Origin of the sequence: Nonomuraea dietziae (assembly GCF_014195505.1) — a bacterium.
In the GTDB taxonomy this organism is placed as follows: domain Bacteria; phylum Actinomycetota; class Actinomycetes; order Streptosporangiales; family Streptosporangiaceae; genus Nonomuraea; species Nonomuraea roseola.
On the sequence record NZ_JACIBV010000001.1, the window covers coordinates 4,768,725 to 4,988,263 of the forward strand.

A 219,539-nucleotide genomic window follows, 5' to 3' on the forward strand; every position below is an offset into this window, starting at 1 on the left:
GGCTGTCCAGGTTCGAGGACCCGGCCTTCCTCGACGAGCTGCGGATGGCCACGCAGGCCACGGGCGGCGCGATGGGCCCGATCACCTCGGGCCTGTTCGACCTCTGCCGCAACGTCATCACCCTGGCCGGGCTCCTCGGCGCGCTGGCCGTACTGAGCCCTCTGATGGCCGGGCTGGTGGCCGTCGCGGCGCTGCCCACCCTCGCCGCCAGGATGTCCCTGGAGAAGCGGCGGACCAGGATGATCGCCGGGCAGTCGACGGCGGCCAGGCGGCAGATCTTCTACTCCTCGCTGATCACCGACGTGGAGGCCGCCAAGGAGGTACGGCTCTTCGGGCTCGGCGACTTCCTCAGGCGCAGGGTCATCGGCGAGCTCGGCACGATGCAGGCGGCCGAGCGGCGGCTGGACCGGCGGGAGGCGCTCACTCAGTCGGCGCTGGCCGGCCTGTCCGCCGTGGTCAGCGGCGCGGGGTTGGTCTGGGCGGTGTACGCCGCCCTGGCAGGGCGGCTGACCCTGGGCGACGTCACGGCCTTCGCCGCCGCCGTGGCGGGCACCCAGGCCGCCCTGATCGCGACCGTGGAGAACGCGGCCAACGCGAGCCACGCGCTGCTCCTGTTCGACCACCACGAGCGGGTGATGTCGCTCTCCGACGACCTCTCACCACCGCGCAGGCCGGCCCTGCTGCCGGCTCTCCGGCGCGGCATCGAACTGCGGGACGTGTGGTTCCGGTACGACGAGAGCCACCCCTGGGTGCTGAGCGGCGTCGACCTGACGATCCCCCACGGCGCGTCGGTCGCGCTCGTGGGGCTCAACGGAGCCGGCAAGAGCACGCTGATCAAACTGCTGTGCCGCTTCTACGATCCGTCCCGCGGGGCGATCCTCTGGGACGGCGTGGACATCCGCGACGTCCCGCCGGCCGAGCTGCGCGCCAGGATGGGCGTGCTCTTCCAGGACTACATGAGCTACGACCTCACCGCGGCGGAGAACATCGGCGTCGGCGAACTCGAGGCGATGTCCGACCGGGCCAGGATCCAGGCCGCCGCCGAGATGTCCGGAGCCGACCAGATCGTGCGGGCGCTGCCCCAGGGGTACGACACGATGCTGAGCCGGATCTTCTTCGGACCGGAGGACGACGCCGGAGTGGTGCTCTCCGGCGGTCAGTGGCAGCGGCTGGCCCTGGCCCGCGCGCTGGTGCGCGAGCGACGCGACCTGCTCATCCTCGACGAACCCAGCTCGGGGCTCGACGCGGAGGCCGAGTACGAGGTGCACCGGCGGCTGCGCGAGCACCGGTCGGGACGCACCAGCCTGCTCGTCTCGCACCGGCTCGGCGCGGTCAGGGACGCCGACCTCATCGTGGTGCTCGGCGAGGGGAGGATCGTCGAGCAGGGCACCCACGACGACCTCATCGCCGCGCGCGGCGGCTACGCCCATCTGTTCGAAACCCAGGCCAGCGGCTACCGCGTCGAGGCCTAGCAGTCCCCGCGTCCCTCCGGGGAGCGGGTCGTCATGCCCTGCCGTTGGCCGCGCACCAGTCGGCCCACGTGGTGGCGCCCTTGCCCAGCTGCTTGTTGTAGAAGGAGGTCCAGGAGTTCTCGCTCGGGCCCGGCTCGGTGGGAGCGGCCTTGTAGAGCGGGTGGGCGGCGTCGACCTCCGCGCGCAGCCACGGCTCGATGTCGAGGTAGGACGGCAGCGACCAGCTGCGGGCGTGGTAGGTGAGCTGCCCGCGGACGCCGGTCTCCGGCAGGCACATGAACGGCGCCCACGGGCTCGTCCTGGACCAGCTGATCTTGGTCTTCATCGCGCCCCTGGGGACGGTGCCCGCGACCGTGCGGGCCGCGACCTCGCGGTCGTCGACGTAGAAGTCGAACATCTCCTGGGCCGCGTAGACGCCGTTCACCAGGCCGAACGACTCGCCCAGCGTGAGCCCGAAGTTGGTGCGAACCGGGATGTCGCTGGTCCACACGGTCTCGTCGTGCATCTGCCGCAGGGGCGGGCCCGCGTAGGAGGGGGTGACGTTGAACGGGCCGAAGTTCACCGTGTCGTTGTTGATGGGCACGACGGGATAGGTCCGGAGGTCGATCGGGTTCGTCCACTCCCGCACGATCTTCGTGGGGTCGGCGGGGTCGGTGTAGAAGACGATCTCGCGGGAGAGCTGGTAGAGCTGCGTGGTGCCGGGTACCCGGTACAGCCGCCGGATGTTGTAGCCCTCGATGTTGAACAGCTTCTGGCCATGGCGCAGCTGCGGGTCGTGAGCGTTGCCCTCGATGTTGGCGTAGACGGCTCCCGAGATCCTGAAGACCATGTCCCGCCCGTCAGGACGCCCGTTGGTCTGCAACGACAGCAGCCCGCTCTTGTCCGTCACCGTGCGGTAGACCGGTCCAGGGGCTGTCGGATCATCCAGCTCCTCGCCCGCCGCCGCACCGGGAACGGCGACGCAGACCAACAGGGCGGTGAGGGCTGCGGACAAGGTGAAAGCACGACGCTTGAACAAGGGTGCTCCTGCGATAGATACAGAGGGGCGACAGGGACAAATGTGATCATTTCAGCTCACGGGACCCACCCTCAACCAAACCTGGCGTCAACGACACAGTCATCCGAGCCCTTTGCTTTCGTGATCACTCTGCGCTTCCCGGTGACAAGGAACCTTGCGACAATTCCGCGACAGAACGCGCGGAGACGGGAGGCCGGGGTGTCGAACAGGGTGCTGACCCACGTGTTTCACGTGGACGTCGCCCCGGAGAAGGTGTTCGAGCACCTCACCGCTCCGGAGAGTTACATCGGCCTGTCTCCTCTCGTGGTCGCCGTCAGAGAGGTGGACCGCTCGGAGCCCGGTGTGATCCGGTACACGGCCGTCGAGCGCTTCCGATTCCTCCGGATCTTCACGCACGACAACCCGATCACCGTGGCCCTCCACACCGACGGTCTGTCCGTCCACGGCGAGGTGCGAAGCCCCGGACGCATCCGCATGGCCTACCGCTTCGACCTCGAGCATGACGGCACCGGCACACGGGTGAGCGACAGGCTCGACCTGACGGCACCGTGGCTCCTGGCCGGGTTCGCCGCAGGCCAGGCGCGCAAGGTCCAGCTCGCCCGCGCCCGTATCCTGGCCGAACGGCTGTCTCACCTGGCCGGTGCCTGAAGAACGTCCGCGCGAAGATCTCGATGGCCGCCGGTGCGGTGCCGGACGGTGAACAGCCGGTCGTCCTCCGTCGTCCCGGTTCGCTCTGTGCCGGGATCACGTCGGTGAGCGAGGTCACTGGCGTAGATGGTCGATCGCCGGGTCCGCGAGCTGTGGATGGACAGAAGGAAACGAGCCGTCGCCGAACAGGACCCGCGCCGCCAGGGCCCGACCGGCACGGCCGCGCAGCATGGTCACCGCCGCCTCTGCCAAGGCGGGTGATCGGATGCCGGCGAACACGCGGCGCAGCACCAGCCGGCCTCGGAACCGGCTCCGCAACGCGTTCCCGTCGTACCGGCTCAACATGCGCGGGTCGCCGGTCCGCAGGTAGCCGGCGGCGACCGCCGCGGCCCATTCCGACATGCGGAAGCAGGGGTCCAGCCCACCGGCCGTCAGCGGCGACACCGCGCCCGCCGCGTCTCCGACGAGCAGCCCTGCGGGGCAGGCCAACCGTCGCAGCACACCGCCGACCGGGATAGGACCGCCTCGACGTTCGACCGGACCTGCCGGCGCCGCGCGGCCTGGCGCGTCCGCGGCGAAAGCGTCCAGCAGGTGACGGATGCCGGCGCGCATCGCGTCCGGGTAGCCCGCGACGCCGACATGCGCATGCCGGCCGTCGTCGATGACCCACCCGAGGTACCCAGGAGCGACCCGGGGGTCCAGCACGCAGTGGAACGCCGGGGTGGTCGTGCCCGACGCGATGGGATGGACGAGCTCGGCACCGACGAGGAAGCGCCGGTTGACATCGAGACCGAGATCGCGGGCCACCCTGGAGCGGGCGCCGTCCGCGCCGACGATGAACCGGGCCTTCACCGGTTCCGCACCCGCGAACCGTACACAGCCCATCGACGCGTCGACGTACCGTACGCCCAGGAGGACCTGCGCCCCGGCCGACTCCGCCGCGTGGCGTGCGTGCTCGTACACGGCCGCCATGTCGGCCACGCGGTACTCGTCCCTGTCGCTGGTGAGCCGGATCGGCGCCCGCCGCGACGGCGGATACAGCAGCACGTCCCGCACACCAGGCCCGAGCAGATGGTCGGGCAGGTCGAAGTCGTCCAAGGTGCGACGCACGAAGATCCCGGTGGTGCGGATGCCCGCCGACAGCGACCTGCGGCGGTCGACCACCATCACTTTCAGGTGCCGTCGCGCGAGCAGGTGGGCTGTGCGCAGACCGGCCAGTCCCGCCCCCACGACCAGTACATCCACTGTCTGCATATCCTGCGACGATAGGAGCGAGGACGCACCCTTGCGACCGTTTGCACGCGACCCGCACAGGACCTCCCCACCGTCGCCACAACGGGACGGTGGACTGCTCCGCTGCCGAGAGGTCGCCTCTGTGATCCCCGATCAGAAATCGTCATCAGGCGCATCTCCTTACTGGGGAGCCCTTCCGCGTCCCTGAGATCTCGATCGAGGAGTGAGCATGGCCGAGTCACGAGAGCACACCTTCGCCGGTGTCCGAGGGGTCAACACCGTCCGTGAATGGCCCCACGACCGGCCGCGCTACGTGGTCATCCTGATCCACGGCTACGGCGAGCACATCGGCCGCCACGAGCACGTGGCCGACCGCCTCGTCCGGCACGGCGCCGCCGTCTACGGCATGGACCACGTCGGCCACGGCAAGTCGGAGGGCGATCGGGCGCTGATCGAGGACTTCGAGGACGTGGTCACCGACGTGCGCACGGTCGAGGAACGCGCCCGGAGGGACCATCCCGGCGTGCCCCTGGTGGTGATCGGCCACTCGATGGGCGGCATGATCGCCGCCCGCTACGCCCAGCTTCACGGGACCGGCCTGGCCGCGCTCGTGCTGTCCGCGCCCGTGATCGGCGAGTGGGAGGTCGTGTCCACGTTGCTCGCCCTCGACGAGATCCCCGGCATCCCCCTCGACCCGGCCATGCTGTCCCGCGATCCGTCCGTGGGAGCGGCGGCCGCCGCCGAGCCGCTGGTGTGGCACGGGCCGTTCAAGCGACCCACGCTGGAGGCGTTCACCGCGGCGCTGACCACGCTCGCCGAGGGCGGCACGTTCGGGGCGCTGCCGACGTTGTGGGTGCACGGCGAAGACGACCCGCTCGTGCCGCTCGGGCCCAGCAGGGGCGGGATCGACACCGTGCGGGGGACCGACCTGTCCGAGCGGATCTACCCGGGCGGCAGGCACGAGGGGTTCAACGAGACCAACAAGGACGAGGTCCTGGACGACGTCACATCGTTCATCGACCGCGCCCTGACCGCCCGGGCTCGAGGCGTCAGCGAGTGGTGATCTCGAGATAGGGGACGGTCTTGGAGGAGAGGCCGCCGACAGCCACGCCTACTCCAGCACTCTCGGCCAACCCGACGCTGGCCGGTCCGCCCAGCTTCGGCTTGAGGTAGCCGGTGAGATTCAGCTTCACCCAACTGCCGGACTCATCCACCGGCGGGAACTCGCCGAGTTTGTTGCTCAGAGGCGGGCGGGTGTCGAAGGTGACCCCGGAGGTCCAGTCGTTCCCCATGGCGTACGCGACAGCCCTTCCCTGGACGTCACCGCTGTCGTCGACGTGCATGTGGGCGTGCAGCACGATTTTGGCGATCCGGGCAGGCTCGACCTTGACGGCGCCGAGGTCGAAGCGGAAGTACGTCTCGCGGTAGTAGCCCGGGTTACCGGTCTTGACCTTGCATTTCATGCAGGCGGCGTACGCGTCGCCGGAGTAGCCGCCTGCCCGGACCATGTTGGTCATGGTGGCGGGCACGCGCAGCCTCCGGGGACCCGCCTTCGGCGAGGCGGAAGGGGTGGGCGTCGCCGAGGCCGCGATGCTGAGAGGGAGGGCGGCGACCCTCGACGCGCCGTTCATGGTCACCTTGACGGTGATGCGGACCCGGCCGGCGGCGAGCACGGTGACCTGGCCGTCGGGGCTGACGGTGGCCACGCGGGGATCGGCGCTGTGAAAGTCGAAGGTGGCTTTCGACAGACTGGCCGCGCGCCCGTTGGACAGACGGCCGGTCACCTTCAGTTGGAGAGTCTGACCAGGAGTCTGGGCTTTCGCGTCCGTTGTCACGAACACCTTGGTGAGGGTGGGCTTCTTGGACCTCGCCGAGGGTTCAGCCGAACTCGGCGAAGGGGTGACAGGCTCGCGCCCGGTGGCCACAGGCTGCGGGGAAGAAGTGGTGGCGAGCACCGCCTTCGCGGCCGGTCCGCCGGTCAGGTTGACCGCGGCCACGGTGGCGACCACCGCGGTGAGCGCCGCGGCCGTCGCGAGAATCCATCGGCGGGACCTGCGGCGTGCGCTCGTGGGCGCCGTTACGGCAGGCCCAGCGCGAAGGGGAGGGGCCGCTACCGGTGCGGGGGGTGTGACGGCGGCGGGAAGTGGCGCCGGAATGGCGGTCGCCGGCTCGGTCACCGGGAGCCCGAGCGCCCGCTGCACCTTCTGCAGCTCCTCGACGAAGGCCCAGGCGGTCTGCGGCCGCGCGTCAGGCTCCTTGGACATCGCCCGCTCGACGAGGGCGCGCAGCGGAGCGGGGACGCCGGGCTCCGGGCAGCGGAGGCAGCGGCTGCCTGAGCACCCTGAGCAGCAGCGGGGCGACCCCGACATCGGCGGCGTCATAGTAGGCGGGACGTCCGGCCAGCAACTGGTAGAGAGTCGACCCGAGCGCGTAGACGTCGGAGACGACGTTCTGGGGTAAGCCGTTGAGCACCTCAGGAGCGGCGTGGTGCGGAGTGAAGATGAGCGTGTTGGACGACAGCTGCCCGACGTCCAGCATGCGTGCCACACCGAAGTCGGCCAGCGCCGGCTCGCCGTACTTGGACACGAGGATGTTCTGCGGCTTGATGTCGCCGTGGAAGACACCGGCATCGTGCACGGCCGCCAGGGCGGCGGCGACCTTCACGCCGATCCGCAGCACCTCGTTCGCTGGGAGCGCTCCCGCCGCGCGCAGCTGAGTGTGGAGACTCCCACCTTCGTGAAAGTCCATGACGATGTACGGCCGGCCGTTGGGGGTCGTGCCGGTGTCCAGCGCGGCCACGATGTTGGGGTGGTCGCTCAGCCGACCCATGACCTCCAGTTCCCGCCGGAAGTTGCGCAGCGCCCGCTCGTCCAGGTCCGCCACCGAAAGAATCTTCACGGCGACCACGCGACCGACCCGCTCGTGCAGGGCGCGGTAAACCACGGCGAAACCACCCTGGCCCACAGGTTCGATGAGCCGGTAACCGGGAATGTGGTCCCGAAGATCCCCCAGTGTCACCCGACAGATACTGGCATATCGGGAAATCTTTGTCAGGGATCCAGGGGCTCTAGGCAAGCCCGGCGATCGGCCGCAGACCATGACAGCGAGAATGGGCGCCGTATTCGCGCGGACGGAAGATCGTGGAAGTCAATCAAGAGCGAGCGTTACATCCGCGACCGCCTCCGCCTCCCGCGCGCCGCAAGCGGACGACCGGCTCATGCACCGCGACCAAGAATGACCGCCGCCTGACCGTCCGCGAGCCATTCCACATCCAATGACGCGCCGCTTTCCATCTCGACGATCGCCATCGCGCTCGCTTGGGAGAGCGGGGGCCATCGCGCTCGCTTGGGAGAGCGGGGGCCATCGCGCTCGCTTGGGAGTGCGGGGCGTAGAGCTCCGAGTCCTGCTGCGGTGTGCGGGGCGGCTCGGCACACCGCGGCAGGGTCCATTGCCGGCACCTGGCCCCTGCCGCGAGACGGCCAGCCCTCGTCACGCAGCAGCCGGACCGCCTGATGCACGTTCCATCAGCCCGTCAGGAAAGACGGCGCTTCGCCAACCCACTCCTCGCTCCGCCTCACTCCTGTGGCGAGCTCGATGGCCGTCAGAGCGGCAGCCTGCCAGCTTTCCCCCTTCTTCCAATCGAAATCGGGAAAGGACCGCCTGCACCTGCGGCCACCGCTGCCAATCTGGCAGCCCCGGAAGAGCGCCCGCAGTTCCGCGACCGACAGCGTGCGACGAGCTGGCGGCCCACCCGTGCATCGGCGATGCTGTGACGCGTGGAGTACGTGTCCAGAGTGCCGCGACCGCCGCTGGATGGGTTGATCGACGACCTCTACTACCTGGAGGGCGCGCCGCCGTACCCCCGGCTGACGCTGCCGCCGATGCCGTCGGCGGTGCTCATCCTCAACCTCGGGGCTCCGCTCCGCATCCGCGCCGGCACCGACATCGAGGCGGCCGAGTACACCGACGGCTGCGTGGTCACCACGCCCACCCGCGCCTTCGAGTTCGGCTACCCACCGGGGACCCGGTCGGTCGGCGTGCACTTCAAGCCGTGGGGGCTGGCGCCGTTCCTGCCGATGCCCGCGGCCGAGCTGTGCGACCAGCCGGTGACGGTGGAGCAGATCTGGGGCCGCCCCACCACCGCTGAGCTGCAAGACCGGCTGGCCACGGCGGCAGGACCGCACGAGATGCTGACGCTGCTCGAGGAGGAGCTGATGCGACGGCTCCGCGAGACCGCCGGCTTGGGGCTGGTCCGCCACACGAGCAGCGTCATCGCGGCGGCCACCGGAGCGGTGGCGATCGGCGACCTGAGCGCGGCGGCCGGCGTCAGCAGCACCCATCTGGCACAGCGGTTCAAGGAGCTCATCGGCGTCACGCCGAAGCGGCTCGCCCGCACCTACCGCTTCGCCGCCACCGTGCTCGCGATCGACCCCGCCGGACCGGTCGACTGGGCCGACCTCGCCGGTCGCGCCAGCTACTTCGACCAGGCCCACTTCGGCCACGAGTTCCGGACGTTCACAGGGCTTACACCGACCCGGTACCTCGACCGCCGGCGGCGGTTCCTGCGCGAACATCCCAGCCATGCGCTCGACGTCGGGCCGCTGCCAGCCGATTGATTTCTTACAAGAGCCGGCAACGCCCGAGACGCCAGTATGGGCACATCCCGAGCAGAGGAGAGAGCCCATGGGCAAGGTGGTCATGTACAGCACGGTGTCGGTGGACGGCTTCATCGCGGACGAGAACGATCAGGTCGGACCGCTGTTCGACTGGTTGTCCAGCGGTGACATCCCGTTGGACGAGACGGGGGAGGTGAAGGTGTCGCAGGCGTCCTACGACTACACCCGGCCGTACTGGGACCAGATCGGGGTGACAGTCGTCGGCCGCCACCTCTTCGACATGACGGACGGCTGGGGCGGCAAGCCACCGGGCGGGATCGACCACGTGGTCGTCGTGTCGCACCGGCCGATGCCCGAAAGCTGGGACCCCGAGACGCCGTTCCACTTCGTCGACGGCGTCGAGGCCGCCATGGCGAAGGCGCAGAAGCTCGCGGGCGACCGAACGGTCGAGATCGCCGCCGGCGACGTCGGCGGCCAGGTGCTGGCCGCAGGGCTCGTCGACGAGGTCGCCATGGACGTCACGCCCGTGGTGTTCGGGTCCGGCAAGCGCTACTTCGGGTCGGTCGCCGCACAACACCTGTTGGAGGATCCGCACGTGGTGATCCAGGGCAACCGAGTGCTCCACCTGCGCTACCGGGTCCGCCGATGACCGACCTGAGCCGGGTACGAGAAGAAGCTCGCACTGCCGGCGGGCTGACGATCGCGACCAACCTTGCGCGTTCGGCACCGATCGCGGTCCCGATCACGCCGATCCACTGAGGGCCACAAGTTCCGGAAGCCAGCCATTCATGCCCTGGCACGATGATCGTTGATGCCCCGCCGGGAGACGTTGCTGTCACTGGAGACCATAGTCCAATGGACCGGTCCGCCGGTCCGGGCTCCGGGCGGCCCGGAAACCATCGGCACGAAGGCATTTCGGACTGCCGCCTCAAGCAGAGCGGGCAAGGCCAGGAGCCTCCCGCCGACCTTCATCGAACTGTGAGACCAGACGAAGCCGGGAGCGCGTCGGTTGAGCATGACCGGAGCCGTGTGTTGCAAATCTCGAGGTTGCCCGACAAACGCCAAGGCCCGCCCCCATGAATCCGCCGAACCCCTGGTAGCGGGCCTTTCGCATGAGAGGACACGAGCCTCTGACCTTCTAGATCCGCAGGAAAGGGCAGGCGCCTCGTCAGCGGCCTCCACCCCTGCTGAAGCAGTGGGTACGGATTGATGCCACGTGATCGCGCGAGGCGGCATTACTGTACGGCGCTGCGAGTTTGGAGCCTGGGGCCTTAAGAGCACACCGACGCAGATCCCCCGCCCGGGGCGGCATCTGCGCCCAGAGCACTTCATCACAAGTGAGAACTGGACCGTCCCACCACCGGTCACGCCGCCACAGGCCCGCAAAGCTCCACGGCGACAGGGAGAACGGCTGCCCGCACCTGCACACCTTCGTGCGAGCGCCAATCTCGAGATAGTTCCTCAGAGATCAGGTGTCCACCAAACCGGGGCAAGACTACCGACCGGGTGCACCCTCTTCGACACTGCCCATGGGGGCTATCACGAAAGGCAGCTTGATCAAAGACTGTGTTTGCGTTGATCTGGATGATACCTCTGTGTCTGGAACATCCGTTCGAGTGGCCATGGCGACATGGCCACTCTGCTGTGTGCAGAGGAGTGTTACGTGACACTGCTGGTGCGAAACGGGGAGACAGCACCGCACTTACCCGGTCCCAGGCATCGGAGCAGACGCCTGGCGAGGGCCGCCGCCGCTGCCGTGGCTGCGACGATGGCCCTGAGCTTGGCCTCAGCTCCGTCCTGGGCGGAGCAGCACACCGAGCCGGCACCTGCGCCGAGTTCGGCGCCTTCGAAGCCGCAGGGCGGCAGTCCCGTGGTGGACGAGAAGGTGGTGGCGGCCAAGGCGAAAGCCGTCAAGACCGGCAAACGGGTCGCCTTACCCTCGCACTACACCGAGACCATGAAGGTGTGGGCCAACACCGACGGCAAGACGCTGCACGCTGAGCTGAGCACCGAACCGGTGCAGCTCAAAGTGTCCAGCAAGGACGGCAAGAAGTCCTGGCAGCCGGTCGACACCTCGATCGTGACCAAGTCCGACGGCGCGCTGGCGGCCAAGCTGGTCAAGACTCCGCTGACCTTCGGCGGCGAGGGTGACAAGACCCTGGTTACCGCCAAGGACAAGGACGGAACCGTCGCCATCGGCTGGAACAACAAGCTGCCCAAGCCGACCGTGGACGGAAACAAGATCACTTATCGGGATGTGGTGGCAGAGGGCGCCGACCTGGTGCTCACCGCCCTCCCGAACGGGTTCGCTCAGGACGTCGTGCTGCGTACGCGTCCGAAGAGCCCGATAAAGATTTCCCTGTCCGTCACCCTGCCCGAGGGCAAGACGTACGGCACCCGTGACGGCAAGCCCCAGCTCATGTCGGCGCAGGGCGCGGCGGAGAGCAGGCCACTGGCGGCGCAGGCGGTTGACGCCAAGGCCATCGAGTCGCCAGAACAGGGCAAGATCGGCAAGGTGGACACCTCGGTGACCACCGACGCCTCCGGCAACACCTCGCTGGTGCTGACCCCCGACGCTGCCTTCCTGGCCGATCCGTCGGTGGCCTACCCGGTGATCGTGCCGATGAGCGGGGAGTGGATCGGCGCGGGAGACTCCTCCGACACCTTCGTCTCCAGCGTGCAGTACCCCAACTCGGCGACCCTCTCCACCTGGCTTCGGGCGGGAAAGTCGGCCGATGGGGAGTTGTGGCGCACCTACCTGCGTTACGTGATCAATGGCACCCACCTGGACTTCGCCACCATCCACGACGCCGACCTGCGGTTGTGGAACTACCACGCCAACGGGTGCGGCACCAGTGTAGGCGTGGGCATCGTCGCGCGCCGGCTCACCTCGGCCTATCACTACTCCACCTTGACCTGGGCCAACCAGCCCTCCAGCACCGGCACCAACGCGGTGGTCAACACCGGCGGCTACAGCGCCACGCTGGCAGGCTGCTCGGGTAGCGGCGAGCTGTACTACTCGATCCAGGACATCGTGCAGCAGTGGGCCGACGGGACGTCGGACTATGGGCTGATGATCCGCGCCGCCACCGAGGGCGCCGCCGGAGCCAACTGGCGCCAATACCGCTCCGACCAGTACACCGGCGCGGACGGACGCGGCCCGGTGCTGTTCATCGACTACACGCCCGCGGACCGCGTCAGGGTGGTGTTCAACTCCAGCGGGGATCTGACGTCCTTCCCCACCTACGGCGAGGCTCTGGCGATGGAGGAGGTCCTGCTCGCCACCCCCGACACCAGCGTCCTCAGCACCGAACAGATCAGGGCGATCGAGACCCAGCGTTACGCGGAGACCGACAGCACCATCCCCGAGCTGCAGCCGCTGGAGGGGGAGAGTGACGAGTCTCCCACCAATCCTGACGTCGGTGACTCGGCTCCGCCGTCCGTCATCGAAACGACGCCGGCTGATGGCGCGAGCGACGTACCGACCGACACCGGCGTCACCGTCACCTTCAGTGAGGACGTACGCGGCGCCGACCTCGTCCTGAAGGACGCCGACGGCGGCGTCGTGGCCACCACGACGGGCGAAACCGGTGAGTACGGCAACGCCACCGTCACCTTCACACCCGGTCAGCCGCTGAAGTCCGGCACCGTTTACACCGCGACCGTCAGCGGCGCGACGGACCTGTGGGACAACGTCATGTCTCCGCATTCCTGGTTCTTCACCACGACGGGACCTGACACGACCGCGCCGACGGTGAGCGGGACCGACCCGGCCAAGGACGCCACCGACGTACCGGTCGCCACACCAGTGCGGGCCACCTTCAGCGAGCCGGTGTCCGAAGCGGAGATCATCCTCAAGGACGCGCAGGGCACCGCCATCACCGGCACCGCGGCGATGGACAGCACCAACAAGATCCTGACCTTCACCCCACAACAACCCCTGGCCCACAGCGCCACCTACACCGCCGAAGCGAGCAAAGCCAAAGACACCGCGGGCAACATCATGGCCACCCCGCATGTCTGGTCCTTCACCACGGCGGCGCCTGACACGACCGCGCCGACGGTGAGCGGGACCGACCCGGCCAAGGACGCCACCGACGTACCGGTCGCCACACCAGTGCGGGCCACCTTCAGCGAGCCGGTGTCCGAAGCGGAGATCATCCTCAAGGACGCGCAGGGCACCGCCATCACCGGCACCGCGGCGATGGACAGCACCAACAAGATCCTGACCTTCACCCCACAACAACCCCTGGCCCACAGCGCCACCTACACCGCCGAAGCGAGCAAAGCCAAAGACACCGCGGGCAACATCATGGCCACCCCGCATGTCTGGTCCTTCACGACGGTACAGGCGCCATCGGCTCCGAAGACGATCGCGTTGCCGGTGCAGACCGACACCTGGCTCGATGACCAAGGGACGGTCGGCCCTAATGGCCCCACTGTGTGGGCGGGTGCGTACGGCAGTAGCGCTCCGAGGGCCATCGAGCGGACCTACCTGAAGTTCGACACCTCGGCGCTGGCGGGTAAGGCGATCACCGAGGCCAAGCTGGAGCTGTGGAATTCGGCTTCCTTCGGTTGTGGCGCCGCCGACTCGGGTCTCAAAGCGCAGCAGGTCACCGGGGCGTGGAGTGCCGAAACCCTGAGTTGGCGCAATCAGCCGCAGACCACCACCAACGGCGAGGCGCTCGCCAAGGACCCCGGCGGATGCATCGGCGATTCGCCGCCGAGCGATGTCGCGTGGACCTGGCCGGTAACCGACATCGTGCGGCGCTGGGCATCGGGCCAGGACAACCACGGCCTGCTGGTGCGCGGGGTTGACGAATCCAGCAGCGCCCCCCAGTACGACCGCGGCTTCCACGCGTCGGAAACCGAGGAGGCCGAGGCCCATCCGCCGACGTTGAAGGTGACCTACACCGACAACGCCGGTCCCAGCCCGACTCCCACGACACCTCCCCCCGGTTCGGACACGACACCGCCGACGATCCTCGCGGTGGAACCGGCCGACGGAGCCGAAAACGTGCCGGCCGACGCCACGGTGAAGGTCACCTTCAGCGAGCCGGTGACCAACGTGAACTTCGTCCTGACCGACATCGACGACGAGGAGGTTCCCGGCAGCGTCACGATGAGCGCCCGTAACACGGTGTTGACGTTCACGCCGGACGAACCGCTGGACTTCTACTACCGGGCTGAGATCACCGCGGCCTCGGACACCGCGGGCAACGCCATCGAGGAGCCCTACGGGTGGACTTTCCTGGCCGGCTCGGCGGAACCACGGCAACTACGCGCTACGGCCAAGGCCCCGTTGTCCATCGACAGGTTGTGGACCCGCTCCTCGAAGGCTGAGGAGGCCGTCGTACCGACCACGGCTCCGGAGCTCATGGTCAAGGTGTCCGGCCGGTTGACGCGACACTCCACCGTGGAAGTCGAGGTCGAGCACGACCCCGGCGCCCGGTCGCAGGGCAAGGGCAGAATCTGGTCCGGAAGCGCAGAGATCGCCGCTGGATCTGTGGGAATCGCTCGGGTGCCCGGCGGGAAGCTGAAGGACGGGTGGCAGGTGCGATGGCGTGCCCGCGCCACATCGGCCGCCGCGGTGTCCTCGTGGACGGAATGGCAGTCGGTCAAGATCGATCTCGGTGACTCCGGCCAGGCAAGCACTCCGAAGAAGGCGGAGGCCACCGCCGTACAGAACGCCGATTTCGACTATGAGCACATGAGCCTTGAAATGTGCTCGGAGGGCCGCCGGAACGCGCCGCAGCCGAATGCCAGCTTCGGCTGGCAGAAGTCCTCCCGCTACAACGCCTGCTGGAGCAAGCTCATCGGCGTCGGCGACTACATCAAGAAGGGAGAGTACGTCCGGCCGCAGGTGGAGGACGGCTATCTCGTGGAGGCCACGACCGTCTACCACACCTACCTGGGGACCGCCGACGGCGCGGGGGTGATCGGCGGAACGGGCCTGACTCCGCAGACGATCTCGATGTGGACCCGGCTGGGCAACATCGTGGCGTACCTCGACGGCAAGGAGATCCCGGCCGACAAACTCGACGAGTACCGGATCGGCCTGGTGATCAGCTCGAAGGGCGAAAGCGGCTCCACGTGTAACCTCACTCCCGCCGTCCTCAGCCAGATGAAAGCCAAGGGCTGGCAGGAGTACGCGGACGGCATCTACACGTTCCGGGACAGCATCGCCAAGTTCAAGGCCAGCGGTGACACCTTCTTCCGCTTCTACTCCGACCCCGACAGCGACCGTGTCAGCACCTGCACGCTTCGTCCCCGGCTGTACAACACCCTGGACGAGTGGGACTCGGACGGCGAGGTCGACGAAACCTGGGACAAGCAGGCGATCCCGCTGTGGAACACCGGCTGCTTCGACGACAAGGGCTTGGACGTGGGCAAGGTCATCGGAACCACACGCGTCTGCGGTGGCCCCAGCCACGCGTACGCCCCGACCACCCGTTGTGACGAACTCACCCTCGGACAAGAGGACGAGGACCCCCCGAGCACGGTGAGAGCGGCGGCGAACAACACCTATGGCGTGCACACCGGCGCCTGCATCTTCACCGTCACCCCCGTCTTCACGATGTCGAAGAGCGCGGCGACAGCGGCCGGGAAACCCATGGACGCGGTCATCGACCATATCGCCGACGCCCTGAAGACACCGGACAACAAGAACACCTGGCCCTACAAACTGGTGAACAACGTGCGCCAGGTCAAGACCATCCCGGGCAACGCCGACGTCCCGGGATCGAATCCACTGACCCGCCTCCTGGGCAAGAAGAACGCGGATGAGAATCGGAAGAAGTTCAACTGGGAAAGGCAGGTGAACGGCCATCTGACGAAGGGCGAATGCGACCTGTACTACTGGGAGCTGAACCCGAGCCTGAAGTGGGTACAGCACTACACCCAGGCCGGTCTGCAGTGCGATGAGTTCCCCTTCGCCAGCACGTACCAAGGAAAAGTGGGGAACGACTACTCCGTCAGACCCATCAATGGCCTGCAGAACAGGAACCATGGATGGACCTGGCTCAGAACCTTCTATTCGAGAAATAGACTCGCCGACAAGGACCCCTTCTTGGTGAGAACCAGAAGCTGAACCGGACCTCGGCCCTCTGTCACTCGGCAGAGGGCCGAGGCGGTTCGCCGCCCGTTCTGATACGGAATAATCGTCCCCGTCCATGACATGCCGATCCGAGGGAGCGTCATGACCGAGCCTCTACCGGCGGGATGGTCCGGAATCGATGGGCATGGATGGGCTGACCTCGCGGCGATCCGCGCCAGGCTGGAAGCGGGCGCCGACCCCGACTCGGGCGTCTACGCCTTCGGCGGTTACGAGGGAAGGCCCCTGCACTTCGCGGCCGAATGGGGGACTCCTGAGACGGTGGCCGAGCTGGCCCGTCGCGTCGACGACGTCGATGCCGAGTTCGACGACCGGACCGCCCTGTGGACGGCGGTGTTCGCCCATCGCCTGGACAACGCCCGCACCCTGGTCGCCGCCGGTGCGGACCCCTGGCGGCCCATGATGGCCGGATGGTCTCCTGGACGGCTCGCCCTCGCCGGTCCGACCCCGGACCTGTTCCCGGTTCCCGCCGGGCACCCCGGCCTGACCCCCGACGAGGCCGCGACGGCCGCGGAGGCGCACCGGCTGATCGCCGCGCTGGCCGACATCGACGACTACATGGGTGTGGCCTGCGTGGCGGATCTCACCACGACTGAGGCTGCGCGGCGTCTGGAAGCCCGACCGGTGGACGACACCACTATGGAGCCGGTCCTGGAAGATCCTTGGGCCGATCCCGACGCCCATCTGGGAATCGTCGGAATCACCGACGTCCCCGGTGGATGCGTCGTCACCCAACCCTGGGGGTACGTCCCCTCCACTCCCGAAGTGACCTTGCCGTTGTCCGAGGGAACGGTTTGCTACAGCCTGTTCGCCAACCCCAAGAGCGGCGACCAAGGACTTGTCAGCCGCGATGGAGCGATCGAGGACTCCGACACACTTCCCGGCGGCGGCGACGCGGGCGGACACCTGACGGCCGACGAGATTCTGGCCGAATACCTCTACCAGGGCGAGGCCGTGGCATATGTGTGCGCCAAGGCAGGGCTGCGACTGCCCGACGCCCGGGCCATCATCGGCCCGCCGGATCTGTGGGTGCGCCTGCCGGAGCGAGACCGCTGAAGCCGGATGGTCAGGCCCCGGGCCCACGGGCGAACCGGGCTGGTGGCGACCCAGGTGATCACGGGCCGAACGCCCACGACACCATCACCGGGAACTCCTCCTGCCAGAACGCACCGCCGTGCGACCCGACCCGCTCCGTCATGACAACGTCCGCGCCCGCATCGCGCGCGCGACCGCCCACCGGGCCGCGTTCTCCAGAAAGAACGGCTCCAGCGTCCCAGCGACGAGGTACACGCACGGAACCGTACGAGGCATCACGTGAGGTGGCCGGAACCCCGCGCCCGGTGAGGCGCAGAAGACCGCATCGTAGATGTCAGGATGCCCAAGCGCCATCGCGAGCGCCAGTTCTCCACCCGCCGAGACGCCGAACACCGCGGTGCGTTCGGCGGGGAGCATGACAATAGAGGGGTTCCCAAACAGGCACCAGCCTGGAGCGCCTTCACCATTCTTCGAGCTCGGCCGCATCCGGGTACAGCTGGCTGACCCTCCACGCAGCGTCCGGCCTCGTCGTCCACACATCCCACGAACTGCTGTCGAAGGCGCGAAGGCGAACATCCGACACCGACGAACTAACCCCGCGTCCTATCGCTTCTCCGTCTATAAGCTGAACACGAGCGTCGAATCGGCGGAGGACCTCAGCGGAACTCAGCCACGCATCCGCAGAAACCTCGACCGAGGGATTCGACCAGTCAATGATCATCCGCCACTCATATCCCGCAACAAGAGGGCCCAGAGTGGCGAGCAGCTCCCCGAGCCCCGGGTAATGGCCGTCACGCCATGCTGCGAACGAGAGCATCCGCGTCTCTGTCATCAGACCCCGTAGCTGTAGTTCGCTGCTGTACAAGATCGAAAAGGCCTCTTCCCGATCAAGGAAGAGGCCTTTTACATGCGAGCCGACGAGGGGAATCGAACCCCTGACCTTCTGTTTACAAGGTCCAAAAACGGCCTCCAGGATCATTCAGAGCCGTTCGCCCTGCTGTTCGCCGGAACTCCGGCCGTTCAGATCCGTCCGGCCCAGTTCGTGATCGTCCGTTCGGGTGGCTCCCAAGGTGGCTCCGGGGAAGCACTCATCGGCGTCCCAGGACGGGGAATCGCTCCTCCACCGCAACGAGCGCTTCCACAAGCGGCGGGAGGTCTGTTTGGTCCAAGCCCTCGACCACGAAGTGAAGGGTGTTCCGCATCCCCGGATCATCGGCCACGATCCCGGAGACCGACAGCGAGCCTGTGGGATGACATTCGACGGTGAGCTCTATCCAATGTTCGGTGGAGGAAAGCGTGGCGCTCCCCCCGACCTGTGCGTAGAGGCGCTCCAAAGCCACTCGGAAGTCGCGGAGTTCATCGACTCGAAGCCCTGCGTCGATCGTGGCGGTGAACCCGCCGATGTGTACATAGATGGGCGAGGTCAGCCAGTTGCCGTCCCAGAAGTCGGTACAGCCCGGATGCATGCGGTCGAGGACCTGGATCCGTACATGATCGGACTGCTCGTCCCGACCGATGATGATCTCCGCGTGATCCATGCGGCCACTTTCTCCGAAGATGCGATCATGAAGCTATGACGTCGATCAGAAAGGGCCATGCCGCGTAGGCGCCCTTCGGCGGTCCGCACGCGGGAATCGGTGTGCGAACCCCCCAGAGCTTCGATCCATGATGTTCCCGGGCTCGGGCGCCAGGCCATGGCGGCAGTGGTCGCCCTGGAACACACTCGCATGCGGCCCGGGTGAGGTGGCTGCGGCGTTACTGGCCTGGACGCAGGCGGTCATCCCCTGCACCCTCGACCGGATCGCGCCGACCTGCATGTGTCCTGAGTGCTGTGGAGACGAGCCCCGCCGGCGACTCCAACAGGCGCTCATCGCAGTGCCGCGCTGGGCCAGATCCCACCTGTACGCCGTGATCCTCCCCATCCCGCGGCCAGTAGTTCGCCGAGGAATGTCTCCAGGGGCATGCGCTGGCAGTGAATTGACATCCTGCCGTTCGCCACGGACAGGTCGCTCCACTCGTGGCTGTAGTAGGAGCCGCCGAAGTGCCGCCAGTCGGCGGTGGGGTGGCAGGTGGAAATCAGGAGCCATCCACCGGGTCGCAGAACGCGGTGTAGCTCGGTGAGCATTTGTGCGCGGTTCCTGATGTGCTGGATGACGAGGGCGCACAGGACCCGGTCTTCGGCTCTTGGTGTGCTGCCAGGAACACCTGCAAGCGCTGCTAACTCAGAGCAACAGAATCACGGCTCAGTCCAGCAGGTCCGGACGTCGGTTGTTGAGGACGCGGCGAGCTGTCACGAACCGCTCGTGAAATTCCTTGGCGACTCGCGCCGGTAGCGCTGACGAAGGACGCGGTCGAGATCTCCGGACCTGTTGACGAAGTCGTTCAGCGATCTGCGGTCGATGTCGCGAGCTCCGCGATGCTGAGCCGCTGGGTCATCGGACCCTCCGCGGTTCCAGGCTACGCCGACAAGACGGGACAAGGCGGTCGGATGTGACAACTTTGGACGAAGAATCTTCATCTAACGCGCCGTGGACGCATTGAGCGCGGGGGATCCGCAGCACATCGGGGATTACTGGCTGGCTGGACGCCTTGGTTCGGGCGGACAGGGAGTCGTGTACGAGGCCTACGACCCCGAAGGACACAGGGTCGCCATCAAGGTGCTGCACGCGTCGGACGACGGCGGCAGCCGTGACCGCTTCGTCAAGGAGGCGACTGCGGCCGGCCGGGTGGCCTCGTTCTGCACGGCCCGGGTGCTCGCCACCGACCTGGAGGGAAGCAAGCCGTACATCGTCTCGGAGTACGTGGCAGGGCCGAGCTTGCGCAAGGCCGTGAACGAGGGCCGCAGGTTCGCCGAGGACGACCTCCACCGGCTGGCGACGGCGATCGCCACCGCGTTGACCGCGATCCACGATGCGGGCGTCATCCACCGCGACCTGAAGCCGGACAACGTGCTGCTCGGCCCGGACGGTCCGCGCGTGATCGACTTCGGCATCGCCCGTACCCTGGACATGTCGCTGACGAGGACGGGCGAGATCTCGGGCACGCCCAGCTACATGGCGCCCGAGGTGTTCATCGGGCAGCGCGCGGGAGCGCCCGCCGACGTGTTCGCGTGGGGTGCCGTCGTTGTGTTCGCCGCCACGGGGCAGGATCCGTTCAAGGCGGACAACCTGGGCGGCGTGATGCACCAGGTGCTGTCCTCCGCACCGGACCTGAGGGCGTTGCCGCCGCGGCTGGCCCGGCTGGTGGCGGCGGCGATGGCGAAGGATCCCGCCGCCAGGCCCGCGGCACGCGACCTGCTGCTCGCGCTGGTCAGCGGCAACGCCGCCGACACCAGGGGCCTGCTGGCCGCGGGCAGCCGCTCGGCGCAGGGCGTGCACGGGTCCGACCAGGGTGATCCGGCGCTCGGCACGATCGCGGAGGACGCCTACGCGGCACTCGCGCCAGAGGAGCGCGACCTGGCCGCCGAGGTGTTCCTGCGGATGGTGACCGTGGACGAGGACGGGTACGAGAGCGGACGGTGGGCCTCGCGCGAGGAGCTGTACGGCGGGCGCCCAGAGCGCGAGGCGGCGGCGGTCGAGCGGATCCTGCGGGCGTTCTCGTACGTGGTGACCACGAAGGACACCTCGGTCGCCCTGTCCAGGCCCGCGCTGCTGAGGGCCTGGCCGCGGCTGCGCATGTGGGTGGACGCCGACCGCGATGGCCTGGCCGTACTGGGCCAGATCTCCGCGGCGGCAGGGCGCTGGTCCGACAACGGCAGGCGGGACGGCGACCTGCTCCAGGGCAGCCGCCTCGAGCAGGCGCTCAACTGGGCGGCGACCGGTCGCCGTCACGTGACGCTCACCCCCGCCGAGAGGGACTTCCTGCGGGCAGGCACCGAGCTGACCAGGAAACGGACCCGCCGCAGGACGTTGACCACGATCGCGCTGGCCGGGCTGCTGGTCGTGGCCATGGTCGCCGGAGGGCTGGCCGTCTATCAGCGGCAGCAGGCCACCGAACAGCGCGACATCCTCACCGCCAAACAGGTGGCGACGGAGGCCGACCGGATGCGCACGACCGACCCGGTCAAGGCGATGCTGCTGAGCGTGGCCGCCTGGCGGGTCTCACCGCAGTTGGAGGCCCGATCCAGTCTCATCGCCTCCCTGCAGCAGCAGGAGACGGCGGTCTTCCGCGATCCCCTGGTCAAGGGCCTTGCCCACCGCGCCCTCAGTCATGACGGCCGCACACTCGTCAGCGTCAGCGAGGCCGGCGTGAACGTCTACGACGTCCGCACCCGCAAGCGCACCGGTGGCTGGGCCGGGCTGAGGCTGAAGGACGGAACTCCTCAGGAGCCGGCGCTCAACAAGAGCGGCCGCCTGCTCGCCCTGACGATCGGTTCAGAGCTCGGAGTCTGGGACCTCACCTCGGGCAAGCAACTGGTGCGGCGGTCCCTGTCGGAACGCGGCGGGTTCAGCGCGATCTGGGGTGAGCACGAGTCGATCCTCACCGTGATGTACCAAGGTGACATCGTCTACCTGTTGGACGTGGCGACCGGCAAGCAGTTCGGCAAGGCTCTCTACACGGACGGCGGCACGGTGCCGTGGCAGCCTCCGCTCGTCGATCCGACAGGCAACACCTGCTGCTGACGGGTGGGCGCTTCGACGAGCTGGCGCTGCCGGACTGGACCCCGGAGCGGCGCCTAGCGCCCTGCCGCACTCACGTGGACGTGGCGGCTTTCACCCCGGACGGCAAGACCATCGCCTGCGCGGCCGCCACGATCGCGCTCGTCGACGCGGCGACCGGTCGTGAGCACAAACTGGGCGATGACGACTGGGCCTGCGACATCTGCACGAAACCCGGGGCCCAGCTGCGCTTCAGCCAGGACGGCGACTACCTGGCCGCCTTCGCTGCACGCGAGCTGCGCGTGTGGAAGGTCGCCGACCGGAAGCAGATCCTCAGCTACCGGGCCGAGGACGAGCTGACCGACCTTCGGTTCGACCCCGACGGCAGGACCCTGCGCTACCTCTACGACAACATGGTCATCAGCCTCGACCTGTCCCCGAGAGCCGGCGCCACCCATGTCAGGAAGGGAGTGGCGAAACTCAGCCCCGGAGGACGGTGGGTGGCGATGGAGGATCCCGATCAAAACCGCCTCGGCCTTTGGGACCTGCGCGGCCGCAAGGAGGTGGCGACGTTCCCGCTCCGCGAATTCGGGGCATGGGGATTCGACCGAACCGGCACACGTATGCTCATCGCCGACATCACGAGCGTGCGGCTGATCGACCTCGCGACACGCAAGAAGCTCTGGCAGATCTCCACGCCCCACACGAACACGAACAACCCCGAACGTGTCGACTTCAGCCGGGACGGCAAGACGATCGCGCTCACGCTCCAGCCATCCTCCCAGGAGGGCAGCTTCCGGCTACTCGAGGTGGATACCGCCGATGGGCGCGTCCTGCGCACGTTCAGCTCGCAGATCGGCGGCGGGCCGTACACGCCGGACGGGCGCCTCGCCTCGACTTTCGGAAGGTTCATCGACCTCACCACCGGCAAGCCGGTCGACGCGGCCTTCGATGTCGTACGCGGCGCCTCGGCAGTGGCCGTCAGCGACCAGGGGCGGCTGGCGTTCAGCGCCGGTCCGGCCGGCCGCATCGCGATGTGGACGGTCCAGGGGCCGGCCCAGATCACGCCGGTCCTGCGCGGGACGACGGGTGAGATCGCAGAACTGGCCTTCTCCCCGAAGGGCGACCTGCTCGCCAGCGTGACCATGGAGGGCATCCTCCAAATCTGGGACGTCAACGCCATGCGGCGGCTCGGCGGCGCGTTCAACCTGCACGGCTCCCAGATCACCTCGCTCGCCTTCAGCCCGGACGACTCCACCCTCTACGCCGCCGACTGGGGTTCCGTCTACAAGATCCCGATCGGTGCCGAGCGGATCGTCCAGGACGTGTGCCGCCGTGCCGGGCACACGCTCTCCCCGGCCGACTGGGCTGCCTTCCTCAAGGACGTGCCCTACCGCGACATCTGCCCGACCAGGCAGCCATAGTGAGCTGGTCTTGAATGCACGGGTCACCATGAGGCGCATCCTGTTCGATTTCCTGCGTGTGGCGATGCGCATCCTCTGCCAATCTCAAATCTCAGTGAGATCCCAAGAGACCCGCAAGGTCCCACGACAAGTCACCAGAGCCTCGAAGGCTGACATCGCTGAAGGAGCAGGGCCTCGCATGACCATGAGGCGTCCTGCTTCATGTCTGCTCAGTGACGCGGTGGCCGAACAGCAGCGACGCAATTCAGCCCGTCAGGAAGGACGGCGCTTCGCCAACCCACTCCTCGCTCAGCCTCACTCCGGTGGCGAGCTCGATGGCCGTCAGAGCGGCAGCCCGCCAGCTTTCCCCCTCTCCCAATCGAAACAGGGAAGGACCGCCTGCACCTGCGGCCACCGCTCCCAACCAGGCAGCCACATCGGCCAGAGGTGAAGGTGGAGCTCCCCACTGGAAGCACCACCTTCGCCTCTGGCCCCTGGTCTGCTGGGCTTGTCCTGGGGCGATGGTGACGGGACGATCAGGCTTCCACCTCAACCACTGACCGCCTGGTGTTCGTCGAGATCATCCTTGATCCCGAGGCCCCCGCCGGAGGCATAACAGGGTCCGGGTAGTAATCGATGAAATCCAACGCCGCTGGTAGGAGTCTCTCGAACTCCCATAAGTCCCATGCAGATCGGGTCGCTACCGCCCCTGCTGCGCCAGTAGGGCTCGCTCCTCCGTTGGAGAGAAACCATTCCGCAGGGGTGGTTCACCGCGCTCGCGATCCCAGGCCAATACGTCGGCCGCCGTCACCTCCAGCGGGGTCGCGGGCATGCCCGCCGCACGGGCCCCGCGCCGAGCTGCGCTGCTGCGTTGGCCAGTTCGTCCGCACCAGCGGGAACAGCGGTGGCACCGCGTCGGGTGACACCGGCACGATCTCGACTTCAGTGCCCGCCACCCGCGCACAGGTCTCGATGAGTGCCACGAGCGTGGTCGGCTCAGCAGGACCCACCGCGTTGAACGCGCCGGGGCGCTCGTCAATGAGCAACCGCACCACCAGGCGAGCCAAGTCGCGCGAGTCGATGATCTGCACCGGCTGCTTGGGGTCTGCGGGCAGCGCCACCGGCCCGCCGTGCGAGGCACGTCGCACCCAGTACGTGAACATGTCCGATGGGTCGTGTGGCCCGGCCACCTTTCCCGGCCGCACGATCGTCGCTCGCGAGCCGTACCGGGCCATCACATCGTCTTCACATGCCACCTTGAGCGGACCGTAGGTGTCGTCGTCGAGCTCCTCGGTGTCGCGCACCTGCGGCCGACGCGGAGCGTCCTCGTCCGAACCCGGCCCCACGCCAGTGCGCTGATACACCGCGTGGCTTGAGATGAACAGGTATCGGCCAACCCGGTCCCGGAGCGCGTCCATCGACTGCGCGACGTGGCGCGGCACGTAGCCGCTGACGTCCACGACCGCGTCCCATGTGCCATCGTGCAGTGCTGCGTAGTCGCCGATGTCGCGGTCGCCGATGAGTCGGGTCAGCTGGGGGAACAAGTCGGTCCCGGTCTTGCCTCGGCCGAACAGGGTCACCTCGGCATCGGCGCGCAGGCATCCTCTACGATGGCGCGACCCACAAAAGATGTACCGCCAAGAACAAGAATCCGCATGGCCAGCGACAGTACCAAGAGGAATCACGAAGGGCTCTGAGGAACTGGTCAAGGTGGAGCACCCACAGGCCTAGCCAAAGACCCGTTCGGAGTGGCGCGGCCGGCGGAATGCCGTAGGCACCCGAAGGGCGAGCGCAGGCGAGTTCGGCCGGCGGCGCCACGGCGGAAAGTCATCCCCGTTGCTGTGCTGTTGAGATCAGTGAACCTGATGAGTTCGTGCCTCTGCGCAGCCCGAGTGGCGGGCGCGCGCGATAACGGCCCCCAGACCCGCACGCGTAGCGTGCGGGTCACAAGCTCGGGCCGCGTGGCGGCGTGGCCGATCACCGTATGGGCGTTCTCGTCCTCCTGGCCCTCCTCTTCGGCCTGCGTCGTGGGGAAGCGCTCGGGCTGATGTGGAGCTCCTTCGACGCGGACGCCCGCACACTTCGCGTGACCCACGCGGTCAAGCGGATCAAGAACCGCTCCCCCAACGCCACGACACGGACGAGAATCGTGATCAGTGAGCTCAAGACCAAACGCTCCCGCCGTACCCTCTGCCTCACACCAGAGCTGATCGAGGTGATCAGGCGTCACAGGTCCGCTCATCATCAGGAGCGGCTCCAGGCCGGCGAGTCCTGGACTGAGCATGGGCTGATGTTCCCAACTTCTTTCGGCAACCCGTCCGACCCGGACACCTTCTCGCACCTGTTCTCCAGGTTGGCCAGGAAGGCGGGCCTCGGTCACTGGCATCCGCACGAGCTGCGCCACTCCGGCGCCTCGCTCATGCTCGCCCAAGGCACTCCGCTGCACGTCGTCTCCGAAGTGCTCCGCCACGCCAGCATCGCGATCACGAAGGATGTCTACGGGCATCTGCTGGAGGGCGAGAGGCGCGCGGCAACGGAGGCCATTTCGACCGCCCTCCTGGGGAAACAGTCTCCGGTGGCTCCCAACGACAAGGAAGACACCGGATGAAGCACCGAAACGACAAGGCCCCTGATGGCGTAATGCCTGTTCAGGGGCCTTGTCGTTTGCAGAGCCGACGTGGGGAATCGAACCCCAAACCTTCTGTTTACAAGACAGATGCTCTGCCGATTGAGCTACGTCGGCACGGCCCAACAGTCTAGACGCTACCGCCGCCGATGACGAGCGACCTCGTACAACGTCACCCCAGCCGCCACCCCTGCGTTGAGCGACTCCGCCGCCGCATGCATCGGGATGCGGGCCACCACGTCGCACTGTTCGCTCACCAACCGCGACAACCCCTTCCCCTCGGACCCGACCACCACGACGAGAGGCTCCTGAAGGAGCTCCACCTCGTCGATGTCGACACGGCCCGCGCCGTCCAGGCCCACCACGAACAGGCCCGCCTCGCGGTACTCGCGCAGCGCGGCCGTCAGGTTGGACGCGCGGGCGACGCGGAGGTTGGCGAGGGCGCCCGCCGAGGTCTTCCATGCGCCGCCGGTGACGCCGGCCGCCCTACGTGAGGGGATGAGCATTCCGTGCGCGCCGAAGGCCGTGGCCGAGCGGGCGATGGCGCCCAGGTTGCGCGGGTCGGTGACGCCGTCGAGCGCGACGATCAGCGGGACCTCGGCGGCGTCGTGGGCGATCTCGAGGAGCTCGGAGGGGTGCGCGTAGGAGTAGGCCGGGATCTGCAGGGCGACGCCCTGGTGGACGGCGCCCTCGGTGAGCCGGTCGAGCTTGTCGCGGCTGACCTCGAGCAGCGCGACACCGTTGTCCGCGGCGACCTTGATGGCCTCGCGGACGCGGTCGTCGTTGTCGATGCGCTGGGCGACGTAGAGCGCGTTGGCCGGGACGCCCGCCACAAGCGCCTCGAGGACCGGGTTGCGCCCGCCGATGTACTCGGGCGCGTCCTCGGAGCGCTTCTGCCGTACCGGAGCCTTGGAGGAGGCCCCACCCCGATCCTCGCGGGCGATGCGCTCACCGCGCGCCTTGTCCTTGTACCAGTGCCTCATGTGCGCAGGCGGAGTCGCGCCCTTGCCTTCCAGGGACCGGCGTACGTTGCCACCTGTGCCCTTGGCCGGTCCCTTCTTCTTGGAGGGCCTGCCCGACGCTCTTCCACCTGCTGCCATGCAACCAAGGGTACTAGCGGGACAACTCCCATCGCGCCCCGTGCGGAGTGTCCTCGACCGTGACGCCCGCCGCGGTGAGCCCGTCCCTGATCGCGTCGGCGGCCGCGAAGTCCTTGCGCGCCCTGGCCAGGGCGCGCTGGTCGAGGGCCACCTTGACGAGCGCGTCGACCACCGGACGAAGGCCGGAGTCGCCCGTGCGCCACTGCGGCGAACGCGGGTCGAGGCCCAGGACGTCGAGCATGGTCTGGGTTTCGGCCAGCAGCCTGGCCACGGCCTCCTTGTCGCCGCGCGCCAGCGCCACGTTGCCCTCGCGCACCACCTCGTGGATGACCGCGAGGGCCTGGGGCGTGCCCAGGTCGTCGTCGAGGGCGTCGACGAAGGCCTGGGGCAGGGGCGCGTCGGCGTCGACGTCGTGGATGACCTCGGCCGCCCGTGTGACGAATCCCTCGATGCGCTGGTAGGCGGCGGCCGCCTCGAGCAGCGCCTCCTCGGAGTAGTCGATCGAGGAGCGGTAGTGCGGCGCCGCCAGGTAGTAGCGCAGCTCCACCGGCCTGACCCGCTCCAGCAGGTCGGGGATCAGCAGCGAGTTGCCGAGCGACTTGCTCATCTTCTCGGCGCCGATCTTGAGCATGCCGTTGTGCATCCAGTAGCGGGCGAACCCGTCGCCGGCGGCCTGCGACTGCGCGATCTCGTTCTCGTGGTGCGGGAAGATCAGGTCGATCCCGCCGCCGTGGATGTCGAAGGTGGAGCCGAGGTACTTGGTGGCCATGGCCGAGCACTCCAGGTGCCAGCCGGGACGGCCAGGCCCCCACGGCGTGGGCCAGATCGGCTCGCCGGGCTTCTCGCCCTTCCACAGCGCGAAGTCGCGCGGGTCGCGCTTGCACGACTCGTCGTCGGTGTCGCCGGCGGCGCGCATGTTCTCGAGCTTCTGGTTGGACAGCTTGCCGTACTCGGAGGCGTAGGACTGGACGTTGAAGTAGACGTCGCCGCCCGAGGCGTAGGCGTGGCCGCGCTCGATGAGGCGCTGCATGAGCGTGACCATCTCGGGCACGTGCCCGGTCGCTCGCGGCTCGACGGTCGGCGGCAGGCAGCCCAGCGTGTCGTAGGCCCAGGCGAAGGCGCGCTGATTGCGCTCGGCGACGACGAACCACGGCACGCCCTCGGCCGCGGCCACCCGAATGATCTTGTCGTCGATGTCGGTCACGTTCCGGCAGAACGTCACGTCGTAGCCGGAACGCGTCATCCAGCGCCTGAGCACGTCGAAGTTCACACCGGAGCGGATGTGCCCGATGTGCGGAGGCGCCTGCACGGTGGCCCCACACAGGTAAATCGACGCCCGGCCGGCTTCGACCGGAACGAATTCACGGATGGCGCGCGTACTGGTGTCGTATAGGTGCAGGCTCACGAACGCAAGGCTAACGCCTCACCCCGCCTCACAGGCCGAAGAATCAGCCCCTGAGAGTCACCTTCTCGGCACGGATGCGTACGATCAGGCGCTCGTTGCCGGGCGTGTCCTCCCACGGCTTGCCCGTGTACTTGTGCGAGAGCTCCTGGATCAGCTCGCCGGTGGGGTCGTCCTCCATGACCACGCGGCCCCGCACCTCGGCGTACCGGAACGGGTTGGCGGGATCGATGACGAGGATGCTGGCCCTGGGCTCGCGCGCGAAATTACGCGGCTTGCGCCGTCCCTTCACCGTGGAGAACAGGATGTCGTCCCCATCGGTCCGCACCCAGACCACGCTCGACTGCGGTCCGCCGTCGGGGTTGATGCTCGTCACTGTGGCGTAGTTGGCGGCGTCGAACAGCTTACGTACGTCCTCGTTCATGAACACCATTGTTCTGTAGGCTCGAACCCGCCATGGATGTGACTCCCCCCTCCGCTCTGCGCCGCATCGGCATCGCGCTCGCCGGGCTCGCCGTCGCGGGCCTGACCGCCGCCGCCTGTGTCCTCTCCTTCGACGACCTGCGCGCCCTCGCCGTTCTCGGTACGGCCCGCGCCGACCTCGCCTATCTTTACCCCGCGGGCTTCGACGCCCTGCTGGTGGTCGCGCTGATCAGCGTGCTGCTGCTGCGCTCGGGGCGACTGCTCGTGCGCGCCCAGGCGGCCGTCGTGCTGGTCCTGCTCATCGTGGCCGCCGCCACCGTCAACGTGCTCGCCGCGGTCGGCGGTCTCGGCCGCCTGCCCGCCCAGCCGGTGGCGGTGGGCGTCGCGGTCACGCCGTGGGTGCTGCTGGCGGTGGCGCTGTGGCTGTGGCTGGTGCTGATCAAACACGTGCAGACGCGCCGCGCGACCCCCGACGAGCCAGGCGGTACGGCGGAGCCCGACATCCTGCCCTTCCGCGGACATCGTGAGGCGCCTCCCCTGACCGGCTCGGCCGAGCAGGAGCCCGAGCCGACCCCGGTGATCGGGCCCACCGCTGCTCCGGAGACGCCGCCGGTGTCGCAGCTCCCCTCGATCCCCGAGCCCTCCATCCCGGTGTCGGAGCGTGTCGCCCGATGGGAGGCCGAGTCGCACAGGAGGGTCGAGGCGGAACGGCGCGCCGTACCCGAGCCACGCCTGGACCCCGACCCCCTGGATCTGGAGCCACGCCCGGACCCCGACCCCTCGGGCCAGGCGCCCGCAGGCGCTCCCGGCACGGCGGAGACCCACCCGGCCGGCCACCCAACGGACGGCCACCCGACGGAGGCCCGCCCAACGGACGGTCACCCGGCGGAGGCCCGCTCAGCGGACGCCGCCGCGGAGGAGCCCGTCCGAGCGGATGACGCCGTAGAGGCGGCTCGCGCCGCCGAGGAGGCTCGCGCGGAGGACGCTCGCAGCGCCAAGGCTCAGGCGGAGGCTCGCGCTGAGGAGATCCGCGCGGAAGCTCTCCGGGCAGAGGCTCTCCGGGCAGAGGCTCTCCGGGCAGAAGCTGAGGAGGCTCGCCTGCGGGAGGTCGCCCTGGAGGAGGCTCGACTGCAGGAGGAGGCTCGCAGGGAGGAGATGCGGCTGGAGGAGAGCGCGCCGGTGACCTGGGAGGCCCCGGAGGACGCCACCGCGCCGCACCACCCTCTCTCGCAGGACGACACGGCCCCACATCACCTCCCCTCGTCGGATGACACGGCGCCGCACCACATCCCCTCGGCGGCCGCGCATTCAGAAACCCAGGAGCCATCGGCAGCCCCCCGAGCCGCCGAAGTCGAGCCCGCCCACGAAGCCGCGCCCGCTCCTGAGCCCGTGCCTGAGCCCGAGCCCGCGCCCGAGCGGCGGCGGCCCGTTCGCTGGGGGGATCTGCGCAGGACCCCGCCCGCCGACGTGCTCGTCCACCCCCGCCCCGACGCCAACCGCGACGCCGACACCCAGCCCGTCCGCGTCATCACCGACCACACCCCGAACCCTCAGAAGACGTTCGCCGTGGCCGACGGCCCCGACCCTGGCCACGGCCCCGAGGCGGCCGACGAGACCGAGCCCACGCACGGCCCCGCCCAAGCCGGCCCGCATCCCACCGGAGATGCCACAGCGCCGCAGGACCCCGGCGAGCCTCCGGCACCGGACCGTGCCGCGGACCCCTCCGCTCCGTCCACCGGGGACTCCACGGGCGAGCACGACGCGCCGTACGCCGACGCCCCCTCAGGACGCCGACGCAGCACCCCACGCCCACCCGAGGAGTAACCCTCGAGCCCGCCCCGGCGACGGAGTGGCCCTCGAGCCGCGAGTGGTTCAGGCCAGGAGGCTCTATCAAGCCCAGGCGACCGAAGCGGCTCAGGAGAGCAAGTCGGGCGGCCCCAAGCGGGAGAGTCAGCCGCGCCAGGTGAGCGCCAGGTGAGCGCCAGGCGAGCGGCCGAGAGGGAGCCGCAGCGGGCGGCAGAAGAGGGGGCCGCAGCGAGGGCCGCAGTGGGCGGCAGGAAGAGGGCCGCAGTGGGCGGCCGGGAGGGGCGTGGTGGGCGGCGGAGAGGGGCCGCGGTGGGCGGCTGCCGTACGAGACGCTCCCCTGCCCCCCGAACACCGCCGGCAAGCCACGATCGCCGGTGCGCTGAGCGCACCGGCGATCTGATGGCCTAGAGGTCGGTCTCCCTGAGGGATGCTGCTGAAGAGGGAACGGGAGACAGACCCGTCCTACGGGACGGCGGCAGCCTCCGTCTCAGCGCGCGAACGCCTCACTCCCCGAGGTTCGGCGAGGCTGAGAGGAGCCTCCTGCCGCCTAAACGCTCGTGCCGCGACGGAGACCCGCCACGATGCCGACGCCGACAACGGCCAGGACGACCTGCATCACCAGTTCGATCCAGTCGATGCCAGGCGTCGTCTGTACGCCCAGGACCTGGGCGAGAGCGGTGCCGATCAGTGCCGCCACGATGCCGACCACGATGGTCAGGATCCAGCCGATGGCCTGCCTGCCGGGAAGCAGAAGACGACCGATCGCGCCGATGACGGCACCGATGACGATGGCGCCGAGGATGGATGCGATTGTCATGAGAACCTCCCCGTGAGAGTGAGCTTTTCACTTCTCACGGGAGTCGATTACCCCTCTACACCGTGATTATCGCGTCCATGCCGAAGACGCAGGTCAGCGTGTACCCCTGCTCATCTGGGCCCGCGCGAGGATGAACACTCCTATGACCGCGAAGAGGATCTGCAGGCCGTGCTGGATCCAGTTGATGCCCCGCGTCTCGCTCACGCCGAGCAGGTAGGCCACGAAGGTGCCGAGCAGCGCGCCTACGACGCCCACCACCCAGGTCATGGCGATCGACATGTCCTGCTTGCCGGGCACGATGAGCCTCGCGATCGCGCCGATGATGATGCCGAAGACGATCGCGGAAATGATCGCACCGATCATGTCAGTCTCCCCCCGTGACGATGACATGTCAGAACTGGACATACCCGGCATCGTCGCAGCTTACGCATGCCAAAGGCGACGGTCCGTACCGCGCCAGTGACGGACCGTCGCCCTCGGTGGCATGGCGGGCTAGACATCACCCGCCGGGATTACCCCTCGTTAGAAAGACGCGCCAGAGCCCGTATCGGTTGTCCTGGCGACGACGAGCGCGGTGGCGAACGCCGCGATGCCCTCGCCCCGCCCGGTCAGGCCGAGGCCGTCGGTGGTGGTGGCGCTGACGCTCACGGACGCGCCCACGGCAGCGCTCAGCGCCTTCTCCGCCTCGGTACGGCGGGGCGCCAGCTTGGGTCTGTTGCCGACCACCTGGATGGCCACGTTGCCGATCTCGAAGCCGGCGGCGCGCACCACGCGGGCGCTCTCCTCCAGCAGCGCGACGCCGGTGGCGCCTGCCCAGCGTGGATCGGACGTGCCGAACAGGCCGCCCAGGTCGCCGAGGCCCGCTGCGGACAGCAGCGCGTCACAGGCGGCATGAGCGGCGGCGTCGCCGTCGGAGTGGCCCTCGAGCCCTGTCTCGCCCGGCCAGTGGAGGCCGGCCAGATGGAGCTCACGGCCAGACGCGAACGGGTGGACGTCGACTCCGACGCCCACCCGTGGCAGATTCGTGTTCAGGAGTTGAGAACCTCGTCGAGCAGGGCCTCAGCCTTGTCCTCGTTGGTCTTCTCCGCGAGAGCCAGCTCGCTCACCAGTATCTGACGGGCCTTGGCGAGCATGCGCTTCTCGCCCGCCGACAGGCCGCGCTCGCGGTCACGACGCCAGAGGTCCCGAACGACTTCGGCGACCTTGTTGACATCACCCGACGCGAGCTTTTCAAGATTTGCCTTGTAACGCCGCGACCAGTTGGTCGGCTCCTCGGTGTGGGGCATGCGCAGAACGTCGAAAACGCGCTCAAGGCCTTCCTGGCCAACGACATCGCGCACGCCGACAAGTTCCGCGTTCTCCGCAGGCACCTGGACGGTAAGGTCGCCCTTGTCGACCTTGAGAACCAGGTAGGTCTTTTCCACACCCTTGATGGTCCGGGTCGTGATTTCTTCGATCCGTGCAGCCCCGTGGTGGGGGTAGACGACAGTGTCGCCGACCTGGAAAGTCATGTGACAAGTACCCCTTCCGCTGTACTCCAGGGTACCACGCGTTCACAGCCTCCCGGAACAGTGAAATCACCATAACTGCAGGTCAAAGGCGCATATTACCACTTGACAACCGTTCAACTCTGTGAATCACAGAGTCTGACATACCGAATGACCTGCGGGGGCGCGGATATGACCATGAAGGCGGATGGATAAGGTAGGCGCTGCCCCAACTCGCACGCGCGCCATAAGGAGAACCCGCCCGTGACCAGCCGTCGCTGGATTATCGCCGCCGCTGCGTTCCTTGCCGCACCGGTACTGGCCGGCTGCGCCGCCGGATTCGACGCCAACACCAACCAGCCCTATGCCCCGAACGAGGCCGCCGCACTCATCCAGGACGGCTCCTACGGCACGCGCGGCATCAAGATCCCCCAGGCGTTCGTGCTCGGCCCCGACTCGGGCGCCAAGCTCGCTCAGGGCGGCTCGGCCCCGGTCTACCTCCACGTCGTCAACACCAACGGCGCGGCCGACCAGCTCGTGGGCGTCGTGGCCGAGGGGCTCGGCAACGTGAAGCTCGCCGCCCCGATCGCGCTGCCGAGCAACCAGGGCGTGAACACCGGCAAGCCCACGCCCCAGATCATGATCGAGGGCCTCACCAAGCCTCTGAGCGGCGGCGAGAGCGTCAAGCTCGACCTGCAGTTCGCCAACGCGGGCGTGGTTCCCGTCACGGTGCCCGTGATCACTCGCAGCCGCGAGTACATGGCCTACCCCATGGCCCCTGGCGCCACCCCCGCTCCCCCCAAGCCGACGCCGTCCGCGACGGCCGCCGCCGAGTCGGGTCACTGACGCCGCTTTCCGTCCGGAGGGGCGCTTTCCGTGTCCTCCCCGTACGGCGTGCCCGATCGGCGCCTCCGTCCCCGCAGGGTGCCCGTCCGGCGCGGGCGGGCCCCGGGCGGGACTCCGGGTCCCCGCGTCACGGCGAGACGTCACAGGGCCCCTCAGGCCCCCGGAACAGCGAAACCCCGCCTGCCGTACAGCAGGCGGGGTTTTCGGTGTGGCGTCAGTCCTCGACGGGGTCGAACTTGTAGCCCAGGCCACGCACGGTCAGGATGCAGCGGGGGTTGGAAGGATCGGCCTCGACCTTGGCGCGCAGCCGCTTGACGTGCACGTCGAGCGTCTTGGTGTCGCCCACGTAGTCGGCGCCCCAGACCCTGTCGATGAGCTGGCCACGGGTCAGCACCCTGCCCGCGTTGCGCAGCAGCACCTCGAGGAGCTCGAACTCCTTCAGCGGCAGCTGCACCTGCTCGCCGCGCACGGCCACGATGTGCCTGTCCACGTCCATCCTGACGGGCCCGGCCGCCAGCACCGCCGACTCCAGTTCCTCCACCGTGTCCCCCTGCCGCCGCAGCACCGCGCGGATGCGGGCGACGAGCTCCCTGGAGGAGAACGGCTTGGTGACGTAGTCGTCGGCGCCCAGCTCGAGGCCGACCACCTTGTCGATCTCGCTGTCCTTGGCGGTCAGCATGATGACGGGCACCTTGGAGCGCTGCCGCAGCGAGCGGCAGACCTCGGTGCCGGGCAGCCCCGGAAGCATCAGGTCGAGAAGCACCAGGTCGGCGCCGTTGCGGTCGAAGGTTTCGAGCGCCTCGGGGCCGGTCGTCGCGACCGAGACCTCGAACCCCTCCTTGCGCAACATGTAGGACAGGGCGTCGGAGAACGACTCCTCGTCCTCCACGACGAGAACGCGGGTCACAATCCCTCCTTAGTCGGGTTCGCGACCCGAAGCGTGAGCTGGTTGGTGTTGGCTTCGCGCCGCTCAGCCATTGGCGGCCTCCAGGGAGCGTTGGACGGGTACGGCGGAGCCGCCGAACGCCGGCAGGCGCAGCGTGAAGGTGGAGCCCGAACCCTCCTTGCTCCACACGCTCACCTCGCCCGCGTGCGCCACGGCGACGTGCTTGACGATGGCGAGGCCGAGGCCGGTGCCACCGGTCGCGCGGGACCTGGCCGCGTCGACCCTGAAGAACCTCTCGAAGATGCGCTCCAGCGACTCCTCGGGGATGCCGATGCCCTGGTCGCTCACGCTGATCTCGACCGAGTCGCCCGCGGGCCTGGCGCTGACCACGACCCTGGTGTGCTCCGGGCTGTAGGCGATGGCGTTGTCGATGAGGTTGCGCAGCGCGGTGACGAGCAGTTCGTCGTCGCCCCAGATGCGCAGCCCCTCGGTGCCGCCCGCGACCAGCGTGATGTCCTTGGCGAGGGCCTTGGTGTTGCAGTGGTCGATCGCGTCGTGGACCGCCTCGTCGATCGGGACCTGCCCAGGCGTCGGGATGGGCTCGGCGCCCTGGATCCTCGACAGCGTGATGAGGTCCTGCACCAGGTAGGTGAGCCTCGCCGCCTCGTGCTGCATCCTGCCCGCGAAGCGGGTGACCGCCTCGGGGTCGTCGGCCGCGTCCTGGATCGTCTCGGCGAGCAGGCTGAGCGCGCCCACCGGGGTCTTGAGCTCGTGGCTGACGTTGGCGACGAAGTCGCGGCGGACGGCCTCGACCCTGCGTCGCTCGGTCTGGTCCTCCGCGAGCACGAGCACCTGGCCGTGGGAGCCGAGGGGCGCCACGCGCACCGCGAAGTTCGTGACCTCCTGGCCGAACTTGTGTCCGGCGACGTCGATCTCGCTCTCACGGATCTCGCCGTCGCGCCGTACCTGCCTGGCCAGCGCGAGGAGCTCGGCGGCCATCATCCGGTCACCCTTCACTAAACCGAAGGCCCTCGCGGCCGAGCTGGCGCGCAGGACGCGGTCGTGAGCGTCCAGCACCACCGCGGAGGAGGGCAGTACGGCCAGAACGGAGGCCACGCCCTGCGGAAGAGCGCCGGTCTCCGCGTCATCTGCTGCGTCGGCCTTGCCCGGAATCTCGATCTGGTTCCGGTAGAACAGGACAGCGACAGCCCCGACGACGAATCCGGCCAAGGCCGCAAAGCTCATGGCCATCTCACCCATGCGCATCCTTCCTGAGTCCTACGACTCGATGGTAGGCGGCCTTTTCGGGCTTACAGACCCCTCACCAGGGCATGAACGGGGCCTTTCCCGGAAAGTTCATCTCTCGGTCGGGGTTCGTTCATCGCGTGACACGTACGGTGACGGCATGCGTGACGCCTACCACGAAGAACTCGATTCGCTGACTGACAAGCTGGTGGAAATGACCAGGCTTGTCCGCTCGGCCATCTCGAGGGCCACCACCGCCCTCCTCGACGCCGACCTGCCGCTGGCCGAGAGCGTCATCTCGCACGACGAGGAGATCGACCGGATCTTCGCGGACATCGAGGCCTCCATCTACGAACTGATGGCAAGGCAGCAGCCCGTCGCCATCGACCTGCGCATGGTCATCACCGCGCTGCGCATGGGCACCGACCTGGAGCGCATGGGCGACCTGGCCGAGCACGTGGCCAAGGTGGCCCGGCTGCGCCACCCCGACTCGGCGATCCCGCCGGAGATCCGCTCCACGATCGTGCAGATGGGCCAGATCGCCGAGAGCCTCATCACGAAGGCGGGCTCCTGCGTGGCCAGCCGCGACGTGGAGGCGGCGATGGAGCTCGAGCATGACGACGACGCGATGGACAGGCTGCACAGGCGGCTGTTCAAGGAGATCCTGCACAAGGACTGGAAGCACGGCGTGGAGCCGGCGATCGACATCACGCTGATCGGCCGCTACTACGAGCGCTACGCCGACCACGCCGTCCGAGTCGCCCGCGACGTCGTCTACCTGGTCACCGGATCCCGTCCGTCCTGAGGCCGTCCGGCGGCCACCGCCGGCTCACCGTGCGCTGTCGAGGAAGGTCAGCACGGCGAGGACCCTGCGGTGGCCGCCGTCGGAGGGCGGCAGGCCGAGCTTGGAGAAGATGTTGCCGACGTGCTTGTGCACGGCGTTGTCGGTGACGAACAGCCGCTTGCCGATCTCGGTGTTGCCGAGGCCCTGCGCCATCAGCGCGAGCACCTCGCGCTCACGGTTGGTGAGCGCGTCGACGGCGTTCCCGCCTGCCATGAGCTGGGCGATGACCTCGGGGTCCATGACGGTCCCTCCGTCGGCGACCCTGCGCAGGTCGTCGACGAACTCGCCGACCCTGCTCACCCTGTCCTTGAGCAGGTAGCCGACGCCGCCGGAGCCGTCGGAGAGCAGTTCGCGCGCGTAGACCTTCTCGACGTACTGCGACAGGACCAGCACGGGCAGGCCCCTGTGCGCCTGCCTGATCGCCAGCGCCGCCCTGATGCCCTCGTCGCGGAAGGTGGGCGGCAGACGGACGTCGGCGATCACGGCGTCGGGCCTGTGGCGCTCCACGGCCTCCATGAGCCCTTCCGCGTCGGTGACGATGGCGGCCACGTCGATGCCCTTGGTGCCGAGCAGGAGTTCGAGCCCTGCCGAGAGCAGGACGTTGTCCTCGGCGATCACGACGCGCATGGCAGCCCCACGGTGATCGCGGTGGGCCCGCCGAGCGGGCTGGAGACGAGCACGGTGCCGTCGAGCGCGGCGGCCCTGCGCCGGATGCCGACCAGGCCGGTGCCGCGGCTCTCGTCGGCCCCGCCGATGCCGTCGTCGGTGACCTCGACGATCAGCCTGCCGTCGTGCCTGCTCATCCGCACCGTCGCCCGGGTCGCTCCGCTGTGCTTGGCGGCGTTGGTGAGCGTCTCGGCCACGATGAAGTAGGCGGCCGCCTCGACGGCGGCCGGCAGCCTGCCCAGCTCGCCCAGGTCGAGCTCGGCGGGGACGGCCGAGCCTGCGGCGAGCGAGGCCAGAGCGCCTTCGAGCCCCCTGTCGGCCAGGATCGGCGGATACATCGTGCGGATCACGTCGCGCAGCTCGGTCATGGCCACCTCCGTCCCCTCGTGCGCCTCCCGCAGCAGCCTGGCGAGCGTGCCCGAGTCGTCGTCGGGAAGCGCCTCCCTCGCCACGCCCAGCCGCATCGCGATGGCGACGAGCCTGGCCTGGGTGCCGTCGTGCAGGTCGCGTTCGATACGGCGCAGCTCGGCGCCGTGGGCGTCGAGCACGCCCGCGCGGCTCTCGGTCAGCTCACCGACGCGTTCGGCGAGCTGGTCCTCGGCCGAGGGCTCCAGCGCGGCCAGGGACACGCGCGCCTCCCACCGCGCCAGGCTCGGCATCGCCCACCAGGCGAGCGCTCCGCCGAGGGCCACCTGCACGGCACCCAGACCGAGCGCGGTGCCCCATTCCGTCACGGGGACCCCCAGCAGGACCGTCATCGGTTCGTCCACGGGGAAGAGCCACCACGACGTGGCCGCGACGAGGCCGCCAACCGGGAAGCTGACGCAGCAGAGCGCCCCCAAGCCCGCGGCCAGGCCGATCACGATGTGCTGGAGGACCCAGCGCAGGTCGCGCCTGTTCTCCCTGTCGTCGAGCAGCTGACGCCACTGCGCGCGAACGCCCTTGGCCAGGGTCGCGTTCCGGGGGGTGATGGTGACGCCCAGCAGTGCGGCCGCCCTGCGGCGCTGCCACTCGGCCCACAGCCGCAGGCTCGCCACCATCCGGGGGAACACCACCAGCCCGACGCCGCCCAGCCCGGTGGAGAGCGCGCCGACCGCGAGGAGCGGCACGACGAGCATCGCCGCGAGCGCCGTCGGCAGGCCGATCAGGAGATATCGGCCACCGCGCCACACTTGGTCCCAACGTTCACGCATGCCATCCAGTCTGCTGTAACGCGCGAACTGCTCGCACTACAGCAGACTCCACCTTCCGGCCGTACGGCCCGTCAGCGGCCCTGGTTGGCGACGGCCTCGATGGCCGCCTTCGCCGCCGCGGGGTCGAGGTACTCGCCGCCGCGCACGAGCGGGTGGAAGTCGGCGTCGAGCTCGTAGCGCAGCGGGATGCCCGTGGGGATGTTCAGCCCGGCGATGTCCTCGTCGGAGATTCCGTCGAGGTGCTTGACCAGGGCGCGCAGCGAGTTGCCGTGCGCGACGACCAGCACCGTGCGGCCCGCGACGAGGTCAGGCACGATCGAGTCGTACCAGTAGGGCAGCATGCGGTCGACGACGTCCTTGAGGCACTCGGTCCTCGGCATCAGCTCCGACGGCAGCGTCGCGTAGCGGACGTCGCCCGCCTGGGAGTACTCGTCGTCGTCGTCGAGGGGCGGCGGCGGCACGTCGTAGGAGCGGCGCCAGAGCATGAACTGCTCCTCGCCGAACTCCTCGCGCGTCTGGGCCTTGTTCTTGCCCTGCAGCGCGCCGTAGTGGCGCTCGTTCAGCCGCCACGAGCGGACGACCGGCAGCCAGGCCAGGTCGGCCGCGTCGAGCGCCAGGTTGGCGGTGCGGATCGCGCGGGTCAGCAGGCTGGTGTGGACCACGTCAGGCCTGATGCCGGCCTCGACCAGCAGTTCGCCACCCCTGCGGGCCTCCTCCTCACCCTTGGGTGACAGGGGGGCGTCCACCCATCCGGTGAACAGGCCCTTGACATTCCATTCGCTCTCGCCGTGCCGTACGAGCACCAAAGTCGCCATGCGGACAAGCCTAGCGAGCAGGCTTGCGTGCCACACCACACAGGAAATACGGGGGCGAATCCCTGAACGGGACGTGGTCGGGGTCCTCGGGGCGCCACTCGGGCAGGTTGACCATCCCCGGCTCCACCAGCTCGAGGCCGTCGAACAGGGCGATGATCTCCGCGGAGCCGCGTGCGGTGAACGGCGCGGAAGCCTCCTGGTAGACGCGCTCGACGCCGGGCGCGATCTCGGGCCTGATGTCCTTGCAGGCGTGGGAGAGCGCCATGAAGCTGCCGGGCGCCATCGCGGAGGAGAGCGTCGCCATGATGGGCGTGGGGTCGTCCTGGACGAAGTGGACGATCGCCACCATCAGGACGGCGACCGGCCTGGAGAGGTCGAGGTGCTCGCCGGCGTCGGCGAGCAGGCGCTCGGGCTCGCGCAGGTCGCCGTCGATGATCCGGACGTGGGGGCTGTCCTGGAGCAGGGCGCGGGCGTGCGCGAGAACCTGCGGGTCGTTGTCGACATAGACGACCTTCGCCCCCTCGCCCGCCAGCTGGTGCACATTCTCCTGCGTCGGCAGGCCGGTGCCGATGTCGAGAAACTGGGTGATGCCCTGCTCCCTGAGAAAACGGACCGCCCGCCCGAGAAAGGCGCGATTCTCCCTCACCATGAAGGGGACGTGCGGAACGATCTCCAGCACTTTCTCCGCCGCCGCGCGATCGGCGGGGAAGTTGTCCTTGCCGCCGAGGTAATAGTCATACATTCGCGCGACATTAGGGATACTGGGATCAAAGCTCACGAATCGCGATCGTACGCCAACGAAGGCATGCCGATCATCTGATTCGGCAACCGATTCGTCGGGTTACGAGGGCGACCGGTCCGGGTCGGCGAAGCGGGCGAAGGCCCGAAGATTGGCCAGCGACTCCCCTCGCTTGGCCCGCCACTCCCACTCGCGCCTGATCGAGGAGGCGAAGCCGAGCTCCAGCGCCCTGTCGAACCACTCGTCCGCGTAGGTGAGCACGCAGCCGAGCAGCCTGTCGAGCTCCTCCTCGCTGATCGCCGCGAGCGGGACCCTGCCGACGAGGTAGACGTCGCCGACGGGGTCGACGGCGAAGTGCACGCCGTACATGCCGCCGTTCTTGCCCAGCAGCCACTTGTAGAACTCGGCGTGGTTCTCGTCGGGCTGACGGCAGAAGAACGCCTCCACGTGCAGCGCCTGGTCGCCGACGATGAGCCAGGTCATCGTGGCCAGCTTGCGCTGGCCCGGCAGCTTCACCAGGAACGCGCCAGGACGCGGCTCCTCGAAGGAGACCTCGGCGGACTTGAGCGCGGCTTCCAGCACATCCCTCATACGGCAAGCCTAGACATGTCGCGCAGATGTGACACGGCGCCGCCGTAGACGTCCATCAGCCTGGCGGCCGTGGCCGACCAGCCGAACGCGTTGGCGTGCGCCCGCGCGCCCTCGGACAGCTCGTCGCGCCACCGCGGCTCGGTGACGAACCTGCGCAGGACCCGCGCCCACGTGTCGGGGTCGTGCCCGTCCACGAGCACCCCCGAGACGCCGTCGTTCACGGCGGTGCGCAGCCCGCCCACCGAGGCCGCGGCCACGGGGGTGCCGCACGCCTGCGACTCGAGCGCGACCAGGCCGAAGGACTCGCTGTAGGACGGCACGACCGTCACGTCGGCCGCGCGGTACCAGTCGGCGAGCTCGTGCTGCGGAGCGGGAGGCACCAGCCGTACGACGTCGGAGATGCCGAGCTCGGCGGCCATCTCGGTGAGGATCGAGGGGCGGGCGAGGCCGTTGCCCGAGGGACCGCCGACGGCGGCGACCACGAGACGGCCGCGCAGCGAGGGATCCTCGACCAGCATCCTGGCGGCGGCGCGCAGCAGCACGTCCGGGGCCTTGAGCGGCTGGATCCTGCCCACGAACAGCAGCACGTGGGCCTCCTGCGGCAGGCCGAGCCTGTGCCGGGCGGCGCCCTGCGAGGCCGGCTGGAAGACGGTGAGGTTGACGCCGGGGTTGACCACGGCCACCTGGTCGGCGGGCGCGCCGTACAGGTCGACGAGCTCGCCGGCCTCGGCCTCGGTGTTGGCCACGAGGCGGTCGGCGATCTCCACGACCTGCTCCTCGCCGAGCACCCGCGCCTGGGGCTCCGGCTTGTCGTCCTCGGCCAGCAGCAGGTTCTTGACCTTGGCCATGGTGTGCATGGTGTGCACGAGCGGCACGCCCCAGCGCTCCTTGGCCAGCCAGCCCACCTGGCCGGAGAGCCAGTAGTGGGAGTGGATGAGGTCGTAGTGGCCGGCCTCGTACATCGCCTCGGTGCGCAGCACGCCGGAGAGGAACGCGCACAGCTGCCCCGGCAGCTCGCGGCGGTCGAGCTCCTCATAGGGACCGGCGGTGATGTGCCTGACCAGCACGCCTGGGGCCAGCTCCGCCACGGGGGGCAGGTCGCGGGCCGTCTGCCTGGTGAAGATCTCCACTTCGACGCCGAGTTGGGCCAGTCGTTTGGCGGTTTCCACGATGTACACGTTCATACCGCCGGCGTCGCCGGTCCCCGGCTGGTCCAGCGGAGACGTGTGCATGCTCACCGTCGCGACCCTGTTGACGCGTCGCCTCACCAGACATCACCTCCAAAAGGGCTATAACTAGCCAGAACTTTCCGACATTCCCACGGAAAGATCAGCGTTTCGTGCCCTGGCAGGATGGGGGTCATGAAGAAGACGGCAGTGGTGTCAGGCGCGAGCAGCGGAATCGGAGAGGCCACCGCGCGGCGGCTGGCCGCCGAGGGCTACGAGGTCGTGGCGGGGGCCAGGCGCAGGGACAGGCTCGACAAGCTGGCCGCCGAGGTGGACGGCATCACGCCCGTGACGCTCGACGTCACCTCCCAGGAGTCGGTGGACGAGCTGGCCGCCTCCCTGTCCCGCTGCGACGTGCTGGTCAACAACGCCGGAGGCGCCATCGGGCTGGAGTCCGTGGCGGAGGGCCGCGTCGAGGACTGGCAGCGGATGTACGACACCAACGTGCTCGGCTCGCTGCGCGTGACGCAGGCGCTGCTGCCCAAGCTGGTCGCCTCGGGCGACGGCGTGCTGCTGATGCTGACCTCGGTCGCCGGCCTCGTCTCCTACGAGGGAGGCGGCGGCTACTGCGCGGCCAAGCACGCGCAGACCTCGATGGTCGAGACGCTCAGGCTGGAGCTGGTCGGCCAGCCGGTGCGGATCATCGAGATCGCGCCCGGAATGGTGCACACCGAGGAGTTCGCGCTCACCCGCTTCCGCGGCGACGCCGACGCGGCCTCACGCATCTACGAGGGCGTGCCGGGACCGCTGACGGCCGACGACGTGGCCGACGCGATCACCTGGAGCGTCACCAGGCCCGCGCACTTCAACGTCGACCGCATGGTCATCAGGCCGCGCGCCCAGGCCGCGCAGCACAAGGTGCACCGCGTCAGTGGCTAAACCCGTCGGCAGCGTCACGAGGGGCACGACCGGCGTCAACAGGCTGCGCAGGGCCGACCGGTGGCTGACCGCCGTCCACGGCAGGCTGCTGCGGGCGGCCGAGCGGCCCCTCGTGGTCGACCTGGGGTACGGCGCGTCCCACACCACCACGCTGGAGCTGTTCACCCGGGTGCGTGCGGTGGCGCCCGACGCGGAGGTCGTCGGGATCGAGATCGACCCCGCGCGGGTGGCGCTGGCCAGGCCGTACGAGAGGGAGGGGCTGTCCTTCGTCCTCGGCGGCTTCGAGCTGCCCGTCTCGCGCCCGCCGACCGTCGTCAGGGCCTTCAACGTGCTCAGGCAGTACGGCGAGGCCGAGGCGTGGGGCTACTGGGACCTCCTGCGCGGCAGGCTCGCGCCCGGCGGTGTCCTGGTGGAGGGGACCTGCTCGGAGACCGGGCACAGGGCGGTGTGGGTCTGCCTCGACGCGTCGGGGCCGAGGACGCTGACGTTCTCGGCGAGGTTCAACGCCTTCGAGCGGCCGTCGGACCTGGCCGACCGGCTGCCGAAGACGCTCATCCACCGCAACGTGCCTGGCGAGCCGATCCACGCCTTCCTCCGCGACTTCGACAGGGCGTGGGCCTTCGCCGCCCCCTATGGAGCGCACGGCCTGAGGCAGCGCTGGCTGGCGGCCGTCGAGACCCTCGTGGAGGGCTGGCCGGTGTACCGCGCGGCGCCGCTGGGCGGAACGCGGCGCTGGCGGCTGGGCGAGCTGACCCTGCCGTGGGCGGCCGTGGCGCCGATCTCGTAATCTGCCCCCTATGTTGCGTTTTGTCCTGAACCCTGAGCTGACCGAGGACCTCTTCGACGACGTGCTGGACTGCTGGGTCGATGTGACCAACGCGGGAGGCGCGGTCGGATGGGTGCCGCCTGTGACAGCGGACGACATCAGGCAGGTCGCCACCGCGACCTTCGCCCGCTGCGGGCAGAAGGGCCCCGACAGCCTGCTGGTCGGCCTGGACGGCGAAGGACGGGTGGCCGCCTGGGCCGTCCTGGTCGCCAACGCCAACCCCTTGATGGCGCACTGGCGCACCGTGATGCGCGTGATGGTGCACCCCAAGCACCAGGGCAAGGGCTACGGCGCGGACCTCATGCGAGCCGTGGCCGACGCGGGCCTGCGGCTCGGGCTCGAGGCGCTCAAGCTGACCTGCAGGGGCGGGCTCGGCCTTGAGTCCTTCTACGCCGGGTGCGGCTACCAGGAGATCGGCCGCCAGCCACTGGCGATCAGGGTCGCGCCCGGCGACGACCGCGACGAGATCGCCATGGTGACATTTCTGGAGCAAAGGGCGTGATGTCGCTCTCATCTGCCTCCCAGATCCCAGCTCGACAGCCTGTAGTACTACGCTGATGAGTGTGAAGGGTCTTGGCGAGCTCGAACGCAGCATCATGGACATCCTCTGGGCGCAGAACACCCCGTTGACGGCCCGTGAGGTCGGCAGGCTCATCGAGGAAAGAGACCTGGCGCCCACCACCGTCATGACCGTTCTCGACCGTCTCACCCGCAAGGGCTTCCTCGACAGGACCCGTGACGGCAGGGCCTGGCGCTACCAGCCGGCCGAGAGCCGCGACAACTATGTCGCTGAGCTTATGCTTGAAGCCTTGGACATGACGGGCGACCGCTCGGCCGCCCTGACCCGCTTCGCCCAGGCCGTGTCAGGGCCGGAGGCGGAGATCCTGCTCAGAGCTCTGTCGGAGCTGGAGGAAGAGTGATCACGGCGGCGGCGTTGTCAGCGCTCGCCGCGGCGTGCGCTCTTGGCGCCTGGCGCTTCACCACCGCGCGCTGGACCTCACGCGCGCCGCGCCTCGCCATCGCGCTGTGGCAGTCGCTCGGCGTCACGTGGGGTCTGGCCAGCATCGGAGCCCTGCTCGCCTACGCCGTCACGCCGTACGACAGGGGCGTGATCCACGGGCTGGCCGCCTTCGCGAGGGGAAGGAAGCCCGACGCGACCTGGGACCTCTGGCACGCGCTCGCGATGATCGCGGGCCTGACCCTGCTGGCCGTGCTCGTGGCGGTCCTGGTGACCGCCGGCGTGCAGACCCTGCGCGCCCGCCGCCGCCACCGCCTGGTGCTCTCGCTGATCGCCCGCGAGGAGCCCGGCATCCCCGGCGTGCGGGTGCTCGACCACCCGGGCGCCGCCGCCTACTGCGTGCCTGGCCTGCGCTCGCACGTCGTGGTCAGCTCGGGCACGCTCGCGCTCCTGTCGCACGACGAGCTGACCGCGGTGCTCGCCCACGAGTCGGCCCACGTCCGCGAGCGCCACGACCTGGTGCTGCTGCCCTTCGGGGCGCTGCGCAGGGCGCTGCCGTGGTCGAAGGTCGTCAGGGACGCCCAGGCGCAGGTCGAGCTGCTGGTCGAGATGGCCGCCGACGACCGCGCCCGCCGCTACTGCTCCCCACGCCGCCTGGCCACCGCCCTGCTCCGCTTCGGTACGGCGGGAGCCGTCCCGACCCCGAGCGGCATGCTCGGCGTCGCCCAGTCTCAGGTCATGGCGAGGGTCGACAGGCTGATCAAGCCGCGCCCCGAGCTGTCGCGCTCGACGCGCTACGGGCTGGTCGCGCTGAGTGTGACGTTGACCACGTCTGCCCCGTTCCTGTGGGCGCTGCCCTTCTGACCTCACAGTTCGCCGCTTGCAGGTGCTAGCTGTCCGTTTGCAATTGCAAGCACGGCGAGGCAGACTACAGGTATGGCACTACCCAAGGTCGGCTCGATCGGCGAGTACATCCGCGAGCAGCGGCAGCAGGCGAAGATCTCGCTGCGGCAGCTCGCGGCCGCGGCAGGGGTCTCCAACCCCTACCTCAGCCAGATCGAGCGCGGCCTTCGCAAGCCGAGCGCCGAGATCCTGAACCAGATCGCCAAGGGTCTGCACATCTCGTCTCAGGCGCTCTATGTCCAAGCAGGCCCTGATCGAGGATCGCGAGCCGCCGAGCGACGTGATCACCGCGATCAGGAGCGACAGCCTCATCACCGAGCGGCAACGCCAGGTGCTGATCGATATCTACGAGTCGTTCCGCAAGGAGAACAGCGCCGAGGACGAGCAGACCTCCCAGAATGCTCATCCCCGGCACGGCTCCGACACGGACGACGAGCCGCCGCTGCCAGAGGAATTTCTCGCCGCTCTTGAGCCCTTCGCGGCGACCTCGAACAACGGCATCGTCACCCAGGAAACCAAGGAAGGTTAACCCATGACGCTGGCCACCGAGGTCAAGAAGCTCACCGAGTCCAAGCCGTTCTACGCCGTCGCGGGCGCGGGCGACTTCGCCGTGGAGAAGCTCCGCGAGTTGCCCGAGCAGCTGCAGAAGCTGCAGTCGCGGCGCACCGACATCACCAAGGACCTGCCGGTCAAGGCGCGCGAGGTCCGCACCAAGGCCGAGGAGCTCGCCCGCGAGTTCCCCGAGAAGGCCCGCGTGTACGCCGACCAGCTCGGCAGCAAGGCCACCGAGTTCTACGAGGAGTTCGCCACCCGCGGCCGCAAGGTCGTCAGCAAGGTGAGCGGCGAGGCCGCGCTGGAGCTGGAGGAGGTCTCCGAGGCGGCCGAGCCGGCCGTGGCCACCCCGGTGAAGAAGACCACCCGCGCTCCCAGGGCCACCACGAAGGCCTGACCAGGAAGCATCGAGGACCCTCGCCCGCAGTGCGGGCGGGGGTCCTCCGCACATCGGCGGCCGTTCAACCCGGCGAAGCGGCCCACGCCGAGCGGCTTGAGCGCGGACAAGCCGCCCTGGCCCGGACAGGCCGCCCTGGCCCGGAGAAGCGACCCTGGCCCGGAGAGCGACCCAAGCCCGGACAAGCCGCCCAGGCCCCGGAAGCGGCTCCGGCTCGGGAAGCGGCCAAAGGCGGAGATCCAGCTCCTCGGGCGCCGTGACGGCGGGGACCGAAGTCCTGCTGGGCGGCGCGCCCTCACTGGAGGGAAGCGGAGACTCGGGGAGGTCTCGAGCTTTGCTTGCCGTAGAGGATTATGGAGCAGTTAGGGTGGGGGGCGACATTGCGGTACTGGGCGGAGCGAACATGATCTCCTTTGGACTTGACCTCATTTTCGCGATCCTCGCGATCATCGCGTTCGGCATGACCGTGTGGGCCCTCGTCCACGCGATCCGCACCCCTGCCAACGCGTTCGTCGCCGCGGGCAAGCTGCAGAAGAAGTGGTGGCTCCTGATCCTCGGCCTCGGCACGCTGTTCTCGTTCGCCACGGCGTGGGGCTATTTCGGCGCGAGCGGTCTGGCGCGGCTCAACATTTTCGCGATCGCCTCGGTCATCGCGGCGGGCGTCTACCTGGCCGATGTCAAGCCGGCTGTCACCGGAATGGGCAAGGGTGGCAATAACGGTCCTTACGGGCCCTGGTGACATAGGAAACCATCTGTTAACGCTTCCGGAACAATGCTACGTTCGCGGGAGCGCTCCCACCCTGCGCGCATCATCCGGTGTGTGGAGGACAGATGCCAGATCAGCCCACCCTCGCACAGGTCGCCGCCGAAGCCGGAGTCTCCCCGGCGACCGCCTCCCGCGTCCTGACCGGGTCAGTCAGGGTCACGACCTCGACGCGTCGTCAAGTGCACGACGCGATGTCCCGCCTTGGTTACGTACGGCGGCGCGCGCCGCACGGCGTCTCCTCGCGCAGGACCGACCGCTTCCTCGCCGCCGTCGTGTGCGAGCCCGCGCCACGCCTGTTCGGTGAGCCCTTCTACGCCAGGCTGCTGTCGGCCTTCGAGGAGGCGCTGGCCGAGCACGGTGTCCCCCTCATGGTCATGACGGCCGCGCACGCCGTGCCCCCTCTGGTGGCCAAGGGGATCGACGGCGTGCTCCTGGTCGGGGCGCGCGACGGGCATCCGCTCGCGGTCACGCTGGCCGCCTCGGGCATCCCCGTGCGCTGCGTCGGGCGCCCGCCCGACGGGCTGGCCCTGCCGTACGTGGATCTCGACAACCGCGACGGCGGACGCCAGGCCGCCGAGCACCTGCTGCTGTCGGGCAGGAAGGCGATGGCGGTGATCGCGGGACCGCCCGCGATGCCCGGCGCCCGCGCCCGGGTCGAAGGCTTCCTCACCACGCTGACCAGCGCGGGCATGACCAACGTGCCCGTCGCCTACGGGGACTTCAGTCACCTGTCGGGCGCGCAGGCGATGCGGTGGCTGTTACGCCGCTTACCCCACCTGGACGCGGTGTTCGCCGCCTCGGACGTCATGGCGGTGGCCGCGCTCCAGGTCCTCCACCGAGCGGGACGCCGGGTACCCCACGACGTCGCGCTCGTCGGTTTCGACGACGCGCCGGTCGCCAGGCACGTCAATCCTCCGCTGACGACGGTGAGGCAGCCGGTGGAGGAGCTCGCCGTCGTCGCCGCCCGCCTCCTGCTGAACGGCCAGCGGCACAACCCCGTCCTCCCCACCGAGCTGGTGGTCCGTGAATCCGCGTGAGGGCGAGCTGCTCGCCAGGCGGTACGAGCTGCAGGAACGCATCGCCACCGGCGGGATGAGCGTGGTGTGGCGAGCCTTCGACAGGTCGTTGCACCGCACCGTGGCCATCAAGCTGCTGGCCGGGCCGTTCTCCTGCGACAGGGAGATCATCAGGCGCGAGGCGAGGGCGGCGGCGCGGCTGGTCCACCCCGACGTGATCGAGGTCTACGACTACGGCGAGACCGTCACCCCCGGCGGACGGCTGGCCGCCTACGTCGTGATGCGCCTGCTCGACGGGCCCTCCCTCGCCGACAGGATCGCCTCGGGCCCGCTGCCGTGGCCCGAGGCGGTGACGGTGGCAGGCCGGCTGGCAGGGGTGCTGTCCGCCGCGCACGCCCAGGGCATCGTGCACTGCGACGTGACCCCTGCCAACGTGCTGCTGACCTCCGACGGCGCCAAGCTCCTCGACTTCGGGATCGCGGCTCCGGCCGGGTCGTCGTACGAGGAGCTGTCGGGGACCCCGCCCTACGTGGCGCCCGAGCGGCTGGCGGGCGCGCCCGCCGACCCCGCCGTGGACGTGTACGCGCTTGGGGTGGTGCTCTTCGAGATGCTCACGGGGCGGCTGCCGTACCCGGAGACGACGTGGGAGGACGTGGCGGCGGCCCGCCACCACGGTCCCGCGCCGGTGCCCCAGGGCGCTCCCGAGGTGGTGGCCGGGCTGTGCCGTGCCTGTCTCTCGCCCGACCCCGCCAGGCGTCCGACCTCGCGTGAGGCCGCCGCCGTCCTCCGCTCCGCCTGTGCGCGGGAGGGCACGCACCCCGCCCCCTCGTCCGTCGCAGGGGCGCCGAAGAGGGCGCGGAGGGTTCACGGGTGGTCCGCGCGGGCGACGGTGACGGCGGGGGCGCTGCTGCTGTCCGGCGCCGCGCTCACGGTCGCCACCGGGTACGGGCTGCCCGACGCCATGCCGTGGATGGCCCTTCCGCTCCCGATCTCCACCGCCGAACCCGCGCTCCCCGCGTCGCCGAAGGGGAGCCCTCCGGCCACGCCCGCGAACGCTTCCTCGGCGACCCCCTCGCCCCGCCCGGGAAGCGGCCTCGAGAGCAGCCCCGTGTCCGATCCGATCGGCACGGAGAAGAACCCGCCGGTCGAGCCCCCTACGTCCGGCCCTGGCCGCGATGGCAGGACGCGTGAATCCGCCGATCCCGTGGGACGAGAGGCCGCGGCGGCCCCTCGTCCCACGGTCGAGGAGGCCGTGGCCGAGTTCAACGACGCGCTGGACAGGGGGCTGGCAGGCGCGTCGATCCGGTACGACGTGGCGCTCGACCTCCGCCAGGTTCTGACCAATCTGGCCCGTTCCGGCTCAGGCGACCTGGAGCAGGTGCGCGTCAAGCTGCACGACCGCCGGCGCGAAGGGGTGCTGGCCACCGACCTGCTCAGGGTTCTCGACCGCCACCTCGGCGCCGTCGAGAACGCCCTCCGCGCCCGCTAGCTAGCCCGGTCGCGCCGCGCGGCGGACGGGCATCCAGGTGGGTGTGGGGCCTGTCGTCAGGAAGTCGGAGATCAGCCTGACGCACAGCTCCGGCTTCTCGTGGAGGAGCAGATGGGAGGTGCCAGGGACGACGGCCAGCTGCGCGTCGCGCAGGCCCCTGTACAACGCCAGCGTGTGCTCCAGGGTCACGATGTCGTCGTCGGCGGCCATGACCAGCGTGGGGCAGGTGACGGCGTCCAGATCGGCGCTCGCCAGCCCCTGCTCCTCGCTCACCGACCTGGCGACCTGCCGTCGAGTGAGGCGGTTCCAGCTCTCTCGCCTCAGGCACGGCCGGCCTCCTTCATGGGGGGCGACAGTACCCCGAGGGGCGAACGAAGGCGTGAGCGGCGGCCGGGCGGCCCCGTCACCGCTGAAAGTTTCATCCGCGCGGGTCGGGGGCGGCGGGGTGTAGCCGCAGCATGGGTGCCGGATGGGAGCAGGCACCGGCGTGAGCGCCCCGACCGCTCGTTGACATCACTGGAGCGCATCGCAGAATGTGTCTTGGGAGCGCTCCCACGATCCCCCCGCATCTCCCGCAGAGGAGCACCTCCAGCATGTCCAAACCCCGCGCCCGCAGGCGCCTGACCATCGCGGCACTGGTCGTCATGGCCGCCGGCACGGCCACGATCACACCAGCGCACGCCGCCGTCGCCTGCGGCGTCGACTACACGATGAACGACTGGGGCGGGGGTTTCACCGCCAACGTGAAGATCACCAACCTCGGCGACCCGCTCACCGCGTGGAAGCTCGGCTTCGGCTTCCCCGGCACCCAGAAGATCTCGCAGGGCTGGAGCGCCACCTGGAACCAGTCAGGCGCGAACGTCACCGCCGACAGCCTGTCGTGGAACGGCAACCTGGGCACCGGCCAGTCGACCACGATCGGCTTCAACGCCACCTACACCGGCCCCAACGCCAAGCCGTCCGCCTTCACCGTCAACGGCACCGCCTGCACGGGCGCCAACCAGGCCCCCACCGTCAAGGTGACCTCGCCGAGCGCCGGGGCGACGTTCACCGCGCCTGCCACGGTCGCCATCGCGGCGGAGGCGGGCGACGCCGACGGCAGCGTGGCCAAGGTGGAGTTCTTCCAGGGCAGCACGAAGCTCGGCGAGGACACCACCGCGCCCTACGCCTACAGCTGGGCGGACGTGGCCGTGGGTGAGTACTCACTGACGGCGAGAGCGACCGACGACAAGGGGGCGATCACCACCTCAGCCCCCGTCGGCATCAGCGTCAAGGCCGACAGCGCGCCCGCCGTCGTGGCCACTCCCAGCGGCGTCACGGTCCCCGAGGGCGGCGAGGCCTCCTACGAGGTGAAGCTGTCCAAGCAGCCGGCGGCCGGCGTGACCGTGGCGACGTCCAGGACGTCGGGCGACGCCGACCTGACCGTGAAGTCGGGCGCCTCCCTGACCTTCACCACCTCGAACTGGAGCACCGCGCAGAAGGTGACGATCGCCGCCGCCGAGGACGCCGACCAGACCTCGAGCAGCGCCGAGTTCACCTCCACCGCGACCGGCCACGGCGCGGCCAAGGTCACCGCCTCGGAGGCGGACAACGACCTGGGCGGGGACAACGAGTACACCAAGCGCTTCATCGAGCTCTACAACGACCTGAAGGACCCGGCCAACGGATACTTCTCGCCGGAGGGCGTGCCGTACCACTCGGTGGAGACGCTGCTGGTCGAGGCGCCCGACCACGGGCACGAGACGACCAGCGAGGCCTACAGCTACTACCTGTGGCTCGAGGCCGCCTACGGCAAGGCGACGGGCAACTGGGCGCCGTTCAACGACGCCTGGGCCTCGATGGAGAAGTACATCATCCCCGCGACGGCCGACCAGCCGACCAACTCCTTCTACAACGCCGCCAAGCCCGCCACCTACGCCGGCGAATGGGACGACATCGCGCAGTACCCGTCGAAGCTGGACACCGGCGTCAGCGTCGGCCAGGACCCCATCGCCGCCGAGCTCAAGGCCGCCTACGGCACCAGCGACATCTACGGCATGCACTGGCTGCTCGACGTCGACAACACCTACGGCTTCGGCCGCTGCGGCGACGGCACGACCAAGCCCGCCTACATCAACACCTACCAGCGTGGCCCCGAGGAGTCGGTCTTCGAGACGATCCCCCAGCCGAGCTGCGACACCTTCAAGCACGGCGGCAAGAACGGCTTCCTCGACCTGTTCACGGGCGACGCAAGCTACGCCAAGCAGTGGAAGTACACCAACGCCCCCGACGCCGACGCCCGCGCCGTCCAGGTGGCCTACTGGGCGCACACCTGGGCCAAGGAGCAGGGCAAGGAGTCGCAGATCACCGCCACGGTGACCAAGGCCGCCAAGATGGGCGACTACCTGCGCTACGCGATGTACGACAAGTACTTCAAGAAGCAGGGCTGCACCAGCACGAGCTGCCCCGCCGGCACCGGCAAGGACAGCTCGGCCTACCTCATGAGCTGGTACTACGCGTGGGGCGGCGCGCTCGACACCAGCGCGGGCTGGGCCTGGCGCATCGGCTCGAGCCACAACCACTCCGGCTACCAGAACCCGATGGCGGCGTGGGCGCTGTCGAGCGTCGACGTGCTGAAGCCGAAGGGCGCGACAGCCGTACAGGACTGGGGCACCAGCCTCAAGCGGCAGATCGAGTTCTACCGCTGGCTGCAGTCGGCCGAGGGCGGCATCGCGGGCGGCGCCACCAACAGCTGGCAGGGCCACTACGCCACCCCGCCAGCCGGCACGCCGACCTTCTACGGCATGGCCTACGACTGGCAGCCCGTCTACCACGACCCGCCCTCCAACCAGTGGTTCGGCTTCCAGGCCTGGTCGATGGAGCGCGTCGCGGAGTACTACAACGTGACGGGCAACGCCGAGGCCAAGGCCGTACTCGACAAGTGGGTGAAGTGGGCGACCGACCACACGACGGTCAACACCGACGGCACCTACCAGATCCCCTCCACGCTGGTGTGGACCGGGCAGCCCGACACCTGGAACGCCGCGAGCCCGGGGGCCAACGCCGGGCTGCACGTCACGGTCAAGGACTACACCACCGACGTCGGCGTCGCGGGCTCCTACGCCAAGGTGCTGATGTACTACGCGGCCAGGTCGGGCGACACCAAGGCGCGTGACATCGCCAAGGGCCTGCTCGACGGCATGTGGAAGAACAACCGCGACGCGAAGGGCGTCTCGGTGGCGGAGACGAAGGCCGACTACAAGCGCCTGGCCGACAAGGTCTACGTGCCCGCCGGATGGACCGGCACCATGCCCAACGGCGACGTCATCAACAGCGACTCCACGTTCCTGTCGATCAGGTCCTTCTACAAGAACGACCCCGACTGGCCCGAGCTCGACGCCTACCTGAAGGGCACGGGACCCGTTCCCTCGTTCAACTACCACCGCTTCTGGGCGCAGGTCGACGTGGCCGTCGCGCTCGCCGAGTACGGCCGCCTGTTCGGCTAGAGCACCGGAGGGGGCGGCTCGCCAGAGCCGCCCCCTGACGGAAGGAATCCCTCATGCGCAAAGCGCTCATGGCGTTGCTGTTACCCGCGTCCCTGCTCGTCGCCCAGCCCGCGCAGGCCGCCACCTTCGAGTACGGCGAGGCGCTGCAGAAGTCGCTGTTCTTCTACGAGGCCCAGCAGTCGGGCAGGCTGCCGAGCTGGAACCGCGTCTCGTGGCGCGGCGACTCGGGCCTCGACGACGGCAAGGACGTCGGACTGGACCTGACGGGCGGCTGGTACGACGCGGGCGACCACGTGAAGTTCGGCCTGCCGATGGCGTTCACCGCCACCATGCTGGCGTGGGGCGCGGTGGAGTACCGCGACGCCTACGCCGCCTCGGGCCAGCTCACCCACCTGCAGAACAACCTCAAGTGGGTCAACGACTACTTCATCAAGGCCCACCCCTCGCCCAACGTGCTCTACGGGCAGATCGGCGCCGGAGGCCCCGACCACGCATGGTGGGGCCCCGCCGAGGTCATGCCGATGGCCAGACCCTCCTACAAGATCGACGCCTCCTGCGGGGGTTCGGACCTGGCCGCGGAGACGGCCGCCGCGATGGCCGCCTCCTCGATCGTCTTCCGCCCGACGAACCCCACGTACGCCGACACGCTGGTCACCCACGCGAAGCAGCTCTACACCTTCGCCGACACCGTGCGGAAGAAGTACAGCGAGTGCATCACCGACGCCCAGAGCTTCTACAACTCCTGGAGCGGCTACAACGACGAACTGGTGTGGGGCGCGATCTGGCTCCACAGGGCCACCCAGGACCAGGCGTACCTGGCCAAGGCGGAGTCGTACTACGACAACCTCGGCTCCGAGCCGCAGTCCACGACCAAGTCGTACAAGTGGACGATCGCGTGGGACGACAAGTCCTACGGCGCGTACGTGCTGCTGCACAAGCTGACGGGCAAGCAGCGCTACCTCGACGACGCCAACCGCTGGCTCGACTACTGGACGGTCGGCGTCAACGGCCAGAAGATCAGGTACTCCCCCGGTGGCCAGGCCGTCCTCGACCGGTGGGGTTCGCTGCGCTACGCGGCCAACACCGCCTTCGCCGCGCTCGTCCACAGCGACTCGATCTCCGACGCCACCCGCAGGACGCGCTACCACGACTTCGCCAAACGCCAGATCGACTACGCGCTCGGCGACAACCCGCGCGGCAGCTCGTACGTGATCGGGTTCGGCGCCAACCCGCCGAAGAACCCGCACCACCGCACCGCCCACGGCTCGTGGACCGACCAGATCAGCTCCCCCGTCGACAGCCGCCACGTCCTGTACGGCGCGCTGGTCGGCGGCCCGCCCGACCCCGACGACAAGTACACCGACAGCCGCCAGGACTACGTGATGAACGAGGTGGCCACCGACTACAACGCCGGGTTCACCAGCGCGGTCGCGAGGCTCTACCAGGAGTACGGCGGCGCGCCCGACGCGGACTTCCCCGTGCGGGAGACCCCGGACGCCCCCGAGATCTTCGTGGAGGCGGGGGTCAACGCCTCGGGCACGGCCTTCACCGAGATCAAGGCCATCGTGCGCAACCAGTCGGGCTGGCCGGCCCGCGCGCTGAACGACGGCTCCTTCCGCTACTACTTCACCCTCGACGGCGACACCACCGCCTCGCAGATCAGCGTCTCGGCGGCCTACAACCAGTGCAAGGCGCCGACCGTGCAGCCGTTCGGCGGCAGGACCTACTACGTGAACGTCGACTGCTCGGGCACCTCCATCGCCCCCGCAGGACAGTCGCAACACCGGCGCGAGGTGCAGTTCCGCATCGCGAGCACCGGCACGTGGGACCCCTCGAACGACTGGTCGTACAAGGGCGTCGCCACCACGCCGGGGGCCACCCCCGTGCTCGTGCGGAACATCACCCTCCACAGCGGGGCCACCAGGATCTGGGGCAACCCGCCCGGTGACGAGCCTGCCGACCAGAGCCCGCCCACCAGGCCCGGCAAGCCCTCCGTCTCCGACATCACGGGCACCACGGCCACGCTGACCTGGGCCCCCTCCACCGACGACGTGGGCGTGACCGGCTACGACGTCTACGACGGCACCACCAGGCTGGCCACCTCGACCGCCGCCACCACCACGCTCACCGGCCTCACCCCCGAGAAGGCGTACACCGTCCACGTGGTGGCCCGCGACGCCTCGGGCAAGAGCTCGCCCGCCTCCGAGGCCACGGCCTTCACCACCTCCGACGGGCCTCCGCCCGGCGACTGCACGGCCACCTACAAGCTGGTCAACTCCTGGCAGGGCGGCTTCCAGGCCGAGGTCAGCGTCACCGCGACAGGCGGCTGGACGGTCGGCTGGACCTTCCCCGGCGACCAGAAGATCGGCCAGCTCTGGAACGGCACGCACACCCAGAGCGGCGCGGCGGTGTCGGTGAAGAACCTCGCGTGGAACGCCGACGGCGGCACGTTCGGCTTCACCGCCACCGGCTCAGGCGTCACCCCCTCCCCGCTCACCTGCGTCAAGCCCTGAACCCGACGCCCGGGGAGCAGGCGCTCCCCGGGCCTTCGAGGAAGCCCATGAGACTCCGCCACGCCCTGGCCGTCATGGCCGCCGCCCTGCTCGTCCCCCTCGCCGTCCAGCCCGCCCACGCCGCCACCGGCCTGCACGTCTCCGGCACGAAGATCCTGGAGGCCGGCGGCCAGGAGTTCGTGATGCGTGGCACCAGCCACGCCCACACCTGGTACCCGACCAGGACCTCCTCCTTCCAGGGCATCAAGTCGCTCGGCGCCAACGCGGTACGCGTGGTGCTCAGCGGCGGACGCTGGACCAAGAACGACACCGCCGACGTGACCAACGTGATCAGCCTGTGCAAGGCCAGCAAGCTCATCTGCGTGCTGGAGAACCACGACACCACCGGGTACGGCGAGCAGTCCGGCGCCTACACCCTCGACCAGGCCGTGGACTACTGGATCAGCGTGAAGGCCGCGCTCCAGGGCCAGGAGGACTACGTCGTACTCAACATCGGCAACGAGCCCGTCGGCAACAACGCCGTCACCCCCGCGTGGACCGAGGCCACCTCCAACGCGATCAAGCGACTCAGGACGGCGGGGTTCGAGCACCTGCTCATGGCCGACGCGCCCGCGTGGGGCCAGGACTGGAAGAACGAGATGCGAGACAACGCGGCCACGGTCATGGCCGCCGATCCGAAGCGCAACACCGTCTTCTCCGTCCACATGTACGGCGTCTACGACACCGCCGCCGAGATCGTCTCCTACCTCGACGCCTTCGAAGCCGCCGGCCTCCCTCTCGTCATCGGCGAGTTCGGCTTCAACCACTCCGACGGCGACCCCGACGAGGACACGATCATGGCGGAGGCCCAGGCCCGCGGGGTCGGCTACCTCGGCTGGTCGTGGAGCGGCAACGGCGGCGGCGTGGAGTACCTGGACCAGGTCACCGATTTCGACCCGGCGAGGCTGACGAGCTGGGGCCGGCGCCTGTTCAACGGCGCCAACGGCATCGCCGCCACCGCGAAGCAGGCGGCGATCTACGGCGCCGTCGTCCCGGACACCGAGAAGCCGACCAGGCCGGGCGCGCCCGCCGCTTCAGCCATCACCGCCACCACCGCCACCCTCACCTGGGCCGCCTCCACCGACAACGTCGGCGTCACCGGCTACGACATCCACCACGGCACCACCAAGCTCGCCGGCTCGACCGGAGCCTCCGCCACCCTCACCGGCCTGACCCCCAACACCCCCTACACCGTCCACATCATCGCCCGCGACGCGGCAGGCAACCTCTCCGACCCCTCCACCACGACCACCTTCACCACCTCCACGTCCTCGACCACCTGCACCTCCACCTACAAGCTGGTCAACTCCTGGCAGGGCGGCTTCCAAGGCGAAGTCACCGTCTCCTGCCCCCCAGGCACCACCGGCTGGAAGACCACCCTCACCTACCCCAGCGGCGTAACCGTCACCCAGACCTGGAACGCCTCCCTCACCGGCACCTACACCTTCACCAACCTGTCCTGGAACACCTCAGGCGGCACCTTCGGCTTCCTCGGCACCTGGACAGGATCCGGCACACCACCCACCCCGGTGGTCACCACGAGCGGTAGCTGATCCACGTCCTGGACGTCCCTCCCTCTCCGAGGGGGAGGGACGCGCCTCAGGCGGGCGCGGACGTCGTCTGCAGGGCGCCGGCCAGCCAGCGGGCCAGCTTGTGGTGGCCGCCGAGCGTGGGGTGGACGCCGTCGGGCAGCAGCACCTCCGAGCGCCTGCCCTCGATCCAGCGCCTGGCCAGCGGGTCGAGGAAGGCCACCCGCTCGCGCGCCGCGACCTCGGCGAGGGCGTCGCGCAGCAGGTAGGCGCTGGGCGGGGCCCTGTCGATCCAGATCGGGCCGACCATGACGATCCTGGTGCCCGGCCAGTGGGCCTTGACCGACCAGACGAGCCTGGCGGCGGCCTGCCGTACCGTGGCGGCGGGCCACCTGCTGTCGTTGTGGCCGCCCGAGATGACGAGCAGGTCGGGGGCGGGGCGCCAGGCCAGCTCCGCCATGAACGACTGCTCGAAGGTGCGGCCCACCCTGCCCTCGTTGACGAAGCCCGTGCCGCCCGCGCCCGCGATCACCGGCTGCCAGCCGAGCTGCCTCGCGCTCTCGCTGGCGTAGGTCTGCCATGTGCGCACCGGCCCGGAGCCGACGGTGAAGCTGTCGCCGACGAACATCATCACCGGCGCCGCCTTCCGTGCGGGCTGCTGTGCCGCCTGCTGGACGGCCGGCACCAAGAGGGGCGGCTGCGACGCGGCGCCACTGCACCCCGCGATAGCGGGACATATCCCGAAGATCGTGGCGGCCGATGCGAGCAGACGACGCCGCAGCAAGCCGCGCATGACCACCTCGAGAGCTCTAGGCTGCCGACATGAGCTTCGATACCCACGGGCGCACGCAGCGGCTCGAACTGTCCGACCAGAACCTGCGCGCCTTCGAGGCGGTCGTCCTGGAGTCGACGCCAGAGGGAATCGTCTTGAGCAAGTCGGCATTCTACCCAGGAGGCGGCGGCCAGCCGGCGGATCACGGAGTTCTCCTCTGGCAGGGGGTGGAGACCAGGATCGTCGGCGTGCGCAAAGGCGACGATCTCCACCTGATTCCGGCAGAGGGCGACCCGATCCCGCCCGCGGGCACGGTCGTCGAGGCCGCCGTGGCCGACGAGCGGCGATCGGCCCTCATGCGCACCCACTCGGGGCTCCACGTGCTGTGCGGCGTCGTCTTCCGCGACTACGGCTCGCTGGTCACCGGCGGCAACATGGAGCCGTTCTCGGCCAGGATGGACTTCAACCTGCCCGAGGTGCCGCCCGGCTTCAAGGAGGCGGTCGAGGACGCCTGCAACGCCGAGGTCACCGCCGACCGGCGCATCGACGTTCGGGTGCTGCCGCGCTCGGAGGCCTTCGCGATCCCCGACATCATCCGCACCGCCACCAACCTGGTGCCCGACGACGTCGAGGACGTCCGCGTCGTCGACATCGTCGGCCTCGACACCCAGGCCGACGGCGGCACCCACGTCGCCTCCACGAAGCAGATCGGCCGGATCAAGGTGGCGAAGATCGAGAGCAAGGGCAGGGGCTTCCGCCGCCTGCGGATCACGATCTCCGACTGAGCCAGTCGGCCAGCTCGCCGAAGCCGTTGCGCCTGGCGGCCCCCTCGGCGTCGACAGGCTCCCAGCCGGGCAGCCACGACGGGTCGGCCCCGCGCTCCAGGAGATAGGCGGCGAGCTCGCGCTGACCGCCGTGGGCGGCGTACCAGAAAGCCAGGTCGAGGTCGAAGGGCTCGGTCATGCGATCCAGCAGCCCGAGCGCCGCCGCCTGGTGCGCCTGCACCGAGGCGCCCCTTTCGACCAGCCTGCGTGCGGTGTTCCACTGCGCGAAGGCGACCGCGTCCGCCAGTGGCGTGCCGCCACCGATGACCGCCCCTTCGGCCTCGATGTCGGCTCCCGCGTCGAGCAGCGCGTCGAGCGCCTCGACGTCGTCGTTGCTGGCCGCCCAGTGCAGCGGGGTCTCGGTGTGCGCGCCGACGAACCGGGCGTCGACCTCGGCGCCGTGCGCGACGAGCGTGGCGATCGTCCCGCCCACGTGCGGCAGGTGGCCCGGCCAGTCGGTCGCGACGTGGAGCAGTGACCTGCCCTCGATCCTGGCCCCGATCAGGTCGGGGTACTCGGTCAGCAGGCGGTCGAGCTCGGCCAGGTCGCCCGCGCGGACGGCGGCGACCACGGCGAGCGTCCTCGGCTCCTCAACGTCCATGCCCGCCATCCTCGATCATCGCGGCCAGACCGTCGAGCTGCAGCTTGAGCCCCAGCTCGAACAGCGCGTCGAGGTCGAGGTCGTAGCCGTCGCCGACGCCCTTCACCATGGCCGCGAAGGCGGGATAGGCGCCCGTGTCCATCAGCGTGCGCAGGCCGGGCTCCTGGGCGTCCATCCACTCGTCCTCCGTCAGGCCGGTGACGGCCTGCGCCTGGGTCTCGCGCTCGGCGTTGACCGCCAGGCCTTGGACGAAGCTGTAGAACAGCACGTGCAGGTCGAGCCTGGTGACGGGGTCGAAGCCGAGGCTCTCGATCGCGGCCAGCGCCTGCTCGGCGTGGACGGCCAGGTGCGGAAGGACGACAGGACGGCTGAGCGGCGTGACCTGGGCGAGCCACGGATGGCGCCTGTGCAGGGTCCACAGCGTCCTTCCCACCAGCTCGAGCCGAGCCCGCCAGCCGTCGGGAGGCGGCGTCGGGTAGCCGAGCTCGGCGTAGGCGGCGTCGGCCATCAGCAGGACGAGGTCGTCCTTGCCGCCGACGTACTTGTAGGCCGACATCGGGGCGACGCCCAGCTTGGCGGCGATCCCCCTCATGGTCAGCGCGCCAAGCCCCTCGGCGTCGGCGATCTCGATCGCGACGCGCACCACCCGCTCACGTGACAGCGCCGTCTCGGGCAGGGGTTCGGGCAGGGGTCCGGAGGAGGGCGAGGCCACGACCGTGCCCACGCGCGGCCTGGCCACGACGACGCCCTGCTGCTGCAGGGTGTTCATGGCCTTCGTGGCGGTCGCCAGAGCCACACCCCACTGCCTGGCGACCTGTCTGACGGGCGGAAGCCGGTCACCCGGCTTGAGCTTGCCCGAGGCGATACGGCGTTTGACGTCGTCGACGATGTCGAGATAGGGCGACTGCACTAGTACACAATACATCGTACATTCAGAGCATGACGAACATCCTGATCTCCGGGTCGAGCATCGCGGGCGCCACTCTGGCCTACTGGCTGCGCCACCACGGCTTCTCCACCACCGTCGTCGAGCGCACTCCAGGCCTGCGCCCCGGCGGCCAGGCCATCGACGTGCGCGGCGCCGCGCTCACCGTGGCCGAGCGCATGGGCGTCCTTGACGAGATGCGCGGCCTGCGCACCACCTGGCGCGGCATGTCGATGCTCGACGGCGACGGCAACGAGGTCATGCGCGACACCGAGGGCACCTACAGCGGCGGCAGGTTCGACAGCGGCGACGTGGAACTGCTCAAGGAGGACCTCACGCGGATCGTCCACGACCGCGCGCGGGACGGGGTGGAGTACCTCTTCGACGACACCGTCACCTCCATCGGCCAGGACGGTGAGGTCACCTTCGAGAACAGCCCCCCGCGCCGCTTCGACCTGGTGATCGGCGCGGACGGCCTGCACTCCACCGTGCGCCGCCTGGCCTTCGGCGACGAATCCGACTTCATCCACCACCTGGGGATGCACCTGTGCATCTTCACCATGGACAACATCCTCGACCTGGAGAACTGGCAGATCTGGCTCAGGGACGGCGACGCCGGGCTCGGCCTGTTCCCCGTGCGCGACAACACCCAGCTCAAGGTCAACCTGGGCTTCCACAAGGAGCGGCTCGACTACGACTACCGCGACCTCGACCAGCAGAGGCGGCTGGTCGCCGAGCACTGCGGCGGCCTGCGGTGGGAGGCGCCCAGGCTGCTCGAGGCCATGTGGAAGGCGCCCGACTTCTACTTCGACTCGATGGCGCAGATCAGGATGCCCTCGTGGTCGAAGGGACGGGTAGCGCTGGTCGGCGACGCCGGTTACTGCGCCTCACCGCTGTCGGGCCAGGGCACCAGCCTGGCCATGGTCGGCGCCTACGTCCTGGCCGAGGAGCTGGGCAGGTCGCTGGAGGGGGCCTTCGACAGGTACGAGTCGCGGATGCGGCCCTTCGTCGAGGCCAACCAGGCCCTCGCACTGGAGAACCCCGGAGGGCCGGCCTCCGACGAGTCGGTCGCCAAGGCCAAGAACGCCATCACCCTCTGACCGGCTCCCTTCAGAGGGAGCGGAACTGGCGGGTGGAGGAGATCGCGCCCGAGGTGGTGGTGGTGAAGGTGCGCATCGACCCGGCGAACTTCGACAGGTCCCACTCGGCGGGCCCGTGGTACCAGTAGAGGTTGTCGGCCTGCTGGCCGTTGCCCGTGACCGAGGCCACCACCCTCGACCAGTGCTCCACCCCGTCGAAGATCACCGCGTAGGGCAGGTAGCGGGAGAACAGCTCGACCCTGTGCTGCTCGGGCACGTTCCCGAGATCGCCCGTCATGAGGTAGTGGCGGAAGCCGAGCGTGTGGGCCAGGGCCGCCGAGCCCTTGGCGGTCTTGGCGGGCATCGACTGCCCGCCGATCGCCAGCGCGGCGCCCGCGATGATCACAGCGAGGCCGAGCAGGCCGTAGGTGGTGAACCAGGCCAGCGCCGCAGTCGCCGCGACCCCGAGCAGGCAGAGTGCGACCCCTGCCGTGGTCCACCTGGTGCGTACGGCGTCGGGCCTGCGGGCGAACCAGCCCTGCCGTACGACGTCGGTGTAGAGGGCGTCGCGCACCTTGCCGAGGTGGGCGTGGAAGGCGCCGGACAGCTGCGAGAGCAGCACGCTGTCGCGCCCTTCGAAGATCGCGTCGTACAGCGCCCTCTCGTACGGCAGCAGCGAGGCGATCGGCGCATTGGGTAGCCTGACGAGCACCCAGTCGGGCGCGTCGTAGGTCTGGCGGGGCTGCTCGTCGATGCGCAGGTAGCCGCGGACCGCGAGGTCGACGATGGTGGCGGTCACGTCGATCACGTCGGCCTGCTCGTCGATCAGCGTGCCGATCTGGCCTGGGCGCACGCCGTCGGGCGGGGTGAAGTGGCCGTCCTGGACGGCGGCGACGGCGCCCTGCTCGTGACCGACCGCGCGCGCGTCGCGTCCGCGGGTCCACCACAGCAGGCCGACGCCGCCGAGCAGCAGGGCCAGCAGCCCGGCCAGCGCGCCGCCCGTGACGGTGTCGAGAGTGAACGCGCTGGTCATCGACCAGCGCCGCTGCAGGATCGGCTCCCCGCCGCTGGTGCCCTTGGGATAGCCGAGCACCACCGTCAGCGCCTGGCCCGCGTTGAGGCCCTGCTGCTCGAACTCGGCGCGCACGCCCGTGTGGTCCATCGAGGCCGAGGTGCAGCCGATCGCGGAGGTGAGGTCGCCCGCGAAGCAGGACAGGTTCTGGATGGCGGCGGGCCCCGAGACCTTGACCGTCGCCTTCGCCACCGGAGCGCTCCAACCGCCCACGGCGAACCAGCGCAGCTCCTCCGTGCCGCCGACCTGCGTGACCGCGCCGGTGACGTCGTAGGAGACGGTGCCGTCGCCCTGCATGGTGAGCACGTCTCCTGCGAGGGTGCCGCCCTTGACGTTGGAGATGCGGTAGATCCTGTCGAAGTCGTCGTCGAAGCGGGTGCGGGTGAGGAACGTGCGCTCGACCTTGCCGCCCGCGCCGCTGATCTTCTCGGTCACGTGCAGCACGCCGCCCTTGCCGAGCTCCAGCGTCACCTCGTCGGTGAGAGGCGCCGTCTGCGCGGCAAAAGGCATCGCTCCCATGAGGAGAGCGATGAAGGCGACCCTGATACCCGTCATGGCGGCAGATCGTAGCGGTTGGCACCGACCCTCTGAGTGGGTACAGCTCTGACCAGGGGGAATGCAAATGTTGCGGGCTTTGTCAGCGATCTACGACGCGGTCGCCGTCGTCCAGTGGGCCTATGCGCCGGCGCCCGGACGGGGTTTCATCGGCGGTATGCCCCCGCCGGAGGTGTCCTGATGGCGCTGCCCTCCTACGAGCCGATGCTCGCCAAAGCGGGGCCGCTGCCCGCCAAGGGCGAGTGGGCCTACGAGATGAAGTGGGACGGGGTCAGGGCGCTGGCCTACGTCGAGGACAGGGGCGTCAGGCTCGTCTCCCGCAACGGCAAGGACGTCACCGTCGCCTACACCGAGCTGCGCATGCTGGGCGGCGCGGTGGGCGGGCACGATCTCGTGCTCGACGGCGAGATCGTCGCCTTCGACGCGGCGGGCAGGCCGTCCTTCGGCGCGCTGCAGCAGCGGATGCACCAGCGCAACCCCGTCAGGATCGCCGAGCTCGTCAGGTCGGTGCCCGTGACGTTCATGCTCTTCGATCTGCTGCACATCAACTCCGCCAGCGCGGTCGGCCTGCCGTACACCGACAGGAGACGGTTGCTGGAGGAGACGGTCACGCCGGGCGCGCGCTGGCAGGTGCCCGTCTGGTTCCACGGCTCGGGAGAGGAGGCGGTGGCGGCGAGCAAGCAACTGGGCCTCGAAGGGGTGGTGGCCAAGCGGCTCGACTCGCCCTACCGGCAGGGCCAGCGCTCGGCCGACTGGACGAAGGTGAAGAACTTCAGGATGCAGGAGGTCATCATCTGCGGCTGGAAGCCGGGCGAGGGACGGCGGTCGGGGATGATCGGCTCACTGCTGCTCGGCGTGCACGACGCCGGCGGACGACTGGTCTTCGCAGGGCACGTCGGGACCGGGTTCACCGAGCGCATGCTGGCCGACCTCGGCTCACGCCTGCGGCCGCTGGAAAGGCCCGACCCGCCCGTGCTGGGCGTGCCGCGCGAACACGCCCGCGACGCCCACTGGGTGGAGCCCGTGCTGGTCGGGGAGGTCCGTTACGCCGAGTGGACGCCCGAAAGAAGTCTCAGGCACCCGTCGTGGCGCGGGCTGAGGGAGGACAAGGGGCCAGGCGAGGTGCGCGTCGATCAGGCCTCGTGAAGGATCGGCCAGACCTCGACCTGGTCGGCCGGCAGCTCGGCGGCGAGTTGCAGCGCCCGCTCCTCGCTGTCGACGTCGAGGAGGTACCAGCTGGCGAGGTACTCCTTCGACTCCAGGTAGGGGCCGTCGGTGACGACGGGCGCGCCGGTCACGGTCCTGACCATCTTGGCCTGGGCGGCGTCGGCCACGCCGAACGCGCCGAGCAGCTCGCCGCTCTCCTTGTGCTTGGCGGTGAAGGCGTCGAAGGCGGCGGCCGTGGCCTGCCACTCCTCGGCGGGGATCGACTCCCAGAGCTCCTTGTTGCCATAGATGATCATCACGTACTTCATGTCAGCCACGATACTGAGGGCGCTGTCCTATGACACACTCCGCGCGGCCGGGGCCGTGGCGGGTGACGACGTCGCCTTCGCCCACGCCCTGCTGTGGTGCGGCACTCAGGAAGAGCTCGCCGACAACCCGGACAACCGCCTCCGGCTGACGCTCGGCCTGCGCAAGGAGAACGGCCGGTGGGTCGTCGCCCACGAGCACCACTCGTTCCCGATCACCGGCTAGGAGGCTCCGGCCGGTCGATCACAGGCGGATCAGGCCGCGTTCGACCGCCACGGTGACGGCGGCGGTGCGGGTGTCGACGCCGAGCTTGCCGTACACGTGGACGAGGTGGGTCTTGACGGTCGCCTCGGTGATGAACAGCGCTCTGGCGATCTCCTTGTTGCCCGCGCCCTTCGCCAGGAGCTCCAGGATCTCGATCTCCCTGGTGGTCAGCGCGGGCCCAGGGTCGCGCATGCGGCGCATCATCCGCGTGGCCACCTTGGGCGACAGGACGGTCTCTCCCCTGGCGGCGGCCTTGATCGCCTGGAAGAGCTCGTCGGGAGGGCAGGCCTTGAGCACGTAGCCCGTGGCGCCCGCGTCGATGGCCCTGACGATGTCGGCGTCCGTCTCGTAGGTGGTCAGGACGAGCACCTGCGGCGCATGGGGAAGCGCGCGGACCAGCCGCGTGGTCTCCACGCCGTCAGGGCCGTCGCCGAGCTGCAGGTCCATGAGCACGACGTCGGGCTCGCTCAGGGCGATGCCGCGCACGGCGTCGTGCGAGGTGGCCGCCTCGCCCACGATCTCCATGTCGGGCTCGCCGCCGACGAGGGCGGCGATGCCCGCCCTGACGACGGGGTGGTCGTCCACCAGGAAGAGTTTCAAAGCGGGATCCTCGCTGCCACGGCCGTGCCCTCACCGGGCACGCTCTCGACCACCAGCGTGCCACCCACCTCGGCCAGCCTGTCACGCATGCCGCGCAGGCCGTACCCCCGGCCTGGCCCTGGCGCGGCCTGGTCGAAGCCGACGCCGTCGTCGAAGACGTCCAGCGTCACCTCGCCCTCCAGATACGACAGGGTGACGACCACCCTGCTCGCCTGGGCGTGCTCGCGGGCGTTGGCGAGCGCTCCCTGCGCCACCCTCAGCAGGACGGCCTGCGTCCTGGCGTCGAGGGGGTACTCGGCCCCCTCCTGGCGGAAGTCGTCACAGATCGACTTGAGCACGTCGGGCAGCGACCTCTCGGCCAGGTCGGCGGGCCCGAGGTCCCTGACGAACCGCCGGGCCTCCTCCAGGTTCTCCCCCGTCGAGGTCATCGCCTGCCGCAGGTAGGAGCGGGCGAGGGAGGGGTCGCTCTCCCATGCCCTGTCGGCGGCCTGCAGCAGGATGCGCTGGCTGGTCAGGCCCTGGGCCAGGGTGTCGTGGATCTCGCGGCTGAGCCGCTCCCTCTCCTCCAGGACGCCCGAGCGGCGCAGCTCCCAGAAGATCACCACGGTCATGGCCGCGACCGCGATCGGCGCGAGGACCTGGCTCGGGTCGAACCTGTCGGCCAGGTTGATCTGGGCGACGATCACCGAGACCGTCAGGACGGTCGCCGCCACGATCGTCAGCGGGGGCGAGAGCAGGCGCAGGCAGACGAAGAAGAGCGGGATCGCGCACCACGAGAACGACGGCGCCATCTCCACCAGCACCAGCCAGAGCAGGAGCACCGCGACGAGCCACGCCAGGCGCCCGCGGTGGCCGAGCGGTCGCCAGAAGGCCACGCCCACGGCGTAGAGGAGCCCCAGCACCGCGGCGAGGCCGACGTTGACGGCGCTCTCGGCGTTGAGACCGTGCCTCACCAGCAACCGGGAGGCGGAGGCGACGAGCAGCAGGAAGAAGCCCACGTGCATGGCGCGGTTCAGCCGGACGCGTTCCACCTGCTCCTCCTCCCTCCACATCAACCAATCGGTTGACGTACGGCTCAGCCGATTTCTTCCCCCGCTTCGACCGGACGTGCGATGGCCCCCGCCACGGGCGACGGCAGGCTGGAGGACATGAACCTCAAGAGCTTCCGCATCCGCACCGCCGCCGCCGGCCTGGCCGCCCTCGCCGTGGTTGGTGGCGTCACCGTCTCACAGTCCGCCGCCATGGCCGACCCCGGCGCCCCCGCCGTCGTCCAGACGAACGTGCTGTCGGCCGACGCCGCCCTGAAGATCGCAGAAGCGGTGCAGAAGGAGGCTGCCAAGCAGAAGCAGCGCGTGACCGTCGCGATCGTGGACCGCTCGGGCGCGACCAGGCTGATCCTGAAGGGTGACGGCGCGGGCCCGCAGACCGAGGAGTCGGCCAGGCGCAAGGCGTTCACCGCCGTGTCGTTCGGCCAGGCCACCAGCGCGCTGTCGAAGAACCAGGCGCTGGCCGCGATCCCCGGCACCCTCCTGCTGGGCGGCGGCGTTCCCGTCGCCTCCGGTGGCAGCCCGATCGCCGGCATCGGGGTCGGCGGCGCGCCCTCCGGCGACATCGACGAGGCCCTCGCCCAGGCCGGTCTCAAGGCCGTCCAGGGGCAGCTCGGCTGATCCCCGATGCCTGTCGACCGCAGCTCTCCGACGCGCAGGGCCGTGCTCCTCGCCGCGGCCCCTCTCGCGCTGGCCGCGTGCGCGGGGCCCGCCGGTCCCGAGCCCGGGTCACAGACTGCGCGACCAGGCATGAAAGGATCGAATGTGCTCACAGGACAACTGCTCACAGCCGCCGCCGCGGGCGACACCACCGCCGTCAGGGAGGCCGTCACCGAGGGCGCCGATCTGGAGGCTCGCGACAGCCAGCAACGCACCGCCCTGCTGCTGGCCAGCGCGGCCGACCACGTCGAGGTCGCCGAGCTCCTGGTCGCGGCGGGCGCCGACCCCAACGCTCTCGACGCCCAGCACGACACCCCCTGGCTGGTGACCGGTGTGACGGGCAGTGTGGCCATGATGCGCGCGCTCCTGCCCGCCAGGCCCGACCTGACGATCACCAATCGCTACGGCGGCGTCTCGTTGATCCCCGCCTGTGAGCGCGGGCACGTCGACTACGTGCGCGAGGTGCTGAAGACCGGCATCGACGTCAACCACGTCAACAACCTGGGCTGGACGGGGCTGCTGGAGGCGGTCATCCTCGGCGACGGCAGCGGGCCGTACCTGGAGATCGTCAGGCTGCTGCTGGCCGCGGGCGCCGATCCCGACCTGGCCGACTCCAACGGCGTGACCGCGCTGCAGCACGCCGAGCAGAAGGGCCAGCGGGACATCGCCGAGATCCTACGACGCGCCTAGCCGTACCTCGCCGACCGGACGGCCGCCGCCCAGCAGCGGGGCGGTCGCCATGTCGTCGAGTTCGGGAGCGTCGAGGCCGAGCGCCCGCAGGGCGGCCACGGTCACGGGAACGCGGGCGCGGGAGGAGCCGTCCTCGATCTTGACGGTGCCTGCCCTGCCGTCGGAGTAGGCGAAGGCGTCGAACGCCTCGGCCCCCGCCTTCACCATCAGCCCAGGGATGGCCCGCATCAGCCTGGCCTCGAGGCGGGTGGTGCCCGACGTCCACTCCGGGTGGGTGGTCATGGCCTCGTAGACGCGCCGTTCGGGCGAGCCCTGCTCTCCCAGAGGGAACGCGCGGAAGGCGCGCGTCACCCCCACCATCGAGACGAAGAACAGCGGCGCCCCGCAGCCGTCGACCCCGGTGGCGGCCACGCGCTCGCCGGTCAGCTCCTCGACGGTCTCCCTGATCGCCCGCTGCAGCGGATGGGCGGGGTCGAGGTAGGTCTCCAGGGGCCAGCCGTTGACCACGCAGGTGGCGAGCATGGCCGAGTGCTTGCCCGAGCAGTTCATGAAGATCCGCGCCTTGGTGGTCACGGTCCTGTCGTCGGGATAGTCCTCGGGGCACAGCAGGGCGCTCTCGTCGAGACCGGCGCCCGCGAGGATCTTCCTGGCGCCGTCGACGTGGAACGGCTCGCCCGAGTGGGAGGCGCACGCCAGCGCGAGCAGCTCCCCGTCCAGGTCGAGCCCGCTGCGCAGCATGCCGAGCGCCTGCAGCGGCTTCATCGAGGAGCGCGGCGAGGCCAGCGCGTCGACGGCGCCGTGCGCCTGCACGGGCTTGCCCTCGGCCGACACGGCCAGCATCCTCGCCCGGTGCGTGGACTCCACGAACCCGGAACGGACAACCTCCACAACGAGCGACATTTCCCCTCCCTTTCGCCACGAGTGTATTACCGCCTTCCGGGGGCGTTCCGTCGGGAAGGCGAGGGTGCGCCACAATGGTGTTCCATGCGAGCAGTCGTTCAGCGGGTGAGCCACGCCTCCGTCGTCGTCGACGGCACGACCGTCGGCGCGATCGACGAGCCCGGCCTGATGGTGCTGGTCGGCGTCACCCATACCGACACCCCCGCCGAGGCCCGCAGGCTGGCCGCCAAGCTCTGGGGCCTGCGCGTGCTCGACGGCGAGAAGTCCTGCTCCGACATCGGCGCCCCCCTCCTGGTGATCAGCCAGTTCACCCTCTACGGCGACACCCGCAAGGGCCGCCGCCCCACCTGGCAGGCCGCCGCTCCGGGCCCGGTCGCCGAGCCGCTGGTGCAGGCGGTGATCGACGAGCTGCGGGCACTCGGCGCGCACGTCGAGACCGGCAGCTTCGGAGCCGAGATGAAGGTCTCGCTGCTGAACGACGGCCCGATCACGCTCGTGATCGATCTCTGACAGGTGGGGCCAGCCTCACCTTTTTCAGTGATGAGCCGCCCATGTCGCCCGTACTCCACCATCTCTACCGTGGACGCATGACCATCTGGCGACGGATCCGCGCCCACTGGGGGGCTGCGACCTGGCTGCGCACGCTCCACGTGGCGACGGGCCTGCTGACCGGGCTGCTCTCGGCGGGGGTGATCGCGACTCTGGTGGTCGGTTCGGTGCTGCTGGTCTGGACCGTGGTCGTCCCCGTGATCGCGATGGCCCTGCTGTTCTGGACCCTGCCGCTCTTCACCGCCCTGCAGCGCTCCCGCTTCGCCGCCCACCTTGACGTCCACATCGCCCCTCTGCCGCGAAGGGACTTCTCCCTCCACCCGCTCAAGTGGCTGGTCCCGCAGGCCAGAGCCCTGAGCACATGGCGGCAGCTCGCCTACCACCTGCTGTGCCCGCTGCTCAACGGTCTCGGCTCGCTCGCCCTCCTCACCGCGTGGGGCGGAACCCTCGCCATGGTGTTCCTCGCGGCACGCGCCTTCGACTTCTCGCCGTCCCCCGCGTTCGGAGCGGCGTTCGCGCTGATCGGCGTCGGCCTCTTCCTGGCGGGCCCCCTGGTGGCTCGGGCTTTCACGTGGGTGGACGTCATCGCGGGCGAGGCGCTGCTCGGGCCGGCGCTCAGCGACGAGCTCGCCCAGCGGGTGGAGACCCTGCAGGAGAGCCGCGCCGAGGTCATCGACGCCGCGGACGCCGAGCGCCGCCGCATCGAGCGCGACCTGCACGACGGCACCCAGCAGCGCCTCGTCTGGCTGGCCATGAACCTCGGCATGGCTCGCGCCACCCTCAAGGACCTGCCCGAACCGGCGATGCAGGTGATCACCCAGGCGCACGAGGAGTCCAAGCAGGCGCTCAAGGAGCTGCGCGACCTCGTGCGCGGGCTGCACCCCGCCGTCCTCACCGACGAGGGCCTGGACGCGGCCCTGTCCGGCCTCGCCGCCCGCGCCCCCTTCCCCGTACGGCTCAGCGTCGACGTCGCGCAGCGCGCCTCGCCCACGATCGAGGCGGTGGCCTTCTTCGTGGTCTCCGAGACGCTGACCAACATCGCCAAGCACGCCGAGGCCACCAAGGCGTCGATCACGGTCGTGCGCAAGGGTGACAGGCTACGGCTGGCCGTACGCGATGACGGAAGAGGAGGGGCCGCGCCCGAACGCGGCTCGGGGCTGCGCGGCCTCGCGCAGCGCGTCGGCTCCGTGGACGGCGAGCTGCGCATCGACAGCCCGCAGGGTGGACCGACGACGATCGAAGTGGAGCTTCCATGCGAGTAGTGCTGGCCGAGGACTCCGTCCTGTTGAGAGAGGGCCTGACGTGGGTGCTCGGCTCGGCGGGCATGGAGGTCGTGGCCGCCGTCGGCGACGCCGAGGAGCTGCTGCGCGCCGTCGGCGAGCACCGGCCCGACCTGGTCGTCACCGACGTGCGCATGCCGCCCTCGCACAGGGACGAGGGACTGCGCGCCGCGCTGGTGCTGCGCAGGCAGCGCCCGGGGCTGCCGATCGTGGTGCTCTCCCAGTACGTCGAGGAGCGCTACGCCAGCCAGCTGCTGTCCACCGAGACCACGGGGATGGGCTACCTGCTGAAGGACAGGGTGGCCGACGTCACCGAGTTCGTGGAGGCGCTGCGCAGGGTGGCCGCCGGAGGCACCGCGCTGGACCCCGAGGTGGTCGCCCAGCTGCTGCTGCGCGGCCGCAGCGACCCGCTGGACCAGCTCACCCGCAGGGAGCACGAGGTGCTCGCCCTCATCGCCGAGGGCCGCTCGAACGGGGCCATCGCCGATGCCCTGGTCGTGTCGGAGGGGGCGGTCGGCAAGCACATCAACAACATCTTCGCCAAGCTCGGCCTGTCCGGCGCCGACGACAAGGACCATCGCAGGGTGCTGGCCGTCCTGCGCTTCCTCAAGGTGTGAGATGAGAGGAGCACGCGTGCGCAGGACGTGGCTCATCGTGGGTGGAGTGTTCACCCTGGCCACCGTGGGCGGCCTGGGAGCCGGCTTCGGTCTGAACGTCGACCTGCCGGAAGACTCCGCCGACACCTCGCTCATCTACTCCACCACGGCGGAGACCACGGTCAGCGCCTACCGGATCACCACCCCCGAACTGTTCGTCGCGGTGAGGGGCGAGGTGGACGTCAAGGTGATCGTCACCCCCGCCTCGAAGGGAGCGCGGCGGCTCACCGTCGAGCGGCGGCTCACCTGGGCCGGCGACGACGGCCGCAACCACTCCGAGTCGTGGAACGGCAGGTGGCTACGGGCGGAGATGAGGTGCGGAGTGTCGGCGTGCGGCGCGCTCTACACCTTGACCGTCCCCGAGGACACCCCGGTATGGCTGATCACGCCGCCCAGAACCCTCACCTGTCCACCTCAGGTATGCCGGCACGGCTGACCGTGCGGGCGGGGAAGCCCGCACCGGATCTAGCGGATGCGGCGGCGCAGGGCGGGGTCGATGGCGACGTTGCGGCCCGCGTCCGGCGGCACGATGACCTCCTGCGAGGCCGCCACCCCACCCGCCAGCAGCGGCTCGTCGACCGGCACCGTGCGCTTGACGAGCGCCAGTGCGATCGGGCCCAGCTCGTGGTGGCGGGCCGCGGAGCCGACGAAGCCCACCTCCTGCCCGTCGAGCAGCACAGGCGCCCCGTGCGGGGGCAGCGTGTCGACGCTGCCGTCGAGGTGGAGGAAGACCAGCCGCCTGGGCGGGTGGCCCAGGTTGTGCACGCGGGCCACGGTCTCCTGGCCCCTGTAGCACCCCTTGGTGAGATGGACGGCCGCGCCGATCCAGCCCACCTCGTGCGGGATCGTCTTGTGGTCGGTGTCGAGGCCCAGCCTCGGCCTGTGCTCCTCGATGCGCAGCGCCTCGTAGGCCCACAGCCCCGCCAGCGGCTTGCCGAGGTGGGTGTCGAGCTCGGCGCGCGGCACGAGGAAGTCCTCCGACGCGCCCGACAGCACCGCGAGGTCGTCGGCGAGGGAGACCTCGACGCGCAGCATGAACCGCATCCGGTCGAGGTAGTCGATCAACGGAGCCGAGGTGCCCGGCTCGACGTGGGCCAGGACGGCCTCGCCGTCGTCGACGAGCGTGAGGTGGTGCTCGACGCGGCCCTGCAGGTCGAGGATGAGGGTCTGGGTCCACTCACCCGGCTTGAGGATGTCGAGCTTCTGCGAGGTGAGGTCGTTGAGCCATTTCAGCCTGTCGACGCCGGCGATCCTGACGATCTCGCGGTTGCTGCGGTCGACGACCGCTTCGCCCTTCACCAGCGCGCGCTGTTCGGCGAAGAGGTCGCCGTAGTGGGCGGCGACGTCGGCGTCGGGGGACTCGGCCGCGACGGCGCCGGGAAGATCGAGCAGAGGGCTACGCATGCCGTCAGGCTACCCGGCAGCCACGACAGCGGCCGAAGACGGTCAGGTGCCGGACGTCGGCGACGAAGCCCAGCTCCTCCTCCAGCCCTCTCACCAGCCCGTCGGCCATCTCGGGACGCACCTCGCTGACCTCGCCGCACCCCCTGCACACCAGGTGGACGTGGTCGGCCTCGGCGGCCAGATGGTAGGTCGGGGCGACGTGGTTGAGGTGGGTGTGGGTGACCATGCCGAGCTCTTCGAGCAGTTCGAGCGTGCGATAGACGGTGGAGATGTTCACGCCGCGGGCGGTCTGCCTGACTTTCGCGCAGATCTCCTCGGGCGTGCCGTGCCCGAGCGCCTTGACCGCTTCGAGAACCAGCTGCCGTTGCGGAGTCACGCGGTAGCCCTTGGCGCGGAGCTCCTCGTGCCATGCGGTCTCGGTCATGTCCAGAGTCTACGGCCGGCGAATAATCGCTTGCCCGTTACCGAACCTGCCGCATAGCTTGAAAGCACGCGGAAAGGAGGTGGTCCAAACAATGGTGATTCATAGTTGGGCTAGCGAGGTGGCTGTCCGCTAGCGGCGGAACCATCCGGACCAGGTCTGGATGTCTCACGCCGCAGAGGCGAATCTGAGGCAGCCACCGGGGCTCCGAGCAGCTGGAGGGCGGGGTCCATCCCCGTCTGTGGTCCATCCAGCCCGCCTGTCGACAGGTGGAGCGAGCTCGGGGCCCTTCCCATTTCCTGAGGCTTTCCCCGAAGGTCCGCAGACCCCTGCGAGCCGGGGTGCTGCGGCCTTCAGAGCGTCAGTGTTCCCCGCGCGCGGGGACGCCGAGCCTGGCGCAGGCCTCGTTGTAGAGGCGCACCACCGCCTGCCGTACCTGGGGGCGCTCGGTCAGCGTCTGGCCCCACGGCACGCGCACCCGCTCCCCTCCGTCGATCGTGAACTCGATGGCCTCGGCGTCCACATCGCTGGTCGTCGCGGTCGTCGCCTCGGGACGGCCGCCGAGCGCACGCACGATCAGCAGGCCGTCGGCGGCGTGGTCGTCGTTCATGTGCCGCTTGATCGCCTCGACCACGTCAGGCGTGAAGGGGCCGCTCACGCGACCTTCTTCAGCTCGGCGGACATGTGCGAGGTCAGCCCGACACCCTCGGCCGCCATGTCGTAGGCCCACATCAGGTTGCCGTTGACCAGGCCGTAGAGGCGGTGTCCCGCGGTGTACTCCTTCGCGCTGGCGGTGCGCGCCACCACGTCGGTGCGCAGCTCGATCTTGTGGAACACCACCTCGCCGACGTAGATCTCGACGATGCCGGTGGGGTGCGAGAGCAGCACCTCGAGCTGGCGGTCGGGCTGCTGGCGCCAGTAACCGGTCTCGGTGGCAAGGGGCCGCACCCTGTCGCCCGCGTCGTCCAGCAGCCATGTGCGGCTGGTGTAGGTCAGGAACGGCTTGCCGTTGTGACCGAACTCGATCTCCTGGCCGAAGTTGAAGCTCTCGATCGTCGGGTAGCCGCCCACTCCCGCGCCCTCCCACCTGCCGAGCAGCCAGGCGATCGGCTCGAGGTCGGGATGCACTTCAGGTTCTTCCATGTCTCCCAAGCGTAGGGCGTCCGAGAGGGCGAGGCGGGACCGCGGCCTGATCGGCGGCGCTCTGAAGCCGGGCGGATGCGGACGTGCGGGACGGTTCGGTCTAGGCTGACGACATGGCACGATCACTGGTGATCAAGGTGACCGCTGGGGCCGACGCCCCCGAGCGATGCAACCAGGCCTTCACGGTCGCGGCCGCCGCACTGGCGAGCGGGGTTCCCGTCTCGCTGTGGCTGACGGGTGAGGCCTCCTGGTTCGCCCTGCCTGGCAGGGCCAAGGAGTTCAGCCTGCCGCACGCCGCCCCGCTCGAGGACCTGCTCGACGCGGTGCTGGCGGCGGGGCGGGTCACGGTCTGCACCCAGTGCGCCGCCCGGCGCGACATCACGGTGGACGACCTGATCGACGGTGTCCGCATCGCGGGAGCGCCGGCCTTCGTCGAGGAGGCCGTCACCGAGGGCGCCCAGGCCCTCGTCTACTGACCACGGGGCCTCGGCCGCTCACCGAGGCACGTGGCAGGCCGCGTCCACGGACCAGATCCGGTCGTGACGCGCCCCCGGGAGTGGGTCAGCGGGCGAGGACGGTGTCGAGGCGCTCCTTGCGCAGGCGGTCGTACCAGCTGTCGTCGATCGGCGCGAGCGTGCTGCCCACCGCCCACTCCAGCAGCAGGTCGGCCAGCGCGGGGTTGCGGGCGAGCGCGGGGCCGTGCAGGTAGGTGCCGACGACGTGCCCCGCGTAGCAACCCTCGAAGCCGTCGCCGTTGCCCGTGCCGACCAGCGTGCGCGACAGCGGCTTGACGCCGGGCCCGAGGTGGGTGACGCCCATGTGGTTCTCGAAGCCGGACAGCGTGGGCAGGTTGAGCTCGCTGTCGACCTCGGCCACCAGTTCGCCGACCGCGCGGGCGGGCCCGCGGGTGCTGGAGATGTCGAGCAGACCGATGCCGTCGACCGGCTGGCCCTCCTCGCCGCCGAACGTGCTGCCCATGATCTGATAGCCCGCGCAGACCGCCAGCATGGAGGCGCCCCTGGCGATGGCGCGGTGCAGGCCGCCGTCCTTGCGCAGCCGCTGGGCCGCGAGGATCTGCGGCCTGTCCTCGCCGCCGCCGATCAGGTAGACGTCACCGGTCTCGGGCACCGGGTCGGAGGAGCGGACGTGGACGGTCTCGACCTCGATCCCCCTGCGGCGGGCGCGCTGCTCGAGGACGAGCACGTTGCCCTGGTCGCCGTAGGTGCTGAGCAGGTCGGGGTAGATCCAGACCAGGCGCAGGGAGCTGTCAGACGGCACGGCCGAACTCCGATCGGATCTGCTGGAAGGCGGTGTAGTTGGCGATCACGTCGAGGCGCCCCGGCGGGATCGCGTTGAACGCCTCGGTGAAGCTCTCGCACAGCTGGAAGGGCACGTCGGCCACGTCGAGCCTGAGCGCCAGGTCGAGACGGCGCTCGCCGGTGATGTAGACGGGACGGCCGCGCAGGATGCGGTAGTCGACGTCCCACAGCCATGAGGTGTCGCGCCCGTCGGGGCCCTGGGCGTTGACCGACAGGATGATCGGCAGCGAAGGGTTGGAGACGTCGAACGCCTCCAGCCAGCCCGCGGGGTTCTTCGACAGCAGCAGCCGCGCGGCCCGCCCGTCACGCTGGACGGTGGTGTAGCGGCCCGCGACCGAGGTGACCTCACGCAGCCGGGGCAGCGCCGACTGCACGTGCAGCCCGAACGCCTCGGCCACCGCGAGCGCCATCGCGCCGTTGGAGCGGTTGGCCAGGCCGGGCAGCTGCAGGTCGAGCACCCACCGGTCGCCGCGAGGGTCGATCACCGCGTCGTCGTCGAGCACCCAGTGGGGCTCGGGCCTGTGGAAGGTGCACTCGCGGCACGCCCAGTCGGCGCCCTTCCTGTCGAGCGGCCCACCGCACTCGGGGCAGCTCCAGGAGTCTTCCTTCCAGCGCTGGCCACCGGCGACCCAGGTGACCTTGGCCGCGGTGGAGGCGCCCCAGGTGACCAGCGGGTCGTCGCAGTTGGCGATCACGTGGGTGGGCTTGCCTGACAGCGCCCTGCGCCACTTCTGGGCCAGCAGCCAGATCTCGGCGGCGCGGTCCATCTGGTCGCGGCTGAGGTTCATCAGGCAGACGACGCTGGCGCCGGTGGTGTCGAGGACCTCGGGGAGGTACTTCTCGTCCACTTCGAGTACGCCGTACGGCGCGGCCTTGTTGGCCGACAGCGCCGAGACGTGACCTGCGGGCATGTTGGCGCCGAACGCGTTGGTGGCCACCTCGCCCAGCTCGGTCAGCGCCGAGGTGATGAGGCGCGTGGTGGTGGTCTTGCCGTTGGTCGCGCTGACGAGCGCGAGCTTGCGGTCCCTGGCCAGCTGCTTGAGCAGGTCGGGCTCGAGCACCAGGCCGACGCGCCCGCCGATCACGGACCCGTCACCACGCCCGGTGACCCTCGACAAGGTGGCGGCGGTGCGCCCCAGGACACTCGCGAGCTGGGCCCGCAGCGGAAGCTGGGTCATGCTGACCGATCCTAGTCGACCCGCACAGGCCGTCACCCTCCCGACGTCCACGCCCGCAAGGGTTCTCGAGGACGAACCACCCCATGACCACCCGCAACCTCGCCGCCGTCACCCCGACATCAGAAGACCGAACCTTCCCGGGCGACGGAACCGAGCGACGAGGGGCGGCCGGCAAGGCAGGAGGTGCGGTCAGGAGCGCGGGGTGGCCGAAGGACGGGGGGCAGGGGAGGGAGGCCCGGGGTCGGGGCAGGAGCCCCACAGTCCCTTGCGGGCGGCTCTGGCCCGCCTCTCCAGCCTCGCGAACTCCTCCGCGTGCGCCACGTTGGGCCGTACCCGCAGGGCGAAGGCGTTCCCCTCGGCCAGTTGCCTGGCGTTCACGAACTCCCCCGACGCCGTCCACACGTACCGCAGCTGACGGCGGTGGTCGTCGAACCTGCGTCTGTCGAAGGCCAGCGTGACCGTCGATCCGCGCGGCGCCAGCCGTAGCAGCGCCGACGTCGACTCCCTCGCCCAGCACCGGGGCCTGGGGAGGTTCTCGGGAGCGTCCAGGCCGATCAACCTGACCCGCTGCTCGCGTCCCCTGCGCCGCCCCTCGAGCGGCGACACCACGAGGGTGTCGCCGTCGGTCACCCCCAGCACCGTCGCCCGCTCACGCGCCCCCTCCGGCGGTGCGACGACGGGCGCGGGTGCAGTGGAGCGCGTCAGGTGGAACGCGCTCCCCACCAGGGCGAACCCGGCCAGCAGGGCCAGGGCGGCCACGGTCCGTCGCACACCGTGACACCTACCCCTGATCGGCGAAGGCGATCTCGGCGGGGCCCTCCCCGTCGAACGGCAGGACGAAGCGCCTGGGCCAGGACAGCACGCTCTCGAGCCAGCCCGCGCCCATCGTCTGGCCCACGTGCCTGATCCTGGCGGCCTGCTCGACCCCGACGGCCACCGTGCCGATGTCACGCTGGATCCCCGCGTTCTCGTCGTCGCCGAGGATGACCCGCCAGGCCAGCGCCCTGTTGTGGTCCATCTCCATGGACAGCGGATGGTGGCGAAGCGCCCTGGCCCTGTGCCCGAGCAGGTCGGTGGGGGCCCCCGCGCTGCCGAAGAGCGCGTACTCCATCGGCGGCGCGGGGCTGCGCAGGTCGGGGGCGGGCCTGCCGTACGGGAAGAGCCTGTCGACCTCGTGCAGCCAGCGCACCTGCGGGATGACCCAGGAGTGCCCGGGACGTTCGCCGCCCGCCTCCATCGCGTCGAGCAGACGCAGCGCCGACGCCGCCGCCTGCTCAGTCAGCAGCGCGGGATCGAACCAGCTGCGCAGCGACCAGGCCCGCCTGGTGACCGAGCGCTCGACGAGCGTGGCGAGCAGGCACTCCCTGCGCCGCGACGGCAGCTCGCTCCACGCGCCCGCCAGGTGGCGCGGCACGCCGGGCAGCGGCCTGTTGCTGACGTAGGCGAGCACGACCGTGTCGCACCAGATGCGCAGCCACGCCCACTCGGGGGCGTCGGCCAGCAGGTCGGCCTCGCGCAGCTCGACCAGCGTGCAGGCCTGGCCCGTACGGCACTGCGCCCCGCACGCCGCCGAGCGTCTGCCCCTGATGGGCGGCGGCGGTCCCGCGATCGCCTTCTCCCTGTCCTCGCCGAGCGGCACCTGGATGCGCAGGGGCCTGTCCATGCCGTCGGCGAAGACGGCGGCGACGCCCGGCTGGAGGGAGACGACCTGGCGCGACTGCTCGTCGTTGAGGTTCATGGCCGCGCCGACCAGCGCCCTGTCGTCGGCGGCGGGCAGCCTGTGGACGACCTTCAGCGCCGTGTTCTTCACCACGTCGGAGATCAGCTTGGTGGGGATCTGCTCGGCCACGACGAGGCCGGAGCCGTACGCCCTGATCTCGGCGAGCATCCCCGCCAGCAACTCGACCGCGTGGGTGGCGGCGCGTCCCGCCCCCCGGTCGCGCAGCAGCCGGTGCGCCTCCTCGATGACGATCACGTGCCGCAGCCCGCTCGCCCGCTCGCCCCTCGCCCGCATCCGCAGGTGCTCGACGATGCGGATGATCAGCGTGCCCATGAGGAACGCCTTGTCCTCGTCGTTGGCCACGTCCTCGATGGCCAGCACGACGTTGCGCTGGAGCAGCCCGCCGATGTCGGCGGGGTGCCCGCCCTCGAAGAAGCGCCCGGCCGAGCCGACCCGCAGCGAGCGCAGGCGCAGCGAGATGAAGCCCTCGACGTCGGCCTGCACCTCGCGCCCGTAGCCGATCTCCCTGATGACGTCCATGGCGTGGTGCTGGAGCTGCTCCAGCGTCGGCACCGAGGGCGGCACCTTGGAGCCCGGCACCGCGCCGCCCGTGACGACGTCCCACCCGTTGGCCTCGTAGACGCGCTGCAGCGCCATGGACATGATCTGGGGGAACGGCTCCTCCGCGTCGAAGGCGGCCATGAACAGCGCTCTGACCATGTCGATGTGCGCCTGCACGGGATAGCCGGGCTCGGGCTCGAGCGGGTTCACGCTGAACGGCACGGTGTCGGGGGCCGAGGGGTTGATGACGGTGACGGGCTCGGCGACGCGTCCGGCCATGGCGGCGTACTCCGACTTGGCGGGCTCGATGGCCAGCCAGGGGATCTTGGCCACGCTCAGCTGTTCGAGCAGGTGCCTGACGGTCTGCGACTTGCCCGAGCCCGTCGCACCTGTGACGAAGGCGTGCCTGTTGAGCGTGGCGAGCGGCACCCCGAACGAGCCGACGGCCCTGTCGTGGCCGTCGAGGACGGAGCCGAGGGCCAGCTCTCCCGTGGCCTCCGACGTCACGTCGAAGAAGCCGGGGTCGAGCACCCGTACGCCGGGGACCTCGCGTCTGGGCAGGCCCGCGAGGGCGGCCAGCGTGCCCGCCGTCGCGGCGAACGGCACGGCCGCGCCGTCGCCGGGATCCTGCATCGCCGCCGCCAGCGCCTCGGTCAGCGCGCCCGCGGCGGGCAGCGCGGTGCGCAGGCGGTAGGGATGGTGGCTCAGCTCGACCGAACCGACCAGCACGGGCGCGATCTGCCGCAGGTCCTCGGGGGTGGCCGCGCCCGCGAGCACCCTGACGTTCCACAGCCCCGCCTCGCGGAAGGCGTCGAGCTCCTGGATGCGGCGTTCGGCCCGCTCGGCGTCGAACCTGGAGCGCTCGGAGGCGTCGCCGTACTGCCTGAGCACGTTGAGCTGGGTGCGCAGGTGCGCCACCTCGGTCTCGAGCAGGTCGGTCGGCTCGGCCACCACCAGCCACGCGAAGGGCCTGGACATCAGCGTGACCAGCGTCGACTCGAAGAGTGTCGGCTCGGTGGGCGCGGCCTCGCGGCGGTTGTCCAGCGGCGGGGCCTGCCGCCCTGGGCACGGCACCCACACGAGGTCGCCGAGGTCGGTCAGGTAGTCGTCGGCCAGCCGCTCGCCGCGGGCTCCGCTGGGGAACAGCAGCGCTCCCCGCATCGGCCCCGCGTTGGTGACCAGCTCGAGCGGCGCGCCGCCGCCGCGCGACACCCACCCGATCACGAAGGGCCTTCCGTGCTGCGCGGCCGAGAGCACGGCCGGCAGCACGGTGACGAAGTCCCACTCCACCGACGAGGCGCGGGCGGGCGCGGCTATCGACTGGATGCGGTACCACGGACCAATCAGCACGTCTTTACCTCCTGGGAACTCTCACGAGAACGCGCGCGAGCGTCGGAGGAGGAGGAGACGCACGTTCCTTCTGAGAAAGTCCGCCGATGATCAAGCCGACACCCTGGAGTTGGCCATCTTCTTACCCCTTCTTGCGCCAGTCGAGGCGCTGAGGGGGCGGGCCGAGGTTGGGCGGGGGCTCCTCCGGGTCGGCGGGCTCGTCCATGCCGAGCACCGCCTCACGGACCTGCTCCAGCTCGCCCAGCGTGGTCCTGGGGAAGGTGAGGATCGCGGGGTTGGCGTCGGCCAGCCGTACTCTGCGGCCCTCGGCCGTGGCGTCCGTGACGATCACCGAGGTGGTGGGCAGCTGCTGGAGCTGGTGCGGCTCGACGAGGAACTCCCTCGAGCGCTGCAGGACCCGCTCCTTCTCGCCGATCTTGTCGGCGGTCCTGCCCCACTCGGTGGACTCGGTGATGTCCTCCTTCAGGTCGGTGCCGCTGTCGGCCCGCTCCTCGACGCCCTCCTCGACCTGGTCGATCGTGGAGGTGTAGGGGGTGCCGTTGAGGCCGGCCACGGAGGCGCTGATCGTCTCGGTGAGCTGGGCGAGCTCGAGGCGGTGCTCGGTGCCGACGTGCTCGCTGGCCACCCGCGCGTCCTCGGCGTTGCCGAGCCGCATGAACGCCACCGCCGCGTGCCCCCTGCCCAGCCGCTCGCGCACGGTCGGCGTCAGCGACCTGTAGGTCAGCACCAGCCCGGTCCTCGACGTCTCGCAGGCGTCCATCAGCCTGTCGAGCACGTCACCGCGCAGCTTGTCCGCGCCCGCGACGATGATCGTGTGGTACCACGGCCGGTCGGAGGCGGGCGACTGGCGCAGGATGTGGGTGAGCGCGGTGGCCACGTACGTGCCCAGCACGCGGTTGCCGAACACCCCGGCCTGCCTGTCCATGCTGACCACGCGCAGGCGGGCGGGCGGCAGCCGTACGGCCTCGGTGCCCAGGGTCTCCAGCTTGCGCAGCTGCGACTCCAGCGCCCACGCCCTTTCGATGACCACCCTGTCGCTGACGCCCCTGCCGAACATGGTGCCGATGCGCTCGAGCTGCTCGGCGGTGATGAGGCCGTACCTGAGGTCGTCGCGAGGGTCGCCCACCTGCGCCAGCGCCCGCAGCGCGGCCGTCACCTGGGCGATCGTCGCGTTCTCCCCCAGCACGTCGAGGACCCGCTCGAGGATCGCGTTGTCGAAGCTGAGGTCGCGCGTGGTGCGGTGCTCCTCGCTGACGCTCACCACGTGCGCCAGCACGTCGGCGAAGGCCTCGGGCTTCAGCGTCGCCCCGAGGTCGAGCTTGGGCAGGTCGACGGGCAGCACCCACACCAGCGGGTCGTCGCCGCCTCTACGGGCCAGCTCGATCAGGTCCTTGGCGATGGCGCCCTCGGACAGGTCGAGCACGGTGAGGTGCCCTCCGCTGTAGAGGCGGGTCGCGCCGAGCAGCGTCACCAGCGCCGACCAGCCGGGCAGCGTGCCGCCCGCCACGTCGACGCGATCGATCTCGTCAGGTACGGCGACCGCGTACCAGGTCAGCTGCCTGTCGTGGCGGTCCTTGAGCTCCTGCCACTCGCGGTAGCGCTCGGCGTGCTCCTCCTGCGCCCTGAACAGCTCCCTGTCGCGTTCCTGCCTGACGCGGTCGTCCCTGGCCTGCTGCTCCTGCACGCGGTAGCGGACCGCCCTGTCGCCCTGCAGGACGGCGTAGCTGCAGATCGCCGCCACGCCTCCGGCCGCGACGAGCCCGATGATCGCGAACGACCAGTTGAGCGCGCCCGCGACGGCGGCCCCCAGGATGAGCACGGCGAGCGCCGCCATGAACGTCCTGAAGATCTTCACGGGGCGGTTGAGCAGGTCCTCCTGCATCCGCTCCCTGCGCACGAGCTCGGGATCGGGCTTGCTCTCCCGCTGCGGCTCGACGAAAGGAGAGGGACGTTTGGGCGGCGGCCCCGGATCTGGGTGCAGCAGGACGTACTGCCAGCCCAGGTAGATACGATCCGCCTGGAGCTGCGCCTGCTCGGGATGCACGTCCGCCACGTGACCCTCCGGCCGCCCTATCTCATTAGTAGTGCCCAAGCCTACGAGTTACACCACCGGTTCCGGCAGGGTTCCCGGCAATTCAACCAGCAGATGGGAGCATTGCGGCAGATGGTGCAACTGTGACCTATTACCATCGTTGCCCATGACGGAACCCTCCTCAGGCGACGACAGCCCACGGCGTCCCGTTCTGGTGCCCGCGGTGGGTTTGGTCCTGGCCACAGGGCTGGGCATCACCGCCCTCCTCGGCGGCCTGAACGAGGTGCCCGATCCCAACCCTCCTCAGTACTCGAACGGCCAGGAGCTCGACCAGGGCCGCTTCAAAACTCAGTTCGTCGAGGCCAGGGAGGTCGTGCAGAAGCCAAGGTTCACCGGTGACGAGGCCAAGCGCTTCCTCGAGCTCGTCTTCAAGGTGACCAACCAGGGCAAGGAGACGGCTCGCGTCGGCATGCCGCCGGCGAAGCTCGAAGGCGCCTTCGCCCTCAGCAGCTTCGCAGGCTCGCTGGTGAAGGTGTCTCCGTCGCTCAAGCAGCAGTACGGTCCCTACGCCTACGCCGTCTCGAAAGGTGTCCAGAGCCAGCAGCTCCAGCCGGGCGTGACGACCACGGTGATCGTCCGCTACGACCTGCTGGGGGACGCTCCGGCTCCGGAGAAGGTCACGTTGGACGTCGCGAGCTTCGAGTGGAAGCCGGGCTTCAACGATCCCTCCTTCGCGTGGCAGATGGTCGCCGACGAGGTGGACGACGCGTTCTTTCCTGAGGTCAAGGCGCGCATCACGCTCGATGTGAAGGGACGTGGCTCCGCATGACCGCCACGCAGGAACGCTCGGCTCCCACGCGCCGGTCGCGGCGGGCGGCAAGGGGCCGGGCCGGTTCTCGCACACTCAGCGCGATCGCCGGGCTGGCCCTGGTAGCCGCTGCCGTAGCCGTGCAGACCCTCGGCCTGACCCCGAACGACCGGGGCGCTCCCATCTCGACGACGGGCAGCCTGGGCGAGGATGTCGACACGGGCAGGTTCACCGTCAGGGTAGACAAGGTCGCCGCGGCGAGGACCGTGGAGACCCTGTCGGCCGAGCCGGTGGCGACAGAGCAGCTCTTCGTCGTCGTGACGGCCTCCGCCACCTCCGCCAAGGAGCCACTGAAGCTTGGCCAGCCGCGACTGATCACGCCCGACGGCGTCTCCTATGAGGCCACCGACAAGATCCCCGCGACGAACACCCTGGCCAACCCCTGGGTCCAGCCTGGCTTCTGGGTCAGCGGCTTCTTCGTATTCGAAGTGCCCGCCTCCGCGGTGCAGGGGTCCAAGGTGGCCTTCGGCCTGCCCAAGAGCGCCCTCGTCGAGCCATTCGAGCCCGAGGTCGAGGTGGACCTCGGCCTCGACGAGGCGAAGGCGGCACAGCTCACCTCCGCGCCCCAGGACGTCTACCCGCTGAAGAAGAGCTGATGAGCACAGAACGCGACTGGTTCGCTCCCGCACCAGGGCCGACGCCCGGCCCAAGGAATCAGCCGGCTCCACCGCGCGGCTGGGATCCGCGTGGCGCCCCGCGAATGCCCCATCCCGACCAGCAGGTGTGGCCGCCTCCACCGGCTCCCGATCCGGTGGGAAGCAGTACGCAACCCATCCCCGCCCTGCCGAGCGCGGGGCCGCTACCGCAGCCGCCGCCTCAGCGGTCGCAGGACCGCTCTGCGCAGGACCAGTCCGCTTCGAACGACTCCTCCGCCGCCGTGCCTCCGCCCCGCAAGCCCCGCATCGTCCTGCAGGGACTCGGTGCCGTGCTCGCCCTCGCCGTGACCCTGGGCGCGATGACCTACGACGACTACCGTGTTTACAGGGTCAGGACCGGCGCGAACGAGATCACGCAGACCCACGTCGTGCAGCCCGGCCAGGCGATCACGCTGAAGCACATCTCATGGAAGGCGAGCGTCGAGGCGGTTCCCTCCCTGCCCGACGGAAAGAAGGCCGGGCCAGGGACGACTTACATGAAGATCGTCATTACAAGAGCCGCCGCGGATCAGGAAGGCACCGTCAAGACCGCGAAGCCGGGGAAGATGAGGCTGGAGGATCGCTTGGGCCGCTCGTGGGCGATCGAGGTGGGCGACGACGCCGTCCGCGGCGACAAGCTGGAGATCGGCCGACCGTACCCGATCACCGCCTTCGCCCGGGTTCCGGCTGCCCAGGCCCAGGAGGTGGAGCTGGTGCTGCGGCCCTCCAACTACCGTTCAGACGTTCCCACCGAGAAGCTGACGACCACGCACACCGACCCGGACGACGTGGAGCTGCGGTTCAAGCGCTGACAGCCTGGCCCGAAAGCCTCGCCCTGGTGGCGGCCAGGTCGAACGTGGCCGCCAGCAGGGCCATCGTGAGAACCGTCACGACAAGCTCCTTGACCATGTCGATCGGCGGCCCGATGAGCAGCCAGTACCAGGGAGTGCCCGAGCCGACCAGCGTGCGTACTCCCCGCAGCGCGTACTCCGCCCCTACGTGGAGCGCCACGTAGGACAGGCACATCATGCCGAACAGCGCCGCCCCGCCCTTGAGCGTCAGGCGTAGGGAGTTGGCAAGCGGCACCCAGCGCTCCTGGAAGCCGCCGGTGACCCTGTCGAACGACTTCTGGGTGAGGTCATGGGAGCTCTCGAGCCTGTCGACCCCTCGCTCGAACCGGGTGCCGCGCAGCATGGTGCGCGTGTCGTCGGCGAAGGCTCCGAAGACCAGGATCGCCACAGTGAGCCACGTCAACGGCATCACCACGGCGTCGACCATGAACGGCCAGACCTCTCCGACCGCGCCCCAGACCGCCTCCCAGCCCGGGACGGTCTCCTTGGCCTGTGACCACACCTCGCCCGTCGTGGAGACCACGGCCCTGTGCTCCATCCACTCCGCCCGCGCGTCGGCGATCGCCACCGTGGCGTTCAAGCCGTAGAAGACGAAGGCGAATTCGGAGAAGGCCGCCGCGATGCCCGCGAACTTCCCTGTGCCCTTCTCCACCATCTTGGCGAAGAGGAGCTTCAACGCGAAGGCGACCGCCATGGCGCCCAGCGACACCCGCCAATCGAGGTCGATGAGCCCGCGGCCGACCACGGACTTGACTCCTTGGAAGGCGTCGGCCGCCACCTGGTCGATGTTGTGGAAGAAGTCGAGCTGGACGAACTCCCTGGCGTCCTCCCTGTGGAAGCTCCACGTCATGTAGATCGCCGCGAACGTCGGGGCCACCCTGTCCATGGCCTTCCAGAACCGCTCGTCCGCTTCGCCGTCCGCCTGTCGCGCCCTGATCTCCCACAGCGCGCCTCTCAAGGAGTAGAGCATCCCCGTGATCACCGCCATGGAGGTCATGACGACCAGCGTGAGGAAGGTCATCGTCGCGACCAGCCGCACCTGGCGGAGGTCGTCGCCGTAGGCGATCTCCGTGCCCGCGTACATCAGGCCGAACCGGACGGCCTCGCCCACGGAGAACCACATGATCAAGGGCAGCGCGCACTTGCCCGCGAGGCGTAGCGCGTGCAGGGGCAGCGAGAACGGTGACGGCATCCGCTGGGCCGGTGGCGGCGCAGGTCGGGGAGGTGCCGCCACACCAGACGATCCTGACATCTGGTGAATCGTAGCGTTACACGGTTAACAGCGGGAATGCGATCCTATAGTTGAGTGTTCAACTACCCGTGAACGAGATCGAGCGCTACCGCTTCGCCGAGCGACTCCTCGGGATGAAGGACCCGCTCGGCGCCCTGATGATGCTGGAGCCGCTGCTCCAGGAGCACGGCGACGACCGCGGCCTGCAGGAGCTCGCCGCCCGCGCCTACTACCACTCCGCCCAGCTCGGCAGGGCGAGGCAGGCGCTGACCTCGCTGCTCGAGCGCGATCCCAGCGACCACTACGCCCGCTTCCTGCTCGGCAGGACGCTGGAGCGGTCGAGCCTGCTGACGGAGGCCCTGCCGCACCTGCGCATGGCCGCCGCCATGCACGCCGACCCCGACTACGCGGAGTCGGTCGGCAGGGTGGAGCGCAAGCTGGCCGCCTGAGCCGGCCGTACGAGCAGGTGCATGAGACCGCCCGCGGCCAGGCCCCAGAAGGCCGAGCCGACACCTGCCCAGGTGATGCCCGAGGCGGTCACGACCAAGGTGACGACCGCGCCCTCCCTGCCGTCGGCCTGGGTGAAGGCCGACGACAGGGCGGCGCCGAGCGCGGCGAAGAGCGCCAGCCCCGCGACCGCCTCCACCAGTACGGGAGGCGACAGGAGCACGAGAGCGGCGGCGGCGCTCGAGCAGAGGCCCAGTCCGATCATGGAGACCCCTGCCGTGACCGAGGCGATCCAGCGGCGGGAGGGGTCGGGCTCCGCCTCGGGTGAGGCGGCCAGGGCGGCGGTGATGGCGGCCAGGTTGACGGCGTGCCCTCCGAGGGGCGCGCCCACCGCGCTCGCCGCCCCTGTCGCCAGCAGCACGCCGCGCAGCGGCGGGCGGAAGCCGTAGCCGGACAGGACGGCCATGCCAGGCACGTTCTGGGCCGCCATGGTGACCAGGAAGAGCGGCACCGCGATGCCGACGATCGAGGGAAGGGTGAAGACCGGGACGGTGATCTCGATCACGGGGGTGACGTCCAGACCGGCGGGCCGCGACGTCAGCGCGATGGCCGCGACGGCCGTCAGCAGCGCGCCGGGCACCGCCCACGTGCGGGCGAACCTGTAGAGCAGCGCCCAGACCAGGATCACGGGGCCCGCGAGGTACGGCACGTCGAGCATGGCGTGCACCGGCGCCAGACAGAGCTTGAGCAGGACACCGGCGAGCATCGCCGCCGCGATGGGCCCGGGGATCGCCGCGATGGCACGGCCGAGCCACGGCACCAACCCCGCCGCCATGATGAGCGCACCGCACACCACGAAGGCGCCCACCGCCTCGGCGAAGGAGCCTCCCGCGCCCATCAGGAGCGCCGCGCCAGGGGTGGACCAGGCGATGGCGATGGGCATCCGATGGCGCAGGCCGAGCGTGATGGACACCACGCCGACGGCGACGCAGAGCGCCAGCAGCCCCGAGGCGGCCTGCCGCTCGTCGGCGCCCACCCCGCGCAGTCCTGCGAGGACCACGGTGAACGAGCTGGCGAATCCGACCAGGGCGGTCACCACTCCGGCGACGATCGGGCGGGCGCGTTCCATATATGGAACAGTAACAGATCGGGCAGGATGACTCCCATGAGCGCGATCGACGGGGACCTGCGCGAGGTCGGAGCCAGGCTGCGCCGCATGCGTGAAGAGCGCGGCCTCTCACTGTCGGAGCTGGCCAGGCGGGCAGGGGTGGGCAAGGCGACGCTGTCAGGGGTGGAGACGGGCGTGCGCAACCCCACCCTCGACACCCTGTGGGCGATCACCGCACAGCTCGGCGTGCCCATCGCCGCCATCCTCGGCACGCCCGCCGAGTCCGTCGTGATGCGCGGCGAGGCGGTGGTGGCCACCCTGCTCGAGGTGTTCGAGGACGAGGGCGTCACCTACGAGCTCTACCGGATGCGGGTGCCGCCAGGGGGCACCCAGACCTCGCCCGCCCACCACGAGGGCGTGACCGAGCACATCACCGTCTTCACCGGCACGCTCAGCGCGGGCCCGCTCGACTCGCCGCAGGTGGCGGGGCCCGGCGGCTACCTCACCTGGCGCTCGGACGTCCCGCACGGCTACACGGCCGTGGGCGCGGAGGAGGTGCTCGCCTCCCTGCTCATCCGCTACCCGGCCACCAGGTGACCGTCGTCGACCAGCCACAGCCTGCCGTCGGGCAGCGCGCCCCGCAGCCCCTCCGTGGCCTCCTCCCCCGCCAGAGCGGGCAACTCGGGCACGGCCAGCCCGGCGAAGGCGATGGTCCTGGACGGCCGCCACACGCCGGTCGCCGCCAACCGCCTGCCCATGCCCTTCCACCCCTCGGGCTCGTCGGCCACCACCCAGAGATCGGGATGTCCCGCGACCATCCGGCAGGCGGGCCGCAGCCACGACGCCGCCTCCTCAGGCCACGACACCACCTCCCCGACGAGCCCGCCCCTGGCCTCCCACTCCTCGACGAACGCGCGCGCCCTGCCCACCGAGGCCGCCGACCGCCCGTGCCCGACGTTCACCAGCATCGGATGGTGCTGGTCCACCAGCCGCAGCACCATGGTCAGCTCGGCGCCCACCCTGGCGCTCACGCCGCCACCTCCCCCGGCCTGCACGTACGGCATGCGCGGTAGCCCGCCGACTCCGCCTGCGCGACGCTGCGGAAGCCGTGCCTGTGCCTGGGCGTGATGCGCCTGGCGTTGTGACAGGTGGGGAAGCACACGATGCCGGTGGTGTCGCTGGCCAGGTAGAAGACGTTCTCCTGCGCGAGGTCGCGCAGCCCGTCGAGGTCCACGCCCTCGTGCCTGAGCAGCCGCTCCTTCGCCTCGGCGCCGAAGACGTACTCGCCGGGCGCGCCGTCGGACCTGACGATCCTGTGGCAGGGGATGAGCAGCGGGACGGGGTTGCGGGCCAGTGCGGTGCCGACCGCGCGTACGGCGGCGGGCCTGCCGATCTGGCGGGCGATCCAGGCGTAGGGCCGCACCTCGCCGCGCGGGATGCGCTGCGCGGCGGTCAGCACGTCGCGCTGGAAGTCGCTCAGCTCTCGCAGGTCGAAGCGCAGGCCGGCGGCCTTTCCCGTGCGCAGCGCGGGCACCAGGCCCGCGGGCGGGCGGTCGCCCTGCAGGAGCGGCCTGCCGAAGCGGGCCCTGAACTCCGCGGCGAAGCTCTCCCTCGCGGCGGTGTCGTCGTGCGGGCCGTACCACCGCAGGAAGGCCACGCCCTGGTCGGTGGCGGCCACGGACACCTCGCCCAGCGGTCCCTCCACGCGGACCCAGCGGGCGGCGATCCTGTCGAGCAGTCCCTCGGGTGGGTCGGCCGTCAGGCCGGCGAGCCCGGAGAGCAACGGATCCTGGTTCATCGGGTCATCTCCCTCAGACGCTTGAGCCCGCGCGACACGTGCGACTTGACGGTGCCCTGCGGGAGCCCGAGCACCGTGGCCACCTCACTGACCGGCAGGTCCACGACGTGCCTGAGCACCACCGCGGCTCGCTGGTCCTCGGGCAGCAGTCTCAGCAGCTCGGCCAGCTCGCCTCCGGTCTCACGCCGTTCGGCCGCCGCCTCCACCCCCTCGCCCGTGTCCACGGAGTCGACAGGCTCCTCCATCAGGTCGGGCGGCGGGTGGCGGACGCGGGTGCGCACGCAGTTGCGCCACACGTTCATGAGGATCGTCATCAGCCAGGGCCGCGGCTGCAACGCGGCGATGCGCTCGCGATCGTAACCCGCCACCGCCCGATAGGCGCGCAGGAACGCCTCCGCGGTCAGGTCCTCGGCATCGGCCCAGCGGCCGCTGAGCCGCAGCGCGGTCGAGAAAACCAGCCCGCGGTAGGTGCCGTACAGCTCGGCGAACCCCTGGTCGAGGTCGTCGATCAGCGCCTTCCTGACCGGGTCCAGGCAGTCGAGTCGGTTCACGTCCTCTACAACACCGCCGGGACCTGGATCGTTGCAGCTCTCCGCGGGAACGCGAGAAGGGGGCCACGTCCTGGCGGACGTGACCCCCTTCTCTACGTGCGGCGCGCGGTCAGACCGCGACGGACAGCTGGGCGACCTCGCCCAGCTTGGCCTGGACGGGAACGTCCCTGGTGACGCCGCCGCCCGCGATGATGCGGACGGTCCAGTCACCAGGAGCGGCGAAGAAGCGGAAGACGCCCTCGTCGGACACCACGACCTCGCCGGTGAACTCGCCCGAGTGGTCGAGCAGGCGGGCGTAGGCGGTGCCCGCACCGGTCACCACACCCTGGATCACGGACTGGGTGGACAGGTCGATTCCGGCCGGCAGCGCGACGGTCTGCTCCGGAGCGGCGCAACCCTGCGTCGAAACGGTCATTAGCGGGCCTCCCCCAACTCGATCGGCACGCCCACGAGCGAGCCGTACTCGGTCCACGAACCGTCGTAGTTCTTCACATTGGCCTGGTCGAGGATCTCGTGCAGCACGAACCACGTGTGCGCGGACCGCTCGCCGATGCGGCAGTAGGCGATGGTGTCCTTGCCGAAGTCGACACCCGCGCCCGAGTAGAGCTCCTTGAGCTGCTCGTCGGACTTGAAGGTGCCGTCGTCGTTGGCCGCCTTGGACCACGGGATGTTGCGGGCGGTGGGCACGTGGCCCGCGCGCTGCGCCTGCTCCTGCGGAAGGTGGGCGGGGGCCAGCAGCTTGCCGGTGAACTCGTCGGGCGAGCGGACGTCCACCAGGTTCAGCTTGCCGATCGCGTTGACGACGTCGTCGCGGAAGGCGCGGATCGAGGAGTCCTGCTCCTGCGCGGTGTAGGTCGTCGCGGCACGGGCGGGCACGTCGGTCACCAGCTCGCGGGAGTCGAGCTCCCACTTCTTACGGCCGCCGTCGAGCAGCTTCACGTTGGAGTGGCCGTAGAGCTTGAAGTACCAGTAGGCGTAGGCGGCGAACCAGTTGTTGTTGCCGCCGTAGAGGACCACCAGGTCGTCGTTGGAGATGCCGCGCTCGGACAGCAGGGCCTCGAAGCCCGCCTTGTCCACGAAGTCACGGCGGACAGGGTCCTGCAGGTCGGCCTGCCAGTCGATCCGGACGGCGCCACGGATGTGGCCCTTGGCGTAGGCGCTGGTGTCCTCGTCGACCTCGACGAGCACGACACCGGGAGTGTCGAGGTTGGCCTCGACCCAGTCGGCATCCACCAGGGCGGCGGAGCGGCTCATTGGGGAACCTCCATGTTGGCAGCGGGCAGTAGACGGCGAATCATCAGGTACATCTCGCAGCCGAGGCAGAATCCGAAGGCTGCGTTGAGGAAGGCGGCGAGGAGAGCCGCGGCCGTCGCCCCGAGGGCGAGCGGTGTGATCCCTGCGATGAATCCGATCAGCCCCGCGGCCGCGAAGACCAGCCCCACCACCTGCGCGAACCGCGGTGGGCGGGCGTCTTCCGTCTTCGTCGGCGGACCCCTGAAGAAGACCCTGTACGGCGAGCGACCTGCCGCACCGGCGGCGAACACCACTGCCTGGACGGCCAGCAGCCAGGCGCTTCCCGTCACGAGGACGAGAGCGAGGACCAGGGTGGTGACGGCCGCGCCGAGGCGCAGCACTCTAGGGTCGGCACGCATCGTGGGATGCTCCTGAAGGGTCGGATGGGGGCGGATCGAAATGTCCGCGCGAGACCGTCCTCAGGCAGCGCGACAGAGCGCGGTGGACACGCGGCAGAAATCAACCGCGCGCCGCTTCGTCAGCAGCTCTGTCGTGGGGTTCATGACCACGACACTACCCGCCGTCTCGCCTTCTGTCACTTCTCGTCCGGGTCGTGAGACAGGAACGCTCCGAGCGCCGCGATCACGTCGGCCTTCCTGGGCTGCCCGGACGCCCTCTTCACGACGGCCCCTCCACCGTCCAGCACGAGGACGGTCGGCGTGCGCATGATGTCGAGCTCGCGCACCAGGTCGAGCCTGGACTCCGCGTCGATCTCGACGTGGCTCACCCCCGGCACCAGCGCGCTGACCTCGGCCAGCACCCTGCGCGTGGCCCTGCAGGGCTGGCAGAAGGCCGTGGAGAACTGCACGAGCGTCGCCCGCTCGCCCAGCTCGTGGCCCAGCGCGTGCGCCGTGAGATTCTGCCCTGACTCGCGCAGCCTGCCGTCGCGGCGCAGCTTCACCACCCCGATCACCGTGCCGAGCGCCAGCGTCGCCAGCACCACCCACCAGCCTGTCATCGCCAGGTGCAACCGCGGCGGCGACGGGATTCTTCCCCCTACTTCGCGGTGATCCTGACCAGGAGCCCGCCGTCGGCGTCCCTGACCTCGAAGGAGCGGATGGACTCCTGCGGCGTGCGGCTCTGTACCTTGAAGACCTCCGCGCCGGCCTCGTAGCTCGCGGCCCGGACGGTCCAGGGCGCGGAGACCTCCTTGGCGCCCGCCTTGCTCACCACGACGAGCCTGCACTCGGTGCCCGGCGGCACGCCTTCGAGCTGCACCTGCAACGGCATGCCGGGTGACACGGTCACGGTCGCCTTGACGTCCTTCGACTCTCCGGTGAAGGCCCGCCCCGGCTCGCCCATCTTGAGCTCGGCCGAAACCGAGGGCAGGGGTGAAGCCGAGGGCGAGGCCATTGTCGCGTTTGGCTCGTCCTTCTCCGCGGCGCGGCTCCGGTCCGGCCGCGCCGCCGAATCCTGCGGCTCCGACTCCTTCGCTGCCAGCTCACCTTCGGAAGGTCGCACCGCCGAGGCAGGGGCGTCCTGCGCCGCGGGCGCCGCCGACGTCGGCTGCGTGCGGTCCTGGAGGGTGGTCAGCACCGTGCCGCCCACCGCGAGCGCCGCGACCGAGGCCGCCGCCACCAGCAGCAGGCGTCCGCGCCTGTGCCGCTTGACGCGGTCGTTCAGCAGCCGGTCGAGCACCTCACGAGGAGGGCTCGCGACCAGCTCCACGTCCTTCTCCGACACCTTCGACAGGAAGACGGGCAGCCCCTCGAGCTCCATCAGCTCGTCGGTGCACCCCTCGCACGAGGCCAGGTGGATCTCGACCTCCTGCGCCTCCTCGGCGTCGAGCGCGCCCAGCGTGTAGGCGCCCAGCGACAGCCGTACCTCCTCGCAGGTCATCATGGCGCCAGCCCCCGCTCTTCCAGGGCGAGCCTGAGCGCCCGCAGCGCGTAGTAGGTCCGCGACTTGACGGTGCCCGCGGGAATGCCGAGCGTCGCCGACGCCTCCTTCACCGATCGCCCCCGGTAGTAGACCTCGAGCAGCACCTCGCGATGCTCAGGACGCAGCGCGGCCAGCGCCTCGGCCACCGCCCACGACTCCACCGCCTTCTCCAGCTCGTCGTCGGCGGGGATCACCGCCAGCGCCTCGTCGCCCGCCTCCTGCGGCCTGGCCTTGCGCGCGCGGTGCTGGTCGACGACGAGGTTGCGGGCCACGGTGAACAGCCACGCCCTGATCGGCCGCCCGGAGATCGCCTCGGGATGCCGCCATGCCCGCAGCAGCGTCTCCTGCACGATGTCCTCCGCTCGGCCCGGGTCCCCGGTCAGTCGCAGTACGTAACCGTAGAGCGGCCCGGCGTGCTCGTCGAAGAGGGTCCTGACGAGTTCCTCGTCGGCGGTGCCTGCTGGGCTCACCCCCTCATCACGTACGGCGGGCCGTCTCGGTTCGAAGTCAGCCACGGAGAGGTACGTCACTTGCCTCGGCGGTGATCTCCAGCCCGGCGGGGACGGCCTTCACGCCTGTCACCTTGACGTCGAACGGGAGCTTGCCCTTGAACGGGATCGTGTAGGTCAGGAAGCCCGCGGACTTGGAGGGGATCCCGTTGACCTTGTCGGCGGTGAGCTTGATGCCCCCGTCGACCACCTCGACCCGCATCTCGGCGTCGAACTTCACCTTCGTCACGCCGAGGTCGACCTCGCCTGACGCGGTGAGCCTGTCGCCGCTGCCGCCGATCTTGACCCCGCGCGGCGCGAACTTGTCCACGGTCGACCTGGAGAGCGTCCCCTGGACGTGCACCCTGCCCGCGGTGATCTGGGCGCGGTTCTGCACGACGTCGGCCAGCGGAGCGGTCACGTCGTAGGCGGCGCCGCGCAGGTTGTCCACCTTGACGGTGTTGTACGTCAGGGTGCCGAGGTCGAAGCGGACCTCGGAGTAGCGGCCCGCGATGGCCTGGGTGAGGAAGGGGATGCCCTCGATGGTGACGGTGGGGGTGCCCGAGAGGTCGGAGGACGCGGCGATCCTGGTGGCGATGTCGCGCTGGACCCCCGCGACGGCCACCCTGTCCACGGCTACGAGGACGATGATCAGCACGATCAGGAAAATGATCAGCTTGCGCATCGGGCTCCTTCTGGGGGAATGCCTGGCGCTACCTTATCCCCCGGCAAAGGGCGGAAGGATCTCCACGACGGCCCCTTCCGGCAGGCTCACCGCCGAGTGCTCGCGCCTGCCGACCGGATCTCCGTTCACGAGGAATGACGACCGGCGCACGACGCGCGCGAGCTCCTCACGGTCCGCTGTGATTTTGGTCATGAGATCGCCCAGCGTGTCGGCCTCGAAGGCCTCCTCCGCGATACCGGCCGCCTCCTTGGCCGCGGCCCAATAGCGAACTTTTCCAGTAGGCATAGCCACCTCACAATTGATTCCGCTCCATTGTGCGGGTTCGTTAACGAGAATGTTTCGCGTGAACGCATGTTCACCAGGTGGACGCGACCTGGACGCTTCATGCCCGTGGGTTATCCTCACCTACAGCGGGATCCGGGCGACGTAGCCCCCGGGTCCCACACGTGTTTGTACGGCACACCACGTACGGCAAACGCGGAGGCCCCGAACAGAGGAGTCGTAATGAGCAACCTGCTCCTGCTGACCAACGCCCTCGAGCCGTCCTCCGAGGTGCTGCCTGCCCTGGGGCTGTTGCTGCACTCCGTCCGCGTCGCGCCCGCCGAGGCTTCCGCCCTGATCGACGCGCCACCCGCCGACGCCGTGCTGGTCGACGCCCGCCGCGAGCTGGTCCAGGCCAAGAGCCTGTGCAGGCTGATCAGGACCACCGGCATCGACTGCCCGCTCCTGGTGATCGTCACCGAGGGCGGCCTGGCGGGCATGACAGCCGAGTGGGGCGTCGACGACGTCCTGCTCGACAGCGCGGGCCCCGCCGAGGTCGAGGCCCGCCTGCGCATGGCGACAGGCCGGCTGTCCATGGCCGCCACCGACGAGGTGCCCGACGAGATCCGCAGCGGCGACCTGGCCATCGACGAGGCCACCTACACCGCCAGGCTGCGCGGCCGCGCCCTCGACCTCACGTTCAAGGAGTTCGAGCTGCTGAAGTACCTGGCCCAGCACCCCGGCAGGGTCTTCACCCGCGCCCAGCTGCTGCAGGAGGTCTGGGGCTACGACTACTTCGGCGGCACCAGGACCGTCGACGTGCACGTGCGACGCCTGCGCGCCAAGCTGGGCCCCGAGTACGAGTCGCTGATCGGAACGGTCCGCAACGTGGGCTACCGCTTCGTGCCCGACCGCGGCGCGGCCGACGCCGAGAACCACGCCCACGTCTGAGCTCAGCGGCTCAGATACTCCTCGACGAACCTCGTGGTGTGCGTGGCCTTGGCGAACTCGGGCAGCGCCAGCAGCTCGCGCAGCAGCGGGATGGTGGTGGCGACGCCCGGCCCCTCCACCTCGAACTCCGCCAGCGCCCTGTCTGCCCTGGCGATCGCCTGCGCCCTCGTCGGCGCCCACACCACCAGCTTGGCGATCAGCGAGTCGTAGTCGGGCGGCACCCTGTCGCCCTGGGCGAAGCCCGAGTCGACCCGCACTCCGGGGCCGCCCGGCGGGTTGAAGACGGCCAGCGTGCCGGGGGTCGGCCTGAAGCCGGCGGCGGGATCCTCGGCGTTGATCCTGCACTCGATCGCCGCGCCCGTGAGCGTCACCTGCTCCTGGGTGAAGGAGAGCCGCTCGCCCGCCGCCACGCGCAGCTGCTCGGCCACCAGGTCCACGCCGGTCAGCATCTCCGTCACCGGGTGCTCCACCTGGATCCTCGCGTTGATCTCCATGAACGTCGCCGCTCCCGAGGGGTCGACGAGGAACTCCATCGTGCCCGCGCCCGTGTATCCGACCCGCGCCGCCCCAGCGACCGCGTACGCGCCCAGCGCCTCGCGCACCTGCTCGGGCAGCAACGGCGAGGGCGCCTCCTCGATGAGCTTCTGGTTGCGGCGCTGCAGCGAGCAGTCGCGTTCGCCGAGATGGACCACCGTGCCCGAATCGTCGCCTAGGAGCTGCACCTCCACGTGCCTGGCGGCCGGCACGAAGCGCTCCATGTACACCGATCCGTCGCCGAAGACCTGCTGGGCCAGTGCGGTGGTGCGCCTGAACGCCTCGCGCAGCTCGGCGCGGTCGCGTGCCACCTCGATCCCGCGCCCTCCGCCGCCCGCGGCCGCCTTCACGATCACCGGGTAGCCGATCTCCTCGCCGAGCGACTCCGCCTCGGCCGGCGAGCCGACCGCGCCCTCGCTGCCGGGCAGCACGGGCAGGCCCGCCGCGGCCATCAGCGCGCGCACCTTGGCCTTGTCGCCGACCGCCTCCATCACCTCGGGGCGCGGTCCCACGAAGGTGATGCCCTGGCCCGCGCACACCCTGGCGAAGTCGGCGTCCTCGGAGAGGAAGCCGTAGCCGGGATGGATGGCGTCCGCCCCCGTCCTGAGCGCCGCCTCGATGACGGCAGGGACGTAGAGGTAGCTGCGGCGCGCGGGCGCGGGGCCGATGTGGACGGCCTCGTCGCACGCGGCCACGTACCTGGCGTGGCGGTCGGCGGTCGAGTAGACCGCCACCGTTCGCAGGCCCAGCTCCCTGCAGGTCCTGGCGATCCGCAGGGCGATCTCTCCCCTGTTGGCGATGAGCACCTTGCCGACGCTCATGCCGAACCCACTCTGATCCGCACCAGCGCCTGGCCGTACTCCACCGGCTCGGCGTTGCCCGCGACCACCTCCACGACCTCGCCCTCCTGCTCGGCCACCACCTGGTTCATCAGCTTCATCGCCTCGACGACGCCGACGGTCTGTCCCGCCCGCACCCTGTCGCCCACCCGCACGTACGGCGCCGCCCCCGGTTCGGGCGCGTGGTAGAAGGTGCCGACCAGCGGCGCCGTCACCGCCGTGAGCGCGGGGTCCTCCACCGCCTCCTCCGCCGCCGCCGGGGCCTGGGCGGGTACGGCGGGCGCCGCCACGACCTGCGCCGCCGTGGCGGCGCTCGCCCATGTGACCTCCAGCGCGCAGTCGCCGAGCCGCAGCGACACCGCCGCCACCGGCCCTGGCACGGTCTTCACCAGGTGGGCGACCTCCTCCCGCAGCACCCGCAGCGCCGCGTGCTGGTCGTGCTCCTGCTCGCGCTCACTCACCGTGGATCACCCCCAGCCTCCTGAACCGCTCGTAACGGTCCTTGCGCAGTTCGTCGGGCCCCAGCCCTGACAGCTCCCGCAGCGTCTCGGCGACGGCCGCGTGCAGCAGGTCCGTCGCGGCCTGCGGATCCTCCTGGGCGCCGCCGCTCGGTTCGGGCACCACGCCGTCGACGACGCCGAGCCTGAGCAGCTCGGGCGCGGTCAGGCGCAGCGACTCGGCCATCTCAGGCGCGTGGGACGGATCGCCGTACAGGATGGTGGAGCAGCTCTCCGGGCTGATCACGGAGTAGACGGCGTGCCTCAGCATCAGCACGCGGTTGGCCATGGCGAGCGCCAGCGCGCCTCCGCTGCCGCCCTCGCCGATGATCGTGGCGACCACAGGGACCGACAGCTCCGACATGCCGCCCAGGCAGTCGGCGATCGCCCATGACTGGCCGCGCTGTTCCGCCCCGACGCCGGGGGCCGCGCCCTGGGTGTCGACGAGCGTGACCACCGGCAGGCCGAGCCTGTCGGCCAGCGCCATCAGGCGCAGCGCCTTGCGGTAGCCCTCGGGGTGGGCCAGGCCGAAGTTGCGCTCGACCAGCTCCTTGGTGTCGTGGCCCTTCTGGTGGGCGACGATCATGACGGGGGCGCCGTCGAGCAGGCCGAGGCCGCCGACCACGGCGGGGTCGTCGCCGTGCAGCCTGTCGCCGTGCAACTCGACGAAGTCGGTGCACAGCCGCCAGATGTGGTCGAGCGCGGTGGGCCTGGCCGGGTCCCTTGCCAGCCGTACCGTCTCGTGCGGGCGCAGCACGCCGCCCAGCGCGGTGGGGTCGCGCAGCACGACGGGCTCACGGGGCTCGGCGGGCGCGGCGCCCGCGCCGGTCGTCATGGCCAGCAGCCTGGCCAGCAGCGGTCGCAGGCCGTCGCGAGACTCGACTCTGTCGAGCATGCCGTGCGCGAACAGGTACTCGGCGCTCTGGAAGCCCTCGGGCAGGCGCTCCCTGGTGGCCGCCGCGATGACCCTGGGCCCAGCGAAGCCGATGAGCGCGCCGCGCTCGGCCACCAGCACGTCGCCCAGGGTGGCGAAGGAGGCGGTGACCCCGCCGAAGGTCGGGTCGGTCAGCACGCAGACGCTGAGAAGCCCCTCGCGCCGCAGCCTCCTCATGGCCTGGGCGGTCTTGCCCATCTGCATCAGCGACAGCGCGCCCTCCTGCATGCGCGCGCCGCCTGAGGCGATCGACAGCACCAGCGGCAGGCGCTCGGCGATGGCCAGCTCGCAGGCGCGGGCCACGCTCTCGCCGACGGCCGAGCCCATGCTGCCGCCGAGGAAGGAGAAGTCCATCACCGCGACGACCGCGCGGTGCCCGCCGATGGTGGCGACGCCGTACACGAGAGCGTCGGCGAGGCCGGTGCGGGCGCGGGCGGAGGCCAGGCGCTCGCGGTAGGGACGGGAGTCGGTGAAGGACAGCGGGTCGTCGCCAGCGACCTGTGGGGCGGCGGCGAAGGAGCCCTCGTCCACCAGGACGTGGAGGCGCCCGGCCGCGCCGAGCCTGTGGTGGTGCCCGCAGTCGGGGCAGACCATGCCGACCCTGGCCAGGCGTGGCTGGTACACGATGGCCGAGCAGCCCGGGCACAGCGCCCACTCCTCGGCGGCGGGAAGCGGCGGCGAGATCGTCACTGGACCCGCCCCTCCGGGGTCCAGGTGTAGAAGCGGGTGGCCATGGCGTCGGCGGGGCTTCGCCAGGTGTCGGGGTCGTACGGCAGGACGTGCGCGCCGAGCCTGTCGCTCAGCTCGGCGAAGTCCTTCCTGCTCCTGGCCCGCGCCATCGCCGCCTGCTGCGGCCCTTCGAACTCCACGAGATGGAAGTAGAGGTCCTGGTAGGTGAACAGCTCGCGCCTGGTCACGCCGAGCGCGTGGGGCAGCTCGCCCGCGTCCGACTCGGCGAACAGGCGGGCGACCTCGGCCGAGTCGCCTGAGGCCAGGCGGGCGACGATGAGAATCCTGTCGGACACGTGAACTCCTGGTGGAACGGGCCGTCATGGACGCTCTCACCGTAGGAACCACGGTCACGGCCTGTCTCCCGCCGCCCGCTCGATTGTGGGCCTCCCCCGGACAGGGGAACCTCTCCCCCTACGGGCTGACGGGAACCAGGCCGTTCTCGTAGGCGTAGATGACGACCTGCACCCGGTCGCGGACGCCGAGCTTCTGGTACAGGTGCTGGACGTGCGACTTGATCGTGCTGTCGCCGAGCACCAGCGTCCTGGCGATCTCCTCGTTGCTGTAGCCCCGCACCAGCAGCCTGAAGACCTCACGTTCGCGCTCGGTGAGCCGGTCGAGGGTCTGTGCCGAGCCCGATGACAGCTCGGGGCGCCTGGCGAACTCGTCGATCAGCCTTCTGGTCACCGAGGGCGACAGCAGCGCGTCGCCCTCGGCGGCCTCGCGGACCGCCTCCAGCAGCCTCTCGATGGGCGCGTGCTTGAGTATGAAGCCGCTGGCGCCGCTGCGGAGAGCGTCGAAGAGGTGCTCGTCCTGGTCGAAGATCGTGAGGATGACGACCTTCGTCGGCTTCCTCCTGTCGAGCGCGACGATCTCCCGGGTCGCGGTCAGGCCGTTCATCCTCGGCATGTCGATGTCCATCAGCACCACGTCGGGCTGTTGCGAGCGGACCATCCGCACCGCGTCCACGCCGTTGGCTGCCTCGCCGACGACCACGATGTCGTCGGCCTTCGAGAACGTGGCGTGCAGCCCGCTGCGGATCAGCGGCTGGTCGTCCACGATCAGGACGCGGATCGTTCGCATATCCCTGCCTTTCCGGCCTGTCGCGGGATGACCGCCCGCACGACGAACGAGCCGTCGGCGTGGTGGTCGTGGACGAGGCTGCCGCGGTGTTCCTCGACCCGTTCGCGCAGGCCCTTCAGTCCGTGGCCGCCCGACCTGCTCCAGGCCGCGGCCGAGCGTCTCCACCCCCTGCTGACCACCTCGACGCACAGGTCGTCGGCGTAGGACAGGCTCAGCTCGATACGGTCGGCCCCGTACTTCAGCGCGTTCGTCAGGCTTTCCTGCGCGATGCGGAAAGCGGTGTGCGTGATGTCACTTGGAAATGTCCTTTCGGCGGCGAGATTGTCCAGGCGAAGAGTGGTCGTGCCGTTGGGCAGACGGGTCGCCAACTGCACGACCCGCGACGACAGCGGTACAACCGAATCGCTTTCTGTTTTCCGCTCGACGGGTTTCGCCGTGGACGTGTCGCGAAGGGTTCCCAGGATGGCTCGCAGGTCGTCAAGGGTGGCCTGCGCGGTCTGGTCGATGATCTCGGCGGCGTGCCCGGCCGAGGTGGAGGCCGCGCCGAGATGGCGGGCGTGCAGGGCGATGACGGTCAGGCCGTGGCCGACGCCGTCGTGCAGGTCACGGGCGATCCGCCGGCGTTCGGCGAGGATCGGGCCACGGTGTCGTCCACTCCTCCTGCGGTGTACCAGCAGCACCACCGCGAGGATGAGCGCGCTCCCCAACGCGTCTATCACGGTGTGTAACAGGAGAGTCGCTAAATATCCGGCTATGTCCCCCATGAAACGGCAGCTTACAAGAGCGCGTTAAGAAAGCCCACAGGCTTTCCATAGATTAACATTCCGTACATCTTTCGCGAAACGCAGGTCCAGGTAGCACATTCCGGCCGTCCAATCAATGATTCACAGCGCTTTCACAGAACGCTCCTAGAAGTAATTCAATTCTGTACTTATCCATAAGACGAGGAGGTCCACCCGAGAGGGGAGCGCGGGGTTCGCCCTGGCGGTGGAAGACGGGCGGCGCGCGGCGCAACAAGCTGAACGGCGACGGCGCAGAGCCGTACAGACCGAAGGGAAGCCTGATGCAGCGCTACGCGATCACCTTCGAGATCCGACAGGGAACCCAGGCGGCGGTGCGTGAGCTGCTGTCCGGGTACGCGCCGCCCGAGTGGGAGACCGCCGACGGCACCCGGCTGCTGAGCACCTCGATCTTCATGAAGGACACCACGGTGATCCGGGTCATCGAGATCGACGGCAGCCTGCCGAGCGTGATGCGCCACCTGGCCGCACAGCCCAGCATCCAGAAGCTCGAACGCGAGCTCGACCCCTACCTCGCCACCCCCAGGGACATGAGCACCCCCGAGGGCGCCCGCGCCTTCTTCGTCAGCGCCCTCATGGAGCACGTCACCACCCGCGTCGCGGAGCCCGTCCGATGAGCGGGCAGGTCCTGCTCGTCACCGGCGCCACCGGCGGCCTGGGTGGCGCGGTCGTCCCCAGGCTGGCCGCGAGAGGCGACCGGCTCCTGCTGGTCGGCCGCGACAAGGACAGGCTCGCCGAGCTGGAGGCCGTCCACGGAGCGCCTGGCCGGGTGGAGACCCTGACCGCCGACGTGTCCGACCCGGAGGGCGCCAGGTCGGCGGCCGAGGAGGCCGTCACCAGGTACGGCAGGCTCGACGGCCTCGTCCACCTGGTCGGCGCCTTCAAGGCGGGCCCGCTGTTCCTCATGGACGCCGACGCCTACGAGCAGACGCTTCGCGCCAACTTCCTGTCGGCGGTCACCGTCACCCAGGCCGCCCTTCCGCACCTGGGCCAGGGCGCCAGGCTGGTCTTCTTCACCACGCCGCTGGCCGACGAGCCGCTGCCCGCGCTGTCGGCGTACGCCGCCTCGAAGGCCGCGCTGGTGGCCTGGGCGCGCTCGGTCGCGCACGAGCTCAAGCGCGGCGGCGTCCACGTGAACGTGATCAGCATGACCATGGCCGACACGCCCGACAAGCGGGCCGCCCGTCCCGACCTCAACTTCGACCACACGGTCGCGCCCGACCTCGTCGCCCGCGCCGTCGCCTTCCTCACCAGCGAGGAGGCCGACGGGCTCTACGGTGCGGTGGTGCCGGTGCTCGGCCGCTTCGAGTTCCGCTCCGACCTGTCGGGGCCGCCGCGATGACCGCCAGGATCGTCTTCCTCATCACCGTGCCGGCCGAGCGTCAGGACGACTTCCTCGTCGCCTACGAGAAGATCAGGTACCAGGTCTCAGGAGGCGTGCCCGGCCACCTGAAGGACCAGGTCTGCCAGTCGGCGACCGACCCGGAGCAGTGGCTCATCACCAGCGAGTGGCGCGAGCTGGCCGACTTCCTGGCGTGGGAGGCCACGCAGGAGCACCGCGACCTGGTCAAGCCCATGCGCGAGTGCATCACGGCGGCGAGGTCGCTGCGCTTCCTGGTCAAGGCGGAGACAGGGACGTGAACCCGCTCAGGGTGCTCGTGGCGGGCGGCGGCATCGGGGGGCTGACCGCGGCGGTGGCGCTCAGGCGCGCGGGCGCCGCGGTCACCGTCCACGAACGCGCCCCCGAGCTGCGCATGGCCCAGGCCGGTCACGGGCTCGTCCTGTGGCACAACGCCGTGCTGGCGCTGCGCGACCTCGGACTGGAGCCGGGCGTGGAGAAGATCGGCTACGAGCTGCGCGAGCACCTGTTCAGGAACAGCGGGGGGCGCAGGCTCGCCCGCTGGTCCATGGCGAGGAAGGCGGCCGAGCTGGGGGCGCCCGTCTACAGCGTGAGCCGTCCCGACCTGCACGCGCTGCTGGTCGAGGAGGCCGGCGACGCCCTCAGGCTGGACTCGCCCTGCGGCGGGTTCTCCGCCGACGGCAGCGGCGTGACCGTCCGGGTCGGCGACGCCGAGGAGCGGGTGGACGCGCTCATCGGCGCCGACGGGCTGCGCTCGGTGGTGCGGGCGGCGCTCGTCCCGCACGAGCCGCCGCCGCGCTACGCCGGGTTCACCGCCTTCCAGGGCGTCATCGACCTGCCGGGCTCCGGCGTGCCCGAGCACACCTTCCTCAGCACCTGGGGCAGGGGCCGCTGGTTCGTCTGCTACCGGCTCACCGGCGATCTCGTCTACTGGGACGGCGTGCTGAGCGACCACATCACCGCCCCGTTCGGAACGCGCCCGCTCGACCTGCTCGCCAGGGAGTTCGGCGACTGGCCCGACCCGATCCCCCGGCTGGTCGCCGCCACCGACCCTGCCGACCTGACCACCGTCCCGATCTTCGACAGGCCGCCCATGCCGCGCTGGGCCCACGGCAGGGTGGCGCTGCTCGGCGACGCGGCGCACCCGATGACCTTCAACCTCGGACAGGGCGCGGGACAGTCGATCGAGGACGCCCTCGTCCTGGCCGAGTGCCTGAAGGGCGGCGACGTCGCCGAGGGGCTGCGCCGCTACGAGGCGCGCCGGGTGGCCCGCGCCGCCCGCATCGTCCGCAGGTCGCGGGCCAACGGCGCCCTCACCAGGTGGCGCCATCCCGTGGCGTGCGCCGCGCGCGACGCCTTCATGCGCCTGACCTTCGACCGGCTCGTCTACCGCAAGACCTACCAGCTCACCATGGAGGACACCTCATGACCGTCACAGGTCTGCCGACGGGCGTCAGCCGTACGGCGGTGCTGATCGCCCAGGCCAGGGAGGCCGAAACGGCCCGTCCCAGCGGTCTGTTCAAGGACCCGCTCGCCCGCCCTCTGGTGGAGGCCGCAGGCCGCATCAGCGGTGTGAGCGAGGCGGGCCGCCGCGCGGCCGAGCACTTCGTGCTGCGCACCCGCTACTTCGACGATCGCCTCGGCGAGGCCGTCCGCACGGGGCTGCGGCAGGTCGTGCTGCTGGCCGCGGGGCTCGACACCAGGGCCTACCGGCTCGACTGGCCCGCGGGCACCCGGCTGTTCGAGGTGGACCTGCCCGACCTCATCGCCTTCAAGGACAGGGTGCTGGCCGAACACGACGCGCGGGCCCGCTGCGAGCGCACGGCCGTCGCCGCCGACCTGCGCGACGACTGGCCCGCCTCCCTCGTCTCGGCCGGGTTCGACCCTGAACGGCCGACCGCGTGGCTGGTCGAAGGCGTGCTCATGTACCTGACCCCCGAGGACGGCGCCGCCGTGCTGAAGCGGCTGAGCGAGCTGTCCGCGCCGGGCAGCAGGCTCTCCGTCGAGCACGTCAACCAGGCCTACGCCGACCAGCCGAAGATGCGGCCCGCCATGAACAAGCTGGCGGCCACGCAGGCGGCCTGGCTGTCGTCGGTGGAGGACCCCGAGCAATGGCTCGCGGCGCACGGCTGGCGGGCCGAGATCACCCACCAGGCCGACCTCGCCGTGAGCCTCGGCCGTCCCGTTCCCGCCATGGCCCACCCCGCGGTCGCGGGATCGGCCCGTATCTGGCTCGTCGACGCCACCCGCGACTGACTGACAGGGAGACAATGATGGAATTCACCGAGAGCAACCTGCGCGACCTGCTCGCCGCCGTGGGCCTGCCGTCCAGCGAGGGCGGGGAGGAGCTGGAGCGCACCTTCGACGAGCTCGGTCTCGACTCGCTGGCCAGGATGGAGCTCGCCACCCGCATCCAGGACAGGTTCGGCGTGGACGTGGAGGACCGGATCACCGCGGAGGCGACCCCCTCGCTGGTGCGCGACCTGGTCAACGAGCGACTGATCGGAGCGGTGCGATGATCGGCCACACCGACAACGCGATCGAGATCGCCGCGCCCATCGGGTTCGTCTGGGAGCAGACCAACGACGTGCGCACCTGGCCCGACCTGTTCTCCGAGTACGCCGAGGCCGAGGTACTGGAGGAGGGCGACAACACGGTCACCTTCCGGCTGACCATGCACCCCGACGAGCAGGGCAGGGTGTGGAGCTGGGTCTCCCAGCGCACCTGGGACACCGAGTCGAGGACCGTCAGGGCGCGCAGGATCGAGACGGGCCCCTTCGAGTTCATGAACATCGCCTGGGAGTACGAGGAGCTCACCCCCGACCTCACCAGGATGCGGTGGGTGCAGGACTTCCACATGAAGCCCGACGCCCCCCTCGACACCGCCGCGATGACCGACAGGATCAACACCAACTCCGTGGCGCAGATGAACCTCATCAAGGAGAAGGTGGAGCGCCGCCGCCGCTCGGTCGTCGGCTTCCACGACGTGCCCGCCAACACCAGGCGCGGCGGCGACCTGCGCACCCTGCTCTCCCCCGCCACCTGCGGGTCCTCCTCGGGCTTCTGCGGCGCCGTACGGCTCGCCCCCGGTGAGGGCATCTCCGAGCACTACCACCCGTACTCGGAGGAGTACCTGTTCGTCGCCTCCGGCACGCTGAAGGTCGATCTCGACGGCGAGCCCGTCACGCTCGGCCCCGAGCAGGCCCTGTTCGTGCCGCGTAACGTGCGGCACAGGCTCACCAACGTCGGCGCCGGCGACGCGCTGGCGGTCTTCCAGCTCAGCCCGCTGGCCCCCAGGCCCGAGCTCGGTCACGTCGACACCGAGCCCTACCCCGAGCAGGTGGGCACATGAGGAGGGCCGTCGTCACCGGCATCGGCGTGCTGGCGCCAGGCGGCGTGGGCAGGGAGGAGTTCTGGAGCAGGATCGTGGACGGCAAGCCCGCCGTCCGCAGGATCACCACCTTCGACCCCTCCCCCTTCAGATCGCAGATCGCCGCCGAGGTCGACTTCGACGCCGCCGCCCTGGGCCTGACGCCGAGGGAGCGCAGGCGCATGGATCGCTTCGTCCAGTTCGCCACGGTCTGCGCGGACGAGGCGCTGGCCGACTCCGGGCTCGACCTGGAGCGCTCCGACCGCGACAGGGTCGGCGTCAGCCTCGGCTCGGCCGTGGGCGCGACCATCTCGCTGGAGGAGGAGTACGTCGTGGCCAGCGACCACGGCAGGGAGTGGCAGGTGGACCACCGCCACCTGCGCCCCTTCCTCTACCAGGCGCTGGTGCCCTCCAGCGCCGCCACCGAGCTGGCCGTGCGGTACGGCGCGCACGGCCCCGCCGCGGTCGTCTCGACCGGCTGCACCTCGGGCATCGACGCCATCGGCAGGGCCCTGCAGCTCATCCAGGACGGCGAGGCGGACGTGATGATCGCCGGCGCGTCCGACGCGCCGATCTCGCCCATCACCGTGGCCTGCTTCGACGCCATCAGGGCCACCACCCCCGCCAACGACGACCCCGAAGGCGCCTCCAGGCCCTTCGACGCGGGCCGTCAGGGCTTCGTGCTCGGCGAGGGCGCCGCGGTGCTGGTCGTGGAGGAGCTGGAACACGCCAGGAAGCGCGGCGCCAGGGTCTACTGCGAGATCACCGGCTACGCGGCCAGGGCCAACGGCTTCCACATGACGGGTCTGCGTCCCGACGGGGTCGAGCTCGGTGAGGCGATCGTGGACGCGCTCGGCCAGGCCAGGCTGGTGCCCGAGGACATCGGCTACATCAGCGCGCACGGCTCGGGCACCAAGCAGAACGACAGGCACGAGAGCGCCGCCTACAAGCGGGCGCTCGGCGAGCACGCCCGCAGGGTGCCGATCAGCTCGATCAAGTCGGTCGTGGGGCACTCTCTGGGTGCGATCGGCTCGATCGAGATGGCCGCCTGCGCGCTGGTGCTCGAAAGAGGCGTGGTGCCGCCCACCGCCAACCTGATTACCCCCGACCCCGAGTGCGACCTCGACTACACGCCGCTGGTCGCCCGCGAGGTCGAGGCCAGGCACGCGCTGTCGGCAGGCAGCGGGTTCGGCGGCTTCCAGTCGGCGATGATCTTCTCGGTGCCTGGAGCGGCCGCATGAGCCGCAGAAGGGCCGTCATCACCGGGCTCGGCGTCGTCGCCCCCACGGGCATCGGCGTCAGCGAGCACTGGGAGCGTTCGCTGGCGGGCGCCACCATGATCAGCCGGGTGGAGGGCTCGCCGATCAAGCTGGCGGGGCAGGTCGAGGGGTTCCGCGAGGAGGAGTTCGTCGACAGCAAGCTGCGCGTGCAGACCGACAGGTGGACCTGGTTCGCCATGGCCGCCACCCAGCTGGCGCTGGCCGACGCGGCCTTCGACCCGGCCAGGGAGAGCCCGTCGGACCTGTCGGTGGTCACCGCGGGCGGCTCGGGCGGCAACGCCTTCGGCCAGCGGGAGATCCAGGCGCTGTGGAGCCGAGGGCCGCGCTCGGTCAGCGCCTACCAGTCGATCGGCTGGTTCTACGCGGCCAGCAGCGGCCAACTGTCCATCAGGCACCAGCTGAAGGGGGCCTGCGGAGTCCTCGTCGCCGACGCGGCCGGCGGGATCGACGCCCTGAGGGAGGCCGCCAGGCTCGTCCGCAGGGGTACCGAGGGGGTGCTCACCGGCGGCACCGAGGCGCCGCTCTCGCCGTACGCGCTGGCCTGCCAGGCCGGCGAGGAGACGGTCAGCCGCGAGAGCGACCCCGCCCGCGCCTACCGGCCCTTCGCGCCCGACGCGAACGGGTACGTGCCGGCGGAGGGTGGGGCGATCCTGCTGGTGGAGGAGCGCGAGTCGGCGCTCGGACGGGGCGCGCCCTCGGTGTACGCCGAGATCGCGGGCACCGCGTCCACGCATGACGCGCACCACATCACCGACGCGGCGCCCGATCCCCGCCAGTACGCCAGGGCCATGCGCGAGGCGATCGCCAGGGCCGGGCTGCGCCCCGACGACATCGGCGTGGTCTTCGCCGACGGGGCGGGCACGCCCGAGCGGGACGCCCTGGAGGTCGTCGCGCTCACGGAGGTCTTCGGCTCGCGCGCGGTGCCCGTCACCGTGCCCAAGACGATGACCGGCAGGCTGTGCTCGGGCGGCGCCGCCCTCGACCTGGCCTGGGCGGCGCTCGCGCTGGCCGACCAGGTGATCCCGCCGACCGTCAACGCCGGCGCCGAGGTCGGAGGGCTCGACCTGGTGCGGGAGGCCCGCACGGTCTCCGGCCTGTCGGCGGCGCTGGTGGTCGCCAGGGGCTCGGGCGGCTTCAACTCCGCGGCGGTCCTGACCGCCGTCTGACCTCGTCCCCACCGGAACGGCCACCGCCTCTCCCCGAGGCGGTGGCCGTTCCTTCGTCCTCTCATCCGGCTCAGTGCACGGGCTCGGGTACGGCGGGCCGCACGTGCTCGTCCTCGGGCCTGGCGGGCGAGGGCTCGACCCGCAGCAGCCTGGCCGCCCAGCCGGGCAGCCACCAGTTCCACCTGCCCATCATGGCCACGACGGCCGGCACCAGGATCGCCCTGATGAGGGTGGCGTCCAGGGCGATGCCGAGCGCCAGGCCGCTGGCGAACACCTTCACGTCCAGCTCAGGCGTCATCGCCAGCGCGGCGAACGAGATGAACAGGATCAGCGCCGCCGACGTGACCAGCCGGCCCGTGCGCCCGACGCCCTCGATCACCGCGTGCGCGGTGCTGCCCGACCTGTCGTACTCCTCGCGCATCCTGGCCAGGATGAAGACCTCGTAGTCCATGCTCAGGCCGTACAGGAAGGCGAAGATCGTCAGCGGGACGAACTCGCCGATCGAGCCGGTCGGGTGGATGTCGAGCAGCTCCTTGGTGCCCCAGCCGTACTGCCACAGCAACACCATCGTGCCGATGACCGCGCCCAGCGACAGCAGGTTGAGCGCGATGGCCTTGAGCGGCAGCAGCAGGGACCTGAACGCCCTGGCCAGCATCACGAACGTGACGAGCGCGATCATGGCGAGCATCCACGGGAACGCGCCGTAGGTCTGCGACCTGAAGTCCATGCTCTGCGCCGCGTTGCCGCCGACCCTCGCGTTGGCCGGCACCGCGGCCCGCACCGCGGAGATCGTCGCCTCGCCCGCCGCGCTGCCGCCCTCGGCCACGGGCAGGACGGTGACCACCGCCGTGCCCGACCTGCGCCAGGCCGCGTGGTCGGGGGCCAGCACGGTCGAGACGCCCTCGACGCCCCTGATGGCCTCGACGGCGGGCGCGGGGTCACCGGTGACGAACACGTCGAAGGCGACGATGGAGCCGGAGGGGATGCCCGCCTCCTTGAGCTCGGTCAGGCCTTCGTAGGCGGAGCCGCTGGTGCGCAGGCTGCCGCTCTCGGGCAGGCCGAGGTCCACCCTCGTGCCCGTGACCGCCAGGGCGACGAGCAGACCGCCGGTGAGCAGCGCGGCGGGCCAGCGCAGCCGTACGACGCCTCTGGCCCACGCCGACCACGCCCTGCCCGCCCGCGCCTCGCGGGCGAAGCGCGCCCCGCCCGCCCGCCTCCTGTCCAGCCGCTGGCCCGTGCGGGCCAGCACCACAGGAAGGACGGTCAGCGTGACCGCGACGCTCACCGCCGCGATGATCATTCCGGCGATCCCCAGGCTGCGCAGGAAAGGCACCGGCAGAACCACCATCGTGACCAGGCCGATCGCCACCGCCAGCCCGCTGAACAGCACCGCCCTGCCCGCGCCCGCCATCGCCCTGTGGACGGCCTCGTCCCCCCTGTGCCCGAGCGCCTGTTCCTCCCGCCATCGGGCCACGATGAGCAGCGAGTAGTCGACCGCGATTCCCAGGCCCAGCAGGGGCATCGTGGTCAGCGCCACGTCGTGGACGGTCATCACCAGCGTCAGCAGCAGGATCACGATGAAGGAGCAGAAGATGGCCAGCACGGAGATCAGCAACGGCACGAAGGCCAGCGCCGACCTGAACACCAGGAGCAGCACCACCACGGCGGCCAGCACGCCGATGCCGATCTTCGTGGGCACGTCCACGCCGCCCGCGTCCACGCTGGGCGCCAGCGCGTCGAGCCCGGTGACATGGATGGTCGAGCCAGGTGGCAGATGCGGGGTCATCGCCTTGACGATCACCAGGCTCTCGTCGGGCGTCTCACCGAGGCCGCCTCCCGGCGGGCTACCGTCGGAGTAGGTGCCGGGGAAGACCAGGCCGAGCGTGGTCCTGCCGTCCGAGCCCACCAGCTTGGGGTCGGCGGTGTCGGCGTAGGAGACGACGCGGGCCTTGGGCAGCACCGCGGCCACCGCGGCGAACGCCCTGCCCAGGCTCTCCTTCTGGGCCGTCACCGACTGTCCCTCGGGCAGGCGCACGACCGGCACGAACGGACGCTGGTAGCCGCCGTTGCCGTAGACCTTGACGATCTCCTGGTTGGCGTCGAAGGCGGGCATCCCAGGGTGGGCGTACTCCTCCGACAGGCGCTGGATCGCCAGCGGGGTCGCGCCCATCCCCACCAGGAAGGCGACCGCGGTCAGCAGGATGACCAGGCCCTTGCGACCTAGCACGAATGCCGAGATTCTCTCCATGCGAGCAGTTGACCAGCGCGGCGACAGGCGGCTCTGTGATCTCTCTTAGAGAGCCATGTGAGTTTCCCCGATCCCTGACTCTTCGGGTCAGAATGACCACGTGAGCCGAATCCTGGTCGTCGAAGACGAACCCTACCTGGCCGATCTCGTCGCCACCGCCCTGCGTTACGAGGGGTTCGAGACGGCGGTCGCCGAGACGGGCGCGGTCGCGATGGCACTGGTCAGAAGCTTCGATCCCGATCTCATCGTGCTGGACGTGATGCTGCCCGACATTCTCGGCACCGAGGTGTGCCACCGGATCAGGCTCGCGGGGTCGCAGGTCCCCGTCGTCTTCCTCACCGCGAGGGACGCCACCGAGGACAAGGTGGGCGGGTTCACGGTGGGCGGCGACGACTACGTCACCAAGCCGTTCAGCCTGGAGGAGCTGACCGCCCGCATCCGCGCGGTGCTGCGCAGGACCGACAGGAGCGCGCCGGAGAGCGCCAGAGTGGCCTTCGCCGACCTCGTCGTGGACGACGACACCTACGAGGTCTTCCGCGCCGGCCGCAGGATCGACCTGACGCCGACGGAGTTCAAGCTGTTGCGCTTCCTGCTGGGCAACGCGGGCAAGGTGATGTCGAAGCGGCAGATCCTCGACCACGTGTGGGAGTACGACTTCGGCGGCAACGACGGCGTCGTGCAGACCTACATCAGCTACCTGCGCCGCAAGGTCGACGCGTTCGACCCGCCGCTGATCCACACGATGCCCCGCATCGGGTACGTCCTCCGGCTGCCGGTGGAGCGGTGATGTCGCTGCGCACCCGCCTGGTCCTGACCACCGTGGGCCTGGTCGCCATCGCGCTCGGCCTGGTCGCGGGGGCCACGTTCGGCGCGCTGCAGGACTGGCACGGCCCCGGCAACAGCAAGCTCATGGCGCTGACCACGCCCGAGGCGCTGCTGGCCGCCTCCGAGGAGCTGACCAGCCGCATCGCCCTGGTCCTGGCGGGCACCTCGGCCTTCGCGCTGGTGTGCCTGACCGTGCTGGCCGCCCACCTGGCCAGAAGGGGGCTGCGCCCGCTCGACAGGATCGTCGAGGCCGCCGCCCACATCGGCTCGGGTGACCTCGACCGCAGGATCGAGAGCGCCCCGCCCGGCACCGAGGTCGGCAGGCTCGCTCACGCCCTCAACGCGATGCTCGTCCAGCTCGAACGGGCCTTCAGGCAGCGCGAGGCCTCCGAGGAGCGGCTGCGCCGCTTCATCGCCGACGCCTCGCACGAGCTGCGCACCCCGATCGCGACCATCCGCGGCTACGCCGAGCTGTTCAGGCGGGGCGCCCACGACAGGCCCGAGGACCTGGCCAGAGCCATGCACAGGATCGAGGCCGAGTCGGCCAGGATGGGCCTGCTGGTGGAGGAGATGCTCCTGCTGGCCAGGCTCGACCAGGGCAGGCCGCTGGAGCGGGAGCCGGTCAGCCTGGTCTCGCTGGCCGCCGACGCGGTGGCCGACACCCGCGCGGTCGATCCTTCGCGCTCCATCACCCTCGAGTACGGCACGCCCGTCGTGGTGACGGGTGACCCCGCGAGGCTCAGGCAGGTCGTGGCCAACCTCCTCACCAACGTCCTGCACCACACCCCCGAGGGCACGGCGGCGAACGTGCGGGTGGCCGAGGAGGACGGCTTCGCGGTCCTCGAGGTCAGCGACGAGGGCCCGGGACTGACCTCCGAGCAGGCCGAGCGCGTCTTCGAACGGTTCTACAGGGGCGACCACCGCCAGCCCGAGGCCCAGCGGGGCGGCGGCGCGGGGCTCGGCCTGTCGATCGTGGCCTCCGTCGTGGCCGCGCACGGGGGCCTGGCCACCGCCTCGTCGGCGCAGGACAAGGGCACCACGTTCACGGTCCGCATTCCGCTCGCTCGAGCGTGACCAGGCGTACGCCACCACCGGTGTGGACGGCCCGCACGATCTCGGCCCGCGACAGCTCCGCGACCCCGACCGTCAGGTCGGCGCGCTCCTCGCACCAGCCGACGATCGCCTCGGGCCGCTCGACGGGCGCGGCGAAGTGGACGAGGCTGACGTACCAGATGTCGCGCGTCCAGCTCTCGAAAGCGCCCTTCTCCCCCAGCGCGTGGGCGAAGCGCTTCTGCAACGTGGCGAGCGTCTCGTCGGCAGGCGTGGCCCAGACCAGCACGCCGCCGTGGTGGCCGGCCACACCGCGCAGCTCCACCCGGACCGGCGGCAGCCCACGCATCGCCTTCTCCAGCGCCGCCCCGTAGACGCGGCGGTCGGTGACGTCCTCCCTGTACGGCTCCAGCGAGCGCAGCGTCACGTGCAACGCGTCGGGGCCATGGACCCAGTGCCCTGGCCCCACCACGGGTCTCAGCTCGCCGGCCAGCTCCACCAGCCTGTCGAGCACGGGACCCGAGGGCCGCAGCACCGCCGCCGCGCCCCAGCGTCTGGCCCCCTCCACCGGAGGCCGGTCGTAGGTGGCCTGTCCGTCGAGCAACGCCGATCGGCCTCTCGCGAAGAACTCCCCGTATCGCGACATTCAGGGAGTATCGCGCAGCTCGCCCTCCAGGAGGCCCATCATCACCATGTCGTGCCACTTGCCGTCCCTGCGGAAGGACTCGCGCGCCCTCCCCTCCTCGACGAAGCCCACCTTCTCGTAGACGCGCCTGGCTCCGGTGTTCGCATCGGCCACCCAGAGCGTGATGCGGTGCAGCCGCATCCTGTCGAAGCCGTACCTGCAGATCAGCCGGACGGCCTCGGTGCCGAAGCCACGGCCCCAGCAGTCCTTCTCTCCGAGGTAGACGTCGAGCTCGGCGTCGCCCGTCTCCGGTTCGGCGCCGCCCAGCCTCACCAGGCCGATCAGCCTGCCGTCCTCGAGGCTCTCCACGCCGAGCAGCACGTTGTCGTAGGAGTTGCGGTCGCGGGCCTCGCAGCGGGCCACGGTCTGGGCGAGCGTCTCGGGGTAGCCCTCATCCAGCCAGCGCATCACCTCGGGGTCGCTGTTCCAGCGCCAGAGTGTCTCGGCCTCGTGGGGCTCCATGGGACGCAGTCGGATGCGTGTGCCTCTGAGCATGGCGAAAAGGGGATCACCTCATGACAGAGGCCCGCAACCGAATTGATCGCGGGCCCCTGCGGGTGGGATCAGTCGACGACGGTGATGCGGTCGGTCGCGGGAGGTGCGACAGGGCTGTGCTTGCCCAGGTAGTCGACGAACGCGTCGATGTCCAGCGGGCCGCTCCACAGGTCGGTGCCGTTCTTGAGCTCGGCGAAGGCGTCACCGCCGCCGACGAGGAAGTTGTTCACCGCCACGCGGATCGACTGGGTGTCGGTCACCGCGACGCCGTCGATCTTCATGGCCGACACCTTCGAGCCCCACGGGGCGCTCCTGCTGTAGGTGTAGGTGAAGTTCGACGAGGGCTGCAGGATCTTGGTGAACGCCTGGTTGTTGGGTCCGCCGACGAACTGCTGCTCGAGGACGGTCTTGAGCTGCGCGCCGGTCAACGTGATGACCTGGGTGAGATTGTTGAACGGCTGGACGGCGAACGCCTCGCCGTACGTCACGACGCCGTCGCCCTCACCCGCGGGGGAGCTCGGGTGGTTGAGAGGCATGCGCACGCCGCCTGGGTTCATGAACGCGATCTGCGCGTTGCCACCGGTCCTGGTCGCCTCGAGCTGGCTGTCGGCGATGAGGTTGCCGAGCGGCAGCTCGCCCGAGGGAGCGGCGGTCGTGCCGATCTCCGCGGTGATCCTGCCGACCTGCTTGTTCGCGATGTCCGCGCTGCGGGCCTTCCACAGGGCCACCGAGTCGGCGACGGCCCTGTCCTCCGCCACGTCACGGGTGACGACGTGGTTGGCGGCCGCCACGGTCGAGCGGACGACGTCCCTGGTGCGCTTGTCGACCTGGAAGTCGATCTGGGTCAGCACGCGGCCGAAGGAGGAGCCCTGCGTGTAGTAGCGCGGCTGCCCTGCGGGGTCGGTCGTCTTGCACACGTAGGCCTGGTGCGAGTGGCCGCTGACGACCACGTCCACCTGCGGGTCGAGGCCGCTCGCGATCCGCGAGCCGTTGCCCGGGGTGACCGAGCAGGCGCTCGGGTCCTGGTTCGGGGTGACCTGGTCGCCCTCGTGGACCAGCACGACCTGGGCCTTGACGCCCTGGCGGGCCAGCAGCCTGGAGACCTTGTTGGCCGCGGCCACCTCTTCGGTGAACTTCAGGCCCTGGATGCCGGAGGAGGAGACGATCGTCGGGGTGGTGGCCGTCACCAGGCCGATGAAGCCCACCTTCACGCCGTTGACGCTCTTCACGAAGTACGGCGGCAGCGCGTACCTGTCGTTGCGCTCCTTCAGGACGTTCGCGCCGAGGAAGTCGAAGTCGGTGCCCTCCCACTCGCCGGCGGGCGAGCAGCCGTCGACGGGGTGGCAGCCGCCCTTCATCAGGCGCTGGAGCTCGGTGTAGCCCTCGTCGAACTCGTGGTTGCCCGCCGAGGAGGCCTTCAGCCCCATCTGGCCGAGCACGTCGAGCGTCGGCTCGTCGTGGTAGGCGGCCGAGATCAGCGGGGAGGCGCCGATGAGGTCGCCGGCCGCCACCACCATGGTGTTACGGCCGGTGTGCTGCTTGAGATGGGTGGCGAGGTAGGCGGCCCCGCCCGCGATGGAGTACCTGCCGCCGACGATGCCGGTCAGCTTGCCGTCGGCGTCGACCAGCGGCCCCTTGGGATCGAGGATGCGGCTGGCGGACCCGCTCGGCGGCTCCAGGTTGCCGTGAAGGTCGTTGATCGTCAGCAGGCGGACGGGCACCGTCCGCTCGGGCCTGGCCGCGTCGGCAGGTCCCGCCACGAGCGTGACGCCGCCCATGGCGATGGCCCCCGCGAGAACGAGCGGGAGGAAGGAGCGAGAGGTCATGCCTGCAGACGTTACGGAACGAAGCTATGCGGCAGACGTCTGAAAGGTAACGATTCATCGGCCCCCCACATGGCGTTATTTGCCAGTCGGCAGCCTAGAGTTCGATCTATGACAGTGCGCGTGGTGGAGCGGGGACGGCTCGATGACAGGGAAACAGCCGACGTGCTGGACGTCGTCGAGGCGGCGACGGAGGCCGACGGGGCGCGTCCGCTCAACGAGCACGTGATGCTGCACCTGCGCTACGGCGGCGACGAGCGGGCCCGCTCGCTGCTGCTCTACTCCGGCGCCTCGCTGGCCGGCTACGCGCACGTGGACCCGACCGACGAGGTCGAGGGGCCCAGCGGCGAGCTGGTCGTCCACCCCGCCTTCCGTCGTCAGGGACACGGCGCGACGCTGCTGCGGGCCGTACTGGAGGTCTCGGGAGGGCGGCTGCGGCTGTGGGCGCACGGCGACCACACGGGCGCGGCCGCGCTGGCGGCCTCCGCGGGCTTCGAGCGGATGCGCTCGCTGTGGCAGATGCGCCGCTCCCTGTTCGCGCCCCTGCCCCCTTCCTCCCTGCCCGAAGGGGTACGGCTGCGCACGTTCGCGCCGGGCCAGGACGAGGAGGCGTGGCTCAAGGTGAACGCCGCCGCCTTCGCCCACCACCCCGAGCAGGGCGGATGGACCCTCGACGACGTGCGGCTGCGCGAGAGCGAGCCCTGGTTCGACCCGGAGGGGTTCTTCCTCGCCTATCGCGACGGGCGGCTGGTCGGCTTCCACTGGACGAAGATCCACGGATCCTCCGCCGAGGAGCACGGCCACGAGCCCCTCGGCGAGGTCTACGTCGTGGGGGTGGATCCCTCACAGCAGGGCACCGGCCTGGGCAAGGCGCTCACCCTGGCCGGTCTTCGCCATCTACGCTCGCGCGGCCTCGCCCAGGCGATGCTCTACGTGGACGAGGCCAACACGGCGGCGATCAGGCTGTACGAGTCCCTCGGTTTCAACCGATGGGACGTCGACGTGATGTACGCGGCTACTCGATGAGCCAGTGGAGGATGTAGTACGACACAGCGGCCACCAGCGCCGCCGCGGGGATCGTGAGGATCCACGCGGTCACGATGTTGCCCGCCACGCCCCACCGCACGGCAGAGAGCCGCTTGGTGGCACCGACGCCCATGATGGCGCTGGTGATGGTGTGGGTGGTGGAGATGGGAGCGCCGAAACCGATCGCCGCGACGTACAGGACGGTCGAGGCCGCGGCCTCGGCCGCGAAGCCCTGCGGAGGGTCGAGGGCGATGATCCGCCGTCCCAGCGTGCGCATGATGCGCCAGCCACCGGCGTACGTTCCCAGCGAGATGGCACCGGCCGCGGCCAGGATCACCCACTGCGGAATCGGGTCCGCCGGCGCGGCGTAGCCGCCGACGACCAGCGCGAGGAAGATCACGCCCATCGTCTTCTGCGCGTCCTGCAGGCCGTGCCCGAGCGCCATCGCGGCGGCCGAGACGGTCTGCGCGTAGCGGAAGCCCCTGTTGGCTTTTCCTGGTTGCGCGTTGCGGAAGATCCAATAGATTGCGATCATGATCGTGGCGGCGAGCGAGAACCCGACCATCGGGGACAGGATCATCGGGATGACGACCTTCTCCAGCACGCCGTCCCAGTGCACCAGGCTGGCCGAGGCCAGCGCGGCACCCACCAGGCCACCGATGAGCGCGTGGCTGGAGGAGGAGGGCAGGCCGAAGTACCAGGTGACGAGGTTCCAGGTGATCGCGCCGATCAGCGCGGCCGCCACCACGACCAGGCCGTGGGTGCCCTCTGGCGCGTCGATGATCCCCTTGCCGACCGTCTGGGCGACCTGAGTGCCCAGATGGGCGCCGATGAAGTTCATCCCCGCGGCCAGGAAGAGCGCCGCGCGCGGGGTGAGCGCGCGGGTCGACACCGAGGTCGCGATGGCGTTCGCCGCGTCGTGGAAGCCGTTGGTGTAGTCGAAGACCAGTGACACGACCACCACGCCGATGACGAGGGCGAGCGTGAGGTCCACTTAGCTTTCCTTGACCGCGATCGACTCGACCGTGTTCGCCACGTGCTCGAAGGCGTCCGCGGCTTCCTCCAGGCGGTCGATGACCTCCTTCATCTTCATGACGGTGAGCGCGTCGTACTCACCACTGAAGAGCTTGGCCAGAAGCTTCCTGTAGACCTGGTCGCCCTGGTTCTCCAGGCGGTTGACCTCGATCCAGTACTCGTTGAGGTTCTTCATCGAGCGCAGGCGCGGCATGGCTTCCGCTGTCAGCTCGGCCGCCCGTTCCAGCACCTCCACCTGCCTGACGACGTCCTTCGGCAGATGGTCGATCTGATACAGGACGATGAGGTCGGACGCCTCTTCCATGGCGTCCATCACATCGTCGAGGTTCGAGGCGAGGCGATAGATGTCCTCACGGTCAAAAGGCGTGATGAAGCTCTCGTTGAGCCGGTTCATGATCGCATGAGTGCGTTCGTCACCGGCGTGCTCGCAGGCGCGCATCTTCTCGGCCAGGGCTTCCCTGTCCGAACCGTCGCTGATGATCTCCACCAGCAACCGCGATGCCGTGACCAGGTTGTTCGCTGAGTCGGCGAACAGGTCGTAGTAGCTGTCCTCACGAGGCGTGAGACGCAGGCGCACGTCGTTCTCCAGATGTGCGGGGATGGTCCGCAGAGAAGGGTACGGGTTACCAGCGGAAATGCGAACTTCATGGTGCGCACACCCACTCTTCTCCCTCTCGCTACCCCTCGTATGATCTGCGACACCGGGTTCGGGAGTACTTTGGGGGGTATTTTGCTCGTGGCCGCTTTGCCCGGGTTTGGGCGCCTGATAAGGGCGTTCAGATGAGCGTGCGGTGGAAGTTCTTGAAGCTGCGCGAGGGTGTGGGGCCGCGCTGACCCTGGTAGCGCGAGCCGTACTTCGCCGAGCCGTACGGGTGCTCGGCCGGAGAGCTCAACCGGAACATGCACAGCTGCCCGATCTTCATCCCCGGCCACAGCTTGATCGGCAGTGTGGCCACATTGGACAGCTCCAGCGTCACGTGCCCGGAGAAGCCGGGGTCGATGAAGCCGGCCGTCGAGTGCGTCAGCAGACCCAGCCTGCCGAGAGAGCTCTTCCCCTCCAGCCGGCTCGCCAGGTCGTCCGGGAGGGTGATCACCTCGTAGGTGCTCGCGAGCACGAACTCGCCGGGGTGCAGAATGAAAGGCTCATCCCCCTCAGGCTCCACCTGACGGGTGAGGTCGGGCTGCTCCACGGCGGGATCGATGTGCGGGTAGCGGTGGTTCTCGAACACCCTGAAGAAGCGGTCGAGCCGCACGTCGATGCTGGACGGTTGGATCATTGCCTTGTCGAACGGGTCGAGACTGACCCGGCCGGACTCGATTTCGGCGAGGATGTCTCGGTCAGAAAGCAGCACGGAGAGCAACTTACCGTGTGCGACAGTGAAGTCGGCTGGGGCGGGGTTGCTTGAGTGGGCGGGATTTCCGCTACAGTGGTGGGCGCGGCGATCGCCGATGCGGGTGTAGTTCAATGGCAGAACATCAGCTTCCCAAGCTGACAGCGCGGGTTCGATTCCCGTCACCCGCTCCAACAACGAAAAGCCAGGTCAGGGATTGTTTCCCGACCTGGCTTTTGATCTTTCTGACCCCCCACTCGATCTTCCCTGCCCGTTACGTGCTCGATCCTTCTGGATCTTGGTCCTTCAGGGCCTCCTCCGCGAGCTTCCCGAGGACGTCGGCGATCGCTCGGTCCCGCTCCATCGCGGTGTGCTCATAGATCAACGCCGCCCGCGTCGTCGAGTGGCCCATGCGGGTCATCAGGTCGCGGAGGCTTGCCCCAGAGCGCGCGGCGAGATCGTTTCCGGTGTGACGAAGGTCATGGAAGTGGAAGCCGGAGAGCCCGGCTTTCTTGAGTGCCGCCGCCCAGACGAGGGTGAAGTTCGCGCGTCGCAGCTTGGCGCCCTTGAGGACCGACGAAGACATGCCCGAACTCTCCTTCCTCCGCGTACTTCTCCATGTGCTCCTTGAGGTCCGGCAGGAGCATCGCGGGAACGCTTACCAGGCGCTTGCCCGCTTCAGACTTGGGCGGGCCGATGGTCACCGAGCCGTCCTTGAGTTCGGTCGTGGTCCCAACGATGCGAATCGTCCCCGCCGCCAGGTCCACGTTCCGCCGCTGGAGTGCAGCGAGCTCGCCCCATCGCAGGCTGGCGAATGTAGCGAGCAGCATGAGCATGCGGAACCGCGGTTCGATCGAGTCGGCCAGCACGAAGACCTGCTTCATAGCCAGGACCGGACGCTCAGGCGAGTCCTCCTTACCCGCTCCCTTGATCTTGCAGGGGTTCGACTTGATCAGGCGGGGCGGGTACGCGCGGCACAATGGGGCTGTGCATCCGGACGAGGCGGAAGTCTTAGCCAAGACCAATTGGCGGCTCATGCGTGAGGCGCTGGGGCGACTCAGGTTGTCCGCATCGGAACAGCTCGAATGGATCGACTCGATGGGGTGCAGCTTGGACGAGCTCGCCCTTGAGTTTGATGACGCCTACCAGCCGTCGTGGTTGTCTCGGGAAGCCGGATGGCTCAGCGACGAGCTGGCCGAGTACTTCGACAAGATCGACCAACATCTGTCCGAACTCACAGATGACGGTCCGTTCCCTTGGAGCGCTGAGGGACTACGGAGTCATCCGACATGGGAGCGGTTGCGGAGCCTGGCCAGTGACGCTCTTGACCTCATGCCTCCCGAGCCATGGAGCAGCAGCTCAACACCCTGATCGCCGTATCATTAGCCCCGCGGTGACGAGGAATCAATCACGGTCACTCACAACCAGGCCCAAAGGCCGCTGACCAGGCAGCCCAAGGTCCGCAGCCCGTGATGGCTGCAATCCCAAGCTGATAGTCCGAACTCGATGTATCAGTCCATCCAGTGGAACCAGGCATCGAACACGCTGTACGGCACGCTGCCAAGGACTGTTTCCACCCGAAGCCCGGCTTCTAACGGCAAGCTGAGGACCTGAGAACCGAGTAATGCGATGTCGTGCCGATCGAGCACCTGGCCAATCTGGCGATACTCCTCCTCCCATCCCGGAAGAGCGGTATCCGTAACCGATGACAGATCCGGCAGGCCGCGAGTTCCGGCACCGCCAGGCCCCCATGATTGGATGTCAGGCTGGAAGAGTGCCGCCAGTGGAGCGAGCCGGCACAGTGCCAGAGACAACCCTTCAACGTTTGTCCAGCCGCTCTCGGAACTGCGCATCGATCCATCGCGCTTGGTAATGAAGACATCGACGTAGGACGCATATCCAGAGCCGTAATGCCGGAACTCAGCATGATGAATGCTCAACGTCGGCATTCGGTCGAGGTCAGCGACGACCCGCCGGAGGAACCTCTCGACGGAAGGTGCCCCGCCAGCCCATGCTCCCGCCGTACTGGCCAGTTGATCATTCACTGCGCCTCGAAGAGCCGTCAGATCAACCGCCAGCTGCCTGCTCACTGCTTCACCCTCGGTCCAACTTCCCATCCGTTCGCGCACAATAGCCGGGACGTCCCGTCTGCTGGGCGGCCAGGGGCGTCAGGGTTGCAGTTCGGGTTGCAATACAGAGGCGTTCAGAGCCGTTCAGGATGGACCGAAAATGACCTCTGACCTGCATTGAACGATCTGGAACAGCTCGAACTGGATCTTTTAATTCGCAGATTCAGGATTCGAGCCTGGGGACGAGTGCATGAGGCGATCTTGAACTAATCGCTGGCGTTTCGCTGGTAGGTGGCGAGCCTGCATTGCTCTCTGCAAGAGATCCGAATCAAACCCGTGCGCGTCCAGGTAAGCGAGGAGAGGTTCATATCGATCAGGTCGATCTCGTACGAGTTCCGAGACCAATCGCAGCTCCAGGCGGACCACGGGAACACGATGAGGGCCACACGCGATCATGACGTATTGTTGCCAGGGGCCACGACCGGCGCATTCCATCGCATCTGAGTCGACGTGTTGCTCAAGAGTGCTCATCCCCACCTGGACCCCGTTCACCTCGTAGTTAGTGAAGTACTGCGAAGCTTCGGGGAGCCACGATGGAGCGTGAAGGCAGGGAAACGACGAGAGGGCGGCGGCGAACGTGTCCACATCCTCTCGTCGAGCAGCCAAGATGTCGATGTCCCCGACGGGGAGATGGACCCCTTGCAGAAGAGCGGCGCTTGTGCCGACCACGCGATATGCCGGGTCGGCGTTCACGGCTCTCAGGGCAGTGAGAGCCGTGCCCAATGCCGTAGTTACATCAAGCAGCTGTAGAGATGCGTCGCCGTCGCCCATGGATACGATGGTATCGATCATGAACCGTGCAAGATCAGGTCGCCCGAGGTCTCAAGTGGAGCCACCTTGGGGGCCACTCGCGCGGACGATCACGAATTCTGCGAAGGGCGATGAACAGCGAGGATGTAGTCGTGCGAGGTCGCGAAGGTCTACGACATCCATGAAGATCGTTTGTGGGCCTACGGATCAGAGGGTGCGTGCCCGTTGCGTGCCCATTCGGACGGCGATCAGCGGGGAGTCACGGTGAGTCAGCGGCACTCGACTCACGTCTGCGCAGGTCGGCATTCCCCAGCTCGGCGGGCGTGATCTTGAAAGAGTTCCCAAGCTGACAGCGCGGGTTCGATTCCCGTCACCCGCTCCAAGCATGAAGGCCCAGGTCAGGACTTGAATCCTGATCCGGGCCTCGATTGTTTTCAGAGCCGGTTGATCTTCGCGGGCCATTAACGGGCCATGAGGTCTTGATCACCCCGCAGGCACCAGCGCTCCGGCCGTTCCGCCGTCCTCATCGTCGTCTCGCCGCGCGAGCTGCTTGTCGATGGCGTCTCTGTCCGCACCTCGCACGGCGTGCTGGTAGATCATCGCGGCTCGTACGTTGTCGTGGCCCATGCGCGCCATCAGGTCCTTGAGCGCACCGGACTCCGCGGCAAGCATGTCGCCGGTATGCCTCAGGTCGTGGAAGTGGAGACCGCTCAGGCCCATCTCAGCGACCACGTCGACCCAGCGGGTCCGGGCGTTGAAGCCGCTCCGGCGGATCGCGCCACCCTTCGCGCCGGGAAACATGAGCGCGGCCGGATCGTCCTTGACGTAGGTCTCCATGTGCTCCCGGAGGAGGGGGACGATGCTCCGCGGGATGCCGACCGTGCGCCGACCGGCCTTGGACTTGGGCGGGCCGAGGACCAAGCCGCCGGCTGACCGCTCCACGAAGGCCACGCGGATGCGGACGGCGCATTTCGTCGAGGTCGACGTCCATCCGGCGCAGCGCGCTGACCTCACCCCACCGCAGGCTCGCGAACGTGGCCAGCAGGACCATCGCGCGGAAGCGGCGATCCTGTGTGGAGTCGGCCCGACCGGCCGTGCTCATCTTCCATAGTGCTCGTTCGGCTTCCGCGCGAGTGAGGAAGATCTCAGGATGCGTGCGCATCTCGCCGTGCCGTTGGAAGCGGAGCCGGTAGGCCCGGTCCTTGATCTTGCGGACGTTGCCGATCGGTCGGCGACCCACCCGGTCCGCCAGCTCGAAGACCTGGGCGACAGTGAGTACCGGGCGTTCCTCCGCGCGCTCGTCACCTGCCCCGCACGGGGAGGACGAGGAGCGATACACGGACGCTGACCACACTGACCGCCCTCAACATCAGCATGCTGAGCCGTCTCAAGGCCCGGCTCACTCCGGAGGCTGCCGAGCGACTCGAACTCCAGGTCTACGACGAGACGATTCGCTTCAACATCCTCATCGTCGACCACGCCACCTGCGTCGTTCAGCCGTACCTCCCGCAGGCCCGCGGGGTCGACTCCCCTACGCTCGTGATCACTGACAACACTGCCGCGGACGGACTGTTCCCCGTCTTCGATCAGGTCTTCAACGAGATGTGGGAGCGGAGCAAATCCGTATGACCATCGACACCCGGACCCTCCTGCCCATCGCCGAACAAGCCGTCACCATCGCAAGCGAGATCGTCAGAACAAAGCTGCCCGGAACCGTCACCGTCAAGGGCGACCGCGACATGGCCACCGAAGTGGACTACGCGGTCGAGCAGGCCGTCCGGGAGTTCTTGGCTGTCGAGACGCCGGAGATCGGGTTCCTAGGCGAAGAGGACGGTGGCAGCCGTATTGGAGAGGGCCTGATGTGGGCACTCGATCCAGTCGACGGCACCGCGAACTTCCTGCACGGCATCCCACTATGTGGAATCTCGCTGGGTCTGGTCGACAAGGACATGCCCGCGCTAGGCGTGATCGAGCTGCCCTTTCTCAGCTCCCGCTACACCGCTGCCATAGGAGACGGGGCCAAGGCCAACGGAACCCGGATCCACGTCACAGACACCGGTGACCTCGACGCCGCGATCGTCGCGATAGGGGACTACGCGGTCGGGACCGATGCCGCAGCTAAGAACCGTCCCCGTTTCGCGCTCACGCACGAGCTGGCGGCCCGCGTGCAGCGAGTCCGCATGTTCGGCTCAGCAGCCGTCGACTTGGCCTGGGTCGCCGAAGGCAAGATCGACGCCAACATCATGCTCAGCAACAACCCTTGGGACACCGCGGCCGGCGCCCTCATCGCCCGCGAAGCCGGAGCAACGGTCGTCGACATGGACGGCAGCCCCCACACCATGAACTCCGAAGCCACCATCGCAGCCAGCCCGAAGATCCTTGCTGACCTCGTCGAACTCATCGCCGAAGCGCAAAAGGCCGCACGGCTGAACGCAGGCATTGCCGAATAGTTCTTGTATGGATCAAGGGCGGCGCAAGCCCCGCCACGCGGCCCGAGCTTGCGGGCCGCACGCTGCGCGTGCGGCCCGGGGGCCGTTCTCGCGCGCGCCCGCCACTCGGGCCGCGCGAGGACACAGCCGTTCTATTCCATTTCGCCAGTCGGCGTCTCACGCCAGGCCTCCCAATGGAAGGCATCGCGCCAACCCGAGATGCGATACATCCACATCGTGAATGCCTGAGTCAACACTCGGATGTCTCGGCATGTGCTCTGGAAGTGAGCATCGGCGCCACCATCGCGATGCTCCAACCAGTACGTTCCATCATCGTGACGGTATGCCTGCATGTAGTACTCAGAGTTTTCCGCATCTGACCGTTCCAGGATGAGGAAGCGGTTCTTCGCCGACAACTCGTTCAGGAGCTTGCGGATGTCCTCTGAAGTCGGGCCATCAATAGAGTCACCACGCTCATTGAGCGCACGAACGGCTACCTTCACGGACAGAGAGTAATGCCTCCGGCGGGGGCTCTCCGGCTCCGGGATGATCGCCGCGCCGTACGCCAGGGCCGTAGGTGGCTGAGGTGGAAGCCTGATCATCCCGCCCGCCATCGACCCGGGACAAGCCGAGCAGACCAGGGTCACGGATACCAGATCGTTCGTCCGGTGGGGCGCTGCATCTGGTATCCGTGACCCTGGCCCGCTTCCCCTTCGGGCGGGTCGACGGCATACGGGATGATCAGGCCGGTGGTGCCGTGTGCCGGTCGGCACTACGTTCCTCCATTCGCCACGCTGGCTGCCCAGTTTCGGAGAGCACCAAGCGTTGCAGCGAGACGTTGATCGTCTGCGGCACCCGGCGGCGCCCATGGTTCGGTCCGCAACTCACTCTCGCCGTCGATGACCGACCAAAGATCCTCGAAGTGATCCCGGACACTCAACTCGCGGGGTTGGCTGCGTCGAAGAGTCCTCGTAGGTCCTGCACAAGCTTGGGGAGTGGCAAGCGGCCCGACTCGTACGCGTCTATGTGGTCGAGCATGCGGCCAAACAGTCCGCGCTGGTGATCGTCCATGACGCTCCGTTCCGCTAGCGGTACGACCGTCGGTTTCGCCTAGACCATGTGATCGCACGTCAGAGACTGATCGTCGTGCAATTAGCGTGCAATTAGCCAGAGGAACGAGGAGTCAACCACGGTCACTCACGGCCTGACCGTCACCGCCGCTGACCAGGCTCCCGGTGGTACGGCGGCCATGATCGGTGCAGTTCCCAAGCTGACAGCGCGGGTTCGATTCCCGTCACCCGCTCTCAGCGCGATAGTCCAGGTCGGGTGCGGAATGCGAGACCTGAGCTTTCTTGATCGCCTTGGCCCAGATCTTGATGGAAGCGCTCCTCCTGAGCTGGGCCCTGTGCTCGCTTACGAAGGCAACCCATCAGTCATCGGACAGGTGACGGCGCTCCCAGATGCCGGCCTTCCTGCCTTTCACCCAGACGGGTGGCAACCACATGCACGGTTCCTCCTCTTCTCCGATGGTGCTCACCATGCTCGCTGCCTCATCTCGCGGCGAGACCTCGAAGTAACCGTCATAGAAGGGATCGGCGAAGTCGCGGCCAATCGACTCCTTGAGCCACGACGCGAAGGTGATGTCCTGAGCAAACAGCGCATGATCCAAGCAGCACAGGTTGGGATCCCATCCCCACATCGCGCCCTCAGGATCACGGCAATCCAGCAGTGACGCGATTGCACACCCCCAGTCCAACAACTGGATCATGCCCGCCCGCCGTCCGTAGGACTCGGTTCGAAACTCCACAGCCGATTCAGTGATGTCCGCGAAGATATCGCTGCTCCAGAAGTCGTAGCCCCGGACACCGATGATGCCACCCCGAGGACCGAAACCTCCGTTTCCCACCTCCAGATACAACCGCCGTAGCAGAGAAGGAAGCGGGTACCCAATGGCCTCTTCAGCCTCAGCGACCGCCTCGGGCGAGGCCACCGGTAGGACATCGGGCCCAGCGTCTGACCGTATCGCTTCGAAGATCTCATCCTCGGTCATGATCTGCACTCGCGTGCGGGGACCGCTGGAGGAAGAGCAAGAAGTCGTCCACGTCCATAAGGCTGCATGCTGTCAGCTTCGGCCGACAATGCCACAACACGGAGGCGTCAGTCGCGTGCCAGATCCGTGCCAGAACAGGCGGGCAGTCCAGGTCAATCACGGGTACTAACGGTCACTCGACCCGATCTGACCTCGACCTCTGTGTCCGCAGGTCAGCGCCTCAAGATCAGTAGCCGGTTCCCAAGCTGACAGCGCGGGTTCGATTCCCGTCACCCGCTTCAACGTGCAGGCCCAGGTAGGGGCCATGATCCCAACCCCAGGTCACCAACGATGATCTCCGCCAGGGCCACCACGCGCACGCCCGCGTCCGTCTTGGGACGCCCGGTGACGAGCTCTCCCGTCTTCATCTCGGAGACGGACGCGTCGATCTTGACCGTTCGGGCCTCCAGGTCGAGATTGTGTCGCCGCAGTGCTGCCAGCTCTCCCCACCGCATGCTGCCGAAGGTGGCGAGCAGCACCAGGGCGCGGAAGCGGGGAGGGACGGCAGCCGCCAAGGCGAAGACTTCCGCCACTGTCAGCAGGGGCCTCTCATCGGGACGCTCCACACCCGCGTTCTTGATTCGGCACGGGCTCTTCTTGATCAGCTCGTCCTCTACTGCGGTGTTGAGTATGCCCCTCAACAGCCAGTACGCCTTGGCCATCGTTGAGGAGCCAGGACCGTGCTCCATGAGCTTCGTATGCCACTGCCTAACGTGGCGCGAGGTGATCTCGACCAGCAGCTTGCCACCGAGCGTCGGGTTGATGTGGAGCAGGAGAAGCCCCTCGTAGAGTTATGCCGTCTTGGGCGCAAGGTCCGCTCGGTCATCCACGCAGCCGCGTACTCGCGAAAGAGGATCTTCCCGGAGTTCGGGTCAGTCCACTCCTGATCGCGGATCTCCGCCTCTTTCCTCGCAGCCTGATCTCCGCGTCCGTCTTGCTCGCGGAGGTGTCCGGTGGCGTGTGTTCTTGATCAAAACTCCTAGGAGCGAGAACCGGCCTATGCCATATGGTGCTGGCTCATGACACGGGGTGCTTGGGGATGCTTAGCGGCGATCTGTGTGCCGCTTGCCGTACTGCTCGTCTTGCTCATGATCCCTGTCTGGCGGGACAACGCACGGCTCGACGCCCTGTACGACCGGGCACTCAACTACCCGCTTCCACCGAACACGCGCAACGACTTCTGGGGCGACGGTGACGCGACCATTCAGAAGAACATGAGCGGCGGAAGCGGCGACTACTGCGACTACCGGGTCAGAATCACCCTGCACACCTCGCTCGCGGAAGCCGAGATCCGCCGCTACTACAGCAAGGCGAAGATCGCGGGAGCCGAGCACCCAGCCCACATCACCCTGTGGTTCGCGGAACCCGACGAGCGGAACGGGCGCGGGTACATCCTGGAAATCTACGACTCCCACCGCAGCGACTGGGACTGGCGCTGCATATAACCCCTATGAGATCGGATAGGCGAGAACCTCCACCACGACGAGGGGCCGGCCGGACGCATCCCGGACCGCCCCGAAGACCGCCAGCAACGACGTCGGCACGGCGAGCTTCTTGACCTCCTCCGCCGACGGCATGCGCGCGGTGATCTGTTCCACGACGTGATCGAAGCGGACGCCTTTGCGCGCCTTCTACTCGTGATCAATGGCGGCTGGCCGCCTTGCTGGACTGCGTGCGCTACGACTTGGGCGAGCGGGAAGAGGCCGAGACGGCACCAGCCGCCGTCGAGATGGGTCACCAAGTTGGACACGGCGAACTCATGGGGGCATGAGATGTCGGCCCGGTTCGCTCTCGTGGAAGGCCGCTAGGAGACGTTGTCACGGCCGCCCGCATGGGCCAGGCCGTCGCCGGCCGAGTAGCGCCATGGTGCAATTCACCTTGCAGGAGGCCCGTGGCCTGGCCCGGATAGGCGACCGTCGCGAAGCACCTGTGGGGCCCAGGTCCTCAGCAGCCTGTCCATGCCAGAGCATCCTGGTCATCACTTCGTGTTCGACCACGTCAAGTGGATGTTCTACACCGCTACCTCCTACACGTGGCGCGCCGAAGAGCATGCCCGCGAGACGACGATCCAGATGCATACTGGCCCAGACGGCGCCTCCAATGCCCCCATGCGAGTCGCCGACGCGCGCATAGACCTTCGGCATCGTCCACGCCCGACGCGGCGACCTTGACGCAGCCGTAGACCCAGGCATGGCCGCATTCAACATCGACCGCCGCTCACTCACCGACTTTGTCACAGGGCCGGAACCCTAGACCGGGTCCTTCGCCAGCGTTACCGACGCGAGACACTTGCCGCAGAGTTCTACGAGTGGTTCGTGACAGCCCATCGAGCACCCACGAGTCGACGTCTTTGCCAAGGGTTCATTTCTTGGATCAGACGCCGAGCCGTAAATAAGCGTGGAGCCTGACTTGGGGTGGAGCGACCTTGGTATGCGGCCAGTCCCATGCCGTTCCGACAGCAAGAGGAGCCCATAATTGATTGGCTGACAAAAAATGCATTGTCCTGATGATAGACACCACCTTAGCCACCTCACTGGTGGGCTGTTCATGGATTTGGCCTGCGGCCTGCATCCGAAGCGCGGAGGAGGACATTAGAGAACTCAAACAGATCGTACAGGGGTCCCCTCAGCCTGTCGCCGCCACTCTCGGAGAACAAGATGACTGCGATTCCGGCGAAGGCGGCTCGCTATATTTCAACGCCGATCGCTTCACGACCAGTGATGAAATACTCGGAAAGTTCGCCTCCACCGGGTGGGAGCGGATCGAATCAGTACAGCCAGGCCACCCCCGAATGCGGCCGATGCATCGACGGAATCACAACTAAATGGGGCGACAGAACCGTCGACATCGTCGTCAGCGAGGACCGTCTTAGCTGCTATCTCCTCATCCTGGCTGGTGTCGCGCCCTACGACGCGGAGACTCAGGCTGGCGCGGAGTCGGCACCCAGTGCTTCTCATGTCTGATCGCCAGTCGGACCGCCCAATAAATGAGGAAAACAACATCACCACGGGAGCCATCAGGAGCACCAGCAGGGACAGGCCCTCAATCATCCCAACCGCCATCCGATCATCGATATAAAAGACGCAGCGTCTACCAGCGCTACCGACCCGCATGTCATAGAAGCCTCCGGCGGGGCGCTCCGGCTCCGGAATATCGCCGCGCGGGACTGAGGACTACAGGTGGCTGAGATGGAAGCCTGATCGTGGCCGAGCAAGCATCCGGGCGGTGCTGGTTTCCTGCGGCTGCCTGCAGGCGCTCAACCTCGAGCACGCCGACGCTCGGCGAGGTGACCCCACGCGGATACAACAGCGATGGAGGCCACCAGCAACACAAGGCTTCCTGCGATGTCGAGCACATAGTGGTTGCCCGTGACAAGCACGACTGCCGCCATACCCAACGGGAAGATCCACGACAGCAACGCCCATCTCGGATGGGAGCCCCGCAGCGCGCACCACACGGCATACGCGCACCACAACGACCATCCCACATGCATGCTGGGCATCGCCGAATACAAGTTCCGACCGTTCTCGATCTCTCGTGAGGCATGTCCGCCCAGGATGTCGTGCGCGGCAATGATGTCGACGACGCCCGGTAGAGCGAACCGTGGGGGCGACATGGGCAGCGCCCAGAAAACGGGCAGCACGAGGACGGTCATCGCGACGAGGGTCCGGCGGACCTTGACGTAGACGTCGGCGTGCCGGACGAAGACCCACACCAGCACACCGATGATCGCGAGGTAGTACAGGCGGTAGTAGTACACCGCCGGCTGGATGAGGGCCGGATGCTCGGTCAGCCACTGGTTCGCCCTCAGCGCGATGTCCAGGTGGACGGCCCGCTCTATGGCTTGCAGGGCCAGCGCGTTGGCGGTGGCGGCTGCGACGTCCTTCCCTGCGGCGGCATGAAGCCGTGAGAAAAGAAAGATCACGAGCAGCAGACCAGCCACTTCGACGAGCGGGGCGGGGCGCCTACCCGTCCTCCCGACCAGCACGGCTGACCAAGCACGTGCAACCAGGTGCGATAGCCGATGGGCGGCCACCTCAAGCGGGCTCACGCGGGCACCCTAACTCACCCCGTTTCGACATGGATCATGTCAGCCGAAAGAGCCTCCGGCTCCGGCTCCGGGCTGATCACCGCATGCGGGGCCAGGGCCAGCCGGTAGCTGAGGTAGAACCCGGTTCATCCCGTCCGCCATCGACCCGGGACAAGCCCACGGGCATGCGAGCGGTTGACGTCCCGCTGCCCGCGCGACAATCAGGGCCGATGGCGATGCCGCTGGAACGGCGTGCGGATCGTACCGCCCGCTCCTGACAGCCCTTTCCGTGAAGGTCTTCACACCGGCGCCGGTCAAGGCGTCGATCAGGCCGACCGTCCTAGCGGCGGTCACGTCGTGAACGGCGCCCGGCAGAGGAGGCGAGGCCCACACCAGCCGACCTGCGAGATCGGCCAGCAGTCGCACGTTCATCCCGTGCTGCTTGTGTTTCCCGCTGTAGTACGGCCGTTGGTCGGCCAGGCGATCGATGGGGATGAGGGTTCCGTCCAGGATGGTGGAGGCCAGCTGGGCCGCGCGCGTGACTGCGGCGTGCACGTCATCGGACAGCGCGGCCAGCAGGTCGACGCTTTCAGGGACATAGCGCCAGGCCGTGGTGGTGCCGAGCGAGAAACCGGCGGCCAGCCGCGCGGAGGTGTCGCCGTTACGCACGGGAGCCAGGACAAGCAGCGCGTGCCGGGCCGATGTCCAGCCACCGGCGGCGGCTTTCAGCCCGCTGCGTGCGAATCAGCTCGGCCAGGCGGACCAGGGTGCGGTTGGACAGCGGAATCGAGGCGCGATAAGACAGCAACGAGGCTCCCGGTTGGGATATCGGATCTTGCGCCCTGCGGAAACGGCTTGCTGATCGTTCTCGTGCCGGACCTTTCGCCGCTATTTCGTCTGCGCCCCAATCTGGGCTGCCCCCTACTCCCTCGCCGCGATCTTGTGCTGCCTCGTGACCAGCGTCAGGTTTGCGTGAACGGCTTGCCATGAGGAAGCGGTCTTCCTCCGCCGCGAACGGCCCTCGGCCCCGCCCCGTCCTGCCCAACAGCCGGAAAATCCGCTGCAACGATGGAGCCATGAGTACTTTCCTGACACCACAACAGCTCGCCAGCCGTACCTCCGCCGCCGTCGACGCGGCCGTCGCGGCAGGGCGCGTGCTCGGTCTGACCATCACCGACCCCACGGTGCTTCACGACGTCTTCTCCGTCGTCGTCCACCTGGTGCCCTCGCCGGTCGTGGCCCGGATTCCCACCGTCCTGCCGCACCCAGACGACCTGACCACCCTCGCGCGCCGCCAGCAGGATGAGCTGGACGTGACACGTTGGCTCGCCGCCCAGGGAGTCCCCGTGATCGCGCCCAGCCCGCTCGTGCCGCGGGAACCCGTGCAACGCGACGGTTTCTCGATGACGTTCTGGTCGTTCGTCCCGGAGGACCGTGACAAGGAACCCGACTACGTGGCGAACGCCGAGAGCGTCGCTGACCTGCACGCGGCAATGCGCACCTACCCGGGCCAGCTGGAGTTTCTGGGCGCGGCCGATCCGCGGTTCATCGCGGAAAGCCTCGCCCGGCTCGACCACTTCCCCACCCTGATCGGTGCGGCCGAGCTGGACCGCGCCCGCCGCGAATGGCAGATCCTGAAACCCCTCGTGCGCTCACGCACGGCCTTCGAGGGCCCGGTTCCCTGGCATCGACCTCCAGCCCATCCACGGCGACTCCCCGCCCGCGAACATCTTCTCCGGGGTGGACGGCGACCTCTACGCCGACTTCGAACTGGTCACGCTGGGGCCCGTCGAGTGGGACCTGGCCGCTCTCGGACCCGAGCACGAATCCGCCTACAACCGCGGCGCGCGGCGCAACGGCACGAGGCCGCTCAACGAGGAGGTCCTGGGCTTCGTCAACGCCCTGGGCATGCTGCGGGTCATCGCCACTCTCACGCTGGTCCCGCAGTTGCCCGAGCTGATGGAGTACCTCAAGCCCGCCGTCGACCACTGGCAGACGATGCCCTTCGCGGGCGGCATGAACAGCTGACACCGAGCTCTTTCCATCCTGACGGCCCTGGCCATGGGTGGGCTCCCTGATTGAGGGAAAGGCATCGATCCGTCTTCGGGGAGCTAGCTTGTGAGCCACCCGAACGACCGGGACTCGGACCACCCCCGCCCAGGTCGGCGAGTCACCAGCTCAGGGGCCGTGATCGCGAAAGGCTTCCATGCTGACAGCGCGGGTTCGGGCGTTCGGGCGCGGGTTTCCGGCTACCGGCGGCTCTCGGCCTTTCGCAAGATACGCGCACCTCGGGGTCGTGCCACTGGTGTGCTGGTGCCGCACGGGTAGACATCTCCACCCGACTGCCGCCTGTCGACGACCATCCCGGGACAACGGGTCAGGCGTTGCAAGCCCTGCGCGCGCGGCCAGTCACCAGCGAAGCGCCTGTGTCCAGGAGCTTGCCGCCGTGATGATCTTCCGTATCGTGCACATCGTTGGAGCGATTGCGCTCGCGGACCGGCCATCCACCGTCAGCCCCGTGATCCCGTCCACCACCGTGATCCCTCCCGGCCGAGAGCCAACGTCAAGGGTTCTTACGCGGCGTTGCCGGCGACCTTCGACGTTGGTGGGTGCCGCGACGCCAGACCTGCGGTGAGTCAGCGGCGCCCGTACGTCAGCCTCCGCAGCGCCGCCTCGGCCGGTCCCCTTCGCCCTCGGGGTGCCAGCAGCGCGGCGAGCACCACGGTGGCCAGCCAGGCGACCACGGCGATGCCGGACGCCGCGGCGTCTCCGACACGTGTGCCGAGCCCTCCCGCGTACGGGGCGAACACCGCCACGAAGATCACCGACTGGAGGAGATAGCAGGTCAGAGACCACTGGCCGCACGCGACGAGGGCCCTGACGACCGGACCGGGATACCCGCGCCGCATCCGGCTGACGACGAGTCCGATGATCGCCGCGTACGCGAGCCCGCCGGCGATGCCCGTCACGCTGTGCAGTGCGTACGCTGACACGGCCACCATGTCCGACGGCGTCCAGATCCGGGTGTCGATCAGCATCAGCGGCACCCCTCCGACGAGGGCCAGCCCTGCGCCCACGACGGCGACCCGGGAGAGCAGGTCCCGGTGCGGCACGGGGTCCTCCAGCATGCGGCGCCGAGCCGCCCAGATCCCGAACAGGAAGGCCGGCACCACGCTGGCGGCGAAGTACGTAGGTGTCATCCCGGACCACCCGATGAGCCGCATCACGGTCGCCTCGATCGGGTCCGCCATGGCGGCGGGCGTGTCGCCCTTCGGCGCGGAGATGGTGAGCAGCCCGAAGCCGAACAGCACCACGACGTGCAGCACGAGCCCGACGACGGCGGCCCGCAGCACGGATCGGTCCTCGCGCCGGATGAATCCGACGAGTACGAGCCCGATCAGTCCGTACGCCCCGAGGATGTCACCGAAGAACAGCAGCAGCGCGTGGCAGAAGCCGAACGCCAGCAGCCACAGGCTCCGGCGGCGCAGCACCTTGCGCACTTGTGGCCAGCTTCTGCCGGTGGCGAGCTGCCGGTTGGCGAGTTGCACCAGGCCGTAGCCGAACAGGGCGGCGAACATGGGCAGAGCGCGGCCGTCCACCAGGAGGATCTGGACGCCGCCGACCAGCCGGTCGAGCGAGCCCCCGTTGAGGGCGTAGCCGCGGAAGCCCGCCTCGTGGCCCGAGAGGTACATGTGCGCGTGCGCCAACGCGATGAGCAGCAACATCAGCCCGCGCGCCAGATCCGGCGCCAGCGCGCGATGGGTGATGGGAGTGGCGCCGTCTACGGGAGCCGGTGGGGCGATGGACATGGCTGTCCCCTTGGATTTAGATACATGAATGTAGCTAATCGCCAAGGTAAGCTACATCCGTGTAGCTATGCAAGGGGGTGGAGATGAGCGACCACAGCGCCAGGGCGCGCCGTCGCGGCGAAGAACTGATTAGGGCAATTCACGACGCCGTACTGGAAGAGGTGGTGGAGGTCGGTGCGGGGCGGCTGACCATGGACGGCATCGCCCGGCGCGCGGCCACGCCCCGCACGACCCTGTACCGTCGCTGGTCGGACCCGATCGAGGTGCTCCTCGACGCGCTCTACCACCAGCACCCGGTCGAGGAGCCGACCCCCGGCGCCGACGACCTGCGCGGCGACCTCATCCGCGCCCTGCGTCTCATGGTCGAGTGGGCTCTCAGCCCGGCGGGCCGCGCGGTCGCCACGATTCTCACCGACCCCAAGAGCGTCGCGCTGATGTCCGAGGCGTTGTTCGAGCGGGTCTTCGCCAATCGGGGCGGCACGTTCACCCGTACCGTGCTGCAGCACTACGCCGACCGGGGCCGATTCCCTGTCGAGTTGCTCACCCCTGTCGTGGCCGACATCGGCGAGGCCCTCGTCACCAAGCGCCTGATCGACACCGGGACAGCGCCCAGCGACGAGGACCTGTCGGCCATCGTCGACCAGGCGATCCTGCCCGCCATCGGACTCGGCCCGGGAGGACCAGGAGCAGCGCGCGCCTGAGAAGCTGACAGCGCGGGTTCGACTCCCGTCACCCGCTCCAACCGCTTCGACTTCGTCGTGGAGCGCGCTTCGCGCGTCGAGTCTCATACGGTGTTCTGTGCGGGCGCGGCCCCCACACCCCGCTCCACTGCATCGGCTTCGCCATCTGGGCGCTACGCGCCTGAGAGCTCAGACTGCGCTCTCCTTGGGGCTCCGCCCCAAACCCCGGCGAGGGGCTCCGCCCCTCCCGCTCCCCGACCCCATGGCCCCTGGGCCGGCGACATATCAGTGAGCGTTTGGCAGTCCTGGCTCGGTTTGTGCGAAGGAGCACAGCTCGCAGTCACCTGTTCGCCGAATCGCAGAGGATGGGCCCGCTGACCACATCGACGGCACCGAGAGTTCCTGATGGCAGAGAACGCCGGAGATCGGATTGCGGCGAGGAGGAAGGCGGCCACAGGATCGGAGAGGGCCTTTGTGGGTGCTCGACCCGGTCGGCAGCACCGGGAACTTCCTGCAGGGCATTCCGCTATGTGGATCTCTCTGGGCATCGTGACAAGGACATGGCCGCGCTAGGCGTGATCGAGCTCAGCACCCGCTACATCGCGGTCATAGGAGACGGAGCAAGGCGACGGAACCCCTGGCACTACCGAATGGTTCTCGTATGGGTCAAGGGCTACGCTCCGTGCGGCCACGCGGCGCGAGCTCGCGGGCCCTTCTTGCCCGCTCGCCACTCCGGGCCCTCACCCAGGCGGCACTTGCAACCCTTGTCTAATGTCCGATGTCGAGCTCTGCCTTGATCCTCTGCTCCAGCTCGTCCATGTTGCTGAGGAAATCCGCCGCCAGGTCGACATCGTAGGCATGAGCCAGAATCAGCACTGACCACAAGCAGTCGGCAAGCTCGTGCACGAGCGCCTCTCGGCCACCGGCCACATCTCCACAAGCCCCCTCCGCCGCCATCACAAGCTTGGCGAGATCGCCTGCATCGCCGGTGAACCCGAGCATGAACTCCTCGTTAGTCCAGGTCCGACCTCTTTGGCTCAGGTTCAGGTCGTCGTATAGCTGCTTGATAGCCAAAGCGCGGGTTTGCAGCGACGCGAGATCCATGGTTCTCCCCGATCACGGGCGTTGGCTATCCGATCAGGGCCTGGCCTCGGTCAAAGACCATCCATGTCCGGCATCGCCGGCTACCAACAGGTGAGCGCATCGCATCCCCGGCCCCCAAAGGAGAGAGCCGCTCTATCGGCAGGGTCCGGGCTCGAGCCCAGGTGGCGATGGGAACAGAAAAGCCATACCCCTGGGCGGGGGCGCTCCGGCTCCGGGATGATCGCCGCGCTGGACGGCTGGGCCACAGGTGGCTATGGCGCGCAGCTCGTCACGGCGGTGGACGACCGCCACCATGCGCGAAGCGGGTGAGGAACGTCGCCTCCTCCATGGCGGTGTCGCCGCCGCCGACCGCGACGATGTCCTTGTTGCGGAAGAAGAACCCCTCACATGTCGCGCACCACGAGACGCGGTGGAGGTCTGATCGCCCCGCCCGCCATCGACCCGGGACAAGCCCGAGCAGACCAGGGCCACGGATGATCAGGCAGGCGTGAGGTCTCCCCAGGTGCTCTCTTCCGCAGAATGTGACGATGGAGATCATCAGAGTAACGTCCGATGTGATCACGGTCGGCCTCGGGCCGGACGACGCTCTCGCCATCAGCAACGCCCTCAATGAGATCTGCAACGGCGTCCACCTCGATGAGTGGGACTTCCAGACGCGCATGGGTGTCGATCGGGCACAAGCCCGCAAGGTGCTGCGCGCAATCGGTGCTGCGATCGACATGATGAAGGAGCAACGCCAGGCCGAAGGCAAGGAGTGGTGAACCCTCAGGTCTGGGGTGATCACATGCAATCAGTGTGCGATTAGCCAGGGAACCAGTGGGCAACCACGGTCACTCATGACCGCGCCTACGCCCCAGCCCGGGCACCCTACAAGCCGTGATCCATGCGGTTCCCAAGCTGGCAGCACAGCTAGCCGGGCAGAAATACCGGCCCCTCACCCCATATGGCATCCCACAGCATCGCCGATCCCCACCAAGCGACCGCGCCAAGTGCGATGCTCAACAAGAGCGTCACGACTACCAGTCTCACCAAGGCCTGCCGGGAGGCTCGGGTGGAGCGCTCGGGAGTCATCACAAGCGTCATCCTTGATCGCCGCGCCTACTTGGTCAAGGGTGCTGCAGGGTCGCTTCACGCTGCCTATTGTCCCGCCCAGTTGTTGCTCTCACCGCGGTCTGCCCACGGATCCATGTCCTTGTGCCTCCGGCGGGGGCCTCGGGGACCGGGATGGTCACCGAGAGGCCAAGGCGGTCAATGGTTGAGGTGGAAGCCCGATCTTCGCGCGACAGCCGAGATTGCAGCCTGACCCTTCTGCCCGCCGTATTCCTGGCTTTTCGCTGTCGTCGTGAAACCTCGCGGCGGTTTCCTCTGGCGATCGCGATCGCCCTTCCGTGGCCTACCTGGCGCCATCGGAGGGGGAGGCAGACGTCATGGCCTCCGATCAGAGCAGTCGAGCCCGAGAAGCTTGAGGGCAAGCCCACTCTCGCTGGTCTTTCGCACGTTGTTGAGAGGGGTGGTGCGGCTGGTCGTCGGCGGGTGGAGTCGAACTCATCGCCGAAGCGTAAGAGGCCGCACGACTCAACACGGGCATTGCCGAATGGTTCTCGTATGGATCAAGGGCGGCGCAAGCTTGCAGGCCGTACGCTGCGTGTGGCGCCCTGGGGGCCGTTCTCGCGCGCCGTGGTCGGCGGCGCGGTCAGGAGCGCGAGGGTGGGGGTCTGTCCCCCTCCAGAGTCGGGCGATCACGTGATACGCCTGACCATTGCGTGGGGGTGTTCAATCGACGCCTGACCGCTCTGATCTCAATCTGTCGGTGATGCGCCGTAGCATCCACCATTGTCAGCCTGGGCTTCGAGGCGAAGGGCAGGAACATGGAAGTAGAAGTACAGGTCGCATTCGACTGCACCGACCCCCAGAGGCTCGCCGAGTTCTGGGCGGAGGCGATCGCCGGCTACGCGTTCCCGGCCCCGCCTGACGGCTATCTCTCCTGGGAGAGCTGGGCTGATGGCGAGGACATTCCCGAAGAAGACCGCAACGCGATGCGCGTGCTGCTCGACCAGCACGGCAAGCGGCCCACCCTCTACTTCCAGCGGGTACCCGAGACCAAGGCCACGAAGAACCGGCTGCACCTCGACGTCAAGATCTCGAACGGACTCTCCGGCGAGGAGCGCAAGAACCGGATCGAAGAGGAAGTGGCCCGCCTGATGGAACTCGGAGCCACGGTGGTGGAACGACGCACCCCACCAGAGCTCTGGGTGGTGATGGCGGACGTCGAAGGCAACGAGTTCTGCGTGGTCTGAGCAGCCTCGAAAAGCACACCTCCGGCGGGGGCCCGAGCCATCGAGATGATCACGGCGAGCTGGTCGAGGGCCGTAAGCGGTCGAGGTGGAAGCCGGGTCCTCCCGCCGCCATCGCCCCAAGCGCGAAGCTTCAACGCCCCTGATCACAATTCAGGAATTCCATCCCATCCCACCGGAACAGCCACCCTCCGGCGACGTGCTCCTGCTCCTCCTGCTCCTGCTCCTGCTCCTGCTCCTGCTCCTGCTCCTGCTCCTGGATGATCATCGTGCGAACCCGAGGACCGTACATGGCTGAGACGGAAAGCTGATCATTCCCCCCGCCATCGACACGGGACGAGCCGAACGGACCAGGGCCACCCGGCCAAGGAGTCGTCGCCTCATGCGCGGCCACAGAAGGCGATGGGCAGCGGAAGACCCCGATGGCCCATGACCGGATACGCTTTCAGCGGCGTCAGAGCGTGCTGCGGGCCTCTGGCCGGAGGAGGAGCGGTGATTCGGCCGTTGGGAGCCTCGTTACGCGCCTGCTGTCACGCGGCGCACCCGGCGATCGCGCGCCGGCGGCCGGCGGTGTGTGAGCTGCCGGGGCCGTCCAGGAGGCCACCAGCGCGCATCCGCCGGCAGGGGGCCGGCCCGGTGACGGCGGAGACGCGGCCGTCGTCGTGCGACGTGCGCCGATCGAGGACGGTGTGATGTCGCATCCTTGGCGCGGCTGGTGTGTTCTTCGACCCGGCCTCATGCTGTACGGCGGGACGGTCGGCCGAAATGGCCTGCACGCCCACCACGCGGTTCAGTTGATCGTCTCCGCCGAGCCCTTCACCATGGCTGACGCCCACGATGAGCGGCTGACCACGCGGATCGCCGTCGTTCCCCCCGACACCCGCCACGCGATACTCGCCGGAGCTCGTGAGGCACTGCTCGCTCACCTGGATCCCCGCAGTTCGCCGGGCCGGTCCCTGCTCGCGCGCTTCGGTACGGGGTGCGGGGCTTCGGCTTGGTCACCGTCCGTCACGCGAACCAGGGATCTGCCCGTCTACGGCTCTCCGGCTCATGCCGTGACGGAACCGGCGCGCACGAGCCCGAGATCGGGGCACCACAAGGGACGGCCCCTCATGTTCGCGGAGCCGCCGATCGGGCATGCGCGCTCAGCCGAGGTGACGACCGCGCTGCGGGTCGTCGAGGTGTGGACCGGCCAGAGCGCCGCCGACAGCGTCCCGCTCCACCCGGCGGTGGAGGCGGCGATCACCGTGATCCCCACGCTGCTACGGGGAGGACCGGTGCGACTGCGGACGGTGGCGGACGCGGTCCACCTGTCGCCGAGTCGGCTGGCGCACCTGTTCAGCGCGCACGTGGGGATCCCGCTGCGGCCGTACGTGCGGTGGCTACGCCTGCAGCGTGCCATCGGCCTGGTGGCCGAGGGAGAGACGTTGACGGTGGCCGCTCACAGCGCCGGGTTCACCGACAGTCCACACTTCACCCGGGTCTTCCGGGACACCTTCGGGAACGCGCCCTCCGAGCTTGCCGCCGCGATCGACTGGTTGCCCTGAACCGGAAGACCGCCCAAGCCGCGCCGGAGCTCGGGGGTCGCCGCCGGCGCCGGTCATGAGAGCCGTCGCACTGCCCGCGCCGGAGGTCGGGGGTCGCCGCCGACGCCGGCCATGAGAGCCGTCGCACTGCCTCGCCGGGTGCGGAGCCACGGTGTGTCACCGAACGGTGGCCGGCTACGTCTGCCGTAGCTCGCGCTTGAGGATCTTGCCGGTCGCCGTCATCGGCAGCGAGTCGCAGAACTCGATGGTCCGCGGGTACTTGTACGCGGCCATGTTCTCCCTGCACCAGGCGATGAGCTCGTCCTCGCTCGCCGTCGCGCCGGGCGACGGGATGACGTAGGCCTTGACCTCCTCGCCGTGCGAGGCGTGGGGCACGCCGACCACCGCCACCAGCGAGACAGCCGGGTGCGTCATCAGCACCTCCTCCACCTCGCGCGGGTAGACGTTGAAGCCGCCCCGGATGATCATGTCCTTCGTGCGGTCGATGATGGCGTAGTAGCCGTCCTCGTTGCGGGTGGCGATGTCGCCGGTGCGGAACCAGCCGTCGCGCAGGACCTCCTCGGTCGCCTCGGGCCGTCCGTAGTAGCCCTTCATGACGTTGTGCCCGCGGATGGCGACCTCGCCGGGGCCCTCGCCCTCGATGGTGTTCCAGTGGTCGTCCACCAGCCGCATCTGCACGCCCCAGACGGGGAAGCCGACGGTGCCGGGCTTGGTGGGCCGCCCGAGTTGGTTGAAGCTGGCCACAGGGGAGGTCTCCGACAGGCCGTAGCCCTCCAGGATCGGGATGCCGAAGGTGGCCTCGAAGTCCTTGAGCACCTCGACCGGGCAGGAGGCCCCGCCCGCCACCGCGAGCCGCAGCGTCGAGGGCGCCTCGGCCCCGTCGGCGTGGATCTTCGACAGCAGCGCCCAGAACATCGTCGGCACCCCGGCGAACATGGTCACCCCCTCCCTGCGCATGAGTTCCAGCGTCTCGCCGGGCTCGAAACGCGGCTGGAGGACAAGGGTGGCGCGGCGGCGCAGGCTCACGCACATGCCTGGGATCTGGCCGAAGGAGTGGAAGAGCGGCAGCACGATGAGCGAGACGTCGCCGTCGGGGTCGGCGGGGAACATCTCGTCGCTGACCATGGTGTTGATCAGGATGTTCAGGTGGGTCAGCTCGGCGCCCTTGGGCCGGCCGGTGGTGCCCGAGGTGTAGAGGACGACCGCGGTGTCGTCAGGCGCGGTCTGCACCGTCTCGAACTCCCCGGACATGCCGTCCAGCGCCGCCCAGAACGACTCGCCGTGCTCCGACTCGGTGGCCAGCGGCGTGGCGGGCAGGACGAAGAAGTGCTCGCAGCTCTCGACGGCGTCGAAGGCCTCCCGCCCGCGCGCGCCCATGGGCAGCTCAGGGGAGCCCTCGAAGCAGAAGAGCGCCTTGGCGTCGCTGTCGTCCAGGTGGTAGGTGATCTCGCGCGGCTGCAGCAGCACGTTGAGCGGGACGACGGTCGCCCCTGCCTTGAGGATGCCGAAGTAGACGAAGGGGAAGTACGGCAGGTTCGGGCAGAGCAGCGCGACCTTGTCACCCTTGCCGATCCCCCGGGCCACCAGCAGGCTGGCCACCTGGTTGGCGACGGAGTTCACCATGGAGTACGGCAGGCGCAGGTCGCCGAAGACCAGCGCGGTGCGGTCTGGGACATGGTGGGCGCTGTCTTCCAGAATGATCGACAGGTTGAGCATCGCGACCCTTTCCTCAGGATGTGGGAGGGCCACTCAGCTCGCGTCGAACCCCTCGTCGCGAAAGCGCATGGACCGCTGCCACGCCCGGCGTACGCAGGGCGGTGTCCCCTGCCTCGTCCGGGACCGGAACGTCTTACGTCCCTAGGATGCGCCGAGGGATCTGGGCAGGACTTGTACGAACGTGCCGATTTCCCCTGCGGGCGCCCAGGTCAGGTCCACCAGCCTCCGACGACCTCGACGCCCTCCTTCTCCAGGGCGTCGTGCCACACCGGATCGCGCAGCAGCCGCGCCTCCCAGACCCGCACGATGCCGTCAGGTCCCCTGACCGCGTCCTCGCGGGAGGGATGCATGAACAGCTCGCTCGTGCCCTCGGGCAGGGCCGCGAGCCGCCGGAGGTAGTCGTCCCGCAGTTGCTGGTAGGTGCCGAGTTCGTGTGCCGTGCGTCGATTGGTGGCGATCGTCTGCGGAATGGCCACACCGAGAGCGTCAGCGAGGGCGACGGCCTTGGCGTGCTCCGCCGCGAGCCTCGGCGGCAGCGGCCCGCCGACGTACGGCTCCGCGTCGCGAGGCAGCCGGAAGGCCAGACCGTGGCGCGCACACCATTCCAGCGCCTGCGTGAGCCAGGATCGGCCGTGCAGGCCGTACAGGGTGCCGGCATGAGAGTCCGCCGCCACGGGCGCGAGGCCACGATCGCGCATCCAGCGCAGCTGGGCGTCCGCCTCCCCGATGACCTCCCGGGCCTCGCCTCGGGCTCCGAGAACGAACGGATCGTCACTGAGAGTCCCGTCAGGGTCGACGAGGCTGGCCGCGCCGTCGAGAGGTCGCCAGCGCGGGAGTCCGTGCTCGCTCGTCAGGGTCACGTGCAGCCGGGGCACCACGCCGAGCTTTCGGACGTGGTTCGCGGCCTGCTCGGCGAGAGGAGAGACGGGGATGAGGGTCGTCGCGCTGACCTGTCCTTCGGCGAGCAGGGCGGCGATGACCTCTGTGGTACCGGGCTCGCGGCCGAGATCGTCGGCCGTGATCACGACGCGCCGGGTCACGGGGTGCGCTCCACGTCGGGCTCGTTCGCGGGACCGGCCGGCGGCGGCTCGACCGGCTCAGCATCGGGCGGCGGCTCGACCGGAACCGAGACGAGTCGCGCCGCGACCGCACCGATCGCCGTCAGGACGAACGGGTAGACGCACAGGTAGACACGGAACGCGAGCCCGGGGTCGGTGCCGGGGTCATCGCCCGAGTTGTAGCCGAAGAAGACTCCCAGCGAGGTGAGGGCGAATCCCGTCACGATCCCGTTGAGCCGGGCGAAGAACCCGAATGCCGACAGGAAGAGTCCTTCACGATGCGCCCCGTGGCGCGCGGCGTCGGCGTCCAGGACGCGCGCGACGATGAGGTCGTTCGTCGCGAGCATCCCCGACCATCCGGCGCCTACGAGCACCCCTGCGGCGATCGCGGTCACGAGGTCGGTGGCGAAGAACAGGGCCGCGAAGCTGACCGCCAGGATCGCGAAGGCCAGCCGCCAGGTCCACAGGGCGCCGCGGCGGGCGACGACGCGCGTCCACACCGCGAGGCCGCAGGCCGAGATGAGGATGACGATGCCCTGCAGGTAGAGCGCGTTGGCGACGGGGAGCCCGAGCGAGTAGCGCACGTACAGCTGGATGCCGGAGAGGACGAGCGCCATGGCCACCCCGTAACAGGCGCCGGTGAGGCCGACCGTCCAGAACATCGGGTTGCGGACGATCGACCACAGGCTGGGCAGCAGTCGCGGCCTCTCGTGCGTGGCGTAGCGCGGATTCTCGCGTGCGCTGAGCGCCATGAACGCGATCACGACGAGCGCGATCACGCCGTAGATGATGGCAGTGGTCTGGAAGCCTTCGGTGGTTTCCTCGGTGCCGAACACCTGCGTCGTGAGCAGCGGGGTGATCGCCAGCGAGATCACGAGTGCCACGAGCTGGAAGCCCTGGCGCAGGCTGTTGGCGACGGCTCGGTCGCGCTCGCGCGGGTAGAGCTCGGGGAGCAGCGCGCCGTAGTTCGCGTTGAGCATCGAGTCGAAGGCCTCGCACAGGATCGCGAAGATCGCGAACCAGAGCACGAGGCCGATGCCCTCCAGCGAGGCCGGCGCGGAGAAGAACGCGACCATGCACGCCGCGAGCATGGGCGCACCCACGAGCAGCCACGGCCGGCGCCTGCCGTACCGGCTTCTGGTGCGGTCGGAGAGGTGGCCGAGCACCGGGTTGTCGACGGCGTCGATGATCGCGTAGATCACCATCACCACGCCGTAGGCGCGTACGTCGAGCCCGAGAATGTCGACGTAGAACAGGATCATCGATCCCTTGATCATGTTGATCGGGATCGACGTGCCGAACATCCCGACGGCGTAACGCCAGGCGGGAGTCCGTGCCGGGGCGGAAGCCGTACCGGACCGGGACACACGACCACCCCTTTGCCGATGCCGACGCTGTGCGCGGCGTTACCTTCGCACTCACAGGAGAACAGTGGGTGAAGCGGAATCGTGCCGCGCCGGACGTCACTCACCGGGCACGTCGTGTCCCAGTGTTGTCCCAACGAACACCGCGGAGCAAGGCAGTCGGGCGACAGCGGCCTCGCTGACGTCATGGCGACTGTCTCCGGCTCGAGCGTGGATCAGGAGCGACGGCGCAACCTGGCACGCCGGGTGACCCGGGTGGCCGGCGGGCCGATGGTTGGGGATCGCGTCCGAGCGGCGTCAGTGGTCCGGCGTCTCGTGCCGGTCGATGTGATCGCGGAACCAGTCGAGCGTGAAGCGGTAGGAGGCGATGCCGTAGTCGAGTGTCGCACGCTGATGGGTGACGAGGTCGCGATGCTCCTCGGCAACGTCCAGGGTGTCGAGGTGCTTGTCGAGGGCCGAGAGCGCGGCGAGGTCGGTCTCGATGCGCGCCGTGATGCGGCGGAGCACCGGCAGGCGTTCGGCCGGCTCCAGCAGGCCGAGGAAGTAGAGCCTGGACAGCGCCGCGGTCTCCAGATCGGGCCCGGTCAGCTCCCCCGTCATCCACGCGCGGAACTCCTGACGACCGGCGTCGGTCAGGCGGTACACCTTCCGCCCCCGGCCTCCGGCTTCGACGCTGGCCACCTCGATGAGCCCCCGCGCGAGCAGGCTGTCCAGCGCGCGTTTGATGCTGCCGGAGCTGGCGCTGTAGAAGAGCGCGACGCCGGCCTCGAAGCCTTTGATGAGGTCGTAGAAGGTCTGCGGGGCGATCAGGAGCAGACCGAGGATCACGTGAGCCATGGGCCAAGTCTAGGTCGTTGACTCTCATAGACATGTCTAGTAGACAGGTTACGAGAAAAAGGGAACGGAGACAAGGACATTCACGTGACAGCGCCACTCGCCACGACCCGTGCTCATGACAATCACGTTCCCGACGACGTCGACGCGCGGCTGACGGGCCTGCTGGAGAGCCTCGTCGCGCAACGCGGCGTGCACCACGCCAACCTCGCCGTCACCAGCGGTGACGGGAAACAGCGCTGGTCCGCCGCCTCAGGACCCGCCGGTGCCGACGGTCATCCGCCGCGTCCCGACACCCCGTTCTTCATCGCGAGCGTCACCAAGCGCTTCATCATCACGCTGGTACTGCAGGCGCACGAGCGCGGCGAGCTCGACCTGGCCGCGCCGATCAACCGTTACCTGCCGGCGGAGCTGATCGCCGGACTCCATGTCTTCAGGGGGATCGACCGAACCTCCGCGATCACGGTGCGCCACCTCGCGAGTCACACGTCCGGATTGCCGGACTACTTCGAGAAGCGTCGTGAAGGCCCCAGCCTGTATGAGCGCCTCGCCGCCGGTCAGGATCTAACCTGGACCTTCGAGGACGCGATGCGGATCACGCGCGAGCAGCAGCGCCCGCACTTCGAGCCGCAGGACCTCACGGCCGCCCGGCAGAAGGCCCGCTACTCCGACACCGGCTTCCAGTTGCTCATCCGCATCGTGGAGACGGTGACCGATCGCTCGTTCGCCGAGCTGCTGACCGAGCGGATCCTCGGTCCACTCGGCCTGACGCACACCTGGCTCCCAGGACATCGTCCGCCGGATCCGGCGATCGCAGCACCCTCACCGCTCTACGCGAAGCAGCGCCGCGTGGAGCTGACCTCGATGATCGAGTCCTGCAACGACCTGTTCAGCACGACCGGCGATCTCCTCGCCTTCCAGCGAGCGCTGCTCGACGGCGCACTCTTCCGTGACGCCCGCTCACTGGCGCTGCTCACCGAGCGGCGCAACCGGCTGCGCAACATCCCCATCCTCCGGTACGGCCTGGGCACCATGTTCTTCAAGGTCGGCCGGCTCATGTCACTGGGGCGCCGCCCTGTCACGCTCGTCGGCCACTCGGGAGCCACAGGGACCTGGCTCTTCCACTGTCCGGAGCTCGACCTGCACCTGGTCGGCACCGTCGACCAGACCAAGGGTCAGGCCATCCCCTTCCGGTTCATGGCGCGCTGCCTGGGCGTCTGGCGAACGTCAGGGGTCGCCCGTCATCGGGCCACGGCCAGGCGGTAGTTCTCGTCGGCGGTGAGGAGGTTCCGATGGGTGTCGTCCGCGGTGATGACGCCGCCGTCCAGGACGAGGACCCGGTCGGCGACGTCCAGGAGGGCCGGGCTGCTGGTGATCACGATGGTGGTGCGGTTCCGGCGTAGCTTCGCGATGTTGCGCGCGATGAGCTGTTCGGTGACCGCGTCGACGGCTGTCGTCGGGTCACGCAGGACCAGGATGTCGGCGTCGGTGGCGAGGGCGCGGGCCAGGGACAGCCGTTGGCGCTGTCCGCCGGAGAGGTTCGCGCCGCGGTCTCGGACGCCGTGATCGAGCCCTTCGCGGTGGAGGGCGACGACGTCGGTCAGCATGGACGCCTCGACGGCCTCGGGGATCATGCGGCCGCCGCCCGCCGGGTCGATGTTCGTGCGGAGGGTGCCCGCGAAGATCTCCCCGTCGTACGGGTTCACCAGCAGGTGCTCGCGGACCGCCTCGATCGACAGCTCCCCCGTCTCTCGCCCGCCGACCCGCACCGCACCCTCGTACGCGTCGGGCGGGACGTTCATGGCCAGGATCGACGTGAGGTCGGCCGCCGCGCGCGGCTGGTAGGCGGCGATCGCCACGAACTCCCCGGCGGACACGTGGAACTTCAGCTCGCGCAGGGAGCCGTATCGGACGCTGTCGATCTCGAGGTCTCCGCCTGCGGGCAGGCGCTCTGTCCCCGGGGTCATCACCGCAGGCGCGGCCAGCACCAGCGCCATCCGCTCGGCCGACGCGCGCGCGATCATCACGTACTTCGGCATCTCCGAGAACAGCCTGAGCGGTTCCATGATGAACTGCGCCAGCCCCACGGCCATGACGAGCTCTCCGATGGTGATCCGGCTGTTGAACGCCAGCCAGCCCGCCGTCAGGGTCACGGCGGTGGCGAGGAGCGCGTTGAGGGCGAGCGCGGCGCCGGCGTACGCGCCGTTCACCCTGGCGACGGTGATCGCCTGGCTTTTCGCCTCCGTGCTGACCTTCCGGTAGGATAGGAAGGCCGCGTGGTTGCCGCCGAAGCCGTGCAACGGGCGCAGGCCGACGATCAGGTCGGCGACCTTCGCGCCCGCCCGCGCCACCCTGGCCTGCTGCTCGCGGGTGCTGGTGCCGATGCGTCTGGACAGCACGCTCAGGATCGACAGGATCGCGATGGTGCCCACGATCACCAGCAGGCCGAGGTGAACGCTGGCCATGCCCAGCGCGACCGCCGCGATCAGCACCGCGACCAGTGAGCTGATCAGCAGCGGCACCACCTCGATGATGTCGGCGGTCTGGTCGGCGTCCTCGGTCGCGATGGTCAGGACCTCGCCGGACTTGAGGTCGACGTCCCTGGCCACCGGTTGGAGTCCGCAGGCGGCGACCTGCACCCGCCAGCGGTGCGCCTCGGTCGTGTTGGCCTTCTGCAGGATGCGCATCCCGAACCGCCACGACAGTGACACGGTCGTGATGATCACGGCCAGCGCGGCGATCGACAGGGCGAGCGAGCCGAGGCTTCGCTCCCGCAACGTGTGCTCGACGATCAGGCCGAGCGCGATGGGGAAGGCGGTCTCCCCGGCCTGGTACATGCCCATGAGGACGGTGCCCCAGGTCATGGCGCCCGCGTTGCGCCGCAGAGCCGTCCAGAGCACGTCGGCCCCCGCGCGGGACCTCTGCTTGTCAGGAGTGGTCATCGAGGTGTCGGGCAATCGCTTCCGGGGTTCGCGGGGTGAGCTGATGACGAACGGTGATCACGTTGCTGACTGCCTTCCTGCCACGCCCTCCACAGTCGCGCGTACCGGCCGCCCGATGCCACGAGTTCCTCGTGGGTTCCTTGCTCCACCACGCGTCCCTCGTCCAGTACGGCGATGCGGTCCGCCGCCATCGCCTGGGTCAGCCGGTGCGCCACGAACAGCGTGGTGCGGCCCAGACAGGCGGCCGACACGGCCCGCTCCAACTCGGCGGCGCCCTGGCTGCCCGCCTCCGCGGTCGACTCGTCCAGCACCACCACGGGCGATCGGCCCAGTACCAGCCGAGCCAGGGCGAGCTGGGCGGCCTTGGTGCCGTCCAGGCGCTCGCCGCCCTCGCCGACCACGGTGTCCAGCCCGTCGGGCAGCGCCGCGATCCACGTCTCCGCGCCGACCCTGCGCAACGCGTCCATCAGCTCGGTGTCGGTCGCCTTCGGCGCGGCCAGCCGCAGGTCGTCGGCGAGCGGACCGGAGAACACGTGCGTCTCCTGGGTCAGGATGCTCACCAAGGCCCGTGCCCCCGCCTCGTCGAGGTCCGCGAGGTCGGTCGATCCGATGCGCACCGATCCTGCCTGCGGGGTCCCGATGCCCGCGATCAGCGCCGCCAGGGTCGTCTTGCCCGCGCCCGTCGCCCCCACCAGCGCCAGCGAGCCGCCCGCAGGGATCTCCAGGCTGACCTCCCGCAGGACCGGCCGCTCGGAATCGGGGTAGCCGAACGTCAGCCCCTCCACCGTCACCGGGTACGGCTCGACGTCCGCCGACGCGACGGCCGCACGACCCACCAGCCTTTCCTCCGTGGCCTCGCCCAGCACCCCGACCAGCCGGGTCAGACTCGCGCCCGACTTCTGCGCCTCGTCGAAGGTGAACATGATGGAGCCCAGCGGGTTGAACAGCCGGTGGAACAGCAGCGGGGCCGCCGACGCCTCACCCAAGGTGACGGCATCGGCCTCCAGCAGGACGTAGCCCACCACGATGATCAGGACCAGCCCGATGAACTCGGCGCGGTTCTCTCTGCCGACGAACCGGCCGAAGAACCGGAACACCTCGACGCCGAGATCGCGCACCCGCCACGACTCGGCGGCGACCTTCTCGCGGAAGGCCTCCTCCAGGCGGTACGCCCGGACCGTGTCGATCCCGTTCAGACCACTGATCAACGCCTGCGCGCGGTCGGCCTGGGCTTCCCGCTGCTTCTGGTAGAGCGGGGCGGACCGTGGGAGATACCATCGCAGGGCCAGCGCGTACGCGGGCAGCGCGCCGGCGCCCGCCAGGCCGAGTCGCCAGTCCAGTCCGAACATGCCGCCCGTGGCGATGACGACCAGCACTCCAGCCGAGAACACCGTGGGGACGGCCGTGCGGATCCCCTTGGACAGCACGGCCACGTCGTCGCCGACCCTGGACAGCACGTCCCCCCGGCCGACCTGCTCGATCCGCGCGCTCGGCATTCCCAGCACCGCCCGGACGGCGCCCTCCCGCAGCCGCGCGAGCAGATCCGCGCCCAGCCGTCCGATCAGGTACGTCGACGCCGCGGTGGCCGCCGCGCCGAGCAGCGCGGCGGCCACCATCAGCGCGCCGATCGTGATCAGTATCGACTGCGGTTCGCCTTCGATCACCCCGTCGACCACCCGGCCGAGCAGGAGGACCGGCAGCACCTGAAACGCCGCTCCTGCCACCGTGGTGAGGGCGGTGGCCGTCGTCAGCCACGGCACTTCGCGGGCGTGCGCCGCGACCCATCGGGTGGCCTCGCGTCCGGTCGCCGTACGCAGGGTGGCCGGGGCGACAGGGGTGTCGGTGGTGCTCACACCCGGATCAGGGCGGGACGGGGGCGGAGCAGGTTCATCGACATCGTCAGCCGACCGACTTGACGAGTTCGTCGATCGCGTACGGCAGGGACAGCAGGGTGCCCTGCGACAGGGCCGCGCCGATCGCCGGGCCCTCGCTGTCCAGCAGGTACGACACCTTCCCGTTCTTGACCGCGGGCAGGTTGTCGAACAGCGCGAACTTCTTCAGCGCGTCCTGGTCGGCCTGGTCGTTGATGACGAAGATGCGGTCCACGTCGATCAGGTCGATGCGCTCGGGAGAGAGCACGGTGTAGAACTTGCCGTCCGCGATCTTGTCGATCTCCGTCGCGCCCTTGAAGCCGAGGCCCGTCAGGAGCCGTCCGCGCACGTCGGTGGTGGTGAACGGCGCGACCGCGTCCTTGTACCAGGACAGCGCGACGGCGGTCTGGCTCGCGAACTCCGGGTGCGCCTTACGGGCGGCGTCGAGCTTGTCCTGGATGCCCTGCACCAGCTTGGCGCCCTCGTCCGCCTTGCCGAGCGCCTTGGCGATGTGCACCGCGTTGTCCTGCCACGGCGCGCTGAACGGCTCCTTCTCGCCCTTGGTGCGGCCCACCGTCGGGGCGATCTTGGAGAGCCGGTCGTAGGCGGCCTGGTCGATCTCGGAGTAGACCGCGATGATCAGATCGGGCCGAAGGGCGGCGATCTTCTCGTAGTTCGGGCCGGCGTCCCCGTTGCTCATGATGACCTCGGGACGGGCGTCTCCCCACTTGTCCTTCACCCAGGGCCACTGGGTGTTGATGTCAGGGGTCTTGCCCGGCGGGTTCGGGTACTGGTCGACCATGCCGACCGGCTTGATCCCGAAGGCCAGGATGGCCTGGTCGTCGGTGTAGCCGACGGAGACGACCCGCTGGGGGGCCTTGGTGATCTGAGTGGAACCGAACGCGTGCTCCACAGTGACGGGGAACGCGCCACCCGTGGCGGCCGCGGTGTCGCCGCTCGGCCTGTCCGCCGAGCTGGAACCGCATCCCGCCATGAGACCGGCGCTGAGGGTCGCAGCGGACAATACCGCTGCGAACCGCCGCAAGGACTTCTTGACTGTTGTTCGCTGGAGGAGCATCCGGAATCCCTTGCTTTCGTGCGATCCACTGCGACCCTGACTTGCAGCAGGAGAACCGTAGCATGCGAGATTAGGTAAGCCTAAGCTCACTCGCATGGGAGTCCTATCGCCCCTTGAGGTTCGCCCTCACCAGCAGGTAGACGAGGAAGGGGCCGCCGATCGCGGCAGTGACCACGCCGACAGGGAGAGTGACCGGCAGCGCCGTCCGCGCCACCAGGTCGGCGCCGATCAACAGCAGCGCGCCCGTCAGCGCCGAGGCCACCAGCGGCGGCGTGGGGTAACGCGCCAAACGCATCGCCACCTGTGGCGCCACCAGCGCGACGAACGGGACAGGGCCCGCCGCGCTCACCGCCACGCCGGCCAGCAGCACCGCGCACAACAGCAGGACCGCCCGCACCATCGAGTACCGGACGCCCAGGCCGGCCGCGACCTCGTCACCGAAGTGCAGCGGCCTGAGCTGGAACGCGACACACGACACGACGGCCACGAGGGCGAGCGCGCACCACAGCGCCACCCAGACCTCGCCCCACGATCGGTTGTCCAGCGAGCCGACCAGCCACGCCTGAGCCCGGGCCACGTCCCGGATGTCAGCCGTGACCAGCAGCCAGATCGTGATCGCCTCCGTCACGGCGCTCACCGAGATGCCGATGAGGATGAGCCGCAGGCCGTCGATCCCGCGCCGCCAGGCCAGGAAATACACCAGCAGGCCCGTGCCGAGACCTCCCGCGAGCGCCGCCACGGACAGGCCCACGGAGTCGACGATCGCCGCGGCGGCGCCGCCTGACACCGTCACGAGGAACACCGCGACCGCGCTCGCGCCCCCGGTGATCCCCAGAATGTCCGGGCTGGCCAGCGGGTTGCGCGCGATGGACTGCGTGATCGCCCCTGACATCCCCAGCGCGGCCCCCACGACGAGCCCGGCCAGGGCGCGCGGCATCCGCAGATCCATGATCACGAACTCGTCGACCCGCTCCCCCTGGCCGAGGAGCGTGGCGATCACCTGGGACAGACCGATGGGGAAGTCCCCGACGCCGATGGACAGGCAGAACACCAGAAAGGTCGCCGCCGTCAGCAGCAGCGTGACGAACACCATCCAGGGCCGCCATACGAACGACGCGGAGCCGAGCCGCAGGCCCGGCGTCACCGACGGCTTCACCGCTGTCTCGTTCATACCGTCTTGAACTTCCCGCGCCACACCAGCGCCGCGAAGAACGGGGCGCCGACGAGGGCGACGACGACGCCTGCCTGCAACTCGCCCGGTCGGGTCACCACGCGCCCCACGATGTCGCAGACCAGCAGGACGACGGCTCCGAGCAGACCCGCGCACGGCACCAGCCAGCGATAGTCGGGCCCGGTGACATACCGGGCCACGTGGGCCACCATGAGCCCGAGAAACGCGATGGGGCCGCATGCCGCCGTCGTCGCGCCGGCCAGCAGAGTGATCGCGACGATGCCGACGGCTCGGCTCAGCGTGAGGTTCACCCCCATCCCTCGCGCCACGTCGTCACCCAGGTTGAGCAGGTTGATGGCGGGCAATGTGGTCAACGCCAACGCCAACCCGAGCACCGTGAACGCGAGCACCGGCCAGATGACGTCGAATCCGACGCCGGACACCGAGCCCGCTTTCCAGAACCGCAGCGCGTTCAGCGACGCCTGGTCCGACAGCGAGACCGCCGTGGTCATCGCTGCCAGGAACACCGCGACCCCCTGCCCGGCCAGCGCGAGCGTCAACGGGCTGCCCGCCCCCCTGCCGATGCTCGCCAGCCCGAACACGACGACACCGGCGGCCGCCGCCCCCAGGAAGGCGAACCAGACGTACTGGTACGGGCTGGAGAACCCGAACAGGACGATCACCGACACCACGGCGAACGAGGCGCCGGTATTCACCCCCAGCAACCCCGTGTCGGCGATCGGGTTACGCGTGTACCCCTGGATCAACGCCCCGCTGACCCCCAGGGCGACGCCCGCCACGATCGCGAGCACGGTCCTGGGCACCCGCAGGGTCTGCACGATGAGCGTGATCTCGGTGAGCCGCTGGTCGGAGCCCTGCGCCGTGAACAGCCCGTGCCACACCTCCGCGGGACTCAACGCGCGCGCGCCGACAGCCAGCGACACCGCCCCCGCGGCCAGGAGGACGACCGCGAGCGCGCCCAGGCCCGCAACCCGCCGCCGGCGGACCTCTGTGGCCTCGGGCGAGGGACGTATCCCCACAGTCGTACTCATCGACGCACGCTATTCCTTCGATCCACCGGGGGCGTACGGCCAGAGGGGTCGCGACCTCAGCGCCGGCCGCCCAGCTTCGGACATGCCATCCGAGAAGAGCCGCACCCACCATCGCCTCGCGCGCCGCGGCCGTCCGCTGTGGCCGGCCGTTTCCGATGGAGGTGGTCTCGGGAGAGCGGGCCCGTGTCCACCGATCCCGCGCCTTCTCGATCTCTCTACTTAGGTGAGACTAACCTTATCTTGAGGCTCGTCTCACCGTCGATCCGGGACCGGGACAGGCTGAGGAGGAGCGGTAGCCGTCCGGTGAACTCCTGTCGGTGGCCTTAGGCTTCCCGCTCTTGGGCAACCCCGTCTCGCCTATGTGGCGGGCAAGGAACTCAACGGATATGCCGAACAACCGGCCCAGTTCGCTGACCTGACTTTCGACAGGGGCATGAGTTGACCATCGGGGGATGATCCGCCCGGCCATCCGCGACAGGCTCGCGACCATGAACACGTACTTTCCAGGACGGTGGATCGGCGGCGTGACGCTCGTCCTGGGGCCGGTCGTCCTGTGCCTCGGATACCTGCTGCGCTACCTGGGCTCGGTCACCGCGCTCACCCCTCAGCAACAGGCGTGGGCGGAGGCGCAGCCGTTCGCCGCCGCGGGCCAGCTCCTCGCCTACACTTCGGACCCCGCCCTGCTCACCCTCTCCTACGCGCTCTTCGCGCTGGGGGCGGTGCTGCTCTTCCCCGCCTTCATCGCCCTGGCCCAGCGGGTGGGGGGCAGCCTCGCGTTCTGGGGCGCCACGCTACTGGTCGCCGGGCTCTTCGCCCGCCTGTACTTCGCCGGTGCCGACCAGACCGCCTTCCAGCTCACCGAGGTCCTCGGGCAGGAGCAGGCGACGAACGCCATCATGAAGGAGTACGTCGACATCTCCTACGGGCCGTGGCGGGTACCGGTCTGGGCCTCGGTCGGCCAGTACGCGGGCTCGCTCCTGCTGGCCGTCGCCGCCTGGCGCTCCGGCGTGTTCGGCACCGCCCGCGCCCTGATGCTGCTGCTGGCGGGAGGCACCTGGATGGGCGTGCTGAAGGCCGCCTCGATCCCCGATGTACTGGTCACCGTCCTGCTCTGCATGGCCTTGGTCCCGCTGGGCACGCGGGTGCTGCGTGAGCGGCCACCGGTCCCGACCGGCCGGTCGAAGGTGCTGAGCTGGTGAGCGGAGAGCCGGCCGGTCGCCTACCCCGACAGCCCGCTGTCCGGCGAGACCCTGGACCTTCCGGATGCCCTCGCCGACAGAGCGCTATCAGGCGAGGGCCCTGGCGCGCGGTCACACGGTCATGCTCCGGCGTCGAGGATGCCGATCCGACGCAGCCACCACCTCCACACGTCCTCCAGGCCGGGAGAGGCAGCCCACTCGGCCTCGGTGACCTTGCCGCGGGCGTAGGCGGCGGTCCGGTCGGCCAGCGCCTGAAGCTCGGCGCCGGTCACCCAGCGAACGCCGCGCGTCTCGTCGTCGGACGGGGCCGGCTCGCCGGTAACGACGGCGCGGTAGACGGTCCAGTGGTGGCCGGGCGCGCGTCCCTGGCGGACGAGGCGGCAGCACCGGTTGGGCCGCCACCCGCCGGTCATATGCTCCAGTTGGCCGACGGTCAGGCCGGCCTTCTCGGAGACCTTCTCACGGGCGGTCTTCCCCGGGTTGTCGCGGTCGTCGACATGTCCAGCCGGCAGAGCCCAGGCGTGCGGGTACTCGGCCCGTTCGATCAGCAGATACCGGCCGTCATCGTCGGTGACGATGACGCCGATGGCGGTGTGGTCGCACACGTCGCGGGCATGCGTGATCGGCCCGCACACCCAGCGCTCCAACGGGGACGGCCCTGCGGCCTCCAGCGCGCGAAGCCGGGACTGAGCGGTGGCCCGGTTCGGCGCCCCGGCCGCGTTGCTCAGGCCCATGGCGGAGGCGATCTCGGCGTAGCTGGCTCCCCCCGCTTTCCAGCGGCGCAGCGTGGCGGCCTGAATCGCCTCCAGGCGCGGGATGAGGTCGCGGGCCAGGGCGTGCACAGTCTCTTCCATGCGCTGACGCTGGTGGGCGTAGGCCCGGCCCTCGCCCTCATCGTGCGGGCCGAGGATGTTGTCCCAGGCGCCCGAGCGCAGCTCGGCCATGGCACGCAGAGCGGCGTCCAGGTCGGCGGTCAGGTGCAGCGCGGCTTCGCCGAGCAGCTCGGTCTCGGCGGCGCCGAGCCGTAGGTGGATCTCGGAGCCACCAGGGGTGGTGATCTGTTCATAGGCGAGAGGGGGATTGACCATCGGACTCTCTTTCTGTATGAAATCTCATCCAATATGTATGGAATTCAATACAGAGTCAAGATCTTTGATTCACCGGATCATCTTTGAGATGACTGGTAGGTGGCGATGATCACGCCGGTGCCCGTTGTCGTGGAGTCGACCAGGTGGAAGGCCGAGAGGTGCGAGCCCACGTCCGGGAACAGCCGGCGGCCCGCGCCCAGCACCAGCGGATGGATGAGCAGGACGAACTCGTCGACGAGGTCGCGCGGCATGAGCGACCTGACCAGCACCCCGCTGCCGAACACCACCAGGTTCTCCACCACCTTTTCCTTGAGACCCGCCACGGCATCCGCGGCGTCGCCCTTGAGGAGGGTGGAGTTCCGCCAGGGCAGCGGCTCGGTCAGCGTGGTCGACGCCACGTACTTCTGGACGCTGTCGAGCGCCTCGGTGAACGGGTTCGGCGCCTGCTTCGGCCAGTAGTCGGCGAAGCGCTCGTAGGTCGTCCGGCCGGCCAGGAGGGACCACGCGCTCGACATGCGGGCACCCATGGCCTCCTGCATGACCGGGTCCTGGCGCCGGGCGGCCCAACCGCCGTGCAGGAAGCCGTCGCGAGGGTCCTCGTCGGGGTGCCCAGGAGCCTGCATCACGCCGTCGAGTGACAGGTGCTCGATCGCGATGACCTTGCCCATGTCGTACCTCCCCTGTGGTCGTCCGCCGGGATCGCCCCGGCCTTCTCACCCTCTACACGTACGGCGGGCCGCCGGATCGACAGCGCATGAACCTTCGCCGCACATTGCCGGAAACAGATCTTCGAGAGCCGAGAGGGAGTAGACCGCCGGACAGGTGCCCTGGTGAAGCGGCCGACTCCGCGATGCCGGATCCGTCAAGTCTTGTGTTACGACGCGAACCCGTCGATCGTCCAGAGCAAACGGGAGGAACTCCATGGTTCGCAGCAAGCTGGCGCAGTGCACCGTCGTGGCTCTGGCCGCGACCACCCTCACCGCATCACCCGCCGACGCGGTCACCGGCTACACCCCCGAAGGGGTGTGCGGCAGCGGTTTCGGCCGGGTCAAGGACGGCACCAGGGCCGTGGTGGACGACCACGGCGCCGTCTTCGGCCACGTCTACCTGCTCTACAACGCGCGAACAGGAGAGAACTGCACCGTCACCATCAAGACGAAGTACGTCGGGGAGCCCACCTGGACCGGCGTCAACCTGATCCGGCGCGGTCGCGACAAACCGCAGGACGCCGGTTACTACCGGTACTACGCCGGGCCGGTGAAGGCGTACGGCAAGGGCATATGCGTCGGTTACCAGGGCCTGGTCTCCGGGATAAGACCTGGAGGAAAGTTCACCAGCAGCACCCCGGTGGGAGTCGGAGAGCGTACGGCCTGGGGCAACTGCGGCTGAGCCCGCCGCCTCAGGCGGCGTGGCCCAGCGCCAGGGAGACGGCCACCGGCACCAGGTACAGCAACGGAAAGGGGACGTGGGAGTAGGAGCGCGCCCGAAGCACGGTGACGACGGCTCCGGTGAAGTACAGCACCAGGCCGATCGCGGCCAGGACGCCGATGACCGGCACGAGCAGGCCGACCAGCATGCCCGCCGCGCCCGCGGCCTTGGCCACGCCGAGCCACGGCCACCACGAGCTGGGGACGCCGTACTCGGTCAGGGGCTCCACGACCCATGTGGCGCGGATGAAGATGGAGAAGGCCGAGAAGCCCACCCATGCGGCGGCCAGAACGGTGACGACCAGGTAGACAGTGGACATGAGAGATGCTCCTCATCAGGTGGACGCGGTGCGGGGCGCTTGTGAGCCCTTCGCTGTCTTGACCCCGCAGGGCGCGGAAGTGTGACAGGGCAGGCGGCCCACCTGACCTCGACCGTCTCGCGCGCTCCTCCGGCGACGGGTTCTCCGACGGGCTTCCGGAGAGGAGCTAGGAGGGCGTGCCCGCCGGCGTCCGCGGTAGCGGTGACGCGTCGAAGGTGCCCTCTCTGCGTACGGTGTGCCAGCGCAGCCGCACCCCGAGCACCGCGGTGGCCACCGACTGGATCACGACGAGATACATGAGCTGGCGGTAGACGAACTGCTGCAGGGGCAGCACCCAGAGGGCCGAAGCACGCTCGCCGTCCAGCCGCAGTGCGTACCAGCCGGTCAACGCCTGCACGATGACGAACCCGCCCCATACCGCCACGACCGGCAGCGGATCGCCCACGGCGGCGCTGTAGACGGCCATGAGATCGACGACGGGGGCGAGCAGCGGCAACACGACCTGGAACAGGGTGAGATACCCGAGACACCGGCGGCCGAAGGAGGCGCGTTCCAGTACGGCTCTCCTGTGCTTCCACATCGCCTGCAGGGTGCCGTAGCACCAGCGGTAACGCTGCTTCCACAGCTGGCCGAGAGAGGTCGGGGCCTCGGTCCACGCCAGCGCCTTCTCCTCGTAGACCACCCGCCATCCGGCCCGGCACAGCGCCATCGTCAGGTCGGTGTCCTCGGCCAGCGTGTCGGTGCTGACGCCGCCGAGCGCGATCAGCGCCGAGCGTCTGAAGGCCCCGATCGCGCCCGGCACGGTGGCCATGCAGTCCAGCAGTTCGAAGGCGCGCCGGTCGAGGTTGAAGCCGATCACGTACTCGATGTGTTGCCAGCGTCCGATCATGCCACGCCGGTTGCCGACCTTGGTGTTGCCGCTCACCGCGCCGACGGTGGGGTCGGCGAGCTGGCGGATCAGCTGCCCGATCGTGGCGGGTTCGAAGACGGTGTCACCGTCCACCATGACCAGCAGTTCGTGCCTGGCGTGGGTGATGCCGGTGTTGAGCGCGGACGGTTTGCCGCCGTTGTGCTGTCTGATCACCCTGACGTTGTCGAAGGCGAGCGCCGCGGCGAGCGCCGCGGTGTCATCGGTGGATCCGTCGTCGACTACCAGTACTTCGAGCGCGCCCTGGTAGGTGGTGTTCACCAGCGATCTGATCGTCGCCTGGATCCCCGCCGCCTCGTTGTAGGCAGGCACGATGACGGTCACCGGCGGTGGCGCGAGCCAGGCGGGGGCGCGACCCCTGCGCCTTCTTCCGCCTCGGGTACGGCGGGCGTGCACCCAGGCCAGCACCGCGAAGAAGCCGAGCCTGGCCAGGGTGAGCACCCCGGCGGCGAACAGCACCCACGACAGCGACTCGGTGAACGCCTTCGAGCCTCTTTGAGCGACATTGAGCACGGCCCCCGCGAACCGCTCCACCGGCTTAGCCTGCCGGTGCGCCGAGGGCATCCCGAGCGCCTGCGTCACGGTGACCCCGCGATACCCCTGATCGGCGAGAGCGCCCAGCACCCGATCGACGGCCTCGACGGTCTGGCGCCTGTCGCCACCGGCATCGTGCATCATGACGATCGCGCCGCGTCCTCTGGAGGGCAGAGCGGCCTTGACGATCTGCGCCGAGCCGGGTCTGGCCCAGTCCTTGGTGTCCAGGTCGGTGAGCACGAGGAGATATCCCCTGTCCGCGACGGCCTTCAGGCTCTCCCACTGGGGGCCCGTGACCGCGGCCGGAGTCGAGGAGTACGGCGGGCGGGCCAGCGTCGTGTGCAGGCCTGTCGCCCCTGCGAGTGCCTGCTGCGTCAGCGAGAGCTCCAGCCCGAGCCGCCAGCCGGGGACCTCGCTCAGATCGGCATGGGCGTAGGTGTGATTACCGATCTCGTGGCCCTCGGCCACGATCCGCCTGGTCAGCTCGGGGTGTTGAGCGATCTTGGAGCCGACGGCGAAGAAGGTCGCCTTGGCGCCGTGCTTCTTCAACGCGTCGAGTACCTGAGGGGTCCAGGCGGGGTCGGGGCCGTCGTCGAAGGTCAGAGCGAGGGTCTTGGCGGGCAGGCGGACGCTGGCGACCTGGCTCCCGGTGAGGTTCAGCATGGGACCGCCCCGCCGTACCCGCTCGAGTTCAGGGGAGGGAGGGCCGGCGGCGGGCGGGGCCGCGTGTGTCTCGCCGACCACGTTGGTCACGTAGCCGTTGAGCACCAGCGCGCCGGAGGCCAGCAGGAGCCCGACGGCCAGCAGCAACCAGTGCCCTCTGGGATCGGTGGCCTTCCTGACAGGCTGAGGCGACAGGCCAGGCGGTTCGCTCGGGCTCTTGCGTCGGCCCTCCTCGGGCTGCGCGGCGCCGGTGTCCTGCCAGGGAAGGAGCGGAGCCGGTGGCCAGACCTGTTTGTCCTGAGGACTCGGGGCCCTCACTCCTTCGGGCCTTTCGTCTTGCCCTGGGCGTGTCCCGGCGGGGTCTTGTCCGGGCCGGGCGGCTGGTCAGGGGTGGGGTCGGGTGTCGGTTCCGTGCTCGGTTGCGGATCGCCGCTCGGCGTCGCGCTTGGTTCGGCGCTGGGAGAGGGCTCCTGCGGGCCCACCACCGTGTCGGGCACGGGCCGCTGTGACGGCGTGGCGGGACGGGTCACGCGGGGCCTGACCGTGGGGATGGCCCTGGTTCGCGTGGGTGTCGCCGTGGGTGTGGGCCGTCTGGACATACTCGCCCGAGGTGTCGCCGCCGACTCGGAAGCTTCGGGCGAGGCCGCGCTCGCGGGACTTTCGCCGTCGTCGCCAGGCCAGCCGCTCACCGAGAGCGTCGTGCTGGAGAACAACCCCCCGATCACGATGGCGAACATGGCCAGCGCCACCACGCCGGAGGCGATGGAGCTGACGACGACCAGCCGTCGACGTCGACCGCTGTGATCGACGAAGACCGCCTTCTGGATCGGCGTAGGGCCGTGGTGCTCGGGGGACACGGCGAGTGATCGTAGTGATGGTTGATAACTAGTCGGGAAATTTCGCCTTTCATTGCGAACCACATCGGCTGCCGACGCGCCATGCATGCTGCACATCGACGATGCCCTGGAGTGACCTGGGCGCTCCCTGCCCGGCTTCCACCCCTGCACCGGACCCCTGCGGCTGGCCCTTATGACATGGATCACACCGTCCGTAAATCCAATCATGTCCGGAAGTTGCCTGTGATATTTCTGTGACCGGACACGATCTTGTGGACATTCAGAACGGGGGTTCTGTTCATGATCGAACCGACAAGGCATCTGGAGCGGTAGACCGTTACGGCCATCCGCCCGATGGGGGACATCGGGCCGCTGTGCCGACTCTGCCGTCAACCCCCTCCGCACATGGGGACATCTCTGACATTGCATGTCCGATTTATCCAAAAAGGACGCACATTGAGCATTTCTATGGCCACGCCCCTTCGCCGAGCTGCGCTCGGACTCGGAGCGGCCACCCTTCTCGTCGGCGCCACGACCCTCGACGCCGTGGCGACCGTCGACCCGGTGCAGGAGGCCCTCTCCCAGGCCGCCTCCTCGGGCGCGGCGGTCCAGGTCGCCAGCCTGACCGATGAGAACAGCACGACCGTCGCCAACCCCGACGGCAGCTTCACCACCTCCATCACCTCCGGCCCTTCGAACGTCCAGCGCGACGGCGCGTGGGTGCCCATCGACACCAGCCTCGTCGCCGAGGGCGGGGTGCTGAAGCCCAAGGCCTCCCGCGCGAAGGTGGAGGTCTCCGCAGGGGGCAACGACACCCTGGCCAAGCTGACCGACGACCAGGGCAGGGTGTTCTCGCTGCAGTGGCCGACGGCGCTGCCTGCCCCCGTCGTCAAGGACAACGTCGCGACGTTCGCCAACGCCGCGGGGCCCGGCGCCGACCTGGTCGTCACCGTCATCCCGACCGGCTTCCGCCACGACGTCGTCCTGCGCGAGCGCCCCACGGAGCCGCTGGAGCTGCGCATCCCGGTGCGGACGCAGGGCCTGACGCTGTCCGAGACGGCCGACGGCAAGCTGGAGTTGGCCGGCGAGAACGGCCAGCAGGTCGCCTCCGCCGCGCAGCCCGTCATGTGGGACTCCCGCGGTCACGGCAAGCCCCGCGGTGACTCGATCAAGAAGATCGACACCCAGGTCGAGACGCAGAACGGCACCTCGGTGCTCGTGCTCAAGCCGGACACCGCGTACCTGTCGGACCCGAAGACCGTCTACCCGGTCACCGTGGACCCGACGATCACCCTGCCGATCGTCACCGACACCGATGTCGCGACCTCCTGGGCCTCCCACCCCGGCGACCCGATGATCATCGCGGGCACCATGCCGTGGGAGAACGGCCAGGGCGGCGACATCATGCGCAGCCTGCTGAAGTTCAACACCGACAACCTCAAGGGCAAGCGCGTCGTCTGGGCCACGCTCAAGGCGTGGAACCTGGAGACCAACAAGTGCGGCCTCAAGGTGGGCTCCGGGCTCACCGCCGAGCGCATCACCAGCGCCTGGGACGAGACCAACCTCAACTGGGACAACAAGCCCTCCACCACCAGCAGGGGCGCGTTCACCACCTACGAGGGCCGCGGCCGTACCTGGACCGAGGGATGCGCCCGCGGCGCCGGCTACCTCCAGTGGCCGGTCACCACGATCGCCAAGGACTGGGCCGCCGGCGCCGCCAACCACGGCATCCAGCTGCGCAGCGCCGACGAGAAGGAGACCACCAACTGGCGCGCCTTCGCCGCGTCGGAGAACAAGGACGCCTCGGTCAAGCCCCCGACCCTGAGCGTCACCTACTGGCGCTAGTCCGCGCCACCCCCTGAGCGGGTCATCCACAAGATCTCCAGTCGGGCCTGAAACGCCTGGCCAGGCGGCCCCACCCGTGCACGCGGTGGGGCCGCCTTCCGCGTCGTGGAGCCACTTACCCCGCAGGGGAAGGCGAGGTCGCAGTGGATGGGGTCGTCCCGACGAGCGCGGCCTCAAGGGCCGCCACGGCCACCGCGAGCCTCAGGGAGACCGAGATGGTGGGCTCTAGGCGCATATCGGCAAAAGAGGTACGTTCCAGGAGGCGTGATCTCGGGGGACGATCTTGCCCACCCTCAGTTTCCTGGAGGAGCTTCATGCGCTTGTCCTTCCGTAGGGCCGTCGCCGTGGCTGCGGCCGCGGCTCTGGCCTTACCCCTCTCGCTCACCGCCCCGGCCCAGGCGACGCCCGTCGACGACGTCTTCGCCAAGCTGCTGGTCAAGCAGGTCAAGGGCGCGAACGTCAAGAAGCATCTGGACGCGTTCCAGTCCCTCGCCACGGCCAACGGCGGCAACCGCGCCGCGGGCACGCCCGGCTACGACGCCTCCCGCGACTACGTGGCGAACAAGCTGCGCAAGGCCGGTTACAAGGTCACGCTCCAGCCGATCAACTACGTCGAGAGCTGGGTCGAGAACAGCCCGCCCGTGCTGGGCTCGTACGTGCCGAACGAGGACTTCTACACCTTCCAGCCGTCCCCGGCGGGCGACGTCACCGCGCAGGTCCAGGGCGTGGACCTGACGCTGCCGCCCAGCCCGGCGCCCACCTCGACGAGCGGGTGCGAGATGTCCGACTTCTCGGGCTTCGTGGCGGGACGGATCGCGCTCATCCAGCGCGGCACCTGCCCGTTCGCCACCAAGGTGCGCAACGCGGGCTTCGCGGGCGCGGCGGGGATCATCGTCTTCAACGAGGGGCAGCCGGGCAGGACCGAGGCCTATCCCCTCGACCTCGGCGAATGGCGCGCGGGAGTGCCGATGGTGTTCGCCGACTTCGCCGTCGGCCAGGCGCTGGCCGCGCCGGGGACCACCGTCCGGCTCAAGGTCGACTCCACCCTCGTGCTCGGCACCGACGAGAACGTGATCGCCGAGACCCGGTTCGGCGACCCGAACAACGTCGTGATGGTCGGCGCGCACCTCGACAGCGTGCCCGAGGGCCCCGGCATCAACGACAACGCCTCGGGAACCGCGGCCATCCTGGAGACGGCCCTGCAGATGAAGCTCTTCCCCGTGCGCAACAAGGTGCGCTTCGCCTTCTGGGCCGCGGAGGAGATCGGCCTGCTCGGCTCGGACCAGTACGTCGAGAAGCTGTCCCAGGCCGAACGCGACCGGATCAAGCTCTACCTGAACTTCGACATGGTCGCCTCCCCCAACTACGCCTACAAGCTCTACGACGGTGACGACTCCGACGCCACCGGCTCCCCCGCGGGCCCTCCCGGATCGGCCGAGATCGAGCAGCAGCTGAAGGCCTTCTTCACCAGCCGCAGCCTGCCCACCGTCGGCACCGACTTCGACGGCCGCTCCGACTACGGCCCGTTCATCGCGGTCGGCATCCCCTCCGGCGGCATCTTCACCGGCGCCGAGCAGCCGAAGACGCCCGAGGAGGCGGCCATGTTCGGCGGTACGGCAGGCGTCGCCTACGACATCTGCTACCACCAGGCGTGCGACACGATCACCAACGTCAACGCGACCGCGCTGGACGTCAACTCCGACGCGATCGCCGACTCCGTCGCCCGCTACGCCTTCAACACGCGGAACCTGCCCGACAGGGAGGCCGCGCTGACGGCACGCGCCGCCGTACGGGCTGCCACGGGAAGCTCCGCGAGCTGACCCTCATCACGTGAAGGAGGGCGCTCCCACAGGAGCCGCCCTCCTTCCATCGCACCCTCTGTCCCACCCCCCACGGAGGAACCGATGAAATCCCGCATCCTCGTCCTGGCCGCCGCGATCGCGCTGGCCGCTCCCCTCACCGCCGGCGCTTCGACGGCGTCCTTACCACTGGCGCCACCGAACATCTCGCTGACCAACGTCAAGGCCCACCTCAGCCAGCTGCAGTCCATCGCCTCCAGCAACGGCGGCAACCGCGCCCACGGCAGGCCCGGCTACCTGGCCTCGGCCAACTACGTCAAGGGACAGCTGGACGCGGCCGGGTTCCAGACCACCCTGCAGTCGTTCACCTACAACGGCGCGACGGGCTACAACGTCATCGCCGACTGGCCCGGCGGCAACCCCGACGACGTCCTCATGGTCGGCGCCCACCTCGACAGCGTGACAGCGGGGCCCGGCATCAACGACAACGGCTCGGGCAGCGCCGCGATCCTGGAGACGGCGCTCGAGGTGTCGCGGCAGGCGCTGCAGCCTTCCAAGCACCTGCGCTTCGCCTGGTGGGGCGCGGAGGAGCTGGGACTGCGCGGCTCGCAGTACTACGTCACCAACCTGCCCACCGCCGAACGCTCCAAGATCAAGGGGTACCTGAACTTCGACATGGTCGGCTCGCCCAACGCCGGCTACTTCCTCTACGACGGCGACAACTCCGACGGCGTCGGGTCGGGCCCAGGACCTGCGGGCTCGGCCGAGCTGGAGCGGACGCTGCAGGACTACTTCGCCTCGATCGGCGTGCCGACCAGGGGCACCGACTTCGACGGCCGTTCGGACTACGGGCCGTTCATCTCGCGCGGCATCCCCGCAGGAGGCACCTTCACCGGCGCAGAGGGCATCAAGTCGAGCGCGCAGGCCCAGCTGTGGGGCGGTACGGCGGGGCAGGCCCTTCGACCCCTGCTACCACCGCGCGTGCGACACCACGAGCAACATCAACGACACGGCGCTGGACCGCAACGCCGACGCGGTGGCCTACGCCGTGTGGACGATCGCCACCGCCGTACCGCCGCAGACGGTGTGGTCGGACGACCTCGAGAGCGCCACCGCCTGGACCGCCAACCCGAGCGGGACCGACACCGCCACCCTGGGTCTCTGGGAGCGCGGCGACCCCGAGGCCACCACCTCAAGCGGGAACAAGCAGCTCGGCACGGCCGTGAGCGGCTCCAACGACCTGGTCACAGGACGGCTGGCGGGCGCGAGCGCGGGAGCGTACGACGTCGACGGCGGGATCACCTCGATCCAGTCGCCTCCCGTCACGCTGCCGTCCAGTGGCGTGTTGAGGGTGTCGTTCTCCTGGTACCTGGCGCACGGCAGCAACTCCTCCAGCGCCGACTTCTTCAGGGTGAAGGTCGTGGGCGGCACGACCAGCACGGTGTTCCAGCAGCTGGGAGCTGCTTCGGACCGCGACGGGGCGTGGGCGGCGTCCACCGCTGACATCTCGGCGTACGCGGGCCAGACCGTCCGCATCGTGTTCGAGGCGGCCGACGCCTCGGGGGCGAGCCTGCTGGAGGCGGGCGTCGACGACGTCAAGGTCACTCGCCAGTAGTTCACCGGCGCCGCCCCTGGGTCAGGGGCGGCGCCCCGCACCGCGCGGCGGGCTCGCGTCAGCCGATCTGTTCGGCCAGGGCGACGGTGGTAGTTGCTAGAGCGGTCCGCGACGCCAGGGGCCGCGGATGGCGTACGTCCGCCCGGGCGGGTCGAGCTCGGCGGTGCTGCCCAGTTGGTTGACGAACATGGTCGAGCCGTCGGGGGCGAAGCAGGCTCCGGCGAACTCGCTGTCGTCGGCGATGTTGACGGCGAACTCGAACGGCTCCCCTCTGCGAGGGTCCAGGCCGATCAGCCGGTTGACGTTGGTCAGCCCTGGCGCGAGCGGGTGGGGGTCGGCGTCGGCGGACGACGCGTCGTCCTCGCAGAGCACGATGCCGCCGCGTGGGGTGAAGACGAGGTTGTCGGGTGAGTCGAGCTCCCTGCGCCCGGGCGATTCGTAGACCAGCACCAGCGTGTCGCCCCTGCCTCGCGTGCCGGGGATGAGCCGCCAGACCTGACCGTAGCCCTCCCTGTAGCCGTCGGCGCCGGGGGCGTCGCCGTTCTTGGCGTCGCCGCCGCTGGTGGAGTTGAAGAAGACGCTGCCGTCGCCGTACCAGCAGCCCTCCAGCCGGTTGAACTTCGCTCCGCCCTTGGCCAGCCCCTGCTGGGTGCAGGTCGGGGCGCCGTTCTCCAGGTCGGGATCGGGGTCGTCGATCCGCACCCACTCGACGGGCAGGCGGGTGCCCATCGTCTGCCCCTCGCGGCAGTCGTAGGTGTCGACATTCTTGATCTTGAGCATCTCGAGGACGCCGCCCGAGGCGAGGTGGCGAGGGTTCCTGGGGCGGAAGCGGTACAACCCGTCGGGCTTGCCCGAGTCGTCCTCCGTCTCGTAGACGTAGCCCGTGCGAGGGTCGACGGCGACCGCCTCGTGAGAGAACCTCCCCATCGCGGTCAGCGGCATGGAGGCGGCGGGCCTGCCGGGCTCGGGTCCGTCGAGCGGTACCTCGAAGATGTAGCCATGCTTCCGCTCCCAGCCCTGACCCCGGCCCGCCGTGGTCTCCTCGCAGGTCAGCCAGCCACGTCCGTGGAGCATCATGCCGCCGGCGCAGTTGATGATCGTGCCGTTGAGGCTGACGAAGTGCCGCAGCACCTCGCCGCTGCGCAGATCCACCTCGAGCGTGGTGGTGCCGCCGACGCCGAGTTCGTCGTAGCGCTCGGAACCGGGCACGTGGACCCGGCCGATGGGCGACCCCGGCGGGGTGCGGACCTCGTGGTTGCGGATCAGCCTGGCGGTGTGACGGCGGGTGCCGGGGAAGGCGGCCATGCCGTCGTGGGCGATCGGGGTCGCCACGCCGTCCGTCATGGGGGTGCCCGTTCTGCCGAGCACGACGTAGGAGAAGCCGGCGGGCAGCGCGAGCAGCTCCTCACCGGTGTTCCTGGCGGGCGTACGGCGCAGCGGGCCGTACCCCACCTGGTTCGGGTCGGTCCAGGGACGGCCGGCGTCCGCCCACGACGCGTGAGCCCCCAGTGTCTCCATGGCGACGCCGCTGGCCAGCACGCCTCCTGCGGTGGCCAGGCCACGGCCGAGGAAGGATCGTCGATCGAGCTCGGTCATGGGTGCTTCCCCTCGGGACCGGACAGGAACGGGACTTCCCCCACCGTAGACGCGCTTCCGCCCGTTGAGGGGACCTATTCAGATCGCCCGGCGCGCCGCGCCATCAGCGCCTCGATGCCGTCGAGCAGCAGGTTGAGCCCGAACAGGAAGTCGGCGTCCTCCGTCCAGCCCTCGGACTCCTTCAGCAGCCCCGAGCGCATCATCGCCGACAGCACCGGATACGTCGCGGGGTCGAGCACCTCGGCGAGCACCTCGCCGTAGTCGGTGGCTCCCTTGACCCCCGCCGCCGCCAACTCCTGGCCGGCCGCCTTCGTCGCGTGCACGAGCGTGGCGTCGGTCAGCGCGTAGCCGGTGAGCGCGGTGGCGACGTTGAACTTCTCACCGTCGTCGAGCGCGGTGTCGCCGAGCACGTCCAGGAGACGCTCGAGCCAGTACAGCCGGCGCGGCCCCATCGGCGGGGTGAGCCCCTGGAGCGACAGCAGCCACGGACGCGAGAGCAGGAGGTCCCTGTTGGCACGGGTCCACACGGCGAGGTAGTCGCGCCAGGGCAGCTCCCCCCGCTCGGGTGGCGCCGGGACCGCGCTGTCGGACATGACGGTCAGCAACTCGTCCTTGCTGCCGACATACCGGTACAGCGCCATCGGCGCGACGCCCACCTGAGCCGCCACGCTGCTCATCGACAGCCCTGCCAGCCCCTCGGTGTCGGCGATCTCGATGGCGGCCGCAGTGATCGTCGCCAGATCCAGTCGCGGCTTCGGGCCCCTGCGCGACGAGTGCTCGCGCCCCCACATCCGCGCCACGACCGGCGGCAGCTCCACCATCGAACACCTCCCTTTCCAGGAACTGTGTACGTGATATAGCTTAATAACTATGTATGCGATACACAGTACGATGCACACGGATACTGAGGTCGCGATCCACGCCCGGGGCCTCACCAAGTCCTTCGGCGGCACGCGCGTGCTGGCCGGGGTCGACCTCGCCGTCCCGACGGGCTCGCTGCTGGCCCTCCTCGGACCGAACGGATCAGGCAAGACCACCACGGTGCGGATCCTGACCACGCTGCTGGCCGCCGACAGCGGCACCGCCACCGTGGCGGGCCACGACGTCGCGCGCGAGCCCGTCGCGGTCCGCCGCGCCATCGGCCTGACGGCCCAGCAGGCCACCGTGGACGACCTGCTCACGGGAAGGGAGAACCTGGAGCTGTTCTCCGGCCTGTACCACGTGGGCAGGCGGGAGGCCAGGCGCCGTACGGCCGAGCTGCTCGACCGCTTCGGCCTCGGCGACGCGGCCGACCGCCGGGTCTCGACCTACTCCGGAGGCATGCGCCGACGGCTGGACCTCGCGGCCAGCATGGTGGCCGCGCCCAGGATCCTCTTCCTGGACGAGCCCACCACCGGCCTCGACCCGCGCAGCAGGGCCGAGCTCTGGACCGTCATCCGCGAGCTGCTCGCCTCCGGCACCACCATCCTGCTGACGACCCAGTACCTGGAGGAGGCCGACCAGCTGGCCGCCCGCATCGCGGTGATCAACGGCGGTCGCATCGTCGCCGAGGACGCCCCTGACGTCCTCAAGCGCCAGATCGGCTCCGAGCGCCTGACCCTGCGCCTGTCGAGCGCCGCTGACCTTTCCCACGCCGGCGCCGTCCTGTCCGCGGGCGGTGACGGGGGCCTCCACCTCGACGCCGGCCGGTGCGAGCTCACGCTGGCACTCCAGGATCCCGATCACCTGCGCCGGGCCCTGGACCTCCTGCACGGCGCCGCCATCGCCGTCGAGCGGGTCGAGCTACGCACCCCCACCCTGGACGACGTCTTCTTCGAGCTGACGGCGGCGGCATGAGCACCGCCATCGCCACGACGGCGGGCGACCTGCGCCGTCTCGCAGGCAGAGCGCTGCGCCACGAGGCGCGCACGCCCGACGCCCTCATGGTGAACATCGCCCTGCCGGTGATCATCATGCTGCTCTTCGTCTACGTCTTCGGCGGCGCGATCACCACAGGGTCGAGCGGGCTGGCCTACGTCGACTTCGTGGTGCCGGCCGTCCTGCTCATGGCGGGCGGGTACGGCGCCGCGCTGACGGCCGTGAGCATCTCCCGTGAGATGACCGGCGGGATGATCGACCGCTTCCGCACCCTGCCCATCAGCGGCTGGGTGGTCCCTGCCGGATTCGTCGTCGCCTCGGTGGTGCGCAGCGTGGTGGCGACCGCGATCGCGCTGGCGGTGGCGATCGCGCTGGGCTTCCGGCCCAGCGCCTCGCTCGCCGAAGGGGCGCTGGTGCTGGTCCTGGTCTTCGGGTACGTCCTGGCGGTGTCCGCGGTCGCGGCACTGTGGGGGCTGTTCGTCAGATCCACCCAGGCCGCCGAGGCGTTCAGCTTCATGGTGATCTTCTTCCCGTACGTCTCGGACGGCGTCGTGCCCGCGGAGACCATGCCGGGCCCGCTGCGCGGCTTCGCCGAGCACCAGCCCACGACGCCCATCGTGGAGGCGCTGCGCGCACTGCTCCTGGACCAGCCGATGGGGAACGCGGGATGGTTGTCCGCGATCTGGCTCACCGCCGCGGTGCTGATCAGCGTCCCGATCGCGGCGGTGCTGTTCAGACGGAGGACCGTCCGGTAGCCCTGTGCGGGCGCCCGTGAAAGCACTTCGGCACTTCGGGCAAGTAGGGGCGACCATCGTTGACCCGACCCACCGGAGACATCTGCATGGCCGTTCCACCTGACCTGGCCGACCCTCCCGACCTGCGGGTTCACTTCGAGCAGATCTTCAACGCGCACTTCGCCGAGATCCACCGCTACATCGCCAGGCGGCTGTCCGACGACACCGCCGACGACCTGGCCGCCGAGGTGTTCCTGGCGGCCTACAGGGGCGGATACGACGCCTCGCGCGGCGGCGTGCGGCCCTGGCTGTTCGGCATCGCCACCCACCTCATCTCGCGGCACCGCCGTACCGAGATCCGCAGGTGGAAGGCGCTCAGCCGGACGGCCGAGCGCCTCGAGCCCAGCCACGAGGACGCCGCGCTGGCGCGCGTGGCGGCGGGCGAGGTGGTCGGCCCGCTGGCGGGGGCGCTGGCCGCGCTCAACCGGGGGGACCGCGACGTGGTGCTGCTGAGCGTGCTCGGCGGCCTCAGCCACGCCGAGGTCGCCGCCGCCCTGAACATCCCGGCGGGAACGGTCGCCTCCAGGCTCAACCGGGCCCGCAAGCAGCTCCGCAAGGCACTCGGCGACGTCAACCCCCTGGAGGAGACCCATGGATGAGCTGACCCTCCTGGCACGGGCGCTGCCCGACGCTCCTCCGCCTTCTGCGGAGGTGGTCGAGAGGGCCCGCGCCCGGCTGGCCGCCGCCCGCCAGGAGCCCCCACGGCCTCGCCGGTCGGGACGGCGCGGCCGCCTCGTCTGGGCATGGACGCTGGGCACGGCCATGGCCACGGCCGCCGTCGTCATGGCCGTCGTCACGCTGGTGTCGAGCCTGGCCCTCGTGCCCGCGCCCGCGCTCGTGCCCTCAGGGGGCAACGAGGCCCTGCTCAGGCTGGCCGACGAGGTGGCGAAGCTGCCGGACGACCGCGGCGCCTACTGGCGCAGGCCGTTGCTCAACAACGGGCTGATCAGGGTGAAGGCGGGCGACAAGGCCTTCAACGTGCTCTCCTCGTCGCGGATCGACCTCTGGCAGCCGCGCGACGTCCGCGACCCCGTCCACGTGGAGCAGTGGGAGCAGTTCGTCCGCCCCGCCACCCCCGCCGACGAACGCGTGTGGCGGGCGGCCGGCGCGCCGGCCACCGTCCAGCGGGTGTGCACGCCGGGCACCCGCGCGGGCGACTGCAAGAAGATTCGGATGCGGTCGAAGCCCTCCGACTGCCTCTCCACGCACGCGGCCGAGCCCGGGGGCGTGCTCGGCGACCGGCGGCTGGGCGAACTCACCCTCGCCGACATCTCGGCGCTGCCCGGCGACGCCGCCCTGCTGCGGGAGAGACTGCGCGCCTACTGGAAGGCCAGCAAGAGCGCCCGGGCGTGGAAAAGCTTCGAGGAGTTCCTTCCCATGGCCCGGGTCCTGTTGGAGCTGCCGGTCAGCCCCTCGGTCAGGGCGGCCGCCCTGCGCCTTCTCGCGGGCCTGCCGACGACCAAGGTGCGCGGCTCGGTCACCGACCCCATGGGACGCCAGGGCCTCGCGGTCACCTTCGTGAAGAGCGAGGGGTTCACCGGCCAGTTCGGCGCCGACGACGAGGTGGCTGAGCGGTACGTCACCATCCTTCACCCTCGCACCGGCACCCTCCTGGCCGCCAACGTCTCCATCGCGGCCGAGAGCGCCGAAGGGCTCGCTCAGGGGACGGTCATGCACTACCAGGCATGGGCGCCCGAGGCCGGCTGGACCGACGAGCGCCCCGAGCGGCCCCGCGGCTGCCGGCGCAGCGACCGCCCGATCCCGTGAGCATGGCGAGAACCCGAATCCCGCCATCGGGAGACAGCAGGCATGACACAACCGCAACCGGTGGAGACGCTAGAGGCGGACGACGCCGAGCTGATCCGCCGGTCACACGATGACCCTGAACAGTTCGCGGGGTTGTTCGACCGCTACATCCAGCAGATCCATCGCTATGTCGCCAGGCGGCTCGGCACCCAGGCGGCCGACGACATCGCGGCGGAGACGTTCCTGACAGCCTTCCGCCGCCGCGCGTCCTATGACGTCACGCAGCGGCTGGCCAGGCCGTGGCTGTACGGCATCGCGACCACCCTCATGGCCAGGCACCGGCGCGGCGAGGAGCGGTTCCTGCGTGCGCTGAGCCGTACGGGGGTGGACCCGCTGCCCGAGCCCATGGCCGACGCGGTGGTCGGCCGCGTCGCCGCCCAGGAGGAGGACCGCCGGCTCGCGGGGGCGCTGGCGGGCCTGTCGCAGGGCGATCGGGACGTGCTGCTGCTGGTGGCGGGGGGCGATCTGACCTACGAGGAGGTGGCGTGGGCGCTCGGCGTGCCGATCGGGACCGTCCGCTCCCGCCTGCACCGGGCGCGCAAGAAGGCCAGGGCCGCCCTCGGCGGCGACGATCCGACGAGAGAGGTCTCCTGATGAACGAGATCAAGCAGTTCCGCTCCGCCACCCCCGTGATCACCCGTGAAGCGGAGGACGCGGCCCGCGCCCGCCTGCTGCGGGCGATGCACGAGCCTGCCCCCGAGCCCGTACGGCGGCGCGCGCCACGCGTGCCGCGCCTCGCGTGGCGGCTCGTGGTCGCCGGCGCGGCGGCCGTGGCGCTCGTCGCGGGCCTGGAGGTGGTCCAGAGCGACGGCCGGCCGGACACGGTCGCCGTCGCCAACGTCCAAGAGCTGGGAGAACGAGCCGCCAAGAGCGTCGAGGGCGACCCCCACGACCCCTACGCCGCCTACAAGCGCACCCCTTCGCCCGGCCAATGGCTGTACGTGAAGGAGACGATCGCTCCGCTGCTCAACGAGCCGCACCCGGAGGTCGATCGCGACAGTCGCATGACGCGCGAGACGTGGCAAAGCCTGGACGGCAAGCAGACCGCGCTGGACGACGGGGAGGGCAAGCTCATCATCGAAGAAGCCCGCCCCGACATCACCGCCGCCGACCTGGCCAAGAGCCCCGTCACTCCGGAGGAGTCGCTGGCCAGGATCGAGGCGGTCGTCGACGCCACCCCCGCGTCGCCGTTCGACGACGGCGCGAGCAGGCAGCAGCGGGTCTTCCAAGCGATCTCCCAGCTCATGAGAGAGCAGGCGCTCACGCCTGAGGTACGGGCCGCGCTGTTCCGCGCGCTCCCGATGGTCGAAGGCGTCACGGTCAAGCAGGACGCCGTCGACGCGACCGGCCGCCACGGCGTGGCGTTCGCCTACACCGGCCAGTGGGAGCGCTCCGAGATCGTCCTCAGCTCGGACGACTACCGGTTCCTGGGAACGTACCGCGAGGCCATCGCCGACCGAACCCTCGAGACGATCACGGTCAAGGCGGGCACGCCGCTGTCCTGGACCGCCCAACTGGAGACCAAGCTCGTCGACAAGCCCGGCCACCGCCCCTGACCCTCCTCCGCCCCGGCGCGGTAAGAGGGGTCGCGGATCCCCGCGACCCCTCCTGAGCGCTCCGCGACCCTTCCTGAGCGCGGATCTCCGCGGCCTTCCTGGCGCGGACCGAGCTACGAGCGCAGGTCGCGCAGGAAGGTGCGCAGGTCCTGGGCGAGCAGGTCGGGGGCCTCCATGGCGGGAAAGTGACCGCCCCGGTCGAACTCCGTCCAGTGCTCGATCTTCCCCGCGGGGTCCATGACCGAGCGGACCGTGGGGTCGGCGGCGAAGACAGCGACGCCCGTAGGCGGCCCCGCCGGCTCCTCCCACCCGCCGGCGTCGCCGCCCGCCGCCTGGGCGGTCATCTGCCGGTAGACCTGCATGCCCTCGTAGACGGCGTGGGCCGAGGAGGCGCCCGAGCCGGTGAACCAGAAGACGCTGACGCCGGTCAGCAACTGATCCTTGTCGACCGCGTCCTCGGGCAGCTCGGCCGACAGGTCGGTCCACTCCTTGAACTTCTCCACGATCCAGGCGAGCTGACCCACCGGCGAGTCGGCCAGCGAGTACGCCAGCGTCTGCGGCCTGGTCGTCATGAGGTGCAGGTAGCCGAGCCCGTCCTGCTGGGCCGCGTTGAACCGTTCGGCCCTGATCCGGTCGGACTCCGAGAGCCCTTCGACCTCCAGCGGCGGCGCGAAGGGGAACGTCGAGCTGGTCCCCGTCAGGTGGATGCCGGTGACCCGGTCGGGCGCGACCATCCCCAGCATCCCCGCCACTCCCCCACCCGCGTCGGTGCCGTGAGCGGCGTACCGCTCGTAGCCGAGCCTGGCCATCAGCTCCGCCCACGCCTGCGCGACCCTGAACAGGTTGCCCCAGCCGGGCCGCATGGGAGCGGAGAACCCGTAGCCCGGCAGCGAGGGGATGACCAGGTGGAAGGCGTCCGCAGGGTCGCCGCCGTGGGAGCGGGGGTCGGTGAGACGCTCGACCACCTTCCGGAACTCGATCGGCGAGCTGGGCCAGCCGTGCGTGAGGATCAGCGGGAACGCGTCGGGCTCGGGGGAGCGGACGTGCATGAAGTGCACGTCCTGCCCGTCGATCGTGGTCATGAACTGCGGGATCTCGTTCAACGCCGCCTCCTGGGCGCGCCAGTCGAACCCGTCGGCCCAGTAGGCGACCAGGTCCTTGAGATAGCCGAGCGGCACCCCTCGGCCCCAGCCCTGCTCGGGCGACTCCTGAGGCCAACGGGTGCGAGCGAGCCGGTCCTTGAGGTCGTCGAGGTCGGCCTGCGGGATCTCGATGCGGAAGGGGCGGATCTGCGTGTCTGCGCTCATGGGAACCACGGTAGAACCCAATGCGGAAGGAATCGTTCCGCGATTCATCGGTGTTTTCGAGAGCGACCCGCCGCTCACGCCGGTCCATCTGGCCGATCAGGGGGACGAGGCCGGGGACCAGAGGCCGGCGGCGGTGCCGTCACGCAGGTGCTTCTCATAGGTGACGACCTTGTCGTGGATGATCACGAGGCATGCGTCGAGGTCGGCGATCCTTGCTTGCACGGTCCGCTCGTGCTCCTGCAGCAGCGCGAGACGGTCGGGCTCGTTGCCAGGCCCCGACCGGACGAGTCGAGCGAACTCCTTCAGCCTGGCGATCGACATGCCCGAGTCGCGAAGCCGGTTGCAGAGCAGGAGCCACTCGACGTCTTCGGGCCCGTAGACCCGCCGGCCGCCGGCGGAGCGAGGGATCGGGCGCAGAAAGAGATCTTCGCGTTCGAAGAACCGGAGGGCGTGCACGCTCAGCCCCATCGCCTCCGCGACCTGCCCGATGGGCAGGCCGTCCTCGATCTCGCTCATGCCGCCGATCGTACAGCTTGACCTAGAGCTCACTCTAGATTTTAGCGTCGTGCACATGGTAATCACCCAGCACAAGCTCGGCTCCGGCTTCGGCGCCCACAGCACGGCGGACGACGTTCTCACCGGGATCGACCTCTCGGACATGACCGCTCTGGTGACCGGGGGCTACTCGGGGCTCGGGCTGGAGACCACCCGCGCCCTCGCCAGGGCGGGAGCACGCGTCATCGTCCCCGCCCGCAGGCCCGCCGCGGCGGAGGAGGCCCTGCGCGACATCCCCAAGACGGAGGTGCACGCGCTCGACCTCGCGGACCTGGAAAGCGTGCGCGCCTTCTCCGACCGGTTCCTGGACGCGGGCCGCCCGCTCGACGTCATCATCAACAGCGCGGGCGTCATGGCCTGCCCTGAGACCCGGGTCGGCCCCGGCTGGGAGGCGCATTTCGCGATCAACCACCTGGGGCACTTCGCCCTCGTCAACCGCCTCCGTCCGGCGTTGACCCCAGGAAGGTCCCGCGTGGTGTCCGTGGCGTCCTCCGGGCACTTCCTGTCCGGCATCCGCTGGGACGACCTTCAGTTCCGTGACGGCTACGACCGATGGCTGGCCTACGCGCAGTCGAAGACCGCCAACGCCCTCTTCGCCGTCCACCTGGACGGACTCGGCGCCGCCGGCGGACCGCGCGCCTTCTCCGTGCACCCCGGCAGCATCCTCACTCCCCTGCAGCGGCACATCCCGCGCGAGGAGCAGCTCGCTCAGGGGTGGATCACGTCTGAGGGTGAGCCCGCGCCGGGGTTCAAGACCCCCGCCCAGGGCGCGGCGACGGCCGTGTGGGCCGCCACCTCCCCCTTGCTCGAGAGGTACGGCGGAGCGTACTGCCAGGACTGCGACCTCGCCGACCCCGCCACCAGCGACGACATGCTCGTCGGCGGGGTCAAGCCCTGGGCGCTCGACCCCGCGCAGGCCGCTCGCCTCTGGGACCTGTCGAGCGAACTGACCGGGCTGAACGCGTTCGCGTAGCCCGAAGGCGGGAGGTCACCGGCGAGCCTCCCGCGGCGTGAGCACGACGGACAGGCCGTCGAGCAGGCGTTCGAGGCCGAAGGCGAACAGCGACTCCAGATCGAGCTCCGCGCCGGGCTCCGTGACCTGGGCGATCAGCGGCCCGTCGACGGGGAGCCTGGCCCTGATCCACTGCTTGCTGGTCATCCCCGTGTCCAGCTCGGCACCGGCCTCGCTCTCGATGTTCACCGCCGTCCCCCGCACGTAGTTGACCATCGTGGCGTAGACGTGCAGGCGGGTGTTCGGGTCCAGGCCGAGGCCGTCGAGCGCGCGCAGGGTCCACAGCCCGTACTCCAGCAGCCCCGGCAGCGTGACCGGCCGGGTGATGGACACGAGCCGCGGCAACCAGGGATGGCGCTGGTAGGTCGCCCACTGCAGCTGAGCGGCCACCCGCAGGTGGGAGCGCCAGCCCGGTGGCGGCTCCGGATACTCGATCTCGGCGAACGCGGCGTCGGCGATCAGCTGGGTGAGCTCGGCCTTGGCCTCGAGGTGCCGGTAGAGGGTCATGGTGGCGACCCCGAGCTTGGTCGCCACCGCCCGCATGGACAGCGCGGCCAAGCCGTCGGCGTCGGCGATCTCCATGGCCGCGCGGACGACGCGGTCGCGTTCGAGACCCCCCACCGAACGCGAGGGCAGTCTCCTGGGAGCGACCACGGCGCCGACCCTGGCCGCGGACACGATGGCGCCCGCCTGCTTGAGCGCCGCCAGCGCCTTGGTGGCCGTCGCCATGGCGACGCCCCACTCGCGCACGATCGCCCTGGTGGTGGGGACAGGATCGCCGGGCCGCAGCTCTCCATCGGCGATGCGCCGCTCGATGTCGGCGACGATCCGGAGGTACGGCGGTTGCGGATCGTTCACGACGCCATGCTGCCACGCCTCAACGGGCAGGCAGCCAGTTGCCGTGCAGGCCGAGCGGCACCCTCACAGGGAGGTGGACGCGCGCGACGGGCTCACCGGTGAAGTCCTGGGCCGAGAGGATCACCAGGTCGCTCGCGTTCCGGAGGGGATCATGCAGGTACGTGAGCAGGTATCCCTCATCCTCCTCTCGCCCCGCGGCGGCGAACACGGCCTCCCCTACCGCCTCGTCCTTGCCGAACGCGTGCACCTCGGCCGTCCCCCGTTCCAGGTCGTGCTTGACCAGGGCGTTGGTGAAGGCGTCGTCCGGCGGTGTGCCCTCGGGTGCGAACGGGATCCCGTACAGGGCGGTCGCGGCCGAGTAGCCGTACCGGTAGGGGCGGGTGGCACGCGCCTCGTTCACGCGCGGGAAGTCCTGCGGACGGTCGTCGACGCGCCGCTGGTGGATCCTGTCCTGCTCGATCGTCCAGCGGTCCAGCATGGGCCGGATCGCCCCCGGATCGGCGGGATCGAACGGCCCCTCGGCCGTGACCAGGTCGACCACGACGGAGTCTCCGTCGTCGTAGGCGTTGAGCGTGTGGCTGACATGGATCGGGTCGATGTCCAGCCAGCGCACGTCACCACCGGTCCGCGGCATGACGCCCACTCGGGTCGGGTGCTCCGGCAGCCACCCGCAGTCGAATCCGTCGAAGCCCAGCGGCGTGTCCCAGAGCACCACGTGTTTCTCGGTGAGCGCGAAGTCGTGCATGAACGGCGTCCGCGGCATGGGGATGGCGGTGGTCCTGACGACGCTTCCCCCCGCGTCGGTCACGATGTGCTGGACGAAGTCGCGGCCCGGCATGTACGACAGCGCATGCAACTCGCCGGTGAGCGGGTCGTGCTTGGAGTGCGCCCCCGCCGTGAACCCCTTCGCGGTCCCTCCCAGATCGCACACGCCCACGGTGTTCAGCTCCTCGTCCAGCTCGGCGGGCGGCAGACCGCCCTCCGCCATGGCGAAGGTGCGCTGGGCGTGCTCGATCACGTGCACCATGGGCGCGAATCCCGGTGCGCGCACGAAGCGGTTGCGGTACCACTCGGCCCGGCCGTCACGCAGCCGCACCCCGTGCACCATGCCCTGGCCCATGCCCCAGATGTGCACAACGGGGTCCTCCACGCCCAGCGGGTTGGGCCCGTTGCGCAGGTAGCGGCCGTTGAGCTCGGCCGGGATCCGCCCGGTGACCGGGAGATCGTAGGCGGTGACCTCTTCGGTGACGGGCGCGAAAGGCCCTTCCAGGTATCTCATGTGGACACCGTACGCAGAAGAGGACCTGAACCCGGGATCACCACGGAAAACGCCCTGCTGTGCACTAGTGCAACCACTCGAGCAGGCGCCGGGCTTCGCGGGGTGCGGAGTGCGGGGTGCTCAGTCGCCGGTCGCGAGCCTGTTGTCAGGCCGGTCCGCGAGCAGCGGGAGCCTCGGGTCCCAGCGGGTGCCGTCCGCCAGGTCGCGCCGCCGCCGCGCGATGCCCGTCAGCGTCTCGAGCACGACCCTGTTGGCCAGGAAGGAGGTGATGTCGGCCTGGTCGTACGGCGGAGACACCTCGACCACGTCGACACCCACCACAGGCAGCTCGTAGGCGATGCGGCGGACGGAGTCCAGCAGCTGGCGCGCGGTCAGCCCGCCAGGCTCCGGGGTGCCGGTGCCAGGCGCGTGCCCCGGGTCGCACACGTCGATGTCCACCGACAGGAAGACGCCGTCGCACTCGTCGACCGCGATGGCGAACGCCTCGGTCAGGCACTCGTCGAGGCCCCTGGCGACGATCTCCGACATCTCGTAGGAGCGCATCCGCTGCTCGGCCATCCAGTTCAGCGTCTCTGGCTCGGGCCAGTAGCCGCGCAGCCCGATCTGCAGGAACCGGTCACCCCGCAGCGCCCCCGACTCGATGAGGCGTCGCATCGGCTGGCCGTGCCCGATGAGGGAGCCGAACGTGATGTTCCCCGTGTCGGCGTGCGCGTCGAAGTGGATCATCGACACGCGACCCTGCCCGAGATGCTGGGCCACCCCCGCCGCGTCGGGCCAGGCGATGGTGTGGTCACCGCCGAGGGTCAGCGGGATCGCGCCGTTCGACGTCACGGTGTGGACGGCGTGCTGGAGGTCGCGCACCGAGCGCTCGGCGTCGCCCGAGTACATCTCCACGTCACCCGCGTCGTAGACGTTCAGATCGCGCAACCCGTCGACCCGCATCGCCAGCGAGGGCCTCGACCCGTCGTGCGGCAGGTAGCACGACTGCCGGATGAACTGAGGGCCGAACCGGGTGCCGGGCCGGTGCGAGGTGCCCCCGTCGAACGGCGCGCCGAGGATGACCACGTCGGCGTCCGCGTAGGTCGCGGCGTCCTGCCAGTCGCATCGCTCCACGCCGAGAAAGGTGATGTCCGGGCCGAACTGGGTTCCGTAACGTGCCATGTCAGGGATCTTCCGCATTTGTCCGCCGCCGAAGCGCGGCATGGCGCCACGACCGTGGCAATAGATCTACCCGCACGTCCCCCGAAGGCAAAAAGACCGGTACGGCGGGCAGACACAGGGCCCCTGACCTGCCCTTGACGGGCCGAACTAACCCGGTCTCGGAGATTGACTCCACGGAAGTTCGCCTTTATCGGCTGAGCAGGCGCATACTGGTAACGATGAAGCCCACGAGAGCAGCCCGTCGCCCCTTGCCCGGAAGTCCCTTCAACCGACCTGCCGCGCCTCTACCTCCGCCTGAGCAGTTCGAGCTGCAGGACAGGGTGAGCCACGACAAATACGGCCTCGGCCTGGTGATCGGCGTCGAAGAGGACGTCGCCGTCCTGGTCGACTTCGGCACCGAGAAACTGCGCATCAGCGCGCCGTACCCCAAGCTTTTCCGGCTCTGAGATCACGATGGTGCCCACCGAGTGGCATGTCGGCTGAGTTCGACCGGCCACGCACGCACTCGTGACCTTCATCGGCCAGCACTGAACGACGCGACGACGTCGACGTGAGGGGCCCCTGCCGATGGCATGGGGCCCCTCACTCGTGCCGGCCGGTTCCTGCTGTAGGAGTCCGCGCTCACCGCCTACGTCGAGGCCCTTCCCGAGAAGGAGTCGTGGACGTTCGAGGAGCGGCGCGCGGGCCTGTTCACGATCACGGGGGCGCGACGCTGGCAGGGCGTCGTCCAGCTCACCACAGGTGACGGTGGGCTGCTCGTCTCCTGCGGGCTGGCCAGGGCACCGGCCGACCGTCTGGCGGACGTCGAGGCCTCAGAGATCGAGCACCTCACCGGCGGCTGGTACGCCACCTGCCTCGACCTCGACTGATCCGCCCCTCCGGCCAGGCTTCCACACCAGCCATTCGCGCTCGACCTCGTCCTCGAGGTCGACACCGTGATGGCGCGCCATCAGCAGCACCTGGCTCAGAACGTCGGCGCGCTGGTCCGTCAGCTCTCCAGATAGGCCAGGACGGCCATGACGCGGCGGTTGAGGTCGTCGTCCGGCGGGAGTCCGAGCTTGGCGAAGATGTTGGAGGTGTGCTTGCCGATCGCCTTGTCGGTGACGACCAGCTTGCCGGCGATGGCCTGGTTGGACAGCCCCTCCGCCATCATCGCCAGCACCTCGCGCTCCCTCGGCGTCAGCGCCGCGAGACGGTCGTCGCGGCGGGTCAGGAGCTGGCTGACGACCTCGGAGTCGAGCGCGGTGCCACCGGCCGCGACGCTCCTGACGGACTCCACGAACTGCTCGACGTCGCCCACCCTGTCCTTGAGCAGGTAGCCGATCCCGCCCGACCTGTCGGACAGCAGTTCCCTGGCGTAGAGCTGCTCGACGTACTGGGAAAGGATCAGCACCGGCAGCCCCTTCACCCTGCGGCGCGCCTCCAGGGCGACGCGCAGGCCCTCGTCGGTATGGGTGGGCGGCAGCCTGACGTCGATGACCGCCACGTCGGGCCGATGCTTCAGCAGCGCGGCCAGGAGCATCGGGCCGTTGTCGACCGCCTCCAGCACCTCGAAGCCGTGCGTCGTCAGCAGGCGGATCAGCCCGTCCCTGAGGAGAGCGAGATCTTCGGCGATGACAACGCGCACGGCAGCTCCATGATGAGTTCGCTCGGCCCGCCTGGGGGGCTGTGGACGGTCAACGTGCCCTCGAAGGCGGACAGCCTGCGCGCGATGCCGCGCAGGCCCGTGCCCGCTGCGGGATCGGCGCCGCCCCTGCCGTCGTCGCCGACGGTCAGGCGCAGCACGCCGTCGGCGTACGTCAGGCGCACCCACGCCGAGGAGGCCCCGCTGTGTTTCGCGACGTTGGACAGGGCCTCCGTGGCGGCGAAGTAGAGCGCGGACTCCACCGGAGCCTCAGGCCTGCCCTCCAAGTCGAGGTCGAGCCGTACGGGGACGGGGCACAGCAGCGCGGCGGCCTGGAGGGCGCCGACGAGCCCGCGGTCGGCCAGGACCGGCGGGTGGATGTTGCGCACGAGATCACGCAGGTCGGTGAGGGCCTGACCGGCCGACTCCCATGCCTCCTCGATCAGCCCCCTCGGGTCCGGCGCTGATCTGGCGAGGCCGAGGGTCATCCTGATGGAGATCAGCCTGGCCTGCGCGCCGTCGTGCAGGTCGCGTTCGATCCTGCGCAGCTCGGCGGCCTGCGCGTCGGCCAGCTCCCTGACGCGGGTGTCGGGGTGCAGGAGCAGGTCGGCGAGGCGGGCCTGGGCCCTGGTGGCGAGGTGGCCGAAGCCGGCGGCGAGCGACACGATGGCCAGCATCGACAGCGACAGGGTGAGTGTCACGGCCATCGAGGTCTCGGCCGTGCGCAGGGTCCAGATCACCCCGAGCGCCGAGAGCATCACCACCACTCCCAGCAGGGCGGCGGGGCCCGTCACGCCGTGCACGAACAGCCAGGCGACCAGCCGCAGGTCACCGGGGTCGGATCCGGCGAGCCTGCGCGCCGCCGCCAGCACCCTGCGCCGCGCGAACGGCAGCGCGAGCAGCAGCACCAGCGCGGCCACCCCGGTCGCCGCGTTCGTGAACAGCCTCACATCTGAAGAGTAGGTCCACCCCCACTGTGCCGGGCGCCGGTGCGCGAAAGCCTGAAGGGGGTGCTTCCAGGGGGGCGTGCCCGTCGGGGCCGCCGAGCCCGGACGGCCGGGGCGTCGCTCGAGGAGGCGTTCATGGAGTCGACCGAGGGAAGTGTGGAGTTTCGATGATCGACGCGGTGCTGGCGGAGTGGCTGAAGTTCAGGTCGCTGCGCTCCAACTTCTACCTGCTCGCCTCGTCGCTGCTGGCGGTGTTCCTGAGCGCGGGGGTGGCCTTCATGGTCACGCGCGGGTTCGACAACCAGACCGGCGCGGACCGGTTGCGCTTCGACAGCCTCGGCGACGGACTGGGCACCGGGCTTCCGGTGGCCTACTTCGTACTGGGTGCGCTCGGTGCGCTGACCATGACCGCCGAGCACGACTCGAGCCTGGTGGCCGTGCCCAGGCGGCTCCTGCTGCTGTTCGCCAAGGTGCCGACGCTCCTGGTGGTGGGGCTGGTCGCCGGTGAGGTGCTGGCCTTCGGCATGCACTTCGCGACGCAGGCCGTGCTCGGCGACAGGGCGGGACAGGTGCTGCTGAGCGGGCAGACACTCGGGACGTCGCTGTCCGAGCCCGGCGTGCTGGCCGGGGTGGCGCTCGCCGGCGCGTCGGTGTCGCTGGTGGCGCTGGTCGGCCTCGGCGTGGGCACGGTGCTCCGCTCCACGGCCGGCTCGCTGGTCGCGCTCATCATGCTGGTGTTCGTGCTGCCCACGGCGGCCATGACCCTGCCGAGCCCGTGGGGCTCGCGGATCGGCGCGTACATGATCGTGGGCGGTGGCGATCTGCTGCCGCCGCTCGCGGCCTTCGCGGTGCTGGTCGCCTATCCGGTCGTGGCGATGGCGGCGGGGGCGGTCGCCATCGTCGTACGGGGACGCAGGGCCAGGCCGCTGGTCGCGGGGGTGGCGGCGACGGGCGTGCTGGTGGCGACGGTCGTGTTCGCCCAGCCCGCGGGCGCGGCGTCCGCCGTCGAGTGGAAGCCGTGCCGTAAGGACATGGAGTGCGGCTCCGTCCAGGTGCCGGTGAACTGGGACGAGCCCGGCGGCAGGAAGATCAGCCTGCCGGTGGCCAGGCTCGCCGCGAACGGCACAGGGCGCAGGATCGGCACCGTCTTCTCCATCCCGGGAGGCCCGGGCGGCTCGGGCGTCGACGACCTGGAGAAGTCGGGAGGCAACTTCTCCCACCTGCGCGATCGCTTCGACGTGGTCAGCTTCACCCCTCGCAACTCGCCCGCGCTGGAGATCTTCTCCTCCGAGTGTCTCGCGAAGGGCCCATGGCTGACCCTGCCGGACGACGAGCGCGCCTACGAGCGGCTGGGCGAGGCGAACGCCGCCGCCGCGCGGCGGTGCGCGTCGCGCGACCCCGAGCTGTTCGGCCGCCTCGACTCGGTCTCCGTCGCCAGGGACATCGACGCCGTCCGCGTGGCGCTCGGCGAGGAGCGGCTCAGCTTCGTGGCCACCTCCTACGGCGGCGTGCCCGCCTACGCCTACGCCAGGCTCTTCCCTCGCAGGATCAGGGCGATGTACCTGGACGGCGTGGTGAACCTGTTCCGCAGGGACGAACGCCACAAGGTCATGGAGGCGCAGTTCGACCGGTTCGTCACCTGGTGCGCCGCCAGCACCGCGTGCAAGCTGCACGGACGCGACGCGGGTGAGGCGTGGCGCGCGCTGGTGGCCGCCGCCGACCGCACGCCGATCCCCACGGACGGCACCGCCTACAGCGGGTTCGACCTGCAGATCGCCGCCGCACCGCACCTCGTCTCGCCCGGCGACGACCACGCGAGGTGGAAGCAGCTGGCGGAGAGCGTCGAAAGGGCCGAACGTGGCGACGCCTCGGGCTTCTCCGGCTACGTCGAGGCGGGCATCGGCAGCCCGAAGCCCATGGCCTTCGTCGGGATGAACATGACCCACTGCCTGGACGGCTTCCGCTTCCGCGACTACGCCGACTACCGCGGCGTCAGGAGGAACGGCGAGCGCCTGTCGCCGAACCTGTCGGGCAACGTGGTCTGGCACCGGCTCGGCTGCGTGGGCTGGCCGCGGCCGGTGAAGAACCCGCCCGCACCGCTGCCCACGGCCGGACTGCCGCCGTTCCTGGGCGCGGGGACGTGGACCGACTACGACGACACCGCCGACCTGGCGATGCGGGTGCCGGGCTCGTCGGCGGTCCGCTTCGAGGGGCACGGGCACGGCCTCTACCTCACAGGCGACGCCTGCACGATCGCGCACGCCAACCGCTACCTCATCGACCTGCGGCTGCCCCCTCGGGGAACGGTGTGCAGGCCGGAGAGCGGGTGAGCCCGTCGTGCAGGCGGGCGCGCCGTACGGGGGCGACGTCGGGCGGCGAGGGCGGCCAGGGGCGAACCGCGGCCAGGAAGGCACCAGACCTGTGTGGTCGCGACCACGGGGACGAGCGCCGACAATGCAGTGGTGGACATCAGAGAAGGCGCGGCCGCCGACGCGGGGCCGATCGCGGCGCTGCACACCAGGAGCTGGCGGACGGCCTACGCTGGCATCTTCCCCGCCGACTACCTCGAAGGGCCCGTCGAGGAGCAGCAGGCCGCCATGTGGCACGAAAGGCTGGTCAACGGCGCCAAGGGCGAGCTGCTGGTCGCCGACGACGGCACGAGCATCGCCGGGTTCGCCTATCTCATCCCCGAGGACGGCCGGGTCCTGCTGGACAACCTGCACGTCGACCCCGCGCTCAAGCGGTCGGGCATCGGCGGCGTGCTGCTGCGCCAGGCCCTCGACAGGGCGGCGGGCCAGGAGCTCTACCTCGAGGTGCTGAAGGAGAACAGGCCCGCCATCGCCTTCTACGAGCGCCATGGCGCCACCAGGGCCAGGCAGTTCGTCGAGCGCTTCCCCGGCTTCGAGGTGGACGTGCTGGAGTACTACTGGAGCGGGATACGCAGCGACACCGTCCCCCGCAGGTCGAGCCAGGCCTCCTGAGGGCCCCTGACCAGGCGCATCACCACCTCCTCGCACCCCGGGCAGCGGGCCACGAGCCCGGGGCCCGCGTCGTAGACCATCAGCTCGGCGACGGGGCCCTTCAGGCCGCAGGCGGCGCATCTGCCGACCGCCGAGGTGAGGTCCACGGCGAAGATCTCGGCCAGCGGTCCCGCGAGGGCGTTGCCGTCCAGGTGCATGTCAGCCTCCAAAACGCTCGGTCCTGATCCGCGCGGAGTCGTGACCGACGTCGAGCAGCAGGTCGGCGGCGGCCTCGACGAAGCCGGTCGGCCCGCACACGAACACGTCGGGTCCGGGGCCCGGCAGGTCGTCCTTGGTGATCCTGCGGTGCGGCGCGAGCCTGGTGTGGACCCAGGTGATGGTCAGCCACGGGTCGGGCGCGTCCAGCTCGGCGGCGTAGTAGCGGCGGGCGGGCTCGCGCAGCGAGTAGACCAGGTGGAACGGCGTGTCGCCGCCCGCCAGCCGCCTGGCCCTGATCATGGCCATGAGCGGCACGATCCCCGAGCCGCCCGCCACGAGCAGCACGGGCGTCGTGACGGCGGGCCGCCACACGAACCAGCCGCCGACGGGCCCGCGCAGCTCGATCTCGTCGCCGACCGTCAGCTCGTCGACGAGGTACGACGAGACCTCACCGTCCGGCAGCCCCTCCACGGTCAGCTCGACGCCCTCGGGGGTGGCCAGGGAGTAGCTGCGCTGCGCCGTGTAGCCGTCGGGCGCGGTCAGCCGCACGTCCACGTGCTGACCTGCCAGGTGACCCGGCCAGTCGGGCACCTCGAAGACCAGCGTGCGCGCCGTGGGGCTCTCCTCGCGCGCGGCGGTCAGCCGCGCGCGCCGCCACCTAATCACCCTCGTAGCGCTGCTCGCGCCACGGGTCGCCGTAGTTGTGGTAGCCGGCGCTCTCCCAGAAGCCGGGCCAGTCCTCGTTCAGCAGCCTGATGCCGCGCACCCACTTGGCCGACTTCCAGAAGTAGAGGTGCGGCACGACCAGCCTGGCGGGGCCGCCGTGCTGGGGTTCCAGCTCCTCGCCGTCGAAGCGGTGACAGATCCACGCCTTGCCGTCGAGCAGGTCCTCCAGCGGCAGGTTGGTGGTGTAGCCGCCGTAGGAGTGGACGAGCGCGTACTCCGCCGCGGTCTCGACGTCCTCGAACAGCACGTCGAGCGAGACGCCCTGCCAGGTGGTGTCGAACTTGGACCACTTGGTCACGCAGTGGATGTCGGCCGTCGGGCTCTCCTGGGGCAGCGCCATGAGCTCCTGCCACGACCAGCGGTGGGTCTGCCCGGCCTCGGTGTCGATGGCGAACTCCCACCGGTCCTGCTCGATCCTGGGCGTGGGCCCGGCGGAGAGCACGGGAAAGTCGTGCACCTGGTACTGGCCTGGCGGCAGGCGGCCGTGGTCGTCCCGCGGCCTGCCGCGAAAGCCCCGCGAAATTATCCCCATGGGGCGATCCTGCCCGAACGGGGGTCAAGCGCATCGCATGGGGGTGCGAGATCTACCCGACGGCGTAGCCGGCGACCGAGGGCCAGCGGACGGTCATCACCACCGACTCCTCCTCGGCGACCCACGAGTGGTCCACCCCCACGCCCCACACGACGTAGTCGCCCTGCCGTTCGAGAACCACGCTGCGGCCGGGGAACTCCAGCCTGAACCTGCCGCTGATCAGCACGAGAAGGGCGGTGCGCTTCTCGCCGTGCACCCACTGGGCGCGCTCCTCGCCCTTGGGGTGGACGCCCCACTTGATCTCGACGTCCTGGCTGTGCCGTACGTCGTCCTCGGGCTTGAAGTGCCCCAGCAGCCAGCCCCGGTCGCCGAGGGCGTCGGCCTGCGCGTGGCCGACGTAGATGCTCTCCGTCACGATCGGTGACGTTAACACGCAGGTAGGCTGCGCGCGTGATTCGTACAGCAACCGTCCAGGACGTCCCCGAGATCATCGCCATGATCCGCGAGCTCGCCGACTACGAGAAGGCGCTGCACGAGGTGCGCGTCACCCAGGAGCAGCTCGAGAGCGCCCTCTTCGGGCCCAGCCCCGCCCTGCACGCCCTGATCGCCGAGCAGGACGGGCGTGTCGTGGGCTACACGCTCTGGTTCCTCAGCTTCTCCACCTGGCGCGGCACCCACGGCATCTACATGGAGGACCTCTACGTGCGCCCCGACGCCAGGGGCGGCGGCCACGGCAAGGCGCTGATGAAGGAGCTGGCCAGGATCTGCGTGGAGCGCGGCTACCACCGCCTGGAGTGGTCCGTCCTCGACTGGAACCAGCCCGCCATCGACTTCTACAAGTCGATCGGGGCGGTCCCGATGGACGAGTGGACCGTCTACCGGCTTACCGACGAGCCGCTGCGGAGGCTGCCCCAACAGGCCGGATAGGGTGGCCTGACGTGCGAGACATCACTGTTTTCAGCGGTAGCGCCCACCCTGAGCTGGCCGCGGAGATCTGCGCCCACCTCGGCACCCCCCTCCACCCCGTCCGCCTCCATCGCTTCGCCAACGACTGTTTGGAAGTCCAGCTGCAGGCCAACTGCCGCGAACGGGACGTCTTCCTCATCCAGCCGCTCGTCCCTCCCGTGCAGGAGCACCTGGTCGAGCTCCTGCTCATGATCGACGCGGCGCGCGGCGCGTCGGCCGCCCGCACCACGGTCGTCATGCCGCACTACGCCTACGCCCGCTCCGACAAGAAGGACGCACCTCGCATCTCCATCGGCGGCCGCCTGGTCGCCGACCTCCTGGTGGCCGCGGGCGCCGACAGGGTGCTGGCCATGACCCTGCACTCGCCGCAGGTGCACGGCTTCTTCAGCGTCCCCGTCGACCACCTGCACGCACTGCGTGAGCTGGCCGCCCACTTCCGCCGGTACGACCTGTCCAACACCGTCGTCGTCTCGCCCGACCTCGGCAACGCCAAGGAGGCCGCCGCCTTCGCCAGGCTCCTGGGCGCCGAGGTCGCCATGGGCGCCAAGCAGCGCCTGAGCGACGACAAGGTGACGATCAGCTCGGTGATCGGTGAGGTCAAGGGCAAGGACGTCATCGTCCTCGACGACGAGATCGCCAGGGGCACCACGGTCATCGAGCTCCTCGACAGGCTGCGCGAGCGCGAGGTCAACTCGATCAGGATCGCCTGCACCCACGGGCTGTTCTCGGCCGGGGCCGTGGAGCGGCTCACCGACCGCGACGACGTGCTGGAGATCGTCTGCACCAACACCGTCCCGATCCCCGAGCCCAAGCCCGACGCCAAGCTGCGCGTGCTGTCGGTGGCGCCCGCGCTGGCCGAGGCGATGCGCCGCATCCACGAGGGCGAGTCGGTCTCCGCCCTCTTCGGCTGACTTTCCCTCCTCACGCGACCACCGCGCGGGCCAGGCGGGCCAGCGCGGCGCTGATCTGGGACGGCGTCAGGCCCCGCTCCTCCCGCTGGTAGGTGTAGACGTCGGGGGCCAGGGGCGCCAGCAGGGTGTCGACCAGCGCGTCGGCGTCCCGCACGCCATCCAGCAGCGATCTGACGTGGACGCGCCAGAAGCCGTACGCGCCCGTCTCGAAGCGGGAGCGGCCCACCTCCGATCCGAGGATCAGGTGGGCGTGCTCCTCCAGCAGCTCCACCATCGCCGCGTAGAAGGCGGCCATGCGCTCGGAGGCGGGCGCCCCAGGTCCGAGCGGCGGCTCGCCGCGGATCAGCTTCTCCTGCAGCACGCGTTCGTGTTCGTCGAGCAGGGCCACGGCGATCGAGGCCCGGTCGGGGAAGCGGCGGTAGAGCGTGCCCCGCCCGACGCCCGCGGCCCTCGCGATGTCGTCCATGGTGACGTTCGGCGCGCCCTTGACCCTGAACAGTCCTGCGGCGGCCTCCAGGATCCTGGCGCGGTTGCGGGCGGCGTCGGCTCTCTCCATATGGACATGGTGTCCGCTTATCGGGTACCTTCGCAAGTGGACACCGTGTCCGCTTAGTGAGGAGCCTCCTGTGAACCTGTTGCACCTCGACGCCAGCGCCAGGCGTGCGTCCTTCTCCCGCGAGCTGTCCAGGATCTACGCCGACGCCTGGCGCGCCGCCAACCCCGACGGCGGCTACACCTACAGAGACCTGGCCGCCTCGCCCGTCCCCCACATCGACGAGGCCTGGACCGAGCTGTGCGACTACGTGCTCGCCCACGAGATCACCGAGATCGCGCGCTACCGCGAGGCGGTGCGCACCCCGGCGCAGGAGCGGGCATGGGCCGTCCTGGAGCCGCTGCTCGACGAGGTGGTCGCGGCCGACGTGATCCTCATCGGCACGCCGATGTACAACTACTCGATCCCCTCGTCGCTGAAGGCCTGGCTCGACCAGATCACCTTCCCGAAGATGTCGCTCAAGGGGCGCTCGTTCGTGGTGACCAGCGCGAGGGGCGGAGCGTACGGCCCCGGCACGCCCAAGGAGGCCGTGGACCACCAGGAGCGCTATCTGCGCGACTTCTTCCTCGGCCACTTCGCCGTGTCCGAGGTGAGCTTCGTCCACGCCGAGCTGGTGAACTCGCTGATCGATCCCGGGCTCGCGCACCTGCGTGAGCGGCACCTGGAGTCGGTCGCCAGGGCGCGGAAGGAGGCGGGACGGTGAACTGGGTCTATCTCGCTCTCGCCGGCCTGGTCGAGGTGGCCTGGTCGCAGAGCATCAAGCCGACGCAGAACTTCACCAGACCCGTGCCGACGGCGATCTCCCTGGTGCTGATGGCGGCGGCGGTGTGGCTGCTGTCCAAGGCGATGGACACCCTGCCCGTCGGCACCGCGTACGCCGTCTTCACCGGCATCGGCGCGGTGGGCGCGATCACGCTGGGCATCGTGCTCAACGACGACCCCGTCACTGTGGGGCGGATGGCCGCGTTGTCGCTGATCGTGGGCGGCGTGGTCCTGGCCAGGGTCACCGCCTGACCACCCGAAGGGCGGCATTTGCGGCTGATGAGTAGGATCGCGGACGTGGCTGAAATCAGGGAGCTGTATCTGACTGCGGCGGCCTCGGCGGTGGCCCTGCTTCGCGACCAGGCGGTGGCGGCGGCCTGGGCCAAGCCCAGCGCGCTCACCGAGTTCAGCGTGGCGGGCCTGGCCGGCCACCTGGCTCAGCAGATCTTCAGAGTCGACCTCGCCCTGGACGCGGAGCCGAACGGCTCCGTCATCCCGCTCAGGGAGCACTACGCCCGCTCCGCCTGGGTCACGGCCGGCCTCGGGCACGAGTCGAACGTCAGCATCAGGCGCGGCGGCGAGGACGCGGCGGCGGAGGGGCCAGGCTCGCTGGTGGCCCTCGCCCAGGCCGGCCTCGACAAGCTCACGGTCGCCCTGCGGGCCGAGCCTGCCGACAGGGTGCTCGGGCTGCCGTGGGCGCAGTGGTCGCTGACGCTCGACGACTTCCTGCTCACCAGGCTCATGGAGCTCGTCGTCCACTCCGACGACCTGGCCGCCAGCGTGGGCATCCCGACGCCCGAGCTACCGCAGGACGTCATCGACCCGGTGGTCGACCTGCTGGCGCGCCTTGCCGTCCACCGGCACGGGCCGACGGCGGTGATCCGCGCGCTGAGCAGGACCGAGCGCGCGCCCGCGACGATCAGCGCCTTCTGAGCCCGCCGGAGGCCGATCAGGCGGAGGCCGAGTTCAGCAGGCGCATGGCCTCGGTCACGTCCTGAGCCGACGGCGCGGTGGCGGGATCGAGCAGCCACTGCGCCAGCAGTCCGGTGAGCATCGCCTGGTAGAAGGAGCCGAGCACGCGCGCCCGCTCGGGCTCTGCCTCGGGGTCGATCTCGCTGAAGATCTCCGCGAGCCCGAGCCGCGCGGCCCGCACGCCCGCGGCGAGGTGCTCGCGCATCTCCGGCAGGTGGTCGATCTGCCCCAGGATCTCGAACTGCGTCGCCCACAGCGGCCTCAGCTGCTCGAAGGTGTCGATGACCCGCTTCCACGCCGCCTCGAAGCGCTCCATGGGGCTCGCCTCGGGATCGAGGTCGCCCTTCAGCGCGATCTCCAGGGAGTCGCCCCACTCCTTCATCGACTCGAACAGCGCCTCGTTGAGCAGCGCCTCCTTCGACCCGAAGTGGTAGCCGATCCCCGCCAGGCTGACCCCTGAGGCGTTGGCGATGTCGCGTGCGGTGGTGCGCGTGTATCCCTTCTCGACCAGGCAGCGCTTGGCGCCCTTGAGCAGGTCTTCGCGATTTCCTCCCATCGTCCCAACCTAGCACAGTTGTCTAAGACGTTCATCCAAACCGTGGACGAGCGCCGCCAGCCCCAGCTCGAAAGCGGCCATGGCCCGCGCGGGCGGCGCGTCCTTCAACGCCCCCGAGAGCAGGGGGAGCTCCTGCGAGGAAGGATCGATCATGACACCGGGCGCGGCCAGGTCGAGCGCGGAGCCGATCGCGAACGACTCGATCGCGGTGAACACCGTGACCACCTGATCGCTCGGCCATCCCGCCCGCTCCAGCAGCGCCACCGCGCGCTCGTACATCGCCAGCGTGGCGGGCGACCTGATCGTGGTCGTGGACAGCAGCTTCGCGGTGTTGGGATGGCGGGCGAAGGCGGCCAGGTACGACCTGGCCCATACGGCGAGCGCCTCCTGCCACGGCTCCCCGTCCAGCGCGTCCACGTCCATCTCGGCCACGACCAGGTCGCGCACGCCCTCGACGATCTCCTCGCGGCCCGAGACGTGGTTGTAGAGCGAAGCGGCCTGCACGCCGAGCCTCCTGGCCAGCCGCGTCACGGTCAGCGCCTCGGAACCGTCCTCGTCCACCAGCGCCAGAGCAGCGGCGAAGATGCCCTCCCTGCTCAGGATCGGCCGCCGCGGTCTTCCCATCACGTGCCCCCTTCGAGTACCGTCCCACCAACAAACTAACGCCTTTAGTTTCGGAGCCGGCCATGTCTCTGTCACGCAATGCCATCGGCACCGCTGACCTGGTCTTCTTCGTCGTGGCCGCGGCCGCTCCCCTCACCGTCATGGCAGGGGTGGCGCCGCTGGCGATCGGCATCGGCGGCGTCGCCGCTCCGCTCGGCTACCTGCTGTCGGGCGTGGTCGTCGGTCTGTTCGCGGCCGGGTTCACGGCGATGAGCGGGCACGTGCGCAACGCGGGAGCCTTCTACGCCTACATCGGCAGGGGCCTGGGCAAGGCGACGGGCCTCGGCTCGGCCTACGTCGCGGTCATCTCCTACAACCTCATCGGCATCGGGCTGATGGCCGCCTTCGGGGTGTTCGCCGCTTCGACGATGGCCGACGTCTTCGGGCTCGACGTGCCATGGCAGGCCTGGACGCTCCTGTGCGTGGCGGCCGTGGGCGTGCTCGGCTACCTGAAGATCACGCTCAGCGCCAAGGTGCTGGGCGTGGCGCTCGCGCTCGAAGTGCTCATCCTGCTGGTCTTCGAGGTGTCGGTGCTGGTCAGCGGCGCGGAGCTGTCGCTCAGCCCGTTCAACCCCGCCGAGCTGTTCTCGGGCGGCGCGGGCGGCATGTTCGTGCTGTCGATCGGCGCGTTCATCGGCTTCGAGGCGACCGCGATCTACGCCGAGGAGGCCAGAGACCCGCAGCGGACGGTTCCGAAGGCGACCTACGCCGCCGTCGCCTTCCTCGCGCTCTTCTACACCTTCACCGTGTGGATGATCATCAACGCCTACGGTGCGGACAGGGCCGTCGAGGTGGCCAACGGCGAAGGCGGCGCGGACATGGTCTTCACCGCCACCGCCTCCTTCGCGGGCAGGTGGGCGGCGGACGCGATGCACCTGCTGATCGTGACGAGCTGCTTCGCCGCCGCCCTGGCCTTCCACAACGCCTCCACCCGATACTTCTACGCCCTCGGCCGCGAGGGCGTGCTGCCCAGGCCGCTCGCCAGAATCTCGGCGCACAACGGCTCGCCGTACGTCGCGGTGATCACACAGGTCGTGGTCTCGGTGCTCATCATCGTGGCGGGCATCGTCGCGGGCTCCGACCCCTACACCGTGATCTTCCTGTGGACGAACGGCACCGGCATCATCGGGGTCATGGTCCTGCAGGCGCTGGCCGCGCTGTCGGTGGTGGCCTTCTTCAGGAAGGACCGCCGAGGCTTCGGCGCAGGACGCGTGCTCGTCGCGCCCTTCTCCGCCTTCGTCCTCCTCGCGGTGATCATCGTGCTCGTGGTGACCAACTTCGAGCTCATCACCGGGGCGACGGGCACCGTGAACGCCCTGCTCATCCTGCCCGTCCCCGTCGTCTTCGCGCTCGGCGCGCTGCTCGCCCTGCGCATCCGGCGACACGACCCCGCCCGTTACGCCCGACTCACCACGGAGGAAGCCACCCGTGCCTGACCTGCACTTCACCAACGGCACCGTCTGGACGGGCACGGAGACGGCCACCTCGCTGGCCGTCTCCGGCGGAAGGATCGTCTCGCGACCCTCCCCCGGCGCCACCGTGGTGGACCTGCAGGGCGGCCTGCTCATGCCGTCCTTCGGCGACGGGCACGCGCACCCGATGTTCGGCGGCCTCGAGGCGCAGGGTCCGCAGATCAAGGGCCTGACCACGGTGGCGGAGATCGTCGCGGAGGTGGGGCGCTACGCCGCGGAGCACCCGTCGCTGGAGTGGATCGTCGGAGGCAGCTACGACCCCTCCCTCGCCCCCTTCGGCGAGTTCGACGCGCGCTGGCTGGACGAGGCGGTCGCCGACAGGCCCGTGGTGCTGCGCGCCTACGACTACCACACCGTCTGGTGCAACACCGCGGCGCTGGAGCGGGCGGGGATCGGCCCCTCGACGCCCGATCCCCGGCTGGGCTGGATCCTGCGCAGGCCCGACGGCAGCCCGCTCGGCACGCTCAGGGAGTGGCACGCCTGTGACCTCGTGCTGGACCTGGTGCCCGCCAAGTCCATGGACGAGCTGGTCGAAGGGCTGGCCGAGGCGGGCAGGACCATGGCCGCCGCGGGCATCACCTGGGTGCAGGACGCCTGGGTCGAGCCGTCCATGGTGGAGGCGTACCTGGAAGCCGCCAGGCGCGGCGCGCTGCGCTTCCGCGCCAACCTCGCCTTCCGCGCCGACCCCGACACCTGGACGGCACAGCGCCCCGCCTTCTCCTCCCTGCGCGAGACCGTCAAGCGCGCAGGGGAGGCCCTCGTCACCGCGAACACCGTCAAGTTCTTCGCCGACGGCGTCATCGAGGGCGGCACCGCGGCCATGCTGGAGCCGTACGTGGACGTGCCGCACTCCTGCGGCATGCCCGTCTGGGAGCCCGCCGCGCTGGCCGAGGCCGTGGCCGCGTTCGACGCCGACAGCTTCCAGGTGCACATCCACGCGATCGGCGACGGCGGGATCAGGGCCGCGCTGGACGCCGTCGAGAGGGCGGCACGGGAGAACCCCGCGTGGGACCGCCGACCCGTTATCGCGCACACCCAGCTCGTCGACCCCGCCGACCTGCCGCGCTTCGCCCAGCTCGGCGTGATCGCCAACTTCGAGCCGCTGTGGGCGCAGCTCGACCCGCTGCAGACCGAGCTGACCGTGCCCAGGCTCGGCCCCTCACGCGCGGACCTGCAGTACCCGATGCGGACCCTGCGCGAGCTCGGCGTCGCGCTGTCGTTCGGCAGCGACTGGCCCGTCAGCTCGCACGAACCGCTGCTCGGCATCCAGATCGCGACGACCAGGCAGACCCTGGACGGCGCGGGCGAGGCGTGGACACCGGACGAACGGCTCTCGGTCGAGGACGCGCTCGCGGCCTACACCTCGGGAGTCGCCTACCAGGCCTTCGCCGAGGCCGACCGCGGAGCCCTGGACACCGGCAAGGCGGCCGACCTGGTGTGGCTGTCGGCCGACCCGCGCGCCGAGTACCCGCTGCGGCTCAGGCACATCAAGGTGCTCGGCACCTGGCTGGCGGGAGAGCGCACCTTCTGAGCGGCGGGGTCAGAGGATCCGGTCGGTGCGGTGGCGGTCGAGCGCCCTGCCGTACCGGCGGGAGACCTCCGGCATGATCGACTCACCGTCGGCGGCGCGCGGCAGCCCGAAGACGTATCCGGGAAAGTCGAGCTCGCGCTGCACCTCCCAGATCCGTTCGTGCCGGTCGGGAGGGAACAGCTCGGCCGGGTCGCCCACGGCCACCCAGCCGATCGGCACGGTCGTGTCCTCCGGCACGTCGGTGCGCAGGTGGACGACGGCGTTGACCCGCACCTCCGCCCTGGCGCCGATCCGCGCGCCGTTGAACACCCTGCTCCCCGTCGCGAGGAAGGCGTCGTCACCGACCGCGCATCCGGTGAGATAGGCGCCGGGACCCACCAGGACGTGCCTGCCGAGTGTGAGCGGGTCCTGCCGGGTGCCGCGCAGCACCGCGTTCTCCATGACGATGCAGCCCTCGCCCAGCTCCACGGGGCCGCCCTCCGCGGTGAGAACCGCGCCGAACAGCACCCTGCAGCCGGGACCCACCCGGACGTCACCGCAGAGTGTGGCGGTCGGGGCGACGTAGGCCGTGGGATCGACGGCCGGGCTCAGACCCTGGTGTTCGAGCAGCATGCCTCCATCATGCGGACGGCCAGATCAGCATGTCCACGTAGACGAGGTTGACGACGACGTGGATGAGGATGATCACCCAGATGTTGCGGTAGCGGGCCCACAGACAGCCCTGCATCAGGCCGAACAGGCCCTGCGCGGCGACCACCGAGGCCAGGCCGATGCCGATCGCGTCGGGCCTGATGTGGCTGACGTGCATCGCGGCGAACAACAGCGAGGTGACGAGGATGCCGGGCCAGGTGCCGTACAGGGCTTCCAGGCGGGTCTGCAGCCACCCCCTGTAGAAGATCTCCTCCAGCACGCTGGCGGTGAGCAGGGTGATCAGGGAGCCCACCGCGAGCGTGACGGGGTCGGGCAGCTGCTGGGTGAGCGGTGGCGAGAGCGGGCTGACCTCTGCCAGCAGGAACCAGGTCAGGACGGCGGGCAGCGGCGCCAGCCAGGTCACCGGCGCGGGCATGGACCTGGCGGCGGGGCCGCCCTTCCTCAGCAGCCTGAACCCCACCAGCGGCACCACCAGCAGGATGGCGACCTTGACCACGGGGTAGAGCAGGCCGCGTCCCACGAGCAGGACGGCGAGGGGGAAGACGAGCGCCGCGGCCACCAGCATCCGGCTCTCCGTGACCAGCCTGGGCCTCGGCAGCTCGGCCAGGGGCTGGGGCGGCGGCACGCGCGGCGGAACCAGGCGAGCCAGGATGATCGCGGCGAGCGGCGGCAGCAGCGTGGCCCAGAGGGTGACCCCCGCGGCGCCCGGATCGGCCGACATCCGGATCTCGGTGTTGCCGGTGAGGATCAGCGTCGCGTAGGCGACGACGAACGCCGCCAGGCCCACCCCCGTCATGATGGCGCTTCTGGACATGATGTTCATGATTGCCGGGCTTTCGCCCGCTTTCCTCCTGCGGGGGGACCAGGCGGATGTCATCCCTTGGATTTACTCGATCATGCCTATCTTCCGGTGGTCCCTGGCCACCGCCCTCCGGCTCGCCGGAGGGCGATCTCGTGTGGGACCGAGCTCCTGGCCGCGCGGGTCTCAGCGCACGACGGCCTCGTCCGCCGCCATCGTGTCCGCGTAGTAGCAGGCGGCCTGCGCCTCGGGTACGGCAGGCAGCACCTCCAGCAGCTCCGACCTGCACCGGGAGTCGACCCCTGCCAGGGCCGCCGCGCCCGAGGCCAGCACCTGGCAGCGGGCGTGGAAGCGGCAGCCGCCGGGGATGCGAGTCGGGTCCGGTGGCTCGCCGCTCAGCACCACCCGCTCGGGCGACTCGGGCAGCACCGACAGCAGCGCCTGCGTGTAGGGATGCTTCGGCTCCTTCAGCACCTCCTCGACGGGCCCCGACTCGACGATCCTGCCGAGGTACATCACCGCCACCCTGTCGGCGATGTTCCAGGCCAGGCCTAGGTCGTGGGTGACGACCAGGGCCGACAGGCCGAGCTCCTCGCGCAGCTTCAGCAGCAGGGCCAGGATCTCGCCCCTGACGCTGGCGTCGAGCGAGGCAACCGGCTCGTCGGCGACGAGCATGCGCGGGTTGAGCGCGAGCGCGCCGGCGATGACCACGCGCTGGCGCTGCCCTCCGGACAGCTCGTGCGGGTAGCGCAGGAAGAAGCGCTCGGGAGGCCTGAGCCCCGCCCTGGACAGCGCCTCGGCGACGACCTGTTCCTCGTTGGCCATGCCGTGGATGCGCGGCCCCTCGGCGACCGCCTCGTAGACGGTGTGCCTGGGGTTCAGCGAACCCGTGGGGTCCTGGAGGACGAGCTGGGCTTCGCGGCGGTAGGCCTTGAGCGCCTTGCTGGTGTAGGTCAGGGGCTGCCCGCCGTACAGGACGGTGCCGCTGGTGGGGCGCTCCAGGCCGAGCAGGGTGCGCGCGAGCGTGGTCTTGCCGCAGCCGGACTCGCCGACCAGGGCCACGATCTCGCCCTCGCCCACGGCCAGGTTGACGCCGTCGACGGCTCGGGCGCGCCTGCCCCTGGAGGAGAACTCCACGTGCAGGTCGCGCGCTTGCAGGAGGGGGGTGCTCATGAGGTCTCCTTGGCGCGCTCGTCACGGGCGGCGGTCTCCAGCGAGGCCGCCGCGACCACCTCGCCCCTGCCCTGCCCGCGCTCACTGTCCGGGGAGGGCGCGGCCGGATCATCGCCGCCGGTCTCCGCGTCGGGTGAGGCGAGCTCGTCCGCGCCGGTCTCGGTGGCGGGCGAGCCGAGCTCGTCCGCGCCTGCCTTGAGGTCGGGGCGGACGTGCACGCAGGCGGCGGTGTGCGGTCCCTCGCCCTCGCGTCCCGCGGGCCACAGCTCGACGTCCAGCGACGAGCAGAGGTCCAGGGCGACGGGGCAGCGCGGATGGAACGAGCAGCCCGAGGGCAGGTCCATCGGGTCGGGCGGGTCCCCTCCGAGCCCCTTGGGCGCCATCCTGGAGACCGGGTCGCCGACCGTCGGGAAGGCCGCGGCCAGGGCGCCGCTGTAGGGGTGCCTGGCGGCGTGGAACACCTCGTGCGAGGGGCCGTTCTCGACCACCCTGCCCGCGTACATGACGGCCAGCCTGTCGCACATGTCCGCCAGGACCGACAGATCATGAGAAATCATGATCAGGGAGATGCCGTGCGAGGCGATCAGGTCCTTGATCAGGCTGAGGACCTGCGCCTGGACCATCACGTCGAGCGCGGTCGTCGGCTCGTCGGCGATGATCAGGCGGGGCGAGCAGGCCAGCGCCATCGCGATCATCACCCGCTGCCGCTGCCCTCCTGACAGCTCGTGCGGATAGCTGCGCGAGCGCCAGGCGGGCAGTCCCACCTGCTCCAGCAGTTCGGCCACGCGGGTGCGCGCCTGCGCGGGCTGGGCCAGGCCGTGCACGAGCAGCGGCTCGGCGATCTGCTCGCCGATGCGGCGCACGGGGTTGAGGCCGTGCTGGGCGCCCTGGAAGACGATGGAGGCCTCGGCCCAGCGCACCGCGCGCAGCCGTCCCCACTTCATGGCCAGGATGTCCTCGCCGTCGAGCACGATCCTGCCCTCGACGCGGGCGTCGCGGGGTAGCAGCCGCAGCAGCGCCATGGCCAGCGTCGACTTGCCCGAGCCCGACTCCCCCGCGATGCCGAGGGCCTCGCCAGGATCCAGCGTCAGCGAGACGTCGCGGACGGCCGGCACCTCGCCCGAGGCGATGGTGTACGTCACCGAGACGTCTTCGAGCGACAAGAGGTTCATCGGCTGACTCCCCGAAGGCGTGGGTTGAGCACGGCCTCCATCGCCCGTCCGCACAGCGTGAACGCCAGCACGACCGCGACGATGCAGAGACCGGGCGCGAGGATGTACCACCAGGCCCCGGCCGTGGCCGCGCCCCAGTCGTAGGACCCGCGCAGCAACTGGCCCCACGACGCCTGACCGGAGTCGGCGCCGAGGAAGGCGAGCGTCGACTCGGCGACGATCGCGCTGGCCACCTGCAGGGTGGTGTTGGCGAGCACCAGCGGCGCGACGTTCGGCAGCACGTGCCTGGTCATCACGTGCCAGTGCCCCGCGCCGAGGGCCTTGGACCTCTCGATGTACGGCCTGGCCTCGACCGCGAGAGTCTGGGCCCTGATCAGCCTGGCCGTGGAGGCCCACGAGGTGATGCCGATCGCCAGGATGATCGTCGAGGTGCTGCCGCCGAGGATCGCCGAGAGCACCAGCGCGAGCACCAGGGAGGGCAGCACCAGGAACCAGTCGGTGATCCGCATCAGCGTGGCGGAGGCCCATCCTCTGAAGTGCCCCGCCGCGATGCCGACGACGGTGCCGATCACCATGCTGAGCAGAGCGGACAGGAACCCGATGAGCAGCGAGACGCGCGAGCCCCACAGGATCATCAGCAGGATCGAGCGGCCCGACTCGTCGGTGCCCAGCAGGAACTCCAGGCTGGGCGGGGCCATCTTGTCGCCGGTCGCCTTCGTGACGTCCATGCCGGTCCTGTCGGTGATCAGCGGAGTGATCACCGCGAGCACGACGAAGACCAGCAGGACGACGGCGCCGACCACGCCCGCGCGCTGGCGGCGGTACTGCTGCCAGAACCTGGCGAGCGCGGAGCGCCTGCGCGCCCACGTCACGGCGCTCATGCCGACCTCACCCTCGGGTCAAGGACGTGGTAGGCCACGTCGGCCAGCGTGTTCATGATGATCACCGCGACGCAGACGACCATGAACGTGCCCTGCATGACCGCGAAGTCAGGGCCCTTGATCGCCTCGTAGAACAGCAGGCCGAGGCCCGGCCAGGAGTAGACGGTCTCGACGGAGACCGCGCCGCCGACCACGAAGCCGATGTGGATGAAGACGAGCGTCACGGTGGGCAGCAGGGCGTTGGGGATGGCGTGGCGTCGCCGGACCATGTCGTCGCGCAGGCCCTTGGCGCGCGCGGTCGTCACATAGTCCTGGCCGATCTCGTCCAGCAGCGACGAGCGCATGACCAGCAGGTACTGCGCGTAGACCACCGCCACCAGGGTGAGGCAGGGCAGCACCATGTGGTGGGCGACGTCGAGCACGTAGCCGAAGCCGTCGGGCGCGTCGACGCTCTCCATGCCCCTGGTCGGGAAGAGCCCGGGGATCGGGCCGATGCCCGCGCCCAGCACCATGAGGAGCAGCAGTCCGAGCCAGAAGGTGGGCACCGACCACAGCACGAGCGAGACGCCGGTGGAGAAGCGGTCGAGGCGGCCGCCGTGGTGCCATGCGGCGCGGGTGCCCTGCCACAGGCCGAGGCTGACCGCGATGAACAGGCCGACGCCCGTGAGCAGCAGCGTGGGGCCGACGCGCTCGCCGATGAGGTCGGTGACAGGGCGCTTGTACTCGTAGGAGGTGCCGAGGTCGAACTGCAGCGTCCTCAGCACGAAGTCGGCGAACTGCTGCATGAGCGGCTTGTCCAGGCCCATCTGCCTGCGCAGCAGTTCGATCTGGTCGGGACTGAGCGGCACGTCACGTGTGTAGGCGATCACCGGGTCGCCGGGGATCAGGCGGAACAGGAAGAACGTCGCGACGATGACCATGCCGATGCTGAGCAGCGCCCCGCCGAGCTTGGTGAGGGCGTAGCGGAGCGTGCCCCGGTAGGCGGGCCGGTCCTCGCCGGGGCCCGCCGCCGTCTGGACGGCGGCGGGCTCGGTTTCGAGCGGAGTGGCCATTATTCGCGTTCGTCCGAGGTGGTCTTACGCCGCCTGGACAGGAGGAAACCACCGACACCGAGCACGACGACCGCGGCCGCCGCGATGCCGATGATCATGCCAGTGTTGGAGCCGCCACCCTCGGCCGAGGCGCCGGTGGCGACGGCGGGGGCGTCCAGGGTGATCATCGGGTAGCCGCTGGCGCCGCCGTACAGGATGCCCTCGCCCTGCTTGCCCGCCGGGATCGGGGTGATGCTGGTGATCCGGTCCTTGCGGTACAGCTCGAGGTTGTTCGGGTAGTAGATCGCGATGACCGGCGCGTCAGTGTAGAGGCGCTGCTGCATCTGCTTGATCATGTCGGCGCGCTTGGTGGCGTCGAGCTCCTTGAGCTGCGACTGGTAGAGGTCCTCGTACTGCTTGTCGCAGTAGAAGGACTCGGTGCCGCCGCCCTCGCCCGTCGGGGTCGGCCTGCGGCTGCACAGGTGCGTGGCCAGAACCTCTTCGGGGTCGGGGTTGACCGACCAGCCGCTGATCGCGATGTCGAACAGCGCGGTGCTCCCGGTCTCCTCGGTGAACTTGTTGGAGTCGAGCTTGCGCGTGGTCAGCGTGATGCCGATCTCCTTGAACCACCCGGTGAGGAACTGGGCCAGCTTGTCCTCGGTGGGGGTGTCGGTGTGGATGCTGAAGCGCATCTCGAGCTTCCGCTTGCCGTCAGGCATGGTGCGGACGCCGTCGTCGCCCTTCTTGTACCCGGCCTCGTCGAGGATCTGGTTGGCCTTGGCGAGGTCGAAGGAGATCTTGTCCGCGCCGGTGGCCTCCCAGAAGAAGTCGGTGTACATCGGCGGCACGATCGAGCCGTTGGCCGGGACCGCCAGGCCGTTCTGGACCTGGTCGACGAGGGCCTGCTTGTCGATCGCGTGGTGGATGGCCTGGCGGACCTTGGGGTCCTTCAGCGCCGGGTGGCCGTCACCGATCTCCTTGTCGTCGGAGGTGGTGGCGCCGTGGTTGATCTGCAGGTACGCGGCGCGGCGGCCGGGGGTGTTCCACTGCACGATGTTCGGGTCGCCCGCGCCCGCCTCGAACTGCGGCGCGGCCAGGCGGCCGATCAGGTCGATGTCGCCCTTCTTCAGGCCCGCGATGGCGGCCTCGGGGTTCTCGTAGAAGATGACCTGAAGCTCGTCGATCTTGGGCTTGCCCTGCCAGTAGTCAGGGTTGGCCTTGAGCTTGACGTAGTTGTCCTTCTTGTGCTCGATCGGGATGTAGGCGCCGTTGGTGACCGCAGGGTAGGTCTCGTTCTCGAACGTAGCCATGTCGCCGACCTTCTCCCAGATGTGCTTGGGCACGATCGGGATCGGGTTCGACAGCATCGACGCCTGCGGCGCCTTGGTCTTGATCACCAGAGTGCGGTCGTCCGTCGCGGTGACCGTCTCGAAGTTCTCCACGGCGGGACCGTTGCCGGTCTTGGCCGCGTCATCCGTCATGATCTTGTTGAACGTCCAGGCCGCGTCGTGCGCGGTGACCGGCTGACCGTCCGACCACTTGGCCTGCCGGATCTTGAAGGTCCAGGTCAGCCCGTCGTCCGACGACTCCCAGGACTCGGCCAGGTCGGGGCCAGGCTTCAGCGTCTTGGGGTCGGGCGCGGTGAGGAACATGTACGTCCATCGCTGGAGCTGGCCCGCGATCAGCCGTACCGCCAGGAACGGGTTCATCGAGTCGACCGACTGGATCGAGCCGATCCTGACGGTCTTCTTGCCCGTCGTAGCAGGGTCAGCGGCCTGGGCGGCGGTGACGGGTGCCGCCAGGACTAGAGCCACCCCGAGCGCCGTCAGGCGCGCGAGCCATTTACCCATTGTTGGTTGCCTCACTCTCAGGCAGGGGGAGACCTGTTAATAGAGAAAGGCACACCATCCCAACATCGCGTGTCAACGAGTGGCGGAAAATTGTTTCACTCTCGTTTCCATCCGCGATGTTATTTTTCACCCCTCTTCGGAAACGTGACCGTCCTTCACCCGCAACCTGCGATCTACCTGCACGGCTTCCAGCATCCTGCGGTCGTGTGTGACGAGCAGCAGCGTGCCGGAGTAGTGGGCCAGCGCCGACTCCAGCTGCTCGATCGCGGCCAGGTCGAGATGGTTGGTCGGCTCGTCGAGCACGAGCAGGTTGACCCCCTTGGCCTGCAGCAGCGCGAGGCCCGCCCGGGTCCGCTCGCCCGGCGAGAGCGTGGCGGCCGGCCGCAGCACGTGGTCGGCCCTCAGCCCGAACTTCGCCAGCAGCGTGCGCGCCTCGGCCTCGACCAGGCCTGACGCCTCACCGAAGACGCCGAGCAGCGGCTCCTCGCCCTCGAACCGCCTGCGCGCCTGATCCACCTCGCCGACCACGACGCCAGGGCCGAGCGCGGCGTGGCCCTCGTCGAGCGGCACCTTGCCGAGCATCGCGGCCAGCAGCGTCGTCTTGCCCGAGCCGTTCGCACCGGTGATCGCCACGCGCTCCGCCCAGCCGACCTCCAGGTCGACGGGGCCGAGGGTGAAGGACCCACGCCTGACCACCGCTTCACGCATCGTGGCCACGACGGCGCCCGCGCGTGGAGCGGCCGCGATCTCCATGCGCAGCTCCCACTCCTTGCGCGGCTCCTCGACCACCTCCATCCGCTCGATCAGCTTCTCGGTCTGGCGGGGCTTGGCGGCCTGCTTCTCCGTCGTCTCGACGCGGGCGTTACGCCCGATCTTGTCGTTGTCCTTCTGCTTCCTGCGGGCGTTCTTGACGCCCTTCTCCATCCACGCGCGCTGCGTGCGGGCGCGCAGCTCCAGGTCGGCGCGGGTGTCGGCGTACTCCTCGTAGCGCTCGCGGGCGTGCCTGCGGGCGACCTCGCGCTCCTCCAGGTAGGCCTGGTAGCCGCCGCCGAACAGGCGGACCTGCTGCTGCACCAGATCGAGCTCGAGGACGGCCGTAGCGGTCCTGGCCAGGAACTCGCGGTCGTGGCTGACGACCACGGTGCCGGCGCGCAGCCCCTTGACGAACGCCTCGAGCCGGTCGAGGCCATCGAGGTCGAGGTCGTTCGTGGGCTCGTCCAGCAGGAACAGGTCATAGCGGCTGAGCAGCAGCGACGCCAGGCCCGCACGGGCGGCCTGACCTCCCGACAGGGACGTCATCGCCTGGTCGAGGTCGATCATGAGGCCGAGGTCGGCGGCCACCTCCTCGGCGCGTTCCTCCAGGTCGGCGCCGCCGAGCGACAGCCAGCGCTCCAGCGCGAGGCTGTAGGCGTCGTCGGCCCCCTGCCGCGACTCGACGAGAGCCTGCGTCGCCTCGTCGAGGTCGCGCTGCGCGCCGGTGACCCCGGTACGGCGGGCGAGGAACTCCCTGACCGTCTCGCCCTGCCGCCGCTCGGGCTCCTGCGGCAGATAGCCGACGACGGCCGAGGGCGGGTTGAGGCGGACCGAGCCGCCCTCCGGCTGGTCGATGCCCGCGAGCATTCTCAGCAGGGTGGACTTCCCCGCTCCGTTGACGCCGACGAGGCCGATGACATCGGAGGGGGCGACGACCAGGTCGAGCTCGGAGAACAGGACTCGCCCCCCATGACCTGCGGCAAGACCTTTTCCAACAAGAGTTGCACTCATATCAACCGCTAGCGTAATCGCATGCCGCGCTCCCGCATCGCGATTTTCGCCGCCGTAACGATCATCCTGGGGCTGGCGACGAGGCCGCTGTCGAAGTACGCGGGGGACGCCTTCTACACGGTGCTGCTGTACTGGGTCGTGCTGTTCGTCGCGCCGAGGGCGAGGCCGGCGGTGGCGGCCCTGATCGCTCTGGCCGCGAGCTGGGCGATCGAGTTCGCCCAGCTGCTGGACCTGCCGAGGGTCCTGGCACCGGTGCTGGGCAGCACCTTCAACCCGCCTGACCTGTTCTGGTACGCCGTGGGCGCGGCGGGGGTCCTCGCCTTCGACCTCACCCTGCGAAGCAGGTCAGGGCGGAAGTCCCCGGCCGCGCCCTGAGGCGGCACGCGCGCGGTCAGGCCGCCTGCCCTACCCGGGAGAGCGCGGAGGCGAAGCGGACCACGCGGACGGCCTGGGCGCGCGCCGCCGCCAGCGTCTCCTCCCCGACGGGGATCGTGCCGTTCGCCGTGTGGTGCGAGACGCCGTAGGGGTTGGCGTGGACGGGGTCGGTGTAGCCGGGCGGCACGATGATCCCGCCGAAGTGGTGGAAGGTGTTGCCCAGCGCCAGCAGGGTCGACTCGTGCCCGCCGTGCGCGGTCGCGGTCGAGGTGAAGCCGCTGTAGACCTTGTCGGCCAGCAGCCCCTGGTACTGCAGCCCGCCGAGCGTGTCGATGAACTGCTTCACCTGCGAGGCCACGTTGCCGAACCGCGTCGGCGTCCCGAAGATCACCGCGTCGGCCCACACCATGTCGTCGGGCGTCGCCACGGGGATGTCCGAGGTCGCCGCGACGTTCTCCGCCCATCCGGGGACCGAGTCGATCGCCGCCTGCGGAGCCAGCTCGGCGACCCTGCGCAGCCGTACCGAGGCGCCCGCCGCCTCCGCGGCCGCGGCCATCTCCCTGGCGATGGCGGTGATGGTGCCGGTGGAGGAGTAGTAGATGACAGCGAGGTTGGTCATGTCGCACTCCCGAGTAGTTCAGTACTGGACTATTGAGGACGACAGTACATCGAGGTATTCCAGTGCGCAACTATTCAGCGTGATAGGTTTGAGGGCATGAGATGGCTGACCGAGGACGAGCAGAGCACCTGGCAGGCCTTCGGCATGGCCTCACGGCTGCTGGTCGACAGGCTCGACCGCGACATGCAGGCACAGGGGGGCATGCCGATCACCTACTACGAACTGCTGGTCCTGCTGTCCGGCGCGCCCGAGCGCACGGCGCGGATGAGCGATCTGGCCAAGTGGACCAACTCCAAGCCGAGCCGGATCTCCCATGCCGTCAACAAGCTGGAGGAGGCGGGATGGGTACGGCGTGAGCACTTCGCCGGCGACCGCAGGGGCTGGCTGGCGGTCCTCACCGACAAGGGGCAGGCGGCGCTGGAGGCGGCCGCCCCCGGGCACGTGGCGAGCGTGCGCGAACATCTCGTCGACCCGCTCACCCCGGAGCAGCTCACGCAGCTCGGCGACATCAGCAGGGTGCTGCTCAGCCATCTGACCCGGTAGAACGCGCGAAGGGCCGCGCATCTCCTGGATGCGCGGCCCTTCGCGAGACGGCGACGGTCAGTGGCAGCCGCCGGAGCCGCAGCACGAACCGCCCGCCTGCGCCAGCATGACCCTCTCGGTACGGCCTGCCAGCTCGTAGCCCGCCTCGGTGACGGCGGCCAGCACCAGCGCGTCGTCCAACGGCGCCGCGCTGGTCACGGTGACGGCCTTGCTCGCCAGGTCCACCTGCACCTCGCTGACCCCTGCCACCTTGCCGACCTCGGCGGTCACCGAGCTGACACAGTGGCCACAGGTCATACCCTCGACCTGGTACGTCGTGACGGTCATCAGTCTCTCCTCACAGCTCGGAAGCTCGTATCGCTCACTATATACCCCCCAGGGGTTTGTGTGGCGCGGTGAACGACGACGTCCGGGTCGCCGACTTCGACGGGCTCGTGCCGCCCGGCGCGTCCTCAGCCCGCCACGACCTCCGCGCGGGAGCCCGCGGCCCTCAGCAGGAGCAGGGCCGCGAGAGCGCCCGACGCGCCGAAGATCGCGATGGCGCCGCCGGCGCCCGCGAACTCGGCCACCACCCCCGCCACCACCATCGCCAGGCCCTGTACGGCCGTCAGGGTGGCCGCGACGACGCCGATCGCGCCACCTCGCTGCTCGTCGGGGACCAGGGCGACGAACTCGGCGTTGGCCACGACCTGGTAGGCGGTGAGCGCCCCGCACACCACGAGCAGCGCCAGCATCACCGGCAGCGGCGGCACGAGGGCCGCGCCCATGAGGGGCAGGAAGCTCGCCAGCGCCATCGGCCCGAGCAGGCGTGGTCGCGCCTGCGGCCTGACCCGCCTGGTCAGCACGAAAGTGCCGGCCACGTATCCGGCGGGGATGGCGGCCATGAGCAGACTCGACAGATCCTCGTCGAGGCCGATCTGCCTGCCGTACGGGACGGCCAGCGCCAGCGGCGTCATGGAGAAGGCCGCCAGCATCGCCAGCATGGCCAGCCAGCGCAGGCGGGGCCTGGCCGTGATCGTCCTGACCCTGTCGCGCAGGCGGGCCTTGGCGGCCCGCTCTGGCTCGGCGGGAGCGTACGCGCCCAGCCTGGCGACGATGAGCGCCGAGACGAGGAAGGTCGCGGCGTCGATGGCGAAGGCGAGCCTCGGCCCCGTCGCCACGACGACGAGGCCGCCCACCAGGAAGCCCGCGACATAGGTGAACTGGTTGGTGACGTGGTAGGCGGCGACCCCGACGGTGTAACGCTCCCCCGCCAGCATCTGCGGCAGGATGGCGGCCCGCGCCGCGCGGGCGGGCGATTCGAGCGCCTGGACGGCGAAGAGCAGCAGGTAGAGCACGACGAGCGGCATCGCGGGAATCGCGAGGAGAAGCACGAGAATCGCGCGCAGCAGGTCCGCTGAGACCATCACGTTTCTGCGCGGATATCGGTCGGCGAGAACGGCCAGCAGCGAGCCTCCCATAATCGCGGGGAGATAGCTGATGGCGTAGGAGAGCGCGGTCAGCCAGGCCGAGGACGTGCGCTGGTAGACGAGGATGACGACGGCCACCCTGGCCAGCTGGTCGCCCAGCTCGGAGATGACGGTGGCGCTCCAGAGGCGGCGATATTCCGCGACGGCGAAGACGTCGCGGAATCCCACGGACTGGTCGGTGCTCTCTGAGGGCTTCACCGTTCCGGCCATGGATCTTCGCCACCCGCGTCCATAGATCGCAAAACGGTTGCAACGTAACAAGATCCCCTGATGAGATCAAGGCTTGAAATACCGCAAACAATTTCAGATCATTACGAACGCGGCGTAGATCAATTTATCACCATAATGAGTGATAAATCCGATTCACGCACCGCGTCCAAGGGGAAGGGGGTGGCACCGTGCAGCGCGGCGTCTCCTGGACCTGACCGGTGGCCCATCGCCACCGGTAACCACCTCGTACGGCTGGCCGACCGCCAGCCGTACTCGGACCTTCCCAGGACGACGCGGCCCCCTCAGGAGGCCCTGCGGACAGCGCGGACGGTGACCAGCCCCAGCCCCGCGGCCCCGGCGAGCAGGATCGCCGCGTCGATGAGCTGGAAGCGCCAGAACCGGTCATGCCCGTGGAAGTAGACCACGTGCCGGTACCCCTTGCCGATCAGGCACTCCTCGTAGGCGGTCCGCGCGCTGTCGTTCCTCCCCGCGTCGACGCCGCGAGGGCACGCGCCAGGGGGCGTCTCGGCGATCTCCCGCCCTGCGGGGTCGAGCCACGCGTGCTCCACCAGCCGCACGTCCTGGCTCGTCACCGTGGTCTGGTCGGCCGTCACCACCCGGGACGGCGTGGCGTAGTGGTCGCTCAGGGTGAACAGCCCGAACGTCATGACCGCGAGCACCCCCACGACCACCGCCATCGCGGCCAGGGTGCGGCGCAGCACCGCCCCCGCCGCCGTCCCCAGCATGAACGCGAACAGCCACCAGGCCGCGGGCTCCACGCCGAGCATGTTGAAGATGCCGACGTTTCCGAAGGTGTCGGTGCGGAACCGCGGCCGCCACACCGACACCATCGCCGACATGGCCAGCCCGCCCAGCGCGACCAGGCCGCCGAGCACCACGAGCTTGACCGCGAGCCAGCGCCGCACCGGCACCGCCTGCGTCCAGACCAGCCGGTGGGTCCCTCGCTCGAACTCCCTGCCCAGCAGCGGCGCGCCCCAGAACGCCCCGATCAGCGCGGGAGCCACGATCGGCAGCCATCCGAAGACGGTGTAGACGGCGTCGTAGCGCGCCCCCAGCGCCGCGTCGAGGTCGCCTGGCGCCAGGCCCGCGTTCGAGGCGACGAAGGCCGCCGCCTCAAGCCCCGACACCAGGAACATCAGCCCGAGCGCGGCCAGCAGCCCGAACGTCACCAGCAGCTGCCCCCTGTGCTGCCTCCAGGTCAGCCAGATCACGTCCGCACCCCCTCCAGCCTCGGCAGCGCGGCCGCCTCAGGGCTGCGCAGGTACGCCATCACCAGGTCGTCCAGGCTCACCGCCCGCACCCGCCAGCGCGGGTCGGCCACGGGCGCGCCGCGCACCAGCACCGTCTGCTCCTTGTCCGTACGGCTGCCGCCCACCACGTGCGCGTTCGGGGAGAGCCCGAGCGGCCCCGTCATCATCCTGTGCTCCGACAGCAACTCGTCGATGTCGCCGCTGACCTGCACCCGCCCCTCGTTGAGCACGATCAGCCAGTCACAGGTGTCGACCAGGTCGGAGACCACGTGCGAGGAGATCACCACGCTCATCCCCGTCTCGGCGACCGCGCCCATGAGCGAGCGCATGACCTCGTGCCTGGCCAGCGGATCGAGGTTGGCGAGCGGCTCGTCGAGCACGAGCAGGTCGGGCCGCCTGGCCAGCGCGATCGTGAGCGCCACCTGCGCCTGCTGCCCGCCCGACAGCCTGCCGACCTTGCGGTCGAGCGGGATGCCGAGGCCGGCCAGGCGCTCGCGCGCGTACGAGTCGTCCCATCGGGTGTTGAGCCTGCGGCCGAGGGTGAGCATCTCGGCCACCCTGAAGCCGTCGTAGAGCGGCTTGTCCTGCGCCACGAAGGCGACCTCGCCCGCCGTCCTGACGGCGCCGCGCTCGGGGGTCAGCAGGCCGACGACCACGTGGAGGAAGGTCGTCTTGCCCGCGCCGTTGGGCCCGACCAGCGCGACCACCCTGCCGTCCGGCACGCGGACGGAGCAGTCGCGCAGCCTGCCACCGATCTTCAGGCCGCTCGCCTCGATCATGCGCTCTCCTCACGGAAGGAGTCGGTGACGGCCGCGCCGAAGAGCGCGTGCAGGTCGTCCTGGTCGAGCCCCGCCTCACGCGCCTGCCCGATCCAGGACATCAGGGACCTGCGCAGCCGGGCGTGGTCGGCCAGGCCCGCGCCGCCGATCGAGCGCTCCACGAAGGTGCCCATGCCGGGACGGCCGATGACCAGCCCCTCGCGTTCGAGCTCGCGGTAGGCCTTGAGCACGGTGTTCGGGTTGATCGCCAGGCGCTCGACGACCTCCTTCGCGGTGGGCAGCTGATCGCCAGGACGCAGCGTGCCGAGGCGAAGAGCCTGCTTGACCTGGTGCACGAGCTGGAGGTATGTGGACACCCCCGACCCTCTGTCGAGATAGAAGTCGATCACTATCCGCCCTTTCACTATTCGAATAGTGAAAGGGTGCTGGCTCAGGAAGTCAAATCGACTCCCAGGTGACGAACCAGCTCCCCGTCGAACGAGCCGAGGATGGCATGGGCGAGGAAGTCCGCGTCACGCCCGGGCCTTGGCCTCGGCGATCAGCCGGGTGACGTGGGCGTGCCACCGCGGGTAGGTGGGGTCGGCGTACTCGTCCTCCGCGCAGGCCCGCTCGTGCGCGGCGAACAGCGCGATGTTGCGCGCGTCGGCGAGGCCGCCGACGCGCTCTTCGCGGGAAGGATCAGGGGGAAGATCGTGCTGGACGTGACCTGACGCGCTCGTGCCCGGGGTCGTACGGCGCGCGCTCCTCGACCCTGGCCTCCACCCACGTGCCGTCCACCCCCACCGTCACGTTCTCGGGCGCGCCGCGCAGATAGGCGTAGGCGATCGAGGCGTCCACCCTGTGGCCGTAGCCGCCGCTGGTCACCCTGCTCGCCGGCGCGCCGTCGACCCTGACGGGCTCGCCACCCAGGCACACCCGCCGAGGGTCGTCGAGCACCAGGCACCGGAGCGTCCGCTCGGGCTCGCGCGTGAGCGCCTCCTTGCCGAGGAAGTCCTTGCCCTCGTGGACGGCGAAGCCCAGCCCCGCCTCGTACGGCGTGGTCTCGGGGGTGATGTCCAGCCCCCAGACGCGATAGCCCTTCTCCAGGCGCATCGAGTCGATGGCCCGGTAGCCGCCCGGTCGCATGCCGTACGGCAGGCCCGCCTCCACGAGCGCGTCCCACAGGGTGAGGCCGTACTCCGCGGGGCAGTAGAGCTCCCAGCCGTACTCGCCCACGAACGTCACCCGCTGCGCCAGCACCGGCACGTGGGCGACGGTGATCTGCCTGGCCTGGAGGTAGGGGAAGCCCAGGTCGTCGTCGGACAGCCGCTCCAGGATCGCGGGCGCCTCGGGGCCCCACAGGCAGTAGCAGGCGTACGCGGACGTGACGTCCATGACGTCGAGGCCGTGACGGCGCAGCCAGGCGGCGTCGTGCGTGCCGTACGCGGTGCCGGTGACCAGGCGGAAGCGGTCCTCCGCGAGGCGGGTGACGGTGAGGTCGGCCTCGATGCCGCCCCTGTGGTTGAGCAGCTGGGTGTAGACGACCGCGCCGACCTTCCTGTCGATCTGCCCCGCGCACAGGTGCTGGAGGGTCTCGAGCGCCTTCGGACCCGAGACCTCCAGCTTGGCGAACGAGGTCTGGTCGAACAGCCCCGCCGCGTCGCGGGTGGCCAGGCACTCCTCCCGTACGGCGGGCGACCACACCCGACCGGCCCAGCCCAGCGGCCTGCCGTCCTTGCCTCTGTCCCTCTCCGGGACCGCGGCGGCAGGCTCGGCGGGCGGGGCGTCGAAGTCCAACCAGTTCACCCGCTCCCATCCGGCCTTCTCGCCGAACGAGGCGCGCAGGTCGGCGTGCCTCGGCCAGGCGGGCGAGCGGCGCAACGGCCTCGCGGCGGTGCGCTCCTCTCCCGGATAGACGATGTCGTAGTACTTCGAGTAGGAGTCGAGCGCCTTCGTCCTCGCCCAGCGTCCCGACGCCGCGTAGCCGCCGAAGCGGCGCACGTCCATCCCGAACAGGTCGTACTCGGGCACGCCCTCGACGATCCACTCGGCCATCACCTTGCCGACGCCGCCGGCCGCCGCCAGCCCGTGCACGCAGAAGCCCGCCGCGACCCAGAACCCCCGCACGGCCGTCTCGCCCAGCAGGAACTCGCCGTCGGGGGTGAACGCCTCGGGCCCGTGCACGATCTTCGACACCTGTGACTCGTCGAAGTCGTCCGTGGTGCGCTTGGCGAGGACCGGCAGCCGGTGCCGCGCCGACGCCCACGACTCCCCGAACTTGGGCAGGTTCGGCTCGAACAGCCGCCTCGGCTCGGCCAGCGGGTCGGCGACGTCCCAGACCTCGGGGCTGCGGATGTAACCGCCGACCAGGATGCCGCCGTCCTGCTCGCGGAAGTAGACGATGTTGTCGGGGTCGCGCACGGTCGGCGTGGAGGCGGGGATGTCGGCCGGGTGGGTCACGACGTACTGGTGCTTGATGGGGACGATCGGCACGTCCACCCCCGCCAGCGCGCCCACCCTGCCGGCCGCCGCTCCCGCGCAGTTCACCACGGTCTCTGCGGTGATCGTCCACTCCTGCGCCTCGGCCCCGGCCAGGCGGACGGCGTGGACGGCCCCGTCGGCGACGTCGATCCCGGTGACCCGCACCCCCGTCACGATGCGCACGCCAAGCTTGGCCGCCCCCTCCGCCAGCGCCCTGGCCAGCGACGCGGGGTCGAGCCAGCCGTCGCCAGGCAGCCACAGCGAGGCGAGGATGTCCTCGTCGTTGAGCATCGGCATCAGGTCGTTGGTCTGCCGCCCCGACAGCAGCGACATCTCCAGCCCGTACGTCTCGGCCGCCCCCGCCTGCCGTACCAGCTCCTCCACCCTGGCGGGTGTGGTCGCGAGGCGCAGGCCGCCCACCCCGTGCCATCCGGGGTCGAGCCCCGTCAGCTCCGCGAGCTCGGCGTAGAGGCCCGCCGAATACATGATCATGCGGGTCTGGGTGACGGTGGAGCGGAGCTGTCCGACGAACCCCGCCGAGTGCCACGTGGTGCCCTCGGTGAGTTCGTGCTGCTCGACGAGCACGACGTCTCGCCAGCCGAGACGGGCCAGGTGGTAGGCCACACTGCAGCCCGCCACACCCCCGCCGATCACTATCGCCTGTGCCGAATCGGGTATTCCCATGATCGAAGAAGTCATGTAACACCTTGCCCGCAGGATCGGAATGGTCTAAATGTAGGCCAAAGGGAGTCGCGCATGCCAGACGTGATCGAGTTGGTCTCCGACTGGGCCGGGCGGCCGGTCAGGCAGACGCCCATCAAGGGCGGCCTCAGCCATCTGATCGCCAGGGTCGAGACCGGGGACGGCGAGCGATGGCTGCTGCGCGTCCTCGACCCCGCCGTGTGCTCGGCCGGGCTGGGCATCCCGATGGAGCAGGAGATCGAGAACACCATCCGCGCCGCGGACACCGGTGTAGGGCCGAAGGTGATCCACCACTTCCCCGAGGTCCACGCCCTGCTCATCGAGTATCTCGACGGCGTCACCCTCAACGCCGCACAGGTGCCGCGTCATCTGGACGCGATCGCCACGGCTTGCCGCACGCTCCACGCAGGCCCCCGCTTCGTCAACGACTTCTCGATCTTCGACAAGCTCCGCGACTTCCGCCGCCTCTGCCGTACGAACGGGCTGGCCATCCCGCCCGGCTATGACGACATCCTTCCCACCGTGGCCGACATCGAGCGGGCCATGCCGGCGGTTCCCACCGTTCCGTGCCACAACGATCTGCTGGCCGAGAACTTCATCGCCCAGGGCGACGAGATCCGCATCGTCGACTACCAGCTGTCCGGCAACAACGACCCCGCCTTCGAGCTCGGCGACATCGCCGCGGAGGCGGACCTGGACCCCGACCAGACCGCGCGCCTGGCCAGGGCCTACTTCGCCACAGGCGAGCACGACTCGCGCGTGCGTCTCTTCCACATCATGTCGAACGTGACCTGGACGCTGTGGTTCTCCGTCCACCACGGCCTGCTCGACAGGCAGGCCGACTTCGACTACGCGGCCGAGGCCGCGGGGAAGTTCGCGCGAGCCCTACGAGACCTGGACGGCGTCGGCCGTCTGATCGACGACGTCCGGAGGCACTGACACCCCCCAAGGAGACCCATGACCTTAGACGAGGATTCCAGGCGGCTCGCCGAGCTCGGCTACAAGCAGGAGCTCTCGAGGACCTGGAGCGGCTTCTCCAACTTCGCCATCTCCTTCTCCATCATCTCGATCCTGGCCGGCTGCTTCACCACCTTCGGCCAGGCATGGAACAACGGCGGGCCCATCGCCATCTCCTGGGGCTGGCCGCTGATCTCCGCCTTCATCCTGATCATCGGCTTCTGCATGTCGGAGCTGGTCTCCGCCTTTCCCACGGCGGGCGGCATCTACTGGTGGGCCGCCACGATGGGCAAGCCGATCCACGGCTGGTTCACCGGCTGGCTCAACCTCATCGGGCTCATCGCCGTGACCGCCTCCGTCGACTACGGCTGCGCGACCTTCCTCAACATCACCCTCAACCGCCTCACGGGCGGAGCGTGGGAGGGCACGCTCTCCCAGGCGTTCGGGCTGTTCGTCGTCGTCCTGGTGCTGCACGCGCTGATCAACGTCTTCAGCCACAGCCTCATCTCGCTGCTGCAGAACGTCTCGGTCTGGTGGCACGTCGCGGGTGCGGCGATCATCGTGGCCATCCTGGTCTTCGCGCCGAGCGAGCACCAGACGCTCGGCTTCGTGTTCACCGAGACGATCAACAACTCGGGCTTCTCCGACTCCTCGTTCTGGTTCTACGTGCTGCCGCTGGGCTTCCTGCTCACGCAGTACACGATCACCGGCTTCGACGCCTGCGCGCACGTCTCCGAGGAGACGCAGGGCGCGGCCATGTCCGCGGCCAAGGGCCTGTGGCGCTCGATCTTCTACTCGGCCATCGGCGGCTGGATCCTGCTGCTGGCCTTCCTGTTCGCCGCCACGAACGTCGACGAGATCAACAAGCAGTTCGGCTTCGTCGGCGCGATCTTCGATACCGCGCTGCCCGCGAACCTCGCCACCGCGATCTTCGCCATCTCGACGATCGGCCAGTTCTTCTGCGGGATGAGCTGCGTGACGTCGATGTCGCGCATGATGTACGCCTTCTCCCGCGACGGCGCGGTGCCAGGCTGGAGGCTGTGGTCGCGCGTCAACCGCAACAGGACCCCGGTCAACGCCATCGTCGCAGGGTGCGCGGTGGCAGGCCTGATCACGCTGCCCGCGCTCTACGCCCCTGCGGGGCTCGGCACGCCCATCGCCTTCTACGCGGTGGTCTCGATCGCGGTGATCGGCCTCTACCTGGCCTTCCTCATCCCGATCTGGCTGCGGCTGCGCATGGGCGACCGCTTCGTGCCCGGCCCGTGGACGCTGGGCCCGAAGTACAAGGTGCTGGCCTGGATCGCCATCATCGAGATCGCGATCATCTCGGTGTACTTCATCATGCCGCTGTCGCCCGCGGGGATCCCCGGCAGCGCCGACTTCACCTGGACGGCCGTGAACTACGCGCCGCTCGCGGTGGGCGGGGTGCTGCTCGGCATCGCCCTGTGGTGGACGCTGTCGGCCAGGAAGTGGTTCACCGGCCCTCGCCGCACCGTCGACGAGGCCATCGACTGAGTCATCGGGGGTACGGCACGCATGCCGTACCCCCATGCTTGCTTGCAGCTTGCTAGCGTAGAGGACATGGCCACTCTCTACATTCGCGACGTCCCCGAGGCCGTTGCCGAATCCCTCAAGGAACGGGCGGCGGAAGCCGGAATGTCCCTGTCCGCCTACGTCGCCAGGGAGCTTGCCGATCTCGCCGCTCGACCGACCAACGCCGAGATCGTCAACCGCTTGAAGTCGCGAGACCGTAGCGACGGCCCCTCGACGGCCGACATCCTCGAAGCCGTCGCGGAGGGCAGGCGATGATCGTCATCGACTCGTCGGCAATGGTCGCGGCCCTCACCGGCCGCGAGGCCGACGTTGAGCTCCTCGACGCCCTCCAGGGCAGCATCCACGCCCCTCACCTTCTGGACGTCGAGGTCCTCTCCACGCTGCGGGGGCTCGCACTGGGGGGAAAGCTCTCGGCCGCCTCTGCCGAACAGGCTCGCATCGACTACCTCGCCCTGAAAATCTCCCGCTACGAGATCAAGGGACTCGCGGAGCGCGTGTGGGAGTTGCGGCATGACTACACCGCCTATGACGCCTGCTATCTCGCGCTCGCCGAGGCCCTCGAAGCGCTACTGATCACCTGCGACGGAAAGCTCGCAGGCAGTGCCCACGACGCCGACGTACGGGTGTTTCCGCGCTAGGAGGCCTGGAAGGCCTTCGCCACGACCGCGCGGACCTCGTTCATGTCGGCCGAGCCGCGCTCGCGCAGCAGCGAGGTCATGTCGGCCTCCGGCATGCCGCAGGGGATCGCCCAGTGCCACGGCTCGAGGTCGCCGTCGACGTTGAGGGCGAAGCCGTGGCTGGTGACGCCGCGCGACTGGCGCATGCCGATAGAGACGATCTTGCGGCCCGTCTCGACCGTCCAGACGCCGGTGAGCAGTTCGGACCCGGGTGGCGTGTCGCGGCGCTCGGCGGACAGGCCGAGCGCGGCCAGCGCCTCGACCAGGCGCAGCTCCACCTCGCGGACGTAGTCGACGATTCCTTCGTCATCCCCCAGCTTGACGATGAGGTAGCCGACCAGCTGCCCTGGCCCGTGGTAGGTGAGCTGACCGCCCCTGCCCGTCTCCACCACGGGGATGCCCCGGGTGGGGTCGGGCAGGTGGTGCAGCGGTGTGCGCCTGCCGACGGTGAAGACCGAGGGGTGGCTGAGCAGCCACAACGTGTCGGGCCGCGCATCGCGTTGGCGCTCTGCGACCAGATCGGCCATGCGTTCCATGGCCTTCTCGTAGTCGACGAGTTCGTCCTGGATGAGCGTCAGCGACCGTTCCCTCATGCTTCGAGCATAGAACCCGTCAGTGACGCTGAGGGCCGTTGGGCATGATGACCCAGAGGACGACGTAGAGGATCCAGAGCGGGCCTGGGATCAGCGAGAGCAGCAGCCACACGATCCTGACGAGGGTGGGCGGCAGGCCCAGCCGGTCGGCGATTCCGCCGCAGACCCCTGCGATGATTCGGTGTTCTCTCGAGCGGTGCATCGAGCTCCTCCGTGTGGTGTCGATTCACCTTGTTCAACGGCTCTGCCCCGGATGGGCGTTCCTATCCGCGACCCTGATTGAACCCTGACAGGGTCAGCCATCTCTCGGCCAGCGCCAGATGTCGCGGGGTCAGGCCCCTGCGCGGCTCCACCGGGATCAGCAGGAACTCGTCGACACCCTGATGTCCCCTGAGGTACTCCTCGTCGGCCACCCACAGGTGGTCGTCGAACCAGACGAACGGCCTGCCGTCCACGTAGTCGGCGACGCAGGGCGTCTTGAACGACTCGCCCCGCTCGCTCGGCCCTCGGGGGGTCATGGGCACCACGGGCAGTTCGGGCAGTCCGAGGCGGGGGGCGATCCACTCGTTGGCGTTGTGCTCCCACGTGGTCGCCCAGACCAGCTCGGATCCGGTCTTCAGGGCCAGCTCCATCAGCCTGGCCCCGTGGCGGAGGTTGAGGTGGACGGTGTAGGAGTCGGGGCCGATCGTGCACTCGTAACGTCTGAAGTCGGGGCTGGCGCGGCTGAAGGGGTTCAGCACGCCGTCGACGTCCACCAGCAGGAGTGGCTTCACCCAGCCAGACTAGTGACCATGGTGTGGGGCTCTATGGTGCTTTGCATGGATCTGCACTCCCTCCAGAACCAGCAACGCCTGCTGGTCCGCCAGAAAGTCACCATGATGGTGAACCGATATGTCGCCCACGCCGAGAACCCCGACGGCTCGGAGGGCCCGATGGTGGCCTTCGCCGAGCAGAAGCGGATGACGCTCAAGGAGCAGGTCACCCTCTACACCGACGAGTCCAGAAGCCAGGTGCTCGCCTCCTTCAAGGCGCGCAACATCATCGACCTCGGCAGCGGCTACGACGTCTTCGACGGGGAGGGGCGGCCGATCGGGGTCTTCCGCAAGGACTTCGGCCAGTCGCTGATCCGCTCCACCTGGCACCTCGACCAGCCCGGCCTGCCCACGGTCACGGGGCAGGAGCGCAGCATGCTGGTCAGCGTGCTGCGCAGGTTCGTCGACTCCCTCTCGTGGCTGCCCTACCACTTCGACTTCGGCGAGGTCTTCTCCGTGGTCAAGAAGTGGGGTCTGCGCGACCGCTACGTCGTCGACATCCGCGACCCCAGGGCCGACCGGCGGCTGGTGATCGCCATGGCGGTCGCGCTCGACGCCCTCCAATCCCGCTGACCGTCCTGCGGACGGCGGGCACCCGGCCGCGCTCGCCCTCCGCCACGCGGGCACGCCCCGGACGGCGCCGACCTCGCCAACCGGTTATGACGTCGCGGGCATGCCCTTCCTGATGACGGCGACCTGGGCAGGATCCCAGCCTGGCTGCGGCACCGAGGCCAGCAGCAGCCGGGTGTAGGGGTGTTCGGGCTCCTCGAGCACCCGGGCGACGGGGCCGCTCTCGACCACCCTGCCCCTGTGCAGCACCAGCGTGTCGTCGCACAGGTGCCTGACGACGGCCAGGTCGTGGCTGACGAACAACAGCGCCACCCCCGACTCGCGGCGGACCTCGGCCAGCAGGTCGAGGATCTGCGCCTGGATGGAGACGTCGAGCGCGGCCACCGCCTCGTCGAGCACCAGCACCGAGGGCTCGACGGCCAGCGCCCTGGCGATGGCGAGCCGCTGGCGCTGCCCACCGCTGAGCTGGTGGGGCCGTGCGCCCGCCTCGCGGCTGCCCAGCCCGACCTGGTCGAGCAGGGCCGCCGCGCGCGAACGGTCCTTGCCGTGCAGCCTGAGCACCGCGTGCAGGCACTCGGCGGCGCTGAGCCTGGGGTCGAGGGAGACATAAGGATCCTGGAAGACCATCTGGATCTCGCGGGCCCTGCGCAGCCGCGCCGTACGGCCCCGCTCGCGCGGCTCCCTGACCCGCCCGTCGACGGTGACGGTGCCCGAGTCGGGTGTGACCAGGCCGACGAGCATGCGGGCCACGGTCGTCTTGCCCGACCCCGACTCCCCGACCAGCCCCAGTGCACCGCCGCTGGGCAGGGAGAAGGAGACGTCGTCCGCGGCGACCGTGCCCGGGTAGGTCTTGCGCAGCCTCTCGACGGTCAGCATGCGGGCGCCTCCTCCTTGATCAGATGACAGGCCGCCGAGCCGCCCTCGACCGCCACGCTCGGCGGAGGCGAGGAGGCGCAGGCCGCCACGGCGTGCGCGCACCTGGGCGCGAAGGGGCAGCCGGCGAAGGCGTCGTCGAGCGAGGGCGGCCTGCCGGGAATCGGTTTGATCGGCCGGGGGTCGCCCAGCTCGGGGGTGCAGGCCAGCAGCCCTGCCGTGTAGGGGTGGCGGGGATCGGCGAACAGCGCGGACGCGGGCCGCGACTCCACCACGGTTCCGGCGTAGAGCACGTAGATCCGGTCGCAGTAGGCGGCGGCCAGGTGCAGGTCGTGGGTGATGAACAGCATGCCGAGCTCGCGCTCGGCCTGCACGCCGCGCAGCAGCGCCAGCGTCTCGGCCTGGGTGGTGACGTCGAGCGCGCTGGTGGCCTCGTCGGCCAGCAGCAGCGCGGGGTCGGCCGCCAGGGCCGCGGCGATCACCACCCGCTGGAGCATGCCGCCGGACAGCTCGTGCGGGTACTGCCGCATGCGCAGCTCGGGGTCGCGCATGCCGACGGCGGCCAGCAGTTCGAGCGCCCGCCCGCGCGCCTCCTTCCTGCCGCGGCCCAGCGTGTGGACCATGCGCTCGGTGAGGAAGTCGCCGATCCTGCGCACCGGGTTCAGCGACGAGCGCGGATCCTGGTAGATCATCGACACCGTGGCGGCCCGTAGCGAGCGCAGCCCCCCGTCGTCGAGCGAGAGCACGTCCTGGCCCTCGACCAGCACCTGGCCACGCGCCGCCGCGTTCTGCGGAAGCAACCTGAGCACCGCGCGGGCGATCGTGGACTTGCCCGAGCCCGACTCGCCGACCAGCCCGACGACCTCGCCGCGAGCCACGCTCAACGCCACGTCGCGCAGGATCGGCCGGTTGCCGCCCGCCTCGATCGTGAGATTCCTGATCTCCAGCAGCATCACGGTCTCCTCGCGGCCAGCCGGTCAGCGAGCCTGACCCCGATCACGTTGAACGACACGACGACCAGCGCGATCGCCGCGCCGGGGACGAGCACGGGCAGGAAGGCGCCCTGCACCATCGCCGCCTGCCCCTCCTTGACCATCAGGCCCCAGTCGGAGGAGGGCGGCTGCGCGCCGAAGCCCAGGAAGCTCAGCGTGGCCAGGCTCATCAGCCCCTCGCCGAACAGCACGACGAGGTAGCCGACGATCGCGCGGGCCATGTTGGGCACCAGGTAGCGCACACAGATCGTGAACCCGCTCATGCCCTGCACCCGGTAGGCGTCGATGTACGGCTTGGCGCACTCGGTGACGGCGATCGCCCTGGTGTACTTGGCGATCGTCGGCGTGTAGGCCAGGCCGAGCGCGACGACCGCCGTGGTGACGCCGTTGCCGAAGACCGCCACGACCAGCACCACGAACAGCAGCCCGGGGAAGGCGTACATCACGTCGGTAACCCGCGAGACCAGCGCGTCGACCCAGCCGCGCCACCAGGCGGCCGCGGTGCCGAGCGCGACGCCGAGCACCGAGGCGATGGCCAGCAGCGCGAGCGGGCCGATCAGCGAGGTCTGCGCGCCGTACAGGATTCTGGAGAGCAGGTCGCGACCCGACTGGTCGGCTCCGAGCAGGTGCGCGGGCGACATCGGGGACAGCGTCGCGGCGAAGTCGACGGCGTCGGGCGCGTACGGCGCGGCCACGGGGGCCAGCGCCGCCCCCGCCACGACGAGCACGAGGAAGGCGGCGGCGAGCTGGAAGCCCAGCGGTCGCCTGGCCGCGGGCATGGTGGTCGCGACAAGGGTCATGACCTGCTCCTCGCTCGCGGGTCGATCAGCGGCTGGACGAGCTCGACCAGCGTGGTGACCGCGATGTAGGCGGTGACCATGAGCAGCAGCACCGCCTGGGTCACGGGGAAGTCGTGGGTGTTGATCGCACCCACCAGCAGCGTGCCGACGCCG

General features: G+C 69.6%; 228 protein-coding genes, 2 tRNA genes and 4 pseudogenes (2 of these 234 cut by a window edge). 97 read left to right on the forward strand and 137 right to left on the reverse strand.

Going from position 1 to position 219,539, the window contains the following annotated elements; all coding sequences use genetic code 11:
• Positions 1 to 1,472, forward strand: the 3' portion of a protein-coding gene (locus FHR33_RS22550; protein ID WP_183651123.1) for an ABC transporter ATP-binding protein. It extends 325 nt beyond the left edge of the window; the window shows 1,472 of its 1,797 coding nt (coding positions 326-1,797); its start codon lies beyond the left edge, outside the window; the stop codon is at positions 1,470 to 1,472.
• Positions 1,473 to 1,503: 31 nt separating this feature from the next.
• Here the strand turns inward: FHR33_RS22550 and FHR33_RS22555 are convergent, their stop codons facing one another.
• The gene (locus tag FHR33_RS22555) at positions 1,504 to 2,490 is read right to left on the reverse strand and encodes a DUF1838 family protein (protein WP_246452044.1); all 987 of its coding nucleotides are present in this window, start codon (positions 2,488 to 2,490) and stop codon (positions 1,504 to 1,506) included.
• Between the two features lie 198 nt (positions 2,491 to 2,688).
• Between FHR33_RS22555 and FHR33_RS22560 the strand changes: the two genes are divergently transcribed.
• Entirely contained in the window at positions 2,689 to 3,138 is a 450-nt protein-coding gene (locus FHR33_RS22560; protein WP_183651125.1) for an SRPBCC family protein, read from the forward strand.
• Positions 3,139 to 3,252: 114 nt separating this feature from the next.
• Here FHR33_RS22560 and FHR33_RS22565 read toward each other — a convergent pair whose 3' ends face one another.
• A complete protein-coding gene (locus FHR33_RS22565) occupies positions 3,253 to 4,392 on the reverse strand; it encodes an NAD(P)/FAD-dependent oxidoreductase (RefSeq protein ID WP_183651127.1) in 1,140 nt (379 codons plus the stop codon).
• A gap of 208 nt (positions 4,393 to 4,600) precedes the next feature.
• On the opposite strand from FHR33_RS22565, the gene FHR33_RS22570 reads away from it, so the two are divergent.
• Positions 4,601 to 5,434, forward strand: coding sequence for an alpha/beta hydrolase (locus FHR33_RS22570; RefSeq protein WP_183651129.1), 834 nt, complete (start codon positions 4,601 to 4,603; stop codon positions 5,432 to 5,434).
• On the opposite strand, the gene FHR33_RS22575 is transcribed toward FHR33_RS22570, so the two are convergent.
• Both FHR33_RS22575 and FHR33_RS22580 read right to left on the reverse strand, forming a co-directional pair.
• The gene (locus FHR33_RS22575; protein ID WP_183651131.1) at positions 5,421 to 6,368 is read right to left on the reverse strand and encodes a CBM96 family carbohydrate-binding protein; all 948 of its coding nucleotides are present in this window, start codon (positions 6,366 to 6,368) and stop codon (positions 5,421 to 5,423) included. The two genes, FHR33_RS22570 and FHR33_RS22575, sit on opposite strands and share 14 nt — an antisense overlap.
• 250 nt (positions 6,369 to 6,618) lie before the next feature.
• The gene (locus FHR33_RS22580) at positions 6,619 to 7,470 is read right to left on the reverse strand and encodes a serine/threonine-protein kinase (RefSeq protein ID WP_246452046.1); all 852 of its coding nucleotides are present in this window, start codon (positions 7,468 to 7,470) and stop codon (positions 6,619 to 6,621) included.
• Positions 7,471 to 8,147: 677 nt separating this feature from the next.
• Between FHR33_RS22580 and FHR33_RS52740 the strand changes: the two genes are divergently transcribed.
• The 4 genes from FHR33_RS52740 to FHR33_RS22600 all read left to right on the forward strand — a co-directional run bounded on the left by FHR33_RS52740 (position 8,148) and on the right by FHR33_RS22600 (position 17,157).
• Positions 8,148 to 8,987, forward strand: a complete 840-nt coding sequence (locus tag FHR33_RS52740; protein ID WP_221241201.1) for a helix-turn-helix domain-containing protein — start codon at positions 8,148 to 8,150, stop codon at positions 8,985 to 8,987.
• 67 nt (positions 8,988 to 9,054) lie between these two features.
• On the forward strand, positions 9,055 to 9,636 hold the full coding sequence (locus FHR33_RS22590; protein ID WP_183651135.1) for a dihydrofolate reductase family protein: 582 nt from the start codon (positions 9,055 to 9,057) through the stop codon (positions 9,634 to 9,636).
• A gap of 1,224 nt (positions 9,637 to 10,860) precedes the next feature.
• Entirely contained in the window at positions 10,861 to 16,077 is a 5,217-nt protein-coding gene (locus tag FHR33_RS22595) for an Ig-like domain-containing protein (RefSeq protein ID WP_183651137.1), read from the forward strand.
• A gap of 108 nt (positions 16,078 to 16,185) precedes the next feature.
• Complete coding sequence (locus FHR33_RS22600; RefSeq protein WP_183651139.1) at positions 16,186 to 17,157, forward strand: ankyrin repeat domain-containing protein; 972 nt, start codon at positions 16,186 to 16,188, stop codon at positions 17,155 to 17,157.
• A 138-nt stretch (positions 17,158 to 17,295) separates the two neighbouring features.
• On the opposite strand, the gene FHR33_RS49180 is transcribed toward FHR33_RS22600, so the two are convergent.
• The 4 genes from FHR33_RS49180 to FHR33_RS53330 form a co-directional block, all read right to left on the reverse strand.
• Positions 17,296 to 17,553, reverse strand: coding sequence for an alpha/beta hydrolase-fold protein (locus FHR33_RS49180; RefSeq protein WP_221241202.1), 258 nt, complete (start codon positions 17,551 to 17,553; stop codon positions 17,296 to 17,298).
• Between the two features lie 43 nt (positions 17,554 to 17,596).
• Positions 17,597 to 18,115, reverse strand: a complete 519-nt coding sequence (locus tag FHR33_RS22610) for a hypothetical protein (RefSeq protein WP_183660642.1) — start codon at positions 18,113 to 18,115, stop codon at positions 17,597 to 17,599.
• Between the two features lie 109 nt (positions 18,116 to 18,224).
• Positions 18,225 to 18,674: a WapI family immunity protein gene (locus tag FHR33_RS22615; protein WP_183651141.1), complete on the reverse strand. Its 450-nt coding sequence runs from the start codon at positions 18,672 to 18,674 to the stop codon at positions 18,225 to 18,227.
• Between the two features lie 329 nt (positions 18,675 to 19,003).
• On the reverse strand, positions 19,004 to 19,303 hold the full coding sequence (locus tag FHR33_RS53330) for a class I SAM-dependent methyltransferase (RefSeq protein ID WP_183660239.1): 300 nt from the start codon (positions 19,301 to 19,303) through the stop codon (positions 19,004 to 19,006).
• Positions 19,304 to 19,664: 361 nt separating this feature from the next.
• On the opposite strand from FHR33_RS53330, the gene FHR33_RS22625 reads away from it, so the two are divergent.
• Together FHR33_RS22625 and FHR33_RS22630 are read left to right on the forward strand one after the other, a co-directional pair.
• A complete protein-coding gene (locus FHR33_RS22625; protein WP_312895669.1) occupies positions 19,665 to 21,758 on the forward strand; it encodes a serine/threonine protein kinase in 2,094 nt (697 codons plus the stop codon).
• On the forward strand, positions 21,713 to 23,158 hold the full coding sequence (locus FHR33_RS22630; RefSeq protein WP_183651145.1) for a WD40 repeat domain-containing protein: 1,446 nt from the start codon (positions 21,713 to 21,715) through the stop codon (positions 23,156 to 23,158). The genes FHR33_RS22625 and FHR33_RS22630 overlap by 46 nt, the downstream gene beginning before the upstream one ends.
• Positions 23,159 to 23,904: 746 nt before the next feature.
• On the opposite strand, the gene FHR33_RS22635 is transcribed toward FHR33_RS22630, so the two are convergent.
• The gene (locus FHR33_RS22635) at positions 23,905 to 24,717 is read right to left on the reverse strand and encodes an NAD-dependent epimerase/dehydratase family protein (RefSeq protein WP_312895670.1); all 813 of its coding nucleotides are present in this window, start codon (positions 24,715 to 24,717) and stop codon (positions 23,905 to 23,907) included.
• Positions 24,718 to 25,121: 404 nt separating this feature from the next.
• Between FHR33_RS22635 and FHR33_RS22640 the strand changes: the two genes are divergently transcribed.
• Positions 25,122 to 25,745 (forward strand): site-specific integrase, encoded by a 624-nt coding sequence (locus FHR33_RS22640; protein ID WP_183651147.1) that lies wholly within the window; start codon positions 25,122 to 25,124, stop codon positions 25,743 to 25,745.
• Positions 25,746 to 25,807: 62 nt separating this feature from the next.
• On the opposite strand, the gene FHR33_RS22645 is transcribed toward FHR33_RS22640, so the two are convergent.
• From FHR33_RS22645 to FHR33_RS22660, 4 genes are all read right to left on the reverse strand, one after another.
• Positions 25,808 to 25,880 (reverse strand) — tRNA-Thr (locus FHR33_RS22645).
• Between the two features lie 20 nt (positions 25,881 to 25,900).
• On the reverse strand, positions 25,901 to 26,863 hold the full coding sequence (rlmB, locus tag FHR33_RS22650; protein ID WP_183651150.1) for a 23S rRNA (guanosine(2251)-2'-O)-methyltransferase RlmB: 963 nt from the start codon (positions 26,861 to 26,863) through the stop codon (positions 25,901 to 25,903).
• Positions 26,864 to 26,876: 13 nt separating this feature from the next.
• Positions 26,877 to 28,268, reverse strand: a complete 1,392-nt coding sequence (cysS, locus tag FHR33_RS22655) for a cysteine--tRNA ligase (protein WP_183651154.1) — start codon at positions 28,266 to 28,268, stop codon at positions 26,877 to 26,879.
• 43 nt (positions 28,269 to 28,311) lie between these two features.
• Positions 28,312 to 28,689 (reverse strand): PPOX class F420-dependent oxidoreductase, encoded by a 378-nt coding sequence (locus FHR33_RS22660; protein ID WP_246452047.1) that lies wholly within the window; start codon positions 28,687 to 28,689, stop codon positions 28,312 to 28,314.
• A gap of 32 nt (positions 28,690 to 28,721) precedes the next feature.
• Between FHR33_RS22660 and FHR33_RS51840 the strand changes: the two genes are divergently transcribed.
• Entirely contained in the window at positions 28,722 to 30,512 is a 1,791-nt protein-coding gene (locus tag FHR33_RS51840) for a DUF2637 domain-containing protein (RefSeq protein ID WP_183651159.1), read from the forward strand.
• A 529-nt stretch (positions 30,513 to 31,041) separates the two neighbouring features.
• Here the strand turns inward: FHR33_RS51840 and FHR33_RS22670 are convergent.
• The 4 genes from FHR33_RS22670 to FHR33_RS22685 all read right to left on the reverse strand — a co-directional run bounded on the left by FHR33_RS22670 (position 31,042) and on the right by FHR33_RS22685 (position 32,822).
• The gene (locus tag FHR33_RS22670; protein ID WP_183651161.1) at positions 31,042 to 31,311 is read right to left on the reverse strand and encodes a GlsB/YeaQ/YmgE family stress response membrane protein; all 270 of its coding nucleotides are present in this window, start codon (positions 31,309 to 31,311) and stop codon (positions 31,042 to 31,044) included.
• Between the two features lie 93 nt (positions 31,312 to 31,404).
• On the reverse strand, positions 31,405 to 31,674 hold the full coding sequence (locus tag FHR33_RS22675; RefSeq protein ID WP_183651164.1) for a GlsB/YeaQ/YmgE family stress response membrane protein: 270 nt from the start codon (positions 31,672 to 31,674) through the stop codon (positions 31,405 to 31,407).
• 159 nt (positions 31,675 to 31,833) lie between these two features.
• Positions 31,834 to 32,322 carry a 2-C-methyl-D-erythritol 2,4-cyclodiphosphate synthase gene (gene ispF / locus FHR33_RS22680; RefSeq protein ID WP_183651167.1) on the reverse strand — a complete coding sequence of 163 codons (489 nt, stop codon included), beginning with the start codon at positions 32,320 to 32,322 and terminating at the stop codon, positions 31,834 to 31,836.
• 17 nt (positions 32,323 to 32,339) lie between these two features.
• Positions 32,340 to 32,822, reverse strand: a complete 483-nt coding sequence (locus tag FHR33_RS22685) for a CarD family transcriptional regulator (RefSeq protein ID WP_181615762.1) — start codon at positions 32,820 to 32,822, stop codon at positions 32,340 to 32,342.
• A gap of 240 nt (positions 32,823 to 33,062) precedes the next feature.
• Between FHR33_RS22685 and FHR33_RS22690 the strand changes: the two genes are divergently transcribed.
• Positions 33,063 to 33,644, forward strand: coding sequence for a copper chaperone PCu(A)C domain-containing protein (locus tag FHR33_RS22690; RefSeq protein WP_183651170.1), 582 nt, complete (start codon positions 33,063 to 33,065; stop codon positions 33,642 to 33,644).
• Positions 33,645 to 33,858: 214 nt separating this feature from the next.
• Here the strand turns inward: FHR33_RS22690 and FHR33_RS22695 are convergent, their stop codons facing one another.
• Entirely contained in the window at positions 33,859 to 34,551 is a 693-nt protein-coding gene (locus tag FHR33_RS22695; RefSeq protein ID WP_183651173.1) for a response regulator, read from the reverse strand.
• A 63-nt stretch (positions 34,552 to 34,614) separates the two neighbouring features.
• A complete protein-coding gene (locus tag FHR33_RS22700; RefSeq protein WP_183660240.1) occupies positions 34,615 to 35,781 on the reverse strand; it encodes an ATP-binding protein in 1,167 nt (388 codons plus the stop codon).
• A gap of 154 nt (positions 35,782 to 35,935) precedes the next feature.
• Between FHR33_RS22700 and phoU the strand changes: the two genes are divergently transcribed.
• Complete coding sequence (phoU, locus tag FHR33_RS22705) at positions 35,936 to 36,580, forward strand: phosphate signaling complex protein PhoU (RefSeq protein WP_183651176.1); 645 nt, start codon at positions 35,936 to 35,938, stop codon at positions 36,578 to 36,580.
• A 24-nt stretch (positions 36,581 to 36,604) separates the two neighbouring features.
• Here phoU and FHR33_RS22710 read toward each other — a convergent pair whose 3' ends face one another.
• From FHR33_RS22710 to mshA, 6 genes are all read right to left on the reverse strand, one after another.
• Entirely contained in the window at positions 36,605 to 37,246 is a 642-nt protein-coding gene (locus FHR33_RS22710) for a response regulator transcription factor (protein WP_183651179.1), read from the reverse strand.
• Positions 37,234 to 38,478, reverse strand: a complete 1,245-nt coding sequence (locus tag FHR33_RS22715; RefSeq protein ID WP_183651182.1) for a sensor histidine kinase — start codon at positions 38,476 to 38,478, stop codon at positions 37,234 to 37,236. Before FHR33_RS22715 ends, FHR33_RS22710 begins: the two co-directional genes overlap by 13 nt.
• Before the next feature lie 71 nt (positions 38,479 to 38,549).
• The gene (locus FHR33_RS22720; RefSeq protein WP_183651185.1) at positions 38,550 to 39,293 is read right to left on the reverse strand and encodes a phosphoglyceromutase; all 744 of its coding nucleotides are present in this window, start codon (positions 39,291 to 39,293) and stop codon (positions 38,550 to 38,552) included.
• A 10-nt stretch (positions 39,294 to 39,303) separates the two neighbouring features.
• A complete protein-coding gene (locus FHR33_RS22725; RefSeq protein WP_183651188.1) occupies positions 39,304 to 40,035 on the reverse strand; it encodes an SAM-dependent methyltransferase in 732 nt (243 codons plus the stop codon).
• A gap of 99 nt (positions 40,036 to 40,134) precedes the next feature.
• Entirely contained in the window at positions 40,135 to 40,623 is a 489-nt protein-coding gene (locus FHR33_RS22730) for a type III secretion system chaperone family protein (RefSeq protein ID WP_183651191.1), read from the reverse strand.
• The gene (gene mshA / locus FHR33_RS22735) at positions 40,620 to 41,891 is read right to left on the reverse strand and encodes a D-inositol-3-phosphate glycosyltransferase (RefSeq protein ID WP_183651194.1); all 1,272 of its coding nucleotides are present in this window, start codon (positions 41,889 to 41,891) and stop codon (positions 40,620 to 40,622) included. Before mshA ends, FHR33_RS22730 begins: the two co-directional genes overlap by 4 nt.
• Before the next feature lie 93 nt (positions 41,892 to 41,984).
• Here mshA and FHR33_RS22740 point away from each other — a divergent pair, with 93 nt between their 5' ends.
• From FHR33_RS22740 to FHR33_RS49185, 11 genes and pseudogenes are all read left to right on the forward strand, one after another.
• A complete protein-coding gene (locus FHR33_RS22740) occupies positions 41,985 to 42,728 on the forward strand; it encodes an SDR family NAD(P)-dependent oxidoreductase (protein WP_183651197.1) in 744 nt (247 codons plus the stop codon).
• On the forward strand, positions 42,721 to 43,515 hold the full coding sequence (locus FHR33_RS22745; RefSeq protein WP_183651199.1) for a class I SAM-dependent methyltransferase: 795 nt from the start codon (positions 42,721 to 42,723) through the stop codon (positions 43,513 to 43,515). The genes FHR33_RS22740 and FHR33_RS22745 overlap by 8 nt, the downstream gene beginning before the upstream one ends.
• Before the next feature lie 10 nt (positions 43,516 to 43,525).
• Positions 43,526 to 44,056, forward strand: a complete 531-nt coding sequence (locus FHR33_RS22750; RefSeq protein ID WP_183651201.1) for a GNAT family N-acetyltransferase — start codon at positions 43,526 to 43,528, stop codon at positions 44,054 to 44,056.
• A gap of 61 nt (positions 44,057 to 44,117) precedes the next feature.
• Entirely contained in the window at positions 44,118 to 44,474 is a 357-nt protein-coding gene (locus tag FHR33_RS22755; protein WP_312895672.1) for a BlaI/MecI/CopY family transcriptional regulator, read from the forward strand.
• On the forward strand, positions 44,471 to 45,376 hold the full coding sequence (locus tag FHR33_RS22760) for a M56 family metallopeptidase (RefSeq protein ID WP_183651205.1): 906 nt from the start codon (positions 44,471 to 44,473) through the stop codon (positions 45,374 to 45,376). Before FHR33_RS22755 ends, FHR33_RS22760 begins: the two co-directional genes overlap by 4 nt.
• Before the next feature lie 72 nt (positions 45,377 to 45,448).
• Positions 45,449 to 45,601, forward strand: a pseudogene (locus tag FHR33_RS50465) (helix-turn-helix domain-containing protein); the annotation flags it as partial.
• A gap of 49 nt (positions 45,602 to 45,650) precedes the next feature.
• Complete coding sequence (locus FHR33_RS50470; RefSeq protein WP_246453669.1) at positions 45,651 to 45,944, forward strand: hypothetical protein; 294 nt, start codon at positions 45,651 to 45,653, stop codon at positions 45,942 to 45,944.
• Between the two features lie 3 nt (positions 45,945 to 45,947).
• Complete coding sequence (locus tag FHR33_RS22770) at positions 45,948 to 46,364, forward strand: hypothetical protein (RefSeq protein WP_183651207.1); 417 nt, start codon at positions 45,948 to 45,950, stop codon at positions 46,362 to 46,364.
• 367 nt (positions 46,365 to 46,731) lie between these two features.
• The gene (locus tag FHR33_RS22775) at positions 46,732 to 47,103 is read left to right on the forward strand and encodes a DUF2516 family protein (protein ID WP_312895673.1); all 372 of its coding nucleotides are present in this window, start codon (positions 46,732 to 46,734) and stop codon (positions 47,101 to 47,103) included.
• 92 nt (positions 47,104 to 47,195) lie between these two features.
• The gene (locus FHR33_RS22780; RefSeq protein WP_183651210.1) at positions 47,196 to 48,167 is read left to right on the forward strand and encodes a LacI family DNA-binding transcriptional regulator; all 972 of its coding nucleotides are present in this window, start codon (positions 47,196 to 47,198) and stop codon (positions 48,165 to 48,167) included.
• Entirely contained in the window at positions 48,154 to 49,635 is a 1,482-nt protein-coding gene (locus FHR33_RS49185) for a serine/threonine-protein kinase (RefSeq protein WP_221241203.1), read from the forward strand. The genes FHR33_RS22780 and FHR33_RS49185 overlap by 14 nt, the downstream gene beginning before the upstream one ends.
• Here FHR33_RS49185 and FHR33_RS53335 read toward each other — a convergent pair whose 3' ends face one another.
• The gene (locus FHR33_RS53335) at positions 49,636 to 50,118 is read right to left on the reverse strand and encodes an alpha/beta fold hydrolase (RefSeq protein ID WP_344839223.1); all 483 of its coding nucleotides are present in this window, start codon (positions 50,116 to 50,118) and stop codon (positions 49,636 to 49,638) included.
• Positions 50,119 to 50,228: 110 nt separating this feature from the next.
• Here FHR33_RS53335 and FHR33_RS22795 point away from each other — a divergent pair, with 110 nt between their 5' ends.
• The 3 genes from FHR33_RS22795 to FHR33_RS22805 are packed head-to-tail and all read left to right on the forward strand — an operon-like array spanning position 50,229 to position 57,225.
• On the forward strand, positions 50,229 to 53,120 hold the full coding sequence (locus FHR33_RS22795; RefSeq protein ID WP_183651218.1) for a glycoside hydrolase family 48 protein: 2,892 nt from the start codon (positions 50,229 to 50,231) through the stop codon (positions 53,118 to 53,120).
• 53 nt (positions 53,121 to 53,173) lie between these two features.
• A complete protein-coding gene (locus FHR33_RS22800) occupies positions 53,174 to 55,633 on the forward strand; it encodes a glycoside hydrolase family 9 protein (protein WP_183651221.1) in 2,460 nt (819 codons plus the stop codon).
• Positions 55,634 to 55,680: 47 nt separating this feature from the next.
• Positions 55,681 to 57,225: a cellulase family glycosylhydrolase gene (locus tag FHR33_RS22805; protein WP_183651224.1), complete on the forward strand. Its 1,545-nt coding sequence runs from the start codon at positions 55,681 to 55,683 to the stop codon at positions 57,223 to 57,225.
• Positions 57,226 to 57,271: 46 nt separating this feature from the next.
• On the opposite strand, the gene FHR33_RS22810 is transcribed toward FHR33_RS22805, so the two are convergent.
• A complete protein-coding gene (locus FHR33_RS22810) occupies positions 57,272 to 57,832 on the reverse strand; it encodes an SGNH/GDSL hydrolase family protein (protein WP_246453032.1) in 561 nt (186 codons plus the stop codon).
• Between the two features lie 191 nt (positions 57,833 to 58,023).
• Between FHR33_RS22810 and FHR33_RS22815 the strand changes: the two genes are divergently transcribed.
• Positions 58,024 to 58,758, forward strand: a complete 735-nt coding sequence (locus FHR33_RS22815) for an alanyl-tRNA editing protein (RefSeq protein WP_183651230.1) — start codon at positions 58,024 to 58,026, stop codon at positions 58,756 to 58,758.
• On the opposite strand, the gene FHR33_RS22820 is transcribed toward FHR33_RS22815, so the two are convergent.
• Together FHR33_RS22820 and FHR33_RS22825 are read right to left on the reverse strand one after the other, a co-directional pair.
• Positions 58,742 to 59,398: an ankyrin repeat domain-containing protein gene (locus tag FHR33_RS22820; RefSeq protein ID WP_221241205.1), complete on the reverse strand. Its 657-nt coding sequence runs from the start codon at positions 59,396 to 59,398 to the stop codon at positions 58,742 to 58,744. The two genes, FHR33_RS22815 and FHR33_RS22820, sit on opposite strands and share 17 nt — an antisense overlap.
• The gene (locus FHR33_RS22825; RefSeq protein WP_312895674.1) at positions 59,388 to 60,308 is read right to left on the reverse strand and encodes a TetR/AcrR family transcriptional regulator C-terminal domain-containing protein; all 921 of its coding nucleotides are present in this window, start codon (positions 60,306 to 60,308) and stop codon (positions 59,388 to 59,390) included. The genes FHR33_RS22820 and FHR33_RS22825 overlap by 11 nt, the downstream gene beginning before the upstream one ends.
• 29 nt (positions 60,309 to 60,337) lie before the next feature.
• Here FHR33_RS22825 and FHR33_RS22830 point away from each other — a divergent pair, with 29 nt between their 5' ends.
• On the forward strand, positions 60,338 to 61,423 hold the full coding sequence (locus FHR33_RS22830; RefSeq protein ID WP_183651239.1) for an FAD-dependent monooxygenase: 1,086 nt from the start codon (positions 60,338 to 60,340) through the stop codon (positions 61,421 to 61,423).
• Between the two features lie 10 nt (positions 61,424 to 61,433).
• Here FHR33_RS22830 and FHR33_RS22835 read toward each other — a convergent pair whose 3' ends face one another.
• Positions 61,434 to 63,029, reverse strand: coding sequence for a DUF2207 domain-containing protein (locus tag FHR33_RS22835; protein WP_183651242.1), 1,596 nt, complete (start codon positions 63,027 to 63,029; stop codon positions 61,434 to 61,436).
• 180 nt (positions 63,030 to 63,209) lie between these two features.
• Between FHR33_RS22835 and ligD the strand changes: the two genes are divergently transcribed.
• Positions 63,210 to 64,175: a non-homologous end-joining DNA ligase gene (gene ligD / locus FHR33_RS22840; RefSeq protein ID WP_246452049.1), complete on the forward strand. Its 966-nt coding sequence runs from the start codon at positions 63,210 to 63,212 to the stop codon at positions 64,173 to 64,175.
• Here ligD and FHR33_RS22845 read toward each other — a convergent pair.
• Complete coding sequence (locus FHR33_RS22845) at positions 64,163 to 64,504, reverse strand: YciI family protein (RefSeq protein ID WP_183651245.1); 342 nt, start codon at positions 64,502 to 64,504, stop codon at positions 64,163 to 64,165. The genes ligD and FHR33_RS22845 overlap by 13 nt on opposite strands.
• Between FHR33_RS22845 and FHR33_RS22850 the strand changes: the two genes are divergently transcribed.
• A complete protein-coding gene (locus FHR33_RS22850) occupies positions 64,503 to 64,727 on the forward strand; it encodes a nuclear transport factor 2 family protein (RefSeq protein WP_221241206.1) in 225 nt (74 codons plus the stop codon). The genes FHR33_RS22845 and FHR33_RS22850 overlap by 2 nt on opposite strands.
• 18 nt (positions 64,728 to 64,745) lie before the next feature.
• Here FHR33_RS22850 and FHR33_RS22855 read toward each other — a convergent pair whose 3' ends face one another.
• Positions 64,746 to 65,366 (reverse strand): response regulator, encoded by a 621-nt coding sequence (locus tag FHR33_RS22855; RefSeq protein ID WP_183651248.1) that lies wholly within the window; start codon positions 65,364 to 65,366, stop codon positions 64,746 to 64,748.
• Positions 65,363 to 66,397, reverse strand: coding sequence for a sensor histidine kinase (locus FHR33_RS22860; protein WP_312895675.1), 1,035 nt, complete (start codon positions 66,395 to 66,397; stop codon positions 65,363 to 65,365). The genes FHR33_RS22855 and FHR33_RS22860 overlap by 4 nt, the downstream gene beginning before the upstream one ends.
• An 81-nt stretch (positions 66,398 to 66,478) precedes the next feature.
• Between FHR33_RS22860 and FHR33_RS22865 the strand changes: the two genes are divergently transcribed.
• Both FHR33_RS22865 and FHR33_RS22870 read left to right on the forward strand, forming a co-directional pair.
• Positions 66,479 to 67,033 carry a GlcG/HbpS family heme-binding protein gene (locus FHR33_RS22865; RefSeq protein WP_246452050.1) on the forward strand — a complete coding sequence of 185 codons (555 nt, stop codon included), beginning with the start codon at positions 66,479 to 66,481 and terminating at the stop codon, positions 67,031 to 67,033.
• Between the two features lie 144 nt (positions 67,034 to 67,177).
• Positions 67,178 to 67,762 (forward strand): ankyrin repeat domain-containing protein, encoded by a 585-nt coding sequence (locus FHR33_RS22870; protein WP_312895676.1) that lies wholly within the window; start codon positions 67,178 to 67,180, stop codon positions 67,760 to 67,762.
• Here the strand turns inward: FHR33_RS22870 and FHR33_RS22875 are convergent.
• Positions 67,748 to 68,662 carry an asparaginase gene (locus FHR33_RS22875; RefSeq protein ID WP_183651256.1) on the reverse strand — a complete coding sequence of 305 codons (915 nt, stop codon included), beginning with the start codon at positions 68,660 to 68,662 and terminating at the stop codon, positions 67,748 to 67,750. The genes FHR33_RS22870 and FHR33_RS22875 overlap by 15 nt on opposite strands.
• Positions 68,663 to 68,746: 84 nt before the next feature.
• Here FHR33_RS22875 and dtd point away from each other — a divergent pair, with 84 nt between their 5' ends.
• The 4 genes from dtd (at position 68,747) to FHR33_RS22895 (ending at position 71,583) form a co-directional block, all read left to right on the forward strand.
• Positions 68,747 to 69,172, forward strand: a complete 426-nt coding sequence (gene dtd / locus FHR33_RS22880) for a D-aminoacyl-tRNA deacylase (RefSeq protein WP_183651260.1) — start codon at positions 68,747 to 68,749, stop codon at positions 69,170 to 69,172.
• A gap of 77 nt (positions 69,173 to 69,249) precedes the next feature.
• Entirely contained in the window at positions 69,250 to 70,473 is a 1,224-nt protein-coding gene (locus FHR33_RS22885; RefSeq protein WP_246452052.1) for a sensor histidine kinase, read from the forward strand.
• Positions 70,464 to 71,108, forward strand: coding sequence for a response regulator transcription factor (locus FHR33_RS22890; protein WP_183651265.1), 645 nt, complete (start codon positions 70,464 to 70,466; stop codon positions 71,106 to 71,108). The genes FHR33_RS22885 and FHR33_RS22890 overlap by 10 nt, the downstream gene beginning before the upstream one ends.
• A gap of 16 nt (positions 71,109 to 71,124) precedes the next feature.
• Positions 71,125 to 71,583 carry a hypothetical protein gene (locus FHR33_RS22895; protein ID WP_183651268.1) on the forward strand — a complete coding sequence of 153 codons (459 nt, stop codon included), beginning with the start codon at positions 71,125 to 71,127 and terminating at the stop codon, positions 71,581 to 71,583.
• A gap of 29 nt (positions 71,584 to 71,612) precedes the next feature.
• Here the strand turns inward: FHR33_RS22895 and ygfZ are convergent, their stop codons facing one another.
• From ygfZ to FHR33_RS22915, 4 genes are all read right to left on the reverse strand, one after another.
• Positions 71,613 to 72,551: a CAF17-like 4Fe-4S cluster assembly/insertion protein YgfZ gene (gene ygfZ / locus FHR33_RS22900; RefSeq protein WP_183651271.1), complete on the reverse strand. Its 939-nt coding sequence runs from the start codon at positions 72,549 to 72,551 to the stop codon at positions 71,613 to 71,615.
• A gap of 4 nt (positions 72,552 to 72,555) precedes the next feature.
• Complete coding sequence (locus FHR33_RS22905) at positions 72,556 to 72,975, reverse strand: Fur family transcriptional regulator (protein WP_183651274.1); 420 nt, start codon at positions 72,973 to 72,975, stop codon at positions 72,556 to 72,558.
• A gap of 358 nt (positions 72,976 to 73,333) precedes the next feature.
• Entirely contained in the window at positions 73,334 to 73,630 is a 297-nt protein-coding gene (locus FHR33_RS22910) for a DUF2470 domain-containing protein (protein WP_183651277.1), read from the reverse strand.
• Positions 73,627 to 74,115 (reverse strand): heme-binding beta-barrel domain-containing protein, encoded by a 489-nt coding sequence (locus tag FHR33_RS22915; protein WP_183651279.1) that lies wholly within the window; start codon positions 74,113 to 74,115, stop codon positions 73,627 to 73,629. Before FHR33_RS22915 ends, FHR33_RS22910 begins: the two co-directional genes overlap by 4 nt.
• A gap of 113 nt (positions 74,116 to 74,228) precedes the next feature.
• Here FHR33_RS22915 and FHR33_RS22920 point away from each other — a divergent pair, with 113 nt between their 5' ends.
• A complete protein-coding gene (locus tag FHR33_RS22920) occupies positions 74,229 to 74,591 on the forward strand; it encodes a DsrE family protein (protein WP_183651281.1) in 363 nt (120 codons plus the stop codon).
• An 85-nt stretch (positions 74,592 to 74,676) separates the two neighbouring features.
• Here the strand turns inward: FHR33_RS22920 and FHR33_RS22925 are convergent, their stop codons facing one another.
• The 5 genes from FHR33_RS22925 to FHR33_RS22945 form a co-directional block, all read right to left on the reverse strand.
• A complete protein-coding gene (locus FHR33_RS22925) occupies positions 74,677 to 75,393 on the reverse strand; it encodes a type 1 glutamine amidotransferase (RefSeq protein ID WP_183651283.1) in 717 nt (238 codons plus the stop codon).
• Complete coding sequence (locus FHR33_RS22930) at positions 75,383 to 76,612, reverse strand: MurT ligase domain-containing protein (protein WP_183651285.1); 1,230 nt, start codon at positions 76,610 to 76,612, stop codon at positions 75,383 to 75,385. Before FHR33_RS22930 ends, FHR33_RS22925 begins: the two co-directional genes overlap by 11 nt.
• Positions 76,613 to 76,801: 189 nt before the next feature.
• Positions 76,802 to 77,383, reverse strand: a complete 582-nt coding sequence (locus tag FHR33_RS52745; RefSeq protein WP_183651287.1) for a thermonuclease family protein — start codon at positions 77,381 to 77,383, stop codon at positions 76,802 to 76,804.
• 10 nt (positions 77,384 to 77,393) lie between these two features.
• Complete coding sequence (locus FHR33_RS22940; protein ID WP_312895677.1) at positions 77,394 to 80,243, reverse strand: ATP-binding protein; 2,850 nt, start codon at positions 80,241 to 80,243, stop codon at positions 77,394 to 77,396.
• Between the two features lie 121 nt (positions 80,244 to 80,364).
• Complete coding sequence (locus FHR33_RS22945; RefSeq protein ID WP_183651289.1) at positions 80,365 to 82,296, reverse strand: hypothetical protein; 1,932 nt, start codon at positions 82,294 to 82,296, stop codon at positions 80,365 to 80,367.
• A 145-nt stretch (positions 82,297 to 82,441) separates the two neighbouring features.
• Here FHR33_RS22945 and FHR33_RS22950 point away from each other — a divergent pair, with 145 nt between their 5' ends.
• The 3 genes from FHR33_RS22950 (at position 82,442) to FHR33_RS22960 (ending at position 84,590) form a co-directional block, all read left to right on the forward strand.
• Positions 82,442 to 83,104, forward strand: coding sequence for a hypothetical protein (locus FHR33_RS22950; RefSeq protein WP_183651291.1), 663 nt, complete (start codon positions 82,442 to 82,444; stop codon positions 83,102 to 83,104).
• The gene (locus FHR33_RS22955) at positions 83,101 to 83,739 is read left to right on the forward strand and encodes a hypothetical protein (RefSeq protein WP_183651295.1); all 639 of its coding nucleotides are present in this window, start codon (positions 83,101 to 83,103) and stop codon (positions 83,737 to 83,739) included. The genes FHR33_RS22950 and FHR33_RS22955 overlap by 4 nt, the downstream gene beginning before the upstream one ends.
• Positions 83,740 to 84,020: 281 nt before the next feature.
• Positions 84,021 to 84,590, forward strand: coding sequence for a hypothetical protein (locus FHR33_RS22960; protein ID WP_183651298.1), 570 nt, complete (start codon positions 84,021 to 84,023; stop codon positions 84,588 to 84,590).
• Here the strand turns inward: FHR33_RS22960 and FHR33_RS22965 are convergent.
• Positions 84,580 to 85,881 (reverse strand): hypothetical protein, encoded by a 1,302-nt coding sequence (locus FHR33_RS22965; protein WP_183651301.1) that lies wholly within the window; start codon positions 85,879 to 85,881, stop codon positions 84,580 to 84,582. The genes FHR33_RS22960 and FHR33_RS22965 overlap by 11 nt on opposite strands.
• 68 nt (positions 85,882 to 85,949) lie before the next feature.
• On the opposite strand from FHR33_RS22965, the gene FHR33_RS22970 reads away from it, so the two are divergent.
• Positions 85,950 to 86,309, forward strand: coding sequence for a tetratricopeptide repeat protein (locus FHR33_RS22970; RefSeq protein WP_312895678.1), 360 nt, complete (start codon positions 85,950 to 85,952; stop codon positions 86,307 to 86,309).
• Here FHR33_RS22970 and FHR33_RS22975 read toward each other — a convergent pair.
• Complete coding sequence (locus FHR33_RS22975; protein ID WP_183651304.1) at positions 86,264 to 87,436, reverse strand: benzoate/H(+) symporter BenE family transporter; 1,173 nt, start codon at positions 87,434 to 87,436, stop codon at positions 86,264 to 86,266. The two genes, FHR33_RS22970 and FHR33_RS22975, sit on opposite strands and share 46 nt — an antisense overlap.
• A gap of 36 nt (positions 87,437 to 87,472) precedes the next feature.
• Here FHR33_RS22975 and FHR33_RS22980 point away from each other — a divergent pair, with 36 nt between their 5' ends.
• On the forward strand, positions 87,473 to 88,012 hold the full coding sequence (locus tag FHR33_RS22980; protein ID WP_246452053.1) for a helix-turn-helix domain-containing protein: 540 nt from the start codon (positions 87,473 to 87,475) through the stop codon (positions 88,010 to 88,012).
• Here the strand turns inward: FHR33_RS22980 and FHR33_RS22985 are convergent.
• The 11 genes from FHR33_RS22985 to FHR33_RS23035 all read right to left on the reverse strand — a co-directional run bounded on the left by FHR33_RS22985 (position 87,994) and on the right by FHR33_RS23035 (position 94,396).
• The gene (locus FHR33_RS22985) at positions 87,994 to 88,446 is read right to left on the reverse strand and encodes a type 1 periplasmic-binding domain-containing protein (protein WP_221241208.1); all 453 of its coding nucleotides are present in this window, start codon (positions 88,444 to 88,446) and stop codon (positions 87,994 to 87,996) included. The genes FHR33_RS22980 and FHR33_RS22985 overlap by 19 nt on opposite strands.
• Positions 88,443 to 89,213: a methylated-DNA--[protein]-cysteine S-methyltransferase gene (locus FHR33_RS22990; protein ID WP_183651313.1), complete on the reverse strand. Its 771-nt coding sequence runs from the start codon at positions 89,211 to 89,213 to the stop codon at positions 88,443 to 88,445. The genes FHR33_RS22985 and FHR33_RS22990 overlap by 4 nt, the downstream gene beginning before the upstream one ends.
• Complete coding sequence (locus tag FHR33_RS22995; protein WP_312895680.1) at positions 89,210 to 89,764, reverse strand: RNA polymerase sigma factor; 555 nt, start codon at positions 89,762 to 89,764, stop codon at positions 89,210 to 89,212. Before FHR33_RS22995 ends, FHR33_RS22990 begins: the two co-directional genes overlap by 4 nt.
• A 109-nt stretch (positions 89,765 to 89,873) precedes the next feature.
• Entirely contained in the window at positions 89,874 to 90,179 is a 306-nt protein-coding gene (locus FHR33_RS23000; protein ID WP_183651316.1) for a DUF1416 domain-containing protein, read from the reverse strand.
• Positions 90,179 to 91,018: a sulfurtransferase gene (locus FHR33_RS23005; RefSeq protein WP_183651318.1), complete on the reverse strand. Its 840-nt coding sequence runs from the start codon at positions 91,016 to 91,018 to the stop codon at positions 90,179 to 90,181. The genes FHR33_RS23000 and FHR33_RS23005 overlap by 1 nt, the downstream gene beginning before the upstream one ends.
• On the reverse strand, positions 91,015 to 91,416 hold the full coding sequence (locus FHR33_RS23010) for a DUF4395 domain-containing protein (protein WP_183651319.1): 402 nt from the start codon (positions 91,414 to 91,416) through the stop codon (positions 91,015 to 91,017). Before FHR33_RS23010 ends, FHR33_RS23005 begins: the two co-directional genes overlap by 4 nt.
• Positions 91,417 to 91,592: 176 nt before the next feature.
• Positions 91,593 to 92,015, reverse strand: coding sequence for a thioredoxin family protein (locus FHR33_RS23015; RefSeq protein WP_183651321.1), 423 nt, complete (start codon positions 92,013 to 92,015; stop codon positions 91,593 to 91,595).
• A gap of 38 nt (positions 92,016 to 92,053) precedes the next feature.
• Positions 92,054 to 92,899: an anti-sigma factor family protein gene (locus tag FHR33_RS23020; protein WP_183651323.1), complete on the reverse strand. Its 846-nt coding sequence runs from the start codon at positions 92,897 to 92,899 to the stop codon at positions 92,054 to 92,056.
• Positions 92,896 to 93,408, reverse strand: coding sequence for a sigma-70 family RNA polymerase sigma factor (locus FHR33_RS23025; protein WP_183651325.1), 513 nt, complete (start codon positions 93,406 to 93,408; stop codon positions 92,896 to 92,898). The genes FHR33_RS23020 and FHR33_RS23025 overlap by 4 nt, the downstream gene beginning before the upstream one ends.
• Positions 93,409 to 93,445: 37 nt before the next feature.
• Positions 93,446 to 94,111 carry an LmeA family phospholipid-binding protein gene (locus tag FHR33_RS23030; RefSeq protein ID WP_183651327.1) on the reverse strand — a complete coding sequence of 222 codons (666 nt, stop codon included), beginning with the start codon at positions 94,109 to 94,111 and terminating at the stop codon, positions 93,446 to 93,448.
• A gap of 33 nt (positions 94,112 to 94,144) precedes the next feature.
• Positions 94,145 to 94,396, reverse strand: a complete 252-nt coding sequence (locus FHR33_RS23035; RefSeq protein WP_183651329.1) for a MoaD/ThiS family protein — start codon at positions 94,394 to 94,396, stop codon at positions 94,145 to 94,147.
• Positions 94,397 to 94,615: 219 nt separating this feature from the next.
• Here FHR33_RS23035 and FHR33_RS23040 point away from each other — a divergent pair, with 219 nt between their 5' ends.
• A complete protein-coding gene (locus tag FHR33_RS23040) occupies positions 94,616 to 95,323 on the forward strand; it encodes a response regulator transcription factor (RefSeq protein WP_183651331.1) in 708 nt (235 codons plus the stop codon).
• A gap of 2 nt (positions 95,324 to 95,325) precedes the next feature.
• Here the strand turns inward: FHR33_RS23040 and FHR33_RS23045 are convergent, their stop codons facing one another.
• From FHR33_RS23045 to FHR33_RS23070, 6 genes are all read right to left on the reverse strand, one after another.
• Positions 95,326 to 96,678: an acetyl-CoA carboxylase biotin carboxylase subunit gene (locus FHR33_RS23045; protein ID WP_183651333.1), complete on the reverse strand. Its 1,353-nt coding sequence runs from the start codon at positions 96,676 to 96,678 to the stop codon at positions 95,326 to 95,328.
• On the reverse strand, positions 96,675 to 97,157 hold the full coding sequence (accB, locus tag FHR33_RS23050) for an acetyl-CoA carboxylase biotin carboxyl carrier protein (RefSeq protein ID WP_183651335.1): 483 nt from the start codon (positions 97,155 to 97,157) through the stop codon (positions 96,675 to 96,677). Before accB ends, FHR33_RS23045 begins: the two co-directional genes overlap by 4 nt.
• Positions 97,150 to 98,817 carry an acetyl-CoA carboxylase carboxyltransferase subunit alpha gene (locus tag FHR33_RS23055; RefSeq protein ID WP_312895682.1) on the reverse strand — a complete coding sequence of 556 codons (1,668 nt, stop codon included), beginning with the start codon at positions 98,815 to 98,817 and terminating at the stop codon, positions 97,150 to 97,152. The genes accB and FHR33_RS23055 overlap by 8 nt, the downstream gene beginning before the upstream one ends.
• Positions 98,814 to 99,152, reverse strand: coding sequence for a TcmI family type II polyketide cyclase (locus FHR33_RS23060; protein WP_183651337.1), 339 nt, complete (start codon positions 99,150 to 99,152; stop codon positions 98,814 to 98,816). Before FHR33_RS23060 ends, FHR33_RS23055 begins: the two co-directional genes overlap by 4 nt.
• Before the next feature lie 118 nt (positions 99,153 to 99,270).
• Positions 99,271 to 99,939, reverse strand: a complete 669-nt coding sequence (locus tag FHR33_RS23065) for a response regulator (protein WP_183651339.1) — start codon at positions 99,937 to 99,939, stop codon at positions 99,271 to 99,273.
• Positions 99,918 to 100,703 (reverse strand): sensor histidine kinase, encoded by a 786-nt coding sequence (locus tag FHR33_RS23070; protein ID WP_183651342.1) that lies wholly within the window; start codon positions 100,701 to 100,703, stop codon positions 99,918 to 99,920. Before FHR33_RS23070 ends, FHR33_RS23065 begins: the two co-directional genes overlap by 22 nt.
• A 299-nt stretch (positions 100,704 to 101,002) precedes the next feature.
• Here FHR33_RS23070 and FHR33_RS23075 point away from each other — a divergent pair, with 299 nt between their 5' ends.
• The 9 genes from FHR33_RS23075 to FHR33_RS23115 are packed head-to-tail and all read left to right on the forward strand — an operon-like array spanning position 101,003 to position 107,915.
• Positions 101,003 to 101,356 (forward strand): SchA/CurD-like domain-containing protein, encoded by a 354-nt coding sequence (locus FHR33_RS23075; protein WP_183651345.1) that lies wholly within the window; start codon positions 101,003 to 101,005, stop codon positions 101,354 to 101,356.
• Positions 101,353 to 102,081, forward strand: a complete 729-nt coding sequence (locus FHR33_RS23080; protein ID WP_183651347.1) for an SDR family NAD(P)-dependent oxidoreductase — start codon at positions 101,353 to 101,355, stop codon at positions 102,079 to 102,081. Before FHR33_RS23075 ends, FHR33_RS23080 begins: the two co-directional genes overlap by 4 nt.
• Positions 102,078 to 102,380 carry an antibiotic biosynthesis monooxygenase family protein gene (locus FHR33_RS23085; RefSeq protein ID WP_183651349.1) on the forward strand — a complete coding sequence of 101 codons (303 nt, stop codon included), beginning with the start codon at positions 102,078 to 102,080 and terminating at the stop codon, positions 102,378 to 102,380. The genes FHR33_RS23080 and FHR33_RS23085 overlap by 4 nt, the downstream gene beginning before the upstream one ends.
• Positions 102,377 to 103,528, forward strand: a complete 1,152-nt coding sequence (locus FHR33_RS52750) for an FAD-dependent monooxygenase (protein WP_183651352.1) — start codon at positions 102,377 to 102,379, stop codon at positions 103,526 to 103,528. The genes FHR33_RS23085 and FHR33_RS52750 overlap by 4 nt, the downstream gene beginning before the upstream one ends.
• The gene (locus FHR33_RS23095; RefSeq protein ID WP_183651355.1) at positions 103,525 to 104,355 is read left to right on the forward strand and encodes an SAM-dependent methyltransferase; all 831 of its coding nucleotides are present in this window, start codon (positions 103,525 to 103,527) and stop codon (positions 104,353 to 104,355) included. The genes FHR33_RS52750 and FHR33_RS23095 overlap by 4 nt, the downstream gene beginning before the upstream one ends.
• Before the next feature lie 17 nt (positions 104,356 to 104,372).
• On the forward strand, positions 104,373 to 104,618 hold the full coding sequence (locus FHR33_RS23100; RefSeq protein WP_221241209.1) for an acyl carrier protein: 246 nt from the start codon (positions 104,373 to 104,375) through the stop codon (positions 104,616 to 104,618).
• A complete protein-coding gene (locus FHR33_RS52755) occupies positions 104,615 to 105,451 on the forward strand; it encodes a cupin domain-containing protein (protein ID WP_183651362.1) in 837 nt (278 codons plus the stop codon). Before FHR33_RS23100 ends, FHR33_RS52755 begins: the two co-directional genes overlap by 4 nt.
• A complete protein-coding gene (locus FHR33_RS23110; RefSeq protein WP_183651365.1) occupies positions 105,448 to 106,710 on the forward strand; it encodes a beta-ketoacyl-[acyl-carrier-protein] synthase family protein in 1,263 nt (420 codons plus the stop codon). The genes FHR33_RS52755 and FHR33_RS23110 overlap by 4 nt, the downstream gene beginning before the upstream one ends.
• Positions 106,707 to 107,915 carry a beta-ketoacyl synthase N-terminal-like domain-containing protein gene (locus FHR33_RS23115; RefSeq protein ID WP_183651367.1) on the forward strand — a complete coding sequence of 403 codons (1,209 nt, stop codon included), beginning with the start codon at positions 106,707 to 106,709 and terminating at the stop codon, positions 107,913 to 107,915. The genes FHR33_RS23110 and FHR33_RS23115 overlap by 4 nt, the downstream gene beginning before the upstream one ends.
• A gap of 70 nt (positions 107,916 to 107,985) precedes the next feature.
• On the opposite strand, the gene FHR33_RS23120 is transcribed toward FHR33_RS23115, so the two are convergent.
• Positions 107,986 to 110,163, reverse strand: a complete 2,178-nt coding sequence (locus FHR33_RS23120) for an MMPL family transporter (protein WP_183651369.1) — start codon at positions 110,161 to 110,163, stop codon at positions 107,986 to 107,988.
• Positions 110,164 to 110,263: 100 nt separating this feature from the next.
• On the opposite strand from FHR33_RS23120, the gene FHR33_RS23125 reads away from it, so the two are divergent.
• Together FHR33_RS23125 and FHR33_RS23130 are read left to right on the forward strand one after the other, a co-directional pair.
• Positions 110,264 to 110,950, forward strand: coding sequence for a response regulator transcription factor (locus FHR33_RS23125; RefSeq protein WP_183651371.1), 687 nt, complete (start codon positions 110,264 to 110,266; stop codon positions 110,948 to 110,950).
• The gene (locus FHR33_RS23130) at positions 110,950 to 112,062 is read left to right on the forward strand and encodes a sensor histidine kinase (RefSeq protein WP_183651373.1); all 1,113 of its coding nucleotides are present in this window, start codon (positions 110,950 to 110,952) and stop codon (positions 112,060 to 112,062) included. Before FHR33_RS23125 ends, FHR33_RS23130 begins: the two co-directional genes overlap by 1 nt.
• Here FHR33_RS23130 and FHR33_RS23135 read toward each other — a convergent pair.
• The 3 genes from FHR33_RS23135 to FHR33_RS23145 form a co-directional block, all read right to left on the reverse strand.
• On the reverse strand, positions 112,031 to 112,684 hold the full coding sequence (locus tag FHR33_RS23135; RefSeq protein ID WP_183651375.1) for a 2'-5' RNA ligase family protein: 654 nt from the start codon (positions 112,682 to 112,684) through the stop codon (positions 112,031 to 112,033). The genes FHR33_RS23130 and FHR33_RS23135 overlap by 32 nt on opposite strands.
• Positions 112,685 to 113,218, reverse strand: a complete 534-nt coding sequence (locus FHR33_RS23140) for a GNAT family N-acetyltransferase (RefSeq protein ID WP_183651377.1) — start codon at positions 113,216 to 113,218, stop codon at positions 112,685 to 112,687.
• A gap of 68 nt (positions 113,219 to 113,286) precedes the next feature.
• On the reverse strand, positions 113,287 to 115,044 hold the full coding sequence (locus tag FHR33_RS23145) for a bifunctional metallophosphatase/5'-nucleotidase (RefSeq protein WP_183651380.1): 1,758 nt from the start codon (positions 115,042 to 115,044) through the stop codon (positions 113,287 to 113,289).
• Between the two features lie 108 nt (positions 115,045 to 115,152).
• Here FHR33_RS23145 and mshD point away from each other — a divergent pair, with 108 nt between their 5' ends.
• Complete coding sequence (gene mshD, locus FHR33_RS23150; RefSeq protein WP_183651383.1) at positions 115,153 to 116,067, forward strand: mycothiol synthase; 915 nt, start codon at positions 115,153 to 115,155, stop codon at positions 116,065 to 116,067.
• Here mshD and FHR33_RS23155 read toward each other — a convergent pair.
• The 3 genes from FHR33_RS23155 to dcd all read right to left on the reverse strand — a co-directional run bounded on the left by FHR33_RS23155 (position 116,057) and on the right by dcd (position 118,454).
• A complete protein-coding gene (locus FHR33_RS23155; protein ID WP_183651385.1) occupies positions 116,057 to 117,061 on the reverse strand; it encodes an inorganic phosphate transporter in 1,005 nt (334 codons plus the stop codon). The genes mshD and FHR33_RS23155 overlap by 11 nt on opposite strands.
• Positions 117,062 to 117,679 (reverse strand): DUF47 domain-containing protein, encoded by a 618-nt coding sequence (locus FHR33_RS23160; protein ID WP_183651388.1) that lies wholly within the window; start codon positions 117,677 to 117,679, stop codon positions 117,062 to 117,064. It abuts the gene before it with no gap.
• A gap of 199 nt (positions 117,680 to 117,878) precedes the next feature.
• Positions 117,879 to 118,454: a dCTP deaminase gene (gene dcd, locus FHR33_RS23165; protein ID WP_183651391.1), complete on the reverse strand. Its 576-nt coding sequence runs from the start codon at positions 118,452 to 118,454 to the stop codon at positions 117,879 to 117,881.
• A gap of 99 nt (positions 118,455 to 118,553) precedes the next feature.
• Between dcd and FHR33_RS23170 the strand changes: the two genes are divergently transcribed.
• Positions 118,554 to 118,627 (forward strand) — tRNA-Gly (locus tag FHR33_RS23170).
• A gap of 80 nt (positions 118,628 to 118,707) precedes the next feature.
• Here FHR33_RS23170 and FHR33_RS49195 read toward each other — a convergent pair.
• Together FHR33_RS49195 and FHR33_RS49200 are read right to left on the reverse strand one after the other, a co-directional pair.
• Positions 118,708 to 119,019: a tyrosine-type recombinase/integrase gene (locus FHR33_RS49195; RefSeq protein ID WP_221241210.1), complete on the reverse strand. Its 312-nt coding sequence runs from the start codon at positions 119,017 to 119,019 to the stop codon at positions 118,708 to 118,710.
• Positions 118,913 to 119,317: a site-specific integrase gene (locus FHR33_RS49200; RefSeq protein ID WP_221242512.1), complete on the reverse strand. Its 405-nt coding sequence runs from the start codon at positions 119,315 to 119,317 to the stop codon at positions 118,913 to 118,915. Before FHR33_RS49200 ends, FHR33_RS49195 begins: the two co-directional genes overlap by 107 nt.
• Positions 119,318 to 119,420: 103 nt before the next feature.
• On the opposite strand from FHR33_RS49200, the gene FHR33_RS23180 reads away from it, so the two are divergent.
• On the forward strand, positions 119,421 to 119,804 hold the full coding sequence (locus tag FHR33_RS23180) for a hypothetical protein (protein WP_183651394.1): 384 nt from the start codon (positions 119,421 to 119,423) through the stop codon (positions 119,802 to 119,804).
• A 140-nt stretch (positions 119,805 to 119,944) separates the two neighbouring features.
• Here FHR33_RS23180 and FHR33_RS23185 read toward each other — a convergent pair whose 3' ends face one another.
• Together FHR33_RS23185 and FHR33_RS23190 are read right to left on the reverse strand one after the other, a co-directional pair.
• Positions 119,945 to 120,523 (reverse strand): hypothetical protein, encoded by a 579-nt coding sequence (locus FHR33_RS23185; RefSeq protein ID WP_183651397.1) that lies wholly within the window; start codon positions 120,521 to 120,523, stop codon positions 119,945 to 119,947.
• Positions 120,524 to 121,795: 1,272 nt separating this feature from the next.
• Positions 121,796 to 122,326 carry a tyrosine-type recombinase/integrase gene (locus FHR33_RS23190; protein WP_312895683.1) on the reverse strand — a complete coding sequence of 177 codons (531 nt, stop codon included), beginning with the start codon at positions 122,324 to 122,326 and terminating at the stop codon, positions 121,796 to 121,798.
• Between the two features lie 360 nt (positions 122,327 to 122,686).
• On the opposite strand from FHR33_RS23190, the gene FHR33_RS23195 reads away from it, so the two are divergent.
• On the forward strand, positions 122,687 to 122,941 hold the full coding sequence (locus FHR33_RS23195) for a DUF5919 domain-containing protein (protein WP_183651403.1): 255 nt from the start codon (positions 122,687 to 122,689) through the stop codon (positions 122,939 to 122,941).
• On the forward strand, positions 122,938 to 123,762 hold the full coding sequence (locus FHR33_RS23200; RefSeq protein WP_183651406.1) for an inositol monophosphatase family protein: 825 nt from the start codon (positions 122,938 to 122,940) through the stop codon (positions 123,760 to 123,762). The genes FHR33_RS23195 and FHR33_RS23200 overlap by 4 nt, the downstream gene beginning before the upstream one ends.
• Positions 123,763 to 123,893: 131 nt before the next feature.
• On the opposite strand, the gene FHR33_RS23205 is transcribed toward FHR33_RS23200, so the two are convergent.
• The 3 genes from FHR33_RS23205 to FHR33_RS23215 form a co-directional block, all read right to left on the reverse strand.
• Positions 123,894 to 124,244, reverse strand: coding sequence for a hypothetical protein (locus FHR33_RS23205; RefSeq protein WP_183651409.1), 351 nt, complete (start codon positions 124,242 to 124,244; stop codon positions 123,894 to 123,896).
• Between the two features lie 926 nt (positions 124,245 to 125,170).
• A complete protein-coding gene (locus FHR33_RS23210) occupies positions 125,171 to 125,791 on the reverse strand; it encodes an SMI1/KNR4 family protein (RefSeq protein WP_183651412.1) in 621 nt (206 codons plus the stop codon).
• Positions 125,792 to 126,069: 278 nt separating this feature from the next.
• A complete protein-coding gene (locus FHR33_RS23215) occupies positions 126,070 to 126,492 on the reverse strand; it encodes a site-specific integrase (protein WP_183651415.1) in 423 nt (140 codons plus the stop codon).
• A gap of 426 nt (positions 126,493 to 126,918) precedes the next feature.
• On the opposite strand from FHR33_RS23215, the gene FHR33_RS23220 reads away from it, so the two are divergent.
• Positions 126,919 to 127,275, forward strand: coding sequence for a hypothetical protein (locus tag FHR33_RS23220; RefSeq protein WP_183651418.1), 357 nt, complete (start codon positions 126,919 to 126,921; stop codon positions 127,273 to 127,275).
• Between the two features lie 3 nt (positions 127,276 to 127,278).
• Here the strand turns inward: FHR33_RS23220 and FHR33_RS23225 are convergent, their stop codons facing one another.
• The 3 genes and pseudogenes from FHR33_RS23225 to FHR33_RS23235 all read right to left on the reverse strand — a co-directional run.
• Complete coding sequence (locus FHR33_RS23225; protein ID WP_183651421.1) at positions 127,279 to 127,428, reverse strand: hypothetical protein; 150 nt, start codon at positions 127,426 to 127,428, stop codon at positions 127,279 to 127,281.
• 1,658 nt (positions 127,429 to 129,086) lie between these two features.
• Positions 129,087 to 129,773, reverse strand: a complete 687-nt coding sequence (locus tag FHR33_RS23230) for a phosphatase PAP2 family protein (protein ID WP_221241211.1) — start codon at positions 129,771 to 129,773, stop codon at positions 129,087 to 129,089.
• Positions 129,774 to 130,084: 311 nt separating this feature from the next.
• Positions 130,085 to 130,668 (reverse strand): annotated as a pseudogene (locus FHR33_RS23235) (transposase family protein); the annotation flags it as partial.
• Between the two features lie 268 nt (positions 130,669 to 130,936).
• On the opposite strand from FHR33_RS23235, the pseudogene FHR33_RS23240 reads away from it, so the two are divergent.
• A pseudogene (locus FHR33_RS23240) lies at positions 130,937 to 131,888 on the forward strand (phosphotransferase).
• Between the two features lie 608 nt (positions 131,889 to 132,496).
• On the opposite strand, the gene FHR33_RS23245 reads toward FHR33_RS23240, so the two are convergent.
• On the reverse strand, positions 132,497 to 133,669 hold the full coding sequence (locus FHR33_RS23245; protein ID WP_183651424.1) for a DUF418 domain-containing protein: 1,173 nt from the start codon (positions 133,667 to 133,669) through the stop codon (positions 132,497 to 132,499).
• An 83-nt stretch (positions 133,670 to 133,752) separates the two neighbouring features.
• Here FHR33_RS23245 and FHR33_RS23250 point away from each other — a divergent pair, with 83 nt between their 5' ends.
• A complete protein-coding gene (locus FHR33_RS23250) occupies positions 133,753 to 134,370 on the forward strand; it encodes a TetR/AcrR family transcriptional regulator (RefSeq protein ID WP_183651427.1) in 618 nt (205 codons plus the stop codon).
• A 747-nt stretch (positions 134,371 to 135,117) separates the two neighbouring features.
• On the opposite strand, the gene FHR33_RS23255 is transcribed toward FHR33_RS23250, so the two are convergent.
• The gene (locus FHR33_RS23255; protein WP_183651430.1) at positions 135,118 to 135,453 is read right to left on the reverse strand and encodes a nucleoside triphosphate pyrophosphohydrolase family protein; all 336 of its coding nucleotides are present in this window, start codon (positions 135,451 to 135,453) and stop codon (positions 135,118 to 135,120) included.
• A gap of 255 nt (positions 135,454 to 135,708) precedes the next feature.
• Positions 135,709 to 135,958: pseudogene (locus FHR33_RS53340) on the reverse strand (NAD-binding protein); the annotation flags it as partial.
• 22 nt (positions 135,959 to 135,980) lie between these two features.
• Between FHR33_RS53340 and FHR33_RS23260 the strand changes: the two are divergent.
• Entirely contained in the window at positions 135,981 to 136,214 is a 234-nt protein-coding gene (locus FHR33_RS23260; protein WP_183651433.1) for a hypothetical protein, read from the forward strand.
• A 1,107-nt stretch (positions 136,215 to 137,321) separates the two neighbouring features.
• Positions 137,322 to 137,750 carry a VOC family protein gene (locus tag FHR33_RS23265; RefSeq protein WP_183651436.1) on the forward strand — a complete coding sequence of 143 codons (429 nt, stop codon included), beginning with the start codon at positions 137,322 to 137,324 and terminating at the stop codon, positions 137,748 to 137,750.
• Positions 137,751 to 137,880: 130 nt separating this feature from the next.
• Here the strand turns inward: FHR33_RS23265 and FHR33_RS51855 are convergent, their stop codons facing one another.
• Both FHR33_RS51855 and FHR33_RS23270 read right to left on the reverse strand, forming a co-directional pair.
• Positions 137,881 to 138,015, reverse strand: coding sequence for a hypothetical protein (locus FHR33_RS51855; RefSeq protein WP_281388176.1), 135 nt, complete (start codon positions 138,013 to 138,015; stop codon positions 137,881 to 137,883).
• Between the two features lie 262 nt (positions 138,016 to 138,277).
• Positions 138,278 to 138,673: a hypothetical protein gene (locus FHR33_RS23270; protein ID WP_183651439.1), complete on the reverse strand. Its 396-nt coding sequence runs from the start codon at positions 138,671 to 138,673 to the stop codon at positions 138,278 to 138,280.
• 186 nt (positions 138,674 to 138,859) lie between these two features.
• Here FHR33_RS23270 and FHR33_RS23275 point away from each other — a divergent pair, with 186 nt between their 5' ends.
• Positions 138,860 to 139,294, forward strand: a complete 435-nt coding sequence (locus tag FHR33_RS23275) for a helix-turn-helix transcriptional regulator (RefSeq protein WP_183651442.1) — start codon at positions 138,860 to 138,862, stop codon at positions 139,292 to 139,294.
• A 174-nt stretch (positions 139,295 to 139,468) separates the two neighbouring features.
• Here FHR33_RS23275 and FHR33_RS23280 read toward each other — a convergent pair whose 3' ends face one another.
• The 4 genes from FHR33_RS23280 to FHR33_RS23295 all read right to left on the reverse strand — a co-directional run bounded on the left by FHR33_RS23280 (position 139,469) and on the right by FHR33_RS23295 (position 144,269).
• On the reverse strand, positions 139,469 to 141,010 hold the full coding sequence (locus FHR33_RS23280; RefSeq protein ID WP_183651446.1) for a long-chain-fatty-acid--CoA ligase: 1,542 nt from the start codon (positions 141,008 to 141,010) through the stop codon (positions 139,469 to 139,471).
• Between the two features lie 209 nt (positions 141,011 to 141,219).
• A complete protein-coding gene (locus tag FHR33_RS23285) occupies positions 141,220 to 142,050 on the reverse strand; it encodes a carbohydrate deacetylase (protein WP_183651449.1) in 831 nt (276 codons plus the stop codon).
• On the reverse strand, positions 142,047 to 143,372 hold the full coding sequence (locus FHR33_RS23290; RefSeq protein WP_246452056.1) for an MFS transporter: 1,326 nt from the start codon (positions 143,370 to 143,372) through the stop codon (positions 142,047 to 142,049). Before FHR33_RS23290 ends, FHR33_RS23285 begins: the two co-directional genes overlap by 4 nt.
• Positions 143,373 to 143,729: 357 nt before the next feature.
• A complete protein-coding gene (locus FHR33_RS23295) occupies positions 143,730 to 144,269 on the reverse strand; it encodes a PadR family transcriptional regulator (protein WP_183651455.1) in 540 nt (179 codons plus the stop codon).
• Positions 144,270 to 144,353: 84 nt separating this feature from the next.
• On the opposite strand from FHR33_RS23295, the gene FHR33_RS23300 reads away from it, so the two are divergent.
• Positions 144,354 to 145,532, forward strand: a complete 1,179-nt coding sequence (locus FHR33_RS23300) for a serine hydrolase domain-containing protein (RefSeq protein ID WP_183651458.1) — start codon at positions 144,354 to 144,356, stop codon at positions 145,530 to 145,532.
• Here FHR33_RS23300 and FHR33_RS23305 read toward each other — a convergent pair.
• The 5 genes from FHR33_RS23305 to FHR33_RS23325 form a co-directional block, all read right to left on the reverse strand.
• Positions 145,508 to 147,208, reverse strand: a complete 1,701-nt coding sequence (locus FHR33_RS23305) for an ABC transporter ATP-binding protein (RefSeq protein ID WP_183651461.1) — start codon at positions 147,206 to 147,208, stop codon at positions 145,508 to 145,510. The two genes, FHR33_RS23300 and FHR33_RS23305, sit on opposite strands and share 25 nt — an antisense overlap.
• Positions 147,205 to 149,061: an ABC transporter ATP-binding protein gene (locus FHR33_RS23310; RefSeq protein WP_312895684.1), complete on the reverse strand. Its 1,857-nt coding sequence runs from the start codon at positions 149,059 to 149,061 to the stop codon at positions 147,205 to 147,207. The genes FHR33_RS23305 and FHR33_RS23310 overlap by 4 nt, the downstream gene beginning before the upstream one ends.
• A gap of 46 nt (positions 149,062 to 149,107) precedes the next feature.
• Positions 149,108 to 150,073, reverse strand: a complete 966-nt coding sequence (locus FHR33_RS23315; protein WP_246452057.1) for an iron-siderophore ABC transporter substrate-binding protein — start codon at positions 150,071 to 150,073, stop codon at positions 149,108 to 149,110.
• Between the two features lie 187 nt (positions 150,074 to 150,260).
• Positions 150,261 to 151,328 (reverse strand): FecCD family ABC transporter permease, encoded by a 1,068-nt coding sequence (locus FHR33_RS23320; RefSeq protein WP_183651466.1) that lies wholly within the window; start codon positions 151,326 to 151,328, stop codon positions 150,261 to 150,263.
• Positions 151,325 to 152,380 (reverse strand): FecCD family ABC transporter permease, encoded by a 1,056-nt coding sequence (locus FHR33_RS23325; protein ID WP_183651469.1) that lies wholly within the window; start codon positions 152,378 to 152,380, stop codon positions 151,325 to 151,327. The genes FHR33_RS23320 and FHR33_RS23325 overlap by 4 nt, the downstream gene beginning before the upstream one ends.
• Positions 152,381 to 152,832: 452 nt before the next feature.
• Between FHR33_RS23325 and FHR33_RS23330 the strand changes: the two genes are divergently transcribed.
• Entirely contained in the window at positions 152,833 to 153,579 is a 747-nt protein-coding gene (locus tag FHR33_RS23330) for a hypothetical protein (RefSeq protein WP_183651472.1), read from the forward strand.
• Positions 153,580 to 153,698: 119 nt separating this feature from the next.
• Here FHR33_RS23330 and FHR33_RS23335 read toward each other — a convergent pair whose 3' ends face one another.
• Positions 153,699 to 154,667, reverse strand: a complete 969-nt coding sequence (locus FHR33_RS23335; protein ID WP_183651475.1) for an NUDIX hydrolase — start codon at positions 154,665 to 154,667, stop codon at positions 153,699 to 153,701.
• A gap of 77 nt (positions 154,668 to 154,744) precedes the next feature.
• Positions 154,745 to 155,335 carry a dihydrofolate reductase family protein gene (locus FHR33_RS23340; protein ID WP_183651478.1) on the reverse strand — a complete coding sequence of 197 codons (591 nt, stop codon included), beginning with the start codon at positions 155,333 to 155,335 and terminating at the stop codon, positions 154,745 to 154,747.
• Positions 155,336 to 155,588: 253 nt separating this feature from the next.
• Here FHR33_RS23340 and FHR33_RS23345 point away from each other — a divergent pair, with 253 nt between their 5' ends.
• The gene (locus tag FHR33_RS23345) at positions 155,589 to 156,056 is read left to right on the forward strand and encodes a hypothetical protein (RefSeq protein ID WP_183651481.1); all 468 of its coding nucleotides are present in this window, start codon (positions 155,589 to 155,591) and stop codon (positions 156,054 to 156,056) included.
• 10 nt (positions 156,057 to 156,066) lie between these two features.
• On the opposite strand, the gene FHR33_RS23350 is transcribed toward FHR33_RS23345, so the two are convergent.
• The 3 genes from FHR33_RS23350 to FHR33_RS23360 all read right to left on the reverse strand — a co-directional run bounded on the left by FHR33_RS23350 (position 156,067) and on the right by FHR33_RS23360 (position 159,396).
• Positions 156,067 to 156,414 carry a DoxX family protein gene (locus FHR33_RS23350; protein ID WP_183651484.1) on the reverse strand — a complete coding sequence of 116 codons (348 nt, stop codon included), beginning with the start codon at positions 156,412 to 156,414 and terminating at the stop codon, positions 156,067 to 156,069.
• Positions 156,415 to 156,580: 166 nt separating this feature from the next.
• Positions 156,581 to 158,857 (reverse strand): bifunctional polysaccharide deacetylase/glycosyltransferase family 2 protein, encoded by a 2,277-nt coding sequence (locus FHR33_RS23355; RefSeq protein WP_312895685.1) that lies wholly within the window; start codon positions 158,855 to 158,857, stop codon positions 156,581 to 156,583.
• Positions 158,854 to 159,396 (reverse strand): hypothetical protein, encoded by a 543-nt coding sequence (locus FHR33_RS23360; RefSeq protein ID WP_183651487.1) that lies wholly within the window; start codon positions 159,394 to 159,396, stop codon positions 158,854 to 158,856. The genes FHR33_RS23355 and FHR33_RS23360 overlap by 4 nt, the downstream gene beginning before the upstream one ends.
• Before the next feature lie 447 nt (positions 159,397 to 159,843).
• On the opposite strand from FHR33_RS23360, the gene FHR33_RS23365 reads away from it, so the two are divergent.
• The 4 genes from FHR33_RS23365 (at position 159,844) to FHR33_RS50490 (ending at position 164,634) form a co-directional block, all read left to right on the forward strand.
• A complete protein-coding gene (locus tag FHR33_RS23365) occupies positions 159,844 to 161,220 on the forward strand; it encodes a DNRLRE domain-containing protein (protein WP_183651490.1) in 1,377 nt (458 codons plus the stop codon).
• 314 nt (positions 161,221 to 161,534) lie between these two features.
• The gene (locus FHR33_RS23370; protein WP_183651493.1) at positions 161,535 to 163,040 is read left to right on the forward strand and encodes a M28 family metallopeptidase; all 1,506 of its coding nucleotides are present in this window, start codon (positions 161,535 to 161,537) and stop codon (positions 163,038 to 163,040) included.
• Between the two features lie 84 nt (positions 163,041 to 163,124).
• Positions 163,125 to 164,522 (forward strand): M28 family metallopeptidase, encoded by a 1,398-nt coding sequence (locus FHR33_RS23375; RefSeq protein WP_246452059.1) that lies wholly within the window; start codon positions 163,125 to 163,127, stop codon positions 164,520 to 164,522.
• Positions 164,461 to 164,634 carry a hypothetical protein gene (locus FHR33_RS50490; RefSeq protein WP_246452060.1) on the forward strand — a complete coding sequence of 58 codons (174 nt, stop codon included), beginning with the start codon at positions 164,461 to 164,463 and terminating at the stop codon, positions 164,632 to 164,634. Before FHR33_RS23375 ends, FHR33_RS50490 begins: the two co-directional genes overlap by 62 nt.
• Positions 164,635 to 164,730: 96 nt before the next feature.
• Here FHR33_RS50490 and FHR33_RS23380 read toward each other — a convergent pair whose 3' ends face one another.
• A complete protein-coding gene (locus tag FHR33_RS23380) occupies positions 164,731 to 166,230 on the reverse strand; it encodes a PhoX family protein (protein WP_183651496.1) in 1,500 nt (499 codons plus the stop codon).
• 74 nt (positions 166,231 to 166,304) lie between these two features.
• Positions 166,305 to 167,051, reverse strand: a complete 747-nt coding sequence (locus FHR33_RS23385) for a TetR/AcrR family transcriptional regulator (RefSeq protein ID WP_183651499.1) — start codon at positions 167,049 to 167,051, stop codon at positions 166,305 to 166,307.
• Positions 167,052 to 167,121: 70 nt separating this feature from the next.
• On the opposite strand from FHR33_RS23385, the gene FHR33_RS23390 reads away from it, so the two are divergent.
• The 6 genes from FHR33_RS23390 to FHR33_RS23415 all read left to right on the forward strand — a co-directional run bounded on the left by FHR33_RS23390 (position 167,122) and on the right by FHR33_RS23415 (position 172,243).
• Complete coding sequence (locus FHR33_RS23390; protein ID WP_246452061.1) at positions 167,122 to 168,066, forward strand: efflux ABC transporter ATPase subunit, DrrA-related; 945 nt, start codon at positions 167,122 to 167,124, stop codon at positions 168,064 to 168,066.
• Entirely contained in the window at positions 168,063 to 168,842 is a 780-nt protein-coding gene (locus tag FHR33_RS23395) for an ABC transporter permease (protein ID WP_183651506.1), read from the forward strand. Before FHR33_RS23390 ends, FHR33_RS23395 begins: the two co-directional genes overlap by 4 nt.
• 86 nt (positions 168,843 to 168,928) lie before the next feature.
• Positions 168,929 to 169,480 (forward strand): RNA polymerase sigma factor, encoded by a 552-nt coding sequence (locus FHR33_RS23400; protein ID WP_183651509.1) that lies wholly within the window; start codon positions 168,929 to 168,931, stop codon positions 169,478 to 169,480.
• Complete coding sequence (locus FHR33_RS23405; protein ID WP_183651512.1) at positions 169,473 to 170,648, forward strand: CU044_5270 family protein; 1,176 nt, start codon at positions 169,473 to 169,475, stop codon at positions 170,646 to 170,648. The genes FHR33_RS23400 and FHR33_RS23405 overlap by 8 nt, the downstream gene beginning before the upstream one ends.
• A 60-nt stretch (positions 170,649 to 170,708) precedes the next feature.
• Positions 170,709 to 171,281, forward strand: a complete 573-nt coding sequence (locus FHR33_RS23410; RefSeq protein WP_312895686.1) for an RNA polymerase sigma factor — start codon at positions 170,709 to 170,711, stop codon at positions 171,279 to 171,281.
• Complete coding sequence (locus tag FHR33_RS23415) at positions 171,281 to 172,243, forward strand: CU044_5270 family protein (protein ID WP_183651518.1); 963 nt, start codon at positions 171,281 to 171,283, stop codon at positions 172,241 to 172,243. Before FHR33_RS23410 ends, FHR33_RS23415 begins: the two co-directional genes overlap by 1 nt.
• Before the next feature lie 113 nt (positions 172,244 to 172,356).
• Here FHR33_RS23415 and FHR33_RS23420 read toward each other — a convergent pair whose 3' ends face one another.
• Positions 172,357 to 173,550: an epoxide hydrolase family protein gene (locus FHR33_RS23420; RefSeq protein ID WP_183651521.1), complete on the reverse strand. Its 1,194-nt coding sequence runs from the start codon at positions 173,548 to 173,550 to the stop codon at positions 172,357 to 172,359.
• A 96-nt stretch (positions 173,551 to 173,646) separates the two neighbouring features.
• On the reverse strand, positions 173,647 to 174,066 hold the full coding sequence (locus tag FHR33_RS23425) for a MerR family transcriptional regulator (RefSeq protein ID WP_183651524.1): 420 nt from the start codon (positions 174,064 to 174,066) through the stop codon (positions 173,647 to 173,649).
• Positions 174,067 to 174,121: 55 nt separating this feature from the next.
• On the opposite strand from FHR33_RS23425, the gene FHR33_RS23430 reads away from it, so the two are divergent.
• A complete protein-coding gene (locus FHR33_RS23430) occupies positions 174,122 to 175,078 on the forward strand; it encodes an SDR family NAD(P)-dependent oxidoreductase (protein WP_183660250.1) in 957 nt (318 codons plus the stop codon).
• A 15-nt stretch (positions 175,079 to 175,093) separates the two neighbouring features.
• Here the strand turns inward: FHR33_RS23430 and FHR33_RS23435 are convergent, their stop codons facing one another.
• From FHR33_RS23435 to speB, 3 genes are all read right to left on the reverse strand, one after another.
• Positions 175,094 to 175,975 (reverse strand): TetR/AcrR family transcriptional regulator, encoded by an 882-nt coding sequence (locus FHR33_RS23435; protein WP_183651527.1) that lies wholly within the window; start codon positions 175,973 to 175,975, stop codon positions 175,094 to 175,096.
• 19 nt (positions 175,976 to 175,994) lie between these two features.
• A complete protein-coding gene (locus FHR33_RS23440) occupies positions 175,995 to 177,254 on the reverse strand; it encodes a carotenoid oxygenase family protein (protein ID WP_183651530.1) in 1,260 nt (419 codons plus the stop codon).
• A gap of 120 nt (positions 177,255 to 177,374) precedes the next feature.
• The gene (gene speB, locus FHR33_RS23445) at positions 177,375 to 178,415 is read right to left on the reverse strand and encodes an agmatinase (protein ID WP_183651533.1); all 1,041 of its coding nucleotides are present in this window, start codon (positions 178,413 to 178,415) and stop codon (positions 177,375 to 177,377) included.
• A gap of 320 nt (positions 178,416 to 178,735) precedes the next feature.
• Between speB and FHR33_RS51860 the strand changes: the two genes are divergently transcribed.
• A complete protein-coding gene (locus FHR33_RS51860) occupies positions 178,736 to 178,861 on the forward strand; it encodes a hypothetical protein (RefSeq protein WP_281388177.1) in 126 nt (41 codons plus the stop codon).
• Between the two features lie 366 nt (positions 178,862 to 179,227).
• Here FHR33_RS51860 and FHR33_RS23455 read toward each other — a convergent pair whose 3' ends face one another.
• The 3 genes from FHR33_RS23455 to FHR33_RS23465 are packed head-to-tail and all read right to left on the reverse strand — an operon-like array spanning position 179,228 to position 180,989.
• Complete coding sequence (locus FHR33_RS23455; protein ID WP_183651539.1) at positions 179,228 to 179,365, reverse strand: nucleoside triphosphate pyrophosphohydrolase family protein; 138 nt, start codon at positions 179,363 to 179,365, stop codon at positions 179,228 to 179,230.
• 38 nt (positions 179,366 to 179,403) lie between these two features.
• The gene (locus FHR33_RS23460; protein ID WP_183651542.1) at positions 179,404 to 180,042 is read right to left on the reverse strand and encodes a LuxR C-terminal-related transcriptional regulator; all 639 of its coding nucleotides are present in this window, start codon (positions 180,040 to 180,042) and stop codon (positions 179,404 to 179,406) included.
• On the reverse strand, positions 179,994 to 180,989 hold the full coding sequence (locus tag FHR33_RS23465; protein ID WP_312895687.1) for a sensor histidine kinase: 996 nt from the start codon (positions 180,987 to 180,989) through the stop codon (positions 179,994 to 179,996). Before FHR33_RS23465 ends, FHR33_RS23460 begins: the two co-directional genes overlap by 49 nt.
• Before the next feature lie 164 nt (positions 180,990 to 181,153).
• Between FHR33_RS23465 and FHR33_RS23470 the strand changes: the two genes are divergently transcribed.
• Complete coding sequence (locus FHR33_RS23470) at positions 181,154 to 183,316, forward strand: alpha/beta fold hydrolase (RefSeq protein ID WP_183651544.1); 2,163 nt, start codon at positions 181,154 to 181,156, stop codon at positions 183,314 to 183,316.
• 132 nt (positions 183,317 to 183,448) lie between these two features.
• Positions 183,449 to 183,967, forward strand: coding sequence for a GNAT family N-acetyltransferase (locus FHR33_RS23475; RefSeq protein ID WP_183651547.1), 519 nt, complete (start codon positions 183,449 to 183,451; stop codon positions 183,965 to 183,967).
• Here FHR33_RS23475 and FHR33_RS23480 read toward each other — a convergent pair.
• From FHR33_RS23480 to FHR33_RS23495, 4 genes are read right to left on the reverse strand one after another with little or no spacing between them, the layout of a single operon-like run.
• On the reverse strand, positions 183,910 to 184,164 hold the full coding sequence (locus FHR33_RS23480) for a DUF6510 family protein (protein ID WP_183651550.1): 255 nt from the start codon (positions 184,162 to 184,164) through the stop codon (positions 183,910 to 183,912). The two genes, FHR33_RS23475 and FHR33_RS23480, sit on opposite strands and share 58 nt — an antisense overlap.
• A gap of 1 nt (position 184,165) precedes the next feature.
• A complete protein-coding gene (locus FHR33_RS23485) occupies positions 184,166 to 184,831 on the reverse strand; it encodes a ferredoxin reductase (protein ID WP_183651553.1) in 666 nt (221 codons plus the stop codon).
• Positions 184,824 to 185,423 (reverse strand): sulfite oxidase-like oxidoreductase, encoded by a 600-nt coding sequence (locus FHR33_RS23490; RefSeq protein WP_183651555.1) that lies wholly within the window; start codon positions 185,421 to 185,423, stop codon positions 184,824 to 184,826. The genes FHR33_RS23485 and FHR33_RS23490 overlap by 8 nt, the downstream gene beginning before the upstream one ends.
• A 52-nt stretch (positions 185,424 to 185,475) precedes the next feature.
• On the reverse strand, positions 185,476 to 185,838 hold the full coding sequence (locus FHR33_RS23495; protein ID WP_183651558.1) for a cupin domain-containing protein: 363 nt from the start codon (positions 185,836 to 185,838) through the stop codon (positions 185,476 to 185,478).
• Positions 185,839 to 185,873: 35 nt separating this feature from the next.
• Between FHR33_RS23495 and FHR33_RS23500 the strand changes: the two genes are divergently transcribed.
• Both FHR33_RS23500 and FHR33_RS23505 read left to right on the forward strand, forming a co-directional pair.
• On the forward strand, positions 185,874 to 186,350 hold the full coding sequence (locus FHR33_RS23500; RefSeq protein ID WP_183651561.1) for a GNAT family N-acetyltransferase: 477 nt from the start codon (positions 185,874 to 185,876) through the stop codon (positions 186,348 to 186,350).
• Positions 186,351 to 186,361: 11 nt separating this feature from the next.
• The gene (locus FHR33_RS23505) at positions 186,362 to 187,300 is read left to right on the forward strand and encodes a ribose-phosphate diphosphokinase (protein ID WP_183651564.1); all 939 of its coding nucleotides are present in this window, start codon (positions 186,362 to 186,364) and stop codon (positions 187,298 to 187,300) included.
• 10 nt (positions 187,301 to 187,310) lie between these two features.
• Here the strand turns inward: FHR33_RS23505 and FHR33_RS23510 are convergent, their stop codons facing one another.
• Positions 187,311 to 187,856: a TetR/AcrR family transcriptional regulator gene (locus tag FHR33_RS23510; RefSeq protein ID WP_183651567.1), complete on the reverse strand. Its 546-nt coding sequence runs from the start codon at positions 187,854 to 187,856 to the stop codon at positions 187,311 to 187,313.
• 70 nt (positions 187,857 to 187,926) lie between these two features.
• On the opposite strand from FHR33_RS23510, the gene FHR33_RS23515 reads away from it, so the two are divergent.
• The 3 genes from FHR33_RS23515 to FHR33_RS23525 are packed head-to-tail and all read left to right on the forward strand — an operon-like array spanning position 187,927 to position 189,548.
• Positions 187,927 to 188,556 (forward strand): FMN-dependent NADH-azoreductase, encoded by a 630-nt coding sequence (locus FHR33_RS23515; RefSeq protein WP_312895688.1) that lies wholly within the window; start codon positions 187,927 to 187,929, stop codon positions 188,554 to 188,556.
• Positions 188,553 to 188,867 (forward strand): DMT family transporter, encoded by a 315-nt coding sequence (locus tag FHR33_RS23520; RefSeq protein WP_183651573.1) that lies wholly within the window; start codon positions 188,553 to 188,555, stop codon positions 188,865 to 188,867. The genes FHR33_RS23515 and FHR33_RS23520 overlap by 4 nt, the downstream gene beginning before the upstream one ends.
• A 45-nt stretch (positions 188,868 to 188,912) precedes the next feature.
• Positions 188,913 to 189,548, forward strand: a complete 636-nt coding sequence (locus tag FHR33_RS23525; RefSeq protein ID WP_183651576.1) for a maleylpyruvate isomerase N-terminal domain-containing protein — start codon at positions 188,913 to 188,915, stop codon at positions 189,546 to 189,548.
• Positions 189,549 to 189,564: 16 nt separating this feature from the next.
• Here FHR33_RS23525 and FHR33_RS23530 read toward each other — a convergent pair whose 3' ends face one another.
• Together FHR33_RS23530 and FHR33_RS23535 are read right to left on the reverse strand one after the other, a co-directional pair.
• Positions 189,565 to 190,143 (reverse strand): TetR/AcrR family transcriptional regulator, encoded by a 579-nt coding sequence (locus FHR33_RS23530; protein WP_183651578.1) that lies wholly within the window; start codon positions 190,141 to 190,143, stop codon positions 189,565 to 189,567.
• Positions 190,144 to 190,152: 9 nt separating this feature from the next.
• Positions 190,153 to 190,767: a TetR/AcrR family transcriptional regulator C-terminal domain-containing protein gene (locus FHR33_RS23535; RefSeq protein ID WP_183651581.1), complete on the reverse strand. Its 615-nt coding sequence runs from the start codon at positions 190,765 to 190,767 to the stop codon at positions 190,153 to 190,155.
• A gap of 62 nt (positions 190,768 to 190,829) precedes the next feature.
• Between FHR33_RS23535 and FHR33_RS23540 the strand changes: the two genes are divergently transcribed.
• Both FHR33_RS23540 and FHR33_RS23545 read left to right on the forward strand, forming a co-directional pair.
• Complete coding sequence (locus tag FHR33_RS23540; protein ID WP_183651584.1) at positions 190,830 to 192,242, forward strand: APC family permease; 1,413 nt, start codon at positions 190,830 to 190,832, stop codon at positions 192,240 to 192,242.
• Positions 192,235 to 193,809: an amidohydrolase gene (locus FHR33_RS23545; RefSeq protein WP_312895689.1), complete on the forward strand. Its 1,575-nt coding sequence runs from the start codon at positions 192,235 to 192,237 to the stop codon at positions 193,807 to 193,809. Before FHR33_RS23540 ends, FHR33_RS23545 begins: the two co-directional genes overlap by 8 nt.
• Before the next feature lie 9 nt (positions 193,810 to 193,818).
• Here FHR33_RS23545 and FHR33_RS23550 read toward each other — a convergent pair whose 3' ends face one another.
• The 8 genes from FHR33_RS23550 to FHR33_RS23585 form a co-directional block, all read right to left on the reverse strand.
• Positions 193,819 to 194,421: a gamma carbonic anhydrase family protein gene (locus FHR33_RS23550; protein ID WP_183651587.1), complete on the reverse strand. Its 603-nt coding sequence runs from the start codon at positions 194,419 to 194,421 to the stop codon at positions 193,819 to 193,821.
• A gap of 7 nt (positions 194,422 to 194,428) precedes the next feature.
• Positions 194,429 to 195,274 (reverse strand): CPBP family intramembrane glutamic endopeptidase, encoded by an 846-nt coding sequence (locus tag FHR33_RS23555; RefSeq protein ID WP_183651590.1) that lies wholly within the window; start codon positions 195,272 to 195,274, stop codon positions 194,429 to 194,431.
• Between the two features lie 171 nt (positions 195,275 to 195,445).
• Entirely contained in the window at positions 195,446 to 196,432 is a 987-nt protein-coding gene (locus tag FHR33_RS23560) for an ABC transporter ATP-binding protein (protein ID WP_183651593.1), read from the reverse strand.
• Complete coding sequence (locus FHR33_RS23565) at positions 196,429 to 197,604, reverse strand: ABC transporter ATP-binding protein (RefSeq protein WP_221241213.1); 1,176 nt, start codon at positions 197,602 to 197,604, stop codon at positions 196,429 to 196,431. Before FHR33_RS23565 ends, FHR33_RS23560 begins: the two co-directional genes overlap by 4 nt.
• A complete protein-coding gene (locus FHR33_RS23570) occupies positions 197,601 to 198,485 on the reverse strand; it encodes an ABC transporter permease (protein WP_183651596.1) in 885 nt (294 codons plus the stop codon). The genes FHR33_RS23565 and FHR33_RS23570 overlap by 4 nt, the downstream gene beginning before the upstream one ends.
• Positions 198,482 to 199,540 (reverse strand): ABC transporter permease, encoded by a 1,059-nt coding sequence (locus FHR33_RS23575; RefSeq protein ID WP_376773292.1) that lies wholly within the window; start codon positions 199,538 to 199,540, stop codon positions 198,482 to 198,484. Before FHR33_RS23575 ends, FHR33_RS23570 begins: the two co-directional genes overlap by 4 nt.
• Positions 199,537 to 201,366, reverse strand: a complete 1,830-nt coding sequence (locus FHR33_RS23580; protein WP_183651602.1) for an ABC transporter substrate-binding protein — start codon at positions 201,364 to 201,366, stop codon at positions 199,537 to 199,539. The genes FHR33_RS23575 and FHR33_RS23580 overlap by 4 nt, the downstream gene beginning before the upstream one ends.
• A 126-nt stretch (positions 201,367 to 201,492) precedes the next feature.
• Positions 201,493 to 203,130, reverse strand: a complete 1,638-nt coding sequence (locus tag FHR33_RS23585; RefSeq protein WP_183651604.1) for an ABC-F family ATP-binding cassette domain-containing protein — start codon at positions 203,128 to 203,130, stop codon at positions 201,493 to 201,495.
• A 21-nt stretch (positions 203,131 to 203,151) separates the two neighbouring features.
• Between FHR33_RS23585 and FHR33_RS23590 the strand changes: the two genes are divergently transcribed.
• A complete protein-coding gene (locus FHR33_RS23590) occupies positions 203,152 to 203,505 on the forward strand; it encodes a DUF2809 domain-containing protein (RefSeq protein ID WP_183651606.1) in 354 nt (117 codons plus the stop codon).
• A 16-nt stretch (positions 203,506 to 203,521) separates the two neighbouring features.
• Here the strand turns inward: FHR33_RS23590 and wrbA are convergent, their stop codons facing one another.
• Positions 203,522 to 204,124 carry an NAD(P)H:quinone oxidoreductase gene (wrbA, locus tag FHR33_RS23595; protein ID WP_183651608.1) on the reverse strand — a complete coding sequence of 201 codons (603 nt, stop codon included), beginning with the start codon at positions 204,122 to 204,124 and terminating at the stop codon, positions 203,522 to 203,524.
• Positions 204,125 to 204,220: 96 nt separating this feature from the next.
• Between wrbA and FHR33_RS23600 the strand changes: the two genes are divergently transcribed.
• Positions 204,221 to 204,667, forward strand: coding sequence for a MarR family winged helix-turn-helix transcriptional regulator (locus FHR33_RS23600; RefSeq protein ID WP_183651610.1), 447 nt, complete (start codon positions 204,221 to 204,223; stop codon positions 204,665 to 204,667).
• Positions 204,668 to 204,724: 57 nt separating this feature from the next.
• Here FHR33_RS23600 and FHR33_RS23605 read toward each other — a convergent pair whose 3' ends face one another.
• From FHR33_RS23605 to FHR33_RS23630, 6 genes are all read right to left on the reverse strand, one after another.
• Positions 204,725 to 204,994, reverse strand: coding sequence for a heavy-metal-associated domain-containing protein (locus FHR33_RS23605; RefSeq protein ID WP_183651612.1), 270 nt, complete (start codon positions 204,992 to 204,994; stop codon positions 204,725 to 204,727).
• A gap of 125 nt (positions 204,995 to 205,119) precedes the next feature.
• Entirely contained in the window at positions 205,120 to 206,346 is a 1,227-nt protein-coding gene (locus FHR33_RS23610) for an MFS transporter (protein ID WP_183651615.1), read from the reverse strand.
• 302 nt (positions 206,347 to 206,648) lie between these two features.
• Positions 206,649 to 207,578, reverse strand: coding sequence for an ABC-2 membrane transporter-related protein (locus FHR33_RS23615; RefSeq protein ID WP_183651618.1), 930 nt, complete (start codon positions 207,576 to 207,578; stop codon positions 206,649 to 206,651).
• The gene (locus tag FHR33_RS23620; protein ID WP_183651621.1) at positions 207,575 to 208,396 is read right to left on the reverse strand and encodes an ATP-binding cassette domain-containing protein; all 822 of its coding nucleotides are present in this window, start codon (positions 208,394 to 208,396) and stop codon (positions 207,575 to 207,577) included. Before FHR33_RS23620 ends, FHR33_RS23615 begins: the two co-directional genes overlap by 4 nt.
• Positions 208,393 to 208,800, reverse strand: coding sequence for a GntR family transcriptional regulator (locus tag FHR33_RS23625; RefSeq protein ID WP_312895690.1), 408 nt, complete (start codon positions 208,798 to 208,800; stop codon positions 208,393 to 208,395). The genes FHR33_RS23620 and FHR33_RS23625 overlap by 4 nt, the downstream gene beginning before the upstream one ends.
• A gap of 274 nt (positions 208,801 to 209,074) precedes the next feature.
• Positions 209,075 to 211,555, reverse strand: coding sequence for a GcvT family protein (locus FHR33_RS23630; protein ID WP_183651624.1), 2,481 nt, complete (start codon positions 211,553 to 211,555; stop codon positions 209,075 to 209,077).
• A 57-nt stretch (positions 211,556 to 211,612) separates the two neighbouring features.
• Between FHR33_RS23630 and FHR33_RS23635 the strand changes: the two genes are divergently transcribed.
• The 4 genes from FHR33_RS23635 to FHR33_RS23650 all read left to right on the forward strand — a co-directional run bounded on the left by FHR33_RS23635 (position 211,613) and on the right by FHR33_RS23650 (position 214,707).
• On the forward strand, positions 211,613 to 212,497 hold the full coding sequence (locus FHR33_RS23635) for a phosphotransferase (RefSeq protein WP_183651627.1): 885 nt from the start codon (positions 211,613 to 211,615) through the stop codon (positions 212,495 to 212,497).
• An 18-nt stretch (positions 212,498 to 212,515) separates the two neighbouring features.
• A complete protein-coding gene (locus tag FHR33_RS23640) occupies positions 212,516 to 214,030 on the forward strand; it encodes an amino acid permease (RefSeq protein ID WP_183651630.1) in 1,515 nt (504 codons plus the stop codon).
• A 66-nt stretch (positions 214,031 to 214,096) separates the two neighbouring features.
• On the forward strand, positions 214,097 to 214,324 hold the full coding sequence (locus tag FHR33_RS23645) for a FitA-like ribbon-helix-helix domain-containing protein (protein WP_183651633.1): 228 nt from the start codon (positions 214,097 to 214,099) through the stop codon (positions 214,322 to 214,324).
• On the forward strand, positions 214,321 to 214,707 hold the full coding sequence (locus FHR33_RS23650) for a type II toxin-antitoxin system VapC family toxin (protein WP_183651636.1): 387 nt from the start codon (positions 214,321 to 214,323) through the stop codon (positions 214,705 to 214,707). Before FHR33_RS23645 ends, FHR33_RS23650 begins: the two co-directional genes overlap by 4 nt.
• Here FHR33_RS23650 and lipB read toward each other — a convergent pair.
• From lipB to FHR33_RS23665, 3 genes are all read right to left on the reverse strand, one after another.
• Positions 214,704 to 215,339, reverse strand: coding sequence for a lipoyl(octanoyl) transferase LipB (gene lipB, locus FHR33_RS23655; protein WP_183651639.1), 636 nt, complete (start codon positions 215,337 to 215,339; stop codon positions 214,704 to 214,706). The genes FHR33_RS23650 and lipB overlap by 4 nt on opposite strands.
• Before the next feature lie 19 nt (positions 215,340 to 215,358).
• Positions 215,359 to 215,541, reverse strand: coding sequence for a PspC domain-containing protein (locus FHR33_RS23660; protein ID WP_183651642.1), 183 nt, complete (start codon positions 215,539 to 215,541; stop codon positions 215,359 to 215,361).
• Positions 215,542 to 215,602: 61 nt separating this feature from the next.
• Positions 215,603 to 216,112, reverse strand: coding sequence for an HAD domain-containing protein (locus FHR33_RS23665; protein WP_183651645.1), 510 nt, complete (start codon positions 216,110 to 216,112; stop codon positions 215,603 to 215,605).
• A 45-nt stretch (positions 216,113 to 216,157) separates the two neighbouring features.
• Between FHR33_RS23665 and FHR33_RS23670 the strand changes: the two genes are divergently transcribed.
• Positions 216,158 to 216,724, forward strand: coding sequence for an LURP-one-related family protein (locus FHR33_RS23670; protein WP_183651648.1), 567 nt, complete (start codon positions 216,158 to 216,160; stop codon positions 216,722 to 216,724).
• 84 nt (positions 216,725 to 216,808) lie between these two features.
• Here FHR33_RS23670 and FHR33_RS23675 read toward each other — a convergent pair whose 3' ends face one another.
• The 4 genes in view from FHR33_RS23675 to FHR33_RS23690 are tightly spaced (each overlapping or abutting the next) and all read right to left on the reverse strand, a layout consistent with a single transcriptional unit that may run on beyond the window.
• Positions 216,809 to 217,597, reverse strand: a complete 789-nt coding sequence (locus FHR33_RS23675) for an ABC transporter ATP-binding protein (RefSeq protein ID WP_183651651.1) — start codon at positions 217,595 to 217,597, stop codon at positions 216,809 to 216,811.
• Entirely contained in the window at positions 217,591 to 218,547 is a 957-nt protein-coding gene (locus FHR33_RS23680) for an ABC transporter ATP-binding protein (RefSeq protein ID WP_183651654.1), read from the reverse strand. The genes FHR33_RS23675 and FHR33_RS23680 overlap by 7 nt, the downstream gene beginning before the upstream one ends.
• On the reverse strand, positions 218,547 to 219,386 hold the full coding sequence (locus FHR33_RS23685; RefSeq protein ID WP_183651657.1) for an ABC transporter permease: 840 nt from the start codon (positions 219,384 to 219,386) through the stop codon (positions 218,547 to 218,549). Before FHR33_RS23685 ends, FHR33_RS23680 begins: the two co-directional genes overlap by 1 nt.
• Positions 219,383 to 219,539: the 3' end of an ABC transporter permease gene (locus tag FHR33_RS23690; protein WP_183651659.1), read on the reverse strand. It continues 770 nt past the right edge of the window; only the last 157 of its 927 coding nucleotides appear in the window; its start codon lies beyond the right edge, outside the window — the gene reads right to left on this strand; the stop codon is at positions 219,383 to 219,385. Before FHR33_RS23690 ends, FHR33_RS23685 begins: the two co-directional genes overlap by 4 nt.

What these genes read in the sequence shown, in the direction of transcription:
- FHR33_RS22565 (WP_183651127.1), bottom strand. Translation starts at nt 4,392, where the DNA reads ATGCAGACAGTGGATGTACTGGTCGTGGGGGCGGGACTGGCCGGTCTG.
- FHR33_RS22570 (WP_183651129.1), top strand. Translation starts at nt 4,601, where the DNA reads ATGGCCGAGTCACGAGAGCACACCTTCGCCGGTGTCCGAGGGGTCAAC.
- FHR33_RS22580 (WP_246452046.1), bottom strand. Translation starts at nt 7,470, where the DNA reads ATGGTCTGCGGCCGATCGCCGGGCTTGCCTAGAGCCCCTGGATCCCTG.
- FHR33_RS22590 (WP_183651135.1), top strand. Translation starts at nt 9,055, where the DNA reads ATGGGCAAGGTGGTCATGTACAGCACGGTGTCGGTGGACGGCTTCATC.
- FHR33_RS22600 (WP_183651139.1), top strand. Translation starts at nt 16,186, where the DNA reads ATGACCGAGCCTCTACCGGCGGGATGGTCCGGAATCGATGGGCATGGA.
- FHR33_RS49180 (WP_221241202.1), bottom strand. Translation starts at nt 17,553, where the DNA reads ATGCTCCCCGCCGAACGCACCGCGGTGTTCGGCGTCTCGGCGGGTGGA.
- FHR33_RS22610 (WP_183660642.1), bottom strand. Translation starts at nt 18,115, where the DNA reads ATGATCCTGGAGGCCGTTTTTGGACCTTGTAAACAGAAGGTCAGGGGT.
- FHR33_RS22615 (WP_183651141.1), bottom strand. Translation starts at nt 18,674, where the DNA reads ATGGATCACGCGGAGATCATCATCGGTCGGGACGAGCAGTCCGATCAT.
- FHR33_RS22640 (WP_183651147.1), top strand. Translation starts at nt 25,122, where the DNA reads ATGGGCGTTCTCGTCCTCCTGGCCCTCCTCTTCGGCCTGCGTCGTGGG.
- rlmB (WP_183651150.1), bottom strand. Translation starts at nt 26,863, where the DNA reads ATGGCAGCAGGTGGAAGAGCGTCGGGCAGGCCCTCCAAGAAGAAGGGA.
- FHR33_RS22660 (WP_246452047.1), bottom strand. Translation starts at nt 28,689, where the DNA reads ATGAACGAGGACGTACGTAAGCTGTTCGACGCCGCCAACTACGCCACA.
- FHR33_RS51840 (WP_183651159.1), top strand. Translation starts at nt 28,722, where the DNA reads ATGGATGTGACTCCCCCCTCCGCTCTGCGCCGCATCGGCATCGCGCTC.
- FHR33_RS22670 (WP_183651161.1), bottom strand. Translation starts at nt 31,311, where the DNA reads ATGACAATCGCATCCATCCTCGGCGCCATCGTCATCGGTGCCGTCATC.
- FHR33_RS22675 (WP_183651164.1), bottom strand. Translation starts at nt 31,674, where the DNA reads ATGATCGGTGCGATCATTTCCGCGATCGTCTTCGGCATCATCATCGGC.
- FHR33_RS22685 (WP_181615762.1), bottom strand. Translation starts at nt 32,822, where the DNA reads ATGACTTTCCAGGTCGGCGACACTGTCGTCTACCCCCACCACGGGGCT.
- FHR33_RS22700 (WP_183660240.1), bottom strand. Translation starts at nt 35,781, where the DNA reads ATGGCCATGAGCTTTGCGGCCTTGGCCGGATTCGTCGTCGGGGCTGTC.
- phoU (WP_183651176.1), top strand. Translation starts at nt 35,936, where the DNA reads ATGCGTGACGCCTACCACGAAGAACTCGATTCGCTGACTGACAAGCTG.
- FHR33_RS22710 (WP_183651179.1), bottom strand. Translation starts at nt 37,246, where the DNA reads ATGCGCGTCGTGATCGCCGAGGACAACGTCCTGCTCTCGGCAGGGCTC.
- FHR33_RS22715 (WP_183651182.1), bottom strand. Translation starts at nt 38,478, where the DNA reads ATGCGTGAACGTTGGGACCAAGTGTGGCGCGGTGGCCGATATCTCCTG.
- FHR33_RS22720 (WP_183651185.1), bottom strand. Translation starts at nt 39,293, where the DNA reads ATGGCGACTTTGGTGCTCGTACGGCACGGCGAGAGCGAATGGAATGTC.
- FHR33_RS22725 (WP_183651188.1), bottom strand. Translation starts at nt 40,035, where the DNA reads ATGTATGACTATTACCTCGGCGGCAAGGACAACTTCCCCGCCGATCGC.
- FHR33_RS22730 (WP_183651191.1), bottom strand. Translation starts at nt 40,623, where the DNA reads ATGAGGGATGTGCTGGAAGCCGCGCTCAAGTCCGCCGAGGTCTCCTTC.
- FHR33_RS22740 (WP_183651197.1), top strand. Translation starts at nt 41,985, where the DNA reads ATGAAGAAGACGGCAGTGGTGTCAGGCGCGAGCAGCGGAATCGGAGAG.
- FHR33_RS22750 (WP_183651201.1), top strand. Translation starts at nt 43,526, where the DNA reads ATGTTGCGTTTTGTCCTGAACCCTGAGCTGACCGAGGACCTCTTCGAC.
- FHR33_RS50470 (WP_246453669.1), top strand. Translation starts at nt 45,651, where the DNA reads ATGTCCAAGCAGGCCCTGATCGAGGATCGCGAGCCGCCGAGCGACGTG.
- FHR33_RS22770 (WP_183651207.1), top strand. Translation starts at nt 45,948, where the DNA reads ATGACGCTGGCCACCGAGGTCAAGAAGCTCACCGAGTCCAAGCCGTTC.
- FHR33_RS22780 (WP_183651210.1), top strand. Translation starts at nt 47,196, where the DNA reads ATGCCAGATCAGCCCACCCTCGCACAGGTCGCCGCCGAAGCCGGAGTC.
- FHR33_RS22795 (WP_183651218.1), top strand. Translation starts at nt 50,229, where the DNA reads ATGTCCAAACCCCGCGCCCGCAGGCGCCTGACCATCGCGGCACTGGTC.
- FHR33_RS22800 (WP_183651221.1), top strand. Translation starts at nt 53,174, where the DNA reads ATGCGCAAAGCGCTCATGGCGTTGCTGTTACCCGCGTCCCTGCTCGTC.
- FHR33_RS22805 (WP_183651224.1), top strand. Translation starts at nt 55,681, where the DNA reads ATGAGACTCCGCCACGCCCTGGCCGTCATGGCCGCCGCCCTGCTCGTC.
- FHR33_RS22810 (WP_246453032.1), bottom strand. Translation starts at nt 57,832, where the DNA reads ATGATGTTCGTCGGCGACAGCTTCACCGTCGGCTCCGGGCCGGTGCGC.
- FHR33_RS22815 (WP_183651230.1), top strand. Translation starts at nt 58,024, where the DNA reads ATGAGCTTCGATACCCACGGGCGCACGCAGCGGCTCGAACTGTCCGAC.
- FHR33_RS22820 (WP_221241205.1), bottom strand. Translation starts at nt 59,398, where the DNA reads ATGGACGTTGAGGAGCCGAGGACGCTCGCCGTGGTCGCCGCCGTCCGC.
- FHR33_RS22830 (WP_183651239.1), top strand. Translation starts at nt 60,338, where the DNA reads ATGACGAACATCCTGATCTCCGGGTCGAGCATCGCGGGCGCCACTCTG.
- FHR33_RS22835 (WP_183651242.1), bottom strand. Translation starts at nt 63,029, where the DNA reads ATGACGGGTATCAGGGTCGCCTTCATCGCTCTCCTCATGGGAGCGATG.
- ligD (WP_246452049.1), top strand. Translation starts at nt 63,210, where the DNA reads ATGGCGCTGCCCTCCTACGAGCCGATGCTCGCCAAAGCGGGGCCGCTG.
- FHR33_RS22850 (WP_221241206.1), top strand. Translation starts at nt 64,503, where the DNA reads ATGTCAGCCACGATACTGAGGGCGCTGTCCTATGACACACTCCGCGCG.
- FHR33_RS22845 (WP_183651245.1), bottom strand. Translation starts at nt 64,504, where the DNA reads ATGAAGTACGTGATGATCATCTATGGCAACAAGGAGCTCTGGGAGTCG.
- FHR33_RS22865 (WP_246452050.1), top strand. Translation starts at nt 66,479, where the DNA reads ATGGCCCCCGCCACGGGCGACGGCAGGCTGGAGGACATGAACCTCAAG.
- FHR33_RS22875 (WP_183651256.1), bottom strand. Translation starts at nt 68,662, where the DNA reads ATGTCGCTCGTTGTGGAGGTTGTCCGTTCCGGGTTCGTGGAGTCCACG.
- dtd (WP_183651260.1), top strand. Translation starts at nt 68,747, where the DNA reads ATGCGAGCAGTCGTTCAGCGGGTGAGCCACGCCTCCGTCGTCGTCGAC.
- FHR33_RS22885 (WP_246452052.1), top strand. Translation starts at nt 69,250, where the DNA reads ATGACCATCTGGCGACGGATCCGCGCCCACTGGGGGGCTGCGACCTGG.
- FHR33_RS22890 (WP_183651265.1), top strand. Translation starts at nt 70,464, where the DNA reads ATGCGAGTAGTGCTGGCCGAGGACTCCGTCCTGTTGAGAGAGGGCCTG.
- ygfZ (WP_183651271.1), bottom strand. Translation starts at nt 72,551, where the DNA reads ATGCGTAGCCCTCTGCTCGATCTTCCCGGCGCCGTCGCGGCCGAGTCC.
- FHR33_RS22905 (WP_183651274.1), bottom strand. Translation starts at nt 72,975, where the DNA reads ATGACCGAGACCGCATGGCACGAGGAGCTCCGCGCCAAGGGCTACCGC.
- FHR33_RS22915 (WP_183651279.1), bottom strand. Translation starts at nt 74,115, where the DNA reads ATGGAAGAACCTGAAGTGCATCCCGACCTCGAGCCGATCGCCTGGCTG.
- FHR33_RS22920 (WP_183651281.1), top strand. Translation starts at nt 74,229, where the DNA reads ATGGCACGATCACTGGTGATCAAGGTGACCGCTGGGGCCGACGCCCCC.
- FHR33_RS22930 (WP_183651285.1), bottom strand. Translation starts at nt 76,612, where the DNA reads ATGACCCAGCTTCCGCTGCGGGCCCAGCTCGCGAGTGTCCTGGGGCGC.
- FHR33_RS22950 (WP_183651291.1), top strand. Translation starts at nt 82,442, where the DNA reads ATGACGGAACCCTCCTCAGGCGACGACAGCCCACGGCGTCCCGTTCTG.
- FHR33_RS22955 (WP_183651295.1), top strand. Translation starts at nt 83,101, where the DNA reads ATGACCGCCACGCAGGAACGCTCGGCTCCCACGCGCCGGTCGCGGCGG.
- FHR33_RS22965 (WP_183651301.1), bottom strand. Translation starts at nt 85,881, where the DNA reads ATGTCAGGATCGTCTGGTGTGGCGGCACCTCCCCGACCTGCGCCGCCA.
- FHR33_RS22975 (WP_183651304.1), bottom strand. Translation starts at nt 87,436, where the DNA reads ATGGAACGCGCCCGCCCGATCGTCGCCGGAGTGGTGACCGCCCTGGTC.
- FHR33_RS22980 (WP_246452053.1), top strand. Translation starts at nt 87,473, where the DNA reads ATGAGCGCGATCGACGGGGACCTGCGCGAGGTCGGAGCCAGGCTGCGC.
- FHR33_RS22990 (WP_183651313.1), bottom strand. Translation starts at nt 89,213, where the DNA reads ATGAACCAGGATCCGTTGCTCTCCGGGCTCGCCGGCCTGACGGCCGAC.
- FHR33_RS23000 (WP_183651316.1), bottom strand. Translation starts at nt 90,179, where the DNA reads ATGACCGTTTCGACGCAGGGTTGCGCCGCTCCGGAGCAGACCGTCGCG.
- FHR33_RS23005 (WP_183651318.1), bottom strand. Translation starts at nt 91,018, where the DNA reads ATGAGCCGCTCCGCCGCCCTGGTGGATGCCGACTGGGTCGAGGCCAAC.
- FHR33_RS23010 (WP_183651319.1), bottom strand. Translation starts at nt 91,416, where the DNA reads ATGCGTGCCGACCCTAGAGTGCTGCGCCTCGGCGCGGCCGTCACCACC.
- FHR33_RS23015 (WP_183651321.1), bottom strand. Translation starts at nt 92,015, where the DNA reads ATGACAGGCTGGTGGGTGGTGCTGGCGACGCTGGCGCTCGGCACGGTG.
- FHR33_RS23020 (WP_183651323.1), bottom strand. Translation starts at nt 92,899, where the DNA reads ATGATGACCTGCGAGGAGGTACGGCTGTCGCTGGGCGCCTACACGCTG.
- FHR33_RS23030 (WP_183651327.1), bottom strand. Translation starts at nt 94,111, where the DNA reads ATGCGCAAGCTGATCATTTTCCTGATCGTGCTGATCATCGTCCTCGTA.
- FHR33_RS23035 (WP_183651329.1), bottom strand. Translation starts at nt 94,396, where the DNA reads ATGCCTACTGGAAAAGTTCGCTATTGGGCCGCGGCCAAGGAGGCGGCC.
- FHR33_RS23040 (WP_183651331.1), top strand. Translation starts at nt 94,616, where the DNA reads ATGAGCAACCTGCTCCTGCTGACCAACGCCCTCGAGCCGTCCTCCGAG.
- FHR33_RS23045 (WP_183651333.1), bottom strand. Translation starts at nt 96,678, where the DNA reads ATGAGCGTCGGCAAGGTGCTCATCGCCAACAGGGGAGAGATCGCCCTG.
- FHR33_RS23065 (WP_183651339.1), bottom strand. Translation starts at nt 99,939, where the DNA reads ATGCGAACGATCCGCGTCCTGATCGTGGACGACCAGCCGCTGATCCGC.
- FHR33_RS23070 (WP_183651342.1), bottom strand. Translation starts at nt 100,703, where the DNA reads ATGGGGGACATAGCCGGATATTTAGCGACTCTCCTGTTACACACCGTG.
- FHR33_RS23075 (WP_183651345.1), top strand. Translation starts at nt 101,003, where the DNA reads ATGCAGCGCTACGCGATCACCTTCGAGATCCGACAGGGAACCCAGGCG.
- FHR33_RS23080 (WP_183651347.1), top strand. Translation starts at nt 101,353, where the DNA reads ATGAGCGGGCAGGTCCTGCTCGTCACCGGCGCCACCGGCGGCCTGGGT.
- FHR33_RS23085 (WP_183651349.1), top strand. Translation starts at nt 102,078, where the DNA reads ATGACCGCCAGGATCGTCTTCCTCATCACCGTGCCGGCCGAGCGTCAG.
- FHR33_RS23095 (WP_183651355.1), top strand. Translation starts at nt 103,525, where the DNA reads ATGACCGTCACAGGTCTGCCGACGGGCGTCAGCCGTACGGCGGTGCTG.
- FHR33_RS23100 (WP_221241209.1), top strand. Translation starts at nt 104,373, where the DNA reads ATGGAATTCACCGAGAGCAACCTGCGCGACCTGCTCGCCGCCGTGGGC.
- FHR33_RS52755 (WP_183651362.1), top strand. Translation starts at nt 104,615, where the DNA reads ATGATCGGCCACACCGACAACGCGATCGAGATCGCCGCGCCCATCGGG.
- FHR33_RS23110 (WP_183651365.1), top strand. Translation starts at nt 105,448, where the DNA reads ATGAGGAGGGCCGTCGTCACCGGCATCGGCGTGCTGGCGCCAGGCGGC.
- FHR33_RS23115 (WP_183651367.1), top strand. Translation starts at nt 106,707, where the DNA reads ATGAGCCGCAGAAGGGCCGTCATCACCGGGCTCGGCGTCGTCGCCCCC.
- FHR33_RS23120 (WP_183651369.1), bottom strand. Translation starts at nt 110,163, where the DNA reads ATGGAGAGAATCTCGGCATTCGTGCTAGGTCGCAAGGGCCTGGTCATC.
- FHR33_RS23130 (WP_183651373.1), top strand. Translation starts at nt 110,950, where the DNA reads ATGTCGCTGCGCACCCGCCTGGTCCTGACCACCGTGGGCCTGGTCGCC.
- FHR33_RS23135 (WP_183651375.1), bottom strand. Translation starts at nt 112,684, where the DNA reads ATGTCGCGATACGGGGAGTTCTTCGCGAGAGGCCGATCGGCGTTGCTC.
- FHR33_RS23140 (WP_183651377.1), bottom strand. Translation starts at nt 113,218, where the DNA reads ATGCTCAGAGGCACACGCATCCGACTGCGTCCCATGGAGCCCCACGAG.
- FHR33_RS23145 (WP_183651380.1), bottom strand. Translation starts at nt 115,044, where the DNA reads ATGACCTCTCGCTCCTTCCTCCCGCTCGTTCTCGCGGGGGCCATCGCC.
- mshD (WP_183651383.1), top strand. Translation starts at nt 115,153, where the DNA reads ATGACAGTGCGCGTGGTGGAGCGGGGACGGCTCGATGACAGGGAAACA.
- FHR33_RS49195 (WP_221241210.1), bottom strand. Translation starts at nt 119,019, where the DNA reads ATGTCTTCGTCGGTCCTCAAGGGCGCCAAGCTGCGACGCGCGAACTTC.
- FHR33_RS49200 (WP_221242512.1), bottom strand. Translation starts at nt 119,317, where the DNA reads ATGAAGCAGGTCTTCGTGCTGGCCGACTCGATCGAACCGCGGTTCCGC.
- FHR33_RS23195 (WP_183651403.1), top strand. Translation starts at nt 122,687, where the DNA reads ATGCTGAGCCGTCTCAAGGCCCGGCTCACTCCGGAGGCTGCCGAGCGA.
- FHR33_RS23200 (WP_183651406.1), top strand. Translation starts at nt 122,938, where the DNA reads ATGACCATCGACACCCGGACCCTCCTGCCCATCGCCGAACAAGCCGTC.
- FHR33_RS23210 (WP_183651412.1), bottom strand. Translation starts at nt 125,791, where the DNA reads ATGACCGAGGATGAGATCTTCGAAGCGATACGGTCAGACGCTGGGCCC.
- FHR33_RS23215 (WP_183651415.1), bottom strand. Translation starts at nt 126,492, where the DNA reads ATGGCCAAGGCGTACTGGCTGTTGAGGGGCATACTCAACACCGCAGTA.
- FHR33_RS23220 (WP_183651418.1), top strand. Translation starts at nt 126,919, where the DNA reads ATGATCCCTGTCTGGCGGGACAACGCACGGCTCGACGCCCTGTACGAC.
- FHR33_RS23245 (WP_183651424.1), bottom strand. Translation starts at nt 133,669, where the DNA reads ATGTCCATCGCCCCACCGGCTCCCGTAGACGGCGCCACTCCCATCACC.
- FHR33_RS23250 (WP_183651427.1), top strand. Translation starts at nt 133,753, where the DNA reads ATGAGCGACCACAGCGCCAGGGCGCGCCGTCGCGGCGAAGAACTGATT.
- FHR33_RS23255 (WP_183651430.1), bottom strand. Translation starts at nt 135,453, where the DNA reads ATGGATCTCGCGTCGCTGCAAACCCGCGCTTTGGCTATCAAGCAGCTA.
- FHR33_RS23260 (WP_183651433.1), top strand. Translation starts at nt 135,981, where the DNA reads ATGGAGATCATCAGAGTAACGTCCGATGTGATCACGGTCGGCCTCGGG.
- FHR33_RS23265 (WP_183651436.1), top strand. Translation starts at nt 137,322, where the DNA reads ATGGAAGTAGAAGTACAGGTCGCATTCGACTGCACCGACCCCCAGAGG.
- FHR33_RS51855 (WP_281388176.1), bottom strand. Translation starts at nt 138,015, where the DNA reads ATGATCATCCAGGAGCAGGAGCAGGAGCAGGAGCAGGAGCAGGAGCAG.
- FHR33_RS23275 (WP_183651442.1), top strand. Translation starts at nt 138,860, where the DNA reads ATGTTCGCGGAGCCGCCGATCGGGCATGCGCGCTCAGCCGAGGTGACG.
- FHR33_RS23280 (WP_183651446.1), bottom strand. Translation starts at nt 141,010, where the DNA reads ATGCTCAACCTGTCGATCATTCTGGAAGACAGCGCCCACCATGTCCCA.
- FHR33_RS23290 (WP_246452056.1), bottom strand. Translation starts at nt 143,372, where the DNA reads ATGTTCGGCACGTCGATCCCGATCAACATGATCAAGGGATCGATGATC.
- FHR33_RS23295 (WP_183651455.1), bottom strand. Translation starts at nt 144,269, where the DNA reads ATGGCTCACGTGATCCTCGGTCTGCTCCTGATCGCCCCGCAGACCTTC.
- FHR33_RS23305 (WP_183651461.1), bottom strand. Translation starts at nt 147,208, where the DNA reads ATGACCACTCCTGACAAGCAGAGGTCCCGCGCGGGGGCCGACGTGCTC.
- FHR33_RS23315 (WP_246452057.1), bottom strand. Translation starts at nt 150,073, where the DNA reads ATGGCGGGATGCGGTTCCAGCTCGGCGGACAGGCCGAGCGGCGACACC.
- FHR33_RS23320 (WP_183651466.1), bottom strand. Translation starts at nt 151,328, where the DNA reads ATGAACGAGACAGCGGTGAAGCCGTCGGTGACGCCGGGCCTGCGGCTC.
- FHR33_RS23325 (WP_183651469.1), bottom strand. Translation starts at nt 152,380, where the DNA reads ATGAGTACGACTGTGGGGATACGTCCCTCGCCCGAGGCCACAGAGGTC.
- FHR33_RS23330 (WP_183651472.1), top strand. Translation starts at nt 152,833, where the DNA reads ATGATCCGCCCGGCCATCCGCGACAGGCTCGCGACCATGAACACGTAC.
- FHR33_RS23335 (WP_183651475.1), bottom strand. Translation starts at nt 154,667, where the DNA reads ATGGTCAATCCCCCTCTCGCCTATGAACAGATCACCACCCCTGGTGGC.
- FHR33_RS23340 (WP_183651478.1), bottom strand. Translation starts at nt 155,335, where the DNA reads ATGGGCAAGGTCATCGCGATCGAGCACCTGTCACTCGACGGCGTGATG.
- FHR33_RS23345 (WP_183651481.1), top strand. Translation starts at nt 155,589, where the DNA reads ATGGTTCGCAGCAAGCTGGCGCAGTGCACCGTCGTGGCTCTGGCCGCG.
- FHR33_RS23350 (WP_183651484.1), bottom strand. Translation starts at nt 156,414, where the DNA reads ATGTCCACTGTCTACCTGGTCGTCACCGTTCTGGCCGCCGCATGGGTG.
- FHR33_RS23365 (WP_183651490.1), top strand. Translation starts at nt 159,844, where the DNA reads ATGGCCACGCCCCTTCGCCGAGCTGCGCTCGGACTCGGAGCGGCCACC.
- FHR33_RS23370 (WP_183651493.1), top strand. Translation starts at nt 161,535, where the DNA reads ATGCGCTTGTCCTTCCGTAGGGCCGTCGCCGTGGCTGCGGCCGCGGCT.
- FHR33_RS23375 (WP_246452059.1), top strand. Translation starts at nt 163,125, where the DNA reads ATGAAATCCCGCATCCTCGTCCTGGCCGCCGCGATCGCGCTGGCCGCT.
- FHR33_RS23380 (WP_183651496.1), bottom strand. Translation starts at nt 166,230, where the DNA reads ATGACCGAGCTCGATCGACGATCCTTCCTCGGCCGTGGCCTGGCCACC.
- FHR33_RS23385 (WP_183651499.1), bottom strand. Translation starts at nt 167,051, where the DNA reads ATGGTGGAGCTGCCGCCGGTCGTGGCGCGGATGTGGGGGCGCGAGCAC.
- FHR33_RS23390 (WP_246452061.1), top strand. Translation starts at nt 167,122, where the DNA reads ATGCACACGGATACTGAGGTCGCGATCCACGCCCGGGGCCTCACCAAG.
- FHR33_RS23395 (WP_183651506.1), top strand. Translation starts at nt 168,063, where the DNA reads ATGAGCACCGCCATCGCCACGACGGCGGGCGACCTGCGCCGTCTCGCA.
- FHR33_RS23400 (WP_183651509.1), top strand. Translation starts at nt 168,929, where the DNA reads ATGGCCGTTCCACCTGACCTGGCCGACCCTCCCGACCTGCGGGTTCAC.
- FHR33_RS23405 (WP_183651512.1), top strand. Translation starts at nt 169,473, where the DNA reads ATGGATGAGCTGACCCTCCTGGCACGGGCGCTGCCCGACGCTCCTCCG.
- FHR33_RS23415 (WP_183651518.1), top strand. Translation starts at nt 171,281, where the DNA reads ATGAACGAGATCAAGCAGTTCCGCTCCGCCACCCCCGTGATCACCCGT.
- FHR33_RS23420 (WP_183651521.1), bottom strand. Translation starts at nt 173,550, where the DNA reads ATGAGCGCAGACACGCAGATCCGCCCCTTCCGCATCGAGATCCCGCAG.
- FHR33_RS23425 (WP_183651524.1), bottom strand. Translation starts at nt 174,066, where the DNA reads ATGAGCGAGATCGAGGACGGCCTGCCCATCGGGCAGGTCGCGGAGGCG.
- FHR33_RS23430 (WP_183660250.1), top strand. Translation starts at nt 174,122, where the DNA reads ATGGTAATCACCCAGCACAAGCTCGGCTCCGGCTTCGGCGCCCACAGC.
- FHR33_RS23440 (WP_183651530.1), bottom strand. Translation starts at nt 177,254, where the DNA reads ATGAGATACCTGGAAGGGCCTTTCGCGCCCGTCACCGAAGAGGTCACC.
- speB (WP_183651533.1), bottom strand. Translation starts at nt 178,415, where the DNA reads ATGGCACGTTACGGAACCCAGTTCGGCCCGGACATCACCTTTCTCGGC.
- FHR33_RS23455 (WP_183651539.1), bottom strand. Translation starts at nt 179,365, where the DNA reads ATGGCGCGCCATCACGGTGTCGACCTCGAGGACGAGGTCGAGCGCGAA.
- FHR33_RS23470 (WP_183651544.1), top strand. Translation starts at nt 181,154, where the DNA reads ATGATCGACGCGGTGCTGGCGGAGTGGCTGAAGTTCAGGTCGCTGCGC.
- FHR33_RS23480 (WP_183651550.1), bottom strand. Translation starts at nt 184,164, where the DNA reads ATGCACCTGGACGGCAACGCCCTCGCGGGACCGCTGGCCGAGATCTTC.
- FHR33_RS23490 (WP_183651555.1), bottom strand. Translation starts at nt 185,423, where the DNA reads ATGGGGATAATTTCGCGGGGCTTTCGCGGCAGGCCGCGGGACGACCAC.
- FHR33_RS23510 (WP_183651567.1), bottom strand. Translation starts at nt 187,856, where the DNA reads ATGGAGAGAGCCGACGCCGCCCGCAACCGCGCCAGGATCCTGGAGGCC.
- FHR33_RS23530 (WP_183651578.1), bottom strand. Translation starts at nt 190,143, where the DNA reads ATGGGAGGAAATCGCGAAGACCTGCTCAAGGGCGCCAAGCGCTGCCTG.
- FHR33_RS23535 (WP_183651581.1), bottom strand. Translation starts at nt 190,767, where the DNA reads ATGGGAAGACCGCGGCGGCCGATCCTGAGCAGGGAGGGCATCTTCGCC.
- FHR33_RS23540 (WP_183651584.1), top strand. Translation starts at nt 190,830, where the DNA reads ATGTCTCTGTCACGCAATGCCATCGGCACCGCTGACCTGGTCTTCTTC.
- FHR33_RS23550 (WP_183651587.1), bottom strand. Translation starts at nt 194,421, where the DNA reads ATGCTGCTCGAACACCAGGGTCTGAGCCCGGCCGTCGATCCCACGGCC.
- FHR33_RS23555 (WP_183651590.1), bottom strand. Translation starts at nt 195,274, where the DNA reads ATGTCCAGAAGCGCCATCATGACGGGGGTGGGCCTGGCGGCGTTCGTC.
- FHR33_RS23560 (WP_183651593.1), bottom strand. Translation starts at nt 196,432, where the DNA reads ATGAGCACCCCCCTCCTGCAAGCGCGCGACCTGCACGTGGAGTTCTCC.
- FHR33_RS23565 (WP_221241213.1), bottom strand. Translation starts at nt 197,604, where the DNA reads ATGAACCTCTTGTCGCTCGAAGACGTCTCGGTGACGTACACCATCGCC.
- FHR33_RS23570 (WP_183651596.1), bottom strand. Translation starts at nt 198,485, where the DNA reads ATGAGCGCCGTGACGTGGGCGCGCAGGCGCTCCGCGCTCGCCAGGTTC.
- FHR33_RS23580 (WP_183651602.1), bottom strand. Translation starts at nt 201,366, where the DNA reads ATGGGTAAATGGCTCGCGCGCCTGACGGCGCTCGGGGTGGCTCTAGTC.
- FHR33_RS23585 (WP_183651604.1), bottom strand. Translation starts at nt 203,130, where the DNA reads ATGAGTGCAACTCTTGTTGGAAAAGGTCTTGCCGCAGGTCATGGGGGG.
- FHR33_RS23590 (WP_183651606.1), top strand. Translation starts at nt 203,152, where the DNA reads ATGCCGCGCTCCCGCATCGCGATTTTCGCCGCCGTAACGATCATCCTG.
- wrbA (WP_183651608.1), bottom strand. Translation starts at nt 204,124, where the DNA reads ATGACCAACCTCGCTGTCATCTACTACTCCTCCACCGGCACCATCACC.
- FHR33_RS23600 (WP_183651610.1), top strand. Translation starts at nt 204,221, where the DNA reads ATGAGATGGCTGACCGAGGACGAGCAGAGCACCTGGCAGGCCTTCGGC.
- FHR33_RS23605 (WP_183651612.1), bottom strand. Translation starts at nt 204,994, where the DNA reads ATGACCGTCACGACGTACCAGGTCGAGGGTATGACCTGTGGCCACTGT.
- FHR33_RS23610 (WP_183651615.1), bottom strand. Translation starts at nt 206,346, where the DNA reads ATGGCCGGAACGGTGAAGCCCTCAGAGAGCACCGACCAGTCCGTGGGA.
- FHR33_RS23620 (WP_183651621.1), bottom strand. Translation starts at nt 208,396, where the DNA reads ATGATCGAGGCGAGCGGCCTGAAGATCGGTGGCAGGCTGCGCGACTGC.
- FHR33_RS23630 (WP_183651624.1), bottom strand. Translation starts at nt 211,555, where the DNA reads ATGACTTCTTCGATCATGGGAATACCCGATTCGGCACAGGCGATAGTG.
- FHR33_RS23635 (WP_183651627.1), top strand. Translation starts at nt 211,613, where the DNA reads ATGCCAGACGTGATCGAGTTGGTCTCCGACTGGGCCGGGCGGCCGGTC.
- FHR33_RS23640 (WP_183651630.1), top strand. Translation starts at nt 212,516, where the DNA reads ATGACCTTAGACGAGGATTCCAGGCGGCTCGCCGAGCTCGGCTACAAG.
- FHR33_RS23645 (WP_183651633.1), top strand. Translation starts at nt 214,097, where the DNA reads ATGGCCACTCTCTACATTCGCGACGTCCCCGAGGCCGTTGCCGAATCC.
- FHR33_RS23650 (WP_183651636.1), top strand. Translation starts at nt 214,321, where the DNA reads ATGATCGTCATCGACTCGTCGGCAATGGTCGCGGCCCTCACCGGCCGC.
- lipB (WP_183651639.1), bottom strand. Translation starts at nt 215,339, where the DNA reads ATGAGGGAACGGTCGCTGACGCTCATCCAGGACGAACTCGTCGACTAC.
- FHR33_RS23660 (WP_183651642.1), bottom strand. Translation starts at nt 215,541, where the DNA reads ATGCACCGCTCGAGAGAACACCGAATCATCGCAGGGGTCTGCGGCGGA.
- FHR33_RS23670 (WP_183651648.1), top strand. Translation starts at nt 216,158, where the DNA reads ATGGATCTGCACTCCCTCCAGAACCAGCAACGCCTGCTGGTCCGCCAG.
- FHR33_RS23675 (WP_183651651.1), bottom strand. Translation starts at nt 217,597, where the DNA reads ATGCTGACCGTCGAGAGGCTGCGCAAGACCTACCCGGGCACGGTCGCC.
- FHR33_RS23680 (WP_183651654.1), bottom strand. Translation starts at nt 218,547, where the DNA reads ATGCTGCTGGAGATCAGGAATCTCACGATCGAGGCGGGCGGCAACCGG.
- FHR33_RS23685 (WP_183651657.1), bottom strand. Translation starts at nt 219,386, where the DNA reads ATGACCCTTGTCGCGACCACCATGCCCGCGGCCAGGCGACCGCTGGGC.